Source organism: Mesorhizobium sp. M0058 (genome assembly GCF_040323095.1).
Lineage (GTDB): Bacteria > Pseudomonadota > Alphaproteobacteria > Rhizobiales > Rhizobiaceae > Mesorhizobium.
In genome coordinates this window covers 1-228,041 of the sequence record NZ_JAMYUQ010000013.1, presented here as the reverse complement: position 1 = coordinate 228,041, position 228,041 = coordinate 1, and the positions used below count along the sequence as shown (strand labels likewise).

Genomic DNA, 228,041 nt, shown 5'->3' with positions numbered 1-228,041 from the left:
TTCCGGTCCATGAGCTCGCCACTCGACAAGCCGCCTCAGGCCGCTGCCGGGATGAGCCGTATAGAGCTGGATTTCACGAAGGGCGGGAACGGGCGCAAGCCGCAGGTTCGCCTTGATGAACACTACTGCATCGGGACGCCGACTATCGTCCGCCATCCCGCCGTCGCCAGGCTCGCCGTTCAAACTATTCCCGCAGCGCCCGGCGCAAAATCTTGCCCACCGGCGTCTTCGGCAGCTCGGTCCTGAACTCGATGTATTTGGGTCGCTTGTAGCCGGTCAGGTTCTCGCGGCAATAGGCGGTCAGTGCCTCGACGGTCAGCGCCGGGTCCTTCTTGACCACGAACAGCTTCGGCACCTCGCCCGAATGCTCGTCCGGCACGCCGACCGCCGCCACTTCGAGCACGCCCGGATGCTGGGCGACGACTTCCTCGAGTTCGTTGGGATAGACGTTGAAGCCGGAGACCAGGATCATGTCCTTCTTGCGGTCGACGATCTTGGTGTAGCCGCGCTCGTCCATGAAGCCCATGTCGCCGGATTTGAAAAACCCGTCCTTGGTCATCACCTTGGCGGTCTCGTCCGGCCGGTTCCAGTAACCGGCCATGACCTGCGGCCCGCGAATGCAGATCTCGCCGACCTCGCCGAGCGGCAGGTTGTTGCCGTCATCGTCGCGGATGACGATCTCGGTCGACGGCAGCGGCAGGCCGATCGTGCCGGTGAAATTGCTGTCGCTGAACTTGTTGGCGGTCGCCACCGGCGAGGTCTCCGACAGCCCGTAGCCCTCGGTGATCGAATTGCCGGTCAGCGCCTTCCAGCGCTCGGCAACCCCCTTCTGCACCGCCATGCCACCACCCAGCGTCATGATCAGCGGCTTGAAGTCGAGCTTGCGGAAATCCTCGTTGTTGAGCAGCGCGTTGAACAGCGTGTTGAGGCCGGGGAAAATGTGCATCGGGTATTTCTGCAGCTCCTTGACGAAGCCGGGAATGTCGCGCGGGTTGGGAACGAGCACGTTCTGGGCGCCCTGCTGCATGCCCATCAGCGCGTTCACCGTCAGCGCGAAGATATGGTAGAGCGGCAGTGCGCAAATGAAGTTGAGATGCGCCGGTTTCGGCTTGATCGCATAGGCGTCCTGCAGCCACAGCGTGTTCTGCGCGACATTGGACAGCACATTGGAGTGCAGCAGCACAGCACCTTTGGAAATCCCCGTGGTGCCGCCTGTATATTGCAGGAAGGCGACGTCGCTGGCTTCCATCTTGGCCGGCTTGAAGGCGATGCCGGCGCCGGCCTTCACCGCCGCATTGAACTTGACATGGCCGGGCAGCGACCAGGCCGGCACCATCTTCTTCACCCGGCGCACGACGAGGTTGACGATCGTGCCCTTGAGGCCGAGCATGTCGCCCATCGCCGCGACCACCACATGCTTGACCGCCGTCCTGGCAATCACCGCGTCCAGGGTGCTGGCGAAATTCTCCAGAATGACGATCGCCTGCGCGCCGGAATCCTTGAGCTGATGTTCGAGCTCGCGTGGCGTGTAGAGCGGATTGATGTTCACCACGACATAGCCGGCGCGAAGCACGGCCATCATCGCCACCGGATATTGCAGCACATTCGGCATCATCAGCGCCACGCGTTCGCCCTTCTGCAGGCCCTTCGATTGCAAATAGGCGCCGAAGGCGGCCGATTGCCGCTCGAGTTCGGCATAGGAGATCGACTTGCCCATGCAGACGTATGCCGGCTGGCCGGAAAACTGCTTGCAGGCGCCGACGAGGAAGTCGCCGATCGAACTGTAGGGCAGGGCGCCGATCTCCGCCGGCACGACTTTCGAATAGCTTTTTAGCCATGGCTTTTCCGGCAAGCCCGCGGCAAGCGCCGTCAGCGTATTCGGCAGTTTTTTGGCCACGCCCGTCGACGGCTTCGAGGCGGGCTTCGCCGCGGCTGTCTTGGCGGCTGGCGGCTGGGCGGGCTTTGCAGCGGGTGCTGTCTTCGCAGCGCGGTTGACCGCAGGTTTCGCTGCCGGCTTGGCGCTTGCCTTCGCCGGCGTCGAGGTTGCCGTTGGCTTGACGGCGGGAGTGGCTTTGGCCGGTGGCGCTTTCGACTTGGCGGCAGCGGCGGCCGGTTTTGAAGCTTTCGCCGCTTTTGCTTTCGCCGGGGCCGTTGACTTTGTTGCTTTCGCCACCTCTAGCCTCCCTAAGTCGTTCTGTTGCCTGCTCCATGCTGCGCCGCCTCGATGTGGTGAGGCGTCCTCCGCTGCAGCGATGTCGCGGATCCCGGAAAATCCAGCGTGTCATCTATCTATTGCGACTATCGGCGGCCGTGCAAGTCTTGCCCCAGCGGCAGGACGGCAAAGATTTGCCGTCGAAATCCTTCCCGCGACGCCGGCTCGGCAATGCCGTCCTGTCGTGTCGGTGGCGAAACCCAGGCTTGTGGATTTTTGGCTTACGATTGCTGCGATCAATGAAAAAATGCGGTCGTTAACAATCCCGTGATTAGCAGATTTTGCTATTTGTTTCTGCAGTTCGTCAAAGACCGAGAAATATTTTCTGCTTACGGTGGGGTAGGCAAACAGGGTGTTCCAAAGCCGGAAAAACGGTGCTTATATGCGCGCTTCGCGAGCCTATAGAGGGGCTTGGAAGAACATCAGGGAGTGCTCAATGAAAAAGAAACTGACTTTTGCAGCCGCGTTGCTGGCTGCAAGCGTCCTCGGCGGTGTGGCCAATGCCAAGACGCTGGTCTATTGCTCGGAGGCCTCGCCGGCCAACTTCGACCCGGGTACCACGACGGGCGGCAACGACTTCGACGCCTCGTCGCGCACCGTCTATTCGCGCCTGGTCGAGTTCAAGCATGGCGGCACCGAAGTTGTGCCCGGTCTCGCCGACAAATGGGAGATTTCGGACGACGGCCTGGTCTATACTTTCCACCTGCATCCGGGCGTGAAGTTCCAGACGACAGATTTCTTCAAGCCGACGCGTGATTTCAATGCCGACGACGTCGTCTTTTCGTTCGATCGCCAGTTCAACAAGGAAAACCCCTGGAACGGCGAGAAGTACCTGCCGAACCTGACCTGGGACTACTACACCGGCATGGACATGCCGAAATACGTCGCCAAGTGGGAAAAGGTCGATGACCTGACCGTGAAGCTGACGCTGACCGAGCCGAACGCGCCGATGCTGGCCAATCTCGGCATGGACTTCGCCTCGATCGTGTCGAAGGAATATGCCGACCAGCTGGAAAAAGACGGCAAGATGGCCGACTTCTCGACCAAGCCGGTCGGTACAGGTCCGTTCCAGTTCGTCGACTACCAGCTGGATTCGGTCATCCGCTATGCGGCCAACCCGGACTACTTCAAGGGCAAGGAAAAGATCGACGATCTCGTCTTCGCGATCACGCCTGACGCCACCGCCCGCATCCAGAAGGTGCTCGCCGGCGAATGCGATATCGCGCCCTATCCGAATCCTGCCGACATCGGCACGATCAAGGCCAACGCCGACGTGACCCTGATGGATCAGGCTGGCCTCAACATCGGCTATATGAGCTACAACACCACCATCCCGCCGCTCGACAAGCCTGAAGTGCGCCATGCGCTCAACCAGGCGATCGATCGGGAATCGCTCATCAAGTCGCTGTTCCAGGACGCCGGCGCCACGCCGGCCGTAAACCTGATCCCGCCGACCATGTGGTCGTGGAACAAGGACGTGAAGTCCGACGCCTATGATCCGGAAGCCGCCAAGAAGGTGCTGGCCGATGCCGGATTGAAGGAGATCCAGCTTTGGGCCTCCGACCGCGTCCGTCCCTACAACCCGAACTTCCAGCGCGCCGCCGAACTGATCCAGGCTGACTGGGCCAAGGTCGGCGTCAAGGCGGAGATCGTCAGCTACGAGTGGACGAAGTACCGCGAAGAAGGCAAGAAGAAGGAGCGTCCGGGCGCCTTCCAGATCGGCTGGACCGGTGACAATGGCGATCCGGACAATTTCTTCGCCACGCTGTTCGCCTGCTCGGCCATCGGCGTGTCGAACTACTCCAGCTGGTGCGACAAGGACTTCGAGGATCTGATCCAGAAGGCCAAGAAGACCAGCGACCAGGCCGAACGCACCAAGCTCTATGAAGAGGCGCAGGTTGTCTTCCAGAAGCAGGCTCCGGCCTTCCTCATGGCACACAGCCAGGTCTACGCAGTCGTGCGCAAGAATGTCAGCGGCTTCATGATGGACCCGCTCGGCATTCATCGCTTCGACGGCGTCGACAAGGCCGAATAGAACTGTTAGGCGGGCGGCGCGCAATCAGGCGCCGCCCGCTTTTCAAGATGCTCCGATATCTCCTAAACAAAATCGTCTTGGTGCTGCCGACGCTGATCGGCATCACCATCTGCGCCTTCGCTTTCGTCAGGCTGCTGCCCGGCGATCCCATTCTTGCCATGGCCGGCGAGCATGGCGTGTCGCCCGAGCGTTACGCGGAACTGAAGGAACAGTTCGGCTACAATTTGCCGATCTGGCAGCAATACGCGCATTATGTCCGCGATGCCGCGACCGGCAATTTCGGCGTGTCGATTTCGTCCAAGCGGCCGGTCATCGAAGATTTCATGACGCTCTTCCCGGCAACCATCGAGCTCTCAGTCTTCGCCATGATCTTCGCCATGGTGCTGGCCATCCCGGCCGGCATCATTGCTGCGGTCAAACGCGGCTCCTGGTTCGACCAGGGGCTGATGGGCACCGCCCTTGTCGGCTATTCCATGCCGATTTTCTGGTGGGGTCTGCTGCTGATCATCTTTTTCTCCGGCTATCTCGGCTGGACCCCGGTTTCAGGACGCATCGGCCTTCAGTTCTTTATCAAGCCGATCACCGGCTTCCTGACCCTCGACAGCCTGCTCTACGGCAAATGGGATGCTTTCCGCTCGGCATTGAGCCACCTGGTGCTGCCGACAATTGTGCTCGGCACCATCCCGCTGGCGGTGATCGCGCGCCAGACGCGCTCGGCCATGCTCGAAGTGCTGGGCGAAGACTATGTGCGGACCGCCCGCGCCAAGGGCCTGTCGTCGTCCCGCGTCATCGGCGTGCATGCGCTGCGCAATGCGCTGATCCCGGTGGTCACCACCATCGGCCTGCAGGTCAGTACCCTGCTCGCCGGCGCCATTCTCACAGAAACCATCTTCGCCTGGCCGGGCATCGGCAAGTGGATGGTCGAATCCATATCCAAGCGCGACTATGTCGTCGTGCAGTCAGGCTTGCTGCTGATCGCCCTTATCGTCATGGCCGTGAACCTGATCGTCGACGTGCTTTATGCCGTCATCAACCCGCGCATCAGGGCGGCATGATGAGCCAGTCGACCGAAATCGCCCCGATGGCCGCCGGCAACCCTGACCGTCTGACCGGCTTCAGGACCTTCTGGCACTATTTCTCGGTAAACCGCGGCGCCGTCATCGGCCTGTTCGTCTTCATCCTTTTGGTGCTGGCCGCGCTCTTTGCACCGCTGCTGGCACCCTATGCGCCCGACATCCAGGACAAGACAGCTTTCCTGCGTCCGCCGGCCTGGCAGGCAGGCGGCAGCATGGAATATCTGCTTGGCACCGACGCGGTCGGCCGCGACATGCTCTCGCGCCTGCTCTATGGCGCGCGTTTCTCGCTGCTCATCGGCGCCGTCGTGGTCACGCTGGCGCTTGTCGGCGGCATCACGCTCGGCCTTTTGGCCGGCTATTTCCGGGGCTGGGTCGACGTGGCGATCATGCGGGTCATGGATCTGATCCTGTCCTTCCCGTCGCTGCTCTTGGCGCTGGTTCTGGTCACCATCCTCGGCCCCGGCCTGTTCAACGCCATGCTGGCCATCGCGCTTGTCCTGCAACCCCACTTTGCCCGTCTGGTGCGCGCTGCCGTCATGGCCGAAAAGAGCCGCGAATATGTGGTCGCCGCCAAGGTCGCCGGCGCCGGCCATATAAGGCTTATGCTGCGCACCATCCTGCCCAATTGCCTGGCGCCGCTGATCGTCCAGGGCACGCTGTCCTTCTCCAACGCCATCCTGGAGGCGGCCGCTCTCGGCTTTCTCGGCCTTGGCGCCCAGCCGCCGACGCCGGAATGGGGCACCATGCTCGCCTCGGCGCGTGAATTCATCCTGCGCGCCTGGTGGGTGGTGACCTTCCCCGGTCTGGCCATCCTCATCACCGTGCTTGCCATCAACCTGATCGGCGACGGTCTGCGCGATGCGCTCGATCCGAAGCTGAGGAGGTCGTAATGGCGCTGCTCGACATCCGCAATCTCGTCGTCGAGTTCCAGACCGCATCCGGCCCGTTCCGCGCGGTCGATGGCGTCTCGCTCCATGTGAACGAACGTGAAGTGCTGGCCATCGTCGGCGAATCCGGCTCCGGCAAGTCGGTGTCGATGCTGGCTGTGATGGGGCTGTTGCCGTGGACGGCGACGGTCACTGCCGACGAGATGAGCTTCAATGGCCGCGATCTCCTGAAGATGAGCCCGGCCGACCGGCGCAAGATCGTCGGCAAGGACATGTCGATGATCTTCCAGGAGCCGATGGCCAGTCTCAATCCGTGCTTCACCGTCGGCTTCCAGATCGAGGAAGTGCTGCGCTTCCATATGGGCATGGACAAGGCCCAGCGTCGCGAGCGCGCCATCGAATTGCTGACGCAGGTCGGCATTGCCGAGCCGGCCGAACGGCTGAACTCGTTCCCGCACCAGATGTCGGGCGGCCAGTGCCAGCGCGTCATGATCGCCATCGCCATTGCCTGCAATCCCAAGCTTCTGATCGCCGACGAGCCGACGACCGCGCTCGACGTCACCATCCAGAAGCAGATCCTCGACCTGCTGGTGTCGCTACAGGTCAAATACGGCATGGGCCTGATCATGATCACCCACAATATGGGCGTCGTGGCCGAGACCGCCGACCGCGTCATCGTCCAGTACAAGGGCCGCAAGATGGAAGAGGCCGACGTGCTGTCGCTGTTTGAATCGCCGAAGAGCAATTACACCCGCGCACTTTTGTCGGCGCTGCCGGATAATGCCGTCGGCGACCGGCTGCCGACCGTCTCGGACATGCTGTTCGAACCGGCTGCCGGGGGCGTCTGATGAGCATCAAGGTCGTCGAAGGCAAGGACATCGTGCGCGACTATCACGTCGGCGGCGGCCTGTTTCGCGGCGCGCGCACCGTGCATGCGGTCAAGGGCGTTTCGTTCAGCGTCGACAAGGGCAAGACGCTGGCCATCGTCGGTGAATCGGGCTGCGGCAAGTCCACGCTGGCGCGCATCATCACGCTGATCGATCCGGCAACGTCGGGCGAGCTGTTCATCGACGGCAACAAGGTCGACATCGCAAGGAACGGCCTGACCAGGGAGATGCGCCGCAAGGTGCAGATCGTCTTCCAGAACCCTTACGGATCGCTCAATCCGCGCCAAAAGATCGGCGATGTGCTGGGCGAGCCGCTGCTCATCAACACCGACAAGCCGGCCGAAGAGCGGCGCGACCTCGCCATGAGGATGCTGAAGAAAGTCGGCCTCGGAACCGAGCACTACAATCGCTATCCTCACATGTTCTCGGGCGGCCAGCGCCAGCGCATCGCCATTGCCCGCGCGCTGATGCTGAACCCGAGCCTGTTGGTGCTTGACGAACCGGTCTCCGCGCTCGATCTTTCGGTGCAGGCGCAGGTGCTCAACCTGCTCGCCGACCTGCAGGACGAATTCCAGCTGACCTATGTCTTCATCAGCCACGATCTGTCGGTCGTGCGCTACATCGCCGACGATGTGATGGTGATGTATTTCGGCGAAGCCGTCGAATACGGCTCGCGCGAGGAGGTCTTCGCCGACCCCAAGCACAACTACACCAGGACGCTGTTCGCCGCGACGCCGCGCGCCGACGTCGCCTCGATCAAGGCGCGGCTGGCGAAGAAGAAGGCCGCCTGACCTCTCACCGAGAATTGTTTTTGAACAATCGGAAATGCGTCGCGGCGGTGGTTTGCCGGCAGGATTGATCGCGATCTGCGAGCTGCCGGGCGTAAGCCGCGTCGCAGGTTGGGGTGCGCCCCATCACTCACCCGCTCCGTGCTGGTAAAGCTCGTCCATGCTGAGCATTGCCAGGGTTGCGAAGGGGGCCTGTTTTTTCACCCGACCGCGGCTCAAGATCACCACGTCGTCGCAGAACGATATGGTGCTGTAATGATGACTGATGACAATGGTGGTGCGGCGGCCGGCCCGCGACTTCAGCGTCTCGACAATAGCGGCTTCTGACAACCCATCCACCGCACTGGTGGCTTCGTCGAGGATGAGAATATCGGGATCGCGCACCAGCGCCCGCGCCAGGGCGATCCTTTGCCTTTGTCCGGCTGACAGGTTGATGCCCCGGTATCCGACCAGCGTCGCGTAACCCTGCGGCAGGTGCTCGATGAATTGATGTGCCTCGGCCAGCCTTGCGGCGCGCATGGCGTCGCTGGCCGAGGCCGTGTCGTAGCCGTAGATAATGTTTTCAAAAATGGTGCCATCGACCAGTTCCAGCTCCTGACTGGCCAGGGCAATGTTCCGCCGCCACTGGCTTGGGTCGACTTCATCGAGCGGTGCCCCATCGACGAGGATCCTGCCGCTGTCGGGTTTGACGAAGCGGCACAGGAGATTGACGATCGTCGTCTTGCCGGCGCCCGAGCGGCCGATCAGCGCCGTCGAGCGGCCGCTGCGGATATCGAACACCGCCTTATGCAGCACCGCCTCGCGCGCGTCGGGGCCTGACAGGGGACCGGAATAGGCGAAGCTCACATCATCGAAGCTGATCCCTTGGCGCAAGCCGTCGAACGGCAGGCTGCCCTGCGGCGCCTCGGGCTTGTCGGAAGGATCGAGCAGCCATTGTACCTCCTCCAGCGAGCCGCTCATGCCTTGCAACTGACTCCAGGACATCTGCAAGGCCCGCATATGCGGCTGCAGTCGGTAGAGCAGGATGAGGAAGGCGACGGTCAGCGGGAAGCTTACATTCGCCAGCCAGGCTCCGATCACCACCGCCAGGAACAGCATCGCGTGCAATACCTCGGTCAGTGGCGGCAAGACGCCCTGGCGGATTGAAAGCACGAAAGCCGCCCGCCGCACCCCGTCGGACGCTTTGGCGAAGACCGCCTTTTCGCGGTTCTCCTGCCCGAAGATGCGAATCAGGCGCCCGGCATGCACCAGATGCAGCATCTGCGACGCCAGTGCGCTGTTGCGCGAGACGACGCTGCGGCTCGGCGCCTTCAGATTGGACGACAAAACCCCGTGCGCCAGCTGGACAAGCGCCAGCCCTAGAGTCACCAGCAGCGTCATCTGCCAAGAGAGGAGCAGGAGGAAGGCGAGCAGGATGACGGCGGCCGAGGCACTGACGATCGCGCCGAGCAGGGCCTGGACAGCGTCGGATGCTCGCCAGGATTCGTTGGAGATGATGTTGAGCAGCCGCCCGGGGCTTTGCTGCAGGAAAAAGGGGTAGCCGACCCTGAGCAACTGCTCCGACAGTGCGCTACGGATCGAATAACCTGCCTTGCCGTAGATGTAGCTGGTCAGCAGAGTGTTGGCGAAGGCAAAGACATTTTTCAGTACGATCGAACCGAGGATCGCGGCCGAAATGGCGATCAGCCGCTGGCGCTCGCCGAGGTCCGCTCCAACCTGCTGGAGGAGGGCGGAGAAACCGGCCATGCCTGATGTTTCGCCACGTCCCATAATGATGCCGAGCAGCGGAATGATGAGACCGATGCCGAGGCCTTCCAGCGCGGCGCCCGCAAGCCCGAGCCCCACCACGACGGGAACGAGCCGCAACAGCCTGCCACCAAGCGCGCGGCGCAGCATTGGCAGGGCTGACGGAATCAGTGACATTATCGCGCTCTGGCCTCCGCATTGGCTTCGCTGGCTTCTCGGTCGTGGCGCAGCGGCAGCCGTTTTGGCCATCCCATCATGACGAGCAGCGCAAATCTGGCGGCACCTGCCAGATTCATAACAACAATAGGCCAGTGCGACAGATCGAGGTCGCGGTCAAAGCGAGGACGGCCCGCCAGTTCCCTGAACGCGGCCCGCGCGGACCAATAGACATGGCGAAGCAGCCAAGGGGCGTGGCGGACATGTTTCAGGCACAGCGCACCATTACCGAGGCTATAGTCGCGGTGCAGCCTGTCGATCGATTTGCGGTCTCGCCGGCCGTGATGATGCAAGACCGTCATGTCGGGCACATACTCGACCGGCATGCCGAGCAGCATCGCCCGCACGAGATAATCAGTATCTTCAGCCGAGCGTAGCGGGCCGCCAGCGCCGAAGCGTTCGTCGAACGACCCGATGCGGGCCGCGACGTCGCGGTGCATGGTCATGTTGCAGCCGAGCACGAAGCCGCCGGGGTGGACCGCCGGGGTCAGCCGCTCGCTTGCCTCGCGGAGCTTTATGGTGAAGGGCAGGTCCCGGGCATCACCGAGCTCGACCCGGCCGCCGCGGATCAGCCACTTCTCGCCACTCCGGTAGTGCCGCTCCAGGTCGCGGAGATAGTCGCGGTCGAGCTTGCAGTCGTCGTCGACGAAGACCAGCACGCGGCCTCGCGCTCGCGCCAATCCGGCATTGCGGGCAGCGGCTAGTCCGGGGCGAGTCTCCGAGACGGCTGTGACTGGGATGTCGGAAGTTTCGGCGATAGCGGCCAGCCGCTTTGACGTACCGTCCCGTGAACCATTATCGACCACCACCAACTCTGCCGCGAAGGTGGCGTGCACCCGGCATGCCGCCTGGATCGAGGCTATGCAAGCCTCCAGCACAGCGGCGCGGTCGCGCGTGCAGACGATGAAACTGACCTCGAGCGACGGCCGCTCCGATCGGGGAGATGTCGGGACAGGCGCACTCGCAAACTGGTGATCGCGCAGGAGCGGGTGGGGCCTGTCGGTCATACCAGTCCCCGCTGATAACGCGCAAGCACCGCTTCGGCCGGCGTGGTTTTGAAGAAGTAGGCCACCGCGTCCGCCCGCTTTCCGGCCCTTATCGAGAGCAGGCTGAGCCAAGGCGCCCAGACGCCGGGACGCAGCGCATATTGTTCGCGGCGCCGGATGAAATTCCATCTCGCCGTCCGCGTGAGCAATTCGTGGGTCAGCGGCGGTTCTCCTTCGTCGCCGACGAGTTGGTAGAGGAAATAGAACAGGTTCAGCGCGCCTGCCTCGAAGCTTGGCCGTGTGTCGGTCGGCAGCTCGGAAATCCGCTCTTCGAGCGCACGGATGAAATCGGCTGCGCGCGAAACCGTGTCGAAAGAGACGGCCTCGCCGATGTCGCGCAGATCCGCTGTGGTTTCCGCAAGCCCCTCACGCTCGAGATTTTCGGCCACGATCCGCAAATGCGTCCTGCGCATTTCCTTGGCATGCCGCATGGTCACGCTTCCCGCATGGATGCGATAGACGAGCAGGCTATCGGGCAATATGGTCGCCGGGAAACGGCCGGCAAGCCGTCTGAAGAGATCGAAATCCTCGGCATGCCTATATTTTGGATCGTAATAGAGATCGTTGTTCCCAATAACCTTCCTGTTATAGATCACCGTCGGATGTAAGAATATCGTAAAGAACATCGACAATATGTCGAGCCGGCCGAGCCGGAACACCGGGTCTAGCCTGCCTTTGGCGATACGGCCGTGAAGCAAGGTATCGACGCAGGCGCCGCAGAAGCCGAGATCGGGCCGCCGCTCGAACAGTGCGACCTGGCGCGAGAGGCGCCGGGGATAGGCGACATCGTCCGCATCCATTCGCGCAACAAGCTCGCCCTGGGCCAATCGTAGCCCTTCATTGAGGGTGGCGACGAGGCCGCGGTTCTCACGCGAGATGACAGAAACGCGATTGTCTGCCCGGCGGTATCGTTCGAGAATCTCGAGCGAGTTGTCAGTCGATCCGTCATCGATAGCGATGACCTCCAGGCGATCGTAGTCTTGCCGCAGAATGCTCTCCAGCGCAGCGGTGAGATAAGGCCCGGCATTGTAGACCGGCAGCAGGACGGAGACGAGCGGCGCGGTGGTCATCTCTGCGCATCCGTTCGCCGGAGTTCGAGTGCGGCGCGGCCATCGGGGGATCCGCCGGGATAGGCGTCCGCCGCCCTGCCGAGCCAGCCGGCATCGCCAGAGCGTGCCTGGGAGCGGCGGCGCGCTACATAGGGGAAGCGGCGCTTGAGGCCGTTGAGCGGCTTTTCGAAAGCCGTCCACGAGATCGAAGCGACGGCGATCGTGGCGGTGCTCGCGACCAGGAAACGCCCTGGCCCCTGCTCCGAGACATTGAGCGGGATCCAGGGCTGTGACTTGACGGCGAGCGAAAGAAGGATCGGATGGTAAAGATAGACGCCGTAGCTGATGCGGCCCAGTGACAGCAGCGGTGGCAGTTCGAAAACCCTGCCGAGGACGCCGCCAAGGCCGGCTGAACAGGCGGCGACAACGGCCACCAGCGGCACTAGGGGCAGGATCTGCAGTAACGCCCAGCGGGCCCATTCCAGCATAGGATCGGCCGGCGCAGGGATAAGCCACTCAATCGCCAGGAAGACAGTCGCAAGGGCTGGCCAGCCTAGCCGCATCCATTGCGGCAGGCCGGCGCCTCTGGTCCGCCGGCAGGCAAGCAAAGCACCAAACGCCAGCGCGTCCATCGATGCTGGCGGCAGCAGGTCGCGCGCTAGCGCCGGGGTGGCGGTGATCGGCCAGTAGAAGCGATAGGCCAGCGACAACAGGATGACGCCGATAGTGATCGCTTCCACCCGCCGGCGGGGTGCGAGAAGCACGACCAGCGGCCAGGCGATATAGAACTGCTCCTCGATGCTCAGGCTCCAGAAATGGCAGAGTAGCCAGGGCGTCCATTCGTTGCGCAGCGCGTACCAAAAATTCGACAGGTAAAGCGCATGCCAGACGAGCGATCCACTGGACTGCTCCAGATCGGTCAGCCAGACGAACCCAAGCACGGCGAAATAGGGCGGGAATATGCGCAGCGCGCGCCTGATGTAGAAGGAACTCAATGCAGGGCCGGCTTTGAATTCGGCCGCGGCGCGCGCTTCGAGCAGCAGTCGTGTGATCAGGAAGCCGCTCAGCACAAAAAAAAGCCGCACCCCGATGTGGCCCCAAAAGGAGGACCCGTTGGGTGCAAGGAAATGGGAATAGAGAACCATCGTGACAGCGATGGCGCGCAGAGCGTCCAACTGATTGTCACGCGCGACCGCCATCAGCCATTTCCGCCGGTCTGAAATCTCCGATGAAGCCAGCGGCCCTGCATTCCGGGCCTCAGGTCGAGGCCTGCCAGCGTCGAGAGTGCGCCGACAACATCAAACCCGCGCCTTGTGCGCGGGGCAGCCTCGAAATCGGTGCTGGCCAGCGAAAAATTCAAGCTGATCAACTTGGCGGAATCCTCCACGGCGCACTTCCCAGTACCAAATCCCCCAAGAAATGGTGCAACCGGGCAATGGTGCAGTGCAACACAAAATATCTATCGAGCTGTAATATTTGTGTGAGTTAGTGCTAAAAATGGGTATGATTTGCGAGTGCGTTGCGTCGATCAGGGTTTTTCACGTCCGCAATGCTGCATGAGCAGTAGTACCATGTCAGAAAAGGCACGGTTTAATTACACAACTATAATCCGGAGTGTCTGATATAGGTCAAAATTGACGAAGATTATTCCAAGATAGTGGTTTTGTATCTTATAAATTATGCTTGTATTGTCGGGTTCTCTAGGCTGTCGATCTTGCGCGATGCAGCATAGTCGATGGTCAAGCGTCTGACGACGCAATCCTGTGGCGGCGGCCATATGGCGCATGTCGACGAGGCAGACAGGAAGTGCCGGTGTTGGCGTAGGGAGTGACGTGCATTAGCCTTGCACCTGCCGTCACGCTTGCGTCGGATGGAGAACTGGTGCCGCTTAGGTGACTCGAACACCTGACCCCATCATTACGAATGATGTGCTCTACCAACTGAGCTAAAGCGGCCCGGGAAGCGCGAGGTTCCAGGATCGGCTGGGTGATAGACTCAACCGGCCGCTAATTCAAGATGGGCAACCGCGATTTCGAGCCGGCATCCGGCAATTCGTCCCGGCATTTTCCATTGGCGCGCAATGAGCCACCGCCTCATTTGCTTTTTCGGCTACGCGGAGACGTCGCGGTGGACTGCGCACAAACTGCCCGGCAAGGCGGCAAAACGGACTGATTTTATTGCCAAAACGCATCGAAATGGGCCTTGAACAGGCCTGTAAGGCAGAATGCGGGCGCTCGCCCGTTGATTGATTGGTCGCCTGCGGCTAACGATCATGGCAATGTAAGCGAACGGACAGGGGAAATTCGCTTGGACGCGATCGAAAAAGCGATCCGCAACGCCTTCGAGAAAGGCAACGCCGAGGACCGGGCATTTCGCGAGAGGGTCTATCGGTCGGCTTTCGCGGCGCTCGACCGCGTGCTCCAGGCCAATCCCGGCGTGACGGTGGAAGCCGCCATCAAGCGCCGCAAGGCGGTGCAGGAAAAGATCGCCGAGATCGAATCCGAATTCCTGCCAGCGGTCCCCGATGTCGCCGCGCAGACGCAAGACGCTGCGCAGACGCAAGACGCCGCGCAAGCGCCAGGCGCCACCGAAGCGCCCGCGGTCGATGCCCCGACAGGTGTCGCGGTCGGACCGTCGCCGGCGATCGTCGTTGATGAACCGGTTCAGCCCGAGGCATCCGACGCGCCGCGTTCGCGCGTGCTGCCGGTCGTCCCCGACATCATGCCTGACGCCACGCTGCCCGGCGCCCCGGCGATCGATATGGCCGATTCCGCGCCGGCCGAGGCCGCGGCGGAAGTGGCGCCTGACCGTGATGAAAGGCGGATAAGGGGCCGCCGCCTGCCGCTGACGGCGATCTTCTTTGGCGTGACGTTGCTCGCCGCCGCCGGCATCGGCCTCTATTTCGCCGTGCAGACCGGGGTCTTCAAGACGCCGGCGCAGCTCGACACGGCGCCGCCCGAAGCGCCGCCGACCGTCGACGATGACGACTTCACGCCGCCTGCCGATACAACTGAGCCGCAGCAGCCTGGCGCGCCGCAGCAGCCTGGTGTCGCCGAACAGACGCGCGACTGGATCAACGTGTTTACACCCACCGATCCAACGCATGTGGCGACCCCGTCCGACGCCAAGGCCGATGTCGTGCAGGACGACACCGGCTCCTTCCTGCGCATCCGCTCCGGTGCTTCCGGCTCGGCCATCAGCTTCGATGTCGGGCAGGGCGTGCTGGAGAAGCTTGCCGGCAAACATGCCGTGTTCGACATCGTCGCCCGCGCCGAGGACGGCAAGGACACGCAGATCTCCGTCGACTGCAATTTCGGCGATCTCGGCGACTGCGGCCGCAAGCGCTATGCGGTCGGCCAGCAGCGTAACGAATATCTGTTCGACGTGAAATTCCCCGACAAGCCCCCGGGCGCGGCCGGCAGCATCGCCATCAACTCTGACTTCGACAAGCAGGGCAAGGCGGTCGACATCTACGAGATCCGCGTTTCGATCGAACCGTAAGCGCCGCCTAGCGATCAAGCAGCGCCTGCAGCGTCTCGATGCGGTCGGCTTCGGCGGTCGGCTTGTCCCAGCGCAGCCGTGAGATGCGGGGAAATCGCATCGCAACGCCGGATTTGTGGCGAGTCGAACGGTTGAGACCTTCGAACGCCACCTCCAGCACCAGGCCTTGGCTGCGGTCGGCGCGCACCGAGCGCACCGGGCCGAAACGCTCGACCGTATTGTCGCGGACAAATTTGTCGATCTGCTTCAACTCCTCGTCGGTGAAGCCGAAATAGGCCTTGCCGACCGGCACCAATTCCTCCGCGCCTTCCGGCCCCGACCAGACGCCGAACGTATAGTCGGAATAAAAGCTCGACCGCTTGCCATGGCCGCGCTGCGCATACATCAGCACAGCATCGACCGTGTGCGGATCGCGCTTCCACTTGAACCACGGCCCTTTCGGCCGTCCCGCGAGATAGGGCGAATCCCAGCGCTTCAGCATCACGCCTTCGATAATCGGGTGCGGCGGCGCGCGGCGCAGTTCCTCCAGCGTTTGCCAATCCCGGAATTCGACGAATGGCGACAGATCGAAACGGTGCGGGTCCAGCGTTGTGATGAAGGCCTCAAGACGGGCCCGCCGCTCGCGGAAAGGTAGCGCGCGCAAATCTTCGCCGTTGATCTGCAGCGCATCGTAGCAGCGCATGAAGGCCGGGTATTGCTGCTGTATCTTCGGGGCCACGCTCTTGCGATTGAGCCGCTGTTGCAGGTCCGAAAACGTGCCGGTCGCCGCGGGCTCGCCGACCAGCAATTCGCCGTCGAGCGCGGCGGAAAAATTCATCGCCTGGGCGAGATCGGGGAATGCGCCGGACACATCGTCGCCGGTGCGCGAATAGAGCCGGCGCACGCCGCCCTCGCACACCGCCTGAACGCGGATGCCGTCCCATTTCCATTCCGCGCCATAGGCGGCCGGATCGAGCTTTTCGAGGTCGCCGTCGCCGACCGGGTTCGACAGCATCACCGGACTGAACAGGGCAAGTGCGGTCCGCTTCGGCTTCTCGGCCTTGCCTTCCAGCCACGCGAACAGCGAGATATAGGGCGGCGTCAGCCCGTGCCACAGCTCCTCGATCTCGGCGACATCGACCTTGCCGAAATCGGCCAGCGCCTGTTTGGCCAGCCGCGCCGAAACGCCGATGCGCAAGCCGCCGGTGACCAGCTTGATGATGGCAAAGCGCGCCGAAATGCCGGCGCTGTCGAGCAGCCCGGCCAGCACCTTGGGTCCGTCCGAGCGGCTCGCCGCCTGCAGCGTCGCCACGACATCGCCAAGCGTCGGCTCCCGGTTGGGGATATGTCCCGGCGTTTGCGGCCAGACCAGCGAGACGGTTTCGGCAAGGTCGCCGACATAGTCGTAGGAATAGCCGAACAGCACCGGATCCATGCGCTCGGTGACCAGCGTGCGCAGCATCGCCGGCTTGACCGCCGCAATGTTGAGGTCGCCGGTGATCGCCGCCAGCGCCAGCCCGCGGTCGGGGTCCTCGACGCTGCGGAAATAGTCGACGAGCAGCGTCAGCTTGCCATTGCGCGACGGCGTCAGCACCAAGCGGTCGAGGAGTTCGGCAAAGCGGTTCATGGATGCAAGGACCGCGTTGACGGCAGAGGTTTGCGTTCTGGCACACCCTCCTCTGTCCTGCTGGACATCTCCCCCGCAAGGGGGGAGATTGGCAGCCTTGATCTTGCCGCCCATCTTGCGAGGTTGGCGATTGGCGAAAGCGGAGGTGACATCTGATCTCCCCCCTTGCGGGGGAGATGGCCGGCAGGCCAGAGGGGGGTGGGAAGGATCGCCGCGCCGGCGATTTCTGGATCAAAAATCACCATCAATCGCCCTCGTCCTCATATCCCACCAGGTGCAGTGGCCTGGCGGCGATGCCTTCCAGCTCGCACCAGCGCACCAGCGCTTCCTCGCGGCCGTGCGTCACCCAGATTTCGCCGGCGCCCGTCTCCTTGACGGTAGCGGTCAGTTCATCCCAGTCGGCATGGTCGGAAATGATCAGCGGCAGTTCGACGCCGCCTTGCTTGGCGCGCTGGCGGATGCGCATCCAGCCCGAGGCGAAGCATGAGATCGGGTCGGGAAAGCGCCGCGCCCAGCGGTCGGCGAAGGCCGATGGAGGGCCGACAACGATGGCCCCAGTGAAATCCTGCTTGCCGCCGCTGTCGACGGTTGCCGGCTCCAGCGTGCCGAGGTCGATGCCCTGGCTCTGGTAATATTCGCTGAGCTTGGCCAGCGCGCCGTGGATATAGATCGGCCTGTCATAACCGGCATCGCGCAGCAGCCGCATCACCCGCTGTGCCTTGCCCAGCGCATAGGCGCCGACCAGATGCGATCGCTCGGGAAACTGCGCCGCCGATTTGAGCAGCCGGGCGATCTCCTCCGTGTCGGGCGGATGGTGAAACACCGGCAGGCCGAAGGTCGCCTCGGTGATGAAGACGTCGCATTGGACCGGTTCGAACGGTGCGCAGGTCGCGTCCTTCTGGCGCTTGTAGTCGCCGGAGGCGACGATGCGCCTGCCCTTGTGCTCGACCGCGATCTGCGCCGAGCCCAGCACATGGCCGGCCGGATGGAAGGTGACGCTGACATCGTTCAGCGCCATCGCTTCGCCAAGCACGGCCGCTTGCGTTGTCCCGGCAAAATCCTCGCCATAACGCAACCCCATAATGTCGAGTGTCTGCTGCGTAGCCAGCACCGAACGATGGCCGGATCGGGCATGGTCGGAATGGCCATGCGTGATCAACGCCCGGTTGACTGGCCGCACCGGGTCGATGAAGAAATCGCCGCATGGGCAATAAAGGCCTTCAGGCCGGGGATGGAGCAGGTCGCTGGCGCGCATCCACTGAAGATAGTGGCTAATTCCAGCGCGGGAAGCCTGTTGCAAGAGACTGCTGACTCGGCCTACAGCCAGCCACCGGCCGCATCAGCCGGCGGGGCCATCGCCATGCAACCGCTGAAAATCTCGTCCGGCGACCTGACCGCCGACCGTCGCGCCGACTATGCCGAGATGCTTTTCGGCTCGGGCGAGCACGCGGCAGCGGCGGAGCTGCTGCTCGGCGCGCTGGAACTGGCGCCGCAATGGGCGGCGGGCTGGTTCCGCCTGGGCGAGATGCAGGAGGCAACGGGGCTGCTCGACCTGGCGACGCAGGCCTGGGCGGCTGTGCTGAAACTGGACCCGGCGGATCGCCTGGGTGCTGCGCTGAAGCTGCAGCTGATCGGCAAGGCGCCGGCTGCCGCAGCGCCACCCAGCGCCTTCGTCGAGACGCTGTTCGACCACTATGCCGAGACTTTCGAGGACTCGCTGGTCGACAAGCTCGGCTACCGGCTGCCGGAGTTTCTCGATCGCGCCATTCGCGCGGCAAGACCGGGCCGCTTTTCGCTGGCGCTCGATCTCGGTTGCGGCACCGGTCTGATGGGCGAGAAACTGCGGCCGGTCGCCGAACGGCTGGAGGGCTACGATATCTCCGCCGCCATGCTGAAAAAGGCCCGCGCCAAGGGCGTCTACGACCTGCTCGCCAAGGCCGATCTGCAGCATTTTGCCTATGCCGGGCCGAAAGCCGATCTGGTGGCGGCGGCCGACGTGTTCATCTATGTCGGCGCGCTCGATCGCGTGGTGAAGACCGTCGCCGGCATTCTGGCCACCAATGGCCTGTTTGCCTTTTCCGTCGAAACGCCAGCCAAGGGCGGGGCGGGCGGCGACGCCGGTTTTGCGCTGCAGCCGTCTCGTCGCTACGCCCATTCTCAAGCCTATGTCGAGCGGGTGCTTGCGGCAAACGGCCTGTCGGTGCTGTCGATGCAGCCGACCGTCATCCGCTGGGATCGCCGCCAGCCGGTCGGCGGGCTTGCCGCGCTGGCGGTGCCCTCGTCCAAGGGTTGATGTCTCGTCTTGTTCGAAAACGTGAATAAGATTTTTGCGGCTGGCGCGGCATCAGGTAGGATACAAGCCGAGAAAAGCCCTCGGCAGGCATTGAGGAGGAACACATGCGCTGGAACATGATGGTCTTGGCGTCCTGCCTAGCGATGGCCGGCTGCAGCAGCTCGATGTCGGAGCGGCAGGACCAGGACGTACAATCGTCGCTGCAGTATGACAATGTGCCTTGCGACCAGTTGCTGGCGCAGCGCAACGAACTGGCGCAGCAATACCATCTGTCGACGGACGCCAAGCCGAGCTTCTCCAATCCGGCGATGGGCTTCGGCCCGTTCACGCCGGATATGCGCTCCAAAAGCAAGCGCGACACCGACCTGGCAAGCGGCCAGATCGATGCCATGAACCGCTCGATCGTCCGCCGCGACTGCGGCACGCCCAACAAGCAGAAGAAGTTCAGTCTGCCGAGCTGAACCTGGACTTCCTCAGTACCCCGCCTTGCGGTCGACCACGTTATCAAGCTTTTCGCCGCGCTCGAAGGCATCCATCTGCCGCAACATGCTCGGCGCCAGGTGGACAGGGTCGGAGGTCGCCGCCGCGTGCGGCGTCACGAACACTTTCGGGTGACTCCATAGCGGACTGGTCTTCGGCAGCGGCTCGACCTCGAACACGTCGAGGCTCGCCTCCTTCAGCGTGCCGTCGCCCAGCGCGCGCAATATGTCGGCGTCCTTCTGCAGCCGGCCGCGCCCGGCATTGATCAGCACCGAGCCGCCGAGGCCGTTGCGCTTGCGCAATTCCTTCAGCACGCCGTAATTGATGATGCCGTGCGTATCCGGCGTCAGCGGCAGCAGCACCACCAGTATGTCGGTGGCGTTGAGGAAGGGGATCAGCCCGGCCTCTCCGGCATAGGTCGCAACGCCTTTCATGGCCTTGTCGCTCCGCGACCAGCCATTGACGGCAAAGCCGAGCGACAACAGCACCGATGCCGCCGCGCGGCCGAGATTGCCGAGCCCCATAATGCCGACCGAGATGTCACCGGCCGGCCGCTGCGGCGGTTCGTGCCAGGTCTTCTTCGGCTGCTGCGCACGATAGAGCATGCCCTGGCGGTGATGGTCGAGCACGCGCCAGACGACATATTCGGTCATGTACTGGGTGAGGTTGTCGGCTACCACTTTGACGATCGGCACATCGGGCAGGCCGGGATCGGCGAAGATATGGTCGACGCCGGCGCCGATCGAGAAGATTGCGCGTAGATTGGGCAGCGATTTCAAGAGGTTCGGCTTCTGCTTCCACACCACCGCATAGGTGATCGACGGATCCGAAGCGCCGTCCGGCTCCAGCACCACTTCGCGCTCGGCCGACAGCAGCTCGCGCCAGCGCTGCGGATGAAAGCCGGTGACGGCAAGCAGGATTTTGCCTTTTTCCATTTGCGGATTGTATTCCCTGTTATTCGCTGACGATACCGACCGGCGCCGTCTCGATCTTGAACGCGGCCGAGATCAGCGCCTTCGTATAGTCGGTCTGCGGCCGCTCGAAAATCTGTTCGGAAGGGCCGGCTTCGACGATCTTGCCATTGCGCATGACGATGACGTCATTGGCAAGGGCGCGAATGACTTTCAGATCGTGGCTGATGAACAGATAGGCAAGGTCGTGCCTGGCCTGCAGATTGCGTAAGAGGTCGACCACTTGCGCCTGCACGCTCATGTCGAGCGCCGAGGTCGGTTCGTCCAGCATGACGAAGCGTGGATTGAGCACCATGGCGCGCGCAATGGCGACGCGCTGGCGCTGGCCGCCGGAGAATTCATGCGGATAGCGGTTCCTGGTCGCCGGATCGAGCCCGACCTCCTTCAGCACGGCGACGACCTTGTCGTCGCGTTGATCGGGCGACAGCTTCGGCTCGTGGATCTTCAAGCCTTCCTCGATGATCTCCGAGACCGACATGCGCGGGCTGAGCGAGCCGAACGGGTCCTGGAAAACGATCTGCAACTCGCGGCGCAGCGGCCGCATGGCGTTGAAGGAAAGCTGGTTGATGTCGCTGCCATTGAACTGGATGGTGCCGGTCGATGAGATCATCCGCGCCAGCGCCAGCCCGAGCGTCGTCTTGCCGGAGCCGGATTCGCCGACGACGCCGAGGGTCTGGCCGGCGCGCACGGTGACGTCGATGCCGTCAACTGCCTTCACATTGTCGACGGTGGTGCGAAAGAAACCCTTCTTGATCGGGAACCAAACCTTGATGTTCTTGCCTGTCATCACCGGCTTGGCGGCATCGTTGGCGGCCGGCGGCTTGCCCTTCGGCTCGGCGGCCAGGAGGTGCTTGGTATAAGCGTGCTGCGGGTTGGCGAAGATGTCCCTGGTCGGCCCGGTCTCGACGATCTTGCCTTTGGTCATCACGCAGACGCGGTCGGCGATCTTTTTGACAATGCCGAGATCATGGGTGATGAACAGCATTGACATGCCCTTGCGGCTCTTCAGCCCCGCCAGCAATTCGAGGATCTGCGCCTGCACGGTGACGTCGAGCGCCGTCGTCGGCTCGTCGGCGATCAGCAGTTCAGGCTCGTTGGCCAGCGCCATGGCGATCATGACGCGCTGGCGTTGGCCGCCGGACAATTGGTGCGGATAGGCGTCGAGCCGCTTTTCCGGTTCGCGAATGCCGACCTCGTTGAGCAGCGCCAGCGTGCGCGCCTTGGCCTGGCGGTCGCCCATGCCCTGATGCAGCGCCAGGATCTCGACGATCTGCTGCTCGATCGTGTGCAGCGGATTGAGCGAGGTCATCGGCTCCTGGAAGATCATGGTGATCTTGTTGCCGCGCACGCTGCGCAACTGCTTTTCGTTCATCGCCAAAAGGTCGGCGCCCTGGAACAGGATCTTGCCCGAGGGATGGCTGGCCGTCGGGTAGGGCAGAAGCTTCAGCACCGACAGCGCCGAGACCGATTTGCCGGAACCGGATTCGCCCACAAGCGCCACCGTCTCGCCCTTGGCGAGATCGAAGGAGATGTGGTCGACGGCGGTCGACTGGTTGCCGCCTTGGGTGAAGGCAACGCTGAGATCGCGGACGGAGAGCAGGAGTTCGCTGCTCATCGGAACGCCTTGCGCGGGTCGAAAGCATCGCGCGTTGCTTCACCGATGAACACCAACAGCGACAGCATCAGCGAGATGACGATGAAGCCCGATATACCGAGCCAGGGGGCATTGAGGTTACTCTGCGCCTGTTTTAGCAGTTCGCCGAGCGACGCGGTGCCGGGCGGCAGGCCGAAGCCGAGATAGTCGAGCGAGGTCAGTGTCGAGATCGAGGCGCTGACCAGAAAAGGCATGAAGGTCAGCGTCGCCACCATGGCATTGGGCAGAAGATGGCGCAGCATGATGGTGCGGTTGGACACACCAAGCGCGCGGGCCGCGTTGACATATTCGAAGTTGCGCGCGCGCAGGAATTCGGCGCGCACCACGCTGACAAGCGACGTCCAGGAGAAGAGCAGCATCAGCCCGAGCAGGATGAAGAAGCCCGGCGGCAGGATGGCGGCGACGATCAGCAGCAGATACAGCAGCGGTATCGCCGACCAGATTTCTATGAAGCGTTGAAAGAGAAGGTCGGTCCAGCCGCCGAAATACCCTTGCAGCGCGCCGGCGGCGACGCCGATAACCGACGAACCCGCAGTCAGGATCAACCCGAACAGCACGGAAATCCTAAACCCGTAGATGATGCGCGCCAGCACGTCGCGCGCCTGGTCATCGGTACCCAGCCAGTTCCAGTTGCCGACAATGCAGTCAGGATCGGCAGCGCCTTGCGGATATTGGCTGCATCGCCTCTGCGCGTCGTATTCCCATGACGGTTTTGCGGGAGCGGCGTCGGGGATCGCATTGTTGACGGTGCGGTAGGAATAGCGGATTGGCGGCCAGATCATCCAGCCATTGGCGTTGATCTCGTCGCGGATGACCGGGTCGCGATAGTCGGTGACGGCGTAGAAGCCGCCGAATTTTTCCTCGGGGTAGGCGACCGCCACCGGGAACAGGATCTCGCCTTTGTAGTAGGCGACGATCGGCCTGTCGTTGGCGATCAGTTCGGCAAACAGCGACAGCACGAACAGAGCGAGGAATATCCACAACGACCAGTAGCCGCGCCGGTTGGCCTTGAAGTTCTGCCAGCGCCGCTTGTTGAGCGGCGACAGCCAGGGGCGGGCGATCCTTGTCGGTGTGATCTCGGCTGCAGCCTGCGTCATCAGACGTCTCTCCGCTCGAAATCGATGCGCGGATCGACCCATGTGTAGATCAGGTCGGACAACAGCGTCACGAACAAACCAAGCAGCGAAAATATATAGAGGTTGGCGAACACGACCGGATAGTCGCGCGCCAACACGGACCTGAAACCGAGCAGCCCGAGACCGTCGAGGGAAAAGATGTTCTCGATCAAAAGCGAGCCGGTGAAGAAGGCCGAGATGAAGGCCGCTGGAAAGCCGGCAATGACGATCAGCATTGCGTTGCGGAACACATGTCCGTAAAGCACCCGCCGCTCCGACAGGCCCTTGGCACGGGCCGTCACCACATACTGTTTGCGTATCTCTTCCAGGAAGGAGTTCTTGGTCAGCAGCGTCGTCGTCGCGAAGGCCGACAGCACCAGCGCCGTCAGCGGCAAGGTCATGTGCCAGAAATAATCGACGATCTTGTCGGGCCACGACAATTGGTCCCAATTGTCGGAGACGATGCCGCGCAGTGGGAACCAGTCCCAGAAGGAGCCGCCCGCGAACAGCACCATCAGCAATATGCCGAACAGGAAGGCCGGTATGGCATAGCCGACGATGATCACGCCGCTGGTCCAGACGTCGAAGGCGGAGCCGTCCTTGACCGCTTTGCGGATGCCAAGGGGGATCGAGATCAGATAGGACAACAGCGTGATCCACAGCCCAAGCGAGATCGACACCGGCATCTTCTCCAGGATCAGGTCAAGAACCGAGATGTCACGGAAATAGCTGTCGCCGAAATCGAAGCGGGCATAGTTCCACAGCATCATGCCGAAGCGTTCGAGCGGCGGTTTGTCGAAGCCGAATTGCTTTTCCAGCTTCTTGATGAATTCCGGATCGAGCCCTTGCGCGCCGCGATACTTCGAGCCGACGTCACCGGCCACATCGAAATTGCCGCCGCCTCCTGCATCGCCGCCGCCGCTGCCGAGGCGGTCGCTGCCGCCCTGGTTGGTCAGGCTGGCGATGACCTGCTCGACCGGTCCACCCGGTGCGAATTGAGTGACGACGAAAGCAACCGCCATGATGCCGAACAGGGTCGGTATCATCAGCAGGATACGGCGCAGTATGTAGGCGCCCATCAGCTTTCACCCTCCCCCTTGTGGGGAGGGTCGATCCGCGAAGCGGAGCGGGGTGGGGGTAGTCTCGATCCGGCGTACGCCGTCACACCCCCACCCCGGTTCGCCATTCGCGCTGCGCACGAAGTGCTCACCGACCCTCCCCACGAGGGGGAGGGTAAAGTGCCGCGCAACAGCCTACCCTTTGCCAATTTTTGCCGCCTTGCCCTTGTCGACCCACCACAGCGCTTCGACCGGGAAGTCGAAATCGGGTTTCCGCTCGGGAAAACCGAACATGTCCCAATAGGCGCTTCGATGATTCGCCAGGAACCAACTTGGAATCCAATCCCTCCGTGCACGCAAGACCCGGTCGAGCGCGCGCATGGCAATTGTCAGGCTTTCGCGACCCTCGGCGGCACCTGCGGCGTCAACCAGGGCGTCGATGGCCGGGCTCGACGTTCCCGGCAGATTGCGAGAGCCCGATACGGTAGCTGCTCGCGAATGGAAAATGGTTTCGAGGTCGTCACGGGTTGGCGTCGCCGGAAACAAGGCCGCGACCGAGACGAGGTCGTAGTCGAACGAATTCTGCCGCAGCTGATATTGCGCGGCATCCACCAGCCGGATCGAGGCATCGATGCCGACCGCCTTCATGTTTTCGACCCAGGGCGAGTAGACCTGTTCGAAGACTTCGTCGTCGACAAGAAACTCTGCGGACAACCGACCACCCTTGTCGTTCACGACGAAATTGCCGGACCGTTTCCAGCCGGCCTCGGCCAGAAGCTTGGCCGCCTTGCCAAGCAACTGCCGGTCGCGGCCGGAGCCGTTCGACGCGTCCTGGATCACGGCTTCGCCAAAAGCCTCGGCGGGAATCTGCTCACGCAGCGGCTCAAGAAGAGCCAATTCTTGTGGCGACGGTCTGCCCTCGGCGCGAAATTCGGATTTCTCGAAGCAGGATTGCGAGCGCTCATAGGAACCGTAGAAGAAATTGCGCCGCGTCCATTCGAAGTCGAAGCAGAGCCCGATCGCCTGCCGCACGCGCGAGTCGCGAAACTGCTCGCGCCGCTGGTTGACGGCGGTGCCCTGCATCGAAGGCACCGTTTCGGCCGGGAATTCGTGCTTCACCACCTTGCCGGCAGTGAACGCTGGGAAGTCGTAGCCGGTCGCCCAGACGCGCGAGGTGAATTCCTCCCTGTAGAGGATTTCTCCCTTCTTGAACGCTTCGAAGGCAACGCTACGGTCCTGATAGAACTCAACGCGGATCCGCTGAAAATTGTTCTGGCCGCGATTGACCGGCAGGTCGTTGCCCCAATAATCAGCCACACGCTCATATTCGATCCAGGCCCCTGCCGACCAGCGACCGACCTTGTAGGCGGCTGACCCCAACGGCGGGTTCATCTGCGAGGAATCGAACGGGTTGGCCGTGTAGAACGCCTTCGACAGGACCGGGAACTCGACGACGTTGAGGATGGTGCGGCTTGTCTGCTTGCCGGAAAACCTAAGCTGCAGCGTGTGGGCATCCACGGCAATCGCGTCATCCAGATGCGTTAGCGGCAGGGAATAGTACGGGTGCCCCTTGTCCTTGAGCAGCTTGAAGGTGAAGGCGGCATCCTCTGCCGTCAATGGCGTGCTGTCATGGAAGCGGGCCTGCGGGCGCAGCGAGAAGGTGAAGTCGTTGCGGTCGTCGGAAATCGTCACGCTGTCAGCGATCAGCCCGTAAACGGCGTCAGGTTCGTCGTACGCTCTCACCATCAGTGAATCGAAGCACATCTCCGTGCGCTGGGGCGAATCGCCTTTGGGAACGAACGAATTCAGCGTGTTGAAGGTCAGCGGCGTCTGGTTGGCAAGCCAGTTGCGCGGCAGGAAGTTGAAGACGCCACCTTGCGGCGCATCGACATTGACATAGTCGAAATGAGTGAAGTCCGGCTTGTATTTGAGGTCGCCGAAAGCCGACAGTCCATGCAGTTTCACGCCGGTTGGGCTGGCGGCGAAAGCCTTGCCCGGCAGCAGCGCAGCAACGGCCGCGGCGCCACTGAGGGCCAGGAAATCGCGGCGAGGGAGCCCCGCCATCAATTGCTGCCCTTGTACTTGGCGGCCAGGGCCTTTTCCTTGTCCGCATCGATCCACCAGGAATCGATATCGGCGCCACGGTAGCCGGGCTGCTTTTCCGGGATGCCGAACTTGTTCCAGTAAGCCAGCCACACAACGGCGCGATAGTATTGCGGCACCACATAGTAATTCCACAGCAGCACGCGATCGAGCGCATGGGTGGTGGCGACGAGGTCATCGCGATCCGTGGCAAAAATGATGCGGTCGACAAGGGCGTCAACGACCGGGTTCTTGATGCCGGAATAATTGCGCGATGCCGGTGTGTCGGCGGCCTTGGAGCTCCAGAAATCGCGCTGCTCGTTGCCGGGCGATTCCGACTGTTGGAGCTGTCCTGTGATGACGTCGTAATCGAAGTTTCTGACGCGGTTGGTGTACTGGCTCGGGTCGACGATGCGCAGTGTTGCATCGACGCCGATCTTGCGCAGATTGGCGATCCAGGGGCTGGAAATGACCTGGTCGGTTTCATTCGAGCCTAGGATTTCAAACTTGAATGGCTCGCCGGTCTTGGCGTTGACCATCTTGCCGCCCTTGATCACCCAGCCGGCCTGGGCGAACAGGTCGACCGCCTGCTTCAGATATTTGCGCTCCGCCTGCGGCGAATCGTAGACCGGCAACTTGAATTCCTGGGTGAATACTTCCGGCGGCAGCTTGTCGCGGTACTTCTCCAGGATCTCCAATTCCTTGCCTTGCGGCAAGCCGCTGGAGGCTAGGTCCGTGCCCTGGAAATAGCTGTGGGTGCGAGTGTTGAAACCGAAGAACAGCGTGCGGTTCATCGATTCGAAATCGAACGGGTAGGTGAGCGCGGCCCTGACCAGACGATCGGCAAACAACCTATGTCTCTGGTTGAGCATGAAAGCCTGCATCGGCTCGGGCGAGGTGGTCTTGAACTCCTGCTTGATCACATCGCCGGCCTTGATCGCCGCGAAATCATAAAATGTCGCCCAGCGCTTCGAGCTGTTTTCCGGCTTGATATCGTCGAGGCCACCTTTCTTGAACGCCTCCCAGGAGGCGTTGTCGTCAAGAATGTAGGTGAAGTGCTGCGTGTCGAAATTCTCCCGGCCGATCTTCACAGCCAGCTTGGCGCCCCAATAGTCGGGGACGCGCTGCCAGACGATTTCCGACCCCGCCTTGAAGCTGGCGATCTTGTATGCAGCCGAGCCCAGCGGCGGCTCCAGCGTCCCCTTGGTGATGTCGCGCTTCTTGCCATTGTCGTCGGTGCCTTCCCACCAATGCTTGGGCAGCACGACAAGGTCGCCGAGGATCTTGGGCAGTTCGCGATTGCCCTTCTGGTCGAAGTGGAACTCGACCTCACGGTCCGAGACAGCGACGGCGTCGGTGACGTTTTCGAAATAGCGGCTGTACATCGGGCTGTTGGCCTTCAGCACCTGGAACGACCAGATCACGTCGTCAGTGGTGATCGGCTGTCCGTCATGCCATTTCGCCCGTGGGTCGAGCCGGTAGGTGGCCGAGGAATAGTCGGTAGGGTACTTGTAGGCATCGGCGATGAGCGGGTGGCTGACGCTGCCTTCGTCAGTCGCTTGATCCATGAGCGTGTCGTAGAGCAGGCCGCCGCCAAATGGCTGCAGGCCGGCCGCCGGCGAGCCCTGCACGACGTAGGGATTGAAGCTGTCGAACGTGCCGGAAACGACCGAATTGTAGGTACCGCCCTTCGGTGCATCCGGATTCACATAATCGTAGCGCTGGAAGTTCTCGCCATATTTGGAGGGGCCGATCAGCGAAGAGGTGGTGTGCCATTCCTGGGGGAAGGATGCCTGCAGGCCGCCTGCGAGGGCGCCCACAACCAGAAAGGACCTCAGAAGCGTTCGGCCAACCGTCATGCGTTCTCCTCGTCGCGATGCCCGGCAATCCTAAATGATTTGACGCCGGTGAAAACCGCCATGCGGCGGCTTTGTCGCCGCATATGCGATTTTCCTAACAAAAAGCCGGGCTGAACCCGGCTTTTTTGAGGTCATGGAGATGACAATTCGGTTATTTGGCGGGCGCCGGTGCCGGCGTCGCAGGGGCTGGAGCTGCACCTTCAGCCGGCTTGGCCGGAGCGGCACCCTCGGCCGGCTTGGCCGGCGCCGTTGCATCGGCGGCGGCACCTGGCGTCGGCAGCGGCTTCGGGCTATCCGACAGCGTGCGCAGATAGGCAATGACGTTGGCGCGGTCCTCGTCCTTCGGCAGGCCGGCAAAGCCCATCGCCGTGCCCTTCACGAATTTCTTCGGCGAGGTGATGAAGTGGTTGAGATTGTCATAGGTCCACTTCTCGGCGCCGCCCTTGGAAAACTCCTTCATGCCGGCCGAATAGGCAAAGCCCTCATGCTCGGCGACGGGGCGGTCGACGATGTCCCAGAGATCCGGGCCGACCTTGTTGGGGCCGCCTTTTTCGCCGGAATGGCAGGCCTGGCATTTCTTAAAGACGGCCGCACCTTGCTCGACATTGGCGGTGGCCAAAAGGTCGGCGATCGGCTTCGCCTCTGCTGCGGGTCCGGCGGCGCCGCCTTCGGCAGGCTCCGTCGCCTCGATGGCAAAGCCGGGTTTTTCCGGCGCCGGCGAGGCAAACAGGGCGTCGGACACCAAACCGACCGAGAAGACGACGAAACAGGTTCCAAGCAACCCGGCGAGCAGTTTGTTGACTTCGTTGGAATCCATACGCCCCAGGGCTCCCTTTTCCGGCGGACCTCTCCGTCCACTCCGTCCGTCGGTATCGTGACCCACCCCGTCGAGCCGGTCAAATCGGGCGGAAACTAGGTCTTTTGCTTGGGCGTTGCAACACCTATAAGGGCGCTTCCAGTGAGACCTTTTGCCACTTTCCCCATCCTCTTTCGAACGCCTTGCAACCTCGATGTCCACGCTCATCCTGATCCCGGCCCGCATGGCCTCGACGCGCCTGCCGGGCAAGCCGCTGGCCGACATAGCCGGCGCGCCGATGATCGTCCATGTCGCCCGCCGCGCCGCTGAGGCTGGGCTTGGCCGGGTAGTGGTGGCAACCGACACGCGCAACGTGGCCGAAGCGGTGCGCGCGCACGGTTTCGAGGCGGTGATGACGCGCACCGACCACGAATCCGGTTCCGACCGTATCTTCGAGGCGCTGACCGCCCTCGACCCCGATCGCAAGGTCGAAACCATCGTCAATGTGCAGGGCGACCTGCCGACCATCGATCCCAAGATCATCGGTGCGGCGCTGAAACCGTTCGAGGACGCTGCGGTCGACATCGCCACGCTCGGCGTCGAGATCGTCCGCGACGAGGAAAAGGCCAACCCCAACGTCGTCAAGATCGTCGGTTCGCCGTTGTCGGCGACGCGGCTGAAGGCGCTCTATTTCACCCGCGCCACCGCGCCCTGGGGCGAGGGGCCGCTCTATCACCATGTCGGCCTCTACGCCTATCGGCGCTCAGCCCTCGAACGCTTCGTCGCGCTAAAACCTTCGCCGCTCGAACGGCGCGAGCGGCTGGAGCAGTTGCGGGCGGTGGAGGCCGGTATGCGCATCGATGCCGAGATCGTGCAATCGCTGCCGCTGGGCGTCGACACGCCGGAAGACCTCGAACGCGCCCGACAAATTCTTTCCTGAGACCTTCAACCTGAGATATCGGCATGCCTGACAAGACCAACAGAATAGCCTTCCAAGGCGAACCGGGCGCCAATTCCGACACCGCCAGCCGCAACATGTTCCCTTCGATGGAGCCGTTGCCGTGCCCCACCTTCGAGGATGCCTTCAACGCGGTCGAGACCAACAAGGCCGACCTCGCCATGATCCCGATCGAAAACACCATCGCCGGCCGCGTCGCCGACATTCATCATCTCTTGCCGGAATCGAAACTCCACATCGTCGGCGAGTATTTTCTGCCGATCCACTTCCAGCTGATGGTGCTGCCAGGCGTCAAACGCGAAGAGATCAAGACCGTGCACAGCCATATCCATGCGCTGGGACAGTGCCGCAAATACATCCGCAAGAACGGTTGGAAGCCGGTGATCGCCGGCGACACGGCGGGCTCTGCGAAGCTGGTCTCGGAGCTCAAGGACCGCACCATGGCCTCGCTCGCCCCGGCGCTAGCCGCAGAACTCTACGGCCTCGACATCATCGAGAAGAACGTCGAGGACACGGATTCGAATGTCACCCGCTTTGTCGTGCTGACCAAGGACAAGCGATTGGCCGAACGGCCCTCGGCCGACACCAAGATGATGACGACCTTCATGTTCCGTGTCCGCAACGTGCCGGCTGCGCTCTACAAGGCAATGGGCGGTTTCGCCACCAACGGCGTCAACATGACGAAGCTGGAGAGCTATCAGTTGGGCGCCTTCACCGCGACGCTGTTCTACGCCGATATCGAGGGCCATCCCGACGATCCACTGGTCAAGCTGGCGCTGGACGAACTGCGCTTCTTCTCGCGCGAAGTGCGCATTTTGGGTGTCTATCCCGCCAGCGAGTCGCGCGAGCAGTGGAAGGTCGCGGACTAAGGTTCCCTAAACCAGCAGGGTCAGCGGCACATAGTCGATTTCCATGAAGGTTTCGACTTCCGGGATCCAGCGGTCGCGCACGAAGGCAACGTGGTCGGGATGCTCGTTATATCTGGTGTAGGCGGCCTGATCGACGAACTCCATCGAGAAGCCGAAGTGATAGTCGTTTTTCGGGCTGACTTGCCGCAGCGGCTCGAAATGGGTGACGCCCTTGATTGCGCTGAGAATGCGCTTGGCATCGGAGAGGAACCGCTTTTCCTCCAGCGAGTACTGCGGGTGCTTCAGGGTGAAAACCACGGTGTGACGGATCATTTTTTGCTCCCGTTAAGCAATTCCAGGAAAAGTGTGAAGCGGTTTTCCGTCCGGAATTGCGTAAAATAACAAGTCTTATTCGCTGTCGACCCAGGCGCGGATCAGATGATGCGCGATCGCGCCTTTCGGCGGCGTGACCAGATTGTCCTTGTGCGTCCTCTCCAGCATGGAACGCACCTCGTCGCGAAAAAACCAGCGGCAATCTTCCAACTCGTTGAGATCGGCCTGGATGTCGTCATTGAGCGGTTCGCCGAAACAGCCGATCATCAGCGAATAGGGGAACGGCCAGGGTTGGCTGGCATGGTAGACGACGCGGCCGAGCCGGATGCCGGCTTCCTCCAGCGTTTCGCGGCGCACCGCCGCCTCGATCGTCTCGCCCGGCTCGATGAAGCCGGCAAGCGCCGAGTACATGCCGGGCCCGAAATGTCGGCCGCGGCCGAGCAGGCATTTTTCCCGCGTCGCCGTCAGCATAATCGCCACCGGATCGGTGCGTGGAAAGTGCTCGGTGCCGCAATTTGGGCAATGGCGCTTGTAGCCGCCGGCCCGCATTTGCGATTCATGGCCGCATTTGCTGCAGAAGCGATGGGTGGCATGCCAGGCAAGCAGGGCGGCGCCTTGCGCCAGCGCGCCCGCTGCCGCCTCGTCGATCAGCCCCTGCATATAGACCGAGCGATAATCGATCGCCTTCATGGTCTCCGGCAGCTGTTCGGGATCGAGGCCGACCGGCACGGCAAGTACCGGGCCGCTCTCGGCAAAGCCAAGCAGCACGCCTTGTGCGAGTGATGGCTGCAGCTTCTGGCCCTCAGCCAGATCGAACCAAGGGTCGAAGCTGCCATCGTGCAATTTCAGATACAGCCGTCCGCCATGCATCGGCAGAAGACGTGCCGAGGGATCGGCCAACGCCCTTTCGACGGAATCGTCGGCGCGGTTCTCGGATTGCCGATCAATCGTGTTTCCGGCGAAGCCGACGAACTGGCTCGGTTCGCGCAAGGGCGCGTCAAAAAGGCGAAAGGTCATGGAAGCTCGAACGTCTAGGGATGGACACAGGCGGCTTATAGCGCCGCCTTGATCTGTTGCGCAAACTGGCGGATGCCTGAACGCTCATAGGGCTCGCGCATGCCGTGCCCCCACACCGGCCCCGGCCAGCCCGGATCGCCTTCCGAGCGGGCGATGACGTGGACATGCAATTGCCGAACGATGTTGCCGAGCGCGCCGGTGTTGATCTTGGTGCAGCCCGTGGTTCTTTTCAGCGCCTGCGCCACCATGTTGGTTTCGAACGTCAACATCGCCTGGTCGAGCGGCGTCATGTCGTGGATTTCTTCGGCCCCCGGCCGCTGCGGCACCAGGACCAGCCATGGCCAGCGGCTATCGTTCATCACCCTGAGCTCGCACAGGCCGAGCCACATCAGCTGCTCGCTATCCGCCTCCAGCCTGGAGTCGAGCGTGAATCCGGCCTTGAGGCCCGGTAGCATTGGCGTTTCCCTTGCGCTTCTCGCATTATTCCCAAACTCATGACGCTAGAGCGGCTGCACGGGGGCTGCAAGCGATTCATTGAGCGGCGGAGTTCACGGGCATCCGATTCTCAATGCACCCTTGCATTTGATCGATGAATTGCCGATATGGAACGCGGGAGGTTGGTGGTGGACGATCCACTCGCCAACCGGGTCAGGTCCGGAAGGAAGCAGCCCTAACGAGCCCGGAACGGGTCATTGTTCCAGCCTCCCACCTCATCGGCCCCTCTCGCGACATTGACGACGCATTGCAGCGCGGGCGAGACTATTGGAGCAATTCCAGGGAAAGTGTGAGCGGTTTCCCGTCCGGAATTGCGTTAAAGCAAAGGGTAGAGCGGTTTGCCGTTTCAGAAAACGGTGAAACGATCTAGCAGGAATCGGCTACGCTGAGACGCGGCCTTTTGGAGCTTTACGGGCGAATGAGCGAAGCCGGAAATTCGGACCCCGAAAACCTGGAGAAGCAAAAGGCCGTCGCCTATCGCGTGCTGGCGCGCAAATATCGTCCGTCGAATTTCTCCGAACTGATCGGCCAGGAGCCGATGGTCCGCACTTTGACCAACGCTTTCTCCACAGGCCGCATCGCCCAGGCCTGGATGCTGACCGGCGTGCGCGGCGTCGGTAAGACCACGACGGCGCGCATCCTGGCGCGGGCGCTCAACTACAAGACGCCGACGGTCGACCATCCCTCGGTCGACCTCGCCCTCCTGGGCGAGCACTGCCAGGCGATCATGGAAGGCCGCCATGTCGACGTCATCGAGATGGACGCCGCGTCGCATACCGGCATCGACGACATCAGGGACATTATCGAGCGCGTGCGCTATGCCCCGGTGTCGGCGCGCTACAAAGTCTACATCATCGACGAAGTGCACATGCTCTCCACCCAGGCCTTCAACGGCCTGTTGAAGACGCTGGAAGAGCCGCCCCCGCACGTCAAATTCATCTTTGCCACCACCGAAATCCGCAAGGTGCCGATCACCGTGCTGTCGCGCTGCCAGCGTTTCGACCTGAGACGCATCGATGCCGGCGCACTGGTCGCGCATCTCGCCTCCATTGCCGGCAAGGAAGGCATATCGGTAGACGACGACGCGCTGGCGATGATCGCGCGCGCCGCCGAAGGCTCGGCCCGCGATTCGCTCTCCATTCTCGACCAGGCAATCGCCCATGGCGGCGGCGCCGTCAGCGCCGAAGCGGTGCGCGCCATGCTGGGTCTCGCCGACCGCGCCCGCATCGTCGACCTGTTCGAACATGTCATGAAGGGCGATGTGGCGGCCGCCCTTGCCGAATTCCGCAACCAGTACGACACCGGCGCCGATCCGGCTGCCGTGCTGACCGATCTGGCCGAATTCAACCACCTCGTCACCCGGCTGCGCTTCGTGCCGACGGCTGCCGACGACGCTTCCCTGTCCGAGGATGAGCGCCGCCGCGGCGCCGACTTCGCCAGCACGCTGTCGGTCAAGGTTCTGTCGCGAACCTGGCAGATGCTCTTGAAAGGCATTCCCGAGGTGCAGTCGTCCAACCGACCGGTCAGCGCCGGCGAGATGGTGCTGATCCGGCTGGCGCATGCCGCCGACCTGCCGACGCTGGACGAGGCGTTGAAATCTCTGGAGAGCGGCGCTCCGGCGTCCGGTGGTGCGTCACGCCCGAATGGTGCGCCGGTAAATGCCGGCAATGGCGGCGGCGCCAGCGCGGTAGCGCAGACCCGGATGCCGTCCGGGCCAGCCGGTGCGCAAACCATGCGATTGGTCGACGCGCCCCCGGTCGCCTTTGTCGCGCCTCCGCAGCCGGTCGTCGAGCCGCAATCGCCGCCGCTGAAATCGCTGGCCGATATTGTCGCTCTTGCCGACGCGCAGCGTGACATCGCCTTCAAGGTGCTGGTCAAGAGCTGTATTCGCCTGGTGCGCATCGAGCCCGGCCGTATCGACGTCGGCCTGACCGCCGATGCGCCCAAGATGCTGCTCAACGACTTGACGACGAAGCTGCGCGCCTGGACCGGCCGCAACTGGCTGGTGTCATTGTCGAAGGAAGAGGGCGGCCAAACGCTGGCCGAGATGGAATCGACCAGGCGCGAGACTGCTTTCTCCGACGCGAAAAGCGATCCGGCTGTGGCCGCCATCCTGGCGCGCTTTCCCGGCGCCAAGATCATCGACGTGCGCATTCCCGACGCGCCGGAAGTCGACACCGACAAGGCCGAAGCGCCGGTCGAGCCGCCGCCGGACGACGACGAAACCTGACCATAGCCACGAATCCGCAAAGGACCCGACCATGAAAGATCTTCTCGGCCTGATGGGCAAGGCGAAGGAAATGCAGGCCAAGTTCCAGGCCATGCAGGACGAGATCGCCACGATAGAAGCAAGCGGGCAGGCCGGAGGCGGGCTGGTCAATGTCACGCTGACCGGCAAGTTCGAGATGAAGTCGCTGAAGATCGATCCGTCGCTGTTCAAGGAGGACGAGGTCGAGATCCTCGAAGACCTGCTGCTTGCCGCTCACAATGACGCCAAAAATAAGGTCGAGCAGATTATGCAGGAGAAGACCAAGGCGCTGACGGCAGGCTTGCCGATCCCGCCCGGAATGAAATTGCCGTTCTGAGCCGGCTCCAACCAGTTAATTGATTATGAAGGGAAATCGGCTGCGGAGGCTGTCGTTAAGACTTTCTCCGGCTTTGCTCACGCGGACATATCCGGCCATTTATAAAGTTTTACCTATGCTGCACGAAAGCTAATCCTTTAGCCATCTTTTTGCCTTTAAGAGTCTCATTCTTTCCACATCGCGGGTCGGGCTGGCATCTGGACAATGAGGCATTTTTGTTGATCGCGACGCGATGGAAGACGCCGCTTCTGCTCGGCATCATCTTCTCCCCTATGTTCCTGGCGGGTTGCAGCCAGACTACGTCTTCGCATGGCCTGTCGGTCGCCAGCCTGACCGACGCCATCACGCCCAGCTTCCTTTCGACGCGCGCCTACCGCAACACGCCGAAGGAGAAGGAATGCCTGGAGCGGGCGATGTTCTTCGAGTCCAACCGCTCGAGCCGTGACGGCATGATCGCCGTCGGCACGGTGGTGATGAACCGGCTGCGCTCCGGCAATCATGGCAGCACCATTTGCCAAGTGGTTGGCGAACCGGGCCAGTTCGCGCCCGGCGTGATGACGCGGGCGATGAATTCGAAAGCGATGCCCGATGTCGAGGAGGCCGCCGATGCGGTGCTCAAGGGCGAGCGCAAGGCCAAGCTGAAGAACACGATGTACTTCCACACCGCCGGACTGAGGTTCCCCTACAAGAACATGCATTACACCATGGTTGCCGGCGGCAACGCCTTCTACGAGAAGCGCGGTCGCAACTGGCAGCCGCTGCCGGATGAATCCACGACCATGGTTGCCTCGGCGCAGCCGCGCGCGCCTGTGCCTGAAGCGCCGGTGCAGGTTGCCTACGCCGAGCCGGTGGTGAAGACCATTGTCCGTCCAGATCCTGCCAAGCAGGCCGCGGCGGTTCGCGCAGCCAAGGCGACACGTGCCCCAGCCGAGCAGACCTATGTGACGGCTTCCGCGGCGCCCGCCAAGAGCGTCCGCATCGCCGCCAAGCAGACGGAGGTGGCGATGCAGGAGCCGATGGCCGAGCCCGATGCCTCGCGTTTCGGCGGCACGCTGAACGCCCGCTACATCACCTCGGTTCCATCGGCAACGCAGGAAGCGTCGATGGGCTTCCAGTCGACGCCTGAGAACACCGACGCTATCGGCGCAATGATCGTCGACCAGACCCGGCCAGCGTCAGCTTACTGACGCCTAAAACAGTTTCCAAGCCCGCCATGGCAGCATGGCGGGCTCGGTGCGTATGCGGCATGTTTCAAAGCGCGCGGAAAAATCCTAGATCAGTGCGATGTCGAAGCGAATCGCCGGTCCCGAGATCGAACGCCTGATCCAGCTCCTGGCCAAGGTCCCGGGACTAGGGCCGCGTTCGGCCAGGCGTGCGGCACTGCACCTCATCAAGAAGAAGGAGCAGCTTTTGTCGCCGCTCGCCGCCGCCATGGCTGAAGCCGCCGACAAGGTGCGCATCTGCACGATCTGCGGCAATGTCGATACCTCCGACCCTTGCATGATCTGCACCGATCCGCGCCGCGATGCCTCGACGCTGATCGTGGTCGAGGATGTCTCCGATCTCTGGGCGCTGGAGCGGGCGGCGGCCATGAATGTGCGCTACCACGTGCTCGGCGGCACGCTGTCGCCGCTCGACGGCATCGGTCCCGAACAGCTCAACGTGCGCTCGCTGGTCGACCGCGTTGCCGGCGGCGAGGTGAAGGAGGTGATCCTTGCCGTCAATGCCACCGTCGAGGGCCAGACGACGGCGCACTATCTCACCGACCAGTTGTCGGGCTTCGAGGTCAAGGTGACACGACTTGCCCATGGCGTGCCGGTTGGCGGCGAGCTTGATTATCTGGATGAGGGTACGCTGGCAGCCGCGTTGCGATCGCGGACGGCGTTTTGACGCAATTGGCGGGCAGGATGTGCGACATGAAAGCTTCGCATTCTTCGAGGTTTGCGCCAAACACCCCCCTCTGTCCTGCCGGACATCTCCCCCTCAAGGGGGGAGATCAGCAGCTTCTCGGGCGGCATTCTTCTTTCAACGCTGGTGGTTGGCGAAAACCGAAGCGACAGCCAATCTCTCCCCTTGTGGGGGAGATGTCCGGCAGGACAGAGGGGGGCGCGACAGAAAGCGGACCTTTCCGATTGGCGCTCGTTGCGCTTCTCGCATCCCTTGTTGCCCTGCTTTTTGTAGCCCCCGCCTCCGCCGCCAAAATCGACGACCAGTTCCGCGCCTGGCTGCAAACCGATCTCTGGCCGGAAGCCCAGACCAAAGGCATCTCCAAATCCACCTTCGACGCCGCTTTCGACGGCGTGAAGCCGAACCTCAAACTGCCCGACCTCGTTCTGCCCGGCGAAAAGCCCAACACGCCGCAGAAGCAGCATCAGGCGGAGTTCGGTTCGCCCGGCGCCTATTTCGCCGAAAAGACGGTGCGCGCCGTCACGTCAGGTGGGCGCACGCGCGAGGCGGCCAACGCCAAGACGCTGGCTGCGATCGAAAAGCGCTACGGTGTCCCGGGCGAGATACTGTTGGCGATCTGGGGCCGCGAGACCGGCTTCGGCGCGGCGAAAATGCCCTACGACGCTTTCGAAGTGCTCGGCACCAAGGCCTTCATGTCGACCAAGAAAGACTTCTTCCGCACCGAAGTGCTGGCGGCGCTCGAGATCGTCGAGCATGGGTTGGCGCCGGTCGGCGCCATGAAATCGTCCTGGGCCGGCGCGCTCGGCCAGCCGCAATTCATGCCGACCTCGTTCCTGAAGCACGCCGTCGACTACGACGGCGACGGCCACCCCGACATCTGGAATTCGACGCCTGATGTGCTGGCCTCGATCGCCAACTATCTCGTCCACTATGGCTGGGGGAAGGGGCGTGGCTGGGGCTTCGAGGTGACGGTTCCGGAAAGCGTTTCCTGCTCGCTCGAAGGTCCCGACCAGGGCAAGAAGATCTCAGCCTGGGCGGCGATGGGAATCAGCCGTGTCGGCGGCAAAGCCTTTCCGGCCAACGAACTGAAGGCGGAAGGGTTCCTTTTGATGCCGGCCGGACGCAGCGGTCCGGCCTTCATCGCCACGCCGAATTTTTACGTGTTGAAGCAATACAACACCAGCGACCTCTACGCCCTGTTCATCGGCCATGGCGCTGACCGCATCGCCCATGGCGATGCTGATTTCGTCGGCAGCTGGGGTGCGGTCGGCGGCCTGCATCGTTCCGACATCGCCGCGCTTCAACAGGCGCTGGAGGCCAAGGGCTACGATGTCGGCAGCGCCGACGGCCTGCCCGGCTTCAAGACCCGCCGCTCGATCGGCAGCTGGCAGGAAAAGAACGGCCGCCCCGCCACCTGCTTCCCCGACGCCGATCTGGTTGCTGCCATCAAGTAGCACCGAAAAGAGCAGATTTTTCCCCATCGGCGGCTGCAATTGGCTCGCCCATGCTTCGACGCGCACAGCATATTCCGGTCCAGTATGCCGGCTCGCAAAAATGCCCGTTGCCGGTTGGAGGGCTGCCGGATAGGGTGTTGACCAACTGGAAAAAAATCAACACGGTATTGGGTCTAACGGTCGTCCTCCGGCCGCGAAAAAGATTACTGCAGCCTGAGCCGGGAACTCGGGGTCAACAATCAACAAAACAGGGAACAATCATCATGATGATGGAAAAGTTTGCTCTACGTTCGCGCGTCTGGCTCGCAGGTGCTGCCATGTCCGCTCTGCTCATAGGCGTTGCGCCCGCCTTCGCCGTGACGCCCGCCGACACGCTGGTCGAAGGTTTCGCCATCGACGACATCATCTCCATGGATCCGGGCGAGGCATTCGAACTGTCGACCGCCGAAGTCACCGGCAACACCTATGATCTACTGGTCCGCCTCGACCTCAGCGACACCTCCAAGGTCAAGGGCGACCTTGCCGAGAGCTGGACCGTTTCCGACGACGGTCTGGTCTATACGTTCAAGCTCAAGCCCGGCCTAAAGTTCGCTTCGGGCAATCCACTGACCGCCGCCGATGTCGCCTATTCCTTCGAGCGCGCCATCAAGCTGGACAAGCCGCCGGCATTCATCATCAACCAGTTCGGCATCAGCGGCGACAATGTTGCCGACAAGGCCAAGGCCGTCGACGATACCACCTTCCAGTTCACCGTCGACAAGGCCTATGCGCCGAGCTTCGTGTTAAACTGCCTGTCGGCAACGGTCGCTTCGGTCGTCGACGCAAAGCTGGTGAAGGAACATGTCGCCGCGGTGACGCCGAGTGCCGACTACAAATGGGACAACGATTTCGGCAACGCCTTCCTGAAGACCGGTTATGCCGGCTCCGGCGCCTACAAGCTGCGCGAATGGCGGGCCAATGAGGTCGTCGTGCTCGAGCGCAACGACAATTACAATGGCGAGAAGGCCAAGCTCGCGCGCGTCATCTACCGCAACATGAAGGAGAGCTCGGCGCAGCGCCTGGCGCTCGAAGCAGGCGACATCGACGTTGCCCGCAACCTCGAGCCGAACGATCTCGACGCCATCGCCAAGAATGCCGATCTCACCACGACCAGCGCGCCGAAGGGCACGGTCTTTTACATCAGTCTCAACCAGAAGAATCCGAACCTCGCCAAGCCCGAGGTTCGCCAGGCGTTCAAATATCTGGTCGACTACGATGCGCTGAGCACGACCATCCTCAAGGGCATTGGCGAGATCCACCAGACCTTCCTGCCCAAGGGCGTGCTGGGCGAACTGGACGAAAATCCGTTCAAGTTCGACGTCGCCAAGGCCAAGGAACTGCTGACCAAGGCCGGCCTAGCCGACGGCTTCAGCGTAACCATGGATGTACGCACGGGACAGCCAACAACGGGCATGGCGGAATCGATCCAGCAGACGCTTGGCCAGGCCGGCATCAAGCTGGAAATTATCCCGGGCGACGGCAAGCAGACGCTGACCAAATACCGCGCCCGTAATCATGACATCTATATCGGCCAGTGGGGCCAGGACTATTTCGATCCGAACTCCAACGCCCAGACCTTTGCCTCAAACCCGGACAATTCGGATGAAGGCAAGACCAAGACGCTGGCCTGGCGCAATGCCTGGGACATCCCGGACCTGACAAAGCAGACCGAAGCAGCCTTGCTGGAGAAGGATGCCGGCAAGCGCGCCGATATGTACAAGAGCCTTGAAAAGACGATCCTCGACACCAGCCCCTTCGTCATCATCCACCAGCAATTGGAAGTGGCAGGCCTGCGCAAAAACCTGAAAGGCTTTGCGCTCGGTCCGAGCTTCGACACCAACTTCGTCGGCCCGGTCTCCAAGGAATAGCGCCGGCGGACGCGCCCTGATGAGCGCGATTGAAAACCAGGCGACGGCGGGGCAGGGAAGCGCCCGCGCCGTCGCTATCTTGTTGGCGATCGGCCGCTTCCTGGTCATCGCCGTCACCACCTATCTCGGCCTGCTCGCGGTGACCTTTTTCATCGGCCGCGTCATCCCGATCGATCCGGTGCTGGCGGTGCTCGGCGACCGCGCACCGGCCAATGTCGTCGAGCGCACCCGCCGCGAGATGGGGCTCGACCTGCCGTTGATCGAGCAATTCTATATCTATCTCAAGCATGCGCTGAACGGTGATTTCGGCACCTCTGTGCTGACCACCAATCCTGTGATGACCGACATCCGCCGTGCCTTTCCGGCAACGATCGAACTGGCGACTTTGGGCACTTTGATAGGCTCGTTGATCGGCGTGCCGCTCGGCGTGCTGGCAGCGGTAAAACGCGGCAGTCTCATCGACCAGATCGTTCGCATTGTCGGCCTGATCGGCTATTCCGTGCCTATCTTCTGGATCGGGCTTTTGGGGCTTGTCCTGTTCTACGCCAAGCTCCAATGGGTGGCTTTTCCCGGCCGCCTCGACATCGTCTACGAGTACACATTCACACCGATCACCGGCTTCTACCTGCTCGACGCCGCGCTGCAGGGCCAGTGGGATGTCTTCTACGACGCTTACCGCCACATCATCCTGCCGGCAGGGCTGCTGGGCTATTTCTCGCTCGCCTATATCAGCCGGATGACGCGCTCCTTCATGCTGAACGAGCTGTCGCAGGAATACATCGTCGCCGCGCGCGCCAAGGGCCTGTCTGAAACGCGAATCATCTGGGGCCATGCGCTGCGCAACGCCGCGGTGCCGATGGTCACGGTGATCGCGCTGTCCTATGCCGGGCTGCTCGAAGGTTCGGTGCTGACCGAGACGGTGTTCTCCTGGCCCGGCATCGGCCTCTACATCACCAATTCGCTGCAGAACGCCGACATGAACGCCGTGCTCGGCGGCACCATCGTCATCGGTTCGGTGTTCATCGGCATCAATCTCCTGTCCGATGTTCTCTACAAGGTGCTCGATCCGAGGACGAAGACAGGATGAGCGCCGAAGCAATCCAAACGCGCCGCGATTGGCTGCTCAGCGATCGGCCGGCCTCGCGCATGCAGGCAAGGCTCGGCCGCGCCTACGTCGCTTGGCGGCGCTTTTCCGCCAACCGGCTGGCGTTTCTCGGCCTGCTCATCATCACCGCGCTGCTGCTGGTCGCCGCCTTTGCCGATGTGCTGGCGCCCTATTCGCCGACCATCGGCGATCTCAAGAACGCGCGGCTTTTGGCGCCGAGTGCGGCGCATTGGTTCGGCACCGACGATCTCGGCCGCGATATCTATTCGCGCATTCTTTTCGGCTCGCGCTGGACGCTCTACGTCGTCATTCTTGTCGCCGTCATCGCAGCCCCCATCGGCCTTTTGGTCGGCACCGTCGCCGGCTATGCCGGCGGCTGGACCGATGCCATTCTGATGCGCATTACCGACATCTTCCTCGCCTTCCCCAAGCTGATCCTGGCACTGGCCTTTGTCGCCGCCCTTGGCCCCGGGATCGAAAACGCGGTGTTGGCCATCGCCATCACCTCGTGGCCGCCTTACGCGCGAATTGCGCGGGCCGAGACGATGACCGTGCGCAATTCCGATTACATCAAGGCGGTGCAATTGATGGGCGCCTCGCCGTTCCGCATCGTGCTGCGCCACATCATGCCGCTCTGCATCTCTTCGCTGATCATCCGGGTGACGCTCGATATGGCCGGCATCATCCTCACCGCCGCCGGCCTCGGTTTCCTTGGCCTCGGCGCGCAGCCGCCGCTGCCGGAATGGGGCACCATGATCGCGTCCGGCCGTCGCTTCGTGCTCGACCAATGGTGGGTGGCCGGCGCGCCCGGCTTCGCCATCCTGATCGTCAGTCTCGGCTTCAACCTGCTGGGCGACGGCCTGCGCGATGCGCTCGATCCCCGGAGTGGCGACCAATGAGTGGTGACCAATGAGCGGTGCACTTCTCGATGTCGACGACCTGCGCGTCACCTTCCCGACTCGGACCGGCCTCATCCAGGCGGTGCGCGGCGTCACCTTCTCGCTCGGCCGAGAGCGGCTGGGCATTGTCGGCGAAAGCGGCTCCGGCAAGTCGCAGACCGGCCGCGCCATCATGGGGCTGACGCCGCCGCAGGCTCTGGTTTCGGCCAAGAAGCTCGCCTTGGACGGCATCGATCTTTTGGACATACCCGCCCGCCAGCGCCGGGCGCTGCGCGGCAAACGCATCGCCATGATCCTGCAGGATCCGAAATATTCGCTCGACCCGGTGATGAGCATCGGCCGCCAGATCGTCGAGACGCTGCGCACGCATGAAAAGGTCTCCAAGGCCGAAGCGCGCGAGCGGGCGCTGGCCATGCTGGAAGCTGTGCAGATCCGCGATCCCTCGCGTGTCTTCGACCTGCATCCGCACGAGGTGTCCGGCGGGATGGGCCAGCGCGCCATGATCGCAATGATGCTGATCGCCGGACCGGAACTGATGATCGCCGACGAGCCGACCTCGGCGCTCGACGTCACCGTTCAGCTCGATGTGCTCGGCATCCTCGACCGCTTGGTCAGTGAGCGCGGCATGGGTCTGATCTTCATCTCGCACGATCTGCGGCTGGTCGCCTCCTTCTGCGACCGCGTCATCGTCATGTATGCCGGCAAGGTGGTCGAGCAGCTCAAGGCGTCGGAGCTGCGCGACGCCCAGCATCCCTACACGCGCGGCCTGCTCAACTGCATGCCCAGGATCGGTTACGAACGCCACCCGCTGCCGGTGCTCGACCGCAAGCCGGAGTGGGCGGCATGACGCCAGCCATTTCGATTGAAGGGCTGGAGGTGGTGTTCGACCGTTTTCGCGCGCTGAAAGGGGCGAACCTCGAGGTGAAGTCCGGCGAATCCTTCGGCCTGGTCGGCGAGAGCGGTTCCGGCAAGTCGACGCTGCTCAAAGCCATTGCCGGCCTGGTGCCTGTCGCATCCGGTACTATCACGGTCAACGGCAAGACGCTGGGAGCGCGCCGCGACAAGGCTTTTTATCGCGAAGTGCAGATGGTCTTCCAGGACCCCTATGGTTCGCTGCACCCGCGTCAGACCGTCGACCGCCTGCTACAGGAGCCGCTCGCCATTCACGGCTTTGCCGATGGCGAGCAACGCATCCAGCGCGCCCTCGACGAGGTCGGATTAGGCAACGGTTTCCGTTTCCGCTACGCGCACCAGCTCTCCGGCGGTCAGCGTCAGCGCGTGGCGATCGCGCGGGCGCTCATCCTCGAACCGTCGATCCTGCTGCTCGACGAACCAACCTCGGCGCTCGACGCTTCGGTGCAGGCGGAAGTGCTCAACCTGCTGGAAGAGGTTCGCCGTCGGCGCAAGCTGACCTTCCTGATGGTCAGCCACGACCTCGCCATCATCACCCATATGTGCGAGCGCCTGATGGTGATGCAGAATGGCGAAGCGGTGGAGAACCTGACGGCGGGCCAGCTGATCGGGCACCGCGTGGAGAAGGATTACACACGCAATTTGCTTAGGGCGAGCGAGGGGTTTGTTCGGACGGCGTGAACTAGTTTCTTCCGCAGAATAATCGCTTGGGGAATTCCATGGAAGAATGGAAGTTTGCAGATCCGCCCAATGTCGCGGTGCTATCGGACAAGAGCATATTCAAACGGGGCGACTGGATCGCATACGTTGTGCATGAAGCTGACGATGACGAGAACTACAACGATGAAGGGGGCAGTTGGCAATTCTATAGCAGCGACTCTCGAGATTGGGATGAACGCGAGATAATGCTCGTTGGCCTGCAAGAGGTGGTGCAGCAGGATGAAAGCATCCTGGCATTGGCCGACTTGCCAAAAGGCTGGCATGCTTGGCGGACGTCAAAATCATCGCCATGGCAGCGAGCGAAATCGCGCCCCGAACCCTCTAACGATAACGAATGATCCGGCAAAGCCTTAAGCGGGGTCTTGCGCCAGTTCGCCGTTCTCCGGAACAGATGGTTCGTCCCCCTGCTTAGGCTCCTTGATCCTGAACCACGTCACATAAAGCGCCGGCAGGAACAGCAGCGTGATCGCCGTGCCGGCGATGATGCCGCCCATCATGGCGTAGGCCATCGGGCCCCAGAACACTTCGCGCGCGATCGGGATCAGCGCTAGGCTGGCGGCCGCGGCCGTCAGCGCGATCGGCCGCATGCGGTGCTCGGTCGCTTCGATCACGGCTTCCCAGCGGTCTTGGCCCTCGGCCACCAGATCCTCGATCTGCACGATCAGGATCACCTGAGTTGCGGATCAGGATGCCGATCAGCGCCAGGACGCCCAGAATGGCGACGAAGCCGAGCGGTGCGCCGCTCGGCACCAGGGCCGCGACCACGCCGATCAGGCCGAGCGGCGCCACCGCCACGACCAGGAACAGGCGCTGAAAACTTTGCAACTGGATCATCAGGATGGTCGCCATCACGAACAGCATCAGCGGCACCACCGCTGCGATCGGTCCCTGGCTTTTGGCGCTTTCCTCGACCGAGCCGGCGGTTGCAACGGAATAGCCGGGCGGCAGTTTGGCGATGAAGGCGTCGACCGACGGCTTCAATTCGTTGACGACGGTGGCCGGCAGCACGTCGCCAACGAGGCCTGCGCGAACGGTGATCATCGGGATGCGGTTGCGCCGCCACACCGTCGGCTGTTCGAGGTCGTAGCGGAAGTTCGCCACCGCGGCGAGCGGGATCGCTTCGCCGTTCCCGGTGACGGGTGAGCTGTCACGGACTGCCCCGTACGTGTATCGGTCGGCTGGTTAAGACCGGTCTGTCGAAGTGGCCCGCATCGACGACAGGCCCAATCGCCCGGCGGCGGTGCCAACTTGAGGAAAACGTGAAATAAGGTCAGAAGAGGCCTTGGCATTCATCTAACGAGAACGGGCGTCGGCCCGATGAGGGACGAAATGAAGAACGCAGCCATTTCTGAGCGCAAGAACCAGTCGATCTCGCGCGGCGTCGGCATGACGACGCAGATCTATGCCGACCGCGCCGAGAATTCGGAGATCTGGGATGTAGAAGGCCGCCGATACATCGATTTCTCCTCCGGCATCGCCGTCGTCAACACCGGCCACCGCCATCCCAGGGTGATCGAGGCGGTCAAGGCACAGCTCGACCGCTTCACCCATACCTGCCACCAGGTCGTGCCCTATGAGAGCTATGTCAGGCTGGCCGAACGGCTGAACGGCATGCTGCCCGGCAAGTTCGAGAAGAAGACCATCTTCGTCACTACGGGTGCTGAAGCGGTCGAGAACGCCATCAAGATCGCCCGCAACGCCACTGGCCGCCAAGCCGTCATCGCCTTTGCCGGCGGCTTCCACGGCCGCACCTTCATGGGCATGGCGCTGACCGGCAAGGTCGTGCCCTACAAGGTCGGCTTCGGCGCCATGCCGGGCGACGTCTACCACGCGCCGTTTCCGGTGCCGCTGCACGGCGTGTCTACAGCCGATTCGCTGGTCGCACTCGACAAACTGTTCAAGGCCGATGTCGATCCGGCTCGCGTTGCCGCCATCATCATCGAGCCGGTCCAGGGCGAGGGCGGCTTCTACGACGCGCCGCGCGAATTCCTGACGGCGCTGCGCAAGCTCTGCGACCAGCACGGCATGCTGCTGATCGCCGATGAGGTGCAGACCGGCTTTGCCCGCACCGGCAAGATGTTCGCCATGGATCATCATGAGGTCGCGGCCGACATTACCACCATGGCGAAAAGCCTGGCCGGCGGCTTCCCGCTGGCGGCGGTCACCGGCCGCGCCGAGATCATGGATGCGCCCGGTCCTGGCGGGCTCGGCGGCACCTATGGCGGCAGCCCGATCGGTGTCGCCGCAGCACACGCCGTGCTCGACGTAATCGAGGACGAAAAGCTGTGCGACCGCGCCAATACGCTGGGCGCCCGGCTGAAACAGCGGCTGCAGTCGATCCGCGACGATGTGCCCGAGATTGTCGACATCAGGGGTCTCGGCTTCATGAACGCGGTCGAGCTCAACGACGTCAAGAGGGGCCTGCCGTCGGCCGAGATCGCCAATGCGATCCGGCTGAAGGCGCTCGACAAGGGGCTGATCCTGCTGACCTGCGGCGTCTACGGCAACGTCATCCGTTTCCTGGCTCCGATCACCATCCAGGACAATGTCATGAACGAGGCGCTCGACATTCTGGAAAGCTCGATCCGCGAAGTCTGCGCTGCCTAGCGCAAAACCCTACCTCCCCCTTGTGGGGAGGTCGGACCGCAGGTCCGGGTGGGGGGCCTCGCGCCGACCCCAACCCCGCTGCTTCGCAGCGACCCTCCCCACAAGGGGGAGGGTAAGTGCGTCTAGCCCGCAGCCCGTGCCGGCTCATCCTGCTGGAACGCTGCCAGTGCAGCCTTCAGCCCGTCAGGTCCCTCAGCAATCGTCTGCGCCATCGGCGAAAACCCGGCCCCGAGCATCTTGCGGCCCAGCATATGGTCGCCCGGCCTGTTGACGGATTCGATGCCGAGCAGCCGGCTTCCAGCATAGTGGTAGATCGAGAACTTGTTCTCAGCGAGGTCGCCCAGCACGACATGGCTGTCGCCGCCCGAGGTCAGCCCGACCATCTGCAGTTTCATGTCGCCGATGTCAGACCAGAACCACGGCACCGCCGCATAGGCGTCCGTATGGCCGGTGATCGTGCGTGCGGCAAGCCGCGCCTGGTCGGTGGCGTTCTGCACCGATTCCAGCCGCACGTCGCCGCCGGTCGACCAGTGGCGGTAGGAAGCGGCGTCGCCGATGGCCAGAATATCAGGCACTGAGGTGCGCATCTGTTGGTCGACGCGGATGCCATTGGCGACAGTCAGTCCGGCAGCCTGCGCAAGTTCGACATTCGGCACGGCGCCGATGCCGACGATGACCATGCGCGCGGGCAGCCTTTCGCCGGTGGAGGTGATGGCAGCGCAGACATGGCGGTTTTCCCCTTCCAGCCTGGCAATGGTGGTGCCGGTGAGGATACGCACGCCGATCGCCTCCAGCCGTTGGCGGACATGGCTCGCCACCACCGGCGCCACGGCGCGGCCAAGCAGCCGGTCGACAGCCTCGACCAGGGTGACGTTGCGGCCGGCGGCCCTCAGCGTTGCCGCGATCTCCAGCCCGATGAAGCCGCCGCCGAGGATGACCACGTCTTCGCTTTGGGCGCTGAGCGCGCGGATCAGCCGCGCATCGGCGATCGAGCGCAGCGACAGCACGCCCGAGAGGTCGGCGCCCGGCAGCGGCAGAAGCCGCGGCCGCGAACCGGTGGCCAGGATGAGCCGGTCGAACGGCAGCACGCCGCCGCCCGCTATGTCCAGCTTGCGGCCTGCCGTATCGATGCTGTCGATTCGGACGCCCGGCCTGAAGTCGATGGCGCTGCCGGTGTAAAAGGCCTCGCCGCGCAAGGGTTGCGGCTTGGCATCGGCGTCCTTGATGAAGGTCTTCGACAGCGGCGGCTTGTGATAGGGCAGATCGGTTTCGTCGCCGATCAGTATGACAGGCCCGTCATAGCCTTCCTCGCGCAGGCTGGCGGCCGCTTGCACGCCCGCATGACCCGCACCGACAATGACGACCCCGTTCTTCATCGCAACCCGAATTCCTGTTTCAAATCTGGAGCATGATGCCGAAAAGTGTGAAGCGGTTTTCGGACGACATCATGCTTTGATTGTGAGCCGTTCCGCCAGATGGCGATTGTCTGCCGCCGTCGCAAGAGCCCCGGTCCGGGTCGCACCCGGAACGGTCGCTTGTCAATCGCGGCGTCTCTCACCTTGGCTGCTGGCTACGATTTAAAGTTGATAGTGCTAGTTTAGAATAATTCTAAACTGTTGTTTCAATTGAATTTTCTAGGGTTCACCAGTTGACTTCCGGCCTCGCCATCGTTTTATGGAGGCTCGCGCGTCAGCGCATCCCTTTGATGTTTGGGCCTTGAACCCGTTCGATTGGAGGCATTTGGTGTCTTTCTCCCGTGAGCCGCAGAGCGGCGCGGCATCTGTGGTGTCCTACGGCATGCCTATGTCCCGGCACCGTTTGGCACGCGCGCCTTTTACCGAATCCCCTTTGAACTGGAGACTGATGATGACAGCGCGATATGGCGGCAGACTGGCTGCGATCGGTGCCACGGCTATGTTGACGGCGGCGGTTTTCATCCTGCCGGCCAAGGCGGCGGAGATCGATGCCAAGGCGGTCATCAAGACCTATTCCGACATCGCGCTGGCCAAGTACGAGGATTCGCTGACCACGGCGCAGGCGCTCGACAAGGCTGTCGACGCGCTGCTTGCCAACCCGTCGGCGGACACGCTGAATGCCGCCCGCGATGCCTGGAAGGCGTCGCGCGTGCCCTACCAGCAGACCGAGGTCTACCGCTTCGGCAACAAGATCGTCGACGACTGGGAAGGCAAGGTGAACTCCTGGCCGCTCGACGAAGGCCTGATCGACTACGTCGCCAAGAGCTACGGCACCGAGTCCGACGCCAACGCGCTCTACACCGCCAATGTCATCGCTAACAAGGACATCGAGATCGACGGCAAGAAGGTCGACGCCTCGAAGCTTTCGCCGGAGTTCCTCGCCGGCACGCTGCAGGAGGCCGGCGGCATCGAGGCCAATGTCGCCACCGGTTATCACGCCATCGAATTCCTGCTCTGGGGCCAGGATTTGCACGGCACCGGCCCGGGCGCCGGCGAGCGTCCGTACACCGACTACGACCTCAAGAACTGCACCGGCGGCAATTGCGATCGCCGGGCCGAGTATCTGAAGTCGGCCAGCGATCTTCTGGTCTCCGACCTGCAGGAGATGGTCGGCAACTGGAAGGAAGACGGCGCCGCCCGCAAGAACCTCGTCGATGGCCAGCCGAACACCGCTATCTCGGTGATCTTCAACGGCATGGGCTCGCTGTCCTACGGCGAACTGGCCGGGGAGCGCATGAAACTCGGCCTGCTGCTGCACGATCCCGAAGAGGAGCACGACTGCTTCTCGGATAATACCTACAACTCGCATCTCTATGACGCCATCGGCATCCGCGCCGCCTATCTCGCCAGCTACACGCGCTTGGACGGCACCGTCGTTTCAGGCCCGTCGGTGCACGATATGGTCAAGGCGGCCGATCCGGCGATCGACAAGGAACTGTCCGACAAGCTCGACGTCTCGGTCGCCAAGATGGAGGCGATCAAGGCGCGGGGAGTGGCCGGCGAGGCCTATGACCAGCAGATCGCCGAGGGCAACACCGAAGGCAATGCTACCGTGCAGGCGGCAATCGACGCGCTGGTCGACCAGACCAAGTCGATCGAACGCGCCGTCGGCGCGCTGAAGCTGAACAACATAGCCTTCGAGGGGTCCGACAGCCTCGACGCACCGGACAAGGTGTTCAAGTAGCACCCCAACCAACCACCAGCCAAACGGCGCGGAGGGGCGCCGTCAGCCAGAGCCAATCCATGCTGATCTGCCATTGCAACATCATCACCGAAAAGGAGATTGAGCAGACGATCGTCGATCTGCTGGATCAGGACCCCTGGCAACTGATCGTGCCGGCGAAGGTCTATCACACGATGCAAAAGCGCGGTCGCTGTTGCGGCTGCTTCCCAAATGTGGTCGAAACGATCATTCGGGTCACCGAAAATTACCACGCCCGTTCGGAGGCGAGCGGCGTGGACATCGTTTCACACCTGGATCGCGTCAGAGGCCTGCGCGTCCAATATGGGAGCAGAATCCATGAAAGGCGAACCGCAGATCATCGAGCGGCTTAACGAGGCTCTGTTCCTGGAGCTTGGCGCCGTCAATCAATACTGGGTGCATTTCCGCCTGCTCGAAGATTGGGGATATGCCAAGCTGGCAAAGAAGGAACGCGCCGAATCGATCGAGGAGATGCACCATGCCGACCGGCTGGTGGCCCGTATCATCTTCCTCGAAGGGCATCCCAATTTGCAGTCCGTGGCGCCGTTGCGCATCGGCCAGAACGTCAAGGAAGTGCTCGAATCCGATCTCGCCGGCGAATATGACGCACGCACCGCCTACAAGCGTTCGCGCGAGATCTGCAACGAAGCCGGCGACTACGTGACGATGAAGCTGTTCGAGGAATTGCTGGCGGATGAGGAAGGTCACATCGACTTCCTCGAGACGCAGATCGACCTCCTTGCCTCGATCGGTGAGGAAAAATACGGCCAGCTCAACGCCGCATCGGCGGACGAGGCGGAATAGGACCATGCAGGAATGCGGCGCCCCCTAGATATTCTGCGCCGCTTGCGGCGGGCCGCCGGCCCGCTGCTCCTCAAAAACCCGCGATATCAGGCCTTTCGCGGGCTTTCGGTTGTAACCCTGGCGGCAATTTTGGCCCCGGCCCTGGCCGGATCGTCGGAACCGGTCGGCCTCGCCACGAGCCGCACCGACCTGACGCCGAAGGACCGGTCCCGCGTCCTTGCCGTTACCAGGCCAACCCAGGATTTCTCCAAGCCCGAATCCTTCGAAACGATGCAAGGCGGCGCCGGCACGTCGCGCAAGCAGGTCAACCGCGACGCCTTCTCGCAACCCTCTGAAAACATCACCTTCGAGGAACAGGGCAATTTCAAGCTCGGCAATGCGCTTTTCCGCAAGAACTGGGTGTCGTCGCCATCGTCGACCCAGGCCTCGGATGGTCTCGGACCGCTGTTCAACGAGCGCGCCTGCCAGAATTGCCATTTGAAGGATGGCCGCGGCCGACCGCCGGCCGCCGACCGCCGCACCACGTCGATGTTCCTGCGGCTGGCGCGCGATGCGAGCACGGCCGAGGAAAAAGCCGAGATTGCCGTGCACAAGGTGCTGAACTTCCCCGATCCGGTCTACGGCGCGCAGTTGCAGGAACTGGCGGTGCCCGGCCTCAAGGGCGAAGGCCGCATGTATGTCGATTATCGCGAGGAAAAGGTCACGCTCGGCGACGGTAGCATCGTTTCGCTGCGCAAGCCGAGCTATTCGCTCGACGGGCTTGGCTACGGCCCGCTTGACCCGCGCACCACGCTGTCGCCACGTCTGACCCCGCCCATGATCGGCCTTGGCCTGATCGAACAGATCGCGCCGGCCGACATCCTTGCCCATGCCGATCCCGACGACCGCGACGGCATTTCCGGCAAGCCCAACATGGTGCGTGACCTCAGCAGCGGGCAACTGACGCTTGGCCGCTTCGGTTGGAAGGCGCAGACCGCATCGATCCGCCAGCAGGCGGCGGACGCCTTTGCCGGCGATATCGGCATTTCGACGCCGGAAGAGCCCAGCCACTGGGGCGATTGCACCGCAGCCGAAGAGGCCTGCTTAGCCATGCCCAATGGCGTGCAGAAGCGGCTCGGCCCGGTCGAGGCGCCACCACCGGTGATGGACCTCGTCACCTTCTATTCACAGAACCTTGCGGTGCCGGCGCGGCGCGATGTCGGCGCACCCGCCGTGCTCGCCGGCAAGAAGCTGTTCTACGAGATGGGCTGCATTGCCTGCCATACGCCGAAATTCGTCACCATGCGCGGGAACAAGGCGCAGGCGTTCCAACTGATCTGGCCCTATTCCGACTTTCTGCTGCACGACATGGGGCCTGGCCTTGCCGACGGCCAGGCGGTGGGCGATGCCACGGGCAGTGAATGGCGCACCCCGCCGCTATGGGGCATCGGCCTGACAAAGACCGTCAACGGCAACGCTTTCTTCCTGCATGACGGGCGTGCGCGCACGCTTGCCGAAGCGATCCTGTGGCATGGCGGCGAGGGGCAGAAGGCGCGCGATCGCTTTGCCGCCGCCAATACGGCCGACCGCGATGCTCTCATCAAATTCCTGGAGTCATTCTGATGCTCAAGCGGGTTTTGCCTGTTCTACTCCTCCCATTGGCTCTGTTCGGTGCGTCCCCGGCATCGGCCTCGGTGAAAGCCTCCGATGTCATTCAAAGAGCGATCGACGGATTTGTCCGCCCCGCCTATGCCAGCCTGCATGGCCATGCCGGCACCTTGGCGAAGGCCATGGACGCGCTCTGCCAGGCGCCGTCGCAGGGCAACCTCGATGCCGCGCATGCCGGATTCTCGGCCACGGTCGCGGCCTGGTCGTCGGCTGAAATCATCGGCTTCGGGCCAATCAAGGAGAACAACCGGCTGGAGCGCATGCTCTACTGGCCGGACCGAAAGAGCATCGGCCTGAAGCAGGTGCAGGCGGCGCTGGCCGGCAAGGATCCGACCGCCACCGATCCGGCGCAGCTGGCGGGCAAGAGTGTCGCGATGCAGGGATTAGGGGCGCTTGAGTTCGTGCTTTACGGCGATGGCGCCGAGACGCTCGTCGGCAAGGACGAGCCCTATCGCTGCGCCTATGGCGCGGCAGTCGCCAAGAACATCGAGACCATGGCGGCCGATGTCGACGCGGCCTGGAAAAAACCGGACGGTTTTGCAGCCTTGTGGGCTAATCCTGGACCCGACAATGCGCTTTACCGCGACGGCACCGAAGCGGTGACCGAACTGGTCGGCGTCTTCATCAACGAGCTGGAAATGGTCCGCGACGTGCGCCTCAAAGGTTTTCTCGGCGCCAAACCGCAGGGTGACAAGCTGAGGCAAGCGATCTACTGGCGCTCGCAAAACACCGGCCTTTCATTAGCCGGCAACCTCTCCGGCATTGATTCGCTGTTCCAGGCCTCGAAGCTCGGCGACGCGCTGCCCGAGGATAGCAGATGGATGGCGGAATCCATCCATGTCCAGCTCATCAATGGCGTTGCCACTGCCAAATCCATCCAGGGTCGGATCGACAAGACGCTCGCCGATCCCGCGGAGCGCGGAAAACTCGAACATTTCGCGCTGATCACCTCCAGCCTGTCGGGCTTGATCGGCACCCGGCTAACCGCCGAGTTCGGCCTGACCGCCGGCTTTTCGTCACTGGACGGGGACTGACCAATGGTTGCGACACGCACGCCGCTGATGGACCGCCGCGATTTTCTCAGAGCTGCCGGCGCCGGCTTCGTCGCGTCAATGGCGCCGCGGGCCTGGGCGGACACGCTTGCCGCCGATGCCGTCTTTGCCACCGCCTTCGTCAAGCGCGACGGCAGCTTTGGCGCCGCTGTGTTGTCGGAAGCCGGAAAAGTATTGCATGCGATCGACCTGCCCGACCGTGGCCACGACGTCACCTTCGATCCGGTCTCGAAGCGCTCCGTGGTCTTCGCCCGGCAACCCGGCACCTTCGCCGTGGTCTTCGACCATGCCGGCCGCGAGCCGCCGCTGACCATCGCCAGCATCACCGGTCGGCATTTCTTCGGCCACGGTGTGTTTTCCACCGACGGCGCGCTGCTTTACGCCACCGAAAACAATTTCGACAATGCCGCCGGCGTCGTCGGGATCTACGACGCACGGGCCAAGTTCAGCCGCATCGGCGAGTTTCCGACCTATGGCATGGGGCCGCATGAGCTCTTGCTGCTCGGAGACGGCCGGACGATCGCCATCGCCAATGGCGGCATCGAGACCCATCCCGACTATGGCCGCGCCGAGCTCAACATCGCCACCATGAAGCCGTCCTATGTGCTGGTCGATCGCACAACCGGCGATCTCATCGAAAAGCACGAACTGCCGCCGGCTCTGCACCAGCTGTCGATTCGCCACATGGATGCCGACCCCACAGGCACCATCTGGTTCGGCTGCCAGTACCGCGGGCCGGGCACCGAGCGGCCACCGCTGGTCGGCCGCGCCACGCGCGGCAAGGGGCTGCAGCTGCTCGACATGCCGCAGGACGTGCTATCCGGCTTCCGGAATTACATCGGCTCGGTCGCCGCCAACCCGATTGCCGGCACGGTCGCGGTGTCTTCGCCGGAAGGCAATTCGCTGGCCGTCATCGACGCCGCCAGCGGCAAGATCGTCGCCACCAAGGCGCTGGTCGAGGTCTGCGGCCTGGCGCCCGACGGCCCGGGCTTCATGGCAACCACGGGTGCCGGCGAAATCATCGAAGGCAGCGGCGCGACGCGCTCCGAGCCCGACTATGTCTGGGACAACCACATGCTGCGCATCGCGCCGGCGGCGTAAGCCGTCCGGCCTGCACCGAAGCGAAGCCGCTTAACAATTTACGCGCTGGCTCTTGCGGCGGCGCGCCGTGGCGGGCAGAGGGAGACTGTTTTTCGAACCGGTCGCCCATGAAACTGCTCGCCATCGACTGTGCCGCCAATCTCTGCGCCGCTTGCGTCTATGACGCATCGGGCGGCAGAGAGCTCGGCCGCTCGGTACTCGATCTCGGCAAAGGCCACGCCGAACACCTGATGGCTGTCATTGACGAAGCGTTGAAAGCGGACGGCACCGATTATGCCGGCCTTGGCGCCGTTGCGGTCTCCATCGGTCCGGGTTCCTTCACCGGCCTGCGGGTGGGCGTCTCGGCGGCGCGCGGCCTGGCGCTGGCGCTGAAGATCCCGGCGATCGGGGTAACGACACTGGAGGCGCTGGCGGCCGAGGCGAGGGCGGCATTTCCCGGCCGCCCGATCCTGGCCGCTCTCGATGCAGGCCGCGAGGAGATCCATGCCGCGTTTTACGATGCGGAAGCGATTTTGCGCTATGGTCCGGCTGTGACCACACTTGCCCAAGCCGCGGGAATGGCGGCGGACAATCGTCCGGTGCTTGCCGGCACGGCCGCCGTGCAGATCGCAGCCGCGGCCGGTCGCGATTTCGATATCGGCCCGACGGCTGCCACCGCCGACATTGCCGTCTACGCCCGGCTCGCCGCTGCAAAAGGTGAGGGCGACAAGCCGAAGCCACTCTATCTGCGCGGCGCCGATGCCAAGGCGCAGGCCGGGTTCATCCTGTTGAGGCAGGAAAAGTGATGCGCATCCCTTTCCTCCAGCCGCGCCGCAGGGACTATGCGCTCGAGCCGCTGACCATCGCCGACAGCCCGGCAGCGTCGGTGCTGCATCGCGAGGATTTCGTCCGGCCCTGGACCGATGGCGAGTTCGCCGCGTTGCTCGAACAGGAAACCGTGTTCGGCTATGCCGCGCGCGAAATCGGCCAGGGCGCCAAGCCGCCGGTCGGCTTCGTGCTGGCCAGGCTTGCAGCCGGCGAGGGCGAGATTCTGACCGTGGCGGTGGCGCGCTCGCATCGCCGCCAGGGGCTCGGCTGGCAATTGATGGACGCCGTGCTGCGCGAATTGCATGCGCAGCGCGCCGAGGCGCTGTTCCTTGAGGTCGACGAGACCAATGTCGCTGCCATCGCCCTCTACCGGCGGCTCGGCTTCCGCCAGGTGGGCCACCGCGCCAATTATTACCGCTCGACCGAACATGGTCCTACCGGCGCGCTTGTCATGCGCCGCGATCTTCGCTAGCCAAAGTTTTGGGGCAGGGCCAAGCTGCATGATCGGAAAAATCAGGATTTTCCTGGCGCTGAGCCTCGTTGTCGTCGGTTCGCTGGTCCTTGTGCCTTTGCAGCTGCTGTCGATGAAGACCGGAATTTGGCGCGAGACGGTCATTCTGAAGGCCTGGCACAGCCTCATCGTCCGGACGCTCGGCCTGCGCATCCATGTCAAAGGCGCACTGTCCAGCCAGCGCCCGCTGCTGGTCGCCTCGAACCATATCTCCTGGACCGACATCATGGTGCTCGGCTCCTTTGCCGATGTGACATTCATCGCCCGGGCGGACATGGAGGGATGGCCGCTGATCGGCTGGCTGTCGAAACTGCAGCGTACGGTCTTCATCGAACGCGAGCGCAAGCGGACAGCTGGCGACCAGGCCAGCGAGATCGCCAGCCGCATGGCCAAGGGCGACGCCATGGTGCTGTTTGCCGAGGGCTCTACCGGCGACGGCAACACCATCCTGCCGTTCAAGAGCACCTTGTTCGGCGCCGCCTCGATGGCGATTTCGGAAGGCGCGGCCGAGCAGGTCTTCATCCAGCCGCTGGCGATTGCCTACACGCGGGTGCACGGCGTGCCTCTCGGCCGTCGCCACCGGCCGCTCGCTGCCTGGATCGGCGATCAGGACCTGATGCCGCATCTCAAGGTGCTGATGGCCGAAGGCGCCATTGACGTCGAGGTGCATTTCGGCGAGCCCATCGCCTTTTCCAAGGGCTCGAACCGCAAGGAAACGTCGAGGATGATGGAAAGCCAGGTGCGCGCCATGATGCAGGCCGCGCTCGCCGATCCCCGACCGAGCCGCTAGCGCAGGCCGAGCGCCTACAGGCCGATGCCCGAGAATCGTCTGTTTTTTGTCACGGAAAGGCGTTAGAAGCCGCCGGATGGATTTGAACACGATAGAGCGGAACGAAACCGACAGCGCCTCGCAAAGCGCTGCTGCGGCGTCCGCCCCGGCCAAAAAGGTCTTCGTCAAGACCTATGGCTGCCAGATGAATGTCTATGACTCACAGCGCATGACCGATGCGCTGGCCGCCGACGGCTACACCGCGACCGATGTCATCGCCGACGCCGACCTGGTGCTGCTCAACACCTGCCATATCAGGGAGAAGGCGGCGGAAAAGGTCTATTCCGAGCTCGGCCGCATCCGCGACATGAAGGCTGAACGCGCAGCAGTTGGGCGCGAAATGCTGATCGGCGTCGCCGGTTGCGTCGCGCAGGCCGAAGGCGCGGAAATCATCCGCCGTTCGCCTGCTGTCGATCTGGTCATCGGCCCGCAGACCTATCACCGGCTGCCCGATGTGCTGGCCCGGGTGCGTGGCGGCGAGAAGATCGTCGAGACAGAATACGCCATCGAGGACAAGTTCGAGCATCTGCCGAAGCCGAAGCGTGCCGAAATGATCAAGCGCGGCGTCACCGCCTTCCTCACGGTACAGGAAGGCTGCGACAAATTCTGCACCTTCTGCGTCGTGCCCTATACCAGGGGCTCGGAAGTGTCGCGGCCGGTGGCGCAGATCGTCGCCGAAGCCGAGCGGCTGGCCGATGCCGGTGTGCGCGAGGTGACGCTGCTGGGGCAGAACGTCAATGCATGGCACGGCAAGGGTGAGGATGGCATGGAATGGGGTCTTGGTCGCCTGCTGTTCCGGCTGGCCGAAATTCCTGGCCTGGCGCGGCTGCGCTACACCACCAGCCATCCGCGCGACATGGACGACGAATTGATCGCTGCCCATCGCGATCTCCCGGCTTTGATGCCTTATCTGCACCTGCCGGTGCAATCCGGGTCAGACCGCATCCTCAAGGCGATGAACCGCAGGCACACGGCCAAGGACTATCTGGCGCTGCTCGAGCGCATCCGCGCTGCACGCGGCGACATCGCGCTGTCCGGTGACTTCATCGTCGGCTTCCCCGGCGAAACCGAGGCGGATTTCGAGGCCACGATGGGTCTGGTGCGCCAGGTGAACTACGCCTCGGCCTTCTCGTTCAAATATTCGCCGCGTCCCGGCACGCCGGGCGCCGATATGCCCGATCACGTGCCGGAAGCGGTCAAGGATGAACGTTTGCAACAGCTGCAGGCATTGTTGCTCAAGCAGCAGCAGGATTTCGGCCTGGGCCTGGTCGGCAGCACCATCGACACGCTGATCGAGAAGCCCGGCCGTCAGGCCGGCCAGAAGGTCGGCCGCTCGCCCTGGCTGCAGCCGGTTATTGTTGATGAAATGGCCGGCGAAATCGGTGACATTATCCGGGTGCGAATCACGAAGACGGGCTACAATAGCCTGTTCGCCGAGTTGGCTTGATGGCCTCGGCAGATGAGGAGAGACGGTTGAGCGCTGCTGAAGTGAAGACTCTGCCCCAGAACCAGACATCCGGGGCCTCTGACATGGCGCACATCGTTCTGACTTTCGACAACAACAAGCTTGCCAGCGCCCTGTACGGCCAGTTCGACGAGAATTTGGCCCGGCTTGAGCAGAAGCTCGGCGTCGACATCCGCTCGCGCGGCAACCAGTTGACCATCAAGGGCTCGGCCTCGGCGGCCGAACAGGCGCGCCGCGCACTCGACAATCTCTACGGCATTCTCCAGAAGGGCACCGACATTGGCCAGTCCGACGTCGATGGCGCCGTGCGCATGGCGATTGCCGCCGACGACCAGCTGACGCTGCCGACGCTTGAACGCAAGGGCAAGGTTTCGGCCGCCCAGATCTCCACCCGCAAGAAGACGATCTATGCCCGTTCGCTCAACCAGGACGCCTATATGCGGGCACTGGAGCGTTCGGAACTTGTCTTCGGCATTGGCCCGGCCGGCACCGGCAAGACCTATCTGGCGGTGGCGCATGCGGCGATGCTGCTCGAACGCGGCATGGTCGAGCGCATCATCCTGTCACGGCCGGCGGTCGAGGCCGGCGAGCGGCTGGGTTTTCTGCCCGGCGATATGAAGGAAAAGGTCGATCCGTACCTGCGGCCCCTCTATGACGCGCTCTACGACATGATGCCGGCCGACAAGGTCGAACGTGCTATCGCTGCCGAGGTCATCGAAATCGCGCCGCTGGCCTTCATGCGCGGCCGCACGCTGGCGCATGCCGCCGTCATCCTCGACGAGGCACAGAACACCACGCCGATGCAGATGAAGATGTTTTTGACCCGCCTCGGCGAGAATTCGCGCATGATCGTCACCGGCGATCCGACGCAGATCGATCTGCCTCCAAGCACCAAGTCGGGCCTCGTCGAAGCCTTGCGTGTCCTTGACGGCGTGGCCGGCGCGGTAACCGTGCGCTTCAACGATGTCGACGTTGTGCGCCACCCGCTGGTGGCCGAAATCGTCAGGGCCTATGACCGCGACGCCAAGCTGGCGCGGGGCCTCGGCGCCGAGAGCTGATGTGACGATGCGGGCTCATGCCTGAAGACATAAGACCTGGCGGCGGGGATAGTTCGGTTCCCGTCGAGATCGATATGTCGGTCGGGGCCGGCGACTGGCCCGATGAGGCGGCGCTGACGCGTCTGGTCAATCGCGCCGTGTCGGCTGCCTTTGCCGAAACCGCTGCTGCCGGTCCTTCCGAACTCAGCATCGTCTTTTCCGACGATGCCCATATCCGTACCCTCAATGCCGGCTGGCGCGGCAAGGACATGGCGACCAACGTCTTGTCTTTCCCTGCTTTTCCGTTCCCCAGGGGTGGCAAGCTGCCGCCCATGCTGGGTGACATCGTGCTGGCCGCCGAGACGGTGGCGCGCGAAGCAGCCCTGGAAGACAAGCCCTTCGAGAACCATATCACCCATCTCGTCATCCACGGCCTGCTGCATTTGCTGGGCTACGATCATGAGACCGATGCAGAGGCCGAGGAGATGGAAGCCATCGAGCGCTCAGCGCTCGCAAGGCTTGCCATTCCCGATCCCTACACGTAATGACAAAAGACCAATTGACCGGACGACGATGAACGACAAACCAGAAACTGCCGCCCGCCCCGAGGCTGGCAGTGCGACAAAGCCTTCCGATACGACGGAAGAGGGATCGAGTCCGAGTCCCAGTTCCGGCAGCCTCGCTTCTGGTGGTATTGCCAGCGAGCCATCGCCTGCCGGTCCGTCCCTGTTCGACCGCGTCTTGGGCCTTTTCAGGCAGCGGAACGGCACCAGCCTGCGCGAGGAAATCGCCGGCGCGCTTGCCGAAACGACCAGCGATGCCGGGTCTTTCTCGCCTGGCGAACGCGCCATGCTCAACAACATATTGCGCCTGCGCGAGGTACGCGTCGAGGACGTCATGGTGCCGCGCGCCGATATTGAGGCCGTCGAGATCACCACGACGTTGGGCGATCTGCTCGGTCTGTTCGAGCAGTCCGGCCATTCCCGCATGCCGGTCTATTCCGAGACGCTCGACGATCCGCGCGGCATGGTTCACATCCGCGACGTGCTGGCCCACATCACCAAGGTCGCCCGGGTCAAGAAGGGCAGAACATCCAGGAAGACGCCGGCAACGACGCTTCTCGACCTCGCCCAGGTCGATCTCGGCCGCACCATCGGCGACCTCAATCTGATCCGCCCGGTGCTGTTCGTGCCGCCCTCGATGCTTGCCTCCGACCTGATGGGCCATATGCAGACGACGCGAACCCAGATGGCGCTGGTCATCGACGAATATGGCGGCACCGATGGTCTCGCCTCGCTGGAAGACATCGTCGAGATGGTCGTCGGCGATATCGAGGACGAGCATGACGAGGACGAGCCGCTGATCACCCAGACCGGCGAGGGCGTGTTCGTCGTCGACGGCAAGGCCGAGATCGACGAGGTCGCCAAGATGATCGGCGAGGACTTTACCGCCGGTGAGCATGGTGAATATGTCGACACGATCGGCGGCATGATTTTCAACACGCTCGGTCGCGTGCCGGCGCGTGGTGAGGTTGTGCAAGCCATCCCCGGCTTCGAATTCCACGTGCTCGACGCCGATCCGCGCCGCGTCAAGCGGGTGCGCATCGTCCAGAACCAGAAGGGCGAGCGTCGCCGCCGCGTGACCGCCCCCCGCACCGAGCAGGCCTAGGACAGAACGTTGCCCGGCCGATGACGATCGACGATCCCTTCAAGCACTCAACCTTTGGCTCGGGTGTCTTCTACAAGGACCCGCGAGCCGCATTGAAATGGCTCGAAACGGCCTTCGGCTTCGAGCCGAGCATGGTGGTCAGCGATGCCGACGGACGGCTGGTCCATGCCGAAATGCGCTTTGGCGACGGCTACATCATCGTCGATTCCGAATGGGCCGATCATATTGCCAGTCCGGTAAGCGTCGGCGGCAAGAACACTCAGTCGGTCTGTGTGCGTCTGAAAGACGGCCTGGACGTGCATTGTGGGCGGGCAATGGCGGCTGGAGCCCAAATCGTCGAGGAGCCTGCCGACCATTTCTACGGCGAACGGCAGTATCGGGCACGCGACCCCGAAGGCCATGTCTGGACCTTCTCCCAGACCTTGCGCACCGTGCCGCGCGAGGAGGCCGAGCACCTGAGCGGGCTACCCATCGAGGGATGGCACCGATAGCGCAGCGATCGGCCGGTTCGCGTTTCAATAAATCTGATAAATCTTGGCTCTTGATTCGCGCGACCTGGGAAGTCTGTATGGAGCGCCTTGCCGGCCGGATAATTCTGCTTTGGGGCTGGCGGCGCGCGCTGGTGGCGTTTCTTGCCGGGGCGCTGGCGGTGCTCGCCCAGGCGCCTTACGATTTCTTCGCCGTCTGTTTCGTCTCGTTTCCACTGCTGGTCTGGCTCCTCGACGGCGCCACCGGCGAGGCTTCCGACGGCTGGCTCAGGCGCCTGCGGCCGGCTTTTGCCATCGGCTGGTGGTTCGGCTTCGGCTATTTCCTCGCCGGCCTATGGTGGATCGGCGAGGCGCTTCTGGTCGAGGCCGACAGTTTCGCCTGGGCCTTACCCTTCGCGGTCGTAGGCATTCCTTTGGCGCTGGCATTTTTCTACGGCTTCGCCACCGTCGTCGCGCGGCTGTTATGGACCAACGATATTGGCCGCGTTGCCGCCCTTGCCTTTGCTTTTGGCCTGACGGAATGGCTGCGCGGCTTCCTGTTCACCGGCTTTCCCTGGAATGCCGTCGGTTACGCGGCGATGCCCGTGCCGCTGTTGATGCAAAGCGTGTCGGTGACCGGCATGGTCGGCATGAACGCGCTGGCGGTCTTTGTCTTCGCCATGCCGGCCTTGCTTGCAGCACGCCGGCATGTCCGTCTCGGTGTGGTCCTGCTTGCCATTCTCGTCGCCGCTCATGCCGGCTTCGGCTATGTCAGGCTCGCGACCCCCGACAAGCCGGCAACCCGCACTCTCGATGTCCGCATCGTGCAACCGGATGTCGACCTCAGCGAAAAATGGGACGCCTCGGTGCGCGACCGCATCTTCGCCACCATGATGGGCCTGTCGGTCGCAGCGCCCGATCCCGGTCATGACAAACCGCAGTTGATCCTGTGGCCGGAGACCTCGGTACCCTTCCTGTTCACCGAGCGTCCGGACGCGCTGACCGCGCTCGGCGACATGCTGCAGCCTGGTCAGATGCTGATTGCCGGCGTAGTGCGCGAGGAGCGCGGATCGGGGGCGGATTCCGACAGCCGCTACTACAATTCGGTGGTGGCGATCGACGACAAGGGCGAAATCGCTGATGCCGTCGACAAGGTCCATCTGGTGCCGTTCGGCGAGTATCTGCCGTTTTCCGGTCTGCTCAGCCGCTTCGGCATCGGACAACTCGTCGCCGGGCCGATGAACTTCGCCGCCGGCAACGAGCGCCATCCGATCGCTCTGCCCGGCGGCATCAGCGCCTTGCCGTTTATTTGCTACGAGGTGATCTTTCCTGATCTGGTGGCTGTTGACGCCACGTCATCCCAGCTTATTGTAAACGTCACCAACGACGCATGGTTCGGCGACACGCCCGGACCGTACCAGCATTTCAGGCAGGCTCAGATTCGCGCGGTGGAAAACGGATTGCCGTTGTTGCGCGCCGCCAACAACGGCATTTCCGCCGTTGTCGATACGCGGGGACGCATCGTCGACGCATTGGCGGTCGATGCACGTGGCGCCATTGACGTGCGGGTGCCGATCTCCGGCCAAGCCTTCATCTCCGCCGCGGGGCGGCGCATTAACGGAATGCTGATCATGTTGGTGTTTGCCGCAATCGCCCTCAGCTTGAACGTAAGGCAACGGCTACGGGTGAATTGACAGTCGACACATTAGAAACTCATACTGTTACCGCCTAATTTTCTCGAAGTCGGTTGGTGTTTCTGTTGGGGCAGTTGGCTCCGGCTTCGTTTGGGCGAGAAAAATAGAAAAGGCCGGAAAAATTCGGCGAGGAAAAAATGACAGAAGAAAACAAGAAGAAACCGAATCCGATCGACATCCATGTCGGAAGTCGCGTCCGCCTTCGGCGCAATATGCTTGGAATGAGCCAGGAAAAGCTTGGTGAAAATCTCGGTATTACGTTTCAGCAGATCCAAAAATATGAAAAAGGAACGAACCGCGTCGGCGCCAGCCGTCTGCAGGCAATAGCCTCGATACTCAGCGTGCCTGTCGCCTTCTTTTTCGAGGATGCGCCAGGGCAGGAGCCGGTGGGTAATAGAGGATTTGCCGAGGACACTTCGATGGCTTTCGCCGTCGAATTCTGCGGCAGTCCGGAAGGGCTTCAGCTCAACCGCGCGTTCGTCAAGATCGCGGATGTAAAGGTGCGCCGCCGGATTATCGACCTTGTGAAGTCCCTTTCTGCCGAAGATGCCGAGTGATTCGGTGGGTCGATTGACCCATTGGCCCCAGTAATCCCCTGGGCCCGAGTAGCCCAGAGGCTCGACTGCCGGCGGCGCCAAGCCGCCGGTGGTACAAGATATATTGCTGCGACACTCATGCCAGAACCGCGGCACCGCTTGACGAGCGGCGCCCGGCACCGTTAACACGTGGCGCGCCAAAATCGGCAGCCCTGCCGATCGTTTTTTCAAGAGGGGACACCCGTGACGCGGCAGAACTACTTCTTCACCTCGGAATCCGTGGCCGAGGGTCATCCGGATAAAGTCTGTGACCGCATCTCGGACGAGATCGTCGATCTGGTCTATCGCGAGGCCAAGAAGACCGGCATGGACCCGTGGAAAGTCCGCGTCGCCTGCGAGACGCTCGCCACCACCAACCGCGTCGTCATCGCCGGCGAAGTAAGGGTTCCCGATACTCTGCTGAAGCGGGACAAAGCCGGCAACATCCTCAAGGACGCCGCCGGGCATTCGGTCGTCAACCCGGCCAAGTTCAAGTCGGTCGCCCGCAAGGCGATCCGCGAAATCGGCTACGAGCAGGCCGGCTTCCACTGGAAGACGGCAAAGATCGAGGTTCTGCTGCACGGCCAGTCGCCCGACATCGGCCAGGGCGTCGACAGCGCCGCCGACCGCCAGGGCGAAGAGGGTGCCGGCGACCAGGGCATCATGTTCGGCTATGCCTGCCGCGAGACCCCGGATCTGATGCCGGCGCCGATCTATTACAGCCACAAGATTCTCGAACTGCTCGCCGCTGCCCGTCACGAAAACAACGGCGAAGCCGGCAAGCTCGGACCCGACGCCAAGAGCCAGGTCACCGTTCGCTATGTCGATGGCAAAGCCGCCGAAGCGACGCAGATCGTGCTGTCGACGCAGCATCTCGACGCGACCTGGGATTCCAAGAAGGTCCGCAAGGTCGTTGAGCCTTACATCCGTGAGGCGCTCGGCGACCTCAAGATCGCCGACGATTGCATGTGGTACATCAACCCGACGGGCAAGTTCGTCATCGGTGGACCGGACGGCGACGCCGGCCTGACCGGCCGCAAGATCATCGTCGACACCTACGGTGGTGCTGCCCCGCACGGCGGCGGCGCCTTCTCCGGCAAGGACACCACCAAGGTCGACCGCTCTGCCGCCTATGCGGCGCGCTATCTCGCCAAAAATGTAGTGGCGGCCAAGCTCGCCGACCGCTGCACCATCCAGCTGTCCTACGCCATCGGCGTTGCCCAGCCGCTGTCGGTCTATGTCGACCTGCACGGCACCGGCAAGGTCGACGAGGCCAAGCTCGAGGAAGCGCTGCGCACGGTGATGGATTTGTCGCCATCCGGCATCCGCAGGCATCTCGACCTCAACAAGCCGATCTACGCAAAGACCTCGTCCTACGGCCATTTCGGCCGCAAGGCCGGCCGAGACGGGTCCTTCTCCTGGGAAAAGACCGATCTGGCCAAGGCGCTCAAGGACGCGATCGCTGCTTAGGCATGATTCCAAAAAGTGGGTACCGGTTTTTTGGAAAAGATCATGCTCCAACAAAGGATTAGATTGAGATGAGATTTCAGCCAAACCTCATCTCAATCCCAAATCTCATCTCAATCTAAGCGCGGCGCGCGACCAGGCCATGGATTCACAGGACAGGCGGAGCCGGGCGACCGAAGGGTTCTTCGGCCGCCGGCACGGCAAGACCATTCGCCCGCAGCAGGCGGCGGCGCTGGAAAGCGGTCTTGGGGCCTATGGCCTCGACCTCTCCGTCCAGGCACCGGCAGAATTGCGCGCGCTATTCTCAGCGGATGTTTCAACGGTTCGGCTGGAAATCGGCTTCGGCGGCGGTGAGCATCTGCTGCACCGTGCCACGGAGGCACCGGCGACCGGCTTCATCGGTGTCGAGCCGTTCGTCAACGGCATGGCCAAGCTGATGATGGCGGTGCGGGAAAAGCCGCTTGCCAATCTTCGCGTTTATGACGACGACGCCACGCGCCTGCTCGATTGGTTGCCGCAGGCGTCGCTCGACGGCATCGATCTGCTCTACCCCGATCCCTGGCCGAAGAAAAAGCACTGGAAGCGGCGTTTTGTCAGCCCGCTCAACCTCGATCGGTTCGCGCGCGTGCTGAAGCCGGGCGGAAAATTCCGCTTCGCATCCGACATCGACACCTATGTGAACTGGACCTTGTTGCACTGTCGGGCGCATGGCGGGCTCCTCTGGCAGGTGCAAGATGGGGCCGACTGGCATCGGCCCTATGAAGGCTGGCCGGGCACACGCTACGAGGCAAAAGCCATTCGCGAGGGCCGACGGCCGGCCTATCTCACCTTCATCAGAAAATAGTTCGATGCGGGAAAGTGTCCCGCATCGACAGCCGGTCTGGCTTCAGAAACGGCCGATCTTGCCGAAAGCGGTCGGGTCCATGCCGAGCCGGCGCAGATCGTTGGCGCGCGGCTTGCGGCCGGCTTCGACGGCCCGCGAGGCGGCAACGGCGCTGCCGAACAGGGCAAAGGCGTCGCCTATGGCGGAAAACACGGTACGGTTGCTCATTGTCTTGACCTTTCGCGCGCCACCGCGCGCTCATCTTTGATTTGTAGGGATGTGAAATCCGGGATCACAGGGCCGTTACCGCATAGCCGGCATGCGCCGCGCGCAATCCTGCCAGCCGTCCCCGGCTGCACTCTGCCCGGCCCGTCAACAGACTTGAAACACCGGCCGGGATCGTCTATATCAGCCTCAAATTCTTGGTCGGTATGACGAAGAGTGGGTCCACCCGGTCCCGCTCTTTTTTATTACCTGCCGGTCAGCCATCAGCAAAGAGATGGTTCGGGACGACGATCATCCTGATCCAGAGAACGACAGGAACCGCATGACTGCAACGGCAAGCGAAGCCGACGACCGCATCATCCGCGAAAGCGGTATCGATGCGCGCATCGCGCTGATCGTTCAGCCGGTGTTGCGAGGGATTGGCTTCCGCCTCGTGCGGGTGCATCTGTCGGGCCAGAACGGCCTGACGCTGCAGATCATGGCCGAACGCGAGGACGGCACCATGACCGTCGAGGATTGCGAAGAGGTCAGCCGCGCTGTGTCGCCGGTGCTCGACGTCGATGACCCGATCGAGAAGGCCTATCATCTCGAAGTGTCGTCGCCGGGCATCGACCGGCCGCTGGTACGCAAGTCGGATTTCGTCACCTGGACCGGCCATCTGGTGAAGATGGAAACCTCGGTGCCGGTCGCCGACCGCAAGCGCTTCAAGGGCAAGATCGCCGAAGCCGGCGAAGACGACATGCTGCTCGAGCGCGACAAGGCCGCCTACGGCGAAGAGCCGACGGTTCGCATTCCTTATGACGCGATCGCCGATGTGCGGCTGATCCTCACCGACGACCTTATTCGCGATGCCCTTTCGAAGGACAACCGGGAACGCAAGGAAGCCAAGAAACGCCGCGGCGAAGCTGATGATGCACCCGAAGGTGCTGAAGGCGGCGCGGAAGACGAAATCGAACAGGAACTATGATGAGCGGCCGGGCCTAAAAGCTCGGCAACAAGCTCGGGAGAAATAAGATGGTTGTAAGCGCCAACAGACTTGAACTGCTGCAGATCGCCGACGCGGTGGCGCGTGAAAAGTCGATCGACAAGTCGATCGTCATTGCCGCCATGGCTGATGCGATCCAGAAGGCCGCGCGCTCGCGCTACGGCCAGGAAACCAACATCCGCGCCGACATCAACGCCAACACCGGCGAGATGAAGCTGCAGCGGCTGATGGAAGTGGTCGAGAAGGTCGACGACTACGCCACCCAGATCGCCATTTCCTCGGCCCGCGAGCGCAATCCAGACGCCCAGCTTGGCGACTTCATCGCCGAACAGCTGCCGCCAATGGATTTCGGCCGCATCGCCGCCCAGTCAGCCAAGCAGGTCATCGTGCAGAAAGTGCGCGAGGCCGAGCGCGACCGCCAGTATGACGAATACAAGGACCGCATCGGCGAGATCGTCAACGGCACCGTCAAGCGCGTCGAATATGGCAACGTCATCGTCGATCTCGGCCGTGGCGAGGCGATTATCCGCCGCGACGAGCTGATCCCGCGTGAAAACTACAAGTACGGCGACCGCGTCCGCGCCTATGTCTACGACGTGCGCCGCGAACAGCGCGGCCCGCAGATATTCCTGTCGCGCACCCATCCGCAGTTCATGGCCAAGCTCTTCACCATGGAAGTGCCGGAAATCTATGACGGCATCATCGAGATCAAGTCGGTCGCCCGCGACCCAGGCTCGCGCGCCAAGATCGCCGTCATTTCGCGTGACTCGTCGATCGATCCGGTCGGCGCCTGCGTCGGTATGCGCGGCAGCCGCGTCCAGGCCGTGGTCGGCGAATTGCAGGGCGAAAAGATCGACATCATTCCGTGGTCGCCTTCGGCCGCCTCCTTCATCGTCAACGCCCTGCAGCCGGCGGAAGTCGCCAAGGTCGTGCTCGACGAGGATGCCGAGCGCATTGAAGTGGTGGTTCCCGACGACCAGCTGTCGCTGGCCATCGGCCGTCGCGGCCAGAACGTGCGTCTTGCCTCGCAGCTCACCGGCTGGGACATCGACATTCTGACCGAGGCCGAGGAGTCCGAGCGCCGCCAGAAGGAATTCGTCGAGCGTTCGTCGCTGTTCATGGAAGCCCTAGATGTCGACGAGATGGTCGGCCAGGTGTTGGCCTCCGAAGGCTTCACCAGCGTCGAGGAAGTTGCCTATGTCGATTCGGGCGAGATCGCCTCGATCGACGGTTTCGACGAAGACACCGCTTCGGAAATCCAGACCCGCGCCCGCGAATATCTGGAGAAGATCGAAGCCGAGCATGACGATAAGCGCAAGGCGCTGGGCGTCACCGACGAACTGCGCGAGATCCCTGGCGTCACCACCGCCATGATGGTGACGCTCGGCGAGGATGGCGTGAAGACGATCGAGGATTTCGCCGGCTATGCCGCCGACGATCTCACTGGCTGGAAGGAACGCAAGGACGGCGAGACCAAGGTATTCCCGGGTGTGCTCGCCAATCACGGCGTGTCGCGCGCTGACGCCGAGCAGATGGTTCTGGCAGCCCGCCTCAAGGCCGGCTGGATCACAGAAGACGAGCTTGCAGCCGAACAGGTCCCGGCTGACGAAGCCGTTGGTGCGTGAGGTGAAACCGCATCGCACACAACCCGCCCCAGGACGAGATGAACGATCGCACCTGCATCGTCACGCGCAAGCAAGCCGAGCCGGATGAACTGATCCGTTTCGTCGTCGGCCCGGATTCGTCCGTCGTTCCTGACCTGAAGAGAAATCTGCCCGGCCGTGGTTGTTGGGTGAGCGCCGACCGCCTACATATCGACAAGGCGGCGGCGAAGAACCTGTTTGCCCGCGCCTTCAAGGCGCAGGTCGTCGTGCCGCCCGATCTCGGCGGCATGGTCGACGGACTGCTTGCACGATCCGCTTTGGGTATGCTTGGCCTTGCCCGCAAGGCTGGCTCGATCGCACTCGGCGCAACCAAGGTCGAGAGCGCGGTGCGCTCGGGGTCGGCGCTTTTCGTGCTCCACGCGACCGAGGCATCCGACGATGGCGTGCGCAAGATCAGTCAGGCGCGGCGGGCAACTGTCCACCTCGGCGGGCCGGCAGTCCTTGCCTACAAACTTTTCTCCGAGGCCGAGTTGAGCTTGGCATTGGGGGGTACAAATGTGATACATGCTGCCGTTCTCGCGGGAGACGCGGGCAAGGCGGTTGAGAGGCGCATGGTTGCGCTCGACCGATATCGGGGCGGAACCCCCGACGATCTGGCAATGCTTGCGGCCGTTGCTGACGAAGATGATGCTGCAGAGGATATGGAATGAGCGATACGAAATCGGGCGACGATAAGACGTTGAGTGTTACACCGAAGAAGACCTTGACGCTGAAGCGCCCCGGTACCGAGCAGAGCGTCGTGCGACAGAATTTCTCGCATGGCCGCACCAAGCAGGTCCAGGTCGAGATCAAGAAGCGTAAATTCTCCATGCCCGGCGACAAGCCGGAGCCGGTGGCTGCACCCGTATTTACGCCCAAGCCCGCGGTAGTGGCAGCCCCCGTCGTGCAGGAAGCGCCCAAGGCGCCGCCTCCGCCGCCGCCGGCCGAACGCGGCGGCATGGTGCTGAACGAACTGTCGCGCAATGAAATGGAAGCGCGCCGCAGGGCGCTCGAAGGCTCCAAGGTTCGCGACGTCGAGGACCGCCAACGCGCCATCGAAGAGGCCAAGCGCCGCAACGAGGATGAGGAACGCCGCAAGCGCGAGCGCGAGGAATCCGCGCGCCGTCAGGCCGAGGAAGAAGCCCGCCTGCAGACCGAGGCCGAGTCCCGCCGCCGCGCCGAGGAAGAAGCGCGCCGCCGCGCGCCGCAGGCTGCCGAGCTTGTGGCATCGGACGACGAGGAAGAGGTCAAGCCGAAGCGCACCGCCGCCGGCGCCCCGGTACGCCGTCCGGTTACGCCCGAAGTGGCGCGCCCGGCCAAGCCGACCAAGGCCGAGGAAGACCGTCGTCGCGGCAAGCTGACCCTCAACACGGCGCTTTCCGACGAGGACGCGCGCGCCCGCTCGCTGTCGTCGATGCGTCGCCGCCAGGAAAAATTCAAGCGCGCGATGCATAATGAGCCGCGCGAGAAGGTTATGCGCGAAGTGATCCTGCCTGAAACGATCACCATCCAGGAACTGGCGCAGCGCATGTCCGAGCGCGCTGTCGATGTGGTTAAGTACTTCATGAAGCAGGGCCAGATCCTGAAGCCGGGCGACATCATCGACGCCGACACGGCCGAGCTGGTCGCCACCGAATTCGGCCACACGGTCCGCCGCGTCGCCGAGTCCGACATCGAGGAAGGCCTGTTCAACATTGCCGACAATGCCGAGGACCTGGTATCGCGGCCGCCTGTCGTGACCATCATGGGCCATGTCGACCACGGCAAGACCTCGCTGCTCGACGCCATCCGCAATGCCAATGTCGTCTCCGGCGAAGCCGGCGGCATCACCCAGCATATCGGCGCCTACCAGGTCGAGAAGAACGGTCAGAAGATCACCTTCATCGACACGCCCGGTCACGCCGCCTTCACGGCGATGCGCGCCCGCGGCGCTCAGGCGACCGACATCGCCATCCTGGTGGTGGCGGCCGACGACAGCGTCATGCCGCAGACCATCGAATCGATCAGCCATGCCAAGGCGGCCGGCGTTCCGATCATCGTGGCGATCAACAAGATCGACAAGCATGATGCCGATCCGCAGAAGGTGCGGTCGGAACTGCTGCGCCATGAGGTGTTCGTCGAATCGATGGGCGGTGAAGTGCTGGACGTCGAAGTGTCGGCGACCAAGGGCACCAACCTCGACAAGCTGCTCGAGGCGATCCTGCTGCAGGCCGAAATCCTCGACCTCAAGGCCAATCCGGACCGTACCGCCGAGGGCGTGGTCATCGAAGCCCAGCTCGACAAGGGCCGTGGCCCCGTCGCCACCGTACTGGTGCAGACCGGCACTTTGATGCCGGGCGACATCCTCGTCGCCGGCAACGAATGGGGCCGGGTGCGCGCGCTGGTCAACGACCATGGCGAGCAGATCAAGGAGGCGCCGCCGGCAATGCCGGTCGAGGTGCTCGGCCTGCAAGGCACGCCGCAAGCCGGCGACCGCTTCGCTGTCGTCAACAACGAGGCCCGCGCCCGTGAGATCACCGAATATCGCCAGCGTCTGGCGCGCGAGAAGGCAGTGGCTCGCCATGCCGGCCAGCGCGGCTCGCTCGAACAGATGATGTCGCAGCTGCAGACGAGCGGGTTGAAGGAATTCCCGCTGGTCATCAAGGGCGACGTGCAGGGTTCGATCGAGGCGATCAACGCCGCTCTCGACAAGCTTGGCACCGACGAGGTGCGTGCGCGCATCGTTCATGCCGGCGCCGGCGCCATCACCGAAAGCGACGTGTCGCTGGCGGAGACCTCGGGGGCCGCGATCATCGGCTTCAACGTCCGTGCCAACGTGCAGGCACGTGCGGCCGCGGCGGCCGCGGGCATCGAAATCCGCTACTACTCGATCATCTACAACCTCGTCGACGATGTGAAGGCAGCACTTTCCGGCCTGCTGTCGCCGGAACGCCGCGAGACCTTCATCGGCAATGCCGAGATCCTCGAGATCTTTGACATCACCAAGGTCGGCAAGATCGCCGGCTGCCGTGTCACCGAAGGCAAGGTCGAGCGTGGAGCGGGCGTGCGCCTGATCCGCGACAACGTCGTCATCCACGAAGGTACGCTGAAGACCCTCAAGCGCTTCAAGGATGAAGTCGCGGAAGTTCCGGGCGGCCAGGAGTGCGGCATGGCCTTCCAGAACTACGAGGACATGCGCGTCGGCGACATCATCGAGTGCTTCCGCGTCGAGATGGTGACCCGGACGCTCTGAGTTCGTATACTGTCGATACGACCGGGCGGTGGTCGAAAGACCGCCGCCCTAACTTTAATGCCTGTCGCCCAAAAGTGCGGGATAAACGACATGCATAGAACAAATATGAGACATGGCGGCACGGTCCCATCCCGCGCCTCACGCTTTCCGGATTGAGAAAAATGCCCCGTCCAACCGCCTCCAGCCCATCCCAGCGCATGCTTCGCGTCGCCGAACAGGTGCGCCATGCGCTGTCGGAAACCTTGCAGCGCGGCGAGATTATCGACCCGCTGATCGAGAACACCGTGGTTTCGGTCTCGGAAGTGCGCATGTCCACTGATCTGAGGGTCGCAACGGCCTTCGTTTCGCCGCTCGGCGCCAAGGACACGGGTGCGGTCATCGACGCGCTCAACAAGCACGCGAAGTTCGTGCGTGGCCGCGTCTCCGGCGCGCTCCGCCAGATGAAGTTCATGCCGGAGTTCCGCTTCAAGCTCGATACGTCCTTCGACAATTTCGCCAGGATCAACGATTTGCTGAAATCGCCGGAAGTCGCGCGAGACTTGGGTACCGATGGCGAAGACAACGACAAGGACGAGAAATAGTGGGGCGCCGCGGCAAGAAGAAGGGCCGGCCGATCTCCGGCTGGGTGGTGCTGGACAAGCCGGTTGGCATGGGTTCGACCGAAGCCGTCTCCAAGATCAAATGGCTTTTCCAGGCCGAAAAGGCCGGCCATGCCGGCACGCTCGACCCGCTGGCCTCTGGCATGCTGCCGATCGCGCTGGGCGAGGCAACCAAGACCGTGCCTTATGTGCAGGACGGCGCCAAAATCTACCGGTTCACCGTCGCTTGGGGCGAGGAGCGTTCGACCGACGATCTCGAAGGCCCGGTGACGCAAAGTTCCGACCGCCGTCCGGCGGAAGAAGATGTCAGGGCGCTGCTGCCGAACTACACCGGCGTCATCATGCAGACACCGCCGCAATTCTCGGCCATCAAGATATCAGGCGAACGCGCCTACGATCTCGCCCGTGGGGGCGAGACAGTCGACATCCCCGCGCGCGAGATCGAGATCGGCCGTCTGGACATCGTCGAGCACGCTGCCGACCACACTTCGTTCGAGGTCGAATGCGGCAAAGGCACCTATGTGCGCTCGCTGGCCCGCGACATGGGCCGCGACCTCGGCTGCTTCGGCCACATCGCCGAATTGCGCAGGGTCGAGGTCGAGCCGTTCACCCAGGAGGATTTCGTCACCGTCGCCGAACTGGAAGCCGCCCGTTTCGGCGAACAGCGCGAAGCTGACGAAGAGGGCGACGCCGATGTTGCCGACGCGCCGATCGACTTTGGCGCAATCGATGCGCTGCTCGTCGACACGGCCGCCGCGCTCGACTGCCTGCCGCAGATTGCCATCAGCGACGAAGCGGCGACCAAGATCCGCCTTGGCAATCCCGTCATCATCCGCGGCCGCGACGCGCCCGTGGAAGCCGAGGAAGCCTGCGCCACCGCGCGCGGCAAGCTTGTCGCCATCGGCGCCATCGAGCAAGGCATGTTCAAGCCGAAGCGGGTCTTTGCCGGCTGACCACTCCCGTCTAGTTTTACGTCGACGTCACATCCGAGGGGCACATGGCAAAGGCTGAGGCGGTGAAGAAGCGGGCGCCGGTGACAACGCGCCGGCCGCCGGTTGGAGCCTCGCCCGGCACGCTGATCGCCGATCCGGCGGCGCGACGGTCCGAGCTGCGGCTGACGCTGATTTCGCCTGAAAAATTCAAGACCATCAACGATGCCAGCATCGACGATCTCAACACCCATTGCGACAACTGGCCGGTCGTCTGGTTGGACTGCACCGGTCTCGCCAACATCCAGCTGATCGAGGAGATCGGCCGGATCTTCAACCTGCATCCACTGGCTCTGGAAGATGTCGTCAACACCGGCCAGCGGCCGAAGGTCGACTTCTTCGAGGACCACGCTTTCGTCGTCATGCGCATGATCGACGACGTCAAGGTGCATCGCTATGAGCAGATCGCGGTGTTCTTCGGCAAGAAATTCGTCGTCACCTTCCAGGAGCGCGAAGGCGATCCGTTCGACCCCGTGCGCAAGCGCATCGCCGCAGCGTTGCCCAACCGCTTGCGGATGCGCGGCGCCGACTATCTGGCCTATGCGCTCATCGATTCCATCGTCGACAGCTATTTCCCGCCGATTGAGGCCGCTAGCGAGGAGGTCGATGGCATCGAGGACGAGATGCTCAACACGCCTCACAAGCATCAGATGCGCCAGCTGCACGAATTGCGGCGCGACGCCAATGTGCTCAAGGGCGTGCTGTGGCCGATGCGCGACACGCTGGCGACGCTGATCCGCAACGACGTGCCCTATGTGAAGCCGGAGACGAAAATCTTCTTCAACGACACGCTCGACCACGCATTGCGGCTGATCGAGCTGGTCGAGAACCAGCGTGATATGCTGACCGGCTTGATCGAAATGCATTTGTCGCTGAGCCAGGCGCGCACCAACGATGTGATCTCTTATCTCACCATCGTCTCGGTGATTTTCATGCCGCTAACCTTCCTGGTCGGTATCTGGGGGATGAATTTCGATCCCGAGAGCTCGCCGTGGAACATGCCGGAACTGAAAGCCTACTATGGCTACCCGGCTTCGCTGCTGTTCATGCTGGCCGTTGCTGTCGGGCTGATCGTCTTCTTCAAAAGCAAGAAGTGGCTGTAAGCTTCAGGTATCAGGGGGATCCTGGATTCCTGAGCAAAGGGCTGCGACGAGCCGGCTTTATGAATGGGCTGGTGTTTTCCAGGGAATTGCCTTATATGCGCCGCAGCATCGCGCCATGTCGCTTTGCTTGCACCGGCCCCTGCTGGACGACATCCCGGCTGAGGGCGACCCGTTTCCTCAAACAGATAAGGAAAAACACGATGTCGATTACTGCCGAGCGCAAACAGGAATTGATGGGTGAATTCGCAACCGCCAAGGGCGATACCGGGTCTCCGGAAGTCCAGGTGGCCATCCTTTCCGAGCGCATCAAGAACCTGACCGACCACTTCAAGGACCACAAGAAGGATAACCATTCCCGCCGTGGTCTGCTCGCTCTCGTCTCCCAGCGCCGCAGCCTGCTTGATTATCTCAAGCGCAAGGATGACGCGCGCTATCAGACGTTGATCGAGAAGCTCGGTCTGCGCCGTTGACGAATTGACCGGCGGGCTTTCGAAGGAGAGCCCGCCGGTCGCGCATTCTGCCAGTCGCATCGATTGGCCAGACCCGGTTTCGAGCGCGCAGAGGCCACTCGAAACCGCCCATGGACGGTCATGGGGCAGGATTGCAGGACGCTCGTGCGCTAACCAGCGCCGAAATCTACCCGAGCTTCCCGTTGTCTTGCCCGTGGCTGCCCGAGAAAGGAAGCCAGGGAAAGGGCATCCGCGCACCGTGAAACGGCGCGGCCCTTTCCGCTTATTAAGGACAAGATATGTTCAACTACCACAAAGTGGAAATCGAATGGGGCGGCCGTCCGCTCATCCTGGAAACCGGCAAGATCGCACGTCAGGCTGACGGCGCGGTGCTTGCGACCTACGGCGAAACCAAGGTTCTCGCCACCGTCGTTTCGATGAAGGAGCCGAAGCCAGGCCTCGATTTCTTCCCGCTGACCGTCAACTACCAGGAAAAGACCTACGCCGCCGGCAAGATCCCCGGCGGCTACTTCAAGCGCGAGGGACGTCCGAGCGAAAAGGAAACGCTGGTTTCCCGCCTGATCGACCGCCCGATCCGCCCTCTCTTCGCCGACGGCTACAAGAACGACACCCAGATCGTCGTCACCGTCGTCCAGCATGACCTCGAGAACGATCCCGACATCCTGTCGATCGTCGCCACCTCGGCCGCTTTGACGCTCTCGGGCGTTCCCTTCATGGGCCCGATCGGCGGCGCCCGCGTCGGCTACATCAACGGCGAATACGTGCTGAACCCGCATGTCGATGAGATGCAGGAATCCAGGCTGGACCTCATTGTCGCCGGCACCGCCGACGCCGTGCTGATGGTCGAGTCCGAAGCCAAGGAACTCGGCGAAGAGCTGATGCTCGGCGCCGTCATGTTCGGCCACAGGGGCTTCCAGCCGGTCATCGACGCCATCATCAAGCTGGCCGAAGTTGCCGCCAAGGAGCCGCGCGATTTCACGGCGCCGGACTACTCCGCGCTTGAAGCCGAAATGCTGAAGATCGTCGGCGACGAGCTCAGCAATGCCTACAAGAACGTCGACAAGCAGAAGCGTTACGCCGCCGTCGACGCCGTCAAGGCGAAGGTCAAGGCAGCGTTCGCTTCGGCCGAAGGCGAAGACGCCAAGTACACCTCCGAGCAGATCGGTTCGGTGTTCAAGGAACTCCAGGCCAAGGTCGTGCGCTGGAACATCCTCGACACCGGTTCGCGCATCGATGGCCGTGACCTCAAGACGGTCCGCAAGATCGTCTCGGAAGTCGGCGTCTTGCCGCGCACGCACGGTTCGGCGCTGTTCACCCGCGGCGAGACCCAGGCGCTTGTGGTTGCCACATTGGGCACCGGCGAGGACGAGCAGTATGTCGATTCGCTGACCGGCATGTACAAGGAGAAGTTCCTCCTTCACTACAACTTCCCTCCCTACTCCGTCGGTGAGACCGGCCGCATGGGTTCGCCGGGCCGCCGCGAAATCGGCCACGGCAAGCTCGCCTGGCGCGCCATCCGTCCGATGCTGCCGAGCGCTGACCAGTTCCCCTACACGCTGCGCGTCGTCTCGGAGATCACCGAGTCCAACGGTTCGTCGTCGATGGCCACCGTCTGCGGCACATCGCTGGCGCTGATGGATGCCGGCGTTCCGCTGGCCAAGCCGGTTGCTGGTATCGCGATGGGCCTGATCAAGGAAGGCGAGCGCTTCGCGGTTCTGTCCGACATCCTGGGTGACGAAGATCACCTCGGCGACATGGACTTCAAGGTCGCCGGTACCGAAGGCGGCATCACCTCGCTGCAGATGGACATCAAGATCGAGGGCATCACCGAGGAGATCATGAAGATCGCGCTGGACCAGGCCAAGGACGGCCGCCAGCATATCCTCAGCGAGATGGCGCATGCTCTGACCGGCGCCCGCCCCGAACTCGGTGAGTTCGCACCGCGCATCGAGGTCATGCACATCCCGACCGACAAGATCCGCGACGTGATCGGCTCCGGCGGCAAGGTTATCCGCGAGATCGTCGAGAAGACCGGCGCCAAGATCAACATCGAGGACGACGGCACGGTCAAGATCGCTTCGTCGAACGCCAAGGAGATCGAGGCGGCCAAGAAGTGGATCCATACCATCGTCGCCGAGCCGGAAGTCGGCGAGATCTACGAAGGCACGGTCGTCAAGACCGCCGACTTCGGCGCTTTCGTCAACTTCTTCGGTCCGCGTGACGGCCTCGTCCACATCTCGCAGCTTGCCAACGACCGGGTCGCCAAGACCTCGGACGTCGTCAAGGAAGGCGACAAGGTCTGGGTCAAGCTGATGGGCTTCGACGAGCGCGGCAAGGTCCGCCTGTCGATGAAGGTCGTCGACCAGGCCACCGGCAAGGAAATCGCCCGCGACAAGAAGGCCGAAGGCGAAGAAAACGCCGCCTGAGTGGTCTGACAATAGAGTTGAACGGGCGCGGCTTATGTCGCGCCCGTTTTCGTTTAATACCCGTCTACGACATGAGAATCGAAGAATGGCCGCTGAGCCGCTGAAGACACTGTTCCATCCCTTCGAGGCCGAGGGGCTCCCTCTGCCGCAAAAGGGCGAGCGTGTGTTGTTCCTGGGTGCGGAGCCCGGCTTCCGCTTGCCGGAAGGCTTCGAGGCAGAGCTCCATCTTGCACAGGGTTTCCGGCCGCATCTCCGAGCGCTGGAGCGTGCCGGTCACAAGGTAACGCCGCGCGCGGAAGGCGATGCATTCGATGCAGCGCTCGTGCTTGCCGGCCGCCATCGTGGGCTAAACGAGATGCGTATTGCCGAGGCGATCGAACGCGTCACGCCGGGCGGTCTGATCATTGTCGCCGGCGGCAAGGACGAAGGCATCGCCAGCCTGCGCAAGCGCATCGACGAGCTTGTCCCCATCGAAGGGCATCTGCCGAAATATCACGGCATCGCCTTCTGGCTTCGCCGTCCGGCCGATCTGGCGCCTGCGGAAAAACTGCGCGTCGCCAATCCCGCCTTGGTCGTAGAGGACCGCTTCCGTACCGCGCCTGGCATGTTCTCCTTCGACCGGATCGACGTCGGCTCGAAACTTCTGGTCGACAACCTGCCCAAAGACCTGCGCGGCAACATTGCTGATTTCTGCGCCGGCTGGGGTTATGTCGCCGCCGAGGTCGCGGCACGTTCATCCGGCATAACGGGGCTCGACCTTTACGAAGCGGATTTCGACGCGCTTGAGGCGGCCAGGGGCAATATCGGCCAGACAGGCTTCGAGCCCGGCTTCTTCTGGACCGATCTGCTGAGCGAGCCGGTCGAGCGGCGCTATGATGCCATCGTCATGAACCCGCCCTTCCATCGCAGCCGGGCGGCCGAGCCGGAAATCGGCGCCGGCATGATCCAGGCGGCGGGCAAGGCGCTGAAGCCGGGCGGGCGGCTGTTCATGGTGGCGAACCGTCAGCTGCCTTACGAACCGGTTCTGAAGGCCGTCTTCTCCAGCCATGCCGAGCTCGCCCGCGACGGCATGTTCAAGGTTTTCTCCGCGCGCCGATAGGACGGTGCCGGTCACCTCAATGCATGCTGACGATGCGCGCCGGCTCGTGGACGGGAATGGTCGGTCTGATGTCGCCAGGCTTGATCTTGAGCGGCGCCGGCCTGCCGAACAGATAGCCTTGCACCATCTCGCAGCCGGCCGCCCGCAAGAGCGTCGCCTGGTTCTCGGTCTCGACGCCTTCGGCGATGATGCCGACGCCGAGCGCCCGCGACAGGCCAACGATGGTAGAGACGACGGCGCCCGAATTGGAATCGGTGTCGATGCGGCTGACGAACGAGCGGTCGATCTTCAGCTTGCCGAAGGCGAAGTCGATCAGGTAGCTCAGATTGGAATAGCCGGTGCCGAAATCGTCGACCGCCACCGAGATGCCCATGTCGGCAAGCTGCTGCAGGATGATGGCGGCGCGGTCACGGTCCTGCATCATCGCCGTCTCGGTCAGTTCGAGCTCCAGGCGCGACGGCTTGATGCCGGTGCTGGCCATCGTGTCGCGCACGATGCCGACGAAATCCTTGGTCATGAACTGGACCGGCGAGATGTTGACGGCAACGAAGCAGTCCTCGGGCAAATGACGGGCATCGCTGCAGGCCTTGTTCAGCACCCAATTGCCGATCGGGTGGATCATGCCGGTCTCTTCGGCGATCGGAATGAATTCCATCGGCGGGATCATGCCGCGTTCCGGGTGCTTCCAGCGGATCAGCGCCTCGTAGCCGACGACACGGCCGGTCGGCAGGTCGAGCTGCGGCTGGTAATGAAGGTCGAAATCGCCACGGTCGAAGGCGATGTGCAGTTCGGATTCGATCCAGTGGCGGTAGTCGGCGACCTGGCCCATGTCGGAATGGAAGACCGACCAGTTGCCCACGCCGCCGGCGCGGGCATTCTGCAGCGCCAGGTTGGAGCGGCGCAGGATGAGGACCGGATCGACGCCATCCTTTGGCATCGCCACGATGCCGACCGACAGGCCGACCGACTGCAGGTGAGAATCGAGCTGGTACGGCTTCAGCATCTCCTCGATCATGGTTTCGACGGTGCTTTCCATCGAGCTTTGGAGTTGGTGTTCCCAGACAAGGATAGCGAACTCGCCGGCGCCGATGCGCCCCATCACCGCGCCTTCGGGCATGCAGGCCTTCAACCGCTTGGTGAAGCCGCGGATCAGTTCGTCGCCATGGCTGTAGCCGATGGCGTCGTTGATCTGCTTGAAGCGGTCGATGTCGATGTCGATGAGGAACACCGGCTCACCGGTCCTGATCGTCGCGGACGCCGCGTCGGCAATCCTGCCGACCATCGCCGGCCGCGCCAAAAGCCCGGTCAGCTTGTCGAAATGGGTTTCGTTGAAAACGTAGTCCACCGATTCATCGACGCCGGCGAAGAAGGACAAGGCAGCACCGGCGGCGGCCAGCGCGCATAGCGCCGACGCGATGCCGATCATGGTTTCCGCCTGCATGCCGGCAAAGCCGTCCCCGAAACCATGCCGGAGGCCCCAAAGCCCAAGGATGAAACTGCCAAGGCCCGAACTGGCGACGGTGAGCAGCCGGAACACAGGTGTTCGCTTCGGGTTGCTGACAGCAGGCATTGCTCAGTCCCTGTCGCATGATCCCGAAATCAACTCGACTTTCGGGAAATATCACGCGCAAATTCATAAAGGCTAAAGCATCCTTTGCGCCCAGCAAGAACGCGCAGAGCCCAAGCCCATAGGACTTCTAGCGGATATCTCCTTAAAATGAGTTTCCGCCGATGCATCTAATTTTTCTGGTGAATTAATCGCGTACGCTGTCGGTCTGCTTCAACTCATCCAGGGTTGGCATCGACACGATGTGATAGCCGGAATCCACATAGTGGATTTCGCCGGTGACGCCTGACGAGAGGTCGGACAAAAGATAGAGCGCCGAGCCGCCGACCTCGTCGATGGTCACCGTGCGGCGCAGCGGCGAGTTGCGCTGCTGGTAGGAGTACATGTGGCGGGCGTCCGAGATTCCGGCGCCGGCCAAAGTACGCACCGGTCCCGCCGATATGCCGTTCACCCGGATGCCGCGCGGGCCATAATCGTTGGCGAGATAGCGCACGCTGGCTTCCAGCCCGGCCTTGGCGACGCCCATGACGTTGTAGTTCGGCATGACGCGGACAGAGCCGGCATAGGTCAGCGTGATCATCGCGCCGCCTTCGCTCATCAGCGGGGCGGCATGGCGGGCGACCTCGGTGAAGGAGTAGCAGGAGATGACCATGGTGCGGACGAAATTGTCGCGGCTGGTGTCGGCGTAGAGCCCTTTGAGCTCGTTCTTGTCGGAAAAGCCGATGGCGTGGACGACGAAGTCGAGCCCGCCCCATTCCTTGCCGAGCGTCTCGAAGGTAGCGGCGACCGATGCGCTGTCCTCGACGTCGCACGGCACCACCAGTGACGCCCCAAGTTTCTCGGCAAGCGGCTTGACGCGGCGCCCGAAGGCGTCGCCCTGATAGGTGAAGGCAAGCTCCGCCCCGTGTTCGGACAATTTCCTGGCGATGCCCCAGGCGATCGAATGATCGTTGGCGACGCCCATGACAAGCCCGCGCTTGCCCTTCATCAGTCCGTCCATGGCCGGCAATCCCCCTACAATAAAACGCTGGCCTTATGCGGAATAGCGCTGGAAAATCAACGTTGCGTTGGTGCCACCGAAGCCGAACGAATTGGACAAAACCGTGTCGATCCTGGCGTCGTCGATGCGCTTGCGCACGATCGGCATGCCCTCGAATTCGGGATCGAGGTTTTCGATGTGGGCGCTCTCGCCGATGAAGCCGCCTTGCATCATCAGGATCGAGTAGATCGATTCCTGGACGCCGGCGGCACCCAGCGAATGGCCGGTCAGCGACTTTGTCGAGGTGATGAACGGCATCGTGTCGCCGAACACCTCTCGGATGGCGCCCATTTCCCGGGAATCGCCAACCGGCGTCGAGGTGCCGTGGGTGTTGATGTAGTCGACCGGCGTGGACACCGTCGCCAGAGCCTGGCGCATGCAGCGCACCGCGCCTTCGCCCGACGGCGCCACCATGTCGTAACCGTCCGACGTCGCGCCATAGCCGACGATCTCAGCGTAGATCTTGGCGCCGCGCGCCTTGGCGTGTTCGAGCTCCTCCAGGATGAGGACGCCCGCGCCGCCCGCGATGACGAAGCCATCGCGATTGGCGTCATACGCGCGGGAAGCTGTCGGCGCACGATCGTTATACTTCGACGACATCGCGCCCATGGCATCGAACAGGTCCGACATCGTCCAGTCGAGGTCTTCATGGCCGCCGGCAAACATCACATCCTGCTTGCCCCACTGGATCAGTTCGTAGGCGTTGCCGATGCAATGCGCCGAGGTCGAGCAGGCCGACGAGATCGAATAGTTGACGCCGTGGATCTTGAACCAGGTGGCGAGCGTCGCCGACGCGGTCGACGACATCGCCTTCGGCACCGCGAACGGACCGATGCGCTTGGGGCTGTTGTTCTTGAGCGTGGTCTCGGCCGCCTCGACGATGGTGCGGGTCGAGGGGCCGCCCGAGCCCATGACGATGCCGGTGCGCTCATTGGTGATGTCGCTTTCGCCAAGCCCGGCGTCGGCGATCGCCTGGTCCATCGCGACATGGTTCCAGGCCGCGCCCTGGCTCAGGAAGCGCATGGCACGCCGGTCGATCATAGGGGTCGGGTCGAGCGTCGGCGCGCCCCAGACCTGGCAGCGGAAGCCGTGTTCGGCGAAGGAATCGGAGAAGCTGATGCCTGATTTGGCATCGTGGAGCGAGGATTGCACCTCGTTGGCGTTGTTGCCGATCGACGATACGATGCCGAGGCCTGTGACGACGACCCTTCTCATTCGCAACTCCTTCCAGCGGATGATCCCGAAACCCTAGTCGGTTTTCGCCGGCGATCATACGCAAAATCAAAATGCCGCAGCGTCGTTGCGCGTCCGGGAACGCCCTGCTGCAGTGGCGCCGGTCAGGCGGCCGATTGCTTGGACAGCCCCACCTTGAGGTCTGTCGCAGCGTATATGGGTTCGCCGTCGGCCTTAAGCCAGCCATCGGCGATACCGAGCACCAGGCGTCCACGCATGACGCGCTTGAAATCGATGCCGTATTCCACCTTCTTGACCGAAGGCGTCACCATGCCCTTGAACTTCACTTCGCCGGTCGACAGCGCCATGCCCTTGCCCGGCTCGCCGAGCCAGCCGAGGTAGAACCCCGTCAATTGCCACATGGCATCGAGGCCCAGGCACCCAGGCATGATCGGATTGCCGATGAAATGGCAGGCGAAGAACCACAGGTCCGGCTTGATGTCGAATTCGGCGCGGATGAAGCCCTTGTCGTGGGCGCCGCCGGTCTCGCTGATCTCGGTGATGCGGTCGAACATCAGCATGGGCGGGTAGGGTAGCTGGGCGTTGCCGGGCCCGAACAGTTCGCCGCGGGCGCAGGCAAGCAATTCCTCATAACCGTAGTTGGATTTCGAACCCGCCATATGTCTCGTCCCCATAATGTCCCGGGCGGTGGGGCGCCCTTGTCGTTGGTTTCCTAACACAATCCCTTTCGGGCCGGAAACCGGCGTTTGCGCTTAACCCGCCCGTCTGCCCGGGTCAATGCGCGCTCTCGCATCGGCCCGAAATCGATTTCGATTCCGGAAAGCACGATGTGACGCCAAAAAAGCAATAGAGCGCACTTAGTGCGTCCAACTGGACGCACGTCGCTCTATTGATCGTATTCCGCCAACAGAATATATGTCGGGAGGTATCCAGTTTCGGTTGATGACGTTTTTTCGCCACTCTGGGCGTGTCTTGAGGCAGAACTGTGGGCTTGGACGGATAGATGGATCTGGGCGGCCGGAAGGAAAATGTCGCTGTGGACAAGCGGGTTCGCGAAGCCGGCCTTAGGCCGACACGCCAACGCATTGCGCTGGCCGATCTGCTGTTTGCCAAGGGCGACCGCCACCTTTCGGCCGAGGAACTGCATGAAGAGGCGGTCGCCGCCGGCGTGCCGGTCTCGCTCGCCACCGTCTACAACGCGCTTCACCAGTTCACCCAGGCCGGCCTGCTGCGCATCCTGGCGGTCGAGGGGTCCAAGACCTATTTCGACACCAACACCTCCGATCACCATCATTTTTACATCGAAGGCGAAAACAGGATCTTCGATATAGAAAGCGGTCCGGTGACCGTCTCCAACCTGCCGGAGCCACCCGCAGGCATGGAGATCGCCAATGTCGACATCGTGGTGAGGCTGCGCCCGAAGCGCAGCGTTTAAGCCCCAACCCGTGAAACCTGTCGATTTTGCAATCCGGCTCGAATGGGTTGCGGTCGCGGTCGTGGCTATAGTCGCCTATGCCGCGTCAGGCGTTTCCTGGTGGCTGTTCGCCCTGCTTATTCTGGCGCCCGACCTGTCGATGCTGGGCTATCTCGCCGGGGCACGGATCGGCGCTGTCGCTTACAACGCGTTGCACATCCTGATCGTCCCGCTGTTGCTGGCCCTCGCCGGATATGTTCTGGCCAATTCGACGGCGACCGCGATTGGTCTGATCTGGATCATCCACATCGCCGTCGACCGCGCGCTCGGCTACGGTCTCAAACTGTCGACCGGTTTTCAGGACACCCATCTCGGCCGTATCGGCCGTTAGGCCTCCAGCAATCTCAATTCTTGACGTGCTCGCCGGGATAGGCGCCCCACACCTGCGACTGGGCGATCCAGCCGGTGTGGCCGTCGAAGGTCATTTCGCACCACTGGCCATCGCAGGTTTTGATCGTGCCCGTAACGCCCGGCTCGATGATGGCGATGACGCTGGCGTCCTTATCGGCATCGTCGAGCAGATTGATTCGGCCACCTTTGGTGCGTTGCCAAGGGGCGACGATCGCGGTCCGGCGGCCGGACAGCAGCGACTGGTTGATCCAACCCTCCGAGCCATCGGCATCGCGCACCCGCCGCCAGGTATCGAATTCCTGGATGATTTCCATCGGCAGGCCGGCCTTTGTGTACATCCAGTCGACGGAATAGTTGGCGCCGGGGCCAACGCGCGAGTTGACGCGAGCCGATTTCAGGCTGACGAAACGCGGCAGCGGCAGGCCGCTCGGCCCGAGCGTGACCGTCTGCACAGGTGCGGCGGCACCTTGCGCCGCGGCTTGCGGGGAATGCAGGAGAGCGCCGAGAAGCGCTGCGCTGAGGATCAGGCGAAGCGACGCGAAACCAGACACTTTCATTCCTTTCGGCGCGTGCCCTTTGGTCCGGGCGCCCCTTTTTCTTTGTCTTCGGCGGCACCGCTTGTTACAGGAGTGGCAGGCACCGCGACCGGTATTCAGTTTCGCCTGTCTTGGTTAAAGAGGTCTCAACGAGATCGGGTTCGAGGAAACAATGGCAGGCAAAAAACGGCCTCTCGTCGTCATCACGCGCAAGCTGCCCGATCCGGTCGAGACCCGCATGCGCGAACTCTTCGACGCCAGGCTGAATGTCGAGGACCGCCCGATGACGCAGCCGGAGCTGGTCGCGGCGATCAAGGAAGCCGATGTGCTGGTGCCGACCATCACCGACCAGATCGATGCGGCGCTGATTGCCCAGGCCGGCGACAATCTCAAGCTGATCGCCAATTTCGGCAATGGCGTCGACAAGATCGATGTGGCGGCGGCGGCCAAGAAAGGCATTACCGTCACCAACACGCCGAACGTGCTGACCGAAGATACGGCCGACATGACCATGGCGCTGATGCTGGCCGGGCCGCGGCGGCTGGCCGAAGGCGCCAATGTGCTCACCAGCGACAAGAAATGGGCCGGTTGGTCGCCGACCTGGATGCTCGGCCGGCGCATCTGGGGCAAGCGCCTCGGTATCGTCGGCATGGGCCGCATCGGCACTGCGGTTGCGAGGCGCGCCAAGGCTTTCGGCCTGTCGATCCACTACCATAACCGCCATCGCGTGCTGCCGGCGGTCGAGGAAGGGCTGGAGGCGACCTATTGGGAAAGCCTCGACCAGATGCTTGCCCGCATGGACATCATCTCGATCAACTGCCCGTCGACGCCGGCGACCTTTCATCTGCTTTCGGCGCGGCGCCTAGCTCTGCTTCAGCCCACCGCCTATGTGGTCAACACCGCGCGCGGCGACATCATCGACGAGGAAGCGCTGGTCAAGCTGATCCAGGACGGCAAGATCGCCGGCGCCGGCCTCGACGTCTACGAGCACGAACCGGCGCTGAACTCGAAACTGCTGAAGCTTGCCGCCAAGAACAAAGTCGTGCTTTTGCCGCATATGGGTTCTGCGACGATCGAGGGCCGCATCGACATGGGCGAGAAGGTGATCATCAACATCCGCGCCTTCTTCGACGGCCACCGGCCGCCGGACCGCGTGCTGCCGCTACGGACTTGAAGCGGGCCGCGTTCAGGATGCGGTTGTGAGGGCGCCATCCGCCGCGACACTCACACGCTTGCCGCGATAGGCCTCAAAAGCGTCGCGCCTGAGCCTGAGCGCTACCGGCGTCGGCCAGCCCATTTCCCTGGCCACAATCAAGCCAAGCAGCAGGATCGCGTCCGGCTCGTGCAGCACGAGTGCCGTCGGCGCATGGCCATTGTGGACGAGTTCCATCAGCACGGCTGACGCTGAGGACGAGCCGATCGTGCCGGGCAGGAACAGCACACGCCCGGAAATGGTCTCGCCATGCTGCGGGTGACGGACATCGGCGATGCGGCCGCTCTTCGGATCGACGCCGCCCCAGAAGCTGATCGGCGCCGTCAGCACCAAGGCCAGCCCTTCGCCTCCGCTGCCCGGCACCAGGATTTCAGCGACGGCGCTCATGCGGCGATATCCGTAAACCTGGGCTTACCGGCAACCGCGCTTTCCACGCAGTCGGCCAGCGAGCCGTAAAGCACGGCGTAACCGGTATTGCCCGGCGCGTAGTGCGCGAATTTTCCCGAATTGGTCATCAGCACGCCGCCGGCCAGATTCGGCAGGATCGGCGTCACCACCACGCAGGTGTCGGCGACGATGATGACGCCGCTGGCTTCGAGCATCTTGCGCTTGCCGTTCTGCTCCAGCCTGGTGAGCACGTGGCGGCCGGTGCAGGCGTAAATCGGCACGCTGAGCCGCCGCCCGCCAATCAGCCGCTCAAGTGCATCGAATTCGGCCAAAGACAGATGCGGACTGCCGATCGCCACGGCATCGATGGCGGTCTGCGTGGCTGCGGTGGACAGGCCGGCGCGGGCCTTCATGGCCATCTCCGGCGTTACGCGGATCATCGTTTCCGGCCTGCCGCCCACCAGGATGGTCTCGGCGTCGGGCGCTTCTGGCGTTACCCCAGCGATATGGAACAGGCCGACGGCGCCCGACGATGCCGCCGCCGCGCCGAAGGCCTTCAGCGCATCCTCGCCGGGATGGCTGGATATGCCGGTGACGACGCCGACCGCGTTGCCGACCTCACGGCCGTAGAGGTTGCCCAGCACCGGCCAGGCGATCTCCGAACCAAGGAACGAGGCGGAGAGGCCGGACACATCGAACACCAGCCGTGCCTGCCGGTTCTCGGGGCGATGCAGGCCGTAATCCGGCGCGCGGCCCGATATGGCGCAGGCGATGTCGAGGAAGTCGCCATAGCGGTTGGTGCGTGCCCCCAGCACCGAATTGCAGAACACCACCGCGTTGGATTCACCCCAGGCGACATCGCTGCCAAGCGCTGGCCTGTGGCCGGCCTGATAGGGCGCGCAGGTCCAGCTCTGCTCGCAGCCCAGTTTGCGGTAGGCCTCCATCATTCGTCGCGCCATGCCGCGCGCCGGCTCTTCGAGGCGCACGCGCGAGCAGCCCATCAGGTCGAGCGCGCCGACATTGAGCGTCGAGCGCACCGCGACCCTGGCGCCGCCATCGACCAGCCTTTCGGCAAACAGCGTGCCGGAATCGCCGTGATAGAGCGCGCCGTCTATATGCGTCGAGGCGATCGGGATCAGTCGCGGCGCGCCGAGCAGCGCAGCGCTTTCGGCAACGATGCGCATCGCCATCGCCGCCCCGTCATGGCCGGAGGCGATTGTCTGCTCCTGTGCGCTGAGGGCGAGGCTCACGCGAACTCCTTGCGCATGGTGATCGAGGTCGGCCGGTCATAACCGTCATGCGCCGTGCGCGCGGTTTCGCGGAAGCCGAGACGCGCAAAGGTTGCGTGATTTGCCGTGAGCTCGACCCGCGTCTGCAGTTCGATGGCGGGTTTGTTGCGGTTGCGGGCAAGGTCCTCGACAGCCTGCATCAATCGTCTGCCGATGCCTTGGCCCTGAAGCCCGAGTTCGACGGCGAACTTGCCGATATAGAAATCATCGGGTCTCTCCAGCGCAAAAACGCAGCCTGCGATCTGGCCGCCCTGCAGAGCCACGAACACCGTTTCCCGCCCAGCCTTGTCCCTCAGGCTTTCGACGCACAGCAGATGCGCAGAGGAGGGCGGGTCGATGACGCCGTCCATCGGTGCAAAGGCGCGCATGATCAGGCTGAGCAGTTCGTCCCAGCGGTCGAAGCCGGGGGCGAACTGCGTGACCAAAACACTGGCAGGCTGATCCATGCGGTCAGCTTCTCTTGTAGCGGATCGTGTCGAAGCGCGCCGACAGCGCATCGTAGAGCAGCAGCCGGCCGACCAGTGGTTCGCCGATACCGGTGATCAGCTTGATGGCTTCCATTGCCTGCAAGGTGCCGATGACGCCGGTCAGCGCACCGACGACCCCGGCCACCGCGCAGGACGGCACCAGTCCTTCCGGCGGCGCTTCAGGAAAGAGGTCGCGATATCCAGGGTTCGGTCTGCCGTCGGCGCCGGTCCCGAACGGCATCAACACCGTCACCGAGCCGTCGAAGCGGCCGACGGCGGCATGCACGAGCGGCCGCTTTTCCGCCGCGCAGGCATCCGCCACCACATAGCGCGTCTCGAAATTGTCGGAGCCGTCGACGACCACGTCGTAGCGCGCGACGAGAACGGCAGCATTGTCGGCCGTCAGCCTGAAATCGTGCAATTCCACCGCGACATGGGGATTGATCCGGGCGATCGCTGCTTTGGCGCTCTCGGTCTTCGCCGTGCCGACCGTATGGGTGGCGTGGATCACTTGCCGCTGCAGATTGGACAGCGAGACAATATCGTCGTCGACGATTCCAAGCGTGCCGACGCCGGCGGCAGCGAGATATTCCAGCACCGGCGCGCCGAGGCCGCCGGCGCCGATCACCAGTACCCGCGCCCGCTTCAGCCTCTGCTGGCCGGCGCCGCCGATCTCGGGCAGCACGATGTGGCGGGCATAGCGTTCGAGCTCTTCGTCGGTGAGGGCGGCAGGGGTCATTGCCGGACCATATAGCGGAGCAAAAAGCTTGTCAGGTCTCTTCGGTTGGCCCAACCGTGCCGTGGTCGACGGTGAGGAACTGCGCGCGTCCCCTCAGGCTGGAAAACAGCGCGGCGTCGGTTCCGGTCATGAAGGCCTGGCAGCTCAGCTCTTCCAGGATCGAGAACAGCGCGGCGCGCCGGCCGGCATCGAGATGCGCGGCAATCTCGTCGAGCAACAGGATCGGCGTCATCCCCGACATCTCGCCGGTCAGCCTTGCGTGCGACAACACGATGCCGACCAGCAGCGCCTTCTGCTCTCCGGTCGAGCAGAGTTCGGCCGGCATCGCCTTGGGGCGGTGGCGCACCAGCAGATCCGAACGGTGCGGGCCATCGAACGTGCGTCCGGCGGCGCGGTCGCGCTCGCGGCCGTCGGCAAGGGCGGCGCGATAGCGTTCCTCGACGTCCACGGCGGGTGCTGTGGCGACGTCGCTTTCAAGGTCGCCGGAGAGGCTGATGTCGGCCTGCGGAAACGGCCCGCTGGAAGGCAGCCTGTCGATCATGGCGGTAAGCAGGCGTACCAGTTCGGCGCGCGCAGCCGCGATCGCCACGCCGGTTTCGGCCATCTGCATCTCGATGGCGTCGAACCAGGCGCCATCGCGCGAGCCTTCCGTAAGCAAGCGGTTACGTCCGCGCATCGCCTTCTCGTAATCGAGCGCACGCTGGCCGTGGCCGGGATCGACAGCCAAAACCAGCCGGTCGAGAAAGCGCCGCCGGTCGGCGGCAGGTCCGGGGAACAGGCCGTCCATGGCCGGCGTCAGCCAGACGACGCGCAGCCATTCCAGCATGGCGTCTGCCGACCGTGCCGGCGCGCCATTGATGCGCACCTTGCGACCGCCCTCGCCGGCCGCTTCACCCCCGGTGATGCCGGTGCCGATCTCGACCTGTCCCTCCGGCCCGTCGAGCCTTGCGTGGAGCGCAAAGCCGCCATCGCCGCCTTCGCGGGCCACGTCGACATAGGGCGCACGGCGCAGGCCGCGGCCCGGCGTCAGCAGGGAGATGGCTTCCAGAAGATTGGTCTTGCCGGCGCCATTGTCGCCGGAAAACACCACAGGGCCGGGGGAAAAGCCGATCGACAGCGCCGCATAGTTGCGGAAATTCGTAAGTGTTAGCTTCCTTATGTGACTTTGTTCCGGCAACCGCTATCCGCCTGTAGAAGTCGCCGCAATCAATTATGCTGCGGTGTGCCGCAGTGCGGCTGCTACACCCGCATCGGCATCAGCACGTAGAGCGCGGTCTCATCGGCCATGTCGTGGATCAGCGTCGGCGAACCGGCATCGGCCAGCATGAACTTGGCTTCCGTGCCGGTCAGTTGAGCAGCGACGTCGAGCAGATATTTGGCGTTGAAGCCGATCTCGATCGGGTCTGAGGAGTAATCAGCGGCCAGTTCCTCGGTTGCGCTGCCCGAATCCGGATTGTTGACGGCAAGCGTCACCTGGCCTTCGGTGATCGAAAGCTTCACCGCGCGGCCGCGCTCGGAGGAAATGGTCGAGACGCGATCGACGGCGGCGGCGAAGCTCTGGCGGTCGATGATCAGCTTCTTGTCGTTGCCGGTCGGAATGACGCGCTGGTAGTCCGGGAAAGTGCCGTCGATCAGCTTCGAGGTCAGAACCACGCTGCCGATGGTGAAGCGGATCTTGGTGTCGGACAATTCGGTGGTCACCGCGACATCGGGATCGTCGACCAGCTTCTGCAACTCGCTGACCGTCTTGCGCGGAATGATGATGCCCGGCATGCCTTCGGACCCGGCCGGAGCGTCGATCTCGGCGCGCGCCAGGCGGTGGCCGTCGGTCGCCACCGAACGCAGCTTCAGCTTGCCGCCAGTTTCATGCGTGTGCAGGTAGATGCCGTTGAGATAGTAGCGCGTCTCTTCGGTGGAGATGGCGAACTGGGTCTTTTCGATAAGGCCTCTCAGGGCGACGGAATCGAGCCGGAAGATGTGTGAGAAGGATCCCGCCGAAAGCTCCGGGAAATCGGACTGCGGCAGGCATTGCAGGCGAAAGCTCGAGCGGCCCGACGTTACCGTCATGGCGTTGCCGTCCTCGTCGGTCTTCAGCATCACTTCGGCGCCGTCGGCCAGCTTGCGCACGATGTCGTAGAGCAGGTGCGCCGGAACCGTCGTCGCCCCGCCGCGCTCGACCTTTGCCGGCGTCGCTTCGGTCACTTCGAGGTCGAGGTCGGTGGCTTTCATTTCAAGGCTGGCGCCCTCGGCGCTGAGCAGCACGTTCGACAGGATCGGTATGGTATTGCGCCGCTCGACCACGCGATGAACGTGGTTGAGCGACTTCAGGAGATTGGACCGTTCCAGGATAACACGCATGACGAAACAGGCTCGCTTGAATGAATGGACGGGTCACCAGTGGGCGGCGCCCCGCGAAAGGTCTGAACAGGCTCAGAATCTATGCAAACTGACAGGAAAAAGCCAGCAAACGCAAGTCCGGGCCACCGGTTCGCGCCGGTTAAGCGGGCTTTCTGGGGATAAAGCGGACGTTGGCCGGCAACCGATGCATGTCGCCGAAAACTGCGCAGCGGTTTTGGGACAACGACATGCATCAAAACAAGAAAATTTAAAGCGCGACGACCGTTTGCCGCGCCGATCAGGCTTGGTCGTTGATCAGCCTGCGCAACAGTTCCAGTTCCTGCGCCAGCGTGTTGTCGACGCCGGAAAGGTCCTCGATCTTGCGCACCGCATGCAGCACCGTGGTGTGGTCGCGCCCGCCGAACCGCCGGCCGATCTCCGGCAGCGAGCGCGGCGTCAATACCTTCGACAGGTACATGGCGACCTGCCTGGGCTTCACGATGGTGCGCGTGCGCCGGTTGGACAGCAACTCGGTCTTCGACACATTGTAGTGGCGCGCCACGATGCGCTGGATGTCCTCGATGCGCACCCGCTTCGGCTCGCCAGAGCGATAGATGTGCCCCAGGATCTCGTCGATGCGGTCGATGGTGATCGCCGGCTCGAACGACTGACGAAACAGCAGTTGGTTGAACGCGCCCTCCAGCTCACGACCGCTGCCGGTCACCGTGCGGGCGACATGGTTGAGGATCTCCTCCGAAATATTGAGCGATGCATCGTCGACCTTGGCGGTGGCAAGCCGAAGTTTGAGCATCCCTATGCGCATGGCGAAGTCCGGCGCCGACATTTCCAGCGCGACACCGCCATTGAGGCGCGAGCGCACCCGCGGTTCCAGCGATTCCAGTTCCGACGGCGGCCTGTCAGCGGCAACCACCACTTGCTTGGCGCTGTCGAGCAGCATGTTGATGAGATGGCAGAATTCGTGCTGGATCGACTTGCCCTGCAGGAACTGCATGTCGTCGATGATCAAGAGGTCGATGTCGCGCAGCTGTTCCTTCAGCGTCAGCGCATTGTTGTCGCGGATCGCGGTGGCGAAGCGCCACATGAAATATTCGGCCGTCAGATAGACGACGCGCGATTTCGGGTTCTGTTTCAGGGATTCGGCCGCAATCGCCTGCAAAAGGTGCGTCTTGCCGAGCCCGACGGTCGCATGAAGGAACAGCGGGTTGAAGCGCACCGCGCTCGACTGCGATTCCGCCACGGCTTTGGCTGCGGCGAAAGCCACCCGGTTCGACGGGCCTTCGATGAAGGAGCCGAACGTGTAGCGCGGGTCGAGCGGCGACCCCAGCACATTGTGCCGGAATTCGCTCTCGATCGGCGTGCCGGGACGAGGGGCGGGCGCCCGCTCCACCCTGCCGGGGCCGACCGTGCCGGCCGCCAATGCGGTCTGCGTATGCTTGGTCATCTTGCGCGCCGGCACGGCCTCGGGTTCGACGCCATTGCGGGCAGGACGGGTCGCGGTGCGCACGACCATCTCGATCTTGAGGATTTCGGGATCCTCGTGCTTCCACAGATCGGCGATGAGATCGAGATAATGGCCATTGATCCACGAGCGCAGGAAGGCCGTGGGCACCGAGATGCGTACAATGCCCCGGGAAGCCTCAGCCACCTTCATACGGCCGAACCAGCTCGAATAGACCTCGGTTCCCAGGCGCGCCTTCAACTGGGCCTTGACCCGGTCGAACTTCTGTTCCGCGTCGCTGGAAGCCGCCATATCGTGCGCTCCGACCAATGTTCCGGGAAATGGCAGGTCGCCCGTAAGCTCCCGCTCGATGCCGCTCTGCATGATTGTGCGTCCCTTTTTCCTTTGTACCTTTTTCCCGCCGGGAGTGCGCCTCCTGCACCCATGTTTCCGGCGACCGTATCTTCGCTACAACACCACCGCCGCCGCCGGCGGATGACGTTGCCTCGTCAAAAAGGGATCGGTCCCGGCTGCTTAAAGCCAGTCCGTCTGACATGTTCGGGCAAAGCGGTGCTGCCCGGCGAAAACGCCGGTGCGCCATCAAGCTGCCATGTACAATTACGCCAGTCCCCTATCGTATCGAAAAGGCAAGCCATACCCGTTCGCGGAATTGATCCACGTCATGAATTCTGCCACTGTTAAGCTGGCCGATTCAGGCTGGGTTAAGGGCTAATGGCCCGTCCCTTTCGATAGATCGACATTACCGAAATCGCTGTGGATAGGGCAAGGCCACCTCTAACGGATTTTTAAGGAATCTGGTTAGTGAACAACGGTTCGGGCTCCGTGCTGGAAGCGCATATTTTGACAAAGCCATTGGGATTCAAACCCTTTTGCCGCGAATATGAAAATGGCTGTGCGGTTTGAAATTTTCTGAAATAATTCGCTTGACACCAACTTGCTGCCTGTCGCCCACAGGCGATGTGAACAAGCTGTGGATCACTTCCAGCAAGCCACTGAAAAATATCAGCAATTTGTGACAGCCAAATTTATTGGCGTGGGCCGTTTGGCGGATTGGAATATCAGTGGGAGTGTATGTGCCGGCAAAGCATTCCGGACTCTGGAATGCGGCTCGGGCATGCTTTGCGGCCGTTCTTTTTAAGTGCTTGCCGGCAAACGAAAAAACCCGGCGCGATTGGCCGGGTTTGAAAGAACGACAGTTCAGGAACGGTCAATCAGGCCGACAGCACCTTGAGGCGGTGAGCCAGACGCGACACCTTGCGCGATGCCGTATTCTTATGGATCACGCCCTTGGTCGCGGCGCGCATCAATTCCGGCTCTGCGGTCTTGAAGGCTTCCAGCGCGGCTGCCTTGTCGCCGGCAGCCAGTGCCTCTTCGACCTGGCGGACATATGTACGCACGCGCGAGCGGCGGTTCTTGTTGATCGCTGCGCGGCGGGCGATCTTGCGCGTTGCCTTTTTGGCCGAGGAGGTATTGGCCATGATGCCTCTCTTCTGATCTGGTGGGCGCATGCGGGATGCCGCAGGGCGCAAAAAACAAACGGGCAGCCAACGGCCGCCTCGGTTGGAGCGGCTTATAGTTCAGCTTTTCCGGCGCGTCAACGCCGCTTTGGCTTCTTTTTGGTCCTCGCCGCCGCCACTCTAGCGATTGGTGAAATTCGGCTTCCGCTTCTCGGCAAAGGCGGCCATCCCTTCCTTCTGGTCGTCGAGCGCAAACAGCGAGTGGAACAGCCGGCGTTCGAAGCGCAGTCCCTCCGCCAGCGTCGTCTCGTAGGCGCGGTTGACTGCCTCCTTGGCCATCATCACCGATGGCAGTGAAAACTCTGATATCCTGGCCGCGGCCTTCATCGCCTCCTCGATCAACTCGCCGGCCGGCACGACGCGCGAGGCCAGGCCGCTGCGCTCGGCTTCGGCGGCATCCATCATCCGACCGGTCAGGCACATGTCCATGGCCTTCGACTTGCCGACAAAGCGGGTCAGCCGTTGCGACCCGCCCATGCCGGGAATGACGCCGAGCGTGATTTCGGGCTGGCCGAATTTCGCCGTGTCGGCGGCAATGATGAAATCGCACATCATCGCCAGTTCGCAGCCGCCGCCCAGTGCATAGCCGGCGACCGCCGCGATCATCGGCTTGCGGGTGCGGGTAAACTGTTCCCAGCCGACGAAGAAATCCTGCACATAGGCCTCGGCGTAGGTGACGGCCTGCATTTCCTTGATGTCGGCGCCCGCCGCAAAAGCCTTCTCGGAACCGGTGATGACCATGGCGCCGATGCCGGGATCGGCGTCGAACCCCTTTGCCGCCGTCAGCAAATCCGCCAGCACCTGCGCGTTCAGCGCGTTGAGCGCCTTGGGCCGGTTCAGCGTGATCAGGCCGACCTTGCCGCGCGTCTCGACGATGATGGTTTCATAGCTCATGGGCTGACCTCCTGGTTGCGGCACTGAAGGACCGATCCAGCTTACCGCTGGCAGGTCCGGCAATAAAAGGTCGAGCGGCCGCTTTGCACGATGCGCTCGATGTGGCCGCGACAGCCGGGCGTCGGACAGGGCTCGCCTTCGCGATCGTAGACCGCGAAGGAATGCTGGAAATAGCCCAGCGACCCGTCTGTGTGCACATAGTCGCGCAGCGAAGACCCACCGGCGGCGATCGCATCGGCGATCACCGAACGGATTGCCCCGGCCAGTCGTTCGCTCTGTTCCTTGGCCTTCTTGCCGGTCCCGGCGATGGTGCCTGCCTCGCGCAATGGCGAAAGGCCGGCGCGCCACAGCGCTTCCGACACATAGATATTGCCGAGCCCGGCTATCAGCTTCTGGTCGAGCAGCGCCGCCTTCAACGGCGATCTGCGGCCCTTCAGCAGAGAGGCGAGCAGGGCGCCTTCCAGCGCATTGCCGGTCGGCTCGACGCCCAGTCCCGCCAGCATCGGATGCGCCTCGGCCAGGCCTTCCGCAAACAGCATGAAGCCGAAGCGACGCGGGTCGTTGAAGACCACGCGAGACTGGAGGCCGACAGGCGACACGACATGGAACACCACATGGTCGTGCTTGGCATTCTTCGAGCGCTCTTGATGGAACGTGCCGGGCGTCTCTTTGTCATCAGCGGCCTCGATGCGGAACGAGCCCGACATGCCGAGATGGCAGATCAGCACCGGGCCATCGTCCAGGTGTATGGTGAGATATTTGGCGCGGCGGCCAAGCGCGATGACGGTCTTGCCGGTCAGCCGCTGCGCAAATCTCGCCGGAAACGGAAATCGGAGATCGGGCCGGCGCGCCTCGACGCGCACGATCCGCGCGCATTCCAGAACCGGCTGCAGGCCGCGCCGGACGGTTTCGACCTCGGGCAGTTCAGGCATGGCCGCCTATCGCCGCATGGAAGGAAGCGCCGTGGCGGCCGCGCGCCAGCTTGAGGTGTTCGGCGACCGTCTCGCCGATATCGGCGAAGGTGGTCCTGAGCCCGATGTCGCCGCCCGTGAGACCTGGTGCGGTGCCGATGACCGGGACGCGTTCGCGCGTGTGGTCGGTGCCACGCCATGTCGGATCGTTGCCATGGTCGGCGGTGAGGATGAGCAGATCGCCCGGCTTCAGCTTTGCCAGTGCCTCGGGCAGCCGGCGGTCGAAGGCTTCGAGCGCTGCAGCATAGCCGGCGACGTCGCGGCGATGGCCGAACTCGGTGTCGAAGTCGACGAAATTGGCGAACACCAGGTCGCCGTCGCCGGCATCGTCCATCGCGCCCAGCGCCTTGTCGAACATTGCCATGTTGCCGGGCGCCTTGCGTACTTCCGAGATACCGCGGTGGGCGAAGATGTCGCCGATCTTGCCGACCGCGATCACCCGGCTGCCGCGCCCGGTCAAGCGGTCGAGCAGCGTCGGCTCAGGCGGCGGCACGGCGTAGTCATGGCGGTTGTAGGTGCGCTCGAAGGTGGCCGATGTTTCGCCCAGGAAAGGCCGTGCGATCACCCGTCCGATCTTCAGCGGATCGACCAGCCGGCGTACCGTCTTGCAGAACTCGTAGAGCCGCTCCAGGCCGAAATGAACTTCGTGCGCTGCTATCTGCAGGACGGAATCGACCGAGGTGTAGCAGATCGGCTGGCCAGTGCGGATATGCTCCTCGCCGAAGCGCTCGATGATCTCCGTGCCGGGCGCATGGCAGTTGCCGAGAATGCCCGGCACCTTACCCTCGCGGATCATCGCTTCGGTCAGTTCGGCAGGGAAGGCGGGCACCTTATCGGGGAAATAGCCCCAGTCGAACCGCACGGGCAGCCCGGCGATTTCCCAGTGACCCGACGGCGTATCCTTGCCGCTCGAAATCTCCTGCGCGGCGCCGTGGAAAGCGGAGGCTGAAACAGCGGCTTTGCTGTCGAATTGGAAGCCGGTTGCGGTTTCTGCTGCGCGGCCGAGACCGAGCGAAACCATGGTGGGCACCTTCAGCGGTCCCTCGCGCAGGCCCTCGCGATCGGCGCGGGCTTCCGCGCAGGCCAGCGCGATATGTCCGAATGTGTTCGAGCCGGCGTCGCCATAGGGTTCGGCATCGGCGGCGCCGCCAATGCCGAAAGAATCGAGAACGAAGAGGAAAGCGCGTGCCATCGGTGCCGTCATTGCCAGTCTGGTTGACCAGACATAAGGTCCCGTCGCGGCATTGGCAAATCGTAAACCAGGCGGCAACGGCCTGACGCGATGGTCGCGAAGTCGGGCAGGCGCGCTGTACGCATCCTTGAGACATGCGATGCGCTTCAAGGAACGGCGTGCGGGGCATGGATCGATGAGACGGGCTGACCTGGGTTGGAGTGCACTGGCGACCACTGTAGCGCTGCTGGCCTCGCAGCTCGCCGCGCACGCCGACTGGCGCGACCAGATCGGCACGTTTCGGATCGGCATCGTTGCCGAGCCGGGCGCCGGCAACACGGTTCCGGGTCTGGCCATGCTGACTGACGCCTACGGCAGGGCGCTCGGCATGAAGGTGGAATTCGTCGTCGCGCATGACTATGCGGCGCTGATAGAGGCACAGGCCATTGGCCGGATTCAGTACGCGGTCTATTCGGCGACCGCCTACGCCACCGCCTCGGAGCGCTGCGGCTGCGTCGAACCTCTTGTGGCGCCGGTCGATGCCGACGGTGCCACGGGCATCCGCTCCGTGCTTTTGACGCGCGACGGCAGGCTTTCCGATCTCGCGGCCCTGGAAACGCACCGCATCGCCATGGCGCCTTCCGACAATGTCGGCGGTTCGCTTCTACCGCTCGCCGGGCTGGCGGCCGACGGCATCAAGATCAGCCAGGATGCGCCATTCCTCGCTCATGCCGGCTCGGCTGCCGCCGCAGAAGCGATGCTGGTCGATGGCCAGGCCGATGCCTTGTTCGGCTGGGAGCGGGCCACGGCGGAAAACCGGACGGCGATTGCTGGCGATCAGCCGGCTGATCCGGACGGCACGGCGGCGCGACTGGAGGCGGCGGGCATTCCAGAAGCCGCGCTCCAGATCATCTGGACCTCCGGCGTGCTCAGATACGGCCCTCACGCCGTCCGCAGCGATCTCGACCCCGAAGCCAAACGCCGACTGACCGTCTTCCTCACCAATCTCAGATCGCAGTCGCCGGAAGTCTACGATTTCGTGGAATCGAGACATTCGGGAGGGTTCACGCTCGCCGCTGCGAGTGACTATGCGATGGCCGCTTCCATCGTGCGCCTGGTGTCAGCCAGCACCGACAGCAGCGCGCAATGAACCGGGTTGAATGGGTAGAACTGCTTCAGCAATCGCTGCAGGGGATCGACGTGGCCCGGCGCGGCCTGAGATAGTAGGTTTCGCTCATCGTTATCTTGCCTTCGTTGAAGGCCGAGATAAATCCGAGCGGCTTTTCGGAGCCTTCCGACCAGGAGATGATCGGTTGGTATGCTAGAGTGGTTTTGACACGAATGAGGAAAGTCCCCGCAACATTGAGCGTCGCCGGGACGGTGGTGGAAGTTGTCGGGTTGGAGTCGCGGCCAGTCTTCCCATCCAGCACGCTCCAGGACCACGCCACCTTTGCTTGCGGTGTCGGATTGTTCGGGTCGGTTCTGATGTCGATTGCCGTAATGGAGATATTGGCGACCGAGCGGTTGTAAGGCTGAAGACTGGAGTTGCCGATCTTCATGATGTCGGTGAGATCTGCGTTGACCACCGACGTCTGCTGCGTGACGAGGTCGGCAACCATGGAGCTGATGCGGCTGACCTTCTTGCTGGCCTCGATGGCTTGCGAGGCCTCCATGGTAATGAAATACATGATCAGCAAGACAGGCACGATGAGGGCAAACTCGACGGCCGCTATGCCGCGCCGATCGGAAAAAAACCGCGCCGCTCTCTTCCAGACAACCGACATCCCCGGATGTGCCCCCGCACGAAACATGCACTTTTCCTTTTGCTTACACGTGCAATTTCAGTTGTCGAATGGCTCGTTCTGCCACGTTGTCGTCGCGTAATGCAGAGTCTTGCCGCCATCCATATTCGACATGTATTGAGCCATGAAATCGGTCATGACCGGCCAAGGGTAAAAGACCCGCAGCATGTTCTTTGATTCTGCCGGACCTATTGTAGGGGTCCCGAAAGCCGGGTCCTTGCCTGTATCCGGATCCTTGCCCGTCAGCGTGATGGTCGAGCCGGAAATCGTGAAACCCGCACTGGCTGCCCCGGCAAAGGTCTTGAACGGGCGCAGATCCACCAGCAAACCGGGGCAACCCTTCGCGACAATGATCTCGAGTCTGGCGCAGACCAAGCCCTTCAGCTTCTCTTCCGTCACATCGGCTTGCCTCAACTGGCCAGTACGCAACTGACGGGCGATATCATCGGTGATGTTGGCCATCACCTCTTGTCCGGCAAATGAAACGCAGCTCTCGAGGATGGCGAAGACGAGAGCCGCAAACGGTAACGCAAGCATCGCGAATTCTATCGCCGTGCTGCCGCGCCGATCACGAAGGAAAAGACGGGCAAACGTCACGCGCCCTGCCTTGGCCTTGCAGATCTCGCGTTCTGAATCCTCGTCCAAAACGTCGCCCATATCCCGTTCCTGCCGATCCTGATGCGGTACCGTCAGCACCACTATCAAGAACCCATTTAGCTCCGGTTTGAATGACCGTTAAAATTCGACCAGGCGACATTAACCGGCCGCTAACCGACGCGGCTTTCCCGAGACAATCAAGCCAACTGAGGCGCTTACTGCCCAGCGCTCATCTCGGCTTCGGACGACTTTTCCGAGTCGCTCTTGTACGAGCTTTCGCAATAGGGCGTGCAGGACATGGTCTGTACCGAGGCGCGCCTGTAGATACGCACGGACGACGCGTCCTGGCGCACCACGGTCACCTGCTCGTCGACGATCGGGCTGCCATCGTGGTCGAGGACAACCAGATTGGTGACGCCGAACCCCTTGCCAGTCAGTACGATCGTCGATGCATCCTGGACGGAGGCGTCGGCAATCGCCGGATTGCCGACGACTATGGTGTCGGCGGGGCGTGTCAGTTTGACGATCTTGGCCTGATTCATCGTCACTTCGATGCCGGCTCCGGCCTTGGCCGGCAGCACAAAAGCCGGGACGGCGAGAAGCGCGACAAGCAGGAATGACGATTTCATTGCAGTCATCAAGGCGCTCCACAGCGGCAAAACTTGTTCAAAGAAACATGAAGGAGATTGGTGAACCAACGGTTAAACCCTTGACCGGCGCCGGGGTATTCGCACCAATCCTGCTGCCAGCTATATAACAATGCATCCTGCCGATAGCCGTGAGATTACAGCTTTTCACGGGCAGGCGAGCTACTTTCCAGCGTTTAGTTTACGGTTAACCACGCAAGCTGTTCGAAGCGGGAAAGGAATCGGTAAGGCTATTTATTAAGCCGATTGAAAGAGCTTCTCCGTAGATTGGCGGCATCCGATCAACCACCACAGAAGTTGACGGAAGTGCTGTAACACGTGGAGTAGGAGCTCTCGAATGTCTAATCTCATCGCACGTTTCGCGAAGGACGAATCCGGCGCGACCGCTATCGAATACGGTCTGATCGCCGCTCTCATCGCGCTTGCCATCATGGTTGGCGCTGGTCAGCTCGGCAATGCCCTGAACAACAAGTTCAAGGACATCGCCGGCAAGGTGAGTGGTTCGTAATACCTGGTTGCCTAGAGATAGGGGCCGCCTGATTGGCGGCCCCTTATTTCATCGCGTCGGGCGATTTTGAGTACCCAGCCTCATCGATCGTCAATCGTATATGTCTAGGCTGAGGCTGGATACAGTTGGCAACAGGGTGTCGCGCCAATGCTCGAAGCATTGATCTTCGTCGTCTTTCCTTTTTGCATGCTCTTCGCCGCGATCTCCGACATGCTGTCGATGACGATCGCCAACCGCGTACCGGTGCTGCTGCTGGCGGTGTTCGCCCTGATTGCGCCGCTTACGGACATGGACTGGGCAACCTATGGCTGGCATTTCGCTGCTGGCGGCCTGGTGCTGGCCGTGACGTTCGGTCTGTTTGCACTCGGCGGCATGGGCGGCGGCGACGCCAAGCTGCTCGCCGGCATCGCCGTCTGGATGGGGTTCAACACTCACCTTGTCGAGTATCTCGTGATCTCGACGTTCATCGGTGGACTGCTGACGCTCGCCATCCTTCTCTACCGGAAATCGCCGCTGGCGATTTACACCGGCCACAATCTATTCCTGCGCCATTTCGCCGACGACACGACTGGCGTTCCCTACGGCATTGCACTCGGCATTGGCGGGCTGCTGACCTATCCGGATTCACCCCTGATGGTTTGGGCACTGGCAAGGTTGGCGACCTGATGTAGCGAACCTCCTCTGCCCTTCCGGCATCGATCCTGAAAAGAGGCGGCTTGGCCGCCTTTTTCATTTGTCGGAGCATGGTCGTGTAATTATGTAAACCTTGAATTAATCACGATCGTAAGCATTGTATTAACCTTGTTTTGACGATTGCCGCTGCAAAGTCCGGCCTGGCTAGGTGGTTGCCTAAAGGCGAGGGTTCGGACAGATGCCAGCATCCCGACTGATCATTCTGGGCGTGGCGGTGGCCGCGGCGGGTGGTGCAGGTTATGTTGCCAAGAATATGGTGGCGGTCCCGCCCCAGCAGGTCGTCGTCGATGCCCCGCAGGCACCGGCCATCGCCTTGCAGGATGTGCTCGTGCTTTCCGGCGACGTGCCGATGGGAAGCCCGCTCGAGAACAATCTCAGCTGGGAGTCCTGGCCGTCCGATGGCATCAATGCGAATTTCATCACCCGTGCCGCCGAACCCGAAGCGCGGGAGAAGCTGAAGGGCTCCGTCGCCCGCATGGCGATGTACACCGGTGAGCCGCTGCGGCGCTCCAAGCTGATCGGCGAGGGGCAGAGCTTCATGTCTTCGATCCTGCCCACCGGCATGCGTGCCGTCGCCACCGCGATCTCGGCCGACACGTCGGCAGGCGGCTTTATCCTGCCTAACGATTTTGTCGACGTCATCATGACCCGCAGATCCGACACCGGCAACGCCGGTAGCGGATTCACCACCGAGACCATCCTCAAGAACATCCGCGTCCTGGCGATCGATCAGACCATCCAGGAGGACGAGGAAGGCAAGAAGACCAGGGTCGGACAGACGGCGACGCTGGAGCTGACGCCGCAGCAGGCCGAGATCATCACCGTCGCCCAGCAGATGGCTGATCGCCTGACGTTGGCGCTGCGCTCGATCACCGACAACAAGGAAAAGGGTACCGATGAAGCTGATTACCTCGTTTCCGGCAATGGGCGGCGCGGAACGGTGCGGTTGATCAAATCGGGCGAAGTTTCCGAAGTAGGAGCAAGGAAATGAGGTTAGTCGCTAGACTGCCGGTCACCATGGCTGCAGCCATCGGCCTGCTTTTCCTCGGAGCCCATGCAAGTGGCCTCGTAGACGCCAAGGCCGCCGGCAAGAGCGTCGGGGTCACGGCCTCGACGGCCACGCAACGTGTCAAGCTCGGCCTCAACAAATCGGTGGTCATCGATCTGCCGAGCGACGCCTACGACATCCTTGTCGCCAATCCCGCGGTCGCAGATGCGGTGACCCGCACCGCAAGGCGCATCTATCTGTTCGGCAAGTCGGTGGGCGAAACCAACATCTTCGTCTTCGGTCCCAATGGCGAGCAGATTGCCAGCCTGGATCTGGCCGTCGAACGCGACGTCGCCGGATTGGAAGACTACCTCAAGCGCTTCCTTCCGAATGCCGAGATCAAGGTCGAATTGCTGAACGACAACGTCGTCCTGACGGGGACGGTGGATACGCCGCTCGATGCCAAGCGCGCCGTCGATCTGGCAACCATCTTCGTGTCCGGCGGTGAAGCGACGACGGGCCAGTATTCGCAGACCGCGGCCGGCGGTAATGCCAATGGCGGCGTCGACATCAACAACCCGGATGCCGAACGCCGGGTCTCGAAGATCGTCAACCTGCTACAGATCATCGGGGACGACCAGGTGACGCTGAAGGTGACCGTGGCCGAAGTCAGCCGCTCGGTGATGAAGCAGCTCGGCGTCAACATGGTTGGCAGCGGCAGCATGGACGGCATCGCCTACGGTGCGCTGAGTTCGCCCAACTACGGTTTGGGAAAGCCGCTTTCGCAGAATTCAGGCTTTAACTTGGGCGGCAGTGGCCTCAAAGCCTACATCAATGCCATGGAGCAAAGCGGCGTCATGAAGACGCTTGCAGAACCGACCCTCACGGCGGTTTCGGGCGAGAAGGCAACGTTCAGGGTCGGCGGCGAATTCAATCTCATCACGGCACGTACGAACAACGTTTCGACCGACAACCAGACCGGGCAGGTCACCTACACCAACGAAAAGCTGGAATACGGCATAGGCCTCGAGTTCCAGCCCGTTGTGCTGTCGGCGGGTCGGATCAGCCTCAAGGTCAGAACATCGGTTTCGGAGCCGACCTCGGAAGGTGCTACCACCCTGGAAGGAGGCGGCACCTTGCCCGGCCTGACGCTTCTGTCGATCCGCAAGAGACTTGCCGACACCACCGTCGAATTGCCGTCGGGCGGTTCGATGATGATTGCCGGCCTCGTCCGCGACGACGTCCGCCAAGCTGTATCGGGCTTGCCCGGCCTGACCAAGATCCCGGTGCTCGGCACGCTATTCCGCAGCCGCGATTTCGTCCGCAATGAAACTGAACTGGTCATCATCATCACGCCTTATCTGGCGCGGCCGGTGGCGCGCAACGACCTGGCCAAGCCGGACGACAATTTCAACGCCGCCGGCGATGGCCCGGCCATGTTCCTTGGCCGCGTCAACCGCGTCTACGGCACCATGCAGACCGACAAGCCCAACGGCCGCTACCACGGCGTTGTCGGCTTCATCTACAAGTAAGCGGGGAGCGGACATGTCTCAGTCAGCATCGAAGGCCATAGCGGTCGCCACGACAGTGCGGTCCGGTGGTGCGCGGATCAGCCGATCGGCAATGCCGATCCTGGCGGTCGCGATCGCCGCCTCGCTTGCCGGTTGCGCTAAGCGCGACAGCATCACGGTTGGGGCGATTCCCGATGATTATCGCACCACGCATCCGATCGTAATTGCTGAGAAGAACCAGAAGCTCGACCTCCCGGTCGGCGCCGGCGATCGCGGCATGACCGGCTCGCAGCGCGACACGCTTCTGGGCTTCCTCGACGGTTACGACAAGAGCGCTGCCCCGGCGCTGACGATCGCAACCCCGATCGGCTCGGCTAATGAGGTCGCGGCGACTGCCGCGGCGCGCGATTTCGCAAGGCTGGCGGTTGCCAGCGGCATCAAGCTAAACCGGATCGTGGTGACCTCCTACCAGTCGGTTTCCCCGGAAGCGTCGGCGCCTATCCGCGTTTCCTATATTTCGGTGAGAGCCCAGACCGACAAATGCGGGCGCTGGCCCGAAGACATCCTCGAAACCTCCGAAAACAAGCACTACGCCGATTACGGCTGCTCGTCTCAAAACAACCTCGCCGCGCAACTCGCCAATCCGACCGATCTGCTCGGGCCAAGAAAGTCGTCCGACATCGACGCCGAGAACCGCGGCGCGGTGATCGACGTCTACCGCGGCAGAGGTATTTCGGACGAGTTCCTCGGCAATTCGGAAGTGACGTACTAGGAGCGCCGGTCCCGCGTAGAGACCGGAAGAGAAGTCACGGAAAAGAGCATGACAATGAGCAATCTTGCCTACGATACGCCCGTAGACGGCGGCGACAGCTCGCAATTGGATATTGCCGCGATGCAGGCGCTGCGGCCGGTTCCGCGTATTTCCATCCAGGCATTTTGCGAGACGGAAGGTGTCGCGCATCCGGTGGAGCGGGCCGGCGAGGATCGCCGCATGGCCAAGGCGCATCTGAAAGTGCATATGGGCGGCATCGCCACGGCGATCGAATTCTACCAATCCGCGCCGACGCCGAACCTCATCCTTCTGGAGTCGCGCAGCGAACCGAAGCAGTTGCTGGAGCAGCTTGCCCAGCTTTCAGAATATTGCGATCCCTCCTCTAAAGTCGTGGTGATCGGCCACTACAACGATGTCGGTCTTTACCGCGAACTCATCCGCTTCGGTATTTCCGAATACGTCATCGCGCCCGTGTCGATGGCCGATATTGTCTCGGTGGTTTCGTCGATCTTCGTCGATCCGGAAGCCGAGCCGATCGGCCGCTCGATCGCCTTCGTCGGCGCCAAGGGTGGCGTCGGCTCCTCGACCATCGCCCACAATGTGGCGTGGGCGATGTCATCGCTGTTCAAGTCGGAAGTGGTCGTCGCCGATCTCGACCTGGCTTTCGGGACGGCCAACATAAATTTCGACCAGGACCCTGCGCAAGGCATCGCCGAAGCCGTGTTTTCGCCCGAACGAGTTGACGAGGTCTATCTCGACCGGCTGCTTGCCCAGTGCGCCGAACATCTGTCGCTGCTCGCCGCGCCCTCCACCCTCGAACGTGTCTATGATTTCGATCCCGATGCCTTCACGCAACTCATCGACACCGCGCAGCGCAGTGTGCCGCTGCTGGTGCTCGACGTCCCCCATATCTGGACGGGCTGGACCAAGAACACACTGATCAAGGCCGACGAGATCGTCATCACTGCGACGCCGGAATTGGCCAATCTGCGCAACACCAAGAATCTGGTCGATATGCTGACGCGTCTTCGCCCGAACGATCCGCCGCCGAAACTGATCATCAATCAGGCCGGCGTGCCGAAACGGCCCGAGATTTCCGCTTCCGACTTCGCCGAGCCGCTCAGCCTCACGCCGATGTCGGTCATCGCCTTCGACCCGTTGTTGTTTGGAAATGCCGCCAACAACGGCCGCATGCTGGGCGAGATGGATCCCAAGAGCCCGGTCGTCGGCATGATCAACGAAATCGCGCACGTGCTGACCGGTCGCAGCGAAATCAAGGCCAGGAAGAAGGCAGGCCTTGGCGGCCTCCTCGGCAAGCTCTCGCGTAACAAGAAATGACGCTTCTCAAGCGAAATTGGTAGTCGATCATGTTTGGAAAAAGAGGCTCCGACGACGGCGGCCGGTTCACCCCGGAGTTCCGTCAGCCAGCGTCAGCGGCGCCGGCTGCTGCAACGCCTGCGGAGATGGCGGTACTTGCCCGGCCCGCGGCAGCGCCGCCTGGAGCGCCGGGAACCCCGCCAACTCGCCGTGCCGTTGAGGCGCCATCGATGGCGCCGGAGCCGCCAAAAAAGATCCAGCGCGAAAAAAGTGAAACCTACTACGACACCAAGAGCCAGGTCTTCTCCGCGCTCATCGACACCATTGACCTGTCGCAACTCGCCAAGCTCGATCCCGAGAGCGCGCGCGAGGAAATCCGCGACATCGTCAACGACATCATCGCCATCAAAAATTTCGCAATGTCGATCGCCGAGCAGGAAGAGTTGCTCGAGGACATCTGCAACGATGTGCTGGGCTACGGCCCGCTGGAGCCGCTGCTCGCCCGCGACGATATCGCCGACATCATGGTCAACGGCTCCAAGAACGTCTACATCGAAGTCAATGGCAAGGTCGAACAGACCGGCATCCGCTTCCGCGACAATCAGCAGCTGCTCAACATCTGCCAGCGCATCGTCAGCCAGGTTGGCCGCCGCGTCGACGAATCGAGTCCGATCTGCGACGCCCGCCTACCCGACGGCTCCCGCGTCAACGTCATCGCCCCGCCGCTCTCCATCGACGGCACCGCGCTCACCATCCGCAAGTTCAAGAAGGACAAGCTGACGCTCGATCAGCTGGTCAAGTTCGGCGCCATCTCGCCGCAGGGCGCCGAGATCCTCAAGATCATCGGCCGCGTCCGCTGCAACATCGTCATCTCCGGCGGTACCGGCTCCGGCAAGACGACGCTGCTCAACTGCCTGACCAACTATATCGACCGCGAAGAACGCGTCATCACCTGCGAAGACTCGGCCGAACTGCAATTGCAGCAGCCGCACGTGGTGCGTCTCGAAACCCGCCCGCCCAATCTCGAGGGCGAAGGCGAGGTGACAATGCGCGACCTGGTCAAGAACTGCCTGCGCATGCGGCCCGAACGCATCATCGTCGGCGAAGTGCGCGGACCGGAGGTTTTCGACCTGCTGCAGGCGATGAACACCGGCCATGATGGGTCGATGGGAACGATCCACTCCAACAGCCCGCGCGAATGCCTGAACCGTATCGAATCGATGATCGCCATGGGCGGCTATTCGCTGCCGCAGAAGACCGTGCGTGAAATCGTCGTCGGCTCCATCGATGTCATCATCCAGGCAGCACGCCTTCGCGACGGCTCGCGCCGCATCACCCACATCACCGAGGTGATCGGCATGGAAGGCGACGTCATCATCACGCAGGATATCGTGCTCTACAACATCAAGGGCGAGGACTCGAATGGAAGGCTGCTTGGCGAGCACGTGTCGACCGGCATCGGCCGTCCGCACTTCTGGGATCGCGCCCGCTACTATGGCGAGGAACAGCGCCTCGCCAATGCGCTGGAATCGATGGAGAAACGCGCTGACTGACGCATATCGACGTTGGAAGCAATTCCAGAAAAAGTGTGAAGCGGTTTTCCCGGGAAAAGCGCGTAGTGCTTTCCCTTGGGAATTGCGTCAAAACAAAGCGATAGCGCATATCGCCGTTTCCTTGAAACGGCGATATGCGCTGGGGACCGAGGTCGATGTTCGGAATTGACACCACCGTACTGGCGTTCATCGTGCTCGCCGGCTTCAGCGCCGGTGCGGTCGCCTATGCCTTCCTGTTCACCAAGATGAGCAACGAGAAGCAGGCCGGCAAGCGGCTCGAGACGATCAAGGCCGCCGAGACCGATCGTTCGGTCGTCAAGGCTTCGCGCGACCGTGTCGCGGAGGCGGTCAAGCGGCGTAAATCTGTCCAGGACACGCTGAAACAGCTCGACGAAAAGCAGAAAACCAACGAACTCGCCGTCAAGAAGCCGCCGTTAAAGGCCCAGATTCGTCAGGCCGGCATGCAGGTCTCGATCGAGCGTTTCTATATCTACTCCGTCATTTGCGGCATCGCGCTGACGGTGCTTGCCTATCTCGCCGGCGCGCCGCTTCTGGTCCTGCCGGGCGCGCTGCTGGCGGGGGCGCTCGGCCTGCCGCGCTGGTTCGTCTCGTTTCGCCGCGCGCGCCGGGTCAAGGCGTTCCTCAACGAATTTCCCAACGCCCTCGACATCATCGTGCGCGCCGTCAAATCCGGCCTGCCGCTCAACGACGCCATTCGCCTGATCGCCAGTGAATCGCCGGAGCCGGTCAAGACCGAGTTCCGCCGGATCGTCGATTCACAGCAGATTGGCATGTCCATCCCCGATGCCACCTTGCGCATGGCTGAAACCATGCCGTGCAGCGAGGCAAGCTTCTTCGGCATCGTTATCCAGATCCAGTCACAGGCCGGCGGTAATCTCTCCGAGGCGCTTGGCAACCTGTCGCGCGTGCTTCGCGATCGCAAGAAGATGAAGGCCAAGGTCCAGGCGCTTTCCATGGAAGCCAAGGCGTCGGCCGTCATCATCGGCGCGCTGCCTTTTGTCGTCGCCCTTCTCGTCTATCTGTCGAGCCCGAACTACATCATGCCGCTGTTCACCACCAGCACCGGCAATCTGATCCTCGGCTGTTCCGGCGTCTGGATGTCGATCGGCATTCTGGTGATGCGCAAGATGATGAACTTTGAAGTTTAGGCCGACCTTGGAAAGCTCGAAACGAAAAGACTGAAAACGAATGACCGACCAAGTCGTAAAATCGCTGACCGATCCTGCCTTCCTGATAGCGTTGCTGGTTGGCATTGCGGTGTTCGCGACCGTCTTCACGGTGCTGCCGGCCCTTGGTGGCAATCAGCTCAAGACTCGCATGAGATCGGTGGCGCTGGAGCGTGACGAATTGCGCGCCAAGCAGCGCGCGCGGCTTGCCAATGAAGCCGATCGTCGCCGCAAGGGGCTGCGCGAAGAGCAGTCGATCGGCATGCGCAACATCGTCGACAGGCTGGACCTGCGGCGTGCGTTGGCCGATGAAGGCACGTTGCAGAAGCTCAAGGTGGCGGGCTTTCGTGGCCAGAACCCGCTGACCCGCTTCCTGTTCTTCCGCCTGATCCTGCCTTTTGTCGGTTTCGCGCTGGCAGCGATCTATCTGTTCGTGCTCGGCGGACTGCCTGACCGGCCGGCCTTCGTGAAACTGTTCGTCTGCATCCTTGTCGCCTACGCCGGTTTCTACGCGCCGATCCTTTACGTCAACAATCGTGCCGCCAAGCGCAAGCAGTCGATCCAGGCGGCGTGGCCGGATGCGCTCGACCTGATGCTGATCTGCGTCGAATCGGGCATGTCGGTCGAGGCCGCCTTGCGCAAGGTCTCCGAGGAGATCGGTTCGCAGTCGGTGGCGCTGGCGGAGGAATTCGTGCTGACCAACGCCGAACTCTCTTATCTGCAGGAGCGCAAGCAGGCTTATGAAAACCTCTCGGCTCGTACCGGCCTGGAGTCGGTGAAGTCAGTGTCCCAGGCGCTGGTCCAGGCCGAACGCTACGGCACACCCGTGGCGCACGCATTGCGCGTGCTGGCCTCGGAAAGCCGTGACATGCGCATGAATGCCGCCGAGAAGAAGGCCGCCGCCCTGCCGCCGAAGCTTACCGTGCCGATGATCCTGTTCTTCCTGCCGGTTTTGTTCGCTATCATTCTGGGCCCAGCCGGCATTCAGGTCAGTCAGCGCGGCATCTTCGGCGACCAGCACAATTCCTCAAGCCAGTAGGCCTCGTTGCAGCCATACAAAAGAGCCGCACTGCCAATGCAGTGCGGCTCTTGTTTTCAGCTTTGAGATGTGGACGGATTTTGCGCTGTGCGGAGCCGGCGCCCATGCGGCGCTCAGTTGGTCGCCGGCTTTGCCTTGTCCTGATCCTTGAGCTGACTCCAGGCGTTCTGCTGGGCAAGCATCTGGCGAAGATAGGCTACATTGGCTTGCGCCTGTTCGGGTGAAAGCTCCTGCGACGCGATCTTCTCGGCCTCGTCGAAGCGGCCCTGCAGTCCCACGACCAGCGCAAGGTTCTGGCGCACCCGGCTGTCGGCATTCGGTTGCTGGGCTGCCGAGCGCATATAGGTCTCGGCGGTGCGCAGATCGCCTTCCAGCACATAGGACATACCGAGATTGGAAAGGATCGAGGGTTCGTTCGGCTTTAGGTCCAGCGCCTTGCGGTAGTTCTGGCGCGCTTCATCCTTCTGGCCAAGCTGGTCGAGAATGGCGGCCTCGGCCGACATCAGCCGCCAGTCCGGATATTCCGGCGTCTGCGCCCGGCGCACGGCGTCGAGCGCCGGCTCGAACTGGCCGTTGGCGGCCAGCGCCTTGCCGTAGGCGGCAAGCACGTCGCGATCCTTGGGGTAGGCGATCGCCAGCTTGCGCATCACGGCAAGCGACTGGTCGGCATCGCCGTCCATCTGGAGCGCCGCCGCAAAATTTGTCGCCAGCCGCTTGTCGTTGGGGTTCTTTGCGTAGGATTCGCCCAGCCGCCCGGTCGCCCCGTGCAACTCGCTGGCCGACATGGTTTCCAGCGGTTTGCCGCTGGTGCGCCCGATCGAGCCGGTCGTGAGCTTGCTGGTTCCGCACCCGGCAACACCGGCCGCCAGCGCCATCAGCAGTGCCGTGGTGACCAACCGTTTGCCCGTGACGTTCATCCTGCGGTTGGTGGGCATCGGCACGGGGCTCTCCATTCCTGCGCGTGGCCATTCACGTGGCCATCTTCATCCCCGCAGAAATATTCTGTTAACCCTAACGGACAGTTAAAAAGTGAGCCGTCGGATCGGTGAACGGCCCGCCGGAAGCCTTTGGCCTGGCAGTCCCATGCCGGCCCCTGTGCATAGATGTTGAAATCATCCGACGTCCCTGTCACTTGACTGAGGACGACCTGCAAGCCTCCCGGAGACCATCGAATGCCCGTCGAACTCATCGAGACACTAAACACTGCCCTGCCGGTCCATCTGGTCGCGAGCGATGGACTGGAGGCCTTGGGGCTTTCGCCTTCCATGACCGCATGGGCGGCCGCCAACGGCTTTTCCGGCGAAGCCGGTAGGACGCTCGCCGTTCCCGGCGACAACGGTTCCCTTGCCGGCGCCTTGTTCGGCGTCGGTGATGGCGAGGGCGCGCTGGCCGTCGGCATGCTGGCGAGAGCCTTGCCGGAAGGCGACTGGCATTTTGCCGCCGCTCCAGCCGAGCCGGAACTCGCGGCCATAGCCTTGGTGCTCGGCGGTTACGTCTTCACTCGCTACGGAAAGAAATCAGGCAAGACGCTGCGTTTTGCGCTGCCGCTCGGCGTAGATGCAGGACGCGTCCGGCGCATCGCCGACGGCGTCTTCCTGGCGCGCGACCTCGTCAACACGCCGACCAGCGACATGGGACCGGACGAGTTGGAGAAGGCCGTGCGGACCCTGGCGGCCACTCACAAGGCCGAGGTGTCGGTGATCAAGGGGGATGATCTCCTGAAGCAGAATTTCCCGATGATCCATGCGGTCGGCCGGGCCTCGGTCGGAGCGCCGCGACTGATCGACATGGTTTGGGGACCGGAAGGCGCGCCGAAGGTGACGCTGGTCGGCAAGGGTGTCTGTTTCGACACTGGCGGCCTCGACATCAAACCGTCGTCGGGCATGCTCTTGATGAAGAAGGATATGGGCGGCGCCGCCAATGTGCTGGGCCTGGCCTCGATGATCATGGCTGCCGGGCTGAAGATCCGGCTGCGCGTCCTGATCCCGGCGGTCGAGAATTCGATTGCCGGCAACGCTTTCCGGCCTGGAGATGTACTGACCAGCCGCAAGGGCATTACCGTCGAGATCGGCAACACCGACGCCGAAGGGCGGCTGGTGCTGGCCGATGCGCTGGCGCTGGCCGATGACGAGGAGCCGGAACTGCTGATCGACATGGCGACGCTGACCGGGGCAGCGCGTGTCGCGCTCGGTCCCGATCTGCCGCCTTTCTACACTGGCGACGAAGCGCTGGCGTCCGAACTGGCTGCGGCCTCGGTGGCCGTCGAGGATCCGTTGTGGCGCATGCCGTTGTGGCGGCCCTATGACGCCAGGCTGGCGTCGAAGATCGCCGACATCAACAACGTCACCACGGACGGTTTCGCCGGCTCGGTCACCGCGGCGCTGTTCCTCAAGCGCTTTGTCGAACGGACAACGGGCTGGGCGCATTTCGACATCTTCGCCTGGAACCCGTCCGATCGCCCCTATGGACCCGCCGGCGGCGAGGCGCAAGGCATCCGTGCACTGGAGCGGGTCATTTCGAGGCGCTATGCCTAGGGTCGTGAGCAAAGCACACTGCCTCTAAACTGAAACGGAACCGAAACAATTTTCCGTCATGCTCGCGCGATGTCGATTTCGATGCGTCCGAGCCAGGCGATGCGACTATGGCAGCAGGTGATGTTGTCGCAGGTGCGCGCCGGCGCGCCAGATCTCACCATGCGCCAGACGGCGATCCTGTTCACCATCTATCTCGACCCGCCGCCGCACACGGTGCGCGGCCTGGCAGCCCGCCTCAATGTCACCAAGCCGGTCATCACCCGCGCCCTCGACACTATGGGTGCGCTGAAACTGGTGTCACGCCATCGCGACGAGCTCGACAAGCGCAATGTGCTGATCCGGCGCACGGTCGAAGGCGCGCTCTTTGTCGAGCGCTTCGGGGATGGTATCGTTGCCAGGGCCCACGAACTGCCCATCTGATCAATCGCTGAATTAGAACGAGTACCGATTTGACTGCCAGGGATGCCCGCCTCCACGCCTTCCGTTCCGACCTCGCCGATGCAAGGCTGAAAGGGAAGGTTTCGGCCGATCGCTTCGTCACCGGCCGTCCGGCTCGGATCACAGCCTCCGTGGCTGACCTGCGCAAGGCACCGCGCCCGGATGCCGGCGTCAACACGCAGGTACTGTTCGGCGACGATGTGCTTGTCTTCGAGGAAGCCGAGGGATGGGCCTGGGTCCAGGCCGAACGCGACGGCTATGTCGGCTACGTCGGCGCCACCATGCTGGGCGCACGCGAGCATGCGCCAACCCACATCGTCACGGCGCCGCGCACCTTCCTCTATCCTGGCCCGGATCTGCGCTTCCCGATCAGCGGCCAATTGTCAATGGGCTCGACGGTGACGGTAACCGGCGCTGCCGAAACGCGCGGCACGCACTATGCGCTGTTGCCTTCCGGCGAGGCGCTGATCGCCGGCCATGTGCGCCCCGTCAGCGATATCGCCGCCGACTATGTCTCGGTCGCCGAGATGTTTATCGGCACGCCCTATCTCTGGGGCGGCACCTCCGGCTTCGGCATCGACTGTTCTGGCCTCGTGCAACTGGCCATGCGCATGGCCGGCCGCAATGTGCTTCGAGATTCCGACATGCAGGCGGCAGGCCTCGGCGAGCCGCTCGATCCGGGATCCGATTATGCCGGGCTAAAACGCGGTGACCTCGTGTTCTGGAAGGGGCATGTCGCCGTTATGACCGACGCCGAGACCATGATCCACGCCAACGGCCACACCATGCTGGTCTCGCGCGAAGGGCTGAAGGATGCGGTTGATCGGATTGGGTATCTCTATGGCGGGCCGACTGGGTTTCGGCGGCCTTAGCGCCTCTTCCTTCGCCCCGTTCACGGGGAGAAGGTGCCCGAAGGGCGGATGAGGGGCGGCGCCAGCGATTGAAAGCTCGCGCTGTCCCTCACGTGCCTGCCGGCATCCTCTCCCCGTACGGGGTGAGGGCAACTCACCCGATCACCTTTTGTTCCGATTTTCCTTGGCGATCGCGCGCCGTCGCGCTACCTCTTTCGCGTGACCGAGCAGCCGCGCCTTGCCAAACAAAATGCCGCCGTCCTTCTGCCCGAGCCATTCATCAGATGGTTTGGCGAAAAAGGCTGGTCGCCGCGCGCTCACCAGATCGAGCTGCTGGCGAAGGCTCAAGCCGGGCAATCGGTGCTCTTGATCGCACCGACCGGCGCCGGCAAGACACTGGCCGGCTTCTTGCCATCGTTGACCGAACTGGCCAACCGCCCCAGACGCAAAGCCGGTATGGCACGGCGCGGCATCCATACGCTCTACATCTCGCCGCTGAAGGCGCTGGCCGTCGACATCGAGCGCAACCTCGGCAAGCCGGTGGAGGAGATCGGCCTGCCCGTCACCATCGAGACGCGCACCGGCGACACGCCTTCCCACAAGCGGCAGCGCCAGAAGCTGGCGCCGCCCGATATCCTGCTCACCACGCCCGAGCAATTGGCGCTGCTGATTGCGGCCGGCGATGCCGGGCGCTTCTTCGAGGATCTGCGCTATGTCGTGCTCGACGAGTTGCATTCGCTGGTGACATCGAAACGCGGCCATCTGCTGGCGCTCGGGCTGGCGCGGCTGCGCAGCATCGTGCCCGGCCTGCAGACGATCGGTCTGTCGGCAACGGTGGCCGAGCCCGACGAGTTGCGGCGCTGGCTGGTGAGCCAGAATCCGCCCAAAGGCCTGGCAAGTCCCGATATGTCTGAGCTCATCGTCGTAACCGGCGGCGCGAAGCCCGAAATCTCGATCCTCGATTCGGAAGAGCGCGTGCCATGGGCCGGCCATTCGGCGCGCTATGCGACGCCGGAAATCTACCGCGAGATCAAGCGCCACAAGACCACCCTGCTGTTCGTCAACACCCGCAGCCAGGCCGAGCTGCTGTTTCAGGAATTGTGGCGGGTCAACGAGGATACCTTGCCGATCGCGCTGCATCACGGCTCGCTCGATGTCACCCAGCGCCGCCGCGTCGAGAAGGCGATGGGAGACAATGCCTTACGTGCCATCGTTGCCACCTCGACGCTCGATCTCGGCATCGATTGGGGCGACGTCGATCTGGTCGTGCATGTCGGGGCGCCCAAGGGCGCCAGCCGGCTGGCGCAGCGCATCGGCCGTGCCAACCACCGCATGGACGAGCCGTCGAAGGCGATCCTCATCCCGGCCAATCGTTTCGAGGTGCTGGAGTGCCGGGCAGCGCTGGACGCCAACTATCTGGGCGCCCAGGATACGCCGCCGCTGGTCAATGGCGGGCTCGATGTGCTGGCCCAGCATGTGCTGGGCTGCGCCTGCGGAGCGCCGTTTCGCGCCGACGATCTCTACGAGGAAGTGCTGACAGCAGCGCCCTATGCCAGCCTCGACCGGCCGACATTCGACCGCGTCATCGATTTCGTCGCCACCGGCGGCTACGCACTGAAGAACTACGAGCGCTACGCCCGCATCCGCCTCAACAAGGACGGCATGTGGCGGGTCTCCAATCCCCGCGTCGCGCAGCAATATCGGCTGAACGTCGGCACCATCATCGAGGTGCCGGCGCTCAATGTGCGTTACGTCAAGGCCGGCAGCAAAGGCTCGGCTTCGCACGGCGGCCGGGCTCTGGGCAAGATCGAGGAGGCCTTCCTCGAAACGCTGACGCATGGGGACACCTTCATGTTTGCCGGCAAAGTGCTGCGCTTCGAAGGCATCCGCGAGAACGAATGCTTCGTCTCGAATGCGCCGGGAAGCGACGCCAAGGTTCCTTATTATGGCGGCGGCAAATTTCCGCTTTCGACTTACCTCGCCGAGCAGGTGCGCGCCATGCTGGACGACCCGCAGCGCTGGAAGAAGCTGCCCGAGCAGGTATCGGACTGGCTGCGGTTCCAGGCTGACAAATCGGTATTGCCCAAACGCGACGACCTCTTGATCGAGACCTTTCCGCGCGGCAACCGTCACTATCTCGTCGCTTATCCTTTCGAGGGCAGGCTGGCGCACCAGACGCTCGGCATGCTGCTCACCCGCCGGCTGGACAGGGCCGGCGCCAGGCCGCTTGGCTTCGTCGCCACCGACTACGCATTGGCCATCTGGTCGCTGGGCGATATGGGCGCGATGTTCAAATCGCGGAAACCTTCGCTTGGCGCTCTGTTCGACCAGGACATGCTGGGCGACGACCTCGAGGCTTGGCTGGCCGACAGCTGGCTGCTCAAGCGCACCTTCCGCAACTGCGCGCTGATTTCAGGCCTGATCGAGAAACGTCACCCCGGCCAGGAGAAAAGCGGCCGCCAGGTCACCGTCTCGACCGATCTGATCTATGACGTGCTGCGCAGCCATGAGCCCGACCACATCCTGCTGCAGGCGACGCGCGCCGACGCGGCGACCGGTCTGCTCGATGTCAGCAGACTTGCCGACATGCTCTCGCGTATCCAGGGTCGAATCGTGCATAAGGCACTCGAACAGATATCGCCGCTGGCCGTGCCGATCATGCTCGAAATCGGCAAGATGCCGGTGAACGGCGAGGCCGACGAAACGCTGCTGATGGATGCCGCGACTTTGGTCGAGGAAGCCATGGGTCCTGGGATGGTTGAGGAATGAATTTTTCGCTGGCGCGGGCATCGCTGATCGCCGAGGCCGACTTTGTCGGCATCGCGGGCGAGCGCGCGATCTGTGATTCGCGCGGCGTGCTCTATTTCCCCGATCTGAGGCTGCTCGCGGTCTCCGACCTGCATCTGGAAAAGGGCTCGTCCTTCGCCAGGCGCGGCGCACTGATCCCGCCCTACGATACCGGCGCCACTCTGCTCCGGCTGCAGGCGGTAATCGCGGACTACCAGCCGGCCATCGTCATCAGCCTGGGCGACTCCTTCCACGACGGCGGCGGCGCCGAGCGCATGCATCAAACCTTCCGCGATCGGCTGGAAGCATTGATGGCCGGCCGCGACTGGTTCTGGGTCGCCGGCAACCATGACCCGGAAGCGCCGGCGGATTTGCCCGGCGAGACGGTGCGCGAACTCGCCATCGGCTCGCTGCTGTTCCGCCACGAGCCGTCGAAGATAAGAACCGAGGGCGAAGTTGCCGGCCATCTTCACCCTTGCGCCCGCATCGTCCAGCAGGGCCGCTCGGTGCGGCGGCGCTGCTTTGCCGGCGATGGCGGCCGCATGATCATGCCGGCCTTCGGCGCTTATACCGGCTCGCTCAACGTGCTCGACCGCGCCTATGCCGGCCTGTTCCGCCGCGAGACGTTGATGGCCTATATGATGGGCGCCGCGCGCATCTTCGCCATTTCCGGTTCGATGCTGCGGCCGGGCTGAGTTTCTACGGTATAAGCACGGTTGCGCCTGTCGTCTGCCGTGCCTCGAGCCGGCGATGCGCCTCCGCCACTTCGGCAAGCGGCATGCTTGTGTGCACCGGGATTTTCACTGCGCCGCTGAGGACGACGCTGAACAGATCCTCGCTCATGGCGACGACGTCCTCACGCCTGGCGAGATGATGGAACAGCAACTGCCAGGTGGCGAACAGCGAACCCTTTTGCATCAAAAGCATGATGTCGAATGGCGGGATCGACCCCGACGCTGTGCCGTAGCTGACGAAGGTGCCGAACGGCCGCAGGCAGTCGAGTGAGGCGGGGAAGGTCACGTTGCCGACGCCGTCATAGACGACGTGGCAGCCTTCGCCGTTGGTGACCTCTTTCACCCGTGCGGCGAAATTCTCTTTGATGTAGTCGATGACATGGTCGCAGCCATTGGCGCGCGCAAGTTCGGCCTTTTCGGGTGAACCGACCGTGCCGATGACGGTCGCGCCGAGATGTTTGGCCCATTGCGTCAGGATGAGGCCGACGCCGCCCGCCGCGGCATGCACCAGGATGGTATGGCCCGCCTCGACGCGAAACGTGCGGCGCAGCAGATATTGCGCCGTCAGCCCTTTCAGCATCATCGCCGCACCTGTCTCGAAATCGATGGCGTCGGGCAGATGCACGACGAAATGCGCGGGCACGATGCGTTCTTCGGCATAGGCGCCGAGCGTCTCGACATAGGCGACTCGGTCGCCAGGCGCGAAGCCGCTGACGCCTTCACCGACGGCGACGATTTCGCCGGCGCCTTCATTGCCGGGAATGAATGGCAGAGCGGGCGGCGCGTATTCGCCGGTGCGAAAATAGATGTCGACGAAGTTGAGGCCGACCGCCCGGTTGCGCACGCGCACGTCGCCCGGTCCGGGCTGGCCGATGTCGACATCTTCGTAGGCGAGCATATCTGGCCCGCCATGGCGGTGAACACGGATCGCTTTCATGGTTTTCTTCCCTGCGCTGTTTCTCTTGAGTGTGAGATAGCGCGTGGCGAGATATCATTGTAGACTGATACCTATGACATCAGAGTTCAAACAAAATGATATCTGAGCAGATCGGCCTCGACCTTCTCCGCACCTATGTCGCGGTCTGCCGGCAAGGTAGCCTGAGCAGGGTCGCCGCGCAGACCGGCAAGACCCAATCGGCGATGAGCATGCAGATGCGCCGGCTGGAGGGCCTGCTCCAACGGCACTTGTTCCAGCGCACCGGCCGCGGTGTCGTACCGACTGCGGCGGGAGAGCTCTTTCTGGGATACGCGACCCGCATCCTCGCTCTCGGCGACGAAGCGGTGGCGCGTCTGCAGCAGGCTAGCATTGGCGGCGGCGTGCGTATTGGTCTTGCCGAAGAGGTCACCACGGCCGCGCTTTCGGCCGCGCTTGGGCGGCTGCATCGCACCTATCCCGACATCAGCCTCGACGCGATGGTCGAGCACAGCGTCGCGCTGGGACGGCTGTGGAGCGAGGATGCGCTGGATGTCATGATTGCCCCGACATCCGTCGTCGCGGCCGATGCCGTGACGACATGGAACGTCGAACTGCAGTGGGTCTGCGCCCAGGACTATGTGCTGGACCATGACCGGCCACTCGATCTCGCCGCCTTCGGCGCAACCTGCCCTTGGCGCAGGCGGATGATCGAGGCGCTGGTCGCCGCCGGCCGGGAGCACCGGATCGTCCTGTCGTGCCAGAGCGTCACCGGCCTTCAGGCCGCGATCGAGAACGGACTGGGCGTTGGACTGCTTCCGCCCGAATCCGTGCGCACTGCTTCGATGCGGGTGCTGAAGACGTCAGCCGGCCTGCCCGAGCCGCTCACGGTCCAATACGGCCTTTACGCGCACGACCGCAGGACAGCTGTAATCGATGCCGCGATCGAAATCCTGCTTAAGGATTTGCCGGCGGCGCCACGAGCACGGGCCGCCTGGCGGCGGGACGCTCTACCGGCCGTAATAGAGGGTGACGGTGTGCTTGGCCTCGGCGAAGAACAGCCAGCGCTCGACCAGCATGCCGGCGAACTGGACGGTTGCCGCAAGCACCGACAGCACCGCTGCGAATGGCCAGGGCAAAGCGAATAAGACAGAAAGCAGCAGCAGGGCAGGCAAGGCGAAAGCCAGCAACTGCGTGATCAGCCGCAGCTTTGCACCGTGCTTGCGGGCGATGCGAAAGCCCATTTCCTTGAGCAGGTAGTTCTCCTCGGTGTGCGGCCATTCCAGCGAGCGCACCGTCCCTCCGGCGAGGCCTGTCGCCGTGTTGGCGGTGGTCGCGATCTCCAGCGCGTCATTGTATCGCCACGTCGCCAGCTTCCAGCCCCAGCCGAGCAAGGTCAGCAGCAGGGCGGCTACCGCAACGGCGGTCGGGCTGATGGCGAAAGCCTGCAGCAGCGCGTTCAACAGCACGCTGCCGGTCATCGCCGAAAAGATGAGATAGCCCGGCAGCGTATACGGGCTATGCCACTGCGCGATCGGCTTCAGCGAGGCATAGATCATGCCGGTGGTGCAGACGGTGACGATTGCGCCGATAGTTGCGAGAAACCCGGCGATGGCCATCCAGCCTCCGGTGCGGCCAAAAAACACCCAGCCGATGCCGAACAGCCCGGCGGGAATGAAGGTCGCGACCGAGGCCACGCCTTCGCGCGACAGCCAGGAACTGCGCCATTGCGAGAAGGCGCGCCATGCACGTTCGGGGCGGCCGAGATGGCCGGTCGAGGACAATAGGCCGGCGGCGATCAGGCCGAGCGACAGCCCCATGCCGATAAGGCCGAGCCAGAAATGGGCCGGGATAAAACCCAGTCCGCCAAGCACGCCAAGCAGCGCCAGCAGGCCGTAGCCCGCTCCTGTGGCAGTTGTGAAGAAGACGACGGAAAAGGCTGGATGCATTGGTCAGTTCGAAAGCATGCGGTCGATCCAGCCGAGAAAACCGCCTTCGGCCGTGACTGGCTCGAGCCTTGGCGCCGGCACCCATGCGGCGCGCTGGGCGCGCGGCGGCAGATATTTGTTGGTCGGTTTGTAGCCCATCTCCGGCATCAGGTCGACGCCGCCACGCTCCGCCACCAGTTGCGAGACAGCCGACGAGGGATCGCCGAGATCGCCGAAATGCCGGGCGCTGGTCGGGCAGGCGGCAACGCAGGCCGGCACGCGGTCTTCCTCGGCCAGATTGTCGTTGTAGATGCGATCGACGCACAGCGTGCATTTCTTCATCACGCCGACGTCGGTATCGAATTCGCGCGCGCCATAGGGGCAGGCCCAACTGCACAGTTTGCAGCCGATGCATTTGCTTTCGTCGATCAGCACGATGCCGTCCGACGCCCGCTTGTAGGACGCGCCGGTCGGGCAGACAGTGACGCAGGCAGGCGTCTCGCAATGCAGGCAGGAGCGCGGAAAGTTGACCGTGCGCCCGCCGGCCTCGGTCGTGTGCTCATAGCTGTGCACGCGGTTGAACCAGACGCCGTCGACACGGCCGCCATAGGGGTCGATGTCGGTCAGTGGCGCCATGTGGCCGCCGGTGTTCCACTCCTTGCAGGCGGTGACGCAGGCCTGGCAGCCGACGCAGGTGTCGAGGTCGATGACCAGGCCAAGCTTCTTGTCTGTATGGGCGGGAAGGCAGGTCATTCCACGGCTTCCCTATTGACGCGGAACTCGGCGCCGAAGCGAAGGATGTCGGGCGAAGGCTCGACATTTGGCGGCTGGCTGAAACGCTCGAATTGCGGTTCGGTGAAGCCGGCTTCCTCATCAGAGCATTTGACGATGCGTACCCTGAGGTCGAACCACGCCGCCTGGCCGGTCACCGGATCGGAATTCGAATAGCGTTTGCCTTTCGCGTCAGCCGATGTCTGGTCGCCGATGATGTGGTTGAGCAGGAAGCCGCGATTGCTCTCGGCGGCGTTGTCCTTCAGCCCCCAGGCGCCGCGCCTTTTGCCGATGGCGTTCCATGTCCAGACCGTATCCGCATTGACCCCGTCGACCAGCTTGATCTGTCCCTTCACCCGGCCGTTGATGCTTTCGATCCACACCCAGTCGTCGTCGGCCAGGTCGAGAACTGCCGCGGTCTGGTGGTGCACGAACAGGCGGTTCTGGCTGGTGATTTGCCGCAGCCACGCATTCTGCGAGCCCCAGGAATGATACATGTGCATAGGCCGCTGCGTCAGCGCATGCAGCGGGTATTTCTGCGGATCGACCGCGGCCTCTTCGAACGGCGTAAACCAGAACGGCAGCGGATCCATATAGGTCTCGATGCGCTGGCGTTCGCTCTCGGTCGGCTGGACGCGACCATGACCGCGCGCGGCGAGGCGAAAGCGCTGCATCGGTTCGCAATAGAGCTGGAACACGATCGGCTCGGCCTTGGGGATGAACCCCATCTGCTCTGCGAAGTCGAGATAGGAGCGGTTGGCCATCTTGTAATAGCGCTGGTCCTCAGCAAAATCCTGGTGCCAGAAGCCGCCATTGTAGATGTAGCGCTGCAGCTGGTCGGGATTGACTTCGCCCTTGCCGACAGACGTGCCGTCCTTGCCGCGCCAGCCGGCGAGCGGGCCAATGCCGGGCGTGCGTTCGTGATTGACGATGTAGTCGGCATAGTCGGCATATCTGGCCGAGCCATCGTCCTCGACGAAGCCGGGCAGGCCAAGCCGAGCGCCAAGTTCGATCAGCACCGATTGGAACGGCCTGACATCTCGGTCCGGTTCGACCACCGGATGGCGGATCGCGTCGCCCGGCCCGTCGGCATGGCTGATCGGCCGGTCGAGCAGGCTGATGCAGTCGTGACGTTCGAGATAGGTGGTGTCGGGCAGCACCAGATCGGCGAACGGCACCGTCTCGGAATAATAGGCGTCGGAATAGATGATGAAGGGGATCTTGTAGTTACCCGCTTCGTCATGGTCGGTGAGCATGGCAATGGTCTCGACGGTGTTCATCGAGGAATTCCAAGCCATGTTCGACATGTACATCATCAGCGTGTCGATCGGGTACGGGTCACCGGCCCACGCATTTCGGATGACCGTATGCATCAGCCCATGCGCGGCGAGCGGCGCATCCCAGGAATAAGCCTTGTCGATGCGCAAAGGCGTGCCGGCCTCGTCGACCAGGAGATCGTCCGGCCCGCAGACGAAGCCGAGCGGCATACCGCCCAGCGGCGTCATCGGCTTGACCACCTTGCCGGCCGGCTTCGGTCCCGGCGGCGCCGAGCGCGGGTAGGGCGGCTTGAAACGGAAGCCGCCGGGCACGTCCACCGTGCCGAGCAGCACCTGCAGCAGGTGGATGGCGCGGCAGGAGTGAAAGCCGTTGGAGTGGGCCGAGATGCCGCGCATGGCATGCATCGACACCGGCCGTCCCTTGATCGTCTCGTGCCGCCGTCCGGCCCAGTCGGTCCACGCAACCGGCAGTTCGATCGTCTGTTCGAAGGCGACGTGGGCGAGTTCGGCGGCGATCCGGCGGATGGTGTCGGCCGGAATGCCGCATCGTGCCGCGACCGCATCGGGTGCGTAGCTGTCGTCCATGTAGCGGTCGGCGATAAGCCGAAACACCGGCACGCAGCGGCGGCCGGCGAACGTGAAGCTGCCGGTCAGCGCCGGCTTCGCATCCGCATCGGCTGCGTTGACGGTTGTCTTCGCCACTCTGTCCCACGCGAGAATATTGTTGTCGCTGTCGCGCAGGAATAGCCCGTCATCGACCGCGCCCGGCTCCTGGATGACCAGCACATGGGCGTTGGTGTAGCGGAGCAGATAATCGAGATCGACGCGGCCCGCCTTGAGCAGTTCGTGGATGAGGGCGAAGACGAAGAGGCCGTCGGTGCCGGGCCGGATCCCGATCCAGTCGTCGGCAATCGCGTTGTAGCCCGTGCGGCACGGGTTGATCGACACCACCTTGGCGCCGCGCGCCTTGAGTTTACCCAAGCCGATCTTGATCGGGTTGGAATCATGGTCCTCGGCGACGCCGAACAGCATGAAGTATTTCGTATTGTCCCAGTCCGGCTCGCCGAACTCCCAGAACGAGCCGCCGATCGTGTAGAGCCCGCCGGCCGCCATGTTGACCGAGCAGAAGCCGCCATGGGCGGCGAAGTTCGGCGTGCCGAACTGGCTCGCCCACCAGCCGGTCAGCGACTGCGACTGGTCGCGCCCGGTGAAGAAGGCGAGCTTTTTCGGATCGGTCCGGCGGATATGCGATAGCCGCCCGGTCGCAATCGAAAACGCTTCCTCCCACTCGATCTCGCGGAATTCGCCCGAGCCGCGCAGGCCGCTGCGCAACAGCGGCTTCTTCAGCCGCGCCGGGCTGTAGTGCTGCATGATGCCGGAGCTGCCCTTGCCGCAGATTACGCCGCGGTTAACCGGATGGGCCTTGTTGCCGTTGATGTAGCGCACCTTGCCGTCCTTGATGTGGACGTCGATGCCGCACCGGCAGGCGCACATATAACAGGTGGTCTTGGCGATGCTGTCGGAGATAGCGGGCGAGGTGTCGACGCCGTCGCCTTCATCAGGCGCGCGTGTATCGCCAAGCGGCCGTTGCGACGGTGCGGAATTGGCTCCGCGCGGCGCAGCTGGGTTCATGATGCCGGCGTGCTTTTGCTACCTGCGAATTTGGCCCGCGTCTTCGGTCCGGGGCCACGCATATAGTGTTCTTCAGGATGATATCGATCGCCGGCCAGCCGCCGCCTGAGGCCACGGGTCCAATGCGCAAACAGGGATCTGAACCGCCCGATCATTTTGTTGGCCGCGATTTGTTGGCGAATTCTTTCTAACTTCGACTGAAAAAGTAGAATAAAGCTATCGATCCGTCTAATCAGTTGTTCTTGTAAATTCGATCGGAATTGGTTCTTAATGCACACATGACGCTGGACCAGTTGCGCATTTTCGTTGCCGTTGCCGAACGCGGCCATATGACCAAGGCGGCGGAGCTTTTGGGCATCTCCCAGTCGGCGGCGTCGGCGGCCATCCGCGCTTTGGAAGAGCAGCATGGCGTTCATCTGTTCAACCGTGTCGGCCGCAACATCGAGCTGGCTCAGACCGGCCACCGTTTCCTGCCCGAGGCCAAGGCGGTGCTGGAACGCGCCGCCGCCGCCCGAAATGTGCTGGAGCATGTCTCGCAGACGGTCGCCGGCAGCCTGTCGATCGCCGCCAGCCTGACCATCGCCAGCTACTGGCTGCCGCGCAGGCTGGCCTCTTTCCATGAAGCCTACCCGGCGGTGCGCTTAAGCGTCAGCATCGGCAACACCAGGCAGGTCGAGGCCAATGTGCTCGACGGCACCGCCGATCTCGGTCTGGTCGAGGGGCGCACCGAGTCAGACATCCTCCGCCGCACCAAGGTCGACGTCGACAGGTTGATGCTGGTCGTCGCCGCCTCGCATCCCGAAATCGCCGAGATCGCGCCGGGCCGCCCGGATATCAGAGGGCTGCGCTGGATCATCCGTGAGGGTGGTTCGGGCACGCGCGAGGTGCTGGAGGACCTGGCCCGCCGCGAGGGGATATCGCTTGGCGACCTGCAGATATTTCTGGTGCTGCCGAGCAACGAGGCGGTTCGCCAGGCGGTCGAGGCCGGCGCCGGCGCCACCATCATCTCGGACCTCGTCGTCGGACGCGCCGTCGCCGAGGGCAGTCTCCGGTCGGTGCCGCTCGAACTGCCGAAGCGCGACTTCGCCATGATCACCCATCGCGACCGCCAGGCAAGCCTCGCCCAGATGGCGCTCAAGGCGCATCTCGGCGCTGAGGCCGTCAGCAATCCGGCGTAAGCGATCAGGCGAACTTCCGCTGTGCATCCAGCGCCAGGCCAAGGCCGACCGAACCGAACATGTCGCCCTCGATAACGGCGGCTTGCGGCACCAGCGACAGGATTTCGCGCCGTGCCAGCGGGATGGCGGTCGAGCCGCCGGTGAGGAACACGGCGGTGATGTCGGACGCTTTCACGCCAGCATCGGCAATCGTCTGCCGCACCGTAGCGGACACCCGCTCGATGTCGGCGGCAATCGTCTCTTCCAGGCCGTCTCGCGTGATCTCGGCGGCAAAACCCGCGCCGGGCAGCGCCACCGTTACATCGGCCGAAGCCTGATCCGTCAGCGCGATCTTGGCTCGTTCGACGAGGCCGGCCAGCGCATGGCCGTAACGGTGCTCGACAATATGGATGAAGCGGTCGACAAGGTCGGCGCGGACGGCCTCGAAGCGGATTTGCCTCAGATGCGTCATCGCCTTGGCAGTATAGACGAGGTTGATGCGCTGCCACGTCGCGAGATCAATGAAATAGCTCGCCGGCAGGTTGCGCTTGCCGTCTTTTGTGGGCGAGAGATAGCCGAGCTTGGGCATGACATGGGCGATGCTGAGCAGCCGGTCGAAATCGGTGCCGCCAATATGAATGCCTCGGTTGGCGAGGATGTCGTCCTTGCGGTCGCGTGAGCGGGCGCGTTGCGGCGAAACGCGCACGATCGAGAAGTCGGACGTGCCGCCGCCCATGTCGACTATCAACGCCAGTTCCTCGCGCTTCACGTCCTGCTCATAGTCGAGTGCTGCCGCAATCGGTTCGAACTGGAAGGCGATGTGCTTGAAGCCTTGCGCGCGCGCCGCTTTTTCAAGCTCGCTTTGCGCCTTGGCATCGGCTTCCACATCGTCGTCGACAAATTGCACCGGCCGGCCGAGCACAACGTTCTCCACCGGAGCGCCGGCATCTTCCTCAAGCCGCTTCTTCAAATGGCCGACGAACATGCCGACAATGTCGATGAAACCGATCTGCCGGGCCTTGATCCGCGTCTTCTCATGCGCCAGCGAACTGCCGAGCACGCTCTTCAGCGACCGCATCAGCCGGCCTTCGATGGCATCGGTGTAGTCGGCAATGGCGCGGCGGCCGAAATAGGTGTGACCGTCCTCGAAGTTGAAGAAAACCGCGCTTGGCAATGTCGGCTGTCCGCCTTCCAGCGCCACCAGCCGTGCCTGGCCGTTGCGGATCACGCCCACCGTAGAATTGGACGTGCCGAAATCGATGCCGCCAAATGCCTGGTGCATTGCAGCCTCCTGTCATTGGGTCGTCGCTGTGGCAGGCGTCCGCAAGGCGCGCGCCGTCCAGAGGCCTGACCGTTCTGCCGAATGATTGTGCGTGTAACCCGAGGGTTGGGAGGCGGCGGTCTATCGCAAGACTGAGAAAAGGGGAACCCCCTTTCCCCGGAAATGGGTCGTGCGCGTCAATCCCTGCGGAAGATCAGCCTGCCCAGCCAGCCGGTGATCATGGCCAGCGACACGGAGAAGACGCCGTAGAGAAACGAGTAATCATGCGCGACGCGGAAGATCGACTGTTCGAAGCCCGATTTGCGGATTTCGAGCTGGGCCGAGCTTTCCTTGAGGAACAGACCGCTCTTGAACAGGAACGCGCGGGCTTTATGGGTTCCAACCGGGACGTTGGGCGCCAGCCGCACCGTGGCGCGAAACAGGTTCTGCGACAGGAACTGCACGCCGCCGACATTCTCGCTATAGAGGCCGGTCGCCGCCTTGCGCTCGCGCAGCGCCACGGTGAATTCCTCGATCGTCGCCGGACTGTCGGTTACCTCGGCCGGCTGCATGTAAAGGTTGGAGGCGCCGAGCGACAGCTGCTTGTAGCTGTTGGGTTCGGTGATGTCCTGCAGCGGCCGCGTCGTGGCGACGGAGTAGGATACCGGCACGTTCTCGAAGGTCTCGGATTCCAGATTGACCCAGACGCCGAGCACCCGGTCCTTGCGGCGCACCACCACCGGCCGCGGCGGGCCTTCGAGCACGACGATGACGTCGTAGCGCCCCTGTCGCGCGACCAGCGGGTCGGGATTTTCCAGCGAACCGAAAATGGTCAGGTCGGCGCCGGAAAAGCCGGCGGTGATCGACACCGCGTCGGTGGAGAGACCGATCTGGATGCCTTCCGGCAAGGGGTTCGGCGATTGCGCTGCCGCCGGCAGAGCGAGGGCGAAAAGCAAAACGGCGGCCGAAAAAATCCCCCACCGCGGCATCAGTTCAGGCCCGCGGCGGTCAGCGAATAGAGGTTTGGCGGCGTGACGAAGAGATCGATGGCAAGCCGGATGGCAACCGCCAGCACCAGCAGCGCCAGCAGTGCCCTGAGCTGTTCGCCGCGCAGCTTCTGTCCTGCCTTGGCGCCATATTGCGCGCCGGCAACGCCGCCCGCCATCAGCAGGAAGGCAAGCATGACGTCGACCGTCTGGTTGGTGGTGGCGTGGACCAGCGTGGTGTAGGCCGAGGTGAAAATGATCTGGAACAGCGAGGTGCCGATGACGACGTTGGTCGGCACTTTCAGGAGGTAGATCAGCGCCGGCACCATGATGAAGCCACCACCGACACCCATGATCGACGACAGGAAGCCGATGCCGGCGCCGAGCCCCAGCACCGGAATGACGCTGACGAACAGCTTCGAGGCCCTGAAGCGCATCTTCAGCGGCAGCCGGTGGATCCAGTTGTGCTGGCCGGATTTCTTCAAGACCGGCGCCGCACCGCTGCGCGTCGCGCGCAGCGCATTGACGCTCTCGACCAGCATCAGCCCGCCGACGGTGCCAAGCAGCACGACGTAAAGCAGTGAGATAAACAAATCGAGCTGGCCGAGCCGACGCAGGAAGGCAAAGACGAAGATACCGCCGGTCGAGCCTACGATGCCGCCGGCCAGCAGCACCCCGCCGAGCTTGAAGTCGAGCGTGCCGCGCTTCATGTGCGACAGCGCGCCGGAGAAGGAGGAGGCGATAACCTGGTTGGCACCGGTAGCAACGGCGATTGCCGGCGGGATGTTGTAGAAGATCAAGAGCGGCGTGATCAGAAAGCCGCCACCGACCCCGAACATGCCCGACAGGAAACCCACCGCCGCGCCCATTGCCAGCAGCACGAAGACGTTGACGGAAATTTCCGCGATCGGGAGATAGATGCCCACCCGTCAGTCTCGATCAGTTTGCCTGTCGGCGATTGCAGCCATTCCAGGGCATTGTCGCACCGAAAAGCCAATTCTTTCTTGCACCGCCGGGGCAGTGGGATCAAACCCCGTCGCCCTACCGAAACAAAAAACATCTCAAGCAGTTAACAGGCAAATGTATGGCAAGGGCGTCGCGTTAGCGACGCATCTGCCGTTATTTGTGCGCCAGCAGCGCCTTCACCAGCTTTTCGTCGATTTCGCCGGTCGCCTGCATCTTGTTGTCGGTCTGGAAAGCCATGATTGCGGTCTTGGTCTTGCCGCCCATCACGCCATCGGCGCCGCCGGCATCGTAGCCGTTCTTGTTGAGGATGAGCTGGATGTTCTTGACCGCCTTCTTCATGTCGACGCTGGCGGTGGTCTGCGGCGTGCCTTCCTGCCAGGATTCAGGAATGTCGGCCGAGTTGAACGCCGGGTCGAGCGGCTTCGGCTTCCACAGTTCCGTGGCGGCGCGCGCCCGCTCCAGCTGTTCGGGGCGCAGCGCAGTGGCGACTTCGTCGCGCTTTGCAGCCGCATCCTTGTCGCCGGTCTTGGCGACGAGCGCGAACCATTTGTAGGATTCCTCCAGGCTCTGCTTCATGCCGACGCCCTTTGCCGCCAGGATGCCGAGATTGAACTGGCTGTCCTTGACGCCGACATCGGCCGCCGCCTGAAACCAGTGCGCGGCCGATTCATTGTCGGTCACGCCGTCGGCGGCCATGGCAAACAGAACGGCCAGATTGTGCATGGCGCTGGCATTACCCTGCGCGGCGGCGAGCTGGTAGAAGGTCTTTGCCTTCTTGACGTCGCGCGTGACGCCGATGCCCTTCTCGTAGAAATTGCCGATGCGGTATTCCGCCGGTGCGAAGCCGAGCTCGGCCGACTTTTCGTACCATTTGGCCGCTGCCGCCATGTCTTCCTTGACGCCGCGCGATTCAGCATAGCGCGAACCGAGCTCGAACAGCGCCTTGGCGTCACCGCCGGCAGCCGCGTCGCGCAAGGCTTGCGGGCCGGCATCGGCCGGAACGTCTATCTTGGCCACGACAGGTGCTACCGCGGCATCAGCCGGCGGAACGGCGCCGGTAGTATCCGAGGCCGTCGTATCCGAGGCCGAGGGCGCCATGACGGCGGCCGCAGGCTGCGCGTCGGCAGCCGCCGGTTCCGCAGTGGCGGTGGTCGGCAGCATTGCATTTGGCGCGGGGGCCGGATCGGCCAAAGCCATCGGCGCTGGCGCGGGCTCCACCGCCGGCACTTCGGGCCCAGCGACCGAGGCCGCATTCATTGGCGCATCGTTGCCAGCTGGCGGTTCCGTGGGCTCCGCCTGCCTGACGATCCGGGCCGGCACGTCCTGAACGGCCACCTGCTGTTCTGCCTTGGGTTGGCTGGCAGCGTTGACCGAGGCAGTCTCGACCGGCTGCGAGGCGACGATCGGCGCTGTATCGTTGCTTGCGACCTCGACCGGGTCGGCGAAGAAGGCCTTGCCCAACTGGAGGCCGGCAAGCGCCAGCATGATCGCGACCGCTCCCATCAGGATCGGCTTGCGCCGCGCCTTGAGCAGGTCGCCGATACGAAGCGCCTTGACCGGGCCCTTCATGGTAGACTGGCGTTTCAACGCGTCGGCCTCGGCGGCCGCGGCCTGCGCCGCGCGCCTGGCCGCGGCAATGAAGTCGGATTTCGACGCATCGCCGGAGTTTTGGCGCACCGGTGGGCCACGTTCGTCGCGTACGCGCTTCATGATGGCGTTGAGGTCGGGCGCGCCGGAGCCCGGCTCCAACGGCCGGTTGGCGAGCTTCGGATCGAGCGGCTCGTCGAGATCGACGCTCGGCAGGTCGACATTGGGCCCCGAGCCGGCAAGCGGCGGCATGTCAGCCGGCTTCTTGCCCCTGAAGGCGCGCGCAAATCCACCGAACAGCGACTTCTTGGCCGTGGCTTCGCCGTTCTCGGCAATCCTGTCGGAACCGAGCGCTGCCTGGGCAGCGGCCGCGGCAGCCTCGGCTGGCGAGCGCCGTACGGGTTCGCTGCCCATGACCGGGTCGCTACGCGTACCCGGGTCGGCGCGCATATCCGGCTCGCTGCGCATGATGGCGGCGGCGCGGCCGTCGAGATCGGCCATGTCTCCGGTCAGCGGCAGCGGCTGGTCGATATCCATCGACGGCGCGTCCTGCACCGAAATCTTGGAGGCGCGTGCAGCGCGGGCCCGCCGCGCCGGCTCGGCCTGGGCATCCAGAAGCTCGCTCACCGCCTCGGCCGGTTCGCTGGTCTCCAGCGAGCCCAGACGATCGACGATCTTGAGCAACGTGTCGTGGATAGCCTCGAATGTCCGTGAATTGCGCTCGTCCGAACGGCGCGTCAGCGCTTCCAGCGTCTTCAGATCCTGAGCAAGGCCGGTAACGGCCGCGGTGTTGGCGTTGGAATCTGCCAGCGAGCGCACGGCGCTCTCGGCTGCTTCGCGTGCCGCGCCCATGATGGATTCGCGGGTTCCGGCCAGCGACTTCTCGATTTCGTTGAGGCGCGGGCTGATGTCCTCGAATTCCGGCAGCGGCGTGCCGGGCTTCGACAGATGCGCCGATAGGCTGGAGACCTGCGCCTCAAGGCTGCGGATCAGTGCCGGATCGATGCCGGCGACCTGCGCGGCCGACGATTCCAGCCGGCTTGAAATGTCTTCGAGCCGGCTTTCCAGGCCGCGGATCGCCGCCTCGTTGGCAGGATCGGGAATGCGCGTCTCCATGCGTTGGGCGAGCGCGGTGAAGCGTGCGTCGATGGCGTCCATGATGCCGGCGCTGTCAGCCTGCGGCTGGCGCTGGTCCAGCCGGTCGGCAACCTCGTCCAGCCGCCGCTCGAGATCGCGAAACAGCATGTTGCCCTGTTCGATGGCATCGCCCTGCCGACGTTCCATCATGCCCGACAGCACGTCGAAGCGCTGTTCCAGACCCTGGAAGATATAGTCGGCGTCGGGCATGGCCGGGGCGCGGTCGATCTTGTCGGCGATCATCGCGATCTGCTTGCCGAGGCGCTCCATCGCCTGTTCCGGCAGATTGGCGCGGCCGGCAAGCTCGTCGACCCTGTTCGACAGCGTGCTGAGACGGTCGAGAACCTCGCCGCTCGGACGAACCTGCACGACTTCCTCGATCTGCTGCGCCAGCGAGGCGATCCGCTTCTCGATGCGTTCAAAGGGTTCGGGGTCGAAGGAATTGGCCTGTGCGGCGACGGTCGAGGCGACGATGGCGCGCGAAATCTCATCAAGCCGTTCGTCGATCAGGCCAAGCGTGTCGCCGCCGCGGTTGCTCTGCTGGCTGACGAAATGATCGACGGCGCCGGCAAGGGTGCGGACCTTTTCTTCCATCGAGCGCAGCGACAGCGATTCCGGCAGATTGTGGACGGCATTGCTGATCTGTTCGAGCCGGTCGGTCAGGGCCGAAAATCCGGGGCCGTCGGCACGGTTGCGCTGGTCGGCGTCGACACGGTCCTCGAACGCGCTCCAGCGGCGGTCGAAATCGTCCCAGCGGCGGTCGACCTTCAGCACGCTTTCCTCGCGCGCCAATGTGTCGAGCGCCGTCTTTACCTGCTCGAGCTCGAGCCGCAGCATGTTGACGCTTCGGTCGTCGCTCTTCTCGGCCAGCGTCTGGATTGCGCCGGACAGCCGCTCGAATTCGACGCCGAGTTCGGCGCTGCCCTTGCCGGGCAAGCCGCCTGCCTGACCACCCGATTGGTTGCTCGCCTGGAAGGCCCGTTCGATGTCCTTGCGCAACGCGGCGAATTCGCGCTGCAGGCCGGCCGTCATCTGATGGCGCAGTTCCTCGCGCAGGCCACGCAATTCGCCGGCGATCTTGCCGACCACGGCGACGCTGTCTTCCTGGCCGCGCACGCGGTCGATGTCGCGCGCGATCGCCTGATAGTTCTGGTCGAAGCCGGCCGGCCCGGCGCCTTTCGGCCGCGGCGTGGGCTGCGGGTCCTCGTACCAGCGCGGCGGGGCGTAGGGCTGGGCGCTTGCGTAGCGCGGCTCTGCCGGCGGCCGGCGCGGATCGAAGCGCTCGGCGGCGTCCTCGCGCTTGCGCTCCAGCCGCTGCTCCAGCGTTTCCAGCGAGCGGTTCAATTCATCAAGTGTGGTGTTCGGCCTGCGCGGCCTGCCGGCGTTGAGTGTATCGAGATAGGACCGCTTGCTGTTCATCGATGCGTCCGTTTTTCAGAATGGCCGGCTTGCTGCCAGTTTCCCAAGTCCTTGTCGGGAACGAAGGCGGCCGCGCGGCACTGCTGCGGCGGAAGACGAGCTTCCCGGGCCAGGCCCGCTCTCCGAAAAACCGTGAAAAATTCGCTACAGGATAAACACGGGTGACCGACATCCGCACATTTCACCCATCGTGGTAAACAAGGTGTTAACCAAGCTTAAGAAGTTACGGCATTGCTGAAATACAGGCGGTGCCCGTTCGGACCCGGCGCCGGGGGTGCGGCATAAGGTTTCGCAATCCCAGAACGCCCTTGCGTCATGCGGCGGCTATCGATATAGAATTGACGTAAACGTAAGAGGGGCGCCGTTCGTGCCTTTTGCGATGAATTAGTTGAAACCACGACTGGAAGCATGCCCCCGCTTCCACTCAGGCGTTGCAAGGTCCGAGACCGCGATGCCACGACAGGGGAAAGCCAGTGACTATGAAACTTGTTTCGCCCGGCGAAGCCGCGGCCAACACCAACAATATGTCTGCCGAAGCCAGTGAGGAGCTCGTGCGCATCGGCGAGATGGCCAAGAAATACGGCGTGACGCTGCGCACGCTGCGTTTCTATGAAGACAAGGGCCTGCTCAATCCGAAACGCGATGGGGCAACGCGCCTCTACACGCGCCGCGACAAGGCGCGGCTGAAGCTGATCCTGCTCGGCCGCAAGGTCGGGTTCTCGCTGCGCGACGTCAAGCAGATGATGGATCTCTACGATCCCACGGGATCCAACACCAAGCAATTGCGGCTGGCTCTCGACAAGTCGGAGAAGCAGCTAGCCCGCCTGCAGAAGCAGCGCGCGCTGATCGACGACGCCATCAACGAGCTGAGCGGCTCGATGTCGGCCGTGCGCCAGATGCTGTCCGAGCGTTCGGCCCCGGCCAGCGCCGCCAGCTGATTTTGCTCCGCAGCTCCCGGCGAAAGCTTTGAACTTAAGAGCCGCGCGGCCGCCCCCGCGGCTCTTTTTGTTTGACCCCCCTCGCTTTGCACAAAGCCATGCACCGCTCGTGCGACAGGCTGGCATAGGTAAATTTTGTCCCGGCGACAAAATTGACGTTTACGCAAACGTCAATTTTTGCTATCTCGCTTTCGACATTGGCCGGCGTGCCGCCCCAACCTCATGTTCGGGGCCCGATCTCGCGGCCAAGACCCGCATGGTGGAGGAACACATGCCGATCTACAGGGCGCCGGTCCAGGACACGCTGTTCGTGCTCAACGAGGTGCTGGGTTATCAGCGATATTCCAACCTTCCCGGGTTTGCCGACGCGACGCCCGACGTTGTCGAGGCGATCCTCGCCGAAGGCGCCAAGCTCGCCGAAAACGTTATGCATCCTCTGAACCGCGTCGGTGACATGGAAGGCTGCGTGCGCCATGAGGACGGCTCGGTGACGACGCCGAAGGGCTTCAAGGAAGCCTACGACCAGTATCGCGAAGGCGGCTGGATGGGACTGGCGGCGCCCGTCGAGTTCGGCGGCCAGGGGCTGCCCTATGCCGTGCACACCGCGGTTGCCGAATACATGGTTTCGGCCAACATGGCGCTGATGATGTATCCCGGCCTGACGCAAGGCGCGATCGCTGCGATCATCACACACGGCACCGACGAGCAGAAGGCGACATGGCTGCCAAAGCTGGTCGAGGGGTCCTGGACCGGTACCATGAACCTGACCGAGCCGCATTGCGGCACCGATCTTGGCCTGCTGCGCACCAAGGCGGTGCCGAACGGCAACGGCACCTACAAGATCTCAGGCCAGAAGATCTTCATCTCGGCCGGCGAGCACGACATGTCGGAAAACATCGTCCATCTCGTGTTGGCCCGCATCGAAGGCGCGCCGGCGGGCGTGAAGGGCATCTCGCTATTCATCGTGCCAAAGCTGAAGCTCGATGCCTCGGGCAATCCGGGCGAGAAGAACACGCTCTCCTGCGGGTCGATCGAGGAGAAGATGGGCATACACGGCAATTCGACTTGCGTCATGAATTATGACGAGGCCGAAGGCACGCTGCTCGGTGAGGCCAATGGCGGCCTGAAGGCGATGTTCACGATGATGAACGAAGCCCGGCTCGGCGTCGGCCTGCAGGGCCTGTCGCTGTCCGAGATCGCCTACCAGAACGCGGTCTCCTACGCCAAGGACCGGCTGCAGGGCCGCTCGCTGTCTGGCGCCAAGGCGCCGGACAGACAAGCCGATCCGATCATCGTCCATCCCGACATCCGCCGCTCGCTGATGACCATGAAGGCCTTCAATGAGGCCGGCCGCGCGCTGGCGCTGTGGACGGCGATCAAGTCCGACATCGCCCACCGCTCCGCCGACGACAAGGATCGCCAGGCGGCCGACGACTATACCGGCCTGCTGACGCCGGTGATCAAGGGCGTGCTCACCGACAAGGGTTTTGACCATGCAGTCATGGCGCAGCAGGTGTTCGGGGGCCACGGCTACATCGAAGAGCACGGCATGAGCCAGTTCGTGCGCGATGCCCGCATCGCCATGATCTATGAAGGCGCCAACGGCATCCAGGCGCTCGACCTCGTCGGCCGCAAGCTTGGTCTGAATGGCGGCCGCGCCGTGCAGGCCTTCTTCAAGGACGTCGGCGAGTTCTGCGAGGAGAACCGCGCCGACGAGAAGCTGGCGCCTTTCACCAAGGCGCTGAAGAAGGGCCTCAACGATCTGCAGGCGGCGACCATGTGGCTGGTGCAGAACGGCATGGCCAAGCCCGACAATGCCGGCGCCGCGTCGACCGATTACATGCATCTCTTCGGCCTGGTCGCGCTGGGCTATATGTGGGCGCAGATGGCCAAGGCCGCGCTCGGTAAGACCGGGGCCAATGGCTCCCAATCTGTCCACGAAAATGGGGCTTTTTACGATAACAAGGTGGTGACGGCGCGCTTCTTCATGGAGCGGATCATGCCCGAGACATCGGCACATCTCGCCCGCATTTCCAGTGGTGCGGACACGCTAATGGCGCTGCCTGCGGAAGCGTTCTAGAAATGGCTGGCGTCCCCCTCCCCCTTGAGGGGAGGGTGGCCCGAAGGGCCGGGAGGGGTCCTTGCGTGCAGTGCGCCGGCTGGTTGGCGCTTTGGTAGGAGATGATCGCAATGCCCCAAACCCGCGTCAATTCCGAAGATAAGGTCGAGCACGTCATCGGCGACCCCACCCGACCGCTTCGCGGCCACCCTCCCCTCGAGGGGGAGGGGGACGTTGGCGCGGGAGAAACGGCATGACAAATCCAGCCGAAGTGCTCTCCTTGCCGAAGCCCGCCTGGGCGGCGGACGAGGTCGGCATGCTCTACGACATGGCGCACCGCTTCATGTCGGAAGAGATCGCGCCGCGCTACGACGAGTTCGAGAAGAACGAGATGGTCGACCGCGAGAGCTGGCGCAAGGCGGGTGCCGCCGGCCTGCTCTGCGCCTCTATGCCGGAGGAATATGGCGGCTCCGGCGGCACCTTCGCGCATGAGAGCGCCATCATCGAGGCGATCGGCCATGTCGGCGTCGACGGTTTCGGCATCGGTCTCCACAACGCGATCGTTGCTCCTTACATCCTTCACTACGGCTCGGAAGAGCAGAAGAAGAAATGGCTGCCGAAACTGGCGACCGGCGAACTGATCGGCGCCATCGCCATGACCGAGCCGGGCGCCGGCTCCGACCTGCAAGGCGTCAAGACGCGCGCCGAGAAGGACGGCAACCAGTACAAGATCAACGGTTCGAAAACCTTCATCACCAATGGCCAACTGGCCAATTTCATCATCGTCGTCACCAAGACCGATCCGGCCAAAGGCGCCAAGGGCACCTCGCTGATCGTCGTCGAGGCCGACGAGGCCGACGGCTTCGAACGCGGCCGCAACCTCGACAAGATCGGCCTGAAAGCCAACGACACGTCGGAGCTGTTCTTCAATGATCTGCGCGTGCCGACCTCGAACCTGCTTGGCCACGAAGAGGGACAGGGCTTCATCCAGCTGATGCAGCAATTGCCGCAGGAGCGCCTGCAGATCGGCACCGGCGCGATCGCCATGATCGAACGCGCCCTGGCGCTGACCATCGACTACGTCAAGGATCGCAAGGCTTTCGGCAAAGCGATCATCGAGTTCCAGAACACCCAGTTCAAGCTCGCCGAACTGAAGACCGAGGCCACCATCGGCCGCGTCTTCTACAATGATTGCGTCACCCGCCACATCAATGGCGGGCTGGATCCAGTGACGGCGTCGATGGCGAAATACTGGCTCTCGGACCTGCAGGGAAAAGTCGTCGACGAATGCCTTCAATTGCATGGCGGCTATGGCTACATGAATGAATATCCGATCGCCCGCATGTTCCGCGACGCCCGCGTCCAGCGCATCTACGGCGGCACCAACGAGATCATGAAATTGCTGATCGGCCGCTCTCTCTGAGAGCGACGTCGGCAAAGCAAGGAGCAAGCAAATGGCTGAAGCTTATGTCTATGACGCCGTGCGCACACCGCGCGGCAAGGGCAAGAAGGATGGCTCGCTGCACGAGGTGCCGGCGGTGCGGCTTGCGGCCAGGACGCTTGAAGCGTTGCGCGACCGCAACGGCCTCGACACTGCAAACGTCGACGACATCATCTTCGGCTGCGTCGATCCGGTCGGCGAAGCCGGCTCCGTCATTCCGCGTGCCGCCGCCTTCGAGGCCGGCTACGATAACAAGGCGCCGGGCATGCAGATCTCGCGCTTCTGCGCCTCAGGCCTCGACGCCATCAATTTCGGCGCCGCCAAGATCGCTCAAGGCGCCGACGAGATCGTCATTGCAGGCGGCGTGGAATCGATGTCGCGCGTCGGCATGGGCGCCTCGGGCGGCGCGTGGTTCATGGACCCGTCCGTCGGCCTGCCCGGCTGGTTCGTGCCGCAAGGCATTTCGGCCGACCTGATCGCCACCAAATACGGTTTTTCGCGCGACGACGTCGATGCCTATGCGGTCGAGAGCCAGAAGCGTGCGGGCAAGGCCTGGGCCGATGGCCGTTTCAAGAACTCCGTCATACCGATCAAGGACCAGAACGGCCTCACCATCCTCGATCATGACGAGCATATGCGGCCGTCGACCGACATGCAGTCGCTGGCTTCGCTCAACCCGTCCTTCGTCATGCCTGGTGAAATGGGCGGCTTCGACGCGGTCGCCGTGCAGAAGCACCCTGAGGTGGAAGAGGTCAACCACGTCCACCATGCCGGCAACTCGTCCGGCATCGTCGATGGCGCGGCCGCCGTACTGCTCGGCTCGAAGAAGGCCGGCAAGACGATGGGCCTGAAGCCACGCGCCCGCATCCGCGCCTTTGCCAACATCGGCTCCGAGCCGGTGCTGATGCTTACCGGTCCGGTCGACGTCACCGAGAAGCTTCTGAAGCGCGCCAAGATGAAGCTGTCGGATATCGACCTGTTCGAGCTTAACGAGGCCTTCGCCTCGGTGGTGCTGCGCTACATGCAGGCATTCGAAATCCCGCACGACAAGATCAACGTCAATGGCGGCGCCATCGCCATGGGCCATCCGCTCGGTGCCACCGGCGCGATGATCCTGGGCACGGTGCTGGACGAGCTCGAGCGCCGCGATTTGAACACCGCTCTGGTGACGCTCTGCATCGGCGCCGGCATGGGCACCGCAACGATTATCGAACGCGTCTGATTTTCGGCCGGAAGGAGAGAGACATGACTTATACAAACTTCACGGTCGACACGGACGCAGACGGCATCGCGATGGTCACCTGGAACATGCCGGACCGCTCGATGAACGTCTTCACCGAAGAGGTGATGAACGAGCTCGACAAGATCATCGACCAGGTGGTGGCCGACGCCGCCATCAAGGGCGCGGTGATCACCTCGGGAAAGGACAGCTTCTCGGGCGGCGCCGACCTGACCATGCTGCAGAAGATGCTGGCCGTATTTGCCAAGGAGAAGACCAAGGACCCGGAGAAGGCGGCACAGCTCCTGTTCGACAATGCCGGCCGCATGGGTGGCTTGTGGCGCAAGCTCGAAACGTCGGGCAAACCTTGGGTCTCGGCGATCAACGGTACCTGCATGGGCGGCGCGTTCGAGCTGTCGCTGGCCTGTCATGGCCGCGTTGCAGCTGACTCCGAAAAGGTCAAGATGGCCTTGCCGGAAGTCAAGGTCGGCATCTTCCCCGGCGCCGGTGGCACCCAACGCGTGCCGCGCCTGACCGACCAGCAGCAGGCGTTGCAGATGCTGACCACCGGCCAGACGCTGTCGCCGCAGAAAGCCAAGGCGATGGGGCTGATCCACGAGATCGCCGAACCCGGCAAGCTGATCGAGACCGCCAAAGCGATGATCAGGAACGGCCTGAAAGCCGTCCAGCCCTGGGACGAGAAGGGCTTCAAGCTGCCTGGCGGCCAAATCTATACGCCGGCCGGCTTCAATCTGTGGCCGCCGGCCATCGCCATCCTGCGCCGCGAGACCTACGGCAATTATCCGGCCGCCGCGGCCATCCTGAAATGCGTCTATGAGGGCCTGCTGGTGCCGTTCGACACCGGTCTGCGGATCGAACAGCGCTATTTCACCGAAATCATGCAGTCGAAGGAAGCAGCAGCGATGATCCGCTCGCTGTTCGTGTCGCTGCAGGAGCTCAACAAGGGCGCCCGCCGCCCGGCCGGCGTGCCGGAGACCAAGTTCAAGAAGATCGGTATTCTCGGCGCCGGCTTCATGGGTGCCGGCATCGCCTTTGTCACCGCCAAGGCCGGCATCCCGGTCGTCCTGCTCGACCGCGACATGGCGTCGGCCGAAAAGGGCAAGGCGCATTCCGACAGCCTGATCTCCGATCAGGTCAAGAAGGGCCGCGCCAAGCCCGAGGAGAAGGACAGACTTCTGTCGTTGATCACGCCGACGGCCGACTATGCCGATCTCGCCGGCTGCGATCTGGTGGTCGAGGCGGTGTTCGAGGATTCGGCCGTCAAGAAGGCTGCCACCGAGCAGGCCGAAGCCGTGCTGAAATCGTCGGCGATCTTCGCCTCCAACACTTCGACCATCCCGATCACCGCGCTGGCCAAGAATTCGGCGCGGCCGAAGAATTTCGTCGGCATCCACTTCTTCTCGCCGGTCGACAAGATGATGCTGGTCGAGATCATTTTGGGCAAGAAGACCGGCGACAAGGCGCTGGCCACCGCGATCGATTTCGTGCGCGCCATCAAGAAGACGCCGATCGTCGTCAACGACACGCGCGGCTTCTACGTCAACCGCTGCGTGCTGCGCTACATGTCGGAAGCCTACAGGATGCTGATCGAAGGCGTTCCGGCGCCGATGATCGAGAACGCCGCCAAGGCCGCCGGCATGCCGGTCGGCCCGCTGGCGCTGACCGACGAGACGGCGATCGACCTTGCCCAGAAGATCATGAAGCAGACCATCAGGGACCTCGGAGACAAGTCTGTCGACCCCAGGCAGATGGCGTTGATCAACACGCTGGTCGACACCCATCGCCGCTTCGGCCGCAAAAACGGCAAGGGTTTTTACGACTATCCCGCCAAGCCTGCCAAGAAGAAGCTGTGGCCGGGCCTGAAGGATCTCTATCCGCAGCTGGAGGCCGAGAAGGTCGACTATGAGGAACTGCAGCAGCGCCTGCTGGTAACCATTGCGCTGGAAGCGGCCCGGGTGATGGAGGAAGGCATCGTCACCGATCCGCGCGAGGCCGATCTCGGGTCGATACTCGCCTTTGGTTTCGCGCCATTCACCGGCGGCGCGCTGTCCTATATCGACGGCATCGGCGCCGGGGAGTTCGTCAGAATAGCCAAGGGCCTGCAGAAGAAATACGGCGCCGAGTTCAAGGCGCCCAAGCTGCTACTCGACCTGGCGGAGAAGGGCGAGACCTTCTACCAGCGCTTCGATCCCTATGCGAAAGGCGAAGTGCAGAAGGCCGCTTGAGCTAGCGCCCCATGTACGTCTGGGGGCGCCTTGCGCGCATGGCCACGGCAAGGCGCCGTGGCCCTTACGCGGTCGGCAGCGAAAGTCGGCTGGCTTTTCGCTGCCTGCCGACATCGACTTCAACCTCCATCTCAACAACGCCCGCTACATGATGCTCGCCGACCTCGCGCATAACCCGAAAATCGGAATCGATTTTCGGAAAGGATCATGCGCCAAATCAAAATGCTACAGCGTCCTTGGCGCGTCCAATAGGACGCTTGCCCGCTCCGTTCAACCGCGACCGCCGACCGAGGCCGAGCGGGTTTGCATGACCTCCCACCAGGGATTGCGCAGCCTGCCCAAGGCAGTTTGAGGCATCCATGACGACTTCGCCGCACGCAGCTTTTTGAGAGATCGGGCCGCGCGCCGGTGGACAATCGGATAACCGCGCGTTAGAAGGAAAAGGTATTTTTTCCTGTTTTGAGGAGAGCGAATTGCTCTCGCATGACCGAGTTTGGGCAGCCATCGACGCTCTCGCCGAGCGCTATTCGTTGTCGGCCTCCGGCCTGGCCCGGCGAGCCGGTCTGGACTCCACCGCCTTCAACAAGTCGAAGCGGCTGTCCTCGGATGGGCGGCCGCGCTGGCCCTCGACCGAATCGCTGGCCAAGATCATCGAGGCGACAGGCGCTTCGCTCGACGAATTCACCGGGCTGGTCGAAGGCCGCGCCAAGACAGCTTCGGGCCCGTTAGCCTCGCAGCGTTCGGCGGTGCCGCTGCTCGGCTTTGCCCAGGCCGGCGCCGGCGGCTTCTTTGACGATTCCGGCTATCCCTCAGGCCAGGGCTGGGACCTTGTCGAGCTTCCGGCACGGGCGACCGAAACCTCCTATGCGTTGAAGGTGCAGGGCGATTCCATGCTGCCGCTCTACCGCAATGGCGATGTGCTGATCGTCGAGCCGGGCGCCGCTACCCGCAAGGGCGACCGCGTCGTCGTCAAGACCAATGCCGGCGAAGTCATGGCCAAGGTGCTGGAGCGCCAGACGACGAAATCGATCGTGCTGATCTCGCTCAACCCCGACCACCCGGACCGCGACATCGCGATGCGCGATGTCGAATGGGTGGCGCGGATCGTCTGGGCAAGCCAGTAGGTCTCGCGGTGCGTCTGCTTCAAATCCTCATAGCCCTCCTGGCGATCCCGGTGATGGTCGCCATTGTCGTCGCCGGCGGTCGCGCGCTGCATCACGAAAGCACCGCCATCACCGTCGACCAGATCGACCCGGACACCGAGGCCGTGCCCGAGGAGCCGGCGACGTCGGCGATCCCCGAGGTCCAGCCCGTCAAGCCTCCGATGCACTCGCCTCCGGTGCATTCGAGGGCGATCGATCCCGAGGCCATCGCTCCGCCGCCGCTGCCGGCAGAAGAACTTGAACGGGTCGAGCCACGCGCGCCGCTGAGCGACCTGGCGCTGGCCGGACCGCCCAAGCCGCGTGGGCGCAGAGCGGTCGACGACTGGGGAGGAACAAAACTGTTCCAGCCGGTCGCGGCCGCCGCCGGCCTGATCGAAGCCAATGGTTATTCCGTGACGGTCTCCGGCATCGACATCGTCAGGCAAGACGAGACCTGCACCGAGGGCGGCAAGTCCTGGGCTTGCGGTATCAGGGCGCGCACCGCGTTCCGGTCTTTCCTGCGCGGCCGGGCCGTTGCCTGCAAGGTGCCGCCGGAGGCCGACCGTGCGTTGATCGCCGCCGAATGCCGCATCGGCAAGCTGGATGTCGGCCAGTGGCTGGTCGAAAACGGCTGGGCGCGCGCCACGGCAGGCGGCCCCTATGTCGAAGCGGGCGACAAGGCGCGCGCCGCCAAGAAGGGCGTCTTCGGCGCCGCGCCCGATCTTGGCGGCCTGCCACCGGCGCCAACGCCTGTTGCGGCACCGACGGCGTCGCAACCGATCCTCGATGCCCCGGCGATAGACACGCCGCCGGCCGGGACGGAAATTATGCCGCCAGCTGACCAGCCAGCGCCCGCTCAATGAGCGCGCGGGTTTCGGCGATGCCGTAGAGGGCTGCGAACGAACCGAAGCGCGGTCCGCGTTCCTGGCCGATCAGCACCTGGTAGATCATCTGGAAGAAAGCGCCCGAGACACCAGGGCCGCCGTCCGGGCTCTTCTTCGAATGGTCCTGATAGCGTTCGATCTTGCGCGCGACGTTGAGCGAAGCGTTCTGGATCGCTTCGCCGTCGGCGCCGGCCGGCAGGCCAGCAAGCGCGTTGCCAAGCGCTTCCAGCGCCACGCGTTCGACATCGTCGGCCGGCCGGAAGGTCTTCGTCGGCTTCACGAAATCGTCGAAGTAGCGGATGGCGAAACCGACCAGCTGGTCGAGTTCGGGATGCGTCGCCGGCGTCACGCCAGATGCATGGCGCGAGATGAAGCCCCACAGCACATCCTTGTTTTGCGCGTTGGAGGCGCTGACCAGGTTGAGCAGCAGCGAGAACGGCACCGGCATGTCGATGGAAGGCGGCTTGCCGTCATGCATGTGCCAGACCGGATTGCCCAGCCGCTCCTTCCAGTCCTGGCGCGGATAGGCGTTGAGGAAGGTGTAGTACTCGTCGACGGCGCGTGGGATGACGTCGAAATAGAGCTTTTTCGCCTGCCTTGGCCGCTGATACATATAGAGGCCGAGGCTTTCGGTCGGCGCGTAGCGCAGCCATTCGTCGATGGTCAGCCCGTTGCCCTTCGACTTCGAGATCTTCTGGCCGTTCTCGTCCAGGAACAGCTCGTAGACGAAATGCTCGGGCGCGCGCCCGCCGAGAATGTTGCAGATGCGGTCGTAGATCACCGCGTTCGTCTGGTGGTCCTTGCCGAACATTTCGAAATCGACGCCGAGCGCTGCCCAGCGCATGCCGAAATCCGGCTTCCACTGCAGCTTGACCTTCCCGCCGGTCACCGAAAGCGTGGTCTCGGTGCCCTCATCGTCGAAGGTGATGTTGCCGGCCTTGGCGTCGACATGCTTCATCGGCACGTAGAGCACGCGCCCGCTCTTCGGCGAGATCGGCAGGAACGGGCTGTAGGTTGCCTGCCGCTCCGGCCCCAGCGTCGGCAGCATCACCGCCATGATCTGCTCATAGCGCTCGGCGGCGCGCACCAGCATCGCATCGAAGCGGCCGGCCTTGTAGTACTGCGTGGCGCTGGCGAATTCGTAGTCGAAGCCGAACGTGTCGAGGAAGCGGCACAGCATCGCGTTGTTGTGGTCGCCAAAGCTCGGATAGTCGCCGCCGAACGGATTGGGCACCGCCGACAGCGGCATATGCAGATAGGGCTCGAGCGCTGCGCGATCCGGCACATTGTCGGGGATTTTGCGCATGCCGTCCATATCGTCGGAGAAGCAGAGCAGCTTGGTATTGACCTTGTTCCCGGTCAGCACGTGAAAGGCATGGCGCACCATCGAGGTGCGCGCGACCTCGCCGAACGTGCCGATATGCGGCAGGCCCGACGGGCCGTAGCCGGTCTCGAACAGGACGATCTCCGGGAAGTCGCCGCCCTTGTAGCGCTCGATGATCTTTTTGGCTTCCTCGAACGGCCAGGCCTTGCTTTCGGCGGCTGCCGCAAGCATTTCGGGGTTGAGATCGGCGATGTTTGATCCCGTCATGTCAAAGTTCCAGTCATGGCCGGCTTTCGCGGCTGGTAAGATTTTTCAACCGGGTCTCTAGGCGCGACAGGGCGGAGCGTCAACGATATCAGGCGTTTTCGTTGCGACGGCGCCGTGGCGTCCCTACCTTCGACCCTCACTATCAAGGAGTTTTGAATGCCGTTGCCGTCCACCCATGAAGCCCTGATCTACCTGATGGTCATCACCTCGGCTTCCGATCGCGACATGACCGATATCGAACTGGCGCGCATCGGCGACGTCGTCCGCAGCTGGCCGGTGTTCGAGGATTTCAAGCAGGACAGGCTGATCGCCATTGCGCAGGACTGCCAGAAGATGCTGCATGAAAAGGATGGGTTGGAAGGCGTGCTCGAGCGTGTCGCCGAGACTTTGCCCGAACGGCTGCACGACACCGCCTATGCCGCGGCCTTCGAGGTTGCCGCCGTCGATCTAGAAATGCGCATGGAGGAATTGCGGGTGCTGCAGTTGATCCGGCGTGAGCTCGATCTCGACACGCTGACCGCCGCAGCCATCGCGCGCGGGGCGAAGGCCCGCCTGCGCACGCTGACCTGATCCAGCCCCTAGAGGAAGCTGACCGGGACCGGATCAGAAAAAGCTGACCGGGAAATAGCGCAGGTAGAATTCGGCGAAGGTGCCTTTCACCGATATCTCCTGCAGCGCGTAGTCCATGGCTGCGGCCAGCGCTGGGTCGCTGGCCCGGGTGGCAATGGTCATGCCGGACCCCAGATATTCCGGCGCCAGGTAGGGTCCACCGGCGAAGCGGCAGCAACCGGCGGCGTCCGTGCCGCCCAGCCAGAAGGAAAAGCGCATGCCGTCGCCGAAGGCGGCATCGATCTTGGCGCTCTTCAAGTCGCTGTAGAGGTCTTCCGGCCGTTGAAAGCGGATGATCTGCACGGTGCCGAAATAATCGCGCAGCATCTTTTCATGCGCCGAGCCGGCCAGCACGCCGACCCGCTTCGAGCGCAATTTGTCGAGGATCGGCTCGGCGAAGGCCTTGGTCTTCGGCATGATGAAGCGCGCCGGAAACTGTAGATAGGAGCGCGAAAAGCTGTACTTCGCCCGCGTCTCCGGCGTTGCGGCGATGCCGGCGATGATCGCCTCGCCTTCGCCCTTCTGCAACGCGTCGTCGAGTTCGGCCCAGGGCAGCGCCTGGATCTGGCATTTGTCGGCGATGTCGAGTTCGGCGCAAATCGCCCGCGCCAGGTCGATGTGGAAGCCGGACAGTCGGCCCGTGCCGTCGAGAAAATTGAAGGGCGGGAAATCGGTTGTGGTGAGGAACCTGAGCCTCGGCAGCGCCGCAAGGTCCGGCTTCGGCAGCCGCTCCTTGGCATCCCAAAGCACCGGCACCTGCGGTTCCGCTGCCCGCACAGCGCCGGCAAACGGCTGCACTCCGATCAGCATCGACAGCAAGGCGATGGTTATCCAGCGTGATGTCACAAAAAACTCCGCCCGTCTTGGCCGTTGGCTTGTGATACGAAAACGGCGCAGGCACAATTGTTTTTGATTTCAAAGGGCAAATTTCGGGTTATGCTTTGGCGAGGTTGCAAATAGCCGCACAGAGTCGGCCCGGGGTTGGCGGTCGCTGGCGTTAGAAAAGCTAAGGATGTGGCTTTGCAATCCGGGGTTGATGGCTAAGTGCGGGGCAGGCACGTAGCATCGGTCTCAAGAGCGGTAGGCAACATGGGGTAGATGTTGCGATGGGTTATTTTGACCGGACACTTGAATATATTGACCGGGTGCAGCGTGCCGACACGTCGGCTGCGGTGTGCGAGCAGCTACTTAGTGTCACCTCGAATTTCGGATTGACGGCCCTGATAGCCGCAACGGTGCCGCAGCCCGGTACACCAAGCAGCCAGACGAAGGACCATGTGCTGCTCTGCGATTGGCCTAGCGAATGGCTGGAGCGTTACTTATCGCGCAACTACGTCGACCACGATCCGGTCGTCAGCCATTTGAAGCAGTTTCGGGCGCCATTCCAATGGCGCGATGCCGTTCAAAGCATGCCCGCCGACAAGAGCAGCGCCGAGGTAATGCGCGACGCCCGCCAGTTCAAGCTGCGTGACGGCCTCGCCTTCCCGCTGATCACGCTCGAAGGCCAGATCGCGCTGGTCTCGCTGGGCGGTGAGGCGGTCGAACTGTCCGAAGCCGAATTCGCAATGGTCTCGCTGGCCTCCACCTATGCCATCGGCCGCGCCATGCAGCTTCAAACGACGGCCGGCAAATCTATCGATCACATTGAATTGACGCCGCGCGAGCGCGAATGCCTGCAATGGGCGGCGGTCGGAAAATCCGAGTGGGAGATTTCGCAGATCCTCGGCATCTCGGAGCATACCTCTGAGAAACACCTTCTCAACGCCAAGAGCAAACTAGGCGCCGCCAACCGTGTGCAGGCAGTCGCCGAAGCAGTCAGGCACGGCTATATCAGCTAGGCCGGTTCTGGCGGCCCGAAATTTATGGCCGCATTGTTGGCGTCATATCTTCAGAAAAGACCGGCCCCTGTCGTCCTCTTGAGACGGCTAATGCTTTCTTAACGCCAAAAGCAGACTCGGCGCCGCCAACAGGGTGCACGCCATCGCGGAGGCGTTTAGGCGCAGCTATATTAGCCATGTCGGCTGTGGCAGCCTGGAAATCCTTGCCAACACCTTCGCGCAATTTTTTCGGGAAAGCCCGGCCGTATCTTCCTCTTAAGCCCAGGAGACGGCTAATGCTATTTTCCCTTACCACTCAACAACTGATGGAACGTCCCGACCTATGGGAGGCCGTCCATCGCCTGCGTTACAAGGTCTTCGTCGATGAGATGCGGTGGACCGATCTCGATCGCCCGGACGGCCTCGAAATCGATCAATTCGACCATGATGAGGCCGAACACCACCTTGTCATACGCAATGGCGAGCTTGCAGGCTATCATCGGATGCTGCCGACCACACGGCCGCATCTCCTTAGCGATGTGATGCCGGAACTCTGCGAGGGAAAGCGCCCTTCGGGACCGAATGTCTGGGAGCTAACCCGTTACGCGGTGGCGCCAGGCTTTCGCGATGGTAAGCGCGGCGTGTCTACGGTCGGCACCGAACTGATCGCCGGCTTCGTCGAATGGGGCCTTGCTCGCAATGTCGATCAGGTCATTATCGAGGTCGAGCCGGTGTGGGTGCTGCGGACGCTGCAGTTGCACTTCCTGGCGACGCCGCTCGGTTACCAGCGCACCTATGGCAACCAGCAGGTCGTCGCCACACTGCTGACCTTCAACGAGCATACGCTGGATGTCGTGCGTTCGCGCCGCAACCATCACGCCCCGGTGTTGGCCAGGGGCACCCCCCACATGCTCGGCATGCGGCAGGCGTCGTGAGACTGTCTTCACCCGACGCGCTTTAATGCATGTCGCTCAAAGTGGCCCCGGTTTTGAGAGAACGACATGCATGAAACAAAGACCTAAAGCGCGTCGCGTGAATCCGTTCAAATGCGATGCGCTTTAGACAATGGCCACAGAGCCCACCTCCGTGTGGGGGTGGGCTCTGTAATTTCAGCCTCTGCCTATCGAGGCCAGTCTCTACTTCTCGAGAAACGACGGCCCTTCGCCGACGATCTTTTTGTCTTCCTTGCCGATGGCGTCGAGATCGCGCCCATCATAGGGCAGTGACAACAGGATGCGCCGCATGACGGCCAGCCGCGAGCGTCGCTTGTCATTGGCCCGCACGATGATCCAGGGCGCGAACTGCTTGTGCGTGCGCTCGACCATCTGGTCGCGCGCCTTGGTGTAGTCGTCCCATTTGGTGATGCCGGCAATATCGATCGGCGAGAACTTCCAGTTCTTCAGCGGCGACCAGCGGCGGTCGTGAAACCGTTCGAGCTGGGTCTCGCGGCCGATGTTGAGCCAGAATTTGAAGAAATAGATGCCCTCATTTGAGATCATCCGCTCGAAATGCGGCGTCTCGTCGAGGAATTTTGCATGCTGTTCCGGTGTGCAGAAGCCCATCACCGGCTCGACGCCGCCGCGGTTGTACCAGGACCGGTCGAAGGTGACGAATTCGCCCGATGTCGGGAAATGGGCGACGTAGCGCTGGTAGTACCATTGCCCGACTTCGGTTGGGGTCGGCTTGGTCAGCGCCACGTTGCGCGCGGTTCGAGGATTGAGATACTGGCGCAGCACCGATATGGTGCCGCCCTTGCCGGCGGCATCGCGCCCCTCGAACAGCGACATCACTCTGCTGCCGGTCGCCTGCAGCCAGGCCTGCGCCTTGACCAGTTCGATCTGCAGCCGCTCCAGCGTCTCGTCATACTCCTCGCTCTTCATTTTCTTGTCGTAGGGGTAGTCGCCTGCGGTCAGTTTGTGGTCCTCGATCCAGCTGGGAAGCTCGGGGTTTTCGATGTCGAACTCCTGCTCCTTGCCGTCCACCTTGATCTTCAGCGGCCCCTTTGCCGGCTCTGCGGCGGGACTTTCCTTGGCTTTTTTCATCGAGACGAACCTTTCCAGCTTGCGGACTCATGCTATGGGGGGCCTCAAACCCGGTCCAGCGGAAGTTTCGGCGGGACCGGCGCAGAAGCACGGAAAGCACGAATGGCTGACACCGGCGCAGAGCGGACAACCACGGGGCAGGCCGTCGCCGGCCGGCTGTGGAACAGCCGATGGCTGCTTGCCGCCGGTGCGATCGCCATCATGGCCGTTTATGGGTTTGCCGGTATCTCCGCCTATGTCGTCCTGGCTGCGTTGACGGTGCTGCTGGCCGCCGCGCTTCTGCCAACCGGTGGCGCCAGCCGGTCTGCGGAGACCATTACCACGGTCGAGGCGAGCGGGCTGCAGCGGCTTTCCGGCGAATATCTTGCGGCTGCCGTTGCCGATCCGCTGATCATCTTCGACCGCACCGCCACCATCGTCCACGCCAATGCCGCCGCCTATGCCGCCTTTGGCGGCATCGCGCCCGGCCTGTCGCTGTCGCTGAAATTCCGCGCCCCGGAAATGCAGGCATTGCTGGACGGCGTACTGTCGGGAACCGCCGCCTCCGATGCCGTCGACTACACCGAGAAGCTGCCGGTGGAACGCGCCTACCGGGTCAGCGCATCCTCGGTCGGCCACGCCACAGATCTCTATGTGCTGGTGTTCAAGGACCAGAGCGAGACGCGCCGCATCGATCGCATGCGCGCTGACTTCATAGCCAATGCCAGCCACGAGCTGCGCACCCCGCTTGCTTCGATCTCGGGCTTCATCGAGACGTTGCGCGGCCCGGCCCGCAACGATCCGGCGGCCCGCGAGCAGTTCCTGCAGATCATGCAGAACCAGACCGGCCGCATGGCGCGCCTGATCGACGATCTCCTGTCGCTGTCGCGGCTTGAAATGAAGCCTTACCTGAGGCCGGGAACCGAGGTCGATCTGCGCCAGACCATCGACAGCGTCATCGATTCACTAGGCCCGCTCGCCAGCGAGAACGGCGTCGTCATCGAACGCGACTACGCCGAGGGGCCGCTCGACGTGCCCGGAGACCGCGACGAGCTGTTCCAGGTGTTCGAGAATCTCTTGGAAAACGCCTGCAAATACGGCCAGCCTGGCGGACGCGTCACGGTGTCGATCGCGCGGGGCGAGGCCGGCCCGGAACCGGGCATCGATGTAACCATCAGGGACTACGGCCCGGGCATCCCGGAAGAGCACATACCGCGCATTACCGAGCGCTTCTATCGCGTCGACGTGGAGAGCAGCCGCACGCAGAAAGGCACCGGTCTTGGCCTGTCCATCGTCAAGCATATTCTGACGCGCCACAACGCCCGGCTTTCGATCAAGTCGGAGGTTGGCAAGGGCGCGGCGTTCACGGTCCATTTGCCGGCAGGCTGAGGCGGTACTATCTGCTAACTGCCTGTTTCTTCTTTCTGTCATCCGGCTAGCGTATCAGCACAGGGGTCGAGGAAACGACTCAAAAGGCCAAAGATTTAAGGAAGGCATTTCGCCCATGCAGTCCGTACACATTGTCAGCGCCTATGACGAAGAGCTGAAATACCTGGCGAAGCGCATCGCTGCGATGGGCGGCCATGCCGAGCGCATGGTCGAGCAGGCGATCCAGGCGCTGGTCAATGCCGATCCCGGCCTCGCCCAGAAGGTCATTCGTGACGACATCGTGCTTGACGATGGCCAGCGCGAAATCGACGACAAAGCCATCGTCATCATCGCCAAGCGCCAGCCCATGGCGACGGATCTGCGTGAGATCGTCGGCGCCATCCGCATTTCGGCCGACCTCGAACGGGTCGGCGACCTCGCCAAGAACGTCGCCAAGCGTGTGGTCAGCGTCATTGACGGCCGCCAGCCGACCAGCCTGTTTCGCGGCCTCGAGGCGCTTGCCGAACTCGCTTTGACCCAGCTCAAGGAAGTGCTCGACGTCTATGCCTCGCGCTCGGTCGAGAAAATAGGCTTCGTTCGCGACCGCGACGACCAGATCGACGCCATGTACACCTCGCTGTTTCGCGAGCTTTTGACCTACATGATGGAAGATCCGCGCAACATCACGCCGTGCACGCATCTGCTGTTTTGCGCCAAGAACATCGAGCGCATCGGCGACCACGCCACCAACATTGCCGAGACGATCTACTACATCGTCACCGGCGAGCAGTTGCCGGCCGAGCGTCCAAAGGGCGACAAGACCGACAAGGTTGCCCTTCCGGCGCTGCCAGTGAAGTGATCGCGCTCCCCTCGAACGCTTAATCATATTGCGCTAAACTACCTGGATGTTAGCGTCTCGGTTCCTGGCCAAGGCCAGGCGCTCAGGAGGCTGCGATGGAATATGTCCGAGAGTTCAAGCCGGCGCCGGCATCGTCCGGCATCATTGCGTCGAGCGTCTACACCGCCGGCAAGCGCATCGCCGACATTCCGATCGAAGAAGCCGGCGAATGGGCCAAGAAGTCGGGCCATGTCGTCTGGATCGGGCTGCTCGAACCCGACCGCGAGCTTCTGCTGCGCGTCAAGGCGCAATTCCATTTGCATGAGCTGGCGATTGAAGACGCCGAACATCCGCACCAGCGGCCGAAGATCGAGCAATATGGCGATGCGCTGTTCATCGTTGCCCGCACTGCACAGCTGATCGACGGACGCGTCACCTTCGGCGAGACGCATCTGTTCGTCGGCTCAGGCTATATCGTCAGCGTCAGGCATGGTCCCTCGACCTCATACGCCGCCGTGCGCCAGCACTGGGAAAGCTGTCCGCACTCACTGGCCAAGGGCGAGGATTTCGTCCTCTACGCCATCCTCGACTTCATCGTCGACAACTACATGCCGGTGCTAGAGCAGATCGAGGACGAGGTCGAGGCGATCGAGGACAGGGTGCTGCTGAAGCCGATGACCGGTCCCGACATCGAGCGGCTCTATATGCTGCGCCGCGATCTGTTGCGCCTGCGCAATGCGGCGCTGCCGCTGGTCGAGGTCTGCCGCCGGCTGACCAGCGCCGAACTGCCGCAGATCCATACCGCAATGCATCCGCTGTTTCGCGATGTCACCGACCATATCCGCACCGTGCAGGAAAAGATCGACAGCCTGCGCGAGGTTCTGGCGTTCGCTTTCGAAGCCAGCCTGCTGGTCGGCCAGAGCCAGGAAACCGCGAACACCAAGAAGCTGGCCTCATGGGCGGCGATCCTGGCGGTGCCGACGGCGCTCGCCGGCATTTACGGCATGAATTTCGACGACATGCCGGAACTGAAGATGCAATACGGCTATCCCGTCGTATTGGTCTCGATCGCGCTGATCTGCTCGTTTTTGTATTGGCGATTTCGGAAGAGTGGGTGGCTGTGATGGTAGGCAGTAGGCAGTAGGCAGTAGGCAGTAGGCAGTAGGCAGAATAAGGTAGCGCCTCACGAGCGCTACCCCATTCCCTACTGCCCAGTCCCCAATCCCTATTCCTAACTACCGGCTCCTGCGCCGCTCTGAAGCCGGCTGGAACGCCACCCTTGCGTGGTACTTGCAGTAAGGTCCGGTTTCAGCCGCCTCGTTGCCGCAGAAGTTGAAGTCTTCCGACAGCGGATCGCCATTCGGCCATTTGCAGGTGCGCTCGGTGAGATCGGTGAGCTGCAGATGCCGCGAGATCGGCACGACGACGTTTTCGACCGGGCGGATGTAGTGGCGCGCCACTGGCTCGGCGTCGAACTGCGCCTGCAGCGCGTTCGCCCCGATCGAAGTCGTGACATGGCGCTGCGCGGTTGCGGCGCGCGGCACCGATTTCTGGATCGAAGATCCCTGCGTTGTCTTCTTCTGACGCGCCGGCGTCGCGGTCGAGCGTCCGCGGCCCGACAGCTTCAGCCGGTGCACCTTGCCGATGACCGCGTTGCGGCTGACCCCGCCGAGTTGGGCGGCGATCTGGCTTGCGCTCAAGCCCTCCGACCACAGTTTCCTGAGAAGTTCGACCCGCTCGTCAGTCCAGTTCATGAGACCGCGCTCCTGCTAAGTGTGCGGCAGCCGGAATCCGTTCCCGACCCGGCAATCTTTGCCGGGGCAGACACCACATATATTAGGTGATTAGGTCCGCCGCACGAAATCTAGTTATTTCCCGACTACAATTACCTCATGTGTTGACTCGGTGACAAGAGTCCCAGGTGCAACACGAATCGGTTTTTTAGGTTTTCCCCAACTTGCCCGGTCGCTTATGAGCCAGCGTCTCGTCGGGAGCTTGCCGCGCGCCTCTGCACGACGTTTTCGTTGACTTCATGGCCGAAAAACACGATAAGCCGCAAAGGCCGCCGCTTTGGCGGCTTTTTTGATTTTTCCGGTACCGGAGACGCATATAATGAGCGGTTCGGCGCTTTACGAGACCTTTGCCCGCGCCCCTTTGGCCTTCGACCATGGCGAAGGCACCTGGCTGGTTACCGACAAGGGCGAGCGATATCTCGATTTCGCTGGCGGCATCGCGGTCAATTCGTTGGGCCACAGCCATCCGCATCTGGTCTCGGCGCTGACCGAACAGGCGGCCAAGCTCTGGCACGTCTCCAATCTCTACGAGATCCCGGGGCAGGCCCGGCTCGGCGAGCGGCTGGCTGACGCCACCTTCGCCGACAAGGTGTTCTTCACCAATTCCGGCGCCGAGGCGCTCGAATGCGCGATCAAGACGGCGCGGCGCTACCAGTTCGTCAAGGGCCATCCCGAGCGCTTCCGGGTCATTACCTTCGAAGGCGCCTTCCACGGCCGCACGCTGGCGACCATCGCCGCCGGCGGCCAGTACAAATATCTCGAAGGCTTCGGCCCCAAGGTCGAAGGCTTCGACCAGGTCGGCTTCGACGACATCGACGCCGCCGAGAAGGCGATCACACCAGAGACCGCCGCGATCCTGATCGAACCGGTACAGGGCGAGGGCGGCATCCGCCCGGTGCCGACGCAATCCTTGAAGCGGCTGCGGCAGCTCTGCGACCAGCATGGCCTGCTGCTGATCTTCGATGAGGTCCAGTGCGGTATCGGTCGCACCGGAAAGCTGTTCGCGCATGAATGGACCGGCGTGACGCCCGACATCATGGCGATTGCCAAGGGCATTGGCGGCGGCTTTCCGATGGGCGCGTGCCTCGCCACCGACGACGCTGTCGTCGGCATGACGGCAGGCGTGCATGGCACCACTTTCGGCGGCAATCCGCTGGCCATGGCGGTCGGCAACGCTGTGCTCGACGTCGTGCTGGAAGACGGCTTCCTCGAAGACGTCCAGCGCAAGGCATTGCTGATGAAGCAGGGCCTGGCGGCGGTCGCCGACGAATTTCCCGATGTCATCGAAGGCATCAGGGGCAGCGGCCTGATGCTTGGCCTGAAATGCGCCATGCCCAACACCAAGGTCAACATGGCGCTGCGCGACCAGCATCTGCTGGCGGTGCCGGCCGGCGACAACGTCATTCGTCTGCTGCCGCCGCTGACCGTCACCGACGCCGAGATTGGCGAAGCGCTCGATCGCATCCGCGCCGGCGCCAAGGGCCTGACCGACGCCATCGCCGCGGCCGCCGCGAAGTAATCCCGAGAACCATTCCCGATGAGCCTTCGCCATTTCACCGATCTTTCCGCCGTTTCCGAAGGCGATCTGCGCCTGATGCTGGACGATGCGGTGGTGCGCAAGGCGCGCCTCAAGGCCGGCGAACGGACCAAACCGCTCGAAGGCAAGGTGCTGGCCATGATCTTCGACAAGCCGTCGACGCGCACGCGCGTGTCCTTCGACGTTGGCATGCGACAGCTCGGCGGCGAGACCATCATGCTGACCGGCACCGAAATGCAGCTCGGCCGCTCCGAGACCATTGCCGACACCGCCAAGGTGCTGTCGCGCTATGTCGACGCCATCATGATCCGCACCACGTCGCATGAGCGGCTGCTCGAGCTGACCGAGAATGCCACGATTCCGGTCATCAACGGGCTGACCGACGACACCCATCCCTGTCAGCTGATGGCCGACATCATGACCTTCGAGGAGCATCGCGGTCCGGTTGCCGGCAAGACCATCGCCTGGACCGGCGACGGCAACAACGTGCTGCATTCGCTGCTCGAGGCCTCGGCGCGGTTCCGCTTCAACCTGAACGTCGCAGTGCCGGAAGGCAGCGAGCCGGCGCAGAAGCACATCGACTGGTCGAAGACCAATGGCGGCAAGCTGCACTTCACCCGCTCGCCCGAAGAGGCCGTCGACCAGGCCGACTGCATCGTCACCGACTGCTGGGTGTCGATGGGCCAGGAACACCGCGCCCGCGGCCATAATGTCTTCTCGCCCTATCAGGTCAATGCGGCGCTGATGGCCAGGGCCAAGCCCGACGCCCTGTTCATGCACTGCCTGCCGGCGCACCGCGGCGAGGAAGTGACCGACGAGGTCATCGACGGTCCGCATTCGGTGGTCTTCGACGAAGCCGAGAACCGGCTTCACGCCCAGAAGGCGGTTTTGGCCTGGTGTCTGGGCGCTTGATCTCCAGGCGCTTGATCTCCAAGCGCTTGATCCGGGGCGGCGTGATGCCTATTTGCGCCGCATCACGCAAATCAAGCGCGTTTGGACGCATGCACCCCTCCGGGCCGCATGGCCGCGCCCTGGAGCTTTGTCATGTTGGAAACGCATCAAGTGACTGAACATCACCCCAAACTCGGCGAGTTCGGCTATGCCGGCGACGATCATGTCGTACCCTTCGAGGTCGGCCCGCTCGACGTGCGCGGCCGCACCGTGCAACTCGGGCCGATGCTCGACGCCATCCTCAACCGTCACGACTATCCCGAGCCGGTCGCCCGCCTGCTCGCGGAAGCCTGTGTGCTGACGGTGCTGCTCGGCACCTCGCTCAAATTCGAAGGCAAGTTCATCCTGCAGACCCGCACCGACGGGCCGGTCGACATGCTGGTCGCGGATTTCTCCACGCCTTCGTCATTGCGCGCCTATGCGCGTTTCGACGCCGACCGGCTGGAGGCCCTGGTGGCCGCAGGCCAGACCTCGCAGCAGACGCTGCTGGGCAGCGGCGTTTTGGCGCTGACCATCGACCAGGGCGCGCACACGCAGCGCTATCAGGGCATCGTCCAGCTCGACGGCGAGACGCTGGAAGACGCCGCGCGCACCTATTTCCGCCAGTCGGAGCAGATCCCGACCGACCTCAGGCTGTCGGTGGCCAAGCTGCTGACGCCCGGCCCCGGCGGTGCGCGCGAGCAGTGGCGCGCCGGCGGTATCCTGGCGCAGTTCCTGCCGCAGTCGCCCGAGCGCATGCGCGTGCCCGACATTTCGGGCGGCGACGGCGATCCGCGTGACGTGACGCAGGAGCCGGCCGACAATTCGTGGCGCGAGCTGGTGGCGCTGCTCGGCACCATCGAGCCGACCGAGCTGATCGACCCGACCATCGGCGCCGAGCGGCTGCTCTACAGGCTGTTCCACGAACATGGCGTGCGCGTCTTCGGCGGCGTGCCGGTCGCCGACCAATGTTCCTGCTCAAGGGACAAGATACGCGGCATCCTCGAGGGGTTTTCCGCGCAGGAGATCAAGGACAGCACCGAAGATGGCGGCATCCACGTCGCCTGCGAGTTCTGCTCGAAGCAGTACGACTTCGACCCGGCGGAGTTTGCAGCTCAGTAGCATCTCTTCCTTCTCCCCGTTCACGGGGAGAAGGTGCCCGAAGGGCGGATGAGGGGCAGCGCGAACTTTGGTGAATGGCCGCGCATAGCCTACGTCATGTGCGTGGAAGATAACCTCATGAGTCCGCGGCGCCTCATTGCCCTGCCGGGCATTTCTCCCCGTATAGAGATGGGGAGAAAACCCCTAATTCACCGTCCGCCGCGTCCCCGGCAGATCCAGCGAAAACGCGGGAATAGCGACGTCGAACGTCTCGCCCTTTTTGTTGCGCATGGTGTAGTGGCCGACCATGAAGCCGGACGGCGTCGAGAGCGGGCAGCCTGACGTGTATTGATAGCTGTCGCCGGGATTGAGCTCAGGCTGGTCGCCGACCACGCCGGCGCCACGCACTTCCTCGACCCGGCCGCTGCCGTCGGTGATGTGCCAGTAACGCGCCATAAGCTGCACGAAATCGTCCGACTGGTTGTCGATCGTCACCTGGTAGCCCCAGACATAGCGGTTCTCCGCCGGGTCCGAGCGGTCCTCCAGGTAGAACGGTCTGACCTGCACTTCGATGTTGCGCGTGACGGCGCGGTACATGGGCTGCTCCGGTTGCGCGGCAGGGAACATTTGTCGCGCCATGCGGTTTGATACGCGCAGAGCGGCATGTCCTGCCAGCCTCAAAGCGCAGGTGCCGACAAACAATGTCATTTAAGTGACACATGACAATGTTGGTGTGCGCAAACCTTGCCGGCGACTCAAGGCCCATCTGTCGACTGACAAAGCAGCCGCGAGCGGCCTTTCCGGAGTGACCAGATCTCGATGGAACCAGCTCTCACAGCCGCCTTCGCTTCCTCCGCTTTGCTTCTTTCCAATCTCGCCAGCATCCTGCTTGCATCGTCGAAGCTGAAAGCGCGCCGTCTCATCCCTCCGCCGTCCAACGAGCAGCCGCCGGTGTCGATCGTCGTGCCGTCGCGCGGCGTGGAGCCGTTCACACAAGAGACGCTGCAGCGAGCCTTCTCGCTCGACTGGCCGCGCTACGAACTGATCTTCTGCGTCGCTGACGCCGACGATCCCGTCGTCAAACTGATAAACAGGGCGATCGTCCTGTTTCCCAACGTGCCGGCCCGGCTGCTGATCGGCGACGACCGCGTCAGCAGCAACCCGAAGCTCAACAACTGCGTCAAGGGCTGGGAAGCGGCGCGCTATCATTGGGTTATTCTGGCGGATTCCAACGTGCTGATGCCAAGGGATTACGTCCAGCACCTGATGGCGGCCTGGCGGACCAATACCGGGCTTATCTGCTCGACGCCGATCGGCTCTCGGCCGCATGGCTTTTGGGCCGAGGTCGAATGCGCGTTCCTCAACACGCTGCAGGCGCGCTGGCAATATGCCGGCGAGGCGCTCGGTCTCGGCTTTGCCCAAGGCAAGAGCATGCTGTGGAACAAGCCGATGCTCGATACCAGTGGCGGTATCCGCGCGCTGGCCGCCGAGATCGCCGAGGATGCTGCTGCAACCAAGCTGGTCAACGGACTGGGCCTGCGCGTCAATCTCGTTGCCTCGCCTTTCGAGCAACCACTGGGGCAGCGCCGACTTGCCGACATCTGGTCGCGCCAGGCGCGCTGGGCGCGGTTGCGCCGCGTCACTTTCCCGCTGTTTTTCGCACCCGAGATCCTGACCGGCGTCGCCGTGCCGTTGGCGTTGGCGCTGGTGGCGGCCGCAAGTGCCGGCATCAGCCTGCCGGCCACGGTGTTGGCCGTGCTGACGGCGGCCTACATTCCCGAATGCGCGCTGGCCGCGGCCAAGGGCTGGCACCTGTCGCTGCGCATGGTCCCGGCGATGATGGTGCGCGACATGATGCTTCCCGCCATCTGGGCGCGCGGCTGGCTGAGCGGCGCCGTCGACTGGCGCGGCAACATCATGACCATCGGCACCAAGACGGCCGAACTGGAAGAGGTTTCGTCGGGAGCGTGACGCCTCGCGGCCTATCCGGCGGCCTTCAGCGCCTGCGCAACGTCCTCCAGCAGATCGTCCGTATCCTCAAGACCGACCGACAGCCTGAGCGTTCCCGGCCCGATGCCAAGCTCGGCGCGAGCTTCGTCGCTGAGGTTCTTGTGCGTGGTGGTCGCCGGATGGGTGATCAGGCTCTTGGCGTCGCCGAGATTGTTGGAGATCAGCACGATGTCGAGCGCGTTCTGCAAGGCGAAGGCCGCCTGCTTGCCGCCCTTAACGTCGAGGCAGATCAGCGTCGATCCGCCCGTCATCTGCTTCTTGACGATGTCGGCCTGCGGGTGGTCGGCGCGGCCGGGATAGATGACGCGGGCGATTTCCGGCCGTCCTGCCAGGAAATCCGCGATCTTGGCCGCGCTTTCCGTCTGCTGGCGCACCCGAACCGGCAGCGTCTCCAGGCCCTTGAGCAGCGTCCAGGCGTTGAACGGCGACAGGCTCGGGCCGGTGTGGCGGAAATAGTCGTGCAAATTCTCGTCGATCCATTTCTTGTCCGACAGGATGATGCCGCCGAGACAGCGTCCCTGGCCGTCAATGTGCTTGGTCGCGGAGTAGACAACGATATGGGCGCCGAGCTGCAAGGGCTTCTGCTGCAAGGGCGTGGCAAAGACATTGTCGACGATCAGCCTGGCGCCGATCGAGGTGGCGAGCGCCGCCACCGCTGCGATGTCGACCACTTCCAGCGTCGGATTGGTCGGGCTTTCCAGGAAGAACAGTTTCGTGTTCGGCCGCACCGCCTTTTCCCAGTTGGCGATGTCGGTGCCGTCGACCAGCGTTGCCTCGATGCCGTATTTCGGCGCCAGCGTCTCCACCACCCAGCGGCAGGAGCCGAACAGCGCGCGCGCCGCAACGATATGGTCGCCGGCCTTGGCGCTGCACAGGAGCGCTGCCGTCACCGCCGCCATGCCGGACGCCGTGGCGCGCGCATCTTCGGCACCCTCCAGCGCGCACATGCGCTTTTCGAACATGTCGACGGTAGGGTTGGCATAGCGCGAATAGATGAAGCCCGGCTCCTCGCCCTTGAAACGGGCCTCGGCAGCCTGCGCCGTCTCGTAGACATAGCCTTGGGTGAGGTACATCGCTTCGGACGTCTCGCCGAACTGGGAACGCAGCGTTCCCCCGTGCACGAGTGCGGTCTGAGGTTTCCAGTTACGCTTCTTGGTGCTCATCGCTTTTGTTCCAGACACAAAAAAACCGGCCGCGAAAGTCGCAACCGGTCCATATGGCCTTGCGGCCCGACGGTCCTTTAGCGACTTGTTTAACGTGGCTGCAAGCCGACCGGCCAAATCACCACGGGATAACGACCCTTTAGACCTCACCTGCGCTTGCGTCAATTGCCGGCTTCATTAAGAGGTTTGTACCAGGCAGGTTCCGCAATAATATCCAGCGGTTTTGCGGCAAGAACCTGCCACAAAGAGACCGACCTTGGAGCGGAGCCAGCCTTTTGCGGCAGACAGGCATTCTTCCCGATCAGGACATTTCCGCGCTGTTTCAGTCCGGCGCGCTCAAGTCGCCGCGCGCGCTCGATGTCGACCAGGTGCAGCCGGCGAGCCTCGATCTCAGGCTCGGCGACAAGGCTTTTCGCGTGCGCGCCTCCTTCCTGCCGGGTCCCGATCATCTGGTGGCCGACAAGCTTCACCGGCTGAAATTGCATGAGTTCAGTCTCGCCGAGGGCGCGGTGCTGGAAACCGGCTGCGTCTACATCGTGCCGCTGCTCGAAAGCCTGGCGCTGCCCGCAAACGTGTCGGCCTCGGCCAACCCGAAGAGCTCGACCGGCCGGCTCGACATCTTCACCCGGGTGATGACCGATCGCGGCCATGAGTTCGACAAGATCGCCCCCGGCTATCACGGGCCGCTTTATCTCGAAGTCAGTCCGCGCACCTTCCCGATCGTCGTACGCGCCGGATCGAGGCTGTCGCAGATCCGCTTTCGCACCGGCAACGCGCTGTTGTCGGAGGCAGAACTGAACGAATTGCACCGCGCCGAGATGCTGGTGGCGACCGAGCCGCCCAACATTTCCGGCGGCGGCATTGCGCTGTCGATCGATCTCGACGGCGACCAGAACGGCCTGGTCGGCTATCGCGGCAAGCATCACACCGGCTTGGTCGATGTCGACAAGCGCGCCGCCCAGGATGCCGTCGATTTCTGGGAGCCGCTCTATAAGAGCGGCGCCGGCGAACTGGTGCTCGACCCGGACGAGTTCTACATCCTGGTCAGCCGCGAAGCCGTGCACGTGCCGCCGCTCTACGCCGCCGAGATGACGCCCTTCGATCCGCTGGTTGGCGAATTCCGTGTTCACTATGCCGGCTTCTTCGATCCGGGCTTCGGCCATTCGGCCTCAGGCGGCACCGGCAGCCGGGCGGTGCTCGAAGTGCGCAGCCACGAAGTGCCGTTCATCCTCGACCACGGCCAGATCGTCGGCCGGCTGGTCTACGAACACATGCTGAAGCGGCCGCAGGCGCTTTACGGCACCGATCTCGGCTCGAATTACCAGGCGCAAGGCCTCAAGCTCTCCAAGCATTTCCGCCCCGCCGGCTGAACCTTCGATCACCGTCAGGCAAAATACTTGCCTGCGCTGCCTCACCATGCTTGGCTGCCTTTCGGTGGCCGGCAAGAGAACGGCGCGCAAGGGGAACCAAAATGCAGATTTCAAGATGGATCATATCGGCAGCGGGCGCTGCCATGCTGGTGATATCGGCCGGCTCGCTGGCTGAGGCGCAGGAGAAATTGAAGATCGGCACCGAGGGCGCCTATCCGCCCTTCAACACCATTACCGCGGACGGCAAGATCGAGGGCTTCGACATCGACATTGCCAATGCGCTGTGTGCGCAGATGAAGGTCGAGTGCGAGATCGTCACCCAGGACTGGGACGGCATCATCCCGGCGCTGCAGGCGAAAAAGTTCGACGCCATCATCGCCTCGATGAGCATCACCGAGGAGCGCAAGAAACAGGTCGCCTTCACCAACAAATACTACACGACGCCGCTGGCGCTGGTGGCGCCGAAGGACAGCGACCTCACTTCCACCGAACCGGCAGCCCTTGCCGGCAAGACGGTGGGCGCGCAGGCCTCGACCACCCAGGCCGACTATGCGCAGGACGCCTATGGCAAGGCCGGCGCCGAGGCGAAACTCTACCCCACCCAGGAAGAGGCGATCACCGACCTGCAGAACGGCCGTCTCGACGCCGTCATCTCCGACAAATTCGTGCTGATGGACTGGCTGAAGAAGGCGAGCGAAGGCTGCTGCAAGCTTGTCGGCGACGTCAAGGGCACCGAGACGCAAGCCGGCATCGCTGTCCGCCTGGAGGACACGGCGCTGCGCGACAAGCTGAATGCGGCGATAGACGCCATCGTCGCCGACGGCACTTACAAGAAGATCCAGGCCAAGTATTTCGATTTCGATATTTATTGAGTCCCGTCCGCCGGCGTCAGCCGCGAAAGAGATACTCTTTCGCGGCGCCAAGGCAGGCATGAAAATGGCCGATAAACAGCAGTTCGCGTGCGGCCAAACGTTTCCTGCCCCAAAAGCCTTCGGTCAGTTTGACCTCGTCGAGCGAAGCGTTTGAGCCGCGCTTCAACGGGAACAACTGCTTGTCGAGGCAACCGAGAACATGGGCCTTGGCGGAGTCGATGCCGCAGACCTTGCCATTGTTGTTCAGCCTGTCGCTGCGAAGCGCTGATGTCATGTGATCCGTGTTGCGCATCAGAAAGCTCACCTGGGCTTTCGAATAGCCGGTTGCCAGAAGACGGCTCGTCATCGCCAAACGGGCTTCACGATAGGACTTCGGGCTGCACTGGCCGGCGCTAAAGGCCACCGACGGTTGGGTCAGGAACAGGGCCACGCCCGTGAACACAATGACAAGCCGCATTCCGTTCATTTCCGGCTCCCAAATTGTGATGCTGCCTCAAAGCGCCTTCACCGCCACCTTAACCGGCTGCTCAATCTCCAGCGGGTTGCGCAGCGGCAGGCCGAAATCCGCGGCCTCGATCTCGAACACGTCGCCGGCCTGAGTCTTGATGCCGTCGGCAAAGGACAGCGTCGCCGTGCCGAACATGTGCACATGCACGTCGCCCGGCTGGCGGAAGGCCGAATATTTGAAGTGATGATGTTCGAGATTGGCGATTGTGTGCGACATGTTCGCTTCGCCCGACAGGAACGGCTTTTCCCACAGCAAGTTGCTGTCGCGATAGATTCGCGATGAGCCCCTGACGTCGGCCGGCAGGTCGCCGATCAGGATTTCCGGCCCGAACGAGGCGTTGCGCAGTTTGGAATGTGCCAGGAACAGATAGTTCACCCGCTCGGTAACATGATCGGAAAACTCGTTCGACAGCGTGAAGCCGACGCGGAACGGCGCGCCGTCGTCGCCGATGACATAGATGCCGGCGATTTCCGGCTCCTCGCCGGCGTCCTGCGCGAAGGCCGGCGACATCAGTGCGGCGCCCGGCGCCACCGCCATGGTGCCGTTGCCCTTGTAGAACCATTCCGGCTGCACGCCGGTCTGGCCCTTGGCCGGCTTGCCGCCTTCGAGCCCCATGCGGAACATCTTCATGGAATCGGTAAGCTGCTCCTCGCCGCCATCGCTGAGCTTCTTGTGCATGGAATCGCGCGTCGCCGCCGAGCCGAGATGGGTCAGGCCGGTGCCGGTCAGATGCAGATGCGCGGGATCGGGATGGTTGATCGGGGACACCAGCCGGCCCTTCTTGTAGACGGCGTCGAGGTCTATCGCTTCACCGAACCCCTTGCGCTCGATCAGCGCGGCGAGGCCCGTGCCGGTGCGCGCGGCTTCCATGGCCAGCGAATAGACGCTGCGGGCGCCATTGATGATCCTGGTCTTGCCGCCGCCATTGCGGGCGACGACGCGGATGGTCTCGGCGTCGTCGAGGATCTGGGAGATCAGCATGATTAAATCCTCTCTCATGTGCTTGGCCTTGGATGCCTCTTGGCAAACCTTGACCTGCGCGGCTCGGACCTAGCCGCGCCACGGGTTGAACTCTTCGTCCGGATTGCGCTCGCGAACTTGATCCCTCGGGGGACTTCTTATGCCGACAACTTGCCGGCTGCGCCGCGATCGTATGCCTCCTGCTTGCCTCGCCTGAAGCTTGTCAGGCCTTGTTCTTGTTGTAGACGTCGAAGATCACGGCGCCGAGCAGCACCAGGCCTTTGACCACCTGCTGCCAGTCGACATTGACGCCCATGATCGACATGCCGTTGTTCATCACGCCCATGATGAAGCCGCCGACGACCGCCCCGATGACCTGGCCGACGCCGCCCATCGCCGAGGCGCCGCCGATGAACACTGCGGCGATGACGTCGAGCTCCGAGCCGAGACCCGCCGCCGGCACCGCCTGGCCGAGACGAGCCGCGATGATCAGGCCGCCAAGCGCCGACAGCACGCCCATATTGATGAACACCATCAGCGTCAGCCGCTCGGTGTTGATGCCCGACAGCTGCGCCGCCTTGGGATTGCCGCCCATGGCGTAGATGCGCCTCCCGATGGTCATGCGCTTGGTGACGAAGACGAACAGCGTGATCAGCACGCCCATGACCAGCAGCACCACGGGCAGGCCGCGGTAGCTGGCAAACTCATAGACCAGGAACAGCGCCAGCGCGCTGGCGACCAGCGTCTTGACCACGAACAGGGTGAAGGGCTCGGCCTCATAACCATGGCGTTCTCGTTTGCGCCGGGTGCGGACCCCGAAATAGGCATAGGCGAGCACGGCGATCAGCCCCAGCACGACCGTCGTCATGTGCAGGGTCACGCCGCTGCCCATGATGGTCTTGCCGGCTGCGTTCACGACCGGCGGGACGAGCGTCAGTGGGCCGATCACATCCGGGATGAAGCCGGAGCTGAGCATCTTGAAGTCGTCGGGAAGCGGACCCACCGACGAGCCGCCGCCAAGCAACGCCTGGCAAATGCCGCGGAAGATCAGCATGCCGGCCAGCGTGACGATGAAGCTCGGTATCCGGTGATAGGCGATCCAATACCCTTGCGCGGCGCCGATCAGGCCACCCGCGACCAGGCAGACGATCGAAACCACCAGCGGATTGCTCAGCGGTCCGAGCTGCCAGATAACCATCATGTTTGCCGCCAGCGCACCGATGAAACCGGCGACCGATCCGACGCTGAGGTCGATATAGCCCGATACGATCACCAGCAGCATGCCCAGCGCCATCACGATGATGAAGGAGTTCTGCTGCACCAGATTGCTGAGATTGACCGGCTTGAACAACGTTCCCGACGTGGTGAACTGGAAGAACAGCATGATGACGATCAGCGCTATGATCAGCCCGTATTCGCGCAAATTCGTCGCCAGCGCCGAGACGGCGATGCGCGGGCGCTGTTCGTCGGCGACGTTGCCCTGCGGGGCGGGGGCGCTTTCGGTGCTCATGCTGCTTTTCCTTCTCCCCGGACGATGGCGCGCATTATCTTTTCCTGGCTTGCTTCCGCCGCCGGCATTTCGCCCACCATGCGCCCTTCGTTCATGACGTAGATGCGGTCGGTAATCCCTAGCAATTCCGGCATTTCCGACGAGATGACCACGATCGCCTTACCCTCCGAGGCAAGGCGCGCGATGATCGTGTAGATTTCATACTTGGCGCCGACATCGATGCCGCGTGTCGGCTCGTCGAGGATCAGCACGTCAGGGTCGGCAAACAACCATTTCGACAGCACCACCTTCTGCTGGTTGCCGCCGGAAAGATTGCCGGTCATCTGATAGACGCTGGACGCACGGATATTGGTCTTCTTGCGATAGTCGTTGGCGACCGCAAGTTCGCGCATGTCGTCGATCACGCTGTGGCGCGACACGCCGTCGAGATTGGCCAGCGTAATGTTATGCTTGATATGGTCGATGAGGTTCAGGCCGTAGGTCTTGCGGTCCTCGGTGACATAGGCGATGCCGTGTTGGACCGCCTTGCTTACCGAGGAGACATCGACCGGCTTGCCCTTGAGCAGCACTTCGCCGGTGATGCGGCGGCCATAGGAGCGGCCGAACAGGCTCATGGCGAATTCGGTGCGGCCGGCGCCCATCAGCCCGGCGATGCCGACCACCTCGCCCTTGCGCACATTGATGTCGATGCCCTTGATCACCTGCCGCTCGGCATGGAGCGGGTGATAGACCGACCAGTTTTTCACCTCGAACACGACTTCGCCGATCTTGGGCTCGCGCGGCGGATAGCGGTCGTCGAGCGAACGGCCGACCATCGAGGTGATGATGCGGTCTTCGGAGATATCCTTCTTGGCCAGTGTCTCGATGGTGCGCCCGTCACGGATGACGGTTACCTTGTCGGCGACCCGGTTGATCTCGTTGAGCTTGTGCGAGATCAGGATCGAGGTCATGCCTTGTCGCTTGAATTCGAGCAGAAGATCGAGCAGCGCCTGGCTGTCTTTCTCGCTGAGCGACGCGGTCGGCTCATCGAGGATCAAAAGCTTGACGTCCTTGCTCAGCGCCTTGGCGATCTCGACCAGCTGCTGCTTGCCGACGCCGATATTGGTGATCAGTGTCTTGGGGTCCTCCTTGAGGCCCACCTTCTTCAACAGGGCAGCGGTGCGCGCCTCGTTGGCATCCCAGTCGATGACGCCGTATCGGGCGTTTTCGTTGCCGAGGAAGATATTTTCGGTGATCGACAGCATCGGCACCAGCGCTAGCTCCTGGTGGATGATGACGATGCCCTTGTGTTCGCTGTCATGGATACCTTTGAACTGGCATTCCTGACCCTGAAAAATGATCTGGCCGTCATATGTGCCGGCGGGATAGACGCCCGACAGAACCTTCATCAGCGTCGACTTGCCGGCGCCGTTCTCGCCAACCACGGCGTGGATCTCGCCTTCTTCGACGCTGAGGTTGACGTTCGACAGCGCCTTCACGCCGGGGAACGTCTTGGTGATGTCGCGCATCTCCAAAATCGTCGTCATCAGGGCAAGCTCCTCCTGTTGCATGTCGCTCAAAAGTGCTTGCGGTTTGAGACAACGACATGCACGGAAATAAAGTCCGGTAGAAACAATACCGGGGTCGCTTGTGAACGGAAAGGGGTCCTGCGTCGCGCAGGACCCCTGTCTTTATAAACGGATTACTTCAGTTCGTCGGCCTTGATGTAGCCGGAGTCGACGACCAGTGCCTGGTAGTTCGACTTGTCGACCTCATGCGGCGTCAAAAGGATCGAGGGAACGACCTTGACGTCGTTATTGTAGGTCTTTTCATCGAGGCCGTCCGGCTTGCCGCCCGAGAGCACCTTGTCGACGAGTTCGACGGTGGCCTTGGCCAGTTCGCGGGTGTCCTTGAACACGGTCGAGTATTGCTCGCCCGTGATGATCAGCTTGACCGAAGCAGTCTCGGCGTCCTGGCCGGTCACGATCGGCCACGGCTGGGCGTCGGTGCCGTAACCGACGGCGCGCAGCGAAGCGGTGATGCCGCGCGACAGGCCGTCATAGGGCGAAAGAACGCCATCGACGCGGCTGCCGTCCGAGTAGTTGGCCGACAGCAGGTTGTCCATGCGCGCCTGGGCGGTGGCGGCGAGCCAGCGCAGCGTGCCGACCTTGTCCATGCCGGTCTGGCCGGACTTGATCTTGATCGAGCCGTCATCGATCAGCGGCTGCAGCACCGAGATTGCGCCGTTGTAGAAGAAGAAGGCGTTGTTGTCGTCCGGCGAGCCGCCGAACAGTTCGACGTTCCACGGCTTGGTGTTCGGGAAGCGCTCCTTGAGGCCCTTGACCAGCGAGTTCGCCTGGATCACGCCGACGCCGAAATTGTCGAAGGTGGTGTAGTAATCGACATTGGCGGTCTTCTTGATCAGGCGGTCATAGGCGACGACGACGACGCCGGCGTCAGCGGCCTTCTGCAGCGCGTCCGACAGGGTCGTGCCGTCGATCGAAGCGATGATCAGCGCCTTCGGGCCCTTGGTGATTTCGTTTTCCAGTTGGCTGAGCTGGTTGGGGATGTCGTCCTGCGCGTACTGCAGGTCGACCGTGTAGCCGAGAGCTTCGAGCTGGGACTTGACGGCATCGCCGTCATTGATCCAGCGCTGCGAGGTCTTGGTCGGCATCAGCACGCCGACAAGACCCTTGTCGGCTGCGTGCGCCGAGTAGGTCATGGCAGCGATGCCAAGGGCCGCGACGGCGGCCAGTGTCTTGATGATTTTCACGTAAAACTCTCCCTGGTTGATGGACGCGACACCTCGGGGCTTCGCGGGCCGCGCAGTCGGGCGGATGCGCCAAAGCGCCGCCGCCGTCATAATCGATCTCCGGTATCCTCCCAATCGGCCCTCAGTCTTGATTTAAATCGATACGATTTTGCTCGTCATCGACCGTCAAGTCTTGAGGACGCGCGAAAGTGTGACCCTTTGCCATAACTGTCAAATGCGATCTTCGGTGGTTGCTATACCAAAACCGGTATATGACTAAACCGGGCTGGAACAGTGGCGGAAGCGGGAAAAGGCATGGCGGCTTTACGAGGTCCTCAGGGAATTTCAAGCGGTTACGATGAATTGCCGGGCGATGGCGAGACACTTCTGCGTAGCGGCTTGAGCCTGCGTCACATGCGCATGATCGCAGCACTCGACGATCACGGTCGGGTGAGTGCTGCCGCCCAGGTGATGAACATCTCGCAGCCGGCGGCCTCGCGCATGATTTCCGAGATGGAAGCGGTGCTCGAGGTGAAGCTCTGCGAAAGGCTGCCGCGCGGCATCACACTCACCCCTTACGGCAAGGCGCTGGCCCGGCGCGCGCGCTCGATCCTGCTCGAAATGCGCGAGGCCGACCGCGAAATATCGGAGCTCAAGGCCGGCAAGGGCGGCTCGGTGTTCCTTGGCGCGGTGACGGCGCCGGCGATCGAACTGGCGGTCCCGGCGATCCGCGAGATACGCCGCCTCTATCCGCGCATCGAGATTACCATGCAGGTCGAGACGTCGAATGTGCTGGCGCGCGAACTGATCGCCACGCGCCATGATTTCATCATCGCCCGTGTCCCCGAAGACCTCAATCCGCGCCTGTTCGAATCGCGCGTCATCGGCGTCGAGAAGGCCTGCCTGATCGTGCGCCGAGGCCACCCGCTGAGCAACGGCCATCCTCTAAACAATGGGAAGGCGGTGAGGCTGGAGGACACCGCCGCCTTCGACTGGGTGTTCCAGTCGGGCGGGTCGCCGCTGCGCCAGGCGATGGAGAGCAATTTCCTGAACCGCAACATCGCCCTGCCGGACCGCATCCTCAACACCTCGTCGCTGCTGCTCACACTGGTCATGGTGGCGCAGTCCGACGCCATCGCCCCGGTGTCGATCCAGGTGGCAAAATTCATCCAGAACCCCGACGGTCTCGCCGGCGCCATCGATGTCGTCCAGACCGAGTTCGACATCGAGGTCCGCCCCTACAGCCTGATCACGGTGAAGAACCGCGTGCTGTCGCCGGCAGCCAAGATGCTGCACGATTTTATCTTGCGGGAAGTGGGATAGGAACTGGAGCGGGTAGAGGGAATCGAACCCTCGCGTTCAGCTTGGGAAGCTGACAAGCTACCATTACATCATACCCGCGTCGGCCTCTCGATATCATGATGGGCGTGCTTCGGGCAATCGCCCTTGGACAGCTGTTCGGAAACGGCTGTTGGAAACCCGACCGATTGCGCCGTCCGCCCGCCTTGATGCGGGCGCAGCAAGTGCGTATTCGTGGGTTTGTACCCCGAATCCGGGCACACCAATCTGGAGGCAGGCCCCTTGTCCACAGTGACGCGCTTTCTCGGTGACTCGCCCGTCAGGGTGATCGTCAAGCTGCTGGTCGTGTCGTTCCTGGTCGGCCTGGTCATGAATGCGTTCGGCTGGACGCCGATGGACGTCTTCTACCGCATCCAGGGTTTCTTCATCGATCTTTGGAACCTCGGCTTCAACGCGGTCTATCGCTTCTTGGGCTATATCCTGCTCGGCGCCGCGATCGTCGTGCCGGTGTTCATCCTGCTCAGGCTCGCGAACTACCGGAAGTGAAGCGGACCACGATCCCGAAAAGTGGAAACCGGTTTTCGGAAAAGATTGTGCTCAAACCAAAGGCCACTCAGGCAAAGTCCGACGCCACCTCGAACAGGATGGCGTGGCGCGCCGCGAGCGCTGCGACATCGGTCGAATAGCCGCCGCCGATGACACCGCAGACCGGGATGCCCAGCGCGCGGAAATGACCGATCACCATGGCGTCGCGGGCACGCACGCCGTCATCGCTGAGCGATAGCCGGCCGAGCCGGTCCTCGGCATGCACGTCGACACCGGCATTGTAGAAGACGATGTCCCAGTGCGCCTTGGCCGAGAGCTCCGGCAGGAGGACACCCAGCCGTTCGAGATAGGCGCCATCGCCGGTGCCGTCCGGCAGGGCAACGTCGAGATCGGAGGCAATCTTGCGCACCGGATAATTGCGCTCGCCATGCATGGAAAAGGTGAACGCGCGTGGCTCGTCTTTCAGGATGTCCGCGGTGCCGTCGCCCTGATGCACATCGAGATCGACGATCAGGATGTTTTTCACCGCGTCTTCGGCTAGCAGCACCAGCGAAGCGACGGCAACATCGTTGAAGGTGCAGAAGCCCGCGCCTTGCGCGCGCCGCGCATGGTGGCTGCCGCCGGCGCTGTTGCAGGCAATGCCATCGATAAGCGCCAGTCGCGCCGCCAGCACCGTGCCGCCGGCGGCGAGTTGCGCCCTGAGCGAAACGCGCGGTCCCACGGGAAAGCCGATCTCGCGCTCGATCTTTTCAGGCACTGAACACGTGATGACCTGGTCGACATAATCAGCCGCATGGGCGAGCTTCAGCCAGGAGGCCGGCGCCGGCTCGGGCATCGACAGCGCCCCCGCATGGATCAGACCCCTGATATGCAAGGCCTGCATCAGCACCGGATATTTGCTCATCGGAAAGCGATGATTGACGGCGAAGCCGGCATCGTAGTCGGGATGATGGACGATCTGCAGGGGCATGGCTAAAGCAATTCCAGGAAAAGTGTGCAGCGGTTTTCCCGGGAGAAGCGCGTAGCGCTTCCCCTTGGGAATTGCTTAAAACCAGTACTCGGATCCGGCGGGCTCGCGCCAGAAGAACATTTCGGTTGGCCGTCACGGCAAGAGTGATTGCGCGGTGGCCGGAAAATGGGGCACATCGGCTGTTCGATCAAGCCGCAATCAGCAAGGCAGCAGTCCCCTGGACACGGGTGCAATCCCAGCCGACGCGAGACCCTTCGCCGTCACCAACCGTTCGGTGCTCGCCATCGCCGTGCCGATGACGCTCGCCTATCTGACGACGCCGCTGCTCGGCATCGTCGACACGGCGGTGGTCGGGCAGTTCGGCGATGCCGCCCTGCTCGGCGGCCTGGCGGCCGGGGCGCTGGTCTTCGACGTGGTCTTCAGCACCTTCAATTTCCTGCGCTCCGGTACCACCGGCCTCGTCGCCCAGGCGTTTGGGCGCGGCGACGAACTGGAGGAGCAGGCGGTGTTCTGGCGCGCCGTGCTGATCGCGGTCGCCGCCGGCATCGTGCTTGTCGTCCTTGCGCCGCTGATTGCCATCGCCGGCCAGAAATTCATCGGCGGCGAAGCGCGCGTCGGCGAGGCGATGGGCGTCTATATCCACATCAGAATGCTCGCCGCCCCCTTCACGCTGATCAACTACGCCATCCTCGGCTATGTCCTTGGACGCGGCGAGGGCGGGCTTGGGCTGATGCTGCAGGCGGTGCTCAACGGCATCAACATCGTGCTTTGCATCCTGCTCGGCCTGAAGCTTGGCTGGGGCGTCGCCGGCGTGGCCTGGGCGACCGTCACCGGCGAATGTCTGGCCATGCTGCTGGGTCTCGCCATCGTTGTCTGGCGCTTCCGGGCCGCACCCCGCCTGCCGCGGCATCGCCTGCTCGACATGCCCGCTTTCCTGCGCATGCTGTCGCTCAACCGCGATATCATGATCCGCTCGTTCTCGCTGCTCGCCGCTTTCGCGCTGTTCACCCGCCAGGGCGCGCAGTTCGGCACGCTGACGCTGGCCGCCAATGCCGTGCTGATGAACTTCTTCCTCGTCGCCGGCTATTTTCTCGACGGTTTCGCCACCGCGGCCGAACAGTTGGCGGGACGCGCGATCGGCGCACGTGCCGAGACGGCGTTCCGCCGGGCGGTACGTCTGACCTTATTCTGGGGGTTCGGCCTCGCCGGAACCGCCACGCTGATCTTCTGGCTCGGCGGCGCCGGCCTGATTTCGTTGATCACCACGTCGCCGGATGTTCGTGCTGTTGCCGACATCTATCTGCCGTGGGCGGCACTGACACCGCTGAGCGGCGTGCTGGCCTTCCAGATGGACGGCGTCTTCATCGGCGCTACCTGGTCGCGCGACATGCGCAACATGATGCTGGTGTCGTTCCTGGCCTTCAGCGCCGCATTGTTCAGCTTGGCGCCGTCTCTCGGCAATCACGGCCTGTGGGCGGCGCTGCACGTTTTCCTGCTGGTGCGCGGCTTCAGCCTGCTGGCCATCCTGCGGCTCCGGTTGCGCACGGCGTTTTAGAGCGGCCTGGCAGCCCACTGATCGAGCCGGCTGTCGCGCAGTTCGCGCAATGATTTCAGCCGCTCCTTGTCGGCAAATCGCACCATCCCGGCAAGGATGCGCCCCGGCAGCGCCGGCCCGGCATAGATCATGCCGGTGTAGAGCTGGACGAGATCGGCGCCGGCGCGGATTTTCTCCAGCGCGTTCTCGGCCGAATCGACGCCGCCGACGCCGATAATGGCGCGCTCCGGCCCGAGCAATTTGCGCATCTTGGCCAGCACGATGGTCGAACGCTCGAACAGCGGTTTGCCGGAGAGCCCGCCGGTCTCGCTGGTGGCGCTACGCAATCCGGTTCGCGCCAGCGTCGTGTTGGAGACGATGACGCCGTCAATCTGCTTCTCGCTGACTTCGGCGGCGATGTCTTCAAGCTCGGCCTCGACCAGATCGGGCGCGATCTTGAGGAAGAGGGGCGGCTGCGCCGAAGCTGCTGCACGCACCGACATGACCCGAGACAACAGTTCGCCGAGCTGTTCGCGCGCCTGCATGGTGCGCAGGCCGGGCGTGTTGGGCGACGAGATGTTGACGGTGAGATAGCTGGCGTATTTCGCAAAACGGGAAACGCCCAACTCATAGTCACGGACACGATCGGCGCTGTCCTTGTTGGCGCCGATGTTGACGCCGACAATGCCGCCGCGTCCCTGGCGCGCGGCAAGGCGTTTTTCCGCCGCCTCGTGGCCCTCATTGTTGAAGCCCAGGCGGTTGATCACCGCATCATCCTCAGTCAGCCGGAAAATGCGCGGCTTCGGATTGCCGGCCTGCGGCAGCGGCGTCACGGTGCCGACTTCGGCAAAGCCGAAGCCGAGGCCAAGCAGCGCGTCGGGCACCTCGGCGTTCTTGTCGTAGCCTGCGGCCATGCCGAGCGGATTGGGGAAGGCGATGCCACAGAGGCTGAGCTTCAACCTGTCGTCGCGCACCGTCCGCGCGCCGACCGGCAGACCGCATCGCAGCGCCGCGATCGACATGCCATGCGCCGTTTCCGGATCGAAGGTGAACAGCAGTTTCTGGCCGATGCGATCGAACACGATCATTCGGCCTCCAGCGCCGGGAATTGATGGGCGCCGTCGGCCCCGAGCGGCAGTGGCCGCACCCACAGCACGGCGCTCATATCGAGCACGCCATAGAGATGCGGGAACAGCGCGCCGCCGCGCGAGACCTCGTATTTCAGCGCGTCACCGAGCAGCGCCCCGTCGATGGCGATCAGCAGCAAATCCATCTGGCCGGCGAAATGCTTCGCCGCCGTCTCCCTGACCTGATCAGCGGTGGAGAAATGGATGAAGCCGTCGGCGATATCGATCGGAGCGCCGGTGAAACGGCCGTTTTTCTCGGCCTCGCGCCAAAGCGCTTCGGGCGCGATCTTGTAGATAATCTGAGACATGGTTGCGCTATAATCCGAACCGATCATGCGGGGAAGGGCAACTCGTCCGCATTTACGGCGCAAAGCTGTGATAGGTTGCGCATACTGGCTCGTGGAGGATGGAACATGCGTCTGCAGCACATACTGATCCCCGCCGCACTGGTCTCGCTGGTTGCGGCATCGGCCTGGTCCGAAGAGACCGACCGCTACCGGCTGGAAAAATCGGCCAACGGCTATGTCCGCATGGACACCCGGACCGGCGCCATGTCGATCTGCGAGGAGCGCTCCGGCCAGCTCGTCTGCAAGATCGCGGCCGACGAACGCGCTGCCTTCCAGGACGAGGTCGATCGTTTGCAGTCCTCGATGAAGGCCATGGACGAACGCGTCACCAGGTTGGAGAATTCGCTGTCGGCCCGTCTCGAATCGAAATTGCCGAGCGAAGAGGATTTCGACAAGACGATGAGCTATATGGAGCGCATGCTGCGCGGCTTCATGGGCATCGTCAAGGAGATGGACAAGGATAATGGCGACGGCGCCAAACTCAACTCGCAAAAGACCTGAACTGCCCGGCGGGGAAATGCCCCGTCCGGCCATTGCCGCTTGAAACAAAGCGCTTCGCCGCATAATCGTCCGGTCCCGTAAAAGCCGATAATCGATAAGGGATTTGGGAGGAAGATTTGCCGTCGGGTTACACCTTCGTCATTGCCGACGACCATCCGCTGTTCCGCGGCGCCTTGAAAGAGGCGCTTGCCGGCGTCGGCGATGTCGCCGCCATTCACGAGGCCGGCGATTTCGAAAGCGCCAAGGCCCTGGTCGTGGCCAATGAGGATGTCGACCTGGTGCTGCTCGACCTGTCGATGCCGGGCGCCAGCGGCCTGTCCGGTCTGATCGCGTTGCGCGGCATCCACCCGGCGGTGCCGCTGGTGGTGGTATCGGCCCACGACGACCCGGTGACCATCCGGCGCGCGCTCGATCTCGGCGCATCCGGCTTCATCTCCAAATCGGCCAGCATGGAGGAAATCCGCAGCGCTGTGCAATCGGTGCTGGCAGGCGATATCGCAGCCCCCGTCGGCATCGACCTCGGCGTCGAGCGCGACCCGGAAATATCCGACCTGATCAAGCGGCTGCAGGCGCTGACACCGCAGCAGACGCGTGTCCTCGGCATGCTGGCCGAAGGCCTGCTCAACAAGCAGATCGCCTACGAGCTCAGCGTCTCCGAAGCGACGGTCAAGGCGCATGTTTCGGCCATCCTGCAGAAGCTCGGCGTCGACAGCCGCACCCAGGCGGTGATCCAGCTGTCCAAGATCGGCAGCGATCCGTTGCAGCCAGCAGGCTAAAGCGCATCGCGCTGAACGGATTCATGCGACCCGCTTTAGCTCTTGTTCGATGCATGTCGTGGTCCCAGAACCGGGGCACACTTCTGGGCGACATGCATTGAACCCTACTCGGCCGCCGATGCCAGCGGCCTGACCCTTGCCATCATGGAACGCAGCACGGCCGGCTTCAGCGGCTTGTTGATCACCGGCACGTCCAGGGCGGCGGCAGCGGCACGGACCTCGGTGGAGCGGTCGGCGGTGACCAGCACGGCCGGCAGGTCCGAACCATGGATGTCACGCAGGCGGGCGATGATGTCGAGGCCGCTTCTGCCATCGAGATGATAGTCGGCAAGCACGATGTCGGGACGATCGGCCCTGCCAAAATCCTCCGAACCCGAAAACGTGCCGATGCTGCAGCCCCAGCCCTCGAGCAGAAGCCGCATGCCGTCGAGGATGCGGGCGTCGTTGTCGATGCACATGACGCGCAGGCCGGCCAGCGAATTCGCGGTGCGGGCAGGCGCCTTCGGCTCGACCTCGCGCCGCGGCGCCTCAACCGCCGCAACCGGCAGGATAACGGAAAAGCGCGTACCCTTGCCCGGGTTGGAAAAGATCTGGATCTCGAGCCGCAGCACCCGCGCGATGCGGTCGACGATGGACAGGCCAAGGCCGAGACCTTCGGCCTCGCGCACGCCTTCGTCCAGCCGGGTGAACTCGTTGAAGACCGTGTTCAGCTTGTCGCCGGCAATGCCGATGCCAGTGTCGATCACCTGGATTTCGGCGAGTTCGCCGCGCCGTCGCACGCCGACCAGGATGCGGCCATGGGGGGTGTATTTGATGGCGTTGGAGACCAGATTCTGGATCAGCCGGCGCAGCAGGTTGCGGTCCGTCAACACGCTGAGCGACGAGGCTATGATCGTCAGATCGAGTTTCTTTTCGGCGGCGAGCGGCTGAAAATCATTGCCGATCTGGCGCAGCAGCCCGTCCAGGCGGAAGGCGCTGTCGTCCGGCTTCATTGCGCCGGCGTCGAGGCGCGAAATGTCGAGCACGGCGCCCAGGATCGTCTCGACCGATTCGAGCGAGGATTCGATGTTGACGGCAGCCTTGCCCGCCGGCCCCTTGCCGGCTTTTTCGATCAGCGACGAGCAGTAGAGACGGGCGGCGTTCAAAGGCTGCAGGATGTCGTGGCCGGCGGCGGCGAGGAAGCGCGTCTTGCCCAGATTAGCCTCCTCGGCCAGCATCTGCGCCTGCGCCAGCTCCTCATTGACCCGGGTCAACTCCTCGTTGACTCTAGTCAGTTCGATGGTGCGCGTCTTGACCCGCTGCTCCAGCGATTCATTGGCCCGCTTCAGCGCCAAATCCTGTTCGACGCGTCCTGATATGTCGGCATAGGTGGCGACGATTCCGCCGTCCGGCATCGGGTTTGAGCGCAGTTCGAGGATGCGGCCGCTGGTCTTCAACTCCATCTGCCACGGGCTGACGAAACTGGTCAGCCGGTTGAGCATCGCCACGCGCTGGTCGGCCGGAATATCGCCGCGCTCGGCGAGGTGGCGCAGGATGCGGTCGAGCGAGACGCCGACCTGGCCCATCTCGTCGGGCAGGTCGAACAGCGCGCGATATTGTCTGTTCCAGCAGATCAGACGAAAATCGCGGTCGAATACGGTGATGCCCTGCTCCATCTGGTCGAGCGCGATCTGCAGCAGGTCGCGATTGTGCTGCAGCGCTTCGGTGGCGTCGTCGAGCAGGCGAAAGGCGTCCTTGGACTCGCGGTCGTTGCGGCGAAACAGCAGCGACAGGATCAGCCGCGCCGAAGACGAGCCGACCGCGCTCGCCAGCAGCTGCTCGGAAAAGCGGATGACATCCATGCTGGCCTGCTCATTGCCGTGCAGCGAGACGCCATTGCTTTTCTCGAAGGATTGGAAGGAGCGCTCGGTGCGCTCGACGCCGAGGTAGCGCGAGATGGTGTCCTTCAGCACGTTGACGGTGATGGCGGTGCGGAAGCGGCGCAGGCTGGGCATCGGGCCGGATTCGCGCGGCACGAAGATCGACGCCTGGATCCGCTCCAGCGGCACTGACGCGCGCGACAGCGAGCCGAGCACGAAGAACAGCGTGTTGACCGACAGGCTCCAGAGCACGCCGTGGTTCAACGGTTCGGCGACGGTGCCGAACAGAGCCTGCGGCCGCAGCGCCTCGAAACCGAACAACCCCTGCACGACGATGTCCGCGTCGGCTGCCGAGAGCGACGGCAAAAGCAGCGTATAGCCCCAGACGAGGATGCCGGCGACCATGCCAAGGGCCGCGCCGCGGCCATTGGCGCCGCGCCAGATCAGCCCGCCGATCAGCGCCGGCGCGAATTGGGCGATTGCCGCGAACGACATCAGGCCGATCGACGACAGCCGCGCCGAGTTGGTGCTTTCGCGGTAGTAGAGGAAGGCAATGAACAACAGGATGAAGATGGCGCCGCGCCGCACGTTGAGGATCAGCGTCGACCAATCCTCATTCTCCGAGGTCGTGGTCTTGAGCAGGCGGCGCACGAACAGCGGGATGACGAGGTCGTTGGAGATCATGATCGACAGCGCCACGCTTTCGACGATCACCATGGCGGTCGCCGCCGACAGCCCACCGATGAAGGCGGCCATGGCGAGGAAGTCATGGCCGCCGAACAAGGGCAGTGCCAGCACATAGAGGTCACTGGTGGTTTTGGTGCCGACCAGCGCCAGGCCGGCGAAGGCGATCGGCAGCACGAACAGGTTTATCGCTACGAGATAGAGCGGGAACACCCAGGTCGCGGTGCGCAGTTCGGCCTCGCCGCGGTTCTCGACGATGGTGACGTAGAACTGGCGCGGCAGCATGATGATGGCAAAGCCGCTCAGGCAAGTCAGCACCAGCCAGGTGGCGAGCGAGGTGTCGTAGCCCATGGCCTGCCGCACCTGGCTGTTTTCGGCCAGCTTGTCGATCATGTCGCCCGGGCCGCCGAAGATCAGGAAGGTGACCATCAGGCCGATCGCCAGGAAGGCGGCGAGCTTGACCACGGTTTCGACCGCCACCGCCAGCACCAGCCCGTCCTGGTGCTCGGTGGCGTCGGCATGGCGGGTGCCGAACAGCACCGCAAACAGCGCCAAGAGCATGGCCACCACCAGCGAGATGTCGCTGACGAAGGGATCGAAGGAGGGCGGCGATCCCGTATAATGCTCGACCATCAGGCCGACCGAACCGGAGATCGCCTTCAATTGCAGTGCGATATAGGGCACCGCGCCGATGGTGGCGATCAGCGTGGCGATCGCCGAGACGGCAAAGCTCTTGCCATAGCGGGCGCCCAGGAAGTCGGCGATCGAGGTGATCTTCTCGCTCTTGGCCAGCCGCACGATGCGATTGAGCAGCGGAAAGCCGAACACGAACACCAGCACCGGCCCGGTGTAGATGCCCAAAAATTCGAGGCCGCGCTCGGACGACAGGCCGACCGAGCCGAAGAAGGTCCAGGAGGTGCAGTAGATGGCGAGGCTGAGCGCATAGATGAAGGGCCGGGCGCGGCCGGGTCCCAGCGCCGTTGAACGCCGGTCGCCGAGGCTGGCGATGACGAACAGCAGCGTTACATAGGCGACCGCAATGATGACGATGAACCAGCCCTGCACGGCCCGAAAATCCTCCTCGGCCAGCTTTCACCCCGGCCTGCCCAGAGGCAATCACAGCTCTAAGGTCAAGTCCATCGCGGCTTTCCGGCGCATGGCCGCGACGCGGCCCTGTCGAACCGTGACCCAAGGTAAGGAGAAAGCGGTGTTTTCCAGCTTTTGCTTCTGTTGCAACCGCAGGTTTTTGTTATGGTGCGCACGGGCCGACGCCGGAGGGACGGCGGCAGCGCGGTCCGTCATGACAAGGAGGGTCGAATGCTGAAAGAATTCCAGGAATTCATTTCCAAAGGAAATGTGATGGACCTTGCGGTCGGCGTCATCATCGGCGCGGCCTTCAGCAAGATCGTCGATTCTCTTGTCAATGACATCATCATGCCTTTCATCGGCGCACTTGGTGGCGTCGACTTTTCCAACTACTTCATAGGCCTCTCATCAACAGTGCATTCGACCAATCTTGCCGACGCGCGTAAGGAAGGCGCGGTGTTCGCCTACGGCAATTTTATCACCGTGGCGCTGAATTTCGTCATCCTGGCTTTCATCATCTTCCTTATGGTCAAGGCCGTGAACAACATGCGCAAGCGGCTCGAGCGCGAGAAGCCGGCCGCACCTGCGGCTCCGCCGCCGGCTGACGTCGCACTGCTCACCGAAATTCGCGATCTCCTCGCCAGGAAATAGACAAGGCCAGATTTCTGGACCAAAACCCCGGTCGTTCGCGGCCGGGGTTTTCTGTTGCCGCATCTGCTAAGAGCATCCGCCAATGCATGTCGCCCATAAGTGCGCAGCGGTTCTGGATAATGACATGCATCAAAGCGGACATCAAAACGGACCTGTCATGACCCTGATCGATAGCTTGCGCGCCGAAGCGGTGGCCGCCCCCGAAAGCGGCATTGTCGCCGTCGTCAATTACGGCCGTACGCGCGAGGGCATGATCCCGCTCTGGGCCGGTGAAGGCGATTTGCCGACGCCTGCCTTCATTTCGGAAGCCGCCGCCAAGGGGCTAGCCAATGGCGAGACCTTCTATACCTGGCAGAAAGGCATTCCGGAGCTGAGGCAAGCGCTTTCTCGCTACTATGCCAGGCATTTCGGCAAGAGCTTCGCCGAAGAGGAATTCATCGCCACCGGTTCCGGCATGCATGCCATTCAGTTGGCATTAGCCGCGGTCGCCGGCAGCGGCGACGAGGTGGTCTATCTCTCCCCGGCGTGGCCGAATTTCGCCGCCGCCGCCGGTATTTCCGGCGCTACCCCGGTTGCGGTCACGCTCGACCAGTCGGGCAATGGCTGGTCCTGCGATATCGACAAAATTGCGGCTGCGGTGACGCCGCGCACCAAGGCGCTGTTCGTCAACACGCCATCGAACCCCACCGGCTGGACGGCCGATAAGGAAACGCTGCAGGCGATCCTGAATCTCGCCCGCCAAAATGGCCTGTGGATCATCGCCGACGAGATCTATTCGCTGTTCCACTACGGCCACGGCCGTGCGCCGTCCTTCCTCGACATTTCGACCGCGGAAGACCGCATCCTGTTCGTCAACTCCTTTTCCAAGAACTGGGCGATGACCGGCTGGCGCGTCGGCTGGATCAAGACCCATCCCGAGCTGCAGCAGGTGTTCGAGAACCTGATCCAGTATTCGACCTCAGGCGTCGCCCAGTTCATGCAGCGCGGCGCCGTCGCGGCGCTGGACCACGGTGATGCCTTCATCGTCGAGCAGGTGGAGCGCGCCAGGAAAGCGCGCGACCTGGTCTGCGATATTCTCGGCGCAACCGGCAAAGCGCGCTTCACCGTGCCGCAAGGCGCGTTCTATTTGTTTTTCACGGTCGACGGCATCACCGATCCGCGCCGGGCTGCTTTCGACATCGTCGACAAGGCCAATGTCGGCCTGGCGCCGGGCACCGCCTTCGGCCCTGGCGGAGAGGCGTTTTTGCGCCTGTGCTTCCACCGCCGCCTCGACCAACTCGAGGAAGCGGCACACCGGCTGGCGGGATGGATGAGGACGGTTTGAGGTGAATGGGCGGCGGCTTCAGCCGCCCGACTTCGGCACAAGCAGCGGCACAATCCGGTCGCTCTTGGCGACAGTGGGCCGTCCGGCGGAGCCGTAGGGAATGCCCAGCGCATCCCATGTCTCGACCAGCGCGTCCTGCAGTCCCGCAATCAGGGTATCGGTATGGAACGGCGTCGGCGTGATGCGCAGCCGCTCGGTGCCGCGCGGCACGGTCGGATAGTTGATCGGCTGGATGTAGATGCCGTGCACGCCGAGCAGACGGTCGCTGGCCATCTTGCAGAGTTCGGGGTCACCGACCAGCACCGGCACGATGTGTGTCGGCGATTCCATCACCGGCAGGCCGGCTGCAGACAGAACCTCCTTGGTCCGCGACGCTTGGCGCTGTTGCGCATCGCGCTCGGCTTGCGACCGCTTGAGGTGGCGGATGGACGTGGTGGCGGCGGCGGCGATCGCCGGCGGCAGCGCCGTGGTGAAGATGAAGCCCGGCGCATAGGAGCGCACCGCGTCGATGACGGCGCTGTTGCCGGCGATATAGCCGCCCAGCGTGCCGAACGCCTTGGCCAGCGTGCCTTCGATGATGTCGATGCGGTCGGCCAGCCCCTCGCGCTCGGTGATGCCGCCGCCGCGCGGTCCGTACATGCCGACGGCATGGACCTCGTCAATATAGGTCATGGCGTTGTAGCGTTCGGCCAGTTCGACGATCTGCTTGATCGGCGCGATGTCGCCATCCATCGAATAGACGCTCTCGAACACGATCAGCTTGGCGCGTTCGCGGCCCGCCACCTGCAGCAGGCTTTCGAGATGCGCGACGTCGTTGTGGCGGAAAATCTTCTTTTCGGCGCCCGAGCGCCGTACGCCTTCGATCATCGAGGCATGGTTGAGCTCGTCCGAAATGATCAGGCAATTGGGCAAAAGCCGCGCAATGGTCGAGATCGAGGCCTCGTTGGAGACGAAGCCGGAGGTGAAGACGAGCGCGGCTTCCTTGTCGTGCAGGTCGGCCAGTTCCAGCTCGAGTTCGACCAACGGGTTCGAGGTGCCGGAAATGTTGCGGGTGCCGCCGGCGCCCGAACCCATCTTGCCGGCCGCGTTCTGGAAAGCGGCAATGACATCGGGGTTCTGGCCCATGCCGAGATAGTCGTTGGAGCACCAGACGGTGATTTCCTCGGCGCGGCCGTTGGAACGCCAAATGGCGCGCGGAAACTTGCCGACAATGCGCTCGAGATCGGCGAAAACCCGGTAGCGCCGCTCGGCGTGGAGCTGGTCGATCGCTTCCTCGAAGAACCGCTGATAGTTCATGTCGCCTTCCCAGTTTTGCGCGGGATCATAATCGTTGGCCCATTCGTCGTCCACCGGGCCGTTTTGGTCAAAATGCCACGCCCCAAGCCTGTTCCTAACGACCCCGGATCGTGGCCTATTCCCTTGATGTGGATCAATTTTGTTTCCGTACGATGCCGCAGGCCGGTGAGACTGTTACGGATTTAACATTCAGGCGTTTCTAATGGCCTTGCCGCAGGCTTTCCAGTAAGGCGGTGATTGAGACAGTTTCCGATAAATCATGAGTAAAAGAGGACGCGGATGACGGTTTTGGTAACGGGCGGCGCCGGTTATATCGGCAGCCACATGGTCTGGGAACTGCTGGATGCCGGCGAGAGCGTCGTCGTTCTCGACCGCCTTTCCACCGGCTTCGAATGGGCGGTAGCGCCGGAAGCCAAGCTTGTCGTCGGCGATGTCGCCGATAGGGAATTGGTCGGCCAGATCATCCGGGATAACGAGGTCGACGCGATCATCCACTTCGCCGGTTCCATCGTGGTGCCGGAGTCGGTTGCCGACCCGCTCGCCTATTACGAGAACAACACCTCCAAGACCCGCACGCTGATCGAAACCGCGGTGCGCGAGGGCGTGCCGCATTTCATCTTTTCCTCGACCGCCGCCGTCTATGGCGGCGCCGGCCTGGAGCCGGTGCGCGAGGATGCCCGCCTGGCGCCGGAATCGCCCTACGGCCTGTCCAAGCTGATGAGCGAATGGATGCTGCGCGATGCAGCGCTTGCGCATCCCTTGCGCTACACGGCCCTGCGCTACTTCAACGTCGCCGGCGCCGACCCCAGGGGCCGGACGGGTCAGTCGACGCCTGGCGCCACGCATCTGATCAAGGTCGCCTGCGAGACCGCGCTCGGCAAACGCCCCTTCATGCAGGTGTTCGGCACCGATTATCCGACGCCGGACGGCACCTGCATGCGCGATTATATCCATGTCAGCGACCTGGCCGCGGCCCACCGGCTGGCGCTGCAGCGCCTGCGCGCCGGCGGCGGCAGCCTCGTCGCCAATTGCGGCTACAGCCACGGCTATTCGGTGCTCGAGGTCATCGACAGCGTGCGGCGCGCCTTCGGCCGGGATTTCGAGGTCAAGACGGGCGACCGGCGCCCCGGCGACGCCGCCGCCGTGGTTGCCAATTCGGACCTTGCACGCGCCGAACTCGGCTGGACCCCGCAACGCGACGACCTTGACCAGATCGTCGCCGATGCGCTCGCCTGGGAGCGCATCCTCACCGGCAAGAACTCCGCGCGAGGCTGAGCCGGGCACTTCCGAGGGCTCGCAAGGCGCGCGGCGAAGCGCTATTGAAGGCATTGGCGATGCGGCGTGGAGGCGCTGCGCCGCGAAGAGGGGGTGGCATGAAGATAACGGTGCTTGGAGCCGGTGTTGTCGGTACCGCGGCCGCGTATTATCTGGCCGCCGACGGCCATGAGGTCACCGTTATCGAGCGCCATCCGGCGCCGGCGCGCGGCACCAGCCAGTCCAATGCCGGTCTGGTGTCGCCGGGCGACGCCACCGCCTGGGCCTCCCCGGCGGCGCTGAAGACCTTCCTGCGCGCGCTCTGGAACCATGATCTCGGCATCAAGGTCAGGCTGCGCTTCGATCCCTATTTCCTCGCCTGGAGCCTGCGCTTCCTGCGCCAGTGCACGGTGGCGCGCCTGCGCGCCAACAGCCAGGTCAAACTGCGCCTGGCGCTCTATTCGCGCGACTGCATCAACGCGCTCTCCGACGCCACCGGCATCCACTATGACGAGCGCAAGAAGGGCATTCTTTATTTCTTCCGCTCGCAGCACAGTCTCGACACCGGCACCGACAACTACCAGTTTCTGGCGAAGCATGGCCTGCAGATCGAGATCGTCGGCCGCGACCGGCTGGTCGAACTTGAGCCCGGGCTCGCCGGAGTGAAGGAAAAGATCGCCGGCGGCGTTTATTCGCCAATCGACCAGACCGGCGATTCCAGGATATTCGTCGATGGGCTGGCCGCCTATGCCGCCGAAAAGCTCGGCGTCAGATTCCTGTTCGACACCACGGTCGAGGGGCTCGACATAGAAGGCGATCGGGTGCGTGCGGTCATGACATCGGCCGGCCCGGTGACGGGCGACGCCGTCGTCATCGCCATGGGCCCCGAGAGCGGCCTGATCGGCCGCCGCTACGGTATCGACCTGCCCGTCTATCCGGTTAAAGGCTATAGCGCGACCATCCCGCTGGAGGACGAGAGCAAGGGACCGACCATGGGCGGCGCCGACGAGGACCGGCTGGTTGGTTACTCCAGGCTCGGAAACCGCCTGCGCATGTCCTCGACAGCCGAGTTCACCGGCTTCGACCGCAGCTTCAAGCTCAGCGACTTCAAGTCCATGCTGAGCACCGGCAAAGACCTTTTCCCCGGCGCTTTCGACGAGAAGAAGGCGCTGTTGTGGGCAGGTCTGCGACCGATGATGCCCAACTCGGTGCCGGTCATCGGCAAGGCGAAATACAAGAACCTTTACCTCGACACCGGCCACGGCCATGTCGGCTGGACCATGGCCTGCGGCTCGGGCAAGTTCCTGGCCGACCTCGTCGCCGGCCGCAAGCCGGAGATCGACCCGCAAGGGCTGGTCTACGGGAACTGAGGGAGCTCTAGTCGTCGTGTTGGCATCGAGTCCATTCGTCGTGCACCCATTCGGCAAGCCATCCGCGCTCAAGCTGGCCAATCTGTGCCAAGTTTTCCTGCCTGGCGGTCAAATGGCCGAGACCGATAACTTCGAAACCTCCGCAGTCCGCGGGGTGATCATGTTCGCCGCAGGTCAGTTGCCACTCACCATCGAAATGATGAACGACCAGCGTCACCGGCCTCTCCGATCGAAAGACGTGCCCACATACAATTGCTCTGGTTTCCAACATTGAGACCGTCACTGCGCAAAGTTTGACAAATATCGTACGACGATCTGGAAGATGCATCCGACTGACAGATTCTACAAACCCTGAGTGACGAAATGTCGGGACCGCAAGTCGCTATCGACCTTGGCCGCATCGAGCGCAACGCCCGCACCATCGTCGAACGCTGCGCATTGTCTGATATCAAGGTATTCGGTGTCACCAAGGGCACATGCGGCATGCCGCAGGTGGCGCGGGCCATGCTGCGCGGCGGTGTTGCCGGCATCGCGGAATCGCGTTTTGAGAACATTCGGCGGCTGCGCGACAGCGGCATCAATGCGCCGGTCATGCTGCTGCGCAGCCCGCCCATGGCGCGCGTCGAGGAGGTCGTGCGCACCGTCGACATCAGCCTGCAGTCGGAACTGACCACCATCCGCGAGATATCGCGCATTGCCGAGCGCATGGGCCGCGTCCACGACATCATGCTGATGATCGATCTCGGCGATCTCCGCGAAGGCATCTGGCCAAGCGACCTGATCCCCACCGTCGAGCAGATCCTGGAATTCAAGGGCGTGCGCATCGCCGGCATCGGCACCAATCTCGGCTGCTTCGGCGCCATAATGCCGACCCCGGAGAACCTTGGCCAACTCGTCGCCCATGCCTACAAGACTGAGCGCCTGTCCGGCAAAAGCCTCGACTTCATTTCCGGCGGCGCCTCGTCATCGCTGACGCTGCTGCTCGAAGGCAAGCTGCCGCCCGGCATCAACAATCTGCGCGTGGGCGAGGCGATCCTGCAAGGCGGTGTCGAAACCTTTCGCGACGTGCCGTGGCCCGAACTCGAACCCGATGCCTGCCGGCTGACCAGCGACATCATCGAGGTCAAACTCAAGCCTTCGCGGCCGATCGGCACATCCGGCTACGACGCCTTCGGCAACCAGCCGGTCTTTGCCGACGAGGGCGACCGGCTGCGCGCCATCGCCAATATAGGCCGCGAGGACGTGCTGGTGGAAGGGCTGACGCCGATCGCCAAAGGGGTGAGGGTGCTCGGCGCTTCCAGCGACCATCTGCTGCTCGATGTGCAGGATGCCGATCCGCGACCCACCGTCGGCGACCGCGTCGCCTTCCGCATGAATTATGGCGCCATGCTTCTGGCGATGACCTCGGAATATGTCGAGAAGGCGCCGATGCACGACGTCGCGGATTTCTCCGGCCGCAAGATGGTGTCGATCTCGGCCGAACCGGAAGCCGGCGGGATTATCGCCCGCGAGGGAACCGGCGCGCGGCTGGAGGCGATGAATTTCGACGTGGTCGAACTCGCCGACGTCGAGCGGCCGCCCTCGGGCCTCGTCCGTCTCGCCGCCGGCGCAGATCGCCGTATCGCCCACAAGGCGCTGACCGCAACGGCGCGGGCGACGCATTCCTTTGGCCTGATCTGGATCGATTCCCTCGCCGCCCTGATGCCCGAGGACGAGGAGGCCGAAGACATGCCTGAAGTCTCGGTGCTGGCCCGCGCGCTCGGTCTCGATCACAAGCCCGGCGCGCTGCAGCCGCAGCTGTCGCCGGAAAATGTCGTCATCGTGGGCCTGCGCCATGCCGATCCGGCGGAGGCAAGGGTGCTCAAGGATTCGCGTGTCTCGGCCTTCACCATGACCGACATCGACGCCATGGGCATGCGCGACCTCATGCATGAGGCGATCCGCATCGCGACGTCGGGCACGCAGGGCTTTCACGTCAGCTATTCGCCGACGGCGACCGAATTTACCGGCTGGGCTGCGGGCTCGGGCGGGCTGACGGTGCGCGAGACGCATCAGGCAATGGAGGCGATCTCGCTGTCCGGCGGTCTGCTGTCGATGGATGTTTCCGGGCTGACCGCCGGTCTGGAGCCGCGGATCGGCGCCGACGCCGTCAACTTCGTCATGTCGGCCTTTGGGAAGCGGATTTTGTGATCAGCCTTGCGCGTCGACTGCCGCGCGCCACGCGGTGACATAGGCCGCCCAGACCGGGTCGGTCTGCGGCTCAATTCTTTCGCCCTTGCCCTGCGTCACTGGCTGATCGGATGCGAGCAGTGCCGCGCCGATGCTGGTGCCGGTGGCCGCCTCGGAGGCGATGACGATGCGCGCGGTCGCTGCCGCCAGCATGCCGACAAAGAGCCGGTTGCGAGCAAACGGTCCTTCCACGGTGGTCGGGCCGTCGGCGCCGATCAGCTCGAGGCAGGTCGCCGTCATCAGTGCCAGATAGAAGGAAATGGCGGCGAACCGCTCGCCTTTGCTGATGCCGTCGGCATCAAGCCATTCCGCGGCATGGTGCGGGAACGGTCCCGATCCCTGCTGCGTAGAAGGTAAAAGCAGCATTTTTCCGGTCAGAACGGCCAGCACCTCGCTGCCGCTGCAGTCCTGCGGCTTGTCCTTGGTCAGCTGGGAAAACTCGCGGCCACCCATGAACCGCGCCGAGGGCACGGGAGCGCCAAGCGCGCTGACATTGACCAGCGTGTCGCGCGCAGCATCGAGCGCAATCTCTCTGCCGCCGACCGCCATCGATACCACCCAGGTGCCGGTCGAGACGACCGAGAAGGGCGGCTCGTCGGACAGAAGATGCGGCAATAGGGAGGCGTTGGAATCGTGCAGGCCACAGAATACCGGGGTCTGCGGATCGAGCCCGGTGCGCGCGGCAAGCGCCGGCAGGATCGGGCCGAGCTGGTCCCTGGCCGGCCGCACCGGCGCCATCAGCCTGCGCCAATCCAGCCTGTCGACCATCGAGGAAAAGTCCGCCTCCCAAGGGCTCCACAGATCGGTGTGGCAGCCGAGCGAGGTCACCTCGTTGGCGGCAACGCCGGTCAGGCGCAGCGCCCAGTATTGCGGATACATCAGCATCGCGGCGGCCTTGGCGAATTCGGTGGGGAAACGCTTCTCAAGCCAGAAGAATTGCGCGCCGAGATTGAGACCGACCGGCAGGCGCGGTGTACCGGTTTCGGCGAAGGGCGGATGAACAGCATCATACTCCGCCGCCAACCTGTCGGGGCCATCGAACTCATAGTCTAGGACAGGCAGCACCAGCTCGCCCGAGGCGTCGACCAGCACGCCGGTCGCACCATGCGTGGTGATCGAAATCGCGTCGATACGCTGTTCGCGGTCGAGGCTGGCAAGGCTGTTGAGGATAAACGTCCACAGCGCCTCGACATCGTGATGCGGATAGGGCGCTTGTCGCAGCGGCGCGTTCGCCATGCGGCGCAACCCCACCTCGCTCAGCGTGACGAGATCGACCAGCGCCACCTTGGCGTTGGTCTTGCCGATGTCGATGACGGCGATGTGGCGCAGCGCACTCATGCCATATGGAACATTGTTTCCAGGGGGATGGCCACCGGTTGGTTGTCCGGCCTGGTCTCCATGATGTCGGCCATGTGCGCCCACCAGCGCTGCATCACCGGATGCTTCGGCAGGTCGGCCATGCCATGGTCGTCGCGCCGCCACAGCACGCCGAACAGGATGTTGGTGTCTTCATCGAGATGGATCGAATAATCGGCGACGCCGGCCTCTCTCAGCAGCGCCACCAGCGACGGCCAGATCTCATCGTGGCGCTTTTTGTACTCGGCTTTCATGCCGGGTTTGAGCTGCATCTTGAAGGCGTATTTCTCAGGCATCAGCTGTTACCACGCAGCTGTCGCCAGACGATCGGCAGCGCGATGACGAAGATCAAGAGCAGGCCGATGAAGATCGACATGACGATGCCGGGCACGTTGAGCAGGCCGAGGCCGAAGGTCACCAGCCCCATGATAAAGGCGGCGAGCACGACGCCAACAATGCTGCCGGAGCCACCCAGAATGCTGACGCCGCCCAGCACCACCATGGTGATGACCTCAAGCTCGTAACCCTGCGCGATGGACGGTCGCGTCGAGCCGAGCCGCGAGGTGATCAGCACCGAGGCGATGCCGGCCATCAGCCCTGTCAGGCAAAACAGGATGAATTTGATGCGGCCGACGCGAACGCCGGAAAACTGTGCCGCGACCGGATTGTTGCCGATGGCAAAGACACGGCGGCCGAAGCTGGTGCGATGCAGCAGGAACCAGTAGGCGACGGCCGCGATGAGGAAGAGCACCAGTTCGAACGACACCACCCACCAGACATAGCCCTGGCCGAAGAAAGCAAAACTCTCGGGATAGCCCTTGTAGGCCTGGTCACCGAGGATGATGAAGGCAATGCCGCGAAACAGGCTCATCGTGCCGATGGTAACGACGATGGACGGCAGGCCGAGCCTCGTCACCAACAGGCCGTTGAAGGCGCCGCAACCGAGCCCGACGACGATGCCGATAGCCACCAGCACCGGCGTGTCGGCGCCGGCCTGTACCGCCATGCCCATCATGGTCGAGGCGAGCGCGATGATGGCGGCGACCGACAGGTCGATCTCGCCCGAAATAATCAGCAGCGCCATGGCGAAGGCGATCAGGCCTTTCTCGGTGAAATTGAAGGTCAGGTCCGACAGCGAATAGGCATCGAGGAAATAGGGCGATGCGAAGCTGTTGATGGCGAAGATGGCGACCGCCACGACGACCAGCAGCGCTTCCCAGGAAAAGATCGCTGAAGAGAGCGGCTTGTCGAGCCGGTCGGGAATGTGGCGCGGGGCGGGGGTGTCGGTCATGCCGCCTCCGCCTTCCTCAGAATGATCCGCCCCTGCTGGCGTTCGCCGCGCGCGTTGAGCACGACGGCCAGGATGATGGCGCTGCCTGAAATCGCCATCTGCCAGAAGGGCGAGATGTTGATCACCGGCAGTGCGTTGGAGATGATGCCGAGGAACAGCGCCCCTAACACCGCGCCCCCGACCGAGCCGATGCCGCCGGCAATCGAAATGCCGCCGATGACGCAGGCGGCGATGATATTGAGTTCATAGCCATTGGCGACCTCGACCGAGGCGATGACATAACGAGAAATCCAGAGATAACCGGCGAGCCCGCCGATCATGCCGGAAATGCAGAAGACGATGAATTTGGTTCGGCCGACATCGATGCCGGCATAGACCGACGCCGTCGGGTTGACGCCGATGGCATAGATCGAACGGCCAAGCGCGGTTCGCGTCATCACCACGAAGAACAGCGCGATGACCAGTATGGCGATCCAGGACAGAACCGGAATGCCCAGGAAAGCTCCGCGCTGGAAGCCGATGAAGTCCGGGCTCATCTTGTCGGCATTGACCCAGGCGCCGCCGGAGAGGACGAAGGTGGCGCCGCGATAGATGGTGAGCGTGCCCAATGTCACCACGATCGAAGGGATGTTCAGCCGCCACACCAGCAGGCCGTTGATGGCCCCGAGCACCAGTCCGACGGCCAGCGCAATGACGATCAGCAGCGGGATCGGGATCGCCGGATGCGCGGCGTTCAGCATCGCCACCACCATGCCGGTGAAGCACAGGTTGGAGGCCATCGACAGGTCGATCGAGCGGGTCAGGATGACGACCATCTGTCCCAGCGCCAGGATCATCAGGATCGAGGTGTCGTTGAACACCTGTGCGAGATTGCCGGGGTCGGCAAAGGCCGGGAAGCGCGTCGAGATCAGAGCAATCAAAACGACGATCGCCGCTGCCAGCCAGATCTCGCGGAATTTCAGGAGAGCCTTCATGCCGCGATACCCGCTGCCGTCCGGACCAGCGTTTCGGCGTCCAGCCCTTTATTATCGTAGACCGCCGCAACCAGCCCTTCGCGCATGACGACGACGCGGTCGGACATGCCCAGAATCTCCGGCAGTTCCGACGACACCATGATCACCGACAGGCCCTGCGCGACGAGCTCCGCCATGAAGCCGTGCACGGCGGCCTTGGAGCCGATGTCGATGCCCTTGGTCGGCTCGTCCAGGATGATCACCTTGGGCGCTGTCGCCAGCCATTTGGCGATGACGATCTTCTGCTGGTTGCCGCCCGACAGCGTGCCGACATCCTGGCTCAGCGACGAGGCGCGCAGGTCTAGCCGCTCGGTGTAGGAGCGGGCGAGCGCGAATTCGTCCGACAATCGCAGCAGGCCGGATTTGGAGGTGCGCTTGAGCGAGGGAAGCGAGACGTTTTGGAAGATCGGCAGGCCGATCACCACGCCCTGCTTGCCGCGTTCCTCCGGCACGTAGACGATGCCGGCTTCGATGGAATCCGCCGCCGATTTCGGCGTGATCACCTTACCTTCCAGCGTTATCGTGCCGCCCGATATGCGGGTGATGCCTGAAATCGCCTGCATCACCTCTGACCGCCCGGCGCCGACCAGGCCATAGAAACCGAGGATCTCGCCCTTGTGCAGTTCGAAGCCGATGTCGTTGAATTCGGTCGGGTGCGACAGGCCGGATACAGACAGCACCGGCGCGCCGATCTCGGCCTTGCGCTGAGGAAAAATGTGGTCGACCGAGCGGCCGACCATCATGCGCACGATCTGGCTCTGGCCGGCGTCCTTGATAAGGCCCTCGCCAACCATCTCGCCGTCGCGGAACACGGTGTAGCGATCGGCGATCCGATAGATCTCGTCGAACTTGTGGCTGATGAACAGGATCGCCTTGCCTTCCTCCTTGAGGAATTCGATCAGCAGGAAAAGCTCCTCGATCTCCTTCATTGAAAGGGCTGCGGTCGGCTCATCCATGATGACGATCTGCGCATCGATCGACATCGCGCGAGCAACCGCTACCAGATGCTTGTTGGCGATGCCGAGGTCTTTCAGCCGCGCATCGGCGTCGATATGGCCGGCATGCATGGTGTCGAGCACTTCGCGCGCGTGTTTTCGCATGGTGCGCCAGTCGATGGTGCCTAGCCGCGTGCGCGGCGCATGGCCGAGAAAAATGTTTTCGGCGACGCTCAGATCGTCGAACAGCACGGTTTCCTGATGAATGGCAGTGACGCCGTGGCCGAAGGCGGCATGCGCGCTGGGCAGGGTGACGGCCTGGCCGTCAATGCTGATCGTGCCGGCGTCCGGCTGGTAGATGCCGGTCATGATCTTGACCAGCGTCGACTTGCCGGCGCCGTTTTCACCGATCAGCGCCGTAACCTGGCCGGGGTAAAGCGACAGGCTGACATTGTGCAGCGCGCGCACGCCGGGAAAGCTTTTGGAGACGCCGGACAGCGTCAGGCGCGGGGCAGGACCCGTGGGCTCCTCCTTCGCAATGCCGTGCTGGGCTGTCGTGTCCATATCCGTATCAAGCCCTGAAACAAGGTCCGTTTAAAGTCGCGGCGGGATTTTGGTCCCGCCGCGCTTGGTCCGAGACGTCCGAGATCAATAGATCTTGGAGAACTTTTCGATGTTGGACTTGTCGAACTGGAAGGGCGGAGCCATCGCAGCCGAGTTGCTGTCATCGAGCGTGACCTTGCCGACGCGGCCGATCGACAGCGTTGCGCCCGGCTTTGCCTCTTCCTTCTTCACCGCCAGATCATGAGCGAGGTAGACGGCGGAGTAGCCGAGGTCGATCGGATTCCAGAGGGCAACCGCCTGGCTGGAACCGTTGTCGATGAACTTCTTGAACTCCGACGGCAGCGCCAGACCCGTGACATTGACCTTGCCGATCAGGTTCGCGTCGGTGACGACCTGGGCAGCGGCAACGACGCCGACGGTGGTCGGCGCGATGATCGCCTTGAGGTTCGGATAGGATTTCAGCAGGCCCTTGGCTTCGTCGGTGCTCTTGGCCGAATCGTCATCGCCGTAGACGGTGGCGACGAGTTTGATCTTGGGGAATTTCTCCGGCAGGATCTTCTTGGCCGCGTCGATCCAGGCGTTCTGGTTGGTCGCGGTCGACGAAGCCGACAGAATGGCGACTTCGCCGCCTTCCGGCAGATAGTCGGCGGCCAGCTTGATGATGGTCTCGCCGATCAGGCCGGTGTCGGACGGGTTGAGATGCAGCTGGCGGCCTTCCTTGGCGACGCCCGAATCCCACGAGATGACGGTGATGCCGCGCTCCATGGCCTTCTTCAGCACCGGCACCAGCGCGTCGGCGTCATTGGCCGAAATCGCAATGGCGTTGACCTTCTGCGCGATCAGCGAATTGACCACTTCGATCTGCGCTTCGGCGGTCGCCTTGGTCGGGCCGGTGTAGATGATGTCGACATCGCCGAGTTCCTTGGCCGCCTCTTCGGCGCCCTTGTTGGCGGCGTCGAAGAAGCCGTTGCCGAGCGACTTCACCACCAGCGCGATCTTGACGTTCTCGGCATAGGCGGCATTCACGAACATGGCGGCCGAGAACGCGGCCGTCACCATCAATTTCTTCAGAAAGCTCATCGTATTTCCTCCCTTGAGCGTTGCATTCCATCGTCGCTGCGGTTGGCCTCAGGCCTGCAGCGAGGATTCTTCCTTTGCCGACTTGCGGGCGACGATCAGCGTCACACCCGCGGCCTCCAGCATGTTGGCTTCGCGATCCTCGATGCCGTCATCGGTGATGACGGTGGCGATGCGCTTCAGCCCGCACAGGATCAGGCTCGAGCGCTGGCGGAATTTCGATGAGTCGACCAGCACCACCAGTTCGTCGGCCTGGTCGATCAGTTTCTGCTCCGCCTGGATCAGCAGCGGGTCGCCTTCCATCAGGCCAAGCGGCCCGAGCCCTTGAGCGCCCATGAACATGCGGCGCGCGTAGAAATTACGCGTCACGTCATTGTCGAAGGGCGAGAGGATGATGTTCTGCTCGCGGTAGATGGTGCCGCCCGACAGCATGACGGTGTTCTTCGAATGCTTGAGCAGGTGCTCGGCGATGGGGAACGAATTGGTGAAGATCGGCATGCGGCGTCCGGTCAGGAAATGCACCATCTGGAAGGTGGTGGTGCCGCCATTGATGATGATCGGTTCGCCGTCCTTGCACAGCTCCACCGCTTCGCGCGCAATCGCGCGCTTCTGCGAAGCGTTAAGCGTTTCGTTGACGGAAAAGGGCCGGCCGGCGAGGCCGATGAACTGCGGTGGCGAGATCGCCTCGGCGCCGCCACGCACGCGACGCAGGCGCTTTTGCACATGAAGAGCCGCGATATCGCGCCGGATCGTCGCCTCGGAGGAGTCCGTCAGGTCGACCATCTCCTGCACCGTCACCACAGGCTTTTCCTGGACGGCGGACAGAATGATCCTGTGGCGCTCTTTTTCGTGCATGGTTCCTCCCTGCATGGTCATGAGGCACTAGAAAACCACCAGTGTCAATCATTTCCGCTCATATAATTTCATTGTGCAGTGCAATATGATCGATCTTGATCGTTTATGATTGACAACCGAGATGCTTGCGTAGACATTTCCGGCAAAATGGACCGCGCCTTTTGCGTCCCAGGGAGGATAATCATGCTCGACAAGCGCTCCGGCTCGCGCCTTGCCAACCTTTGGGACGATGCTAAAGCCAAGGGGCTGAGCGAGCCTGAGCTTCTGGTCTATCGCTCCAACACGCTCGGCTCCGACAAGCGTGTCACCAATTATGGCGGCGGCAACACCTCGTCCAAGATCCGGCAGAAGGACCCGCTCTCTGGCGCCGAAGTCGAAGTGCTATGGGTCAAGGGCTCGGGCGGCGACAGCGCCTCGATCAAGCTGGACGGTTTCGCCACGCTTTACATGAACAAACTGCAGGCGCTGAAAGGCCTTTATCGCGGCGTCGCGCATGAGGACGAGATGGTGGGCTATCTTCCCCACTGCACCTTCAATCTCAACCCGCGCGCGGCCTCGATCGACACGCCGCTGCACGCCTATGTGCCGAAGCCGTTCGTCGATCACATGCATCCCGATGCCATTATCGCGATTGCCGCGGCCAAGGATTCCAAGGCGTTGACCAAGGAGATATTCGGTGACGCCATCGGCTGGCTGCCGTGGAAGCGGCCGGGCTTCGAACTTGGCCTCTGGCTGGAGAAATTCTGCGTCGAACACCCCGAGGCCAAGGGCGTCATCCTCGAAAGCCACGGCTTGTTCACCTGGGGCGACACACCCAAGGAGTGCTATGAGACGACGATCTCGGTCATCAACCAGGCGATCGAATGGTTCGAGCGCCGCTCCGAGGGTCTCGCCATCTTCGGCGGCGAAGTCGTCAAATCGCTAGACGCCGCTGAGCGCCGCGCCATCGCGGCGAGACTGATGCCGAGGATCCGCGGCCTGATTTCGGAGAAGAGCCACAAGCTCGGCCATTTCGACGATTCCGCCGCTGTGCTCGAATTCGTCAACTCCAGGGATTTGCGCCCGCTGGCGGCACTCGGTACCTCATGCCCGGATCATTTCCTGCGCACAAAAATCCGCCCGCTAGTTATCGAGTTCGACCCAGCGAAGCCCGACGTCGAAGCCGTGATTGCGCGCCTCGCCGACGATATTGCTGAGTACCGTGTCGGCTACCAGGCCTATTACGACAGCTGCAAGCATCCGGACTCGCCCCCGATCCGTGACCCCAACGCCGTGGTCTACCTGATGCCCGGCGTCGGCATGTTCACCTTCGCCGGCGACAAGGCCACCGCCCGCATCTCTGGCGAATTCTACGTCAACGCCATCAATGTCATGCGCGGGGCCTCGACCGTTTCGTCCTATGTCGGCCTGCCGGCGCAGGAGGCCTTCGACATCGAATACTGGCTGCTCGAGGATTTGAAGCTGCAGCGCATGCCGAAGCCGAAGTCGCTCGCCGGCCAAATCGCGCTGGTCACCGGCGGCGCCGGCGGCATCGGCCGCGCCACCGCCAATCGCCTGCTGCGCGAAGGCGCCTGCGTCGTGCTGGCCGATATCGACGAGACCGCACTTGCCAACGCCAACGACGAACTGGCGAAAGCCTATGGCAAGGACTTCGTCCGGCCGGTGCTGATCAACGTCACCGCGGAGGAGCAGGTGATTTCCGGCTTCGCCCAGACAGCCGTCGAGTTCGGCGGCATTGATATTCTCGTCTCCAACGCAGGCCTCGCCTCCTCGGCGCCGATCGAGGAGACGACGCTGGCGCTGTGGAACAAGAACATAGACATATTGTCGACCGGCTATTTCCTGGTCTCGCGCGAAGCCTTCCGGCTGTTTCGCGCCCAGAAGATCGGCGGCAATGTCGTCTTCGTCGCCTCCAAGAACGGCCTTGCCGCGTCACCCAACGCCGCAGCCTATTGCACCGCCAAGGCCGCCGAAATCCATCTCGCCCGCTGCCTCGCGCTGGAAGGCGCGGAAGCCCAGATCCGGGTCAATGTCGTGAATCCGGACGCCGTGCTGCGCGGTTCGAAGATCTGGACCGGCGAGTGGAAGGAACAGCGCGCCGCCGCCTACAAGATGTCGACCGACGATCTGGAAGAACACTACCGCTCGCGCTCGATGCTGAAGCGCTCGGTGTTTCCGGAAGACATTGCCGAAGCGATTTATTTCCTGGCGTCCGACATGTCGGCCAAATCCACCGGCAACATCATCAACGTCGACGCCGGCAACGCGCAGAGCTTTACGCGCTGAGTTAAGGGCGGAGCGCTTCTCTTCTCCCCGTCACTATACGGGGAGAAGGTGGCCCGAAGGGCCGGATGAGGGGCAGCGCTGACTGAACGCATTGGGAGGAATAGCACTTGTCCGAAACCATCATCGCCGCCGATCTCGTCTCCAGCCACAACGCCCAGCGCAAACCCGACCTCGAACGCGACTACGCCTCGCTCGGGGAACGCCTCGACCGTCGCGGCATCGCCATCGACGCCATCCGCGGCAAGGTCGAGAAATTCGCCGTCGCCATTCCGTCCTGGGGCGTCGGCACCGGCGGCACACGCTTTGCCCGCTTTCCCGGCGCCGGCGAGCCGCGCGACATTTTCGACAAGATCGAGGACTGCGCCGTCATCAGCCAGCTGACGCAGGCGACACCGACCGTCTCGTTGCACATCCCGTGGGACAAGGCCGATCCGAACCGGCTGAAGCAGGCCGCCTCGCGCTTCGGCCTCGGCTTCGACGCCATGAACTCCAACACCTTTTCGGATGCCAGGGATCAGACGCTCTCCTACAAATTCGGCTCGCTTTCGCATGCCGATGCCGGCACGCGCCGCCAGGCCGTCGAGCATAATCTCGAATGCATCGAGATCGGCAAGACGCTGGGGTCCAGGGCGCTGACAGTGTGGATCGGCGACGGCTCGAATTTCCCCGGCCAGGTCAATTTCGCCAAAGCCTTCGAGCGCTATCTCGACGCCATGAAGGAGATCTATGCCGGACTGCCCGCCGACTGGAAACTGTTCACCGAACACAAAATGTACGAGCCGGCTTTCTACTCCACGGTCGTGCAGGACTGGGGCACCAATTACATGATCGCCAAGGAGCTGGGCGACAAGGCGTTCTGCCTGGTCGACCTGGGCCACCATGCGCCCAATGTCAACATCGAGATGATCGTGTCGCGGCTGATCCAGTTCAAAAAACTGGGCGGCTTCCATTTCAACGATTCGAAGTATGGCGACGACGATCTCGATGCCGGCTCGATCGATCCCTATCGGCTGTTCCTGGTCTTCAACGAACTGGTTGATGCAGAGCTTTCCGGCGCCGAGGGTTTCGATCCCGCCCACATGCTCGACCAGAGCCACAACGTCACCGACCCGATCGAAAGCCTGATGCTGTCGGCAGTCGAGGTGCAGCGCGCCTATGCGCAGGCGCTGCTGGTCGACCGCAAGGCGCTCGAGGGTTTCCAAGACGGCAATGATGCGCTGATGGCGACGCAGACTCTGAAAGCTGCCTACCGCACCGATGTCGAGCCGATCCTTGCCATGGCGCGGCTGAACACAGGCGGCGCCATCGATCCAGTCGCCGCATATCGCGCGGCGGGCTACCGGGCGAAGGTCGCGGCGGAACGGCCGGCGGTTGTGGGCGGTTCAGGCGGGATTGTTTGAGATTGGCTAATCTCCACCACAGGGGGGAGATCAGCTTGCCTCTGCCGGCAGGCGAACACCAATATGTGTTCGCTCATATTGATGATGGACTCGGCCGCTCCATGTAGCTCTTCTAGGCACACCGCACTTGGAGCACCGCCATGCCCTTGACCCGCCGGACGCTGATTGGCGTCACCCTTTCGCTCGCAATTGCGCTCGCGCCATCCGGCGCGCTCCATGCCGCCTCGCCTCAACCGGCGAAGGGCGAGCACGGCATGGTCGTCACTGCCCAGCATCTGGCGTCGGAAGCCGGCGTCGAGGTGCTGAAGAAGGGCGGCAATGCCGTCGATGCGGCGGTCGCCGTCGGCTATGCGCTTGCCGTCGTCTACCCTAATGCCGGCAATATCGGCGGTGGCGGGTTCATGACCATCCGCTTCAAGGACGGCAAATCGACCTTCCTCGATTTCCGCGAGCGCGCGCCGCTGGCGGCAACCAAGATCATGTATCTCGACAAGGACGGCAATCCGGTGAAGGGCGCCAGCCTTGATGGCTACCTTGCGGTCGGCGTACCGGGTTCCGTGGCAGGGTTCGAGATGGCTCGTGAAAAATATGGCACGCTGCCACGCCAGGATTTGATGGCGCCGGCAATTGCCTATGCCAAGGATGGCTTCATCCTCGACCTGGGCGACGCTGCTTCATTCGCAAGCAATGCCGCACGGCTGGCGAAGGACCCTGCCGCCGCCGCCATCTTCCTGAAGCCGGACGGCAAACCCTATGGCGCCGGCGAGCGTCTCCTCCAGCCCGATCTTGCAGCCTCGCTCGCCGCCATCTCCGAAAAAGGCGCCGACGCCTTCTACAAAGGCGCCATCGCCGGCGCCATCGTCAAGGCGAGCGGCGCCAGGGGCGGCATTCTGGCCAAGGCAGACTTCGAGCAATATAAGGTACGCGAGCTGCAACCGGTGAGCTGCACCTATCGCGGCTATGAGATCACGTCCTCGCCGCCGCCAAGCTCCGGCGGCGTTATCATCTGCGAAATCCTCAACGTGCTGGAGGGCTACCCGCTGTCCTATCTCGGCGCCGGCTCGGCCGAGACGGTGCATGTCATGGTCGAGGCGATGCGTTACGCCTATGTGGACCGCAACTCGGCGCTCGGCGATCCAGATTTCGTCGACAATCCGGTCTCGAAACTGCTCGACAAGGGTTACGCCAAGGAGATCCGCGACAAGATCGACCCGTTCCGCGCCGGCGTCTCGCAGGATTTGATGCCGAAGGGCTTCGGCGAGTCGAAGGAAACGACGCACTATTCGATCACCGACGATGACGGCAATGCGGTCGCGGTCACTTATACGCTGAACGGCTCGTTCGGCGCCGGCGTGGTCGCGGACGGCACCGGCATCCTGCTCAACAACGAGATGGATGATTTCACCCAGAAGCCTGGCGTGCCCAACCTCTACGGTCTCGTGCAGGGAGAGGCCAATGCTATCCAGCCGAAGAAGACGCCGCTGTCATCGATGAGCCCGACTATCGTCGCCAAGGACGGCAAGCCGTTCATGGTTATCGGCAGCCCCGGCGGCTCGCGCATCATCACCATCACGCTGGAAGCCATCGTCAACGTCATCGACCACGGCATGAACATCCAGGAGGCGATCGACGCATCGCGCATCCACCATCAATGGCTGCCCGACACGATCTATGTCGAACCCTTCGGCCTGTCGCCCGACACTGAAAAACTGCTGGCCGGCATGGGCTACCACCTCGATCTCGCGGATTCTACTTGGGGGCAGGCGGCCGGCATTCTTGTCGGCGGCAAGAGCCTGGCGGAAATCGAGAAGGGCGGCGGCTCCCGCTACAACGGCGCCATCGACAGCCGCGCCGCATCCGGCGAGGCGATTGGCTACTGATCAAAACAAGAGATTTATCAGAGGACGAGCGTAAGCGTCGACCCGACGAGCATCAGCGCGGCGATCACGACGAACGCCGCGTAGATGCGGGGACGGTCGAGGAGCAGCGCATTGCCCGATATCCAGGCCGCGGTTGCGCCGCCAAGCGCAAACAGGAAGCCGTTCCGGTGACCAAAGGTCATGGAAGCGGCCATCAGCCCGCCAATGATCAGCGCGCCGAAGACGATGATCACGGCAACGGCGTATTTCTCGAAGTCGTTGCCGCCGCCCATGGCCGGGCCGATCGCGTTCAAATTCGTCAGATCGTCCGGATCGAACGGATTGGTCGATCCATATTCATCTTGACCGACAGGTTCTCGCATCATTCATTCTCCGCTGACCGGCAACAAATCATCAACATCTGCCGAGCGCAACCGGATCGCGCCGTGCCGAAGGCCGCCGATGCGGTCTTCAACACTTTCTGATGCCGACTTGCCACGGTTTTTTTGCGCCGGTTCACAAAATCTACCCTGCTTTCGGGTCCACACGCCTGAATTGCCTGGAAAATGAATTACCTGGAAAAATCGCTGCGCACGATGCCGTGCCGCTGCAGCTTGTCGTAGAAGGTCTTGCGCGGAATGCCGAGCGCTTCGATCGTGCGCCGGACATCGCCGTCATTGCGGCCAAGCGCCTCGCGGATGACATCGGCTTCATAGCGTTCCAGCCGTTCCGGCAGTGAGCTGGCGTCATCCGGCTCCGCCGGGGCGGAAGGTGGCGCTTGCGCCGCTTCCTCGAGTCCCAGCACGAAACGCTCGGCGAAATGCGCGAGTTCACGCACATTGCCCGGCCAGTCGTGCTGGCTCAGATGGCGGTGCACTGAGGCAGGCACGGCTGGCATTTGCCGGCGGAAGCGGGCGGCTGCACGCTCTGCGAAGTAGAAGAACAGCAGGGCGACGTCGTCGCGGCGTTCGCGCAGCGGCGGGATCGAGATCGTCACCACATTGAGCCGGTAGTAGAGATCCTCGCGGAAGGCGCCGCGCCGGCTGGCATCGCCGAGATCGACCTTGGCGGCGGCGACGACGCGCAGGTCGACCGGCCGGATTTCATTGGTGCCGAGCGGCGTCACCTCGCGCATTTCCAGCACCCGCAGCATCTGCACCTGGGTCGAGGCCGGCATGCTTTCGATCTCGTCGAGAAACAGCGTGCCGCCGCTCGAATGCTCGATGCGGCCGATGCGCTTCTTCTGTGCGCCGGTGAAGGCGCCGGCCTCATGGCCGAACAGTTCGCTTTCGATCACCGTATCCGGCAGCGTGCCGCAATTCAGCGCCACGAAATTGCCCTTGGCGCGGCGGCTCCAGCGGTGCAGCAGGCTCGCCACCACCTCCTTGCCGGAGCCGGTCTCGCCAGTCACCAGCACGTCGACATCGGTGTCGGCGATCTGCCGCAGCGTGCGGCGCAGCCGCTCCATCGCCGGCGTCTGGCCGATCAGCGGCAGGCCGTCCTGCGCCTGTTCGGCGCTTTCGCGCAGCGCGCGGTTCTCCATCACCAGTCGGCGTTTTTCCGCCGCCCGCGCCACACTTTGCGCCAGCCGGTCGGCGGCGAACGGCTTGGTGATGAAGTCGTAGGCGCCGTCCTTGATCGCCTTGACCGCAACCGCGATGTCGCCATGTCCGGTGACCAGGATTACCGGAATGTCGGCATCAAGCTGCAAGACGCGGTCGAAGAGCTGCAGGCCGTCAATGCCGGGCATGCGGATGTCGGACACCACCACGCCGGGAAAATTGGCGTCGAGCCCGGCCAGCGCCTCGGCCGCCACCGCAAAGGCCGAGACGGAAAAACCAGCGAGTTCCAGCGTCTGCCGCGTGGCCCTCAGCAATTCGCTGTCGTCGTCGATCAATACGACCGGTGCGGTGTCCATCATGCTGCCCTGGCGAGGTGAATGGTAAAGCGCGTGCCGGCCTGGCCGCTCGCCACCTCGATGCGTCCGCCATAGTCGGCGACGATGTCCTGCGAGATGACGAGGCCGAGCCCGAGGCCTTTTTCCTTCGAGGTGTTGAACGGCGTGAACAATGACTTGAGGATGGCAGGCGAAATGCCCGGCCCATTGTCGGCGACGGCAAGCGCCACGCCGTCGGCCGTCTCCTGGGCCGAAACCTCCACCCTGGCGCCGTCGCGACCGTCCAGCGCTTCCAGCGCATTCTGGAACAGGTTGATCAGCACCTGTTCGAGCCGCAGACGGTTGCCCATCACCTTGAGCGTTACCGGCGGCAGTGTGATATCGAGCGCGTCCAGCCGGCCGGCAAAGCGGCTTCTGAGCAGCACCACGGCGCCCTCGATGACGCCGCGCAGTTCGACCGGTTCGGCTGCCGTGCGCCCCTTGCGGGCAAAGACCTTCAACTCTTCGGTGATGCCGCCGATGCGCTCGGTCAGCGCGGCAATCGCGCCAAGGTTCTCCTCGGCCGAGGCGGTCTGCTTGCGCTCCAGGAACACACGCGCATTGTCGGCATAGGCGCGGATCGTCGCCACCGGCTGGTTGATCTCATGCGCGACCCCGGCGGCAACCTGGCCGAGGGTAGCAAGACGGTTGGCCTGCACCAATTCCTGCTGCATGACCTGCAGTTTGGCTTCGGTGCTGCGGTGATCGGTGATCTCGGCCTGCAGCCGGTCGCGCGCCAGGCTGAGGTCATGCGTACGCTCGACGACGCGGCGCTCGAGCTCGATGCGCGCTGCCTGTTCGGCAGCGATGCGCATCTGCGCCGACTGACGGCGCCACAGGAGATAGCCGGCCAGCGCCAGCAACGGCACCACGACGCCCAGCGCCAGCAGCCGCATCTCACGCACCGCAGCCGCGATCGGCGCTTCGACCGGCACGAGATAATCGAGCCGCCATGGCGTCGATTGGACCAGTGTCGAAAGCCTGAGATATTCGGCATCGCTGCCGCCCGGTGTTATCGCATGCACCATCGACACGTCAGGGCTCAATGCCTCGGGGCGTGTGATCGGCAAGGGAATCAGCGGCGCGTTGCCGAATTGCTGGCTGCTCCGGATGGCGGCAGCCACCGGGCCGGCCAGCGGCGCGGTGGTCATGAAGCGCCAGGACGGCACGCTGGTGATCAGCACGACGCCGTGGTCGTCGCTGACATAGGCCGGCCGGTTGGCCTCATGCCAGTCGGCTTCAAGCTGGTCGAATTCCATCTTGACGACGACGACGCCGAGCGGCGCCGCCGCATTGCCGACGCGACGCGAAATGTAGAGGCCGGGGCGCTTGCTGGTGTTGCCCAGCGCAAAATATTCGGCCGTTCCCGATTGCATGGCGCCGGAGAAATAGGCGCGGAAGCCATAGTCGTTGCCGACGAAGCTGGTTGTTTCGCGCCAGTTGCTGGAGGCGATCGCAAACCCGTCGACGCCGGTGACGTAAAGCACCGAAGCCTTGGTGCCGGAGACCAGCCCTTCGAGCTTGCGGTTGAGCACGTCGATCGTGACAGCGCCCTTGTTCTGCAGGGCGTCATGCACCTGCTGGTCCTCGGACAAGAGCAGCGGCAGCGCCCGCGGGCTTTCCAGCACGGCGCGCAGCAACGCAACCTTCAGATTGGCATCGGTGCGGCCTTGCGCCGCCAGTGCCGCGACCTCGGCGCGGCGCGCGTAGAGGCCGGCGCCGGTGAGCGCCGTGGCAACGATCACCAGCGCGATCGCCGCAAACAGCAGCCAGGCGCGACGCGCGCGTTTGCCGAGTTGCTCGGGCGTCTGCGACAGGACCGCGGCAGGGCGTTGCAGCATTCCCTATTTGTGCATGATTTCGCACAAAGCACAATTCGATCATGCGGATGTCCGCACTTGCGGTTGCGGCGCACCAGCTCGGTCGACAAAAATCTCCAACAAAATCAATGGCTGCGGTATGCCGCACAGTCTGGCACGGCAGTTGCAGTGGCCAATACAGCAGTCGCAAGGCTGCGGAAAACAACTGCCCCGGGAGGTCGAGCTTTCGATCGGGGCGCCATGGAGGACGTCATGCAGCCAGCATTCGCTGCCGCCGAACCGCGCGGCAAGCTACCCTTTTACCGTCATCTCTACGTGCAGGTCCTGACGGCGATCGCCGCCGGCGTGCTGCTCGGTCATTTCTATCCCGAACTCGGTGCTTCGCTGAAGCCGCTCGGAGACGCCTTCATCAAGCTGGTCAAGATGGTGATCGCGCCGGTCATCTTCCTGACGGTGACGACCGGCATTGCCGGCGTTTCCGACCTGAAAAAGGTAGGCCGCGTCGCCGGCAAGGCGATGATCTATTTCCTGGTCTTTTCGACCCTGGCGCTGGTCGTCGGCATGGTCGTCTCCAACGTCGTCCAACCGGGCGCCGGCATGCACATCAATGCGGCGACGCTCGACCCCTCGAAGGTCGCCACCTTCACCGAGAAGGCGCATGACACGACCATCGTCGGCTTCCTGCTCAACATCATCCCCGACACCATCACCGGCGCCTTCGCGCAAGGCGACATCCTGCAGGTGCTGTTCTTCTCGGTGCTGTTCGGCATCTCTCTCGCTCTGGTCGGCGAGCGCGGCCGCCCGGTCGTCGATTTCCTGCAGGCGCTGACCTCGCCTATCTTCCGCCTGGTCGCCATCCTGATGAAGGCCGCCCCCATCGGCGCCTTCGGCGCCATGGCCTTCACCGTCGGCAAATACGGCATCGGCGCGATTGCCAACCTCGCCTTTCTGATCGGCACCTTCTACCTGACGTCGCTGCTCTTCGTGCTGGTCGTGCTCGGCGCTGTCGCTTGGTACAACGGCTTCTCGATCCTCGCCTTGATCCGCTACATCAAGGAAGAGCTGCTGCTGGTGCTCGGCACCTCGTCCTCGGAAGCCGCTCTTCCCGGCCTGATGGCCAAGATGGAGCGCGCCGGCTGCAACCGCTCGGTGGTCGGCCTGGTCATCCCGACCGGCTATTCCTTCAACCTCGACGGCACCAACATCTACATGACGCTGGCGGCGCTGTTCATCGCCCAGGCGACCGATACGCCGCTCACCTATGGCGACCAGATTCTGCTGCTGCTGGTTGCCATGCTGAGCTCCAAGGGTGCCGCCGGCATCACCGGCGCCGGCTTTATCACGCTGGCCGCCACGCTCTCTGTCGTGCCTACGGTACCCGTTGCCGGCATGGCGCTGATCCTAGGGGTCGACCGCTTCATGTCGGAATGCCGGGCGCTGACCAACTTCGTCGGCAATGCAGTGGCGACGATTGTCGTGGCGCGCTGGGAAGGCGAACTCGACCAGACCAAGTTCGCCGCCGCCATGGCCGGCACATTGTACGAGGAAGCCGACCTGGCGCTGTCGGGCGATCTGCAGCCCGCCTGACCGCTCCGGGCACTGACGTTTGAGCACAAGGCCGCAGCCGATTTGGTTGCGGCCTTTCCTTTTCCGCCTGCACGTGGCTGGCGCTGGCCGGGCCCTCCCGGGTAGGGTGCGGACGTAAAACCGAAAGGCCGGCGCATGAGCAATCCGTACCCCGAAATCTACCTCGTCCGTCACGGCGAGACGGAGTGGAGCGCTTCGGGAAAACACACCGGCCGCACCGACATACCGTTGACGGCAAAGGGCGAGGCGGCAGCTCGCGGCTTGGCGGACCGGCTCAAGGATCTGTCCTTCCAGGCGGTGTGGTCGAGCCCGTCGCAGCGAGCCTTCAGCACCTGCACGCTTGCCGGCTTCGGCGCTGCTGCCGTCAAGAAGGACGACCTGCAGGAATGGGACTATGGCGCCTATGAGGGCGTTAAGACCAAGGAGATTCTTGTGCAGCGCCCCGGCTGGCAATTGTTCCGTGACGGCTGTCCCGACGGCGAGTCGGTAGCGGATGTTGGTGCCAGGGCCGACAGGATCATCGCCGGGCTGCGGGCAATCGAGGGCAATGTGCTGGTGTTTTCAAGCTCGCATTTCCTGCGCGTGCTGGCCGCGCGCTGGCTCGGTCTGCCACCCGAAGGCGGTGCGCACTTCGTGCTTGATACCGCGAGCCTCAGCATCCTCGGCTATGAGCACGATCTGAGCGAGCCGGTGATACGCAGGTGGAACCAGAAGTAGTGTTTCTCAGCAAGCCTGCCTCTTAACGCGCGAGCACCGCCAATTCCTCCGATGTCAGATGCCGCGCCTTGCCCTTGGCGAGCTCGCCGAGCTGCAAACCGCCGATCGCCACCCGAACCAGCCTCAGCACCTCGATGTCGAATGCCCCGAGCAGGCGGCGGATCTGGCGGTTGCGGCCCTCGTCGAGCACGATTTCCAGCCAGGCTGTGCGGCCGCCGCTGCGCAGCAGTTCGATCGAACTTGCGGTCAGCAGTTCGCCGTCGACGATCGCTCCGTCGCGAAAGCGCGCCAGCATCGCTTCGTCGGGCGCGGTACCGATCTGCACATGATAGGTCTTGGCGACATGCGAGGCCGGATCGAGCAGGCCGTTGGCCCAGCGCGTGTCGTTGGTCATCAGCAACAGGCCTTCGCTGGCCTTGTCGAGGCGGCCGACCGGCGACACGAAAGGCAACTCCAGATCCACCAGGCAGTCATAGACGGTGCCACGATCCTGCGGGTCATCGCGCGTGGTGACCTGTCCGCGCGGCTTATTGATCATCAGGTAGACTTTTGCCTCGCCGACGATCTGCTCGCCGTCGACAGCGATGCGGTCGCGGCCGAGATCGACGCGCAGCGACGGATCGCGCACCACCTTGCCGCCAACCCGCACGCGCCCTTCGGCGATCAGCAGCTCGGCCTGCTTGCGCGAACACAGGCCGAGTTTGGAAAGCGCCCGGTTCAGGCTGACGCCTGCGCTCGCGGCCTGTTGTCGGACGATGTCTGGCGGCCTTGCCATGTCCTGCTTGTCATCCCAATGATCGGCATCGACAAATGCCACGCCCCGCATTGGCTTCGCAACCTGCCGCGGCATCAACATCACGGGTCGCGGGAGCGGGGCTGTTCTCAAATACGATGTGTCAGGGGGTCGGGCTCAACAGCCCGCCATGGAACGCTGCCCCGCGACGGACGTTGTTGCCGACGAGCGATTTGTCGCGAAAGGCACCGCCATGAAGAAAATCTACCGAAAGCCGACGCTCGTGAAGCGAGGCAGGCTCACCAGCCTGACGGCTCAGATCGTCGCTTCTGGGGTCATTCTGGGGGAATGATCCCCCAGATAACGGAAGGGATAAATCGATGAGCGAGCGCGGCGTTGATTTCCTGCAGGGCTGGATCCACGAGCACCTGCCGGGCGAACTGCCTGCCGACAAGGCAACGGCTCGAACCCTAACCACGCGAGCTGCCCTGGATGCTCGGCATTTAGGCCTTGAGGTCAGCGAGATCGAAGAGGATCTCGGTCCGCTGGAACGGGTGATTTTCGAGGCGCTGGATCAGCCCGATATCTGAGCCCCGACATCTGAGCCCCCGATATGAGGCCATTGCAGGCGATATTGGCCCATCGCCATCTTGGCGGGGGGCTTTTCCGTGATGGCATCCGTGGGTGCGCAGCCCTAGGCAGCCCGCGCAGCTGACGCTCCCCGTGCCGGCGGCAATTCGAACACAGTGGCGCCGTTCTCTCGGCCGCGTTCGACATAACCGATGACACGGAACCATTTGCCGACGTCGGCCCGCTGCAGCCAGCTGCGCGAGTGGATGGGAAGGTTGCCGGCCAGCGCCTGAATGTGGCGGATGTGGCGCCTGCAGAAGCGGACCGTCGCGGCGCTGAAGAAACCCTCCTGCGCGGCAAACAGCGTGTCGGCGGCGTCGCTGTTCTCGTGCCAGGCGACGATCGCCACCGTCTTGTCGCCCTCGACCAGCGCGTGCGCCCGGCCTTCCTTCAAATTCATCATCAAATTGTCGTAGGCAACCTTGCTGTCCTTGCCGGCGGCCACATACTCGTCCGACATCCGCGTGGACAAATCCCGGAAAACACTTTCGAGGTCGCCGATCGTAGCTGCGCGTGCTCGCATTTCTCCTCCTGCAGCCCCGGCAGGCAGTTTGCCCCAGGGAAAGGGGATCACCAAGCAAATCAAATCCGCCATTTGGCCGATGCGCGCAAAGTGATTTCAGAAGGCGGGTTTATTGCGTTGGCAAATCGCTCCCGTGGAACCGAACTTGCCTCCCCCGAATTGACTCGCGATCGCGTTCGGAGGGGAAGCATGCAAGATCAGCATTTCGATGAGCCGGTTCGCGTGGCGCTCGGCAGGTCCAGAAACATGATCTACAAGGTGGAGCGTGTCGCGCAGGCCGCTGACATCCTCATGAACCGATGGCCCGTGAAGACAGGCGGCTATCACGTCGCCGCCCGCAAAGCCTGCCTTGGCGTTCTGGAAGGCCTTCAAGAGGCGCGCTATGCCCGCGCCGCCTTCGTCAACGCGGCGATCGAGGCCGATATACTGGTCGAGCGCGACCGCGAGGGTTGAGCGGTCCATCGCCTCTTTGTTTGGCGTGAGGTAAACTGGCAGACCGGTCGGGAGCCTTCCATGTGCAACGACTATGAGCAGCATATTCTCTGGGCTGAATATTGCCGGATGCTGGAGTCGCTGGCACTCGAGATCCCGACCCATCAGACCGAACTTGACCTGCCGCGGGTTGATGACATCCATATCAACGATCCAGCCCCGATCATGCGCGCCGCCGGCGACACTGGCGTTGTTGAACTGACGTCGATGACGTTTGGATTTCCGCTGGCCGGCCCGAAAGGCGGACCAGTGTTCAACTTCCGCTCCGAAGGCCGGCAATTCGCCGGCAGCAAACGCTGCCTCGTGCCGGCATCCGCCTTCTTCGAGTTCACGGGCACGAAGTATCCGAAGGCAAAGCATCGCTTCACGCTCAACGGCTCGCCGTTCATGGCCATCGCAGGGCTTTGGCGTGAAGCTGCCGGCAACAAGCCGCCAACCTTCACCATGCTGACAACCGAGCCTGGACCGGATATTGCGCCCTATCACAGTCGGCAGGTCGTGGTGCTTCGGCCCGGCGATTGGGCGGCTTGGCTCAGTCTGACGAAGCCGGAAGCCGAACTGCTGCAGCCGCTTCCAGCCGGCTCGCTGCGCGTGGAGACCGTGCGCCCCGAAAGTTCATAACTCGGTTGCGCAGGCTTGCCGGCACAGCCGGCAGGCCGAGATCAAGCATTTGATGTCTTCAAAGAAAACTGGTGCCCAGAGGCGGATTGCGCTCTTACGTTCGTTTCTCGTTGATTTGTAACGATATTCCGATCCGCCGTCCATCGATTGTTGCACAGGTCTGTGACACAGCCTCGGACGCAACAAGATTGTCGGGCAGTGATTGCGGAGAACATGCAAGGGCCTATTCGGGATGGCAAAGCGCAAGGTCAAGAAACGAGACCCAGACCTCTTTCTTATAGCCAAGATCGAAAGCCAAGAGATTGAGCTGGGGCCTAGTTACGACGTGTCGGAGGAGCCTCCCTACCGCATAGGAACCCATATCGAGCTGTTGGGCGAACTTGAGGCCCCGCTCAAAGGGGTTACTGCCTTGGGAGTTTCGATCTCTGAGTTAAGGAGCCCGCTTCGGGAGAGCTGGCTAAAAGAGGGAATGATATTTGCGGTAAAGCCTGTCGTACGGGTCTCGTTGTGGGTCGACCGTCGAGGAATGGATCATCTGGTTGCACTTGCTACGGCCAGACGCCTGACAGACGTCCATCTTTGGACCAAGGTCCCGCGCTACGGAAAGGCTCAGCTCATCAACTGGTCGCTTAGGACCGCACCAGACGAGTAATTTCCCAAGCCCGGCTGGCGAGGAGAGCTCTACTCGTTCGTTTTGTGTTGTCGCGTCAGGAGGAGTTGTTGGTCGAGAGGTCTGTCCGTACGGAGATGGCCAAGAAAGCCACGCGGAGGTTCACCGCCTTCTAGTGCCAGCATGGGATATTGCTCGTCCTCAAATCTGTACTCGGATGGTCGCAAAGCCAATTTCGGTTCCAAGGGCGCAGGCAGACGCGACCCGTATTCGTCCGTGATTGTTCTAATCACGCTCTCGCGCTCAGCCGATTCTAGATCAGAAAGTCCGATCCTCAGCTGGTCGACAATTCGCTGCAGTTCTTGTTCCATCTGGTGTTGCGGCTCCGACGGAAGACGGCGCTGCAGATCCTCCAACCTGTTGATCGCCCGCAGTAGCCGACCAGGTGTCTCTGTTCGCCGTTCCTTGCGTACGATGTCGGCCTTTGGAACGCCCACGGTTTTGATGAACTGTTCGTTGAAAGTTCCAGCAAACTCGCGTGCATCATGGACCATTTCGGCCAGACCCTGTTTAAAGTCCGGATAGATTGCAATCTGACCGTATACAGCTAAGCCGGCCAAAAACACCTTCACGCGTGTCTTGGTGCTTCCCGGTTCAATTGAGACAACGAGTTCTACACCGCCAGGAAATACCCTGTTGGCAGTCTCATACGAGAGGCTCTCTGCTATCCGCCCCCATTCCTCAAAAACGTAGTCTGATTGGGAATGGTGGGTGTGAATGTAGGCCTGGGCGATCTGAGTCATATGCAATCCCCTTCATTCCTCACCGGAGTGCCAGAGGGGTCTCTCATGCGAGACCTCCAATTCACGTAACAGATCGAGGACTTCCCCCCCCCCGGGGTGCTTAGGTTACTCGCGACTACGGTACCGATCCCAGAACTTGTGCCCGAGTGCGGCTGCACCAGCCCTCTATGGCACGCCTTTGAAAAACGCAATGATTCGGTTCAAGCAGGCCGCGCGGAGGTAGCGCATGGTGCCGCGCCTCCTGTGTCTTCCTTATAAGGGAGGTTGACCCTTCCAAGGAAGGCAGATAGAATTGGCTGTCAATTCCTCGGAGAAACCAATGGCCCAAGTATCTTTCATCAAGGCAACCAAGCTCGTTGAGCTTCTCAAATCCGCCAACGGGGGCGGCGATCTGAGCGTCAGCGTACTTTCCAGCAATCAACTGGCCCTCGGCGTCGATCCGCTTAACCCCACAAGCTTGATCGATCTCTCTGGGGAGACAGTACGGTCAATCAGCCCCGACGGAGCCCCGAGAGAGGTGAAGCTTCCAGGGGCGGATGCCTCCCTCGGGTCTTTCCGCGCCTCCCGTCAGACAGGTAGCTACACGCTGAAATTCAAAGGCGCGACGACGGATTGTTGGTCGCTCAGAAACCTACTCGAAGCAGGCTTGAAGTCTCTGGAAGCATATCAGCCTGGCGTTCTCGACAAGTTATCCGCCATCAAGCCACGTACGAAGCGGATCGTAGCGCGTGACCCGTTGCACCTTTTTGATCAAGCTGACCTAGCCCACAAGTACGCCCAGCCCCTAATTGAAGGATGGTGGTTCGGAACAAACAACTCAGCTGAGGAGACGAAAACATGGTTGCGGCGCGGCGCTGAGCTTGCTGGGCTCCGGTGGGGTAGCGACATCTCCATCGGCATGCCAGTAGACCGTTGGTCCCACTAGGCGCCCGGAATCCGGCTGGGGTAGCTCACGCGAAGCCTTCTGTTCACGTGACAGCGGGCGGATTTCCCCCCTGCCGCCTCAACCGGCGTCGATACGCATGCGGGTTTGGCCGATCGGGCAGACGGTGCGGTGCTTCACGGGACGTTGGACGCGCCCGAGCAAAGCACGAGCATCCCTCAAGGACCGTCTCAATAGGGCAAGGCCTAGTGAGTCCGCCGAAAAGGTCTTGATGCAGTCTCACAAGAATTGGCATTGACATTTTGAGACGATCGTATCAAAGAGTGTAAGACTTCAACGATCCTGACGGAGCGTCCAGCGATGAAGACCCCAGCGACCACGCCAGCCGGAGCCGGCCAGCTTGTCGGTTACGCCCGCACCTCCACCACCGACCAGAAGGCCGGGCTTGAGGCCCAGCTAAGAGACCTCTCCGCTGTCGGGTGCACCAAGGTCTTTCGCGAGGAGCTTTCCTCCGTGGCCGCCAAGAGGCCCGAGCTGGAGAGGACCTTGGACTACCTTCGCGAGGGAGACACCCTCATCGTCACCAAGCTTGACCGACTTGCCCGCTCCGTGGCTGATCTCGTGGATATCACCGCCAAGCTCCGCGCCAAGAGTGTTGCCCTCCGCATCCTGGCGATGAACCTCGATACGGCAACCCCGACAGGAAAGCTCATGCTCAACCTCCTGGGGTCGATCGCGGAGTTCGAGCGGGAGTTGATGCTGGAGCGGCAACGGGAGGGTATCGCCAAGGCCAAGGCCGAGGGGAAGTACAAGGGAAGGGCTCCCACGGCCCAGCGAAAGGCCGCCGAGGTCATCAGGCTCAAGGCAGAGGGCAAGACCGGGGACGCCATCGCCGAGGAGCTGGGGATTGGGAGGGCGAGTGTCTTCCGCATTCTCCGGTCGGCGTAGGGCCGGCACCCTCCGTCATTGCACAGGTTAAACTTGTTGCCTGAGGGCTCGGCGTGGCCATACTGGGGAGCGCAACTCTAACAGGGAGACTGCGCATGACCGCCCCGACCCTGGCACCACTCCCGGTGTCCTCCGAGGAATTCCAAGACCCAACAACCGCCATTGCCTTCGCCGTCGACTGCCTAGAGGACTTCGAGATTGGTCCTTTCCTGATGGACTGGAGGGCCAGGCGAGGCCTTGAGGGTTGGCTCCAGCATGTCATTTCCGTACGCGCGGAGGTTGCCGGGTTCGACTCGGATGATACTGGCAGCCCCTCGGGGTTCGGTGCAGGCTGAGCCATCACCCGCCTCCTAGAAGCCACCCGGCTCATCAAGTCCCATGCCCGAGACATGCCGCTGGGCATCTCCATCGCTTTCCTGGCGGCTGCCATCTGCGGATTTGACCCTCGGAGCCCTGGCGGTGATGCGATGACGTTAGAGGAGCTTGCGAAACGCGTGGACGTATCGCCCACCACAATGTCCCAGCATCTTAGGTACCTTGGCCCCGGATACCGGAAGGGAACGCCTGGCCTCGGGCTGGTGGAGACCGCGCGACATCCCGACAATGGCCGCAAGAAGATCGTCTTTCTGACTGCCAAGGGGCGCGACCTGATAGCGAAGATCGACCGCCTGTTGGCTGGTCCCGGCTAAGGAGCTGAAAGGGCGGCGCTGCGGATGGTCCACGGTGGGCGAATTGGAGGTCTACTCGCGCCCGGTAGGGCCCCTACGATGCCGCCACTGATCGAGGGCAATCCCTTGAAATTCCTCGGAATGGTAAAATAGTGCGTCTAGTAAATCCGCCAACTGTTAAGCAACTGATTGAGTTTGTTTGAGAAATTTCTAAAACCTACTTGCAGTTGCCAGAAGCTTTCGTTATTTGAAGGCCGTATTCCAAAATACATCACTCACAAAAATTGAAACTCTACTGCGTAACACCCTCCTTCAACAGGGTGGTGCCGGGATATGCCCAAGACATACGTCCAGGGAGCCGCCCTCTATTTGGACACGCCGATGCACAGCAAGGATGATGCCTACTCCGCTTCCCCTTGAAGCGATGGACCACACAGACTTACGGCCCTCCGCGCGAGGGTTAGGGCGGCCTCTGACAGACGGGCCTAAGCACATACCATCTGTCCACTCGGCTCGAAGAGGGTCGGTGCTGCTCCTCCCATACGGCGCTTAGGTAGCTAGGTGGAGAACACGGGATGAGGGGTGGAAATGGTCCGGGAGTGACGCCCTCCCGCTGATGATGACACGGCAGTGTCGAAACCGCTGTGCACGAGCCGCGCACCTATCGCCCCCCAACAAGCAATCCAAGGCCACCCATGGAGTGGCGGCATCGCCCACCCTCCAGGCCCTGGGCAAGGCCGGGAGCGGGCGCGGCGACCAACCCAATGCCAACGCTGACAAGGAAGGAGACAACCTAATGTCTGTCATAGAAGTTCCATTCGACCCTGAGGAGATAAACGATCCGACTACCCTCCGCGCGATCATCGAAATTGATCGAGGGCCGCGACCGGAAGCCTTTGCCCCGCCTCAACACGCCGGTTCTTACGGAGTCGTTCTGTGGGGGCAGAGGGACTTGCATCACCTCTGGGGGGCCGGCTGCGCCAAGAGCGACGATACCCTCAGAGCTGCCGCCGTACTCCGCGTCCTAGAGCACCGGCAGAAGGACACCAAGCTCTTCGTCCACACTAAGGGGCTGGTGGGCCAGCTCGCCCACGTGTCCCGCAGCAAGGGCTTCAAGGCCGACCTTAAGGCGCCTTTCGACGGCTTCGAGTTTCTGAAGCCCATCCAGGAGGCCCGGGATCGCGGAGAGTGGGGGTTGGTGCCGTTCAAGGCGAGAGTGGAGGAGCCAGAAGGATACCACCGCGCGGTCCGGTCCGCGAAGTCCGGGCTCCGTGTCGCCCTCAAGATGCTTCGCATAATCTCGACCATCGCCGCCCAGCACAAGGACCCTTTCAACTTCATCGCGGCTACCGACAACGACCCTGACCCGGATGGCCTGATAAGCCGCCTGGAGGCTGCCCATGGATAGCGGCAAGTCTCCTCACGACATTGAGTACCGCGCCGCCGCGCCCTCCGATCTCTCACCTCGCCGCTGTGCCGCATGGGGTTGCAACAACCTCACCCAGCGCTCCGCCAGGAATGGCCTTTCTGAGACCCTATGCAAGCGCCACGTCGAGTTCAGACGCCGCCATGGCACCCACTGGCGGAGGAGCTACACCATGGCAGAGCTAAGGCCGTTCCAGGCGGGTTCGAGGCGGTGGCTCAAGGCGCACCGGGGCGACCATGACTTGGTGCAGGTCGTCGCTGCCCTCGATGGCCTTCTGGCCGGAAGTGGCACCCCTCGGACTGCGCAGGATGCCCGGTGGGCCGGCACGGAGGAGAAGGTTCGCAACGCATTGGCGAGGCTCCACCATGCGGGCAAGTCTGGGGAGCAGCTCCTCTTGATCACCCTGACTATCAAGGCCGCCCAGTCGGCACTTGGCCCGCGAGCACACCAGGAGTTCCAGTACGTCCAGATCGCTAAGATGACCCACCGCCTGGCCTCAGGTACGCACATCAGGTCCAGCCTCTGGGGCGACCGCCTCGCTATGCCGGAAGAAGGTCGCGAGGAGTTGAGGGCGCTGGCAGATAGATTTCCGAATGTCGAGATCATGGAGGCCGTTCGCTCTTCTGTCGGCTTTCGGCACGAAATTCGAACCCTGCACCGGCCTGCCGGGTAGGTGCTTACCGGGGCGATGCTGGAGGCGCACATGTGCAATGTCTACAACATCACCACTAGCCAAGACGCCATCCGCGAGCGGATCCGCGCCATGCCGAACCTCATAGGCAACATTGAGCTCTCGCTGGATGTCTATGCGGAGCAGGAGCCGGAGAAGGCGCTTCTGGAGGCCGTAAAGCTGGCCGCCTAAGCGATTGGTGCCCAGAGACGGGTTGCGCGTGCGATATCGCCGTCCGCACTTTTCTATGAGTTTTTTAGCCGTTGGCGTCTGGTTGTTGCACGGCTCTGCAACACAGAGTTCGTTGAGGGTTCCCCATCCACAGCAGGAAGTCGCAGAATGCGCGTAACCGGGTCCCAAGTCAGTGGGTCAACGGGCACGTGGTCGCCTTTGCTATCCTCACCAACCTGACGGAGCGAGCCAGCCATCTCGTTTTGCAGAAGTCTTACGAAACCGCCTCGCGCCTGCCAGATTTGCTGCCTTAACTCCATACCTTGGCTGTGACCGTGCACCGCCAGATGTCTTGCGACATAGCAGGCCTTCAGCACCTGATCCAACACACGTACGCGAACACCTTCGTCAGCCGGTGATCCGTCTCCAGATGGCACATTCGGAAAGAATAGTCTGCCTCGGTCTAGCAATGCGCTGGCGCGATGGCTAAGCGTCTCGATGGCGGCCAAACTGTAACTGCCCCCCCTCTGTCAGCGGCGCACACGCGGTTTCGATTTCCGCCATAACGTCGATGACCTCACTGCCCCACCGTGTCATCTCCGTGTCTCGCTGGCGTTCCCTGTCCTTCTTTTCCCCGTCCCGGTAACGCTTGTCAGTCCGCAGAGCCAGATAAGACTGAATGACTGTCGTCGTGCCAAACAACACGGCAGCTAACGCCGCGACTGATTCCCATCCCATACTTCCCTCCCATCGCCCGCGTTGCGCTGAGCGCCGCAATACTATCACTAATGGTTGTCGAATGTGTTGTGAGGTGTTCCTAAGGCGACAGCGCAGTAGACCTCCAGAATGGCTTGGTTGACTGGGTCGGGTTCGAGCACATACCGGAATTCCATGGTTCGAATCCTTGCCTTCGCTGCGGAAAAGTGTCTTCGAAAGTCTAGGTCTTTCATCTTCTCAGCACGAGTGTCGATGTGACCCTTGACGTAAGACCTGCCAGTTCGCCCGCTCGTCGCACATGCCAGCCGATATGCGAAGGCAGCAACGCCGTCGCCAGAGCTTTCGCGACGATGTGCGTAGAACCGGCCGATGATGTCGTTGGTGCGACCCACATATAAGTGACGTGCATCCTCCGTCAGCAGATAGACGCCTCGAAGGCGCCTGTCCGGTGGCAGGTCCTTCGAGGGGAAACGATCGCCCCGAACGGGCTCCATTTCAACAAGTCGATTGAACGATGGCACAAGCGTCTCAACCGTTTGTTGGAAATTCTCATGCATCGGACGACCCTCCAGCCGCACTAACAACGGCATCCCAACCCGCAGAAACCTGGGGTAACGGGAGAGAGATGCGCTCGCCTGTCGTTCGGTGGGCCCGGAAGTGATCGAGGATCCTTTGTTCAACATCGTATGCTGTCTGGGGGGCCTCGAATCGTGCAAGTCGCTCGATCTGCCACTCCTCATCCAAAATTTCGGTTGGGATGTGGGCATTGATTTCGTCCAGTCGGCGATCGGGATCGACGCTCATACCGACTTTCCAAATATCTCGGGCGCCGAACCTCAACAGATAAGTGAAACAGGGGCCGTCGCAGCTTCTGATAACTAGCGCCTCGTAACTTGTGGGAGGCGGTCCTTTGGACTGTCGCCTTGAGGTCCGTCGCTTCACCTCAATTAGCTTGCTAGCGGAGAGTGCGAACGGCCTCGACAACGGCACTTCAAAATGTGGAAGCCTCAGCATCTTAGATGCCAATCCCTTCGGCAGCAGCCAAGGATTGCGTCTAGCACTCATCGGAACTCGACCAATCTCAGTCCTCGTCACGGGATAGGGTTCTTCGAACTGCCATGCTCGGAGCGCCCTGACCGCCCAAGGCCATTGGAATTTCCCAAATTCTTCAGTTCTCGCGGCGATCATCGCTTCCGTAAAGTATTGCTCAACGCGCCCTCTCTCGTCGCCAAATTCCATCATGCCTACGATCTTGCCACGCATCGCATCAATGCGGGCCCCTTTGGTGGCTAGAAAAACCATCCTGCTTCCGGGCTCAAATCCCTCGAGGAGGGATCGAGCGGCGGCCTCCGAACTGAAAGTCACAGCCGGCCACCCGATTGGATCGAACCCGTGGAAGTACTTTGCAAACACCTTCATTCAATTGCCCTCCGACCGCAGAATGCCTTGTGCGTTTCAGATTGCAATGCGCAACGCGGGCTGATGTATTCGATCCGATCCGAAGGGGGCATCATGGCGGCAAGCAAAGTCACACAGGCGGAAATCAACAAGGCGGCGTGGGCTGCCTGCGACACCTTCAGGGGCACGGTCGACGCGTCGGTCTACAAGGACTACGTGCTGACCATGCTGTTCCTGAAATACATCTCGGATGTGTGGAAGGACCACTACGAGACCTACCGCAAGGAGCACGGCGACCATCCCGACCTCATCGAAGCGCTGATGAAGAACGAGCAGTTTGTGCTGCCCAAGGGCGCGAGCTTCTACGATCTCCACCTCGATCGTCACAAGGCTGGCAACGGCGAGCGCATCGACAAGGCGCTTCATGCCATCGAGGAGACGAATGGCAACAAGCTGCGCGACGTGTTCCAGGACATATCCTTCAACGCCAACAAACTGGGCGACGAGGAACAGAAGAACGATATCCTTCGCATGCTCTTGGAGGACTTTGCAAAGGATAGTCTGGACCTCAGGCCAAGCCGTGTCGGCAGCCTAGACATCATCGGCGGCGCATACGAATATCTCATTTCGCGTTTTGCGGCGTCCGCCGGCAAAAAGGCGGGCGAGTTTTATACCCCGGCCGAAGTTTCCACCTTGATGGCGCGGCTGGTCGAGCCCCAGGAAGGCGACGACATTTGCGATCCGACATGCGGTTCGGGGTCGCTGTTGATGAAGTGCGGCCAAGAAATCGCCCGTCACACTGGCTCAAGGAAATACGCGCTCTACGGCCAGGAGGCGATCGGCTCGACCTGGGCACTGGCCAAGATGAACATGTTCCTGCATGGCGAGACCAATCATCAGATCGAGTGGGGTGACACCATCGGCAACCCGAAGCTTCGCACTTCGGAAGACCAACTGCGCCATTTCGACGTCGTGGTCGCCAACCCCCCCCTTCAGCCTCGACAAATGGGGATCTGAGAAGGCTGCAGCCGATCGCTTCGGCCGCTTCCGCCGGGGTCTACCGCCGAAGACCAAGGGCGACTATGCATTTATCCTACACATGATTGAGACCATGAAACCGCGCACGGGCCGCATGGCTGTTGTCGTACCGCATGGCGTCCTCTTCCGGGGTTCGAGCGAAGGCGAAATCCGCCGCAAGCTAATCGAGGAGAACCTTTTGGATACGGTCATCGGCCTGCCCGAAAAGCTGTTCTTCGGCACCGGTATTCCTGCCGCCCTACTCGTCTTCCGCAAAAAGAAGCCCGACGACAGCGTGCTCTTCATCGACGCCTCGCGGGAATACGAGGCCGACGCCAATCAGAACCGTTTGGGCGAGGAGCAACTTGTGAAAATATTCGCCGCTTTCGACGATCGTATCTCAATCGATGGATACGCCTATATGGCGACGGCCAAGGAGATCGCAGATAATGACTTCAATCTCAACATCCCGCGCTACGTTGACACCTTCGAGGAGGAGCAGCAGATCGATCTGGTGGCGGTGAGGGCCGAACGGCTTAAGCTGAAGACCGAAATGGCCGAGCTTGAGGCCAGAATGGACGGATACCTGAGGGAGCTTGGCTATGGTGCCTGAGGGGTGGCAGGAGAAAAGGTTGGTAGACCTAATTGATGGGGCCATTCGAAATGGCTTTTCCCCGAATCCCCCCGATCTGAAAACCTCCCGGCGTGTACTATCTCTGTCGGCCTTGACGTCCAAAGGTCTTGATGCCACCGCTACTAAACCTGCGCCCGAGATTGAAGCCGTACTGCGGACAGAGCTTCGGGATGGAGATTTCCTGATTAGCCGCTCTAATACTCGCGAAAGGGTCGGATTTTCTGCAATGTTTCGAGGCGAGGTAGAGAGATGTAGCTATCCCGACTTGATGATGCGATTCCGGGCTGATCCGGCGAAGGTCGTAGCGGAATTTCTGGAACAAACGCTTCGGGGACAGACAGCGTTGAGCTACCTGCAGTCAGCTGCGTCCGGAACAAGTAGTTCAATGGTCAAGCTGACCGGACCAGTTGTCGCCAATACACCAGTAAAAATTCCCCCTCTCCCCGAACAGAAGAAGATCGCCGAAATCCTCTCGACCTGGGACGGTGCCGTCGAAACGACCGAAAAGTTACTTGCCAATGCCGAAGCCCAGAAGCGAGCGCTGACGCAACAATTGCTCACTGGTAGGATGCGGCTGAAGGGCTTTGGGGGGCCATGGTTGCAAAAGCCTCTTACCGAGATTGTCACGCGTATCCAACGGAAGACCGATGGCGGGAACCATCCTATCCTTACGATCTCTTCGACCTCCGGCTTTATCAGGCAAGACGAGAAATACAGTCGGTACATGGCCGGCAAGAGCGTCGAGAACTACCTGCTCCTCCATAGAGGTGAGTTCGCCTACAATAAGGGGAATTCGAAAACTTTTGAGTTCGGATGTGTTTTCGATCTGGAGGAATTCGAAACCGGCCTTGTCCCCCATGTCTATGTCTGCTTCCGCTTAAACGAAGGGCTCAGTCATCGCTTCTTCAGAGCTTTGTTCTCTGCCGACTACCTTCGGCCACAACTCGGCCGTTTGGTGAACACGGGGGTACGAAATAATGGTCTCTTGAACATCAGCCCTGCCCAGTTCCTGGGCACGAGGGTCCCCGTCCCCTCAGTCGCAGAACAGGAAGCCCTTGGGACAGTGCTGGACGCTGCAGCCGCAACCGTAACGCAGCATCGGCGGAGCCTGCGCATTCTCAAGAATGAAAAATCCGCCCTGATGCAGCTGCTTCTCACTGGTAAAACGCGGGTCACCGTGTGAACGCCCCGGAGCGCCCAAGGACCGACGAGGAAACCCAGGCCAAGGTCCCGGCGCTCGCTTTGCTGCTGAAGCTCGGCTGGTCCTACCTGTCGCCTCAGGAGTGCCTGAGGTTGCGCGGCACCGAACGGGCTGTATTGCTGGAATCTATGCTGCGCGACCATCTCTCGGCCTGGCGCTTTGGCTATCGCGGCGCGAGCCATGCGCTCTCCGCTAGCGGCGTCGCCCAGGTTTTGAAGGCGCTCAATGACACCGGCCTCAACGAGGGCCTCACGCCGGCCAACGAGCGGGTCTGGAAGCATCTGGCCCTTGGCGTGACCGTATCCGAGTTCATGGCGGACGGGCACAAGCATTCCGTCACCGTGCCGCTGGTTGACCTCGCGGTTCCTGCCAACAATCGCCTCCACGTCACCGAGGAGCTTTCCGTCGAACGGGAGGGCGGCCATGGCCGCTTCCGGCCCGATATCGTGCTCTATGTCAATGGCATCGCTTTGGCCGTTATCGAGGCCAAGCGCCCCACCGGAAGCCGTGCCGAGAAGCTGATGCTGGCCGAAGGGGTCTCGCAGCACCTCCGCAACCAGAAGCCTGACGGCATCCCCGCGCTCTATGCCTATGCCCAACTCCTCCTCTCCATCTCCGGGCAGGACGGAAAATACGCCACCACCGAAACCCCGGCCAAATTCTGGTCGCTGTGGCGCGAGGAGGAAATTCCCGCCGCTGACATCGACGCAATGGTCAACACCAAGCTGACGGTCCTCCAGCACTCTGCGCTTTTCGCCGAGCGCCCGACCCATGTCCGCGCCTTCTTCGATGGCCTGTGGTCGAAACCCGTCGCCACGACCGCACAAGATCGGCTCATCGTCAGTCTGTTGCGGCCCGATCGCCTTCTGGAGTTCATCCGCTACTTCCTCCTTTTCGATCGCAAGCTCGGCAAGATCGCCGCCCGCTATCCCCAGGTCTTCGGCATCAAGTCGATGCTGGCGCGGATGGAAAAGCGCAACCGCGATGGCGGACGCGAGGGCGGCGTCATCTGGCACACCACCGGCTCGGGCAAGTCCTTCACCATGGTCTTTCTGCTCAAGGCGCTGCTGATCCACAACGCACTTGCCCGCTGCCGCATCATCGTCATCACCGACCGGGTCGACCTGGAGCGCCAACTGTCGACCACCTTTATGGCGGGCGGTGCTTTCGGCTCTGCGGTGGCGACTAAGAAGGACGGTGAGAACGCCAAGGCGTCGTCAGGTCGTGACTTAGCGCAGCGCATCGGCTCCGGCACCGAACGCATCATGTTCACGCTGCTGCAAAAGTTCAATTCGGCGACACGCTTCGAGGAATGCCACAACGCGTCCGAAGACCTCATCGTGCTGGTCGACGAGGGGCACCGCAGCCATGGTGGCGAAAACCATGAGCGGATGCGCAAGGCGCTGCCCAACGCCGCCTTCATCGCTTTTACCGGGACGCCGCTGCTGAAAGACGACAAGACGCAGAACAAGTTCGGGCCGATCCTCCACGCCTATACAATGCAGCGGGCGGTGGAGGATGGGACGGTCACCCCGCTGCTCTACGAGGAGCGCCGACCGGTGGTCGACGTGAATGCCGAGGCGATCGACAAATGGTTCAACAAGATCACCATGGGGCTTTCCGATCAGCAGCAATCCGACCTGAAGAAGAAGTTCGCCACCCGGGGCAGCGTCTACCGCGCCGGCAACCGTATCGACCTGATCGCCTTGGATATCGCTGTGCATTTCTCGCAGAACTTCAAGGAGCTTGGTACCGGGCTGAAGGCGCAACTGGCGACCGACAGCAAGCTCTCAGCCATCCGCTACAAGCAGGCGCTCGACGCGACGGGCAAAGTCTCCAGCGCGGTCATCATCTCGCCGCCCGACACGCGCGAAGGCCATGAGGACACCGACGAGGCGAACACCCCAGAAGTCCAGAAATGGTGGGCCGCCAATGTTGGCAACGATGCGGAAGGATATGAGCGGCGTGTCATCGAGGATTTTGGCACGCTAGGTAAGCCCGACATCCTCATCGTCGTCGACAAACTGCTGACCGGTTTCGATGAGCCGCGCAACGGGGTGCTCTACATCGACAAATATCTGAAGGAGCACAATCTTCTCCAGGCCATCGCGCGGGTGAACCGCCTTCACGAGGCTAAGCAATTCGGCTTTCTGATCGACTATCGCGGCATCCTGACGGAACTCGACACATCGCTGAAGGACTACCAGGACCTCGCCGAGCGCACGCAGGGCGGCTATGACATCGAGGATATCGAAGGCACCTTCGCCAGCGTTGCGACCGAGTACAAGCGCCTGCCTGGCCTTCATGCCTCGCTGTGGGCAATCTTCGGCAGTGTCAAGAATAAGGGCGACCGCGAGCAGTTCCGCCTGGTGTTGACCCCGGATTCGGTTCTTGGCGAAGACGGCGCAAGCTACGATCGGAATCAGAAAGTGCGCGAGGATTTCTATTCAGCGCTGACCGAGTTCGGCATGTGCCTGAAGCTCGCCCTTTCCTCACGCACCTTCTTCGAGGACGGCTCCTTCAGCGAGGCGACGATTGCCGGCTACAAGAAGGACCTGAAGTTCTTCACCGAGCTGCGCATCCAGGCCAAGCAAGATGCTATGGAGACCGTCGACTTTTCGGCCTACGAGGAGCAGATACGCAAGCTGGTCGACAAGCAGGTCGTCGGCGTCGAGATCAGGGAGTCGGAAGGAGTTATCGACCTCACGGGCTTCACCGACCACACGCAGGCAGGCTATGACGCGTCAGGGTGGAGTGACGATAAGGCCCGCGCCGAGACCGATGTCATCAAGACCCGGCTGACCAAAACCATCGAACAGACGTTGGCCGATGACCCCTATGCCCAGGCGGTCTTTTCCGACCTGCTGCGCCAAGCGATCAGGGAGGCGGAATCCCTTTTCGATCATCCGCACAAGCAATACATTCTGTTCAAGGACCTGGAGGAGAAGGCGCGGATGCGGGCCAATCCCCATGTCCCCGACCGTTTTCCGGACAATCCCCATGCGCAGGCCTATTTCGGTCTGTTCCCTATCGTCATGGGCGAGGTCGCCGCGCGGGATCGAGGTGAGGACTGGCTTGTCGCCGAAGCCTTCCACATCGACGGGATCGTGAGCAACTCGGTAGCGACCTTCTCGATCAATCCGGCCAACATCGAGGCCGACATCAGGAACAGGCTCCTGCCGCGCTATTTCAAGGCGCTGGGAGGGCTGGACAAGGCCCAGGCGCTGGTAGACCGCATCGTCGAAATCGTTCGCCTGGGGGCATCCCGTGGCTCTCTCTGAGCGCAACCTGTCGACGCTCCGCTATGGCGACGAGAACATCGCCTATGCCGTGCGGATAAACCCTGCCCGGCGCGAGCGCATTGCCATCCATGTCCATCCCGATGGAGCCGTCGAGGTCGAGGCACCCGAGGATGCCAGCGAGGAGGCTATCCGCAAGGCCGTGATGAAACGCGCCCGCTGGGTCCTCCGGCACGTCACCGACGCCCGGAAGCGCTTCGAACATGTCCTGCCACGGCAATATATCAGCGGCGAGCAGGCGCTTTATCTAGGTCGCCGCTATGTCCTGAAGGTGATTCAGGCGCCCAAGGCCGAGCGGTCCATCAAGCTGAAGCGCGGCCTGCTTGTCGTCGCGACCGACAACACCGGCAAGGCGGCGCTTCGGGCTCGCATGCGGGCCTGGTATCGTGTCAAGGCGCGGGACTATTTCGCCGATCGCATCGAGGCAATCTCAAACTCGCTGCCCTGGGTCCAGGAGCCGCCGCCCTTTCGACTGCTCGACATGAAGCGGCAATGGGGAAGCTGCGCGACGGCCGGTTCGGTCACGCTCAATCCTTTTCTCGTCAAGGCCCCGCGCGAGGCGGTCGACTACGTGATCACCCATGAGCTTTGCCATCTCAGGGAGCACAATCACAGTCCCGAGTTCTTCCGCCTTCTGACGCGCTCTATGCCAGGCTGGGAGGCCATCAAGTCGCGCCTCGACCACAGCGCCGAGATCATTTTGAACGATTGACTCGGGCGTCGGGACCCAATGAACGACAATAGGCCAAAGCCTCACGCGCTTGCCGGATTGGCGCTTTTCAATCGGTGCGCCGGCGGGGGTCCGTGCGGAAATTCGATCCTCACGCCCAGCGCTTGAGAGCCCTTCTCTATGACCTTGTGTATTTTCTCGTACGTGTAGGCTTGCAAGACGTCGATTAGGGTTCGAAAGTCCTGAAACTCGTTCCCCGGAATGCCGAAAGCAATAGTAGGCTTCACACGTAGAATGCCCTTCCTCAATTCGACTTCCATCGAGAACTCGATGTCCCTGCCGTCGCCCTCATGGGCGTACCGCTTGTTCCGTATCTCCATGATGCGGTCGTGGGTCGCCCTGAGGCCCTCCGTGCTGTAGACGGAATTGCGGTTAAGCCGAGGAAATTCCTCAGCTGCGTCGGTGAAGAGCCGCCCGTACGTGACCGTAAAGGCCAGCAAGAGCCCGTCAATCTCCAGCACATTGTCCAGAGTGCGGGCGATCTTGAGCGTTTCCATTTTGTGAAGGTAGTGATCTGCATTGCTCACGCACATCATCACATGCCCCCATCTCACGAGCGCCTGCATGTGGCGGCTAGCTTTGATCTCTTCGGGCGACACTTTTGTCATCATTCATCCAACCTTGAACCTTGGGAAAGCGTCCATGGCCTTCGCCTTGGTGAGCAGCGTGACACCGCCATAGCCTTCGCCGACCGTACGCGGGTCGTGACCACAGATTGCGTCGAGCACCTTGTCCTGGATACCAGCCTCTGAGCCGATGGTCTTGAAGGTATGCCGCCAGGCGTGGTTCGGCTGGATGTTCGGGTCTTTGACAACGGTGCGCACAAACTCGGTGATTCGGTTCTTGGCGGTCCTCCAGGCGGCCCTTTCCGCGCCCGACCACATGAAGAGGTGCCCATCCGCCGCAGCATTCACAAAGGCAGGAAGTCCCATCTCGACAAGATGCGAATGAAGCGGCACCTCCCGGCGCTCCTTGTCCTTCACGGTTCCCGCTTCCGGCGTGATGGTGATGATCCAGTGGTCGCCCTCTTTGCGGACGTCCTCCTTACGCAGCTGGACGATCTCGCCGACGCGAGCGCCGGTATAGGCGCAAAGCCAGGGGACCCAGCGCTTCAGGCCATGGCGCTGAGGCTTCTCCTTCGAACCCTTCCTGACGTTCGCCGAGGCCGTGAGGATGCCCGTGATTTCCTTGGGGGTGAACCAGCTTTCGCGAAGTCGTCGCTGCTTTCCGACCTTGATGGTGATGCCGGTAGCGGGATTCGCCTCCATCTTCCTGTTGTTGACCGCCCAGGTGAAAACGCTGCGCAGACCGGAAAGGTAGCTGTCCTTCACTGTCTTGGCGCTGAGCGTCTTGCCAGTCTTCGGATTGACGCTCGCCAAGAGGTGATCCTTGAAGCGAACGAGGTCGTCGGCGGTCACGCGGGTAGCGTCGTCGTGCTTGAGAAATCCGCCAGCGTTACAGCCGCCTTCTGGTAGCTTTCATGGGTGCTTGCAGTCAGGCCAGACGCTTTAGCCTCCTGCCACCAGGATTCGACCAGTCCCGTAAGCGAGATGCCCAATGCGGTCTGCGGGCCGCCGGGAGACTTCCACTCGGGGAACCGCTCGGAACGAGGATCAGGAGAATAGTCACCGCCCACCTTCCTACCTCTGGCCTCCATCCCCTCGCGGAGCGCCTTCACGAATTCCACAAGCACCATCGGACGGGACGCTGCGTCAATGGCCGGAATGCCGCGAGCAAGCAGCAGCCGGTTGACGAGCTGCCCCACAGCATTCTCCATGTTTGCAGAATCCCCGTCCTCCTTCAGCCTACCTAGCTTCTCGACGATGGACGCATAGGCCGCCGCCATTAGGTCGAGGTCCAAGCTGTCGTCGCGCTCCACGGTGCCGTCCGGGTTCTGCACAAAGGAGATGGAGTTGCGGTGGTCGTAATCACTCGCCCAGGCACGGTAGAGTTCGCCGGAAAGCGCGACAGCCTGGCGATGCGTGAGAGCGACCGGCCTATTCTCCCGAAGCGATCGGAAGATTTGCTCCAGATATGCGACAGCATCCGCCTGTCGGCTCTTCACGACGCTGGGGTCGCCGGTCTTCAACGAGAAGCGAATGCTTTCGGTCTTCGGTGTGATGGTGACGAGCGCCGTCTCTTCGCCGATCGGGACAGCCAGCTTCATGCCCACCATGCGATCTCGCAGGTCAGCGGGGATGCGCTGGACAAATTGCTGCTTAGAGGAACCTGTTCGCTTCACGGGACGGACCAGCCGATAGAGCATAGTTGCACACCTTTGTAACACAGTCAGGCGAGCGCAACATGCTGATTTGGCTGATCTTCTTGATCTTGTTGGGGTAACAAGAAAGATGGTGCCCAGAGGCGGAATTCAAGTGAAGAAAATCCCGTTTTGCTTTCAGATACTTAGGGGAATGTTAGCCGCATCTGCTACCAACATAAATACCAACAAAATATTCCTGTGGATTGGTTCGGTTCCTGCTATTTCTCTCAATGCCTTGCACCTGCACCTTGTCTCTTCCGGTTTAGTCTACATCCTTCTTGGTCATACCTCATCATGCGGGGTCGAGTGAAGACCACGGCTGGCCAAGACGACTTAATCAGAACGGATGGCCATTGCGCCCAATATCGGGATCGCTTTAGGCGGTTTCTGAAAGCCGACATCGTGCGAAGAACAGGTGGCTATTTACGGGTCCTGAGACCTTGGCCCATACCACCGCTTTATAGGGTGGACGCGGCGCAGCGAAAAGCGCCGCCAGCCGTTCCTCATGTTGCTCCAGGCTGATGATGTGATCCGCGAACACAGACTTTTTTGGATTTGCCGCAGGCACAAGCTCTTTCGCAACCGGTGCGATTTGGCTGCTCAAACCTGACAATGAAGCGGTTTTTTCGCTACTCCGCATTTCTGACTCGATATATCTCTATATCTCTTGCGCCTCGTGCAAGCTCTGCCGGGCCTGTTGCAGTGATTGATGCAAGTTCGCCAGCAATTCGTCGGCGTCGGCCGTCGGACTGCCTTCGTGATCCAGTAAGCCAACGATAATATCCTGCTTGGAAACGATGCTCTCGTTGTGAACGAATTGGCCCATAAAATACATGAGCCGGCTCTGTGCCGGTGTGGGCATGGGCCTTCTCCCTGGTCGGGCGAAAGCCTGATGATCGCTCCCAAGCGCCTCGTGCCTGTTTGTTTTTGATTTTTCGAGGCGACGCAGCAGTGTGCGCTCGTTAGCAGGCAATGGGAACCGGCCAGGCAATTGCAGCATCCACGCTGCGCACGCCGCCCTGACCGCGCGTGCCGGTCCCCTGGCGTCGCTCGGCCGCTACTTCAGTGTTTCTGGTTGACAATCGTGGCCGGCGCACCGCATTTTCGCGTTGAGGGACAAACCTGGGGATCCTGCATGAAGAAGACTTATCAGAAGCCCGAATTAAAGAAGCGTGAGAAGCTCTCGGCCGTAACGGCTGTGTGCACGCCATCAACCTGCACCGATGAGTGAGAACCTTTAGGCCCCAAGGCGCTTTGCCGAAATTCGCTAGAGAGGGACTGCAGTGAAGAAAGAATACAGCAAGCCAGTACTGACCAAACGTGGGCGTCTCAGCGCAGTGACGGCGCAATTGGCACCCAGTGTTGAACCCAGAGGAGCCTAGGCAAACCACGGCCCTGCAACAAAGCCAGTTGGCTTCGGCAGCGGGCTTCTCCGCTTCCAGGCGCCGAAACCTATCTTCGTATGCCTGTCACAACGAGCCAGGCGGTTTCCGTGCTCGGTCTCCGCACTTCAGGGTCGCTGAACCCTGCCTCTCGCAAGGCAGCAATGACCTCATCCGGCTCGCGAGGTGTAAAAAACATCGGCCGGCATGTTCATCCGGTCCATATGTGCCTTCGGGAGGAAGCCCAGCACGACGCGACCGCCTGGTTTGAGGACGCGATGGAGCTCTGCGGATCCAGCTCTAAGGCTTTGCCAGAAGTACACTGTGTGGACGCTGAGAGCCTTGTCGAATGTGCTATCCGGCAAGGGCAAGTCCTCGACTAGCCCGGTTCGGAACTCGGCTCGTCCGGCGCGCACTGCATCGGCGAACCGGTGGGAGGCAGCGTTCACGACATCTGCGAGCGATCAACACCGCAAACGAATGCTGCCTCACGGTTAAGTTGCGGCAGTAAAACTGCGCCGCCGAAACCGACCTCCACGGCACGATCTGCCGTTACCAGTTGCAAATGATCGAGAGCGTAGCCGTTGAGCCGGGCATTGCCCCGGTTCATTCCGGCCCGGACCAGCCAGCCGCCGGTTCGGTCGGCCAGGACAGTGGTTTCGCTATAAATCGTGGCGCCATCCGATCCCACATGGCGCTCGTTGGGGGGAACTCGCCCCCGTCGGATCAGCCGCCTCTGTTGGACCTGATTATCCAATGATAATCCCAAGAGTATCAGGTCATGCGTGGAGTGGTGCCAAGTTTTTGCCCATCGTCTTCGCCCTCCGGAAGATGGAAGACAGCAACAGTCGGGCCCGTGCTTTCCTTCCTGGGGTGGCGCGGGCCGCCGTCGCCTAGCCTTTGCACGAGCCGGTGATGATGGACGCGAATTTGTTGCTGCTGCGAGCCACACCTACCATTTGGCGGAGCTCTTCGCATATCTCTCTCGCGTCTTGGCGCGAAATCTCGGAGAGATAGCGCAGGATTATGGCCTCTTCAGTCAAGGCCTCCTGAATGTGATTCAATTCCGACAGCTTCCGATCGATAGAGCTCATCCATGCACCATGCGCCTAGAAGCGGTGGCGCGCAAACGCTGGTTCGATACTGAAAAATGAAGGCTGCCCAGTTTTTCCTGCCTCACTGATCCAGTTCGAGCGGCTCATGGTCCGGTTGCTCGTGCCCCATGACCTGGCGGAAGTCACGCCGGTCGACCCGCTGGCCGCAGATGGGGCGCGCACAGAATTCCCAGTCAGGGTCATGTGGCTTGCCGGGCATGGGCGGTCCGAGGTTGGCTATTCTGGCCGTGCCCGACCGAACCCGTCGTAGCGGCAAAACTTCTGCAAGGCGTGCCCGTTGTC

General features: G+C 62.7%; 207 protein-coding genes, 2 tRNA genes, 1 other RNA gene, 4 pseudogenes and 1 riboswitch (1 of these 215 running past the window's edge). Of the genes and pseudogenes, 121 read left to right on the top strand and 93 right to left on the bottom strand.

Translation table 11 applies throughout. From position 1 onward, the window contains the following. Both NKJ75_RS23365 and NKJ75_RS23360 read right to left on the bottom strand, forming a co-directional pair. Window positions 1-156 carry the beginning of a class I SAM-dependent methyltransferase gene (locus tag NKJ75_RS23365; protein ID WP_032894559.1) on the bottom strand. It extends 552 nt beyond the left edge of the window, so only the first 156 of its 708 coding nucleotides appear in the window; its start codon is at window positions 154-156; the stop codon falls past the left edge of the window. 28 nt (window positions 157-184) lie between these two features. After that, entirely contained in the window at window positions 185-2,173 is a 1,989-nt protein-coding gene (locus tag NKJ75_RS23360; RefSeq protein WP_023696765.1) for a long-chain fatty acid--CoA ligase, read from the bottom strand. A gap of 475 nt (window positions 2,174-2,648) precedes the next feature. On the opposite strand from NKJ75_RS23360, the gene NKJ75_RS23355 reads away from it, so the two are divergent. The 5 genes from NKJ75_RS23355 to NKJ75_RS23335 are packed head-to-tail and all read left to right on the top strand — an operon-like array spanning window position 2,649 to window position 7,888. Next, on the top strand, window positions 2,649-4,247 hold the full coding sequence (locus NKJ75_RS23355) for an ABC transporter substrate-binding protein (RefSeq protein ID WP_023669491.1): 1,599 nt from the start codon (window positions 2,649-2,651) through the stop codon (window positions 4,245-4,247). A 47-nt stretch (window positions 4,248-4,294) separates the two neighbouring features. Next, the gene (locus NKJ75_RS23350; protein WP_023669492.1) at window positions 4,295-5,302 is read left to right on the top strand and encodes an ABC transporter permease subunit; all 1,008 of its coding nucleotides are present in this window, start codon (window positions 4,295-4,297) and stop codon (window positions 5,300-5,302) included. 26 nt (window positions 5,303-5,328) lie between these two features. After that, the gene (locus NKJ75_RS23345; protein ID WP_050485757.1) at window positions 5,329-6,213 is read left to right on the top strand and encodes an ABC transporter permease subunit; all 885 of its coding nucleotides are present in this window, start codon (window positions 5,329-5,331) and stop codon (window positions 6,211-6,213) included. Beyond that, a complete protein-coding gene (locus NKJ75_RS23340) occupies window positions 6,213-7,058 on the top strand; it encodes an ABC transporter ATP-binding protein (RefSeq protein WP_023696764.1) in 846 nt (281 codons plus the stop codon). Before NKJ75_RS23345 ends, NKJ75_RS23340 begins: the two co-directional genes overlap by 1 nt. After that, on the top strand, window positions 7,058-7,888 hold the full coding sequence (locus NKJ75_RS23335) for a dipeptide ABC transporter ATP-binding protein (protein WP_023682050.1): 831 nt from the start codon (window positions 7,058-7,060) through the stop codon (window positions 7,886-7,888). The genes NKJ75_RS23340 and NKJ75_RS23335 overlap by 1 nt, the downstream gene beginning before the upstream one ends. Before the next feature lie 123 nt (window positions 7,889-8,011). On the opposite strand, the gene NKJ75_RS23330 is transcribed toward NKJ75_RS23335, so the two are convergent. The 6 genes from NKJ75_RS23330 to NKJ75_RS23305 all read right to left on the bottom strand — a co-directional run bounded on the left by NKJ75_RS23330 (window position 8,012) and on the right by NKJ75_RS23305 (window position 13,897). Beyond that, window positions 8,012-9,808 (bottom strand): ABC transporter ATP-binding protein, encoded by a 1,797-nt coding sequence (locus tag NKJ75_RS23330; protein ID WP_352500255.1) that lies wholly within the window; start codon window positions 9,806-9,808, stop codon window positions 8,012-8,014. Next, window positions 9,808-10,854, bottom strand: a complete 1,047-nt coding sequence (locus tag NKJ75_RS23325) for a glycosyltransferase family 2 protein (RefSeq protein ID WP_023725804.1) — start codon at window positions 10,852-10,854, stop codon at window positions 9,808-9,810. The genes NKJ75_RS23330 and NKJ75_RS23325 overlap by 1 nt, the downstream gene beginning before the upstream one ends. Next, a complete protein-coding gene (locus NKJ75_RS23320; RefSeq protein ID WP_023682047.1) occupies window positions 10,851-11,963 on the bottom strand; it encodes a glycosyltransferase family 2 protein in 1,113 nt (370 codons plus the stop codon). Before NKJ75_RS23320 ends, NKJ75_RS23325 begins: the two co-directional genes overlap by 4 nt. Beyond that, a complete protein-coding gene (locus NKJ75_RS23315; protein WP_352500254.1) occupies window positions 11,960-13,141 on the bottom strand; it encodes an acyltransferase family protein in 1,182 nt (393 codons plus the stop codon). Before NKJ75_RS23315 ends, NKJ75_RS23320 begins: the two co-directional genes overlap by 4 nt. Then, window positions 13,141-13,329, bottom strand: a complete 189-nt coding sequence (locus tag NKJ75_RS23310; RefSeq protein ID WP_023682045.1) for a hypothetical protein — start codon at window positions 13,327-13,329, stop codon at window positions 13,141-13,143. Before NKJ75_RS23310 ends, NKJ75_RS23315 begins: the two co-directional genes overlap by 1 nt. Window positions 13,330-13,821: 492 nt before the next feature. Then, window positions 13,822-13,897: transfer RNA gene (locus NKJ75_RS23305), tRNA-Thr, on the bottom strand. Between the two features lie 352 nt (window positions 13,898-14,249). Between NKJ75_RS23305 and NKJ75_RS23300 the strand changes: the two genes are divergently transcribed. Next, window positions 14,250-15,443 carry a hypothetical protein gene (locus NKJ75_RS23300; protein WP_352500253.1) on the top strand — a complete coding sequence of 398 codons (1,194 nt, stop codon included), beginning with the start codon at window positions 14,250-14,252 and terminating at the stop codon, window positions 15,441-15,443. A gap of 7 nt (window positions 15,444-15,450) precedes the next feature. Here NKJ75_RS23300 and NKJ75_RS23295 read toward each other — a convergent pair whose 3' ends face one another. Then, the gene (locus tag NKJ75_RS23295) at window positions 15,451-17,049 is read right to left on the bottom strand and encodes a cisplatin damage response ATP-dependent DNA ligase (protein WP_023755180.1); all 1,599 of its coding nucleotides are present in this window, start codon (window positions 17,047-17,049) and stop codon (window positions 15,451-15,453) included. A 244-nt stretch (window positions 17,050-17,293) separates the two neighbouring features. Next, the gene (locus tag NKJ75_RS23290) at window positions 17,294-18,304 is read right to left on the bottom strand and encodes a ligase-associated DNA damage response exonuclease (RefSeq protein WP_023731394.1); all 1,011 of its coding nucleotides are present in this window, start codon (window positions 18,302-18,304) and stop codon (window positions 17,294-17,296) included. Window positions 18,305-18,409: 105 nt separating this feature from the next. Between NKJ75_RS23290 and NKJ75_RS23285 the strand changes: the two genes are divergently transcribed. Next, on the top strand, window positions 18,410-19,342 hold the full coding sequence (locus NKJ75_RS23285; RefSeq protein ID WP_023699440.1) for a class I SAM-dependent DNA methyltransferase: 933 nt from the start codon (window positions 18,410-18,412) through the stop codon (window positions 19,340-19,342). Between the two features lie 104 nt (window positions 19,343-19,446). Continuing rightward, on the top strand, window positions 19,447-19,803 hold the full coding sequence (locus tag NKJ75_RS23280; RefSeq protein WP_023692609.1) for a hypothetical protein: 357 nt from the start codon (window positions 19,447-19,449) through the stop codon (window positions 19,801-19,803). Window positions 19,804-19,815: 12 nt separating this feature from the next. Here NKJ75_RS23280 and NKJ75_RS23275 read toward each other — a convergent pair whose 3' ends face one another. The 7 genes from NKJ75_RS23275 to NKJ75_RS23245 form a co-directional block, all read right to left on the bottom strand. Next, window positions 19,816-20,757, bottom strand: coding sequence for a 2-hydroxyacid dehydrogenase (locus NKJ75_RS23275; RefSeq protein ID WP_023682039.1), 942 nt, complete (start codon window positions 20,755-20,757; stop codon window positions 19,816-19,818). A 19-nt stretch (window positions 20,758-20,776) separates the two neighbouring features. Next, window positions 20,777-22,408 carry an ABC transporter ATP-binding protein gene (locus NKJ75_RS23270; RefSeq protein ID WP_023806306.1) on the bottom strand — a complete coding sequence of 544 codons (1,632 nt, stop codon included), beginning with the start codon at window positions 22,406-22,408 and terminating at the stop codon, window positions 20,777-20,779. Further along, window positions 22,405-23,544: an ABC transporter permease gene (locus NKJ75_RS23265; RefSeq protein ID WP_023682037.1), complete on the bottom strand. Its 1,140-nt coding sequence runs from the start codon at window positions 23,542-23,544 to the stop codon at window positions 22,405-22,407. The genes NKJ75_RS23270 and NKJ75_RS23265 overlap by 4 nt, the downstream gene beginning before the upstream one ends. Next, complete coding sequence (locus NKJ75_RS23260; protein WP_023669509.1) at window positions 23,544-24,641, bottom strand: microcin C ABC transporter permease YejB; 1,098 nt, start codon at window positions 24,639-24,641, stop codon at window positions 23,544-23,546. Before NKJ75_RS23260 ends, NKJ75_RS23265 begins: the two co-directional genes overlap by 1 nt. A gap of 174 nt (window positions 24,642-24,815) precedes the next feature. Next, window positions 24,816-26,684, bottom strand: a complete 1,869-nt coding sequence (locus tag NKJ75_RS23255; RefSeq protein WP_352500252.1) for an extracellular solute-binding protein — start codon at window positions 26,682-26,684, stop codon at window positions 24,816-24,818. After that, complete coding sequence (locus tag NKJ75_RS23250; RefSeq protein WP_023682035.1) at window positions 26,684-28,561, bottom strand: extracellular solute-binding protein; 1,878 nt, start codon at window positions 28,559-28,561, stop codon at window positions 26,684-26,686. Before NKJ75_RS23250 ends, NKJ75_RS23255 begins: the two co-directional genes overlap by 1 nt. A gap of 151 nt (window positions 28,562-28,712) precedes the next feature. Continuing rightward, window positions 28,713-29,378, bottom strand: a complete 666-nt coding sequence (locus tag NKJ75_RS23245) for a c-type cytochrome (RefSeq protein ID WP_023669512.1) — start codon at window positions 29,376-29,378, stop codon at window positions 28,713-28,715. 193 nt (window positions 29,379-29,571) lie between these two features. Here NKJ75_RS23245 and NKJ75_RS23240 point away from each other — a divergent pair, with 193 nt between their 5' ends. Then, a complete protein-coding gene (locus tag NKJ75_RS23240) occupies window positions 29,572-30,297 on the top strand; it encodes a 3-deoxy-manno-octulosonate cytidylyltransferase (protein WP_023669513.1) in 726 nt (241 codons plus the stop codon). Window positions 30,298-30,320: 23 nt separating this feature from the next. Further along, window positions 30,321-31,184 carry a prephenate dehydratase gene (locus NKJ75_RS23235; protein WP_023682034.1) on the top strand — a complete coding sequence of 288 codons (864 nt, stop codon included), beginning with the start codon at window positions 30,321-30,323 and terminating at the stop codon, window positions 31,182-31,184. A gap of 6 nt (window positions 31,185-31,190) precedes the next feature. On the opposite strand, the gene NKJ75_RS23230 is transcribed toward NKJ75_RS23235, so the two are convergent. The 3 genes from NKJ75_RS23230 to NKJ75_RS23220 all read right to left on the bottom strand — a co-directional run bounded on the left by NKJ75_RS23230 (window position 31,191) and on the right by NKJ75_RS23220 (window position 32,968). Next, entirely contained in the window at window positions 31,191-31,496 is a 306-nt protein-coding gene (locus NKJ75_RS23230; protein WP_023669515.1) for a Dabb family protein, read from the bottom strand. 75 nt (window positions 31,497-31,571) lie between these two features. Next, window positions 31,572-32,513, bottom strand: coding sequence for an NAD(+) diphosphatase (gene nudC / locus NKJ75_RS23225; protein ID WP_023712582.1), 942 nt, complete (start codon window positions 32,511-32,513; stop codon window positions 31,572-31,574). Window positions 32,514-32,548: 35 nt separating this feature from the next. Beyond that, entirely contained in the window at window positions 32,549-32,968 is a 420-nt protein-coding gene (locus NKJ75_RS23220) for an HIT domain-containing protein (RefSeq protein WP_023682032.1), read from the bottom strand. 157 nt (window positions 32,969-33,125) lie between these two features. Here NKJ75_RS23220 and ffs point away from each other — a divergent pair. The 12 genes from ffs to NKJ75_RS23160 all read left to right on the top strand — a co-directional run bounded on the left by ffs (window position 33,126) and on the right by NKJ75_RS23160 (window position 44,836). Further along, window positions 33,126-33,222: signal recognition particle sRNA small type (ffs, locus tag NKJ75_RS23215), an RNA gene on the top strand. Window positions 33,223-33,426: 204 nt separating this feature from the next. After that, window positions 33,427-35,238 (top strand): DNA polymerase III subunit gamma/tau, encoded by a 1,812-nt coding sequence (locus NKJ75_RS23210; RefSeq protein WP_023745254.1) that lies wholly within the window; start codon window positions 33,427-33,429, stop codon window positions 35,236-35,238. Between the two features lie 31 nt (window positions 35,239-35,269). Then, window positions 35,270-35,593, top strand: a complete 324-nt coding sequence (locus NKJ75_RS23205) for a YbaB/EbfC family nucleoid-associated protein (protein WP_023669519.1) — start codon at window positions 35,270-35,272, stop codon at window positions 35,591-35,593. Window positions 35,594-35,811: 218 nt separating this feature from the next. Continuing rightward, entirely contained in the window at window positions 35,812-36,780 is a 969-nt protein-coding gene (locus NKJ75_RS23200; RefSeq protein WP_023745255.1) for a cell wall hydrolase, read from the top strand. 97 nt (window positions 36,781-36,877) lie between these two features. Continuing rightward, window positions 36,878-37,483 (top strand): recombination mediator RecR, encoded by a 606-nt coding sequence (gene recR / locus NKJ75_RS23195; RefSeq protein WP_023745256.1) that lies wholly within the window; start codon window positions 36,878-36,880, stop codon window positions 37,481-37,483. Between the two features lie 194 nt (window positions 37,484-37,677). Then, window positions 37,678-38,955 (top strand): lytic murein transglycosylase, encoded by a 1,278-nt coding sequence (locus NKJ75_RS23190; RefSeq protein ID WP_023745257.1) that lies wholly within the window; start codon window positions 37,678-37,680, stop codon window positions 38,953-38,955. A 263-nt stretch (window positions 38,956-39,218) separates the two neighbouring features. Beyond that, window positions 39,219-40,862, top strand: a complete 1,644-nt coding sequence (locus NKJ75_RS23185) for an ABC transporter substrate-binding protein (protein ID WP_023682026.1) — start codon at window positions 39,219-39,221, stop codon at window positions 40,860-40,862. A 19-nt stretch (window positions 40,863-40,881) separates the two neighbouring features. Then, on the top strand, window positions 40,882-41,949 hold the full coding sequence (locus NKJ75_RS23180) for an ABC transporter permease (protein WP_023669524.1): 1,068 nt from the start codon (window positions 40,882-40,884) through the stop codon (window positions 41,947-41,949). Then, entirely contained in the window at window positions 41,946-42,866 is a 921-nt protein-coding gene (gene nikC / locus NKJ75_RS23175; RefSeq protein WP_023745258.1) for a nickel transporter permease, read from the top strand. The genes NKJ75_RS23180 and nikC overlap by 4 nt, the downstream gene beginning before the upstream one ends. A gap of 10 nt (window positions 42,867-42,876) precedes the next feature. Continuing rightward, window positions 42,877-43,713 carry an ABC transporter ATP-binding protein gene (locus tag NKJ75_RS23170; RefSeq protein ID WP_023669526.1) on the top strand — a complete coding sequence of 279 codons (837 nt, stop codon included), beginning with the start codon at window positions 42,877-42,879 and terminating at the stop codon, window positions 43,711-43,713. Further along, the gene (locus tag NKJ75_RS23165; protein ID WP_023669527.1) at window positions 43,710-44,459 is read left to right on the top strand and encodes an ABC transporter ATP-binding protein; all 750 of its coding nucleotides are present in this window, start codon (window positions 43,710-43,712) and stop codon (window positions 44,457-44,459) included. Before NKJ75_RS23170 ends, NKJ75_RS23165 begins: the two co-directional genes overlap by 4 nt. 38 nt (window positions 44,460-44,497) lie before the next feature. Then, window positions 44,498-44,836, top strand: a complete 339-nt coding sequence (locus NKJ75_RS23160; protein ID WP_023696743.1) for a DUF2185 domain-containing protein — start codon at window positions 44,498-44,500, stop codon at window positions 44,834-44,836. 12 nt (window positions 44,837-44,848) lie between these two features. On the opposite strand, the pseudogene NKJ75_RS23155 reads toward NKJ75_RS23160, so the two are convergent. Further along, window positions 44,849-45,632: pseudogene (locus NKJ75_RS23155) on the bottom strand (efflux RND transporter permease subunit); the annotation flags it as partial. A 195-nt stretch (window positions 45,633-45,827) separates the two neighbouring features. Between NKJ75_RS23155 and NKJ75_RS23150 the strand changes: the two are divergent. Then, window positions 45,828-47,105: a 4-aminobutyrate--2-oxoglutarate transaminase gene (locus NKJ75_RS23150; RefSeq protein WP_023738174.1), complete on the top strand. Its 1,278-nt coding sequence runs from the start codon at window positions 45,828-45,830 to the stop codon at window positions 47,103-47,105. Window positions 47,106-47,227: 122 nt separating this feature from the next. Here NKJ75_RS23150 and NKJ75_RS23145 read toward each other — a convergent pair whose 3' ends face one another. After that, window positions 47,228-48,481 (bottom strand): NAD(P)/FAD-dependent oxidoreductase, encoded by a 1,254-nt coding sequence (locus NKJ75_RS23145; protein ID WP_023696740.1) that lies wholly within the window; start codon window positions 48,479-48,481, stop codon window positions 47,228-47,230. A gap of 490 nt (window positions 48,482-48,971) precedes the next feature. Between NKJ75_RS23145 and NKJ75_RS23140 the strand changes: the two genes are divergently transcribed. The 18 genes from NKJ75_RS23140 to trmB all read left to right on the top strand — a co-directional run bounded on the left by NKJ75_RS23140 (window position 48,972) and on the right by trmB (window position 66,250). After that, window positions 48,972-50,264, top strand: a complete 1,293-nt coding sequence (locus NKJ75_RS23140) for an imelysin family protein (RefSeq protein ID WP_352459202.1) — start codon at window positions 48,972-48,974, stop codon at window positions 50,262-50,264. Window positions 50,265-50,323: 59 nt separating this feature from the next. Then, on the top strand, window positions 50,324-50,635 hold the full coding sequence (locus NKJ75_RS23135; protein WP_023751927.1) for a (2Fe-2S)-binding protein: 312 nt from the start codon (window positions 50,324-50,326) through the stop codon (window positions 50,633-50,635). Next, window positions 50,601-51,086, top strand: a complete 486-nt coding sequence (gene bfr / locus NKJ75_RS23130; protein WP_352500251.1) for a bacterioferritin — start codon at window positions 50,601-50,603, stop codon at window positions 51,084-51,086. Before NKJ75_RS23135 ends, bfr begins: the two co-directional genes overlap by 35 nt. A gap of 12 nt (window positions 51,087-51,098) precedes the next feature. Further along, window positions 51,099-52,688: a di-heme oxidoreductase family protein gene (locus tag NKJ75_RS23125; RefSeq protein WP_023751928.1), complete on the top strand. Its 1,590-nt coding sequence runs from the start codon at window positions 51,099-51,101 to the stop codon at window positions 52,686-52,688. Next, window positions 52,688-53,767 carry an imelysin family protein gene (locus NKJ75_RS23120; RefSeq protein WP_023751929.1) on the top strand — a complete coding sequence of 360 codons (1,080 nt, stop codon included), beginning with the start codon at window positions 52,688-52,690 and terminating at the stop codon, window positions 53,765-53,767. The genes NKJ75_RS23125 and NKJ75_RS23120 overlap by 1 nt, the downstream gene beginning before the upstream one ends. Before the next feature lie 3 nt (window positions 53,768-53,770). Continuing rightward, window positions 53,771-54,886, top strand: coding sequence for a DUF1513 domain-containing protein (locus tag NKJ75_RS23115; RefSeq protein ID WP_023699452.1), 1,116 nt, complete (start codon window positions 53,771-53,773; stop codon window positions 54,884-54,886). A gap of 107 nt (window positions 54,887-54,993) precedes the next feature. Further along, window positions 54,994-55,671, top strand: coding sequence for a tRNA (adenosine(37)-N6)-threonylcarbamoyltransferase complex dimerization subunit type 1 TsaB (gene tsaB / locus NKJ75_RS23110; RefSeq protein ID WP_023682015.1), 678 nt, complete (start codon window positions 54,994-54,996; stop codon window positions 55,669-55,671). Next, window positions 55,671-56,165 (top strand): ribosomal protein S18-alanine N-acetyltransferase, encoded by a 495-nt coding sequence (gene rimI, locus NKJ75_RS23105; protein WP_023669542.1) that lies wholly within the window; start codon window positions 55,671-55,673, stop codon window positions 56,163-56,165. Before tsaB ends, rimI begins: the two co-directional genes overlap by 1 nt. 28 nt (window positions 56,166-56,193) lie before the next feature. Beyond that, complete coding sequence (gene olsA / locus NKJ75_RS23100; RefSeq protein WP_352500250.1) at window positions 56,194-56,994, top strand: lyso-ornithine lipid O-acyltransferase; 801 nt, start codon at window positions 56,194-56,196, stop codon at window positions 56,992-56,994. A gap of 76 nt (window positions 56,995-57,070) precedes the next feature. After that, entirely contained in the window at window positions 57,071-58,480 is a 1,410-nt protein-coding gene (miaB, locus tag NKJ75_RS23095) for a tRNA (N6-isopentenyl adenosine(37)-C2)-methylthiotransferase MiaB (RefSeq protein WP_023751930.1), read from the top strand. Between the two features lie 83 nt (window positions 58,481-58,563). Then, window positions 58,564-59,556 carry a PhoH family protein gene (locus NKJ75_RS23090; RefSeq protein ID WP_027049340.1) on the top strand — a complete coding sequence of 331 codons (993 nt, stop codon included), beginning with the start codon at window positions 58,564-58,566 and terminating at the stop codon, window positions 59,554-59,556. Window positions 59,557-59,573: 17 nt separating this feature from the next. Further along, the gene (gene ybeY, locus NKJ75_RS23085) at window positions 59,574-60,080 is read left to right on the top strand and encodes an rRNA maturation RNase YbeY (RefSeq protein WP_352500249.1); all 507 of its coding nucleotides are present in this window, start codon (window positions 59,574-59,576) and stop codon (window positions 60,078-60,080) included. A 28-nt stretch (window positions 60,081-60,108) separates the two neighbouring features. Further along, complete coding sequence (locus NKJ75_RS23080) at window positions 60,109-61,203, top strand: hemolysin family protein (RefSeq protein WP_023826828.1); 1,095 nt, start codon at window positions 60,109-60,111, stop codon at window positions 61,201-61,203. A gap of 20 nt (window positions 61,204-61,223) precedes the next feature. After that, the gene (locus NKJ75_RS23075) at window positions 61,224-61,694 is read left to right on the top strand and encodes a VOC family protein (protein WP_023831939.1); all 471 of its coding nucleotides are present in this window, start codon (window positions 61,224-61,226) and stop codon (window positions 61,692-61,694) included. Window positions 61,695-61,771: 77 nt separating this feature from the next. Further along, window positions 61,772-63,364: an apolipoprotein N-acyltransferase gene (lnt, locus tag NKJ75_RS23070; RefSeq protein ID WP_023831940.1), complete on the top strand. Its 1,593-nt coding sequence runs from the start codon at window positions 61,772-61,774 to the stop codon at window positions 63,362-63,364. A gap of 137 nt (window positions 63,365-63,501) precedes the next feature. Continuing rightward, window positions 63,502-63,921: a helix-turn-helix domain-containing protein gene (locus NKJ75_RS23065; protein WP_023669550.1), complete on the top strand. Its 420-nt coding sequence runs from the start codon at window positions 63,502-63,504 to the stop codon at window positions 63,919-63,921. 222 nt (window positions 63,922-64,143) lie between these two features. Beyond that, window positions 64,144-65,409, top strand: coding sequence for a methionine adenosyltransferase (metK, locus tag NKJ75_RS23060; RefSeq protein ID WP_023826825.1), 1,266 nt, complete (start codon window positions 64,144-64,146; stop codon window positions 65,407-65,409). A 139-nt stretch (window positions 65,410-65,548) separates the two neighbouring features. Then, complete coding sequence (gene trmB, locus NKJ75_RS23055; protein WP_352500248.1) at window positions 65,549-66,250, top strand: tRNA (guanine(46)-N(7))-methyltransferase TrmB; 702 nt, start codon at window positions 65,549-65,551, stop codon at window positions 66,248-66,250. Window positions 66,251-66,292: 42 nt separating this feature from the next. Here trmB and NKJ75_RS23050 read toward each other — a convergent pair whose 3' ends face one another. After that, window positions 66,293-66,457 carry a hypothetical protein gene (locus NKJ75_RS23050; protein ID WP_023669553.1) on the bottom strand — a complete coding sequence of 55 codons (165 nt, stop codon included), beginning with the start codon at window positions 66,455-66,457 and terminating at the stop codon, window positions 66,293-66,295. Window positions 66,458-66,776: 319 nt separating this feature from the next. Between NKJ75_RS23050 and rimP the strand changes: the two genes are divergently transcribed. From rimP to NKJ75_RS23000, 10 genes are all read left to right on the top strand, one after another. Next, window positions 66,777-67,421 (top strand): ribosome maturation factor RimP, encoded by a 645-nt coding sequence (rimP, locus tag NKJ75_RS23045; RefSeq protein WP_352500247.1) that lies wholly within the window; start codon window positions 66,777-66,779, stop codon window positions 67,419-67,421. A gap of 47 nt (window positions 67,422-67,468) precedes the next feature. Further along, window positions 67,469-69,064: a transcription termination factor NusA gene (gene nusA / locus NKJ75_RS23040; protein WP_023669555.1), complete on the top strand. Its 1,596-nt coding sequence runs from the start codon at window positions 67,469-67,471 to the stop codon at window positions 69,062-69,064. Window positions 69,065-69,102: 38 nt separating this feature from the next. Then, the gene (locus tag NKJ75_RS23035) at window positions 69,103-69,753 is read left to right on the top strand and encodes an RNA-binding protein (protein ID WP_023826823.1); all 651 of its coding nucleotides are present in this window, start codon (window positions 69,103-69,105) and stop codon (window positions 69,751-69,753) included. Further along, window positions 69,750-72,314 carry a translation initiation factor IF-2 gene (infB, locus tag NKJ75_RS23030; RefSeq protein WP_023726861.1) on the top strand — a complete coding sequence of 855 codons (2,565 nt, stop codon included), beginning with the start codon at window positions 69,750-69,752 and terminating at the stop codon, window positions 72,312-72,314. Before NKJ75_RS23035 ends, infB begins: the two co-directional genes overlap by 4 nt. Before the next feature lie 161 nt (window positions 72,315-72,475). Then, on the top strand, window positions 72,476-72,895 hold the full coding sequence (gene rbfA, locus NKJ75_RS23025) for a 30S ribosome-binding factor RbfA (protein WP_023692585.1): 420 nt from the start codon (window positions 72,476-72,478) through the stop codon (window positions 72,893-72,895). After that, on the top strand, window positions 72,895-73,866 hold the full coding sequence (truB, locus tag NKJ75_RS23020) for a tRNA pseudouridine(55) synthase TruB (RefSeq protein ID WP_023703480.1): 972 nt from the start codon (window positions 72,895-72,897) through the stop codon (window positions 73,864-73,866). The genes rbfA and truB overlap by 1 nt, the downstream gene beginning before the upstream one ends. Window positions 73,867-73,910: 44 nt before the next feature. Beyond that, entirely contained in the window at window positions 73,911-75,005 is a 1,095-nt protein-coding gene (corA, locus tag NKJ75_RS23015) for a magnesium/cobalt transporter CorA (RefSeq protein ID WP_023688739.1), read from the top strand. Between the two features lie 95 nt (window positions 75,006-75,100). Continuing rightward, window positions 75,101-75,475, top strand: a complete 375-nt coding sequence (gene rpsO / locus NKJ75_RS23010; protein ID WP_280790898.1) for a 30S ribosomal protein S15 — start codon at window positions 75,101-75,103, stop codon at window positions 75,473-75,475. Between the two features lie 278 nt (window positions 75,476-75,753). Then, window positions 75,754-77,901: a polyribonucleotide nucleotidyltransferase gene (gene pnp / locus NKJ75_RS23005; RefSeq protein ID WP_023745269.1), complete on the top strand. Its 2,148-nt coding sequence runs from the start codon at window positions 75,754-75,756 to the stop codon at window positions 77,899-77,901. An 85-nt stretch (window positions 77,902-77,986) separates the two neighbouring features. Beyond that, window positions 77,987-79,000 (top strand): class I SAM-dependent methyltransferase, encoded by a 1,014-nt coding sequence (locus NKJ75_RS23000; protein ID WP_352500246.1) that lies wholly within the window; start codon window positions 77,987-77,989, stop codon window positions 78,998-79,000. A 16-nt stretch (window positions 79,001-79,016) separates the two neighbouring features. Here NKJ75_RS23000 and NKJ75_RS22995 read toward each other — a convergent pair whose 3' ends face one another. From NKJ75_RS22995 to fabA, 4 genes are all read right to left on the bottom strand, one after another. Continuing rightward, window positions 79,017-80,570: a putative bifunctional diguanylate cyclase/phosphodiesterase gene (locus NKJ75_RS22995; protein WP_023834324.1), complete on the bottom strand. Its 1,554-nt coding sequence runs from the start codon at window positions 80,568-80,570 to the stop codon at window positions 79,017-79,019. A gap of 184 nt (window positions 80,571-80,754) precedes the next feature. Then, the gene (fabI, locus tag NKJ75_RS22990) at window positions 80,755-81,567 is read right to left on the bottom strand and encodes an enoyl-ACP reductase FabI (RefSeq protein ID WP_023669564.1); all 813 of its coding nucleotides are present in this window, start codon (window positions 81,565-81,567) and stop codon (window positions 80,755-80,757) included. A gap of 33 nt (window positions 81,568-81,600) precedes the next feature. After that, a complete protein-coding gene (fabB, locus tag NKJ75_RS22985) occupies window positions 81,601-82,821 on the bottom strand; it encodes a beta-ketoacyl-ACP synthase I (protein ID WP_023696728.1) in 1,221 nt (406 codons plus the stop codon). Window positions 82,822-82,943: 122 nt separating this feature from the next. Then, a complete protein-coding gene (fabA, locus tag NKJ75_RS22980; RefSeq protein WP_023745272.1) occupies window positions 82,944-83,459 on the bottom strand; it encodes a 3-hydroxyacyl-[acyl-carrier-protein] dehydratase FabA in 516 nt (171 codons plus the stop codon). A gap of 344 nt (window positions 83,460-83,803) precedes the next feature. On the opposite strand from fabA, the gene irrA reads away from it, so the two are divergent. After that, entirely contained in the window at window positions 83,804-84,235 is a 432-nt protein-coding gene (gene irrA / locus NKJ75_RS22975; protein WP_031193300.1) for an iron response transcriptional regulator IrrA, read from the top strand. 10 nt (window positions 84,236-84,245) lie between these two features. Continuing rightward, window positions 84,246-84,605 carry a DUF4260 domain-containing protein gene (locus NKJ75_RS22970; RefSeq protein WP_023669568.1) on the top strand — a complete coding sequence of 120 codons (360 nt, stop codon included), beginning with the start codon at window positions 84,246-84,248 and terminating at the stop codon, window positions 84,603-84,605. A gap of 13 nt (window positions 84,606-84,618) precedes the next feature. On the opposite strand, the gene NKJ75_RS22965 is transcribed toward NKJ75_RS22970, so the two are convergent. Then, the gene (locus NKJ75_RS22965) at window positions 84,619-85,176 is read right to left on the bottom strand and encodes an SH3 domain-containing protein (RefSeq protein WP_023669569.1); all 558 of its coding nucleotides are present in this window, start codon (window positions 85,174-85,176) and stop codon (window positions 84,619-84,621) included. Window positions 85,177-85,333: 157 nt separating this feature from the next. On the opposite strand from NKJ75_RS22965, the gene NKJ75_RS22960 reads away from it, so the two are divergent. Beyond that, window positions 85,334-86,335: a 2-hydroxyacid dehydrogenase gene (locus NKJ75_RS22960; protein ID WP_023703476.1), complete on the top strand. Its 1,002-nt coding sequence runs from the start codon at window positions 85,334-85,336 to the stop codon at window positions 86,333-86,335. Window positions 86,336-86,347: 12 nt separating this feature from the next. Here NKJ75_RS22960 and NKJ75_RS22955 read toward each other — a convergent pair whose 3' ends face one another. From NKJ75_RS22955 to NKJ75_RS22905, 11 genes are all read right to left on the bottom strand, one after another. Then, window positions 86,348-86,761, bottom strand: a complete 414-nt coding sequence (locus tag NKJ75_RS22955; protein WP_023834323.1) for an aconitase X swivel domain-containing protein — start codon at window positions 86,759-86,761, stop codon at window positions 86,348-86,350. Beyond that, window positions 86,758-88,011: an aconitase X gene (locus tag NKJ75_RS22950; protein WP_023682000.1), complete on the bottom strand. Its 1,254-nt coding sequence runs from the start codon at window positions 88,009-88,011 to the stop codon at window positions 86,758-86,760. The genes NKJ75_RS22955 and NKJ75_RS22950 overlap by 4 nt, the downstream gene beginning before the upstream one ends. Beyond that, the gene (locus tag NKJ75_RS22945) at window positions 88,008-88,496 is read right to left on the bottom strand and encodes a GNAT family N-acetyltransferase (RefSeq protein WP_023755156.1); all 489 of its coding nucleotides are present in this window, start codon (window positions 88,494-88,496) and stop codon (window positions 88,008-88,010) included. The genes NKJ75_RS22950 and NKJ75_RS22945 overlap by 4 nt, the downstream gene beginning before the upstream one ends. A 4-nt stretch (window positions 88,497-88,500) precedes the next feature. Continuing rightward, window positions 88,501-89,256 carry a molybdopterin-synthase adenylyltransferase MoeB gene (locus tag NKJ75_RS22940; protein WP_023681998.1) on the bottom strand — a complete coding sequence of 252 codons (756 nt, stop codon included), beginning with the start codon at window positions 89,254-89,256 and terminating at the stop codon, window positions 88,501-88,503. A gap of 31 nt (window positions 89,257-89,287) precedes the next feature. Continuing rightward, window positions 89,288-90,433, bottom strand: a complete 1,146-nt coding sequence (gene recF / locus NKJ75_RS22935) for a DNA replication/repair protein RecF (RefSeq protein ID WP_023726852.1) — start codon at window positions 90,431-90,433, stop codon at window positions 89,288-89,290. A 62-nt stretch (window positions 90,434-90,495) separates the two neighbouring features. Further along, entirely contained in the window at window positions 90,496-91,614 is a 1,119-nt protein-coding gene (gene dnaN, locus NKJ75_RS22930) for a DNA polymerase III subunit beta (protein WP_023669575.1), read from the bottom strand. Between the two features lie 277 nt (window positions 91,615-91,891). Further along, on the bottom strand, window positions 91,892-93,436 hold the full coding sequence (gene dnaA, locus NKJ75_RS22925; protein WP_031195619.1) for a chromosomal replication initiator protein DnaA: 1,545 nt from the start codon (window positions 93,434-93,436) through the stop codon (window positions 91,892-91,894). 848 nt (window positions 93,437-94,284) lie between these two features. Further along, the gene (gene rpsT / locus NKJ75_RS22920) at window positions 94,285-94,551 is read right to left on the bottom strand and encodes a 30S ribosomal protein S20 (protein ID WP_023681995.1); all 267 of its coding nucleotides are present in this window, start codon (window positions 94,549-94,551) and stop codon (window positions 94,285-94,287) included. Window positions 94,552-94,710: 159 nt separating this feature from the next. Next, window positions 94,711-95,484 (bottom strand): enoyl-CoA hydratase, encoded by a 774-nt coding sequence (locus NKJ75_RS22915; protein WP_023696720.1) that lies wholly within the window; start codon window positions 95,482-95,484, stop codon window positions 94,711-94,713. Between the two features lie 41 nt (window positions 95,485-95,525). Then, window positions 95,526-96,416 carry a bifunctional DNA-formamidopyrimidine glycosylase/DNA-(apurinic or apyrimidinic site) lyase gene (gene mutM, locus NKJ75_RS22910; RefSeq protein WP_023823750.1) on the bottom strand — a complete coding sequence of 297 codons (891 nt, stop codon included), beginning with the start codon at window positions 96,414-96,416 and terminating at the stop codon, window positions 95,526-95,528. Beyond that, window positions 96,409-97,647 (bottom strand): phosphopentomutase, encoded by a 1,239-nt coding sequence (locus tag NKJ75_RS22905; protein WP_023834321.1) that lies wholly within the window; start codon window positions 97,645-97,647, stop codon window positions 96,409-96,411. Before NKJ75_RS22905 ends, mutM begins: the two co-directional genes overlap by 8 nt. 175 nt (window positions 97,648-97,822) lie before the next feature. On the opposite strand from NKJ75_RS22905, the gene NKJ75_RS22900 reads away from it, so the two are divergent. Next, complete coding sequence (locus NKJ75_RS22900) at window positions 97,823-98,776, top strand: PhnD/SsuA/transferrin family substrate-binding protein (protein ID WP_352500245.1); 954 nt, start codon at window positions 97,823-97,825, stop codon at window positions 98,774-98,776. A gap of 25 nt (window positions 98,777-98,801) precedes the next feature. On the opposite strand, the gene NKJ75_RS22895 is transcribed toward NKJ75_RS22900, so the two are convergent. The 3 genes from NKJ75_RS22895 to NKJ75_RS22885 form a co-directional block, all read right to left on the bottom strand. Next, window positions 98,802-99,437, bottom strand: coding sequence for a TadE/TadG family type IV pilus assembly protein (locus NKJ75_RS22895; RefSeq protein ID WP_023730941.1), 636 nt, complete (start codon window positions 99,435-99,437; stop codon window positions 98,802-98,804). Window positions 99,438-99,467: 30 nt separating this feature from the next. Continuing rightward, window positions 99,468-100,085: a TadE/TadG family type IV pilus assembly protein gene (locus NKJ75_RS22890; RefSeq protein WP_050589301.1), complete on the bottom strand. Its 618-nt coding sequence runs from the start codon at window positions 100,083-100,085 to the stop codon at window positions 99,468-99,470. 155 nt (window positions 100,086-100,240) lie between these two features. Then, window positions 100,241-100,663: a pilus assembly protein N-terminal domain-containing protein gene (locus NKJ75_RS22885; RefSeq protein WP_023681988.1), complete on the bottom strand. Its 423-nt coding sequence runs from the start codon at window positions 100,661-100,663 to the stop codon at window positions 100,241-100,243. Between the two features lie 346 nt (window positions 100,664-101,009). On the opposite strand from NKJ75_RS22885, the gene NKJ75_RS22880 reads away from it, so the two are divergent. The 9 genes from NKJ75_RS22880 to NKJ75_RS22840 all read left to right on the top strand — a co-directional run bounded on the left by NKJ75_RS22880 (window position 101,010) and on the right by NKJ75_RS22840 (window position 110,240). Then, a complete protein-coding gene (locus NKJ75_RS22880; RefSeq protein WP_023730943.1) occupies window positions 101,010-101,180 on the top strand; it encodes a Flp family type IVb pilin in 171 nt (56 codons plus the stop codon). Window positions 101,181-101,327: 147 nt separating this feature from the next. Further along, a complete protein-coding gene (locus NKJ75_RS22875; RefSeq protein WP_352500244.1) occupies window positions 101,328-101,846 on the top strand; it encodes an A24 family peptidase in 519 nt (172 codons plus the stop codon). 205 nt (window positions 101,847-102,051) lie between these two features. After that, complete coding sequence (cpaB, locus tag NKJ75_RS22870) at window positions 102,052-102,864, top strand: Flp pilus assembly protein CpaB (protein ID WP_023688721.1); 813 nt, start codon at window positions 102,052-102,054, stop codon at window positions 102,862-102,864. Further along, on the top strand, window positions 102,861-104,393 hold the full coding sequence (locus NKJ75_RS22865) for a type II and III secretion system protein family protein (protein WP_023730945.1): 1,533 nt from the start codon (window positions 102,861-102,863) through the stop codon (window positions 104,391-104,393). The genes cpaB and NKJ75_RS22865 overlap by 4 nt, the downstream gene beginning before the upstream one ends. Window positions 104,394-104,406: 13 nt before the next feature. Next, window positions 104,407-105,144: a CpaD family pilus assembly protein gene (locus NKJ75_RS22860; protein ID WP_352500243.1), complete on the top strand. Its 738-nt coding sequence runs from the start codon at window positions 104,407-104,409 to the stop codon at window positions 105,142-105,144. A 54-nt stretch (window positions 105,145-105,198) separates the two neighbouring features. Then, window positions 105,199-106,482, top strand: a complete 1,284-nt coding sequence (locus NKJ75_RS22855) for a CpaE/TadZ family protein (protein WP_023681982.1) — start codon at window positions 105,199-105,201, stop codon at window positions 106,480-106,482. 29 nt (window positions 106,483-106,511) lie between these two features. Next, window positions 106,512-108,014, top strand: a complete 1,503-nt coding sequence (locus tag NKJ75_RS22850) for a TadA family conjugal transfer-associated ATPase (RefSeq protein ID WP_352500242.1) — start codon at window positions 106,512-106,514, stop codon at window positions 108,012-108,014. A gap of 155 nt (window positions 108,015-108,169) precedes the next feature. Continuing rightward, on the top strand, window positions 108,170-109,183 hold the full coding sequence (locus NKJ75_RS22845) for a type II secretion system F family protein (RefSeq protein ID WP_023669592.1): 1,014 nt from the start codon (window positions 108,170-108,172) through the stop codon (window positions 109,181-109,183). Window positions 109,184-109,223: 40 nt separating this feature from the next. Continuing rightward, window positions 109,224-110,240, top strand: coding sequence for a type II secretion system F family protein (locus NKJ75_RS22840; protein WP_023696714.1), 1,017 nt, complete (start codon window positions 109,224-109,226; stop codon window positions 110,238-110,240). Window positions 110,241-110,353: 113 nt separating this feature from the next. On the opposite strand, the gene NKJ75_RS22835 is transcribed toward NKJ75_RS22840, so the two are convergent. Then, window positions 110,354-111,175, bottom strand: coding sequence for a tetratricopeptide repeat protein (locus NKJ75_RS22835; RefSeq protein ID WP_023669594.1), 822 nt, complete (start codon window positions 111,173-111,175; stop codon window positions 110,354-110,356). 237 nt (window positions 111,176-111,412) lie between these two features. Between NKJ75_RS22835 and NKJ75_RS22830 the strand changes: the two genes are divergently transcribed. From NKJ75_RS22830 to NKJ75_RS22820, 3 genes are all read left to right on the top strand, one after another. Continuing rightward, window positions 111,413-112,774 carry a leucyl aminopeptidase family protein gene (locus tag NKJ75_RS22830; RefSeq protein WP_023726845.1) on the top strand — a complete coding sequence of 454 codons (1,362 nt, stop codon included), beginning with the start codon at window positions 111,413-111,415 and terminating at the stop codon, window positions 112,772-112,774. A 69-nt stretch (window positions 112,775-112,843) separates the two neighbouring features. Further along, on the top strand, window positions 112,844-113,194 hold the full coding sequence (locus NKJ75_RS22825; protein ID WP_023669596.1) for a MarR family winged helix-turn-helix transcriptional regulator: 351 nt from the start codon (window positions 112,844-112,846) through the stop codon (window positions 113,192-113,194). 29 nt (window positions 113,195-113,223) lie between these two features. Further along, on the top strand, window positions 113,224-114,084 hold the full coding sequence (locus tag NKJ75_RS22820; RefSeq protein WP_023831958.1) for a C40 family peptidase: 861 nt from the start codon (window positions 113,224-113,226) through the stop codon (window positions 114,082-114,084). A gap of 141 nt (window positions 114,085-114,225) precedes the next feature. On the opposite strand, the gene NKJ75_RS22815 is transcribed toward NKJ75_RS22820, so the two are convergent. Then, window positions 114,226-114,420, bottom strand: coding sequence for a hypothetical protein (locus NKJ75_RS22815; RefSeq protein WP_245260071.1), 195 nt, complete (start codon window positions 114,418-114,420; stop codon window positions 114,226-114,228). Here NKJ75_RS22815 and NKJ75_RS22810 point away from each other — a divergent pair. Both NKJ75_RS22810 and pdeM read left to right on the top strand, forming a co-directional pair. Then, window positions 114,328-116,832: a ligase-associated DNA damage response DEXH box helicase gene (locus tag NKJ75_RS22810; protein ID WP_245263045.1), complete on the top strand. Its 2,505-nt coding sequence runs from the start codon at window positions 114,328-114,330 to the stop codon at window positions 116,830-116,832. The two genes, NKJ75_RS22815 and NKJ75_RS22810, sit on opposite strands and share 93 nt — an antisense overlap. Next, window positions 116,829-117,545: a ligase-associated DNA damage response endonuclease PdeM gene (pdeM, locus tag NKJ75_RS22805; protein ID WP_023692555.1), complete on the top strand. Its 717-nt coding sequence runs from the start codon at window positions 116,829-116,831 to the stop codon at window positions 117,543-117,545. The genes NKJ75_RS22810 and pdeM overlap by 4 nt, the downstream gene beginning before the upstream one ends. Window positions 117,546-117,549: 4 nt before the next feature. Here pdeM and NKJ75_RS22800 read toward each other — a convergent pair whose 3' ends face one another. Then, window positions 117,550-118,521: a quinone oxidoreductase family protein gene (locus NKJ75_RS22800; RefSeq protein ID WP_352500241.1), complete on the bottom strand. Its 972-nt coding sequence runs from the start codon at window positions 118,519-118,521 to the stop codon at window positions 117,550-117,552. A 95-nt stretch (window positions 118,522-118,616) separates the two neighbouring features. Here NKJ75_RS22800 and NKJ75_RS22795 point away from each other — a divergent pair. Continuing rightward, window positions 118,617-119,447: pseudogene (locus NKJ75_RS22795) on the top strand (LysR substrate-binding domain-containing protein); the annotation flags it as partial. Window positions 119,448-119,507: 60 nt separating this feature from the next. Here NKJ75_RS22795 and NKJ75_RS22790 read toward each other — a convergent pair. The 3 genes from NKJ75_RS22790 to NKJ75_RS22780 are packed head-to-tail and all read right to left on the bottom strand — an operon-like array spanning window position 119,508 to window position 124,105. Next, window positions 119,508-120,446 (bottom strand): dimethyl sulfoxide reductase anchor subunit family protein, encoded by a 939-nt coding sequence (locus tag NKJ75_RS22790; protein WP_023688708.1) that lies wholly within the window; start codon window positions 120,444-120,446, stop codon window positions 119,508-119,510. A 3-nt stretch (window positions 120,447-120,449) separates the two neighbouring features. Beyond that, on the bottom strand, window positions 120,450-121,178 hold the full coding sequence (locus NKJ75_RS22785; protein WP_352500240.1) for a 4Fe-4S dicluster domain-containing protein: 729 nt from the start codon (window positions 121,176-121,178) through the stop codon (window positions 120,450-120,452). Beyond that, the gene (locus tag NKJ75_RS22780) at window positions 121,175-124,105 is read right to left on the bottom strand and encodes a molybdopterin oxidoreductase family protein (RefSeq protein ID WP_352500239.1); all 2,931 of its coding nucleotides are present in this window, start codon (window positions 124,103-124,105) and stop codon (window positions 121,175-121,177) included. The genes NKJ75_RS22785 and NKJ75_RS22780 overlap by 4 nt, the downstream gene beginning before the upstream one ends. Before the next feature lie 278 nt (window positions 124,106-124,383). Here NKJ75_RS22780 and NKJ75_RS22775 point away from each other — a divergent pair, with 278 nt between their 5' ends. Next, window positions 124,384-125,283 (top strand): LysR substrate-binding domain-containing protein, encoded by a 900-nt coding sequence (locus NKJ75_RS22775; RefSeq protein WP_023699495.1) that lies wholly within the window; start codon window positions 124,384-124,386, stop codon window positions 125,281-125,283. Between the two features lie 4 nt (window positions 125,284-125,287). Here the strand turns inward: NKJ75_RS22775 and NKJ75_RS22770 are convergent, their stop codons facing one another. The 4 genes from NKJ75_RS22770 to NKJ75_RS22755 form a co-directional block, all read right to left on the bottom strand. Further along, window positions 125,288-126,544 carry an Hsp70 family protein gene (locus NKJ75_RS22770; RefSeq protein WP_023745292.1) on the bottom strand — a complete coding sequence of 419 codons (1,257 nt, stop codon included), beginning with the start codon at window positions 126,542-126,544 and terminating at the stop codon, window positions 125,288-125,290. Window positions 126,545-126,720: 176 nt separating this feature from the next. Then, a complete protein-coding gene (locus NKJ75_RS22765) occupies window positions 126,721-127,512 on the bottom strand; it encodes a TIGR02186 family protein (protein ID WP_023669607.1) in 792 nt (263 codons plus the stop codon). Beyond that, the gene (locus NKJ75_RS22760) at window positions 127,512-128,435 is read right to left on the bottom strand and encodes a sulfite exporter TauE/SafE family protein (protein WP_023669608.1); all 924 of its coding nucleotides are present in this window, start codon (window positions 128,433-128,435) and stop codon (window positions 127,512-127,514) included. The genes NKJ75_RS22765 and NKJ75_RS22760 overlap by 1 nt, the downstream gene beginning before the upstream one ends. Before the next feature lie 193 nt (window positions 128,436-128,628). After that, complete coding sequence (locus NKJ75_RS22755; RefSeq protein WP_352500238.1) at window positions 128,629-132,618, bottom strand: peptidoglycan-binding protein; 3,990 nt, start codon at window positions 132,616-132,618, stop codon at window positions 128,629-128,631. A gap of 479 nt (window positions 132,619-133,097) precedes the next feature. Between NKJ75_RS22755 and NKJ75_RS22750 the strand changes: the two genes are divergently transcribed. From NKJ75_RS22750 to NKJ75_RS22720, 8 genes and pseudogenes are all read left to right on the top strand, one after another. After that, complete coding sequence (locus NKJ75_RS22750; protein WP_023669610.1) at window positions 133,098-133,556, top strand: MerR family transcriptional regulator; 459 nt, start codon at window positions 133,098-133,100, stop codon at window positions 133,554-133,556. A gap of 271 nt (window positions 133,557-133,827) precedes the next feature. Beyond that, window positions 133,828-135,636, top strand: a complete 1,809-nt coding sequence (locus tag NKJ75_RS22745) for an acyl-CoA dehydrogenase (protein WP_023681963.1) — start codon at window positions 133,828-133,830, stop codon at window positions 135,634-135,636. 232 nt (window positions 135,637-135,868) lie between these two features. Further along, complete coding sequence (locus NKJ75_RS22740) at window positions 135,869-137,038, top strand: acyl-CoA dehydrogenase family protein (RefSeq protein WP_023745294.1); 1,170 nt, start codon at window positions 135,869-135,871, stop codon at window positions 137,036-137,038. A gap of 31 nt (window positions 137,039-137,069) precedes the next feature. Further along, window positions 137,070-138,278, top strand: a complete 1,209-nt coding sequence (locus NKJ75_RS22735) for an acetyl-CoA C-acetyltransferase (protein ID WP_023669613.1) — start codon at window positions 137,070-137,072, stop codon at window positions 138,276-138,278. Between the two features lie 23 nt (window positions 138,279-138,301). Next, on the top strand, window positions 138,302-140,521 hold the full coding sequence (locus NKJ75_RS22730; protein ID WP_352500237.1) for a 3-hydroxyacyl-CoA dehydrogenase NAD-binding domain-containing protein: 2,220 nt from the start codon (window positions 138,302-138,304) through the stop codon (window positions 140,519-140,521). Between the two features lie 11 nt (window positions 140,522-140,532). Continuing rightward, a pseudogene (locus NKJ75_RS32875) lies at window positions 140,533-140,684 on the top strand (thioesterase family protein); the annotation flags it as partial. 310 nt (window positions 140,685-140,994) lie between these two features. After that, window positions 140,995-141,645, top strand: coding sequence for a S24 family peptidase (locus tag NKJ75_RS22725; protein ID WP_352500236.1), 651 nt, complete (start codon window positions 140,995-140,997; stop codon window positions 141,643-141,645). A gap of 8 nt (window positions 141,646-141,653) precedes the next feature. Further along, window positions 141,654-142,526, top strand: a complete 873-nt coding sequence (locus NKJ75_RS22720) for a thermonuclease family protein (protein ID WP_352500235.1) — start codon at window positions 141,654-141,656, stop codon at window positions 142,524-142,526. Here the strand turns inward: NKJ75_RS22720 and NKJ75_RS22715 are convergent. After that, on the bottom strand, window positions 142,489-144,138 hold the full coding sequence (locus NKJ75_RS22715; protein WP_352500234.1) for a lysine--tRNA ligase: 1,650 nt from the start codon (window positions 144,136-144,138) through the stop codon (window positions 142,489-142,491). The genes NKJ75_RS22720 and NKJ75_RS22715 overlap by 38 nt on opposite strands. A 156-nt stretch (window positions 144,139-144,294) precedes the next feature. Here NKJ75_RS22715 and NKJ75_RS22710 point away from each other — a divergent pair, with 156 nt between their 5' ends. Further along, complete coding sequence (locus tag NKJ75_RS22710) at window positions 144,295-144,708, top strand: tellurite resistance TerB family protein (protein ID WP_023688697.1); 414 nt, start codon at window positions 144,295-144,297, stop codon at window positions 144,706-144,708. 33 nt (window positions 144,709-144,741) lie between these two features. On the opposite strand, the gene NKJ75_RS22705 is transcribed toward NKJ75_RS22710, so the two are convergent. Beyond that, entirely contained in the window at window positions 144,742-145,557 is an 816-nt protein-coding gene (locus NKJ75_RS22705; protein ID WP_050586840.1) for an ABC transporter substrate-binding protein, read from the bottom strand. A gap of 296 nt (window positions 145,558-145,853) precedes the next feature. On the opposite strand from NKJ75_RS22705, the gene NKJ75_RS22700 reads away from it, so the two are divergent. Further along, window positions 145,854-146,585 (top strand): helix-turn-helix transcriptional regulator, encoded by a 732-nt coding sequence (locus NKJ75_RS22700; RefSeq protein WP_023669621.1) that lies wholly within the window; start codon window positions 145,854-145,856, stop codon window positions 146,583-146,585. Window positions 146,586-146,860: 275 nt separating this feature from the next. Beyond that, window positions 146,861-147,499, top strand: a complete 639-nt coding sequence (locus NKJ75_RS22695; protein WP_023681954.1) for an acyl-homoserine-lactone synthase — start codon at window positions 146,861-146,863, stop codon at window positions 147,497-147,499. A 201-nt stretch (window positions 147,500-147,700) separates the two neighbouring features. Here the strand turns inward: NKJ75_RS22695 and ppk2 are convergent, their stop codons facing one another. Beyond that, complete coding sequence (gene ppk2 / locus NKJ75_RS22690; protein ID WP_023834307.1) at window positions 147,701-148,606, bottom strand: polyphosphate kinase 2; 906 nt, start codon at window positions 148,604-148,606, stop codon at window positions 147,701-147,703. Between the two features lie 102 nt (window positions 148,607-148,708). Between ppk2 and NKJ75_RS22685 the strand changes: the two genes are divergently transcribed. From NKJ75_RS22685 to NKJ75_RS22675, 3 genes are all read left to right on the top strand, one after another. Then, complete coding sequence (locus NKJ75_RS22685; RefSeq protein WP_023834306.1) at window positions 148,709-149,974, top strand: ATP-binding protein; 1,266 nt, start codon at window positions 148,709-148,711, stop codon at window positions 149,972-149,974. A 115-nt stretch (window positions 149,975-150,089) separates the two neighbouring features. Further along, a complete protein-coding gene (phoU, locus tag NKJ75_RS22680; protein WP_023692535.1) occupies window positions 150,090-150,812 on the top strand; it encodes a phosphate signaling complex protein PhoU in 723 nt (240 codons plus the stop codon). Between the two features lie 95 nt (window positions 150,813-150,907). After that, window positions 150,908-151,915 (top strand): magnesium and cobalt transport protein CorA, encoded by a 1,008-nt coding sequence (locus NKJ75_RS22675; protein WP_023692534.1) that lies wholly within the window; start codon window positions 150,908-150,910, stop codon window positions 151,913-151,915. A gap of 111 nt (window positions 151,916-152,026) precedes the next feature. Here the strand turns inward: NKJ75_RS22675 and NKJ75_RS22670 are convergent, their stop codons facing one another. Beyond that, window positions 152,027-152,545: a GcrA family cell cycle regulator gene (locus NKJ75_RS22670; RefSeq protein ID WP_023692533.1), complete on the bottom strand. Its 519-nt coding sequence runs from the start codon at window positions 152,543-152,545 to the stop codon at window positions 152,027-152,029. A 358-nt stretch (window positions 152,546-152,903) separates the two neighbouring features. Here NKJ75_RS22670 and NKJ75_RS22665 point away from each other — a divergent pair, with 358 nt between their 5' ends. From NKJ75_RS22665 to NKJ75_RS22655, 3 genes are all read left to right on the top strand, one after another. Further along, complete coding sequence (locus tag NKJ75_RS22665; RefSeq protein WP_023681950.1) at window positions 152,904-154,103, top strand: aspartate aminotransferase family protein; 1,200 nt, start codon at window positions 152,904-152,906, stop codon at window positions 154,101-154,103. A gap of 18 nt (window positions 154,104-154,121) precedes the next feature. Next, on the top strand, window positions 154,122-155,033 hold the full coding sequence (argF, locus tag NKJ75_RS22660) for an ornithine carbamoyltransferase (protein WP_023681949.1): 912 nt from the start codon (window positions 154,122-154,124) through the stop codon (window positions 155,031-155,033). 108 nt (window positions 155,034-155,141) lie between these two features. After that, complete coding sequence (locus NKJ75_RS22655) at window positions 155,142-156,173, top strand: Hsp33 family molecular chaperone (protein ID WP_031204268.1); 1,032 nt, start codon at window positions 155,142-155,144, stop codon at window positions 156,171-156,173. Between the two features lie 183 nt (window positions 156,174-156,356). On the opposite strand, the gene apaG is transcribed toward NKJ75_RS22655, so the two are convergent. Beyond that, on the bottom strand, window positions 156,357-156,749 hold the full coding sequence (gene apaG / locus NKJ75_RS22650) for a Co2+/Mg2+ efflux facilitator ApaG/CorD (protein ID WP_023669631.1): 393 nt from the start codon (window positions 156,747-156,749) through the stop codon (window positions 156,357-156,359). 222 nt (window positions 156,750-156,971) lie between these two features. On the opposite strand from apaG, the gene NKJ75_RS22645 reads away from it, so the two are divergent. Then, the gene (locus NKJ75_RS22645) at window positions 156,972-158,123 is read left to right on the top strand and encodes a ceramide glucosyltransferase (protein WP_023834304.1); all 1,152 of its coding nucleotides are present in this window, start codon (window positions 156,972-156,974) and stop codon (window positions 158,121-158,123) included. Between the two features lie 11 nt (window positions 158,124-158,134). Here NKJ75_RS22645 and NKJ75_RS22640 read toward each other — a convergent pair whose 3' ends face one another. After that, window positions 158,135-159,325 carry an O-succinylhomoserine sulfhydrylase gene (locus tag NKJ75_RS22640; RefSeq protein ID WP_023669633.1) on the bottom strand — a complete coding sequence of 397 codons (1,191 nt, stop codon included), beginning with the start codon at window positions 159,323-159,325 and terminating at the stop codon, window positions 158,135-158,137. Between the two features lie 57 nt (window positions 159,326-159,382). Next, window positions 159,383-159,460: riboswitch (SAM riboswitch) on the bottom strand. Between the two features lie 140 nt (window positions 159,461-159,600). Here NKJ75_RS22640 and NKJ75_RS22635 point away from each other — a divergent pair. Next, complete coding sequence (locus NKJ75_RS22635; RefSeq protein ID WP_023699517.1) at window positions 159,601-160,695, top strand: 2'-deoxycytidine 5'-triphosphate deaminase; 1,095 nt, start codon at window positions 159,601-159,603, stop codon at window positions 160,693-160,695. Window positions 160,696-160,796: 101 nt separating this feature from the next. After that, window positions 160,797-161,567, top strand: coding sequence for an ABC transporter substrate-binding protein (locus NKJ75_RS22630; protein ID WP_023669635.1), 771 nt, complete (start codon window positions 160,797-160,799; stop codon window positions 161,565-161,567). Between the two features lie 16 nt (window positions 161,568-161,583). Here NKJ75_RS22630 and NKJ75_RS22625 read toward each other — a convergent pair whose 3' ends face one another. The 5 genes from NKJ75_RS22625 to chvE all read right to left on the bottom strand — a co-directional run bounded on the left by NKJ75_RS22625 (window position 161,584) and on the right by chvE (window position 167,297). Further along, a complete protein-coding gene (locus NKJ75_RS22625; protein WP_155923575.1) occupies window positions 161,584-162,033 on the bottom strand; it encodes a hypothetical protein in 450 nt (149 codons plus the stop codon). Between the two features lie 27 nt (window positions 162,034-162,060). Beyond that, entirely contained in the window at window positions 162,061-163,056 is a 996-nt protein-coding gene (araD1, locus tag NKJ75_RS22620; protein ID WP_023692527.1) for an AraD1 family protein, read from the bottom strand. Between the two features lie 202 nt (window positions 163,057-163,258). Continuing rightward, window positions 163,259-164,545, bottom strand: a complete 1,287-nt coding sequence (gene mmsB, locus NKJ75_RS22615; RefSeq protein ID WP_023669637.1) for a multiple monosaccharide ABC transporter permease — start codon at window positions 164,543-164,545, stop codon at window positions 163,259-163,261. Continuing rightward, window positions 164,542-166,074 carry a multiple monosaccharide ABC transporter ATP-binding protein gene (mmsA, locus tag NKJ75_RS22610; protein ID WP_027049369.1) on the bottom strand — a complete coding sequence of 511 codons (1,533 nt, stop codon included), beginning with the start codon at window positions 166,072-166,074 and terminating at the stop codon, window positions 164,542-164,544. Before mmsA ends, mmsB begins: the two co-directional genes overlap by 4 nt. 152 nt (window positions 166,075-166,226) lie before the next feature. Next, window positions 166,227-167,297 (bottom strand): multiple monosaccharide ABC transporter substrate-binding protein, encoded by a 1,071-nt coding sequence (gene chvE / locus NKJ75_RS22605; RefSeq protein ID WP_023681943.1) that lies wholly within the window; start codon window positions 167,295-167,297, stop codon window positions 166,227-166,229. A gap of 294 nt (window positions 167,298-167,591) precedes the next feature. On the opposite strand from chvE, the gene NKJ75_RS22600 reads away from it, so the two are divergent. Further along, window positions 167,592-168,599 carry a LysR family transcriptional regulator gene (locus NKJ75_RS22600; protein ID WP_023681942.1) on the top strand — a complete coding sequence of 336 codons (1,008 nt, stop codon included), beginning with the start codon at window positions 167,592-167,594 and terminating at the stop codon, window positions 168,597-168,599. Between the two features lie 4 nt (window positions 168,600-168,603). On the opposite strand, the gene NKJ75_RS22595 is transcribed toward NKJ75_RS22600, so the two are convergent. Beyond that, window positions 168,604-168,677: transfer RNA gene (locus tag NKJ75_RS22595), tRNA-Gly, on the bottom strand. Window positions 168,678-168,857: 180 nt separating this feature from the next. Here NKJ75_RS22595 and NKJ75_RS22590 point away from each other — a divergent pair. After that, window positions 168,858-169,121 (top strand): DUF6460 domain-containing protein, encoded by a 264-nt coding sequence (locus tag NKJ75_RS22590; RefSeq protein ID WP_023696688.1) that lies wholly within the window; start codon window positions 168,858-168,860, stop codon window positions 169,119-169,121. A gap of 67 nt (window positions 169,122-169,188) precedes the next feature. Here the strand turns inward: NKJ75_RS22590 and NKJ75_RS22585 are convergent, their stop codons facing one another. After that, window positions 169,189-170,091, bottom strand: coding sequence for a histone deacetylase family protein (locus NKJ75_RS22585; protein ID WP_023834303.1), 903 nt, complete (start codon window positions 170,089-170,091; stop codon window positions 169,189-169,191). Window positions 170,092-170,308: 217 nt separating this feature from the next. On the opposite strand from NKJ75_RS22585, the gene NKJ75_RS22580 reads away from it, so the two are divergent. Then, window positions 170,309-171,646, top strand: coding sequence for an MATE family efflux transporter (locus tag NKJ75_RS22580; protein ID WP_023696686.1), 1,338 nt, complete (start codon window positions 170,309-170,311; stop codon window positions 171,644-171,646). Here NKJ75_RS22580 and NKJ75_RS22575 read toward each other — a convergent pair. Further along, complete coding sequence (locus tag NKJ75_RS22575; protein ID WP_023711402.1) at window positions 171,643-172,713, bottom strand: quinone-dependent dihydroorotate dehydrogenase; 1,071 nt, start codon at window positions 172,711-172,713, stop codon at window positions 171,643-171,645. The genes NKJ75_RS22580 and NKJ75_RS22575 overlap by 4 nt on opposite strands. Then, entirely contained in the window at window positions 172,710-173,060 is a 351-nt protein-coding gene (locus NKJ75_RS22570) for a DUF952 domain-containing protein (RefSeq protein ID WP_023669645.1), read from the bottom strand. The genes NKJ75_RS22575 and NKJ75_RS22570 overlap by 4 nt, the downstream gene beginning before the upstream one ends. Window positions 173,061-173,165: 105 nt before the next feature. Between NKJ75_RS22570 and NKJ75_RS22565 the strand changes: the two genes are divergently transcribed. Both NKJ75_RS22565 and NKJ75_RS22560 read left to right on the top strand, forming a co-directional pair. Then, window positions 173,166-173,600 (top strand): hypothetical protein, encoded by a 435-nt coding sequence (locus tag NKJ75_RS22565; RefSeq protein ID WP_023669646.1) that lies wholly within the window; start codon window positions 173,166-173,168, stop codon window positions 173,598-173,600. 116 nt (window positions 173,601-173,716) lie between these two features. After that, window positions 173,717-174,376 (top strand): response regulator transcription factor, encoded by a 660-nt coding sequence (locus NKJ75_RS22560; protein WP_023715341.1) that lies wholly within the window; start codon window positions 173,717-173,719, stop codon window positions 174,374-174,376. Window positions 174,377-174,480: 104 nt separating this feature from the next. On the opposite strand, the gene NKJ75_RS22555 is transcribed toward NKJ75_RS22560, so the two are convergent. Beyond that, entirely contained in the window at window positions 174,481-177,984 is a 3,504-nt protein-coding gene (locus NKJ75_RS22555) for a PAS domain-containing hybrid sensor histidine kinase/response regulator (RefSeq protein ID WP_023745305.1), read from the bottom strand. Window positions 177,985-178,236: 252 nt separating this feature from the next. Here NKJ75_RS22555 and mscL point away from each other — a divergent pair, with 252 nt between their 5' ends. Beyond that, complete coding sequence (gene mscL, locus NKJ75_RS22550) at window positions 178,237-178,656, top strand: large conductance mechanosensitive channel protein MscL (RefSeq protein WP_023681933.1); 420 nt, start codon at window positions 178,237-178,239, stop codon at window positions 178,654-178,656. A 157-nt stretch (window positions 178,657-178,813) separates the two neighbouring features. Beyond that, the gene (locus NKJ75_RS22545; protein ID WP_023745306.1) at window positions 178,814-179,980 is read left to right on the top strand and encodes a pyridoxal phosphate-dependent aminotransferase; all 1,167 of its coding nucleotides are present in this window, start codon (window positions 178,814-178,816) and stop codon (window positions 179,978-179,980) included. A gap of 18 nt (window positions 179,981-179,998) precedes the next feature. On the opposite strand, the gene hemA is transcribed toward NKJ75_RS22545, so the two are convergent. Beyond that, window positions 179,999-181,276, bottom strand: a complete 1,278-nt coding sequence (gene hemA / locus NKJ75_RS22540) for a 5-aminolevulinate synthase (RefSeq protein WP_023732401.1) — start codon at window positions 181,274-181,276, stop codon at window positions 179,999-180,001. A 279-nt stretch (window positions 181,277-181,555) separates the two neighbouring features. On the opposite strand from hemA, the gene galE reads away from it, so the two are divergent. Both galE and NKJ75_RS22530 read left to right on the top strand, forming a co-directional pair. Beyond that, window positions 181,556-182,551, top strand: coding sequence for a UDP-glucose 4-epimerase GalE (galE, locus tag NKJ75_RS22535; protein WP_023688672.1), 996 nt, complete (start codon window positions 181,556-181,558; stop codon window positions 182,549-182,551). 98 nt (window positions 182,552-182,649) lie between these two features. Continuing rightward, entirely contained in the window at window positions 182,650-183,900 is a 1,251-nt protein-coding gene (locus NKJ75_RS22530) for a D-amino acid dehydrogenase (RefSeq protein WP_023688671.1), read from the top strand. A gap of 7 nt (window positions 183,901-183,907) precedes the next feature. Here NKJ75_RS22530 and NKJ75_RS22525 read toward each other — a convergent pair whose 3' ends face one another. Continuing rightward, entirely contained in the window at window positions 183,908-184,117 is a 210-nt protein-coding gene (locus NKJ75_RS22525) for a hypothetical protein (protein WP_023688670.1), read from the bottom strand. Window positions 184,118-184,263: 146 nt separating this feature from the next. Between NKJ75_RS22525 and NKJ75_RS22520 the strand changes: the two genes are divergently transcribed. Beyond that, the gene (locus NKJ75_RS22520) at window positions 184,264-186,090 is read left to right on the top strand and encodes an alanine racemase (protein ID WP_023711396.1); all 1,827 of its coding nucleotides are present in this window, start codon (window positions 184,264-184,266) and stop codon (window positions 186,088-186,090) included. On the opposite strand, the gene NKJ75_RS22515 is transcribed toward NKJ75_RS22520, so the two are convergent. From NKJ75_RS22515 to NKJ75_RS22485, 7 genes are all read right to left on the bottom strand, one after another. Next, complete coding sequence (locus NKJ75_RS22515; protein ID WP_352500233.1) at window positions 186,091-187,467, bottom strand: FGGY-family carbohydrate kinase; 1,377 nt, start codon at window positions 187,465-187,467, stop codon at window positions 186,091-186,093. After that, the gene (gene rhaM / locus NKJ75_RS22510; RefSeq protein WP_023681927.1) at window positions 187,464-187,781 is read right to left on the bottom strand and encodes an L-rhamnose mutarotase; all 318 of its coding nucleotides are present in this window, start codon (window positions 187,779-187,781) and stop codon (window positions 187,464-187,466) included. The genes NKJ75_RS22515 and rhaM overlap by 4 nt, the downstream gene beginning before the upstream one ends. Continuing rightward, window positions 187,781-188,776, bottom strand: coding sequence for an ABC transporter permease (locus tag NKJ75_RS22505; protein WP_023834299.1), 996 nt, complete (start codon window positions 188,774-188,776; stop codon window positions 187,781-187,783). The genes rhaM and NKJ75_RS22505 overlap by 1 nt, the downstream gene beginning before the upstream one ends. Next, window positions 188,773-189,750 carry an ABC transporter permease gene (locus NKJ75_RS22500; RefSeq protein ID WP_023834298.1) on the bottom strand — a complete coding sequence of 326 codons (978 nt, stop codon included), beginning with the start codon at window positions 189,748-189,750 and terminating at the stop codon, window positions 188,773-188,775. The genes NKJ75_RS22505 and NKJ75_RS22500 overlap by 4 nt, the downstream gene beginning before the upstream one ends. Continuing rightward, the gene (locus NKJ75_RS22495) at window positions 189,747-191,288 is read right to left on the bottom strand and encodes a sugar ABC transporter ATP-binding protein (RefSeq protein WP_023834297.1); all 1,542 of its coding nucleotides are present in this window, start codon (window positions 191,286-191,288) and stop codon (window positions 189,747-189,749) included. Before NKJ75_RS22495 ends, NKJ75_RS22500 begins: the two co-directional genes overlap by 4 nt. A gap of 84 nt (window positions 191,289-191,372) precedes the next feature. Next, window positions 191,373-192,368, bottom strand: a complete 996-nt coding sequence (gene rhaS / locus NKJ75_RS22490; protein ID WP_023669661.1) for a rhamnose ABC transporter substrate-binding protein — start codon at window positions 192,366-192,368, stop codon at window positions 191,373-191,375. A 48-nt stretch (window positions 192,369-192,416) separates the two neighbouring features. After that, complete coding sequence (locus NKJ75_RS22485) at window positions 192,417-193,220, bottom strand: DeoR/GlpR family DNA-binding transcription regulator (RefSeq protein ID WP_023669662.1); 804 nt, start codon at window positions 193,218-193,220, stop codon at window positions 192,417-192,419. Window positions 193,221-193,403: 183 nt separating this feature from the next. Here NKJ75_RS22485 and NKJ75_RS22480 point away from each other — a divergent pair, with 183 nt between their 5' ends. The 3 genes from NKJ75_RS22480 (at window position 193,404) to ggt (ending at window position 198,786) form a co-directional block, all read left to right on the top strand. After that, window positions 193,404-195,506 (top strand): bifunctional rhamnulose-1-phosphate aldolase/short-chain dehydrogenase, encoded by a 2,103-nt coding sequence (locus tag NKJ75_RS22480; RefSeq protein WP_352500232.1) that lies wholly within the window; start codon window positions 193,404-193,406, stop codon window positions 195,504-195,506. Between the two features lie 107 nt (window positions 195,507-195,613). Beyond that, window positions 195,614-196,906 carry an L-rhamnose catabolism isomerase gene (gene rhaI / locus NKJ75_RS22475; RefSeq protein WP_023726817.1) on the top strand — a complete coding sequence of 431 codons (1,293 nt, stop codon included), beginning with the start codon at window positions 195,614-195,616 and terminating at the stop codon, window positions 196,904-196,906. A 140-nt stretch (window positions 196,907-197,046) separates the two neighbouring features. Further along, window positions 197,047-198,786: a gamma-glutamyltransferase gene (gene ggt, locus NKJ75_RS22470; protein ID WP_352500231.1), complete on the top strand. Its 1,740-nt coding sequence runs from the start codon at window positions 197,047-197,049 to the stop codon at window positions 198,784-198,786. A gap of 17 nt (window positions 198,787-198,803) precedes the next feature. Here the strand turns inward: ggt and NKJ75_RS22465 are convergent, their stop codons facing one another. The 3 genes from NKJ75_RS22465 to NKJ75_RS22455 all read right to left on the bottom strand — a co-directional run bounded on the left by NKJ75_RS22465 (window position 198,804) and on the right by NKJ75_RS22455 (window position 202,542). Next, window positions 198,804-199,151 carry a hypothetical protein gene (locus NKJ75_RS22465; protein WP_032885862.1) on the bottom strand — a complete coding sequence of 116 codons (348 nt, stop codon included), beginning with the start codon at window positions 199,149-199,151 and terminating at the stop codon, window positions 198,804-198,806. Window positions 199,152-199,336: 185 nt separating this feature from the next. Next, on the bottom strand, window positions 199,337-200,686 hold the full coding sequence (locus NKJ75_RS22460; RefSeq protein WP_352500230.1) for a sigma-54-dependent transcriptional regulator: 1,350 nt from the start codon (window positions 200,684-200,686) through the stop codon (window positions 199,337-199,339). Next, complete coding sequence (locus tag NKJ75_RS22455; protein WP_023687391.1) at window positions 200,683-202,542, bottom strand: sensor histidine kinase; 1,860 nt, start codon at window positions 202,540-202,542, stop codon at window positions 200,683-200,685. Before NKJ75_RS22455 ends, NKJ75_RS22460 begins: the two co-directional genes overlap by 4 nt. Window positions 202,543-202,773: 231 nt before the next feature. Between NKJ75_RS22455 and NKJ75_RS22450 the strand changes: the two genes are divergently transcribed. Together NKJ75_RS22450 and NKJ75_RS22445 are read left to right on the top strand one after the other, a co-directional pair. Beyond that, entirely contained in the window at window positions 202,774-204,108 is a 1,335-nt protein-coding gene (locus NKJ75_RS22450) for a dicarboxylate/amino acid:cation symporter (protein WP_502903912.1), read from the top strand. A 135-nt stretch (window positions 204,109-204,243) separates the two neighbouring features. Beyond that, window positions 204,244-204,825 (top strand): histidine phosphatase family protein, encoded by a 582-nt coding sequence (locus NKJ75_RS22445; protein ID WP_352500228.1) that lies wholly within the window; start codon window positions 204,244-204,246, stop codon window positions 204,823-204,825. Between the two features lie 22 nt (window positions 204,826-204,847). Here the strand turns inward: NKJ75_RS22445 and NKJ75_RS22440 are convergent, their stop codons facing one another. Further along, window positions 204,848-205,600 (bottom strand): pseudouridine synthase, encoded by a 753-nt coding sequence (locus tag NKJ75_RS22440; RefSeq protein WP_023730995.1) that lies wholly within the window; start codon window positions 205,598-205,600, stop codon window positions 204,848-204,850. Window positions 205,601-205,748: 148 nt separating this feature from the next. Between NKJ75_RS22440 and NKJ75_RS22435 the strand changes: the two genes are divergently transcribed. Then, window positions 205,749-205,910 carry a hypothetical protein gene (locus tag NKJ75_RS22435; RefSeq protein ID WP_352500227.1) on the top strand — a complete coding sequence of 54 codons (162 nt, stop codon included), beginning with the start codon at window positions 205,749-205,751 and terminating at the stop codon, window positions 205,908-205,910. A 28-nt stretch (window positions 205,911-205,938) separates the two neighbouring features. Next, window positions 205,939-206,148 (top strand): DUF768 domain-containing protein, encoded by a 210-nt coding sequence (locus NKJ75_RS22430; protein WP_023669673.1) that lies wholly within the window; start codon window positions 205,939-205,941, stop codon window positions 206,146-206,148. Window positions 206,149-206,252: 104 nt separating this feature from the next. Here the strand turns inward: NKJ75_RS22430 and NKJ75_RS22425 are convergent, their stop codons facing one another. Next, a complete protein-coding gene (locus tag NKJ75_RS22425) occupies window positions 206,253-206,711 on the bottom strand; it encodes a hypothetical protein (protein ID WP_023669674.1) in 459 nt (152 codons plus the stop codon). Between the two features lie 189 nt (window positions 206,712-206,900). Between NKJ75_RS22425 and NKJ75_RS22420 the strand changes: the two genes are divergently transcribed. The 3 genes from NKJ75_RS22420 to NKJ75_RS22410 all read left to right on the top strand — a co-directional run bounded on the left by NKJ75_RS22420 (window position 206,901) and on the right by NKJ75_RS22410 (window position 208,476). Continuing rightward, complete coding sequence (locus NKJ75_RS22420; RefSeq protein WP_023745324.1) at window positions 206,901-207,164, top strand: DUF982 domain-containing protein; 264 nt, start codon at window positions 206,901-206,903, stop codon at window positions 207,162-207,164. Window positions 207,165-207,224: 60 nt separating this feature from the next. Further along, complete coding sequence (locus NKJ75_RS22415) at window positions 207,225-207,824, top strand: SOS response-associated peptidase (protein ID WP_023745325.1); 600 nt, start codon at window positions 207,225-207,227, stop codon at window positions 207,822-207,824. Between the two features lie 232 nt (window positions 207,825-208,056). Beyond that, a complete protein-coding gene (locus NKJ75_RS22410) occupies window positions 208,057-208,476 on the top strand; it encodes a hypothetical protein (protein WP_352500226.1) in 420 nt (139 codons plus the stop codon). A 29-nt stretch (window positions 208,477-208,505) separates the two neighbouring features. Here NKJ75_RS22410 and NKJ75_RS22405 read toward each other — a convergent pair whose 3' ends face one another. Continuing rightward, window positions 208,506-209,237, bottom strand: a complete 732-nt coding sequence (locus tag NKJ75_RS22405) for a hypothetical protein (protein WP_352500225.1) — start codon at window positions 209,235-209,237, stop codon at window positions 208,506-208,508. A gap of 319 nt (window positions 209,238-209,556) precedes the next feature. On the opposite strand from NKJ75_RS22405, the gene NKJ75_RS22400 reads away from it, so the two are divergent. The 6 genes from NKJ75_RS22400 (at window position 209,557) to NKJ75_RS22375 (ending at window position 214,024) form a co-directional block, all read left to right on the top strand. Next, window positions 209,557-210,162, top strand: a complete 606-nt coding sequence (locus NKJ75_RS22400; protein WP_352500224.1) for a hypothetical protein — start codon at window positions 209,557-209,559, stop codon at window positions 210,160-210,162. A 318-nt stretch (window positions 210,163-210,480) separates the two neighbouring features. Then, on the top strand, window positions 210,481-211,068 hold the full coding sequence (locus NKJ75_RS22395) for a recombinase family protein (RefSeq protein ID WP_352500223.1): 588 nt from the start codon (window positions 210,481-210,483) through the stop codon (window positions 211,066-211,068). A gap of 389 nt (window positions 211,069-211,457) precedes the next feature. Then, window positions 211,458-211,757 carry a hypothetical protein gene (locus NKJ75_RS22390; RefSeq protein ID WP_352500222.1) on the top strand — a complete coding sequence of 100 codons (300 nt, stop codon included), beginning with the start codon at window positions 211,458-211,460 and terminating at the stop codon, window positions 211,755-211,757. A gap of 775 nt (window positions 211,758-212,532) precedes the next feature. Then, window positions 212,533-213,144, top strand: coding sequence for a hypothetical protein (locus tag NKJ75_RS22385; RefSeq protein ID WP_352500221.1), 612 nt, complete (start codon window positions 212,533-212,535; stop codon window positions 213,142-213,144). Further along, complete coding sequence (locus NKJ75_RS22380) at window positions 213,137-213,835, top strand: hypothetical protein (RefSeq protein WP_352500220.1); 699 nt, start codon at window positions 213,137-213,139, stop codon at window positions 213,833-213,835. The genes NKJ75_RS22385 and NKJ75_RS22380 overlap by 8 nt, the downstream gene beginning before the upstream one ends. A gap of 30 nt (window positions 213,836-213,865) precedes the next feature. Continuing rightward, window positions 213,866-214,024, top strand: a complete 159-nt coding sequence (locus NKJ75_RS22375) for a hypothetical protein (protein WP_352500219.1) — start codon at window positions 213,866-213,868, stop codon at window positions 214,022-214,024. 764 nt (window positions 214,025-214,788) lie between these two features. On the opposite strand, the gene NKJ75_RS22370 is transcribed toward NKJ75_RS22375, so the two are convergent. Beyond that, window positions 214,789-215,277, bottom strand: a complete 489-nt coding sequence (locus NKJ75_RS22370; protein WP_352500218.1) for a hypothetical protein — start codon at window positions 215,275-215,277, stop codon at window positions 214,789-214,791. Then, on the bottom strand, window positions 215,270-216,139 hold the full coding sequence (locus tag NKJ75_RS22365; RefSeq protein WP_352500217.1) for a GIY-YIG nuclease family protein: 870 nt from the start codon (window positions 216,137-216,139) through the stop codon (window positions 215,270-215,272). Before NKJ75_RS22365 ends, NKJ75_RS22370 begins: the two co-directional genes overlap by 8 nt. Before the next feature lie 93 nt (window positions 216,140-216,232). Here NKJ75_RS22365 and NKJ75_RS22360 point away from each other — a divergent pair. From NKJ75_RS22360 to NKJ75_RS22345, 4 genes and pseudogenes are all read left to right on the top strand, one after another. Beyond that, window positions 216,233-217,748, top strand: a pseudogene (locus tag NKJ75_RS22360) (type I restriction-modification system subunit M). Between the two features lie 19 nt (window positions 217,749-217,767). Beyond that, window positions 217,768-218,952 carry a restriction endonuclease subunit S gene (locus tag NKJ75_RS22355; protein ID WP_352500216.1) on the top strand — a complete coding sequence of 395 codons (1,185 nt, stop codon included), beginning with the start codon at window positions 217,768-217,770 and terminating at the stop codon, window positions 218,950-218,952. Then, entirely contained in the window at window positions 218,949-222,251 is a 3,303-nt protein-coding gene (locus NKJ75_RS22350; RefSeq protein WP_352500215.1) for a type I restriction endonuclease subunit R, read from the top strand. The genes NKJ75_RS22355 and NKJ75_RS22350 overlap by 4 nt, the downstream gene beginning before the upstream one ends. Further along, on the top strand, window positions 222,238-222,981 hold the full coding sequence (locus tag NKJ75_RS22345; protein ID WP_352500214.1) for a M48 family metallopeptidase: 744 nt from the start codon (window positions 222,238-222,240) through the stop codon (window positions 222,979-222,981). The genes NKJ75_RS22350 and NKJ75_RS22345 overlap by 14 nt, the downstream gene beginning before the upstream one ends. 41 nt (window positions 222,982-223,022) lie before the next feature. On the opposite strand, the gene NKJ75_RS22340 is transcribed toward NKJ75_RS22345, so the two are convergent. The 8 genes from NKJ75_RS22340 to NKJ75_RS22305 form a co-directional block, all read right to left on the bottom strand. Further along, entirely contained in the window at window positions 223,023-223,607 is a 585-nt protein-coding gene (locus NKJ75_RS22340; RefSeq protein WP_352500213.1) for a hypothetical protein, read from the bottom strand. Between the two features lie 3 nt (window positions 223,608-223,610). Further along, window positions 223,611-224,417 (bottom strand): tyrosine-type recombinase/integrase, encoded by an 807-nt coding sequence (locus NKJ75_RS22335; RefSeq protein WP_352500212.1) that lies wholly within the window; start codon window positions 224,415-224,417, stop codon window positions 223,611-223,613. Beyond that, window positions 224,414-225,265: a hypothetical protein gene (locus tag NKJ75_RS22330; RefSeq protein ID WP_352500211.1), complete on the bottom strand. Its 852-nt coding sequence runs from the start codon at window positions 225,263-225,265 to the stop codon at window positions 224,414-224,416. The genes NKJ75_RS22335 and NKJ75_RS22330 overlap by 4 nt, the downstream gene beginning before the upstream one ends. Before the next feature lie 373 nt (window positions 225,266-225,638). After that, a complete protein-coding gene (locus tag NKJ75_RS22325; protein WP_155921730.1) occupies window positions 225,639-225,902 on the bottom strand; it encodes a Ros/MucR family transcriptional regulator in 264 nt (87 codons plus the stop codon). An 18-nt stretch (window positions 225,903-225,920) separates the two neighbouring features. Continuing rightward, a complete protein-coding gene (locus NKJ75_RS22320) occupies window positions 225,921-226,124 on the bottom strand; it encodes a hypothetical protein (RefSeq protein WP_352500210.1) in 204 nt (67 codons plus the stop codon). A gap of 690 nt (window positions 226,125-226,814) precedes the next feature. Next, entirely contained in the window at window positions 226,815-227,093 is a 279-nt protein-coding gene (locus tag NKJ75_RS22315) for a class I SAM-dependent methyltransferase (protein WP_023817018.1), read from the bottom strand. Beyond that, on the bottom strand, window positions 227,090-227,401 hold the full coding sequence (locus tag NKJ75_RS22310) for a hypothetical protein (protein ID WP_156941094.1): 312 nt from the start codon (window positions 227,399-227,401) through the stop codon (window positions 227,090-227,092). Before NKJ75_RS22310 ends, NKJ75_RS22315 begins: the two co-directional genes overlap by 4 nt. Window positions 227,402-227,820: 419 nt before the next feature. Then, window positions 227,821-228,041 (bottom strand): hypothetical protein (locus tag NKJ75_RS22305; protein WP_352500209.1); only part of this gene is annotated, 221 nt, incomplete at its 5' end.

Bases quoted from the DNA above. Each gene is read 5' to 3' on its own strand.
- NKJ75_RS23355 (WP_023669491.1), top strand. From the start codon at position 2,649: ATGAAAAAGAAACTGACTTTTGCAGCCGCGTTGCTGGCTGCAAGCGTC.
- NKJ75_RS23350 (WP_023669492.1), top strand. From the start codon at position 4,295: ATGCTCCGATATCTCCTAAACAAAATCGTCTTGGTGCTGCCGACGCTG.
- NKJ75_RS23345 (WP_050485757.1), top strand. From the start codon at position 5,329: ATGGCCGCCGGCAACCCTGACCGTCTGACCGGCTTCAGGACCTTCTGG.
- NKJ75_RS23340 (WP_023696764.1), top strand. From the start codon at position 6,213: ATGGCGCTGCTCGACATCCGCAATCTCGTCGTCGAGTTCCAGACCGCA.
- NKJ75_RS23335 (WP_023682050.1), top strand. From the start codon at position 7,058: ATGAGCATCAAGGTCGTCGAAGGCAAGGACATCGTGCGCGACTATCAC.
- NKJ75_RS23330 (WP_352500255.1), bottom strand. From the start codon at position 9,808: ATGTCACTGATTCCGTCAGCCCTGCCAATGCTGCGCCGCGCGCTTGGT.
- NKJ75_RS23325 (WP_023725804.1), bottom strand. From the start codon at position 10,854: ATGACCGACAGGCCCCACCCGCTCCTGCGCGATCACCAGTTTGCGAGT.
- NKJ75_RS23320 (WP_023682047.1), bottom strand. From the start codon at position 11,963: ATGACCACCGCGCCGCTCGTCTCCGTCCTGCTGCCGGTCTACAATGCC.
- NKJ75_RS23315 (WP_352500254.1), bottom strand. From the start codon at position 13,141: ATGGCGGTCGCGCGTGACAATCAGTTGGACGCTCTGCGCGCCATCGCT.
- NKJ75_RS23295 (WP_023755180.1), bottom strand. From the start codon at position 17,049: ATGAACCGCTTTGCCGAACTCCTCGACCGCTTGGTGCTGACGCCGTCG.
- NKJ75_RS23290 (WP_023731394.1), bottom strand. From the start codon at position 18,304: ATGCGCGCCAGCGACCTGCTCCATCCCCGGCCTGAAGGCCTTTATTGC.
- NKJ75_RS23285 (WP_023699440.1), top strand. From the start codon at position 18,410: ATGCAACCGCTGAAAATCTCGTCCGGCGACCTGACCGCCGACCGTCGC.
- NKJ75_RS23280 (WP_023692609.1), top strand. From the start codon at position 19,447: ATGCGCTGGAACATGATGGTCTTGGCGTCCTGCCTAGCGATGGCCGGC.
- NKJ75_RS23275 (WP_023682039.1), bottom strand. From the start codon at position 20,757: ATGGAAAAAGGCAAAATCCTGCTTGCCGTCACCGGCTTTCATCCGCAG.
- NKJ75_RS23270 (WP_023806306.1), bottom strand. From the start codon at position 22,408: ATGAGCAGCGAACTCCTGCTCTCCGTCCGCGATCTCAGCGTTGCCTTC.
- NKJ75_RS23265 (WP_023682037.1), bottom strand. From the start codon at position 23,544: ATGACGCAGGCTGCAGCCGAGATCACACCGACAAGGATCGCCCGCCCC.
- NKJ75_RS23260 (WP_023669509.1), bottom strand. From the start codon at position 24,641: ATGGGCGCCTACATACTGCGCCGTATCCTGCTGATGATACCGACCCTG.
- NKJ75_RS23255 (WP_352500252.1), bottom strand. From the start codon at position 26,684: ATGGCGGGGCTCCCTCGCCGCGATTTCCTGGCCCTCAGTGGCGCCGCG.
- NKJ75_RS23250 (WP_023682035.1), bottom strand. From the start codon at position 28,561: ATGACGGTTGGCCGAACGCTTCTGAGGTCCTTTCTGGTTGTGGGCGCC.
- NKJ75_RS23245 (WP_023669512.1), bottom strand. From the start codon at position 29,378: ATGGATTCCAACGAAGTCAACAAACTGCTCGCCGGGTTGCTTGGAACC.
- NKJ75_RS23240 (WP_023669513.1), top strand. From the start codon at position 29,572: ATGTCCACGCTCATCCTGATCCCGGCCCGCATGGCCTCGACGCGCCTG.
- NKJ75_RS23235 (WP_023682034.1), top strand. From the start codon at position 30,321: ATGCCTGACAAGACCAACAGAATAGCCTTCCAAGGCGAACCGGGCGCC.
- NKJ75_RS23230 (WP_023669515.1), bottom strand. From the start codon at position 31,496: ATGATCCGTCACACCGTGGTTTTCACCCTGAAGCACCCGCAGTACTCG.
- nudC (WP_023712582.1), bottom strand. From the start codon at position 32,513: ATGACCTTTCGCCTTTTTGACGCGCCCTTGCGCGAACCGAGCCAGTTC.
- NKJ75_RS23220 (WP_023682032.1), bottom strand. From the start codon at position 32,968: ATGCTACCGGGCCTCAAGGCCGGATTCACGCTCGACTCCAGGCTGGAG.
- NKJ75_RS23210 (WP_023745254.1), top strand. From the start codon at position 33,427: ATGAGCGAAGCCGGAAATTCGGACCCCGAAAACCTGGAGAAGCAAAAG.
- NKJ75_RS23205 (WP_023669519.1), top strand. From the start codon at position 35,270: ATGAAAGATCTTCTCGGCCTGATGGGCAAGGCGAAGGAAATGCAGGCC.
- recR (WP_023745256.1), top strand. From the start codon at position 36,878: ATGTCGAAGCGAATCGCCGGTCCCGAGATCGAACGCCTGATCCAGCTC.
- NKJ75_RS23190 (WP_023745257.1), top strand. From the start codon at position 37,678: ATGTCCGGCAGGACAGAGGGGGGCGCGACAGAAAGCGGACCTTTCCGA.
- NKJ75_RS23185 (WP_023682026.1), top strand. From the start codon at position 39,219: ATGATGATGGAAAAGTTTGCTCTACGTTCGCGCGTCTGGCTCGCAGGT.
- NKJ75_RS23180 (WP_023669524.1), top strand. From the start codon at position 40,882: ATGAGCGCGATTGAAAACCAGGCGACGGCGGGGCAGGGAAGCGCCCGC.
- nikC (WP_023745258.1), top strand. From the start codon at position 41,946: ATGAGCGCCGAAGCAATCCAAACGCGCCGCGATTGGCTGCTCAGCGAT.
- NKJ75_RS23170 (WP_023669526.1), top strand. From the start codon at position 42,877: ATGAGCGGTGCACTTCTCGATGTCGACGACCTGCGCGTCACCTTCCCG.
- NKJ75_RS23165 (WP_023669527.1), top strand. From the start codon at position 43,710: ATGACGCCAGCCATTTCGATTGAAGGGCTGGAGGTGGTGTTCGACCGT.
- NKJ75_RS23160 (WP_023696743.1), top strand. From the start codon at position 44,498: ATGGAAGAATGGAAGTTTGCAGATCCGCCCAATGTCGCGGTGCTATCG.
- NKJ75_RS23150 (WP_023738174.1), top strand. From the start codon at position 45,828: ATGAAGAACGCAGCCATTTCTGAGCGCAAGAACCAGTCGATCTCGCGC.
- NKJ75_RS23145 (WP_023696740.1), bottom strand. From the start codon at position 48,481: ATGAAGAACGGGGTCGTCATTGTCGGTGCGGGTCATGCGGGCGTGCAA.
- NKJ75_RS23140 (WP_352459202.1), top strand. From the start codon at position 48,972: ATGACAGCGCGATATGGCGGCAGACTGGCTGCGATCGGTGCCACGGCT.
- NKJ75_RS23135 (WP_023751927.1), top strand. From the start codon at position 50,324: ATGCTGATCTGCCATTGCAACATCATCACCGAAAAGGAGATTGAGCAG.
- bfr (WP_352500251.1), top strand. From the start codon at position 50,601: ATGAAAGGCGAACCGCAGATCATCGAGCGGCTTAACGAGGCTCTGTTC.
- NKJ75_RS23125 (WP_023751928.1), top strand. From the start codon at position 51,099: ATGCGGCGCCCCCTAGATATTCTGCGCCGCTTGCGGCGGGCCGCCGGC.
- NKJ75_RS23120 (WP_023751929.1), top strand. From the start codon at position 52,688: ATGCTCAAGCGGGTTTTGCCTGTTCTACTCCTCCCATTGGCTCTGTTC.
- NKJ75_RS23115 (WP_023699452.1), top strand. From the start codon at position 53,771: ATGGTTGCGACACGCACGCCGCTGATGGACCGCCGCGATTTTCTCAGA.
- tsaB (WP_023682015.1), top strand. From the start codon at position 54,994: ATGAAACTGCTCGCCATCGACTGTGCCGCCAATCTCTGCGCCGCTTGC.
- rimI (WP_023669542.1), top strand. From the start codon at position 55,671: ATGCGCATCCCTTTCCTCCAGCCGCGCCGCAGGGACTATGCGCTCGAG.
- olsA (WP_352500250.1), top strand. From the start codon at position 56,194: ATGATCGGAAAAATCAGGATTTTCCTGGCGCTGAGCCTCGTTGTCGTC.
- miaB (WP_023751930.1), top strand. From the start codon at position 57,071: ATGGATTTGAACACGATAGAGCGGAACGAAACCGACAGCGCCTCGCAA.
- NKJ75_RS23090 (WP_027049340.1), top strand. From the start codon at position 58,564: ATGGCGCACATCGTTCTGACTTTCGACAACAACAAGCTTGCCAGCGCC.
- ybeY (WP_352500249.1), top strand. From the start codon at position 59,574: ATGCCTGAAGACATAAGACCTGGCGGCGGGGATAGTTCGGTTCCCGTC.
- NKJ75_RS23080 (WP_023826828.1), top strand. From the start codon at position 60,109: ATGAACGACAAACCAGAAACTGCCGCCCGCCCCGAGGCTGGCAGTGCG.
- NKJ75_RS23075 (WP_023831939.1), top strand. From the start codon at position 61,224: ATGACGATCGACGATCCCTTCAAGCACTCAACCTTTGGCTCGGGTGTC.
- lnt (WP_023831940.1), top strand. From the start codon at position 61,772: ATGGAGCGCCTTGCCGGCCGGATAATTCTGCTTTGGGGCTGGCGGCGC.
- NKJ75_RS23065 (WP_023669550.1), top strand. From the start codon at position 63,502: ATGACAGAAGAAAACAAGAAGAAACCGAATCCGATCGACATCCATGTC.
- trmB (WP_352500248.1), top strand. From the start codon at position 65,549: ATGGATTCACAGGACAGGCGGAGCCGGGCGACCGAAGGGTTCTTCGGC.
- NKJ75_RS23050 (WP_023669553.1), bottom strand. From the start codon at position 66,457: ATGAGCAACCGTACCGTGTTTTCCGCCATAGGCGACGCCTTTGCCCTG.
- rimP (WP_352500247.1), top strand. From the start codon at position 66,777: ATGACTGCAACGGCAAGCGAAGCCGACGACCGCATCATCCGCGAAAGC.
- nusA (WP_023669555.1), top strand. From the start codon at position 67,469: ATGGTTGTAAGCGCCAACAGACTTGAACTGCTGCAGATCGCCGACGCG.
- NKJ75_RS23035 (WP_023826823.1), top strand. From the start codon at position 69,103: ATGAACGATCGCACCTGCATCGTCACGCGCAAGCAAGCCGAGCCGGAT.
- infB (WP_023726861.1), top strand. From the start codon at position 69,750: ATGAGCGATACGAAATCGGGCGACGATAAGACGTTGAGTGTTACACCG.
- rbfA (WP_023692585.1), top strand. From the start codon at position 72,476: ATGCCCCGTCCAACCGCCTCCAGCCCATCCCAGCGCATGCTTCGCGTC.
- corA (WP_023688739.1), top strand. From the start codon at position 73,911: ATGGCAAAGGCTGAGGCGGTGAAGAAGCGGGCGCCGGTGACAACGCGC.
- rpsO (WP_280790898.1), top strand. From the start codon at position 75,101: ATGCGCCGCAGCATCGCGCCATGTCGCTTTGCTTGCACCGGCCCCTGC.
- pnp (WP_023745269.1), top strand. From the start codon at position 75,754: ATGTTCAACTACCACAAAGTGGAAATCGAATGGGGCGGCCGTCCGCTC.
- NKJ75_RS23000 (WP_352500246.1), top strand. From the start codon at position 77,987: ATGGCCGCTGAGCCGCTGAAGACACTGTTCCATCCCTTCGAGGCCGAG.
- NKJ75_RS22995 (WP_023834324.1), bottom strand. From the start codon at position 80,570: ATGCCTGCTGTCAGCAACCCGAAGCGAACACCTGTGTTCCGGCTGCTC.
- fabI (WP_023669564.1), bottom strand. From the start codon at position 81,567: ATGGACGGACTGATGAAGGGCAAGCGCGGGCTTGTCATGGGCGTCGCC.
- fabB (WP_023696728.1), bottom strand. From the start codon at position 82,821: ATGAGAAGGGTCGTCGTCACAGGCCTCGGCATCGTATCGTCGATCGGC.
- fabA (WP_023745272.1), bottom strand. From the start codon at position 83,459: ATGGCGGGTTCGAAATCCAACTACGGTTATGAGGAATTGCTTGCCTGC.
- irrA (WP_031193300.1), top strand. From the start codon at position 83,804: ATGGATCTGGGCGGCCGGAAGGAAAATGTCGCTGTGGACAAGCGGGTT.
- NKJ75_RS22960 (WP_023703476.1), top strand. From the start codon at position 85,334: ATGGCAGGCAAAAAACGGCCTCTCGTCGTCATCACGCGCAAGCTGCCC.
- NKJ75_RS22955 (WP_023834323.1), bottom strand. From the start codon at position 86,761: ATGAGCGCCGTCGCTGAAATCCTGGTGCCGGGCAGCGGAGGCGAAGGG.
- NKJ75_RS22945 (WP_023755156.1), bottom strand. From the start codon at position 88,496: ATGGATCAGCCTGCCAGTGTTTTGGTCACGCAGTTCGCCCCCGGCTTC.
- NKJ75_RS22940 (WP_023681998.1), bottom strand. From the start codon at position 89,256: ATGACCCCTGCCGCCCTCACCGACGAAGAGCTCGAACGCTATGCCCGC.
- dnaN (WP_023669575.1), bottom strand. From the start codon at position 91,614: ATGCGTGTTATCCTGGAACGGTCCAATCTCCTGAAGTCGCTCAACCAC.
- dnaA (WP_031195619.1), bottom strand. From the start codon at position 93,436: ATGCAGAGCGGCATCGAGCGGGAGCTTACGGGCGACCTGCCATTTCCC.
- rpsT (WP_023681995.1), bottom strand. From the start codon at position 94,551: ATGGCCAATACCTCCTCGGCCAAAAAGGCAACGCGCAAGATCGCCCGC.
- NKJ75_RS22915 (WP_023696720.1), bottom strand. From the start codon at position 95,484: ATGAGCTATGAAACCATCATCGTCGAGACGCGCGGCAAGGTCGGCCTG.
- mutM (WP_023823750.1), bottom strand. From the start codon at position 96,416: ATGCCTGAACTGCCCGAGGTCGAAACCGTCCGGCGCGGCCTGCAGCCG.
- NKJ75_RS22905 (WP_023834321.1), bottom strand. From the start codon at position 97,647: ATGGCACGCGCTTTCCTCTTCGTTCTCGATTCTTTCGGCATTGGCGGC.
- NKJ75_RS22900 (WP_352500245.1), top strand. From the start codon at position 97,823: ATGAGACGGGCTGACCTGGGTTGGAGTGCACTGGCGACCACTGTAGCG.
- NKJ75_RS22895 (WP_023730941.1), bottom strand. From the start codon at position 99,437: ATGTTTCGTGCGGGGGCACATCCGGGGATGTCGGTTGTCTGGAAGAGA.
- NKJ75_RS22890 (WP_050589301.1), bottom strand. From the start codon at position 100,085: ATGGGCGACGTTTTGGACGAGGATTCAGAACGCGAGATCTGCAAGGCC.
- NKJ75_RS22885 (WP_023681988.1), bottom strand. From the start codon at position 100,663: ATGACTGCAATGAAATCGTCATTCCTGCTTGTCGCGCTTCTCGCCGTC.
- NKJ75_RS22880 (WP_023730943.1), top strand. From the start codon at position 101,010: ATGTCTAATCTCATCGCACGTTTCGCGAAGGACGAATCCGGCGCGACC.
- NKJ75_RS22875 (WP_352500244.1), top strand. From the start codon at position 101,328: ATGCTCGAAGCATTGATCTTCGTCGTCTTTCCTTTTTGCATGCTCTTC.
- cpaB (WP_023688721.1), top strand. From the start codon at position 102,052: ATGCCAGCATCCCGACTGATCATTCTGGGCGTGGCGGTGGCCGCGGCG.
- NKJ75_RS22865 (WP_023730945.1), top strand. From the start codon at position 102,861: ATGAGGTTAGTCGCTAGACTGCCGGTCACCATGGCTGCAGCCATCGGC.
- NKJ75_RS22860 (WP_352500243.1), top strand. From the start codon at position 104,407: ATGTCTCAGTCAGCATCGAAGGCCATAGCGGTCGCCACGACAGTGCGG.
- NKJ75_RS22855 (WP_023681982.1), top strand. From the start codon at position 105,199: ATGAGCAATCTTGCCTACGATACGCCCGTAGACGGCGGCGACAGCTCG.
- NKJ75_RS22850 (WP_352500242.1), top strand. From the start codon at position 106,512: ATGTTTGGAAAAAGAGGCTCCGACGACGGCGGCCGGTTCACCCCGGAG.
- NKJ75_RS22845 (WP_023669592.1), top strand. From the start codon at position 108,170: ATGTTCGGAATTGACACCACCGTACTGGCGTTCATCGTGCTCGCCGGC.
- NKJ75_RS22840 (WP_023696714.1), top strand. From the start codon at position 109,224: ATGACCGACCAAGTCGTAAAATCGCTGACCGATCCTGCCTTCCTGATA.
- NKJ75_RS22835 (WP_023669594.1), bottom strand. From the start codon at position 111,175: ATGCCCACCAACCGCAGGATGAACGTCACGGGCAAACGGTTGGTCACC.
- NKJ75_RS22830 (WP_023726845.1), top strand. From the start codon at position 111,413: ATGCCCGTCGAACTCATCGAGACACTAAACACTGCCCTGCCGGTCCAT.
- NKJ75_RS22825 (WP_023669596.1), top strand. From the start codon at position 112,844: ATGTCGATTTCGATGCGTCCGAGCCAGGCGATGCGACTATGGCAGCAG.
- pdeM (WP_023692555.1), top strand. From the start codon at position 116,829: ATGAATTTTTCGCTGGCGCGGGCATCGCTGATCGCCGAGGCCGACTTT.
- NKJ75_RS22800 (WP_352500241.1), bottom strand. From the start codon at position 118,521: ATGAAAGCGATCCGTGTTCACCGCCATGGCGGGCCAGATATGCTCGCC.
- NKJ75_RS22790 (WP_023688708.1), bottom strand. From the start codon at position 120,446: ATGCATCCAGCCTTTTCCGTCGTCTTCTTCACAACTGCCACAGGAGCG.
- NKJ75_RS22785 (WP_352500240.1), bottom strand. From the start codon at position 121,178: ATGACCTGCCTTCCCGCCCATACAGACAAGAAGCTTGGCCTGGTCATC.
- NKJ75_RS22780 (WP_352500239.1), bottom strand. From the start codon at position 124,105: ATGAACCCAGCTGCGCCGCGCGGAGCCAATTCCGCACCGTCGCAACGG.
- NKJ75_RS22775 (WP_023699495.1), top strand. From the start codon at position 124,384: ATGACGCTGGACCAGTTGCGCATTTTCGTTGCCGTTGCCGAACGCGGC.
- NKJ75_RS22770 (WP_023745292.1), bottom strand. From the start codon at position 126,544: ATGCACCAGGCATTTGGCGGCATCGATTTCGGCACGTCCAATTCTACG.
- NKJ75_RS22765 (WP_023669607.1), bottom strand. From the start codon at position 127,512: ATGCCGCGGTGGGGGATTTTTTCGGCCGCCGTTTTGCTTTTCGCCCTC.
- NKJ75_RS22755 (WP_352500238.1), bottom strand. From the start codon at position 132,618: ATGAACAGCAAGCGGTCCTATCTCGATACACTCAACGCCGGCAGGCCG.
- NKJ75_RS22750 (WP_023669610.1), top strand. From the start codon at position 133,098: ATGAAACTTGTTTCGCCCGGCGAAGCCGCGGCCAACACCAACAATATG.
- NKJ75_RS22745 (WP_023681963.1), top strand. From the start codon at position 133,828: ATGCCGATCTACAGGGCGCCGGTCCAGGACACGCTGTTCGTGCTCAAC.
- NKJ75_RS22740 (WP_023745294.1), top strand. From the start codon at position 135,869: ATGACAAATCCAGCCGAAGTGCTCTCCTTGCCGAAGCCCGCCTGGGCG.
- NKJ75_RS22735 (WP_023669613.1), top strand. From the start codon at position 137,070: ATGGCTGAAGCTTATGTCTATGACGCCGTGCGCACACCGCGCGGCAAG.
- NKJ75_RS22730 (WP_352500237.1), top strand. From the start codon at position 138,302: ATGACTTATACAAACTTCACGGTCGACACGGACGCAGACGGCATCGCG.
- NKJ75_RS22715 (WP_352500234.1), bottom strand. From the start codon at position 144,138: ATGACGGGATCAAACATCGCCGATCTCAACCCCGAAATGCTTGCGGCA.
- NKJ75_RS22710 (WP_023688697.1), top strand. From the start codon at position 144,295: ATGCCGTTGCCGTCCACCCATGAAGCCCTGATCTACCTGATGGTCATC.
- NKJ75_RS22705 (WP_050586840.1), bottom strand. From the start codon at position 145,557: ATGCTGATCGGAGTGCAGCCGTTTGCCGGCGCTGTGCGGGCAGCGGAA.
- NKJ75_RS22700 (WP_023669621.1), top strand. From the start codon at position 145,854: ATGGGTTATTTTGACCGGACACTTGAATATATTGACCGGGTGCAGCGT.
- NKJ75_RS22695 (WP_023681954.1), top strand. From the start codon at position 146,861: ATGCTATTTTCCCTTACCACTCAACAACTGATGGAACGTCCCGACCTA.
- ppk2 (WP_023834307.1), bottom strand. From the start codon at position 148,606: ATGAAAAAAGCCAAGGAAAGTCCCGCCGCAGAGCCGGCAAAGGGGCCG.
- NKJ75_RS22685 (WP_023834306.1), top strand. From the start codon at position 148,709: ATGGCTGACACCGGCGCAGAGCGGACAACCACGGGGCAGGCCGTCGCC.
- phoU (WP_023692535.1), top strand. From the start codon at position 150,090: ATGCAGTCCGTACACATTGTCAGCGCCTATGACGAAGAGCTGAAATAC.
- NKJ75_RS22675 (WP_023692534.1), top strand. From the start codon at position 150,908: ATGGAATATGTCCGAGAGTTCAAGCCGGCGCCGGCATCGTCCGGCATC.
- NKJ75_RS22670 (WP_023692533.1), bottom strand. From the start codon at position 152,545: ATGAACTGGACTGACGAGCGGGTCGAACTTCTCAGGAAACTGTGGTCG.
- NKJ75_RS22665 (WP_023681950.1), top strand. From the start codon at position 152,904: ATGAGCGGTTCGGCGCTTTACGAGACCTTTGCCCGCGCCCCTTTGGCC.
- argF (WP_023681949.1), top strand. From the start codon at position 154,122: ATGAGCCTTCGCCATTTCACCGATCTTTCCGCCGTTTCCGAAGGCGAT.
- NKJ75_RS22655 (WP_031204268.1), top strand. From the start codon at position 155,142: ATGGCCGCGCCCTGGAGCTTTGTCATGTTGGAAACGCATCAAGTGACT.
- apaG (WP_023669631.1), bottom strand. From the start codon at position 156,749: ATGTACCGCGCCGTCACGCGCAACATCGAAGTGCAGGTCAGACCGTTC.
- NKJ75_RS22645 (WP_023834304.1), top strand. From the start codon at position 156,972: ATGGAACCAGCTCTCACAGCCGCCTTCGCTTCCTCCGCTTTGCTTCTT.
- NKJ75_RS22640 (WP_023669633.1), bottom strand. From the start codon at position 159,325: ATGAGCACCAAGAAGCGTAACTGGAAACCTCAGACCGCACTCGTGCAC.
- NKJ75_RS22630 (WP_023669635.1), top strand. From the start codon at position 160,797: ATGCAGATTTCAAGATGGATCATATCGGCAGCGGGCGCTGCCATGCTG.
- NKJ75_RS22625 (WP_155923575.1), bottom strand. From the start codon at position 162,033: ATGAACGGAATGCGGCTTGTCATTGTGTTCACGGGCGTGGCCCTGTTC.
- araD1 (WP_023692527.1), bottom strand. From the start codon at position 163,056: ATGCTGATCTCCCAGATCCTCGACGACGCCGAGACCATCCGCGTCGTC.
- mmsB (WP_023669637.1), bottom strand. From the start codon at position 164,545: ATGAGCACCGAAAGCGCCCCCGCCCCGCAGGGCAACGTCGCCGACGAA.
- NKJ75_RS22600 (WP_023681942.1), top strand. From the start codon at position 167,592: ATGGCGGCTTTACGAGGTCCTCAGGGAATTTCAAGCGGTTACGATGAA.
- NKJ75_RS22585 (WP_023834303.1), bottom strand. From the start codon at position 170,091: ATGCCCCTGCAGATCGTCCATCATCCCGACTACGATGCCGGCTTCGCC.
- NKJ75_RS22575 (WP_023711402.1), bottom strand. From the start codon at position 172,713: ATGATCGTGTTCGATCGCATCGGCCAGAAACTGCTGTTCACCTTCGAT.
- NKJ75_RS22570 (WP_023669645.1), bottom strand. From the start codon at position 173,060: ATGTCTCAGATTATCTACAAGATCGCGCCCGAAGCGCTTTGGCGCGAG.
- NKJ75_RS22565 (WP_023669646.1), top strand. From the start codon at position 173,166: ATGCGTCTGCAGCACATACTGATCCCCGCCGCACTGGTCTCGCTGGTT.
- mscL (WP_023681933.1), top strand. From the start codon at position 178,237: ATGCTGAAAGAATTCCAGGAATTCATTTCCAAAGGAAATGTGATGGAC.
- NKJ75_RS22545 (WP_023745306.1), top strand. From the start codon at position 178,814: ATGACCCTGATCGATAGCTTGCGCGCCGAAGCGGTGGCCGCCCCCGAA.
- hemA (WP_023732401.1), bottom strand. From the start codon at position 181,276: ATGAACTATCAGCGGTTCTTCGAGGAAGCGATCGACCAGCTCCACGCC.
- galE (WP_023688672.1), top strand. From the start codon at position 181,556: ATGACGGTTTTGGTAACGGGCGGCGCCGGTTATATCGGCAGCCACATG.
- NKJ75_RS22530 (WP_023688671.1), top strand. From the start codon at position 182,650: ATGAAGATAACGGTGCTTGGAGCCGGTGTTGTCGGTACCGCGGCCGCG.
- NKJ75_RS22520 (WP_023711396.1), top strand. From the start codon at position 184,264: ATGTCGGGACCGCAAGTCGCTATCGACCTTGGCCGCATCGAGCGCAAC.
- NKJ75_RS22515 (WP_352500233.1), bottom strand. From the start codon at position 187,467: ATGAGTGCGCTGCGCCACATCGCCGTCATCGACATCGGCAAGACCAAC.
- rhaM (WP_023681927.1), bottom strand. From the start codon at position 187,781: ATGCCTGAGAAATACGCCTTCAAGATGCAGCTCAAACCCGGCATGAAA.
- NKJ75_RS22505 (WP_023834299.1), bottom strand. From the start codon at position 188,776: ATGACCGACACCCCCGCCCCGCGCCACATTCCCGACCGGCTCGACAAG.
- NKJ75_RS22500 (WP_023834298.1), bottom strand. From the start codon at position 189,750: ATGAAGGCTCTCCTGAAATTCCGCGAGATCTGGCTGGCAGCGGCGATC.
- NKJ75_RS22495 (WP_023834297.1), bottom strand. From the start codon at position 191,288: ATGGACACGACAGCCCAGCACGGCATTGCGAAGGAGGAGCCCACGGGT.
- rhaS (WP_023669661.1), bottom strand. From the start codon at position 192,368: ATGAGCTTTCTGAAGAAATTGATGGTGACGGCCGCGTTCTCGGCCGCC.
- NKJ75_RS22485 (WP_023669662.1), bottom strand. From the start codon at position 193,220: ATGCACGAAAAAGAGCGCCACAGGATCATTCTGTCCGCCGTCCAGGAA.
- NKJ75_RS22480 (WP_352500232.1), top strand. From the start codon at position 193,404: ATGCTCGACAAGCGCTCCGGCTCGCGCCTTGCCAACCTTTGGGACGAT.
- ggt (WP_352500231.1), top strand. From the start codon at position 197,047: ATGCCCTTGACCCGCCGGACGCTGATTGGCGTCACCCTTTCGCTCGCA.
- NKJ75_RS22465 (WP_032885862.1), bottom strand. From the start codon at position 199,151: ATGATGCGAGAACCTGTCGGTCAAGATGAATATGGATCGACCAATCCG.
- NKJ75_RS22460 (WP_352500230.1), bottom strand. From the start codon at position 200,686: ATGATGGACACCGCACCGGTCGTATTGATCGACGACGACAGCGAATTG.
- NKJ75_RS22455 (WP_023687391.1), bottom strand. From the start codon at position 202,542: ATGCTGCAACGCCCTGCCGCGGTCCTGTCGCAGACGCCCGAGCAACTC.
- NKJ75_RS22450 (WP_502903912.1), top strand. From the start codon at position 202,774: ATGCAGCCAGCATTCGCTGCCGCCGAACCGCGCGGCAAGCTACCCTTT.
- NKJ75_RS22445 (WP_352500228.1), top strand. From the start codon at position 204,244: ATGAGCAATCCGTACCCCGAAATCTACCTCGTCCGTCACGGCGAGACG.
- NKJ75_RS22440 (WP_023730995.1), bottom strand. From the start codon at position 205,600: ATGGCAAGGCCGCCAGACATCGTCCGACAACAGGCCGCGAGCGCAGGC.
- NKJ75_RS22435 (WP_352500227.1), top strand. From the start codon at position 205,749: ATGGAACGCTGCCCCGCGACGGACGTTGTTGCCGACGAGCGATTTGTC.
- NKJ75_RS22430 (WP_023669673.1), top strand. From the start codon at position 205,939: ATGAGCGAGCGCGGCGTTGATTTCCTGCAGGGCTGGATCCACGAGCAC.
- NKJ75_RS22425 (WP_023669674.1), bottom strand. From the start codon at position 206,711: ATGCGAGCACGCGCAGCTACGATCGGCGACCTCGAAAGTGTTTTCCGG.
- NKJ75_RS22420 (WP_023745324.1), top strand. From the start codon at position 206,901: ATGCAAGATCAGCATTTCGATGAGCCGGTTCGCGTGGCGCTCGGCAGG.
- NKJ75_RS22415 (WP_023745325.1), top strand. From the start codon at position 207,225: ATGTGCAACGACTATGAGCAGCATATTCTCTGGGCTGAATATTGCCGG.
- NKJ75_RS22410 (WP_352500226.1), top strand. From the start codon at position 208,057: ATGGCAAAGCGCAAGGTCAAGAAACGAGACCCAGACCTCTTTCTTATA.
- NKJ75_RS22405 (WP_352500225.1), bottom strand. From the start codon at position 209,237: ATGACTCAGATCGCCCAGGCCTACATTCACACCCACCATTCCCAATCA.
- NKJ75_RS22400 (WP_352500224.1), top strand. From the start codon at position 209,557: ATGGCCCAAGTATCTTTCATCAAGGCAACCAAGCTCGTTGAGCTTCTC.
- NKJ75_RS22395 (WP_352500223.1), top strand. From the start codon at position 210,481: ATGAAGACCCCAGCGACCACGCCAGCCGGAGCCGGCCAGCTTGTCGGT.
- NKJ75_RS22390 (WP_352500222.1), top strand. From the start codon at position 211,458: ATGCCGCTGGGCATCTCCATCGCTTTCCTGGCGGCTGCCATCTGCGGA.
- NKJ75_RS22385 (WP_352500221.1), top strand. From the start codon at position 212,533: ATGTCTGTCATAGAAGTTCCATTCGACCCTGAGGAGATAAACGATCCG.
- NKJ75_RS22380 (WP_352500220.1), top strand. From the start codon at position 213,137: ATGGATAGCGGCAAGTCTCCTCACGACATTGAGTACCGCGCCGCCGCG.
- NKJ75_RS22375 (WP_352500219.1), top strand. From the start codon at position 213,866: ATGTGCAATGTCTACAACATCACCACTAGCCAAGACGCCATCCGCGAG.
- NKJ75_RS22370 (WP_352500218.1), bottom strand. From the start codon at position 215,277: ATGCATGAGAATTTCCAACAAACGGTTGAGACGCTTGTGCCATCGTTC.
- NKJ75_RS22365 (WP_352500217.1), bottom strand. From the start codon at position 216,139: ATGAAGGTGTTTGCAAAGTACTTCCACGGGTTCGATCCAATCGGGTGG.
- NKJ75_RS22340 (WP_352500213.1), bottom strand. From the start codon at position 223,607: ATGACAAAAGTGTCGCCCGAAGAGATCAAAGCTAGCCGCCACATGCAG.
- NKJ75_RS22330 (WP_352500211.1), bottom strand. From the start codon at position 225,265: ATGCTCTATCGGCTGGTCCGTCCCGTGAAGCGAACAGGTTCCTCTAAG.
- NKJ75_RS22325 (WP_155921730.1), bottom strand. From the start codon at position 225,902: ATGCGGAGTAGCGAAAAAACCGCTTCATTGTCAGGTTTGAGCAGCCAA.
- NKJ75_RS22320 (WP_352500210.1), bottom strand. From the start codon at position 226,124: ATGCCCACACCGGCACAGAGCCGGCTCATGTATTTTATGGGCCAATTC.